Origin of the sequence: Enterococcus sp. DIV1304_2 (assembly GCF_050555445.1) — a bacterium.
In the GTDB taxonomy this organism is placed as follows: domain Bacteria; phylum Bacillota; class Bacilli; order Lactobacillales; family Enterococcaceae; genus Enterococcus_B; species Enterococcus_B pernyi.
The window spans coordinates 1-230,686 of record NZ_CP187851.1 but is presented as its reverse complement, the minus strand read 5'-3'; the positions used below and the strand labels follow the sequence as shown (position 1 = coordinate 230,686).

Annotated in this window: 224 protein-coding genes, 1 pseudogene and 2 riboswitches (1 of these 227 cut by a window edge); of the genes and pseudogenes, 48 read left to right on the top strand and 177 right to left on the bottom strand. The window is 38.9% G+C overall.

Annotation, left to right across the window (positions count from 1 at the left end; genetic code table 11):
- From kduI to tgt, 14 genes are all read right to left on the bottom strand, one after another.
- Positions 1 to 545 carry the 5' portion of a 5-dehydro-4-deoxy-D-glucuronate isomerase gene (gene kduI, locus IGJ14_RS01125; RefSeq protein WP_019722412.1) on the bottom strand. 298 nt of this gene lie to the left of the window's left edge, so 545 of the gene's 843 nt are visible here — the first part of the coding sequence; its start codon is at positions 543 to 545; its stop codon lies off the left edge, out of view.
- 16 nt (positions 546 to 561) lie between these two features.
- A complete protein-coding gene (locus IGJ14_RS01120) occupies positions 562 to 1,569 on the bottom strand; it encodes a sugar kinase (RefSeq protein WP_195476331.1) in 1,008 nt (335 codons plus the stop codon).
- A gap of 6 nt (positions 1,570 to 1,575) precedes the next feature.
- Entirely contained in the window at positions 1,576 to 2,220 is a 645-nt protein-coding gene (locus IGJ14_RS01115) for a bifunctional 4-hydroxy-2-oxoglutarate aldolase/2-dehydro-3-deoxy-phosphogluconate aldolase (protein WP_041684164.1), read from the bottom strand.
- A 93-nt stretch (positions 2,221 to 2,313) separates the two neighbouring features.
- Positions 2,314 to 3,075, bottom strand: coding sequence for an IclR family transcriptional regulator (locus tag IGJ14_RS01110; RefSeq protein ID WP_071866138.1), 762 nt, complete (start codon positions 3,073 to 3,075; stop codon positions 2,314 to 2,316).
- A gap of 51 nt (positions 3,076 to 3,126) precedes the next feature.
- Positions 3,127 to 4,038 (bottom strand): AraC family transcriptional regulator, encoded by a 912-nt coding sequence (locus tag IGJ14_RS01105; protein WP_071866137.1) that lies wholly within the window; start codon positions 4,036 to 4,038, stop codon positions 3,127 to 3,129.
- A gap of 58 nt (positions 4,039 to 4,096) precedes the next feature.
- Positions 4,097 to 4,936: a sugar phosphate isomerase/epimerase family protein gene (locus IGJ14_RS01100; protein ID WP_430608177.1), complete on the bottom strand. Its 840-nt coding sequence runs from the start codon at positions 4,934 to 4,936 to the stop codon at positions 4,097 to 4,099.
- Between the two features lie 13 nt (positions 4,937 to 4,949).
- The gene (locus IGJ14_RS01095; protein WP_194179636.1) at positions 4,950 to 6,245 is read right to left on the bottom strand and encodes a TRAP transporter large permease; all 1,296 of its coding nucleotides are present in this window, start codon (positions 6,243 to 6,245) and stop codon (positions 4,950 to 4,952) included.
- Positions 6,246 to 6,255: 10 nt separating this feature from the next.
- On the bottom strand, positions 6,256 to 6,735 hold the full coding sequence (locus IGJ14_RS01090) for a TRAP transporter small permease (protein ID WP_195274147.1): 480 nt from the start codon (positions 6,733 to 6,735) through the stop codon (positions 6,256 to 6,258).
- A gap of 3 nt (positions 6,736 to 6,738) precedes the next feature.
- The gene (locus IGJ14_RS01085) at positions 6,739 to 7,758 is read right to left on the bottom strand and encodes a TRAP transporter substrate-binding protein (RefSeq protein WP_195274146.1); all 1,020 of its coding nucleotides are present in this window, start codon (positions 7,756 to 7,758) and stop codon (positions 6,739 to 6,741) included.
- A gap of 16 nt (positions 7,759 to 7,774) precedes the next feature.
- Positions 7,775 to 8,881: a glycoside hydrolase family 88/105 protein gene (locus tag IGJ14_RS01080; protein WP_065096907.1), complete on the bottom strand. Its 1,107-nt coding sequence runs from the start codon at positions 8,879 to 8,881 to the stop codon at positions 7,775 to 7,777.
- Between the two features lie 199 nt (positions 8,882 to 9,080).
- On the bottom strand, positions 9,081 to 9,335 hold the full coding sequence (locus IGJ14_RS01075) for a hypothetical protein (RefSeq protein ID WP_010736588.1): 255 nt from the start codon (positions 9,333 to 9,335) through the stop codon (positions 9,081 to 9,083).
- 277 nt (positions 9,336 to 9,612) lie between these two features.
- Positions 9,613 to 12,210 carry a bifunctional acetaldehyde-CoA/alcohol dehydrogenase gene (gene adhE, locus IGJ14_RS01070; protein WP_019722420.1) on the bottom strand — a complete coding sequence of 866 codons (2,598 nt, stop codon included), beginning with the start codon at positions 12,208 to 12,210 and terminating at the stop codon, positions 9,613 to 9,615.
- 315 nt (positions 12,211 to 12,525) lie between these two features.
- Positions 12,526 to 12,903 carry a preprotein translocase subunit YajC gene (gene yajC / locus IGJ14_RS01065; RefSeq protein ID WP_010736590.1) on the bottom strand — a complete coding sequence of 126 codons (378 nt, stop codon included), beginning with the start codon at positions 12,901 to 12,903 and terminating at the stop codon, positions 12,526 to 12,528.
- Positions 12,904 to 12,996: 93 nt separating this feature from the next.
- On the bottom strand, positions 12,997 to 14,142 hold the full coding sequence (gene tgt / locus IGJ14_RS01060; RefSeq protein ID WP_010736591.1) for a tRNA guanosine(34) transglycosylase Tgt: 1,146 nt from the start codon (positions 14,140 to 14,142) through the stop codon (positions 12,997 to 12,999).
- 207 nt (positions 14,143 to 14,349) lie between these two features.
- Here tgt and IGJ14_RS01055 point away from each other — a divergent pair, with 207 nt between their 5' ends.
- Positions 14,350 to 15,042, top strand: a complete 693-nt coding sequence (locus IGJ14_RS01055) for a DUF975 family protein (protein ID WP_430608172.1) — start codon at positions 14,350 to 14,352, stop codon at positions 15,040 to 15,042.
- 63 nt (positions 15,043 to 15,105) lie between these two features.
- Here the strand turns inward: IGJ14_RS01055 and IGJ14_RS01050 are convergent, their stop codons facing one another.
- Together IGJ14_RS01050 and queA are read right to left on the bottom strand one after the other, a co-directional pair.
- Positions 15,106 to 17,766 (bottom strand): calcium-translocating P-type ATPase, PMCA-type, encoded by a 2,661-nt coding sequence (locus IGJ14_RS01050; RefSeq protein ID WP_195339236.1) that lies wholly within the window; start codon positions 17,764 to 17,766, stop codon positions 15,106 to 15,108.
- A gap of 572 nt (positions 17,767 to 18,338) precedes the next feature.
- Positions 18,339 to 19,370: a tRNA preQ1(34) S-adenosylmethionine ribosyltransferase-isomerase QueA gene (gene queA / locus IGJ14_RS01045; RefSeq protein ID WP_010736594.1), complete on the bottom strand. Its 1,032-nt coding sequence runs from the start codon at positions 19,368 to 19,370 to the stop codon at positions 18,339 to 18,341.
- Positions 19,371 to 19,631: 261 nt separating this feature from the next.
- Between queA and IGJ14_RS01040 the strand changes: the two genes are divergently transcribed.
- The 4 genes from IGJ14_RS01040 to IGJ14_RS01025 are packed head-to-tail and all read left to right on the top strand — an operon-like array spanning position 19,632 to position 23,028.
- Positions 19,632 to 20,801, top strand: a complete 1,170-nt coding sequence (locus IGJ14_RS01040; protein ID WP_019722423.1) for a betaine/proline/choline family ABC transporter ATP-binding protein — start codon at positions 19,632 to 19,634, stop codon at positions 20,799 to 20,801.
- Positions 20,802 to 20,804: 3 nt separating this feature from the next.
- The gene (locus IGJ14_RS01035) at positions 20,805 to 21,446 is read left to right on the top strand and encodes an ABC transporter permease (RefSeq protein WP_010736596.1); all 642 of its coding nucleotides are present in this window, start codon (positions 20,805 to 20,807) and stop codon (positions 21,444 to 21,446) included.
- The gene (locus IGJ14_RS01030; RefSeq protein WP_019722424.1) at positions 21,443 to 22,360 is read left to right on the top strand and encodes an osmoprotectant ABC transporter substrate-binding protein; all 918 of its coding nucleotides are present in this window, start codon (positions 21,443 to 21,445) and stop codon (positions 22,358 to 22,360) included. The genes IGJ14_RS01035 and IGJ14_RS01030 overlap by 4 nt, the downstream gene beginning before the upstream one ends.
- A 5-nt stretch (positions 22,361 to 22,365) precedes the next feature.
- The gene (locus tag IGJ14_RS01025) at positions 22,366 to 23,028 is read left to right on the top strand and encodes an ABC transporter permease (RefSeq protein ID WP_019722425.1); all 663 of its coding nucleotides are present in this window, start codon (positions 22,366 to 22,368) and stop codon (positions 23,026 to 23,028) included.
- 186 nt (positions 23,029 to 23,214) lie between these two features.
- Here the strand turns inward: IGJ14_RS01025 and IGJ14_RS01020 are convergent, their stop codons facing one another.
- The 10 genes from IGJ14_RS01020 to IGJ14_RS00975 form a co-directional block, all read right to left on the bottom strand.
- Complete coding sequence (locus tag IGJ14_RS01020) at positions 23,215 to 23,583, bottom strand: type II toxin-antitoxin system PemK/MazF family toxin (RefSeq protein ID WP_019722426.1); 369 nt, start codon at positions 23,581 to 23,583, stop codon at positions 23,215 to 23,217.
- Entirely contained in the window at positions 23,583 to 23,804 is a 222-nt protein-coding gene (gene mazE / locus IGJ14_RS01015; protein WP_019722427.1) for a type II toxin-antitoxin system PemI/MazE family antitoxin, read from the bottom strand. Before mazE ends, IGJ14_RS01020 begins: the two co-directional genes overlap by 1 nt.
- A 175-nt stretch (positions 23,805 to 23,979) precedes the next feature.
- The gene (locus IGJ14_RS01010; protein ID WP_019722428.1) at positions 23,980 to 25,803 is read right to left on the bottom strand and encodes an APC family permease; all 1,824 of its coding nucleotides are present in this window, start codon (positions 25,801 to 25,803) and stop codon (positions 23,980 to 23,982) included.
- A gap of 300 nt (positions 25,804 to 26,103) precedes the next feature.
- The gene (locus tag IGJ14_RS01005; RefSeq protein ID WP_019722429.1) at positions 26,104 to 28,809 is read right to left on the bottom strand and encodes a YhgE/Pip domain-containing protein; all 2,706 of its coding nucleotides are present in this window, start codon (positions 28,807 to 28,809) and stop codon (positions 26,104 to 26,106) included.
- 651 nt (positions 28,810 to 29,460) lie between these two features.
- Positions 29,461 to 29,823, bottom strand: a complete 363-nt coding sequence (locus IGJ14_RS01000) for a type II toxin-antitoxin system PemK/MazF family toxin (protein ID WP_019722700.1) — start codon at positions 29,821 to 29,823, stop codon at positions 29,461 to 29,463.
- Between the two features lie 10 nt (positions 29,824 to 29,833).
- A complete protein-coding gene (gene alr / locus IGJ14_RS00995) occupies positions 29,834 to 30,952 on the bottom strand; it encodes an alanine racemase (RefSeq protein WP_019722699.1) in 1,119 nt (372 codons plus the stop codon).
- Between the two features lie 15 nt (positions 30,953 to 30,967).
- A complete protein-coding gene (gene acpS / locus IGJ14_RS00990; RefSeq protein WP_010736606.1) occupies positions 30,968 to 31,318 on the bottom strand; it encodes a holo-ACP synthase in 351 nt (116 codons plus the stop codon).
- Positions 31,319 to 32,027: 709 nt separating this feature from the next.
- Positions 32,028 to 33,563, bottom strand: a complete 1,536-nt coding sequence (gene cshA, locus IGJ14_RS00985) for a degradosome RNA helicase CshA (protein WP_019722698.1) — start codon at positions 33,561 to 33,563, stop codon at positions 32,028 to 32,030.
- A 316-nt stretch (positions 33,564 to 33,879) separates the two neighbouring features.
- Entirely contained in the window at positions 33,880 to 35,232 is a 1,353-nt protein-coding gene (locus IGJ14_RS00980) for a UDP-N-acetylmuramoyl-tripeptide--D-alanyl-D-alanine ligase (protein ID WP_019722697.1), read from the bottom strand.
- Between the two features lie 197 nt (positions 35,233 to 35,429).
- The gene (locus IGJ14_RS00975; RefSeq protein ID WP_019722696.1) at positions 35,430 to 36,497 is read right to left on the bottom strand and encodes a D-alanine--D-alanine ligase; all 1,068 of its coding nucleotides are present in this window, start codon (positions 36,495 to 36,497) and stop codon (positions 35,430 to 35,432) included.
- Positions 36,498 to 36,675: 178 nt separating this feature from the next.
- Between IGJ14_RS00975 and IGJ14_RS00970 the strand changes: the two genes are divergently transcribed.
- The gene (locus IGJ14_RS00970) at positions 36,676 to 38,421 is read left to right on the top strand and encodes an ABC1 kinase family protein (protein ID WP_019722695.1); all 1,746 of its coding nucleotides are present in this window, start codon (positions 36,676 to 36,678) and stop codon (positions 38,419 to 38,421) included.
- 180 nt (positions 38,422 to 38,601) lie between these two features.
- Here the strand turns inward: IGJ14_RS00970 and IGJ14_RS00965 are convergent, their stop codons facing one another.
- From IGJ14_RS00965 to IGJ14_RS00925, 9 genes are all read right to left on the bottom strand, one after another.
- The gene (locus IGJ14_RS00965) at positions 38,602 to 38,967 is read right to left on the bottom strand and encodes a DUF2512 family protein (protein WP_010734357.1); all 366 of its coding nucleotides are present in this window, start codon (positions 38,965 to 38,967) and stop codon (positions 38,602 to 38,604) included.
- A 174-nt stretch (positions 38,968 to 39,141) separates the two neighbouring features.
- On the bottom strand, positions 39,142 to 39,588 hold the full coding sequence (locus IGJ14_RS00960; protein WP_019722694.1) for a YaiI/YqxD family protein: 447 nt from the start codon (positions 39,586 to 39,588) through the stop codon (positions 39,142 to 39,144).
- On the bottom strand, positions 39,569 to 40,942 hold the full coding sequence (locus IGJ14_RS00955; protein ID WP_019722693.1) for a hypothetical protein: 1,374 nt from the start codon (positions 40,940 to 40,942) through the stop codon (positions 39,569 to 39,571). The genes IGJ14_RS00960 and IGJ14_RS00955 overlap by 20 nt, the downstream gene beginning before the upstream one ends.
- Positions 40,943 to 41,376: 434 nt before the next feature.
- Positions 41,377 to 41,865, bottom strand: a complete 489-nt coding sequence (locus IGJ14_RS00950; protein ID WP_029593962.1) for a GNAT family N-acetyltransferase — start codon at positions 41,863 to 41,865, stop codon at positions 41,377 to 41,379.
- A gap of 25 nt (positions 41,866 to 41,890) precedes the next feature.
- On the bottom strand, positions 41,891 to 42,493 hold the full coding sequence (locus tag IGJ14_RS00945) for a TVP38/TMEM64 family protein (protein ID WP_010734362.1): 603 nt from the start codon (positions 42,491 to 42,493) through the stop codon (positions 41,891 to 41,893).
- A gap of 332 nt (positions 42,494 to 42,825) precedes the next feature.
- Entirely contained in the window at positions 42,826 to 43,455 is a 630-nt protein-coding gene (gene udk / locus IGJ14_RS00940; protein ID WP_010734363.1) for a uridine kinase, read from the bottom strand.
- An 83-nt stretch (positions 43,456 to 43,538) separates the two neighbouring features.
- Positions 43,539 to 44,234 (bottom strand): YjjG family noncanonical pyrimidine nucleotidase, encoded by a 696-nt coding sequence (locus IGJ14_RS00935; protein WP_010734364.1) that lies wholly within the window; start codon positions 44,232 to 44,234, stop codon positions 43,539 to 43,541.
- 447 nt (positions 44,235 to 44,681) lie between these two features.
- Entirely contained in the window at positions 44,682 to 44,993 is a 312-nt protein-coding gene (locus IGJ14_RS00930; protein ID WP_019722690.1) for a type II toxin-antitoxin system RelB/DinJ family antitoxin, read from the bottom strand.
- 84 nt (positions 44,994 to 45,077) lie between these two features.
- Positions 45,078 to 45,794: a 16S rRNA pseudouridine(516) synthase gene (locus IGJ14_RS00925; protein ID WP_108145677.1), complete on the bottom strand. Its 717-nt coding sequence runs from the start codon at positions 45,792 to 45,794 to the stop codon at positions 45,078 to 45,080.
- Positions 45,795 to 46,116: 322 nt separating this feature from the next.
- Between IGJ14_RS00925 and IGJ14_RS00920 the strand changes: the two genes are divergently transcribed.
- From IGJ14_RS00920 to IGJ14_RS00910, 3 genes are all read left to right on the top strand, one after another.
- Complete coding sequence (locus tag IGJ14_RS00920; protein WP_019722688.1) at positions 46,117 to 46,725, top strand: 50S ribosomal protein L25/general stress protein Ctc; 609 nt, start codon at positions 46,117 to 46,119, stop codon at positions 46,723 to 46,725.
- A 329-nt stretch (positions 46,726 to 47,054) separates the two neighbouring features.
- On the top strand, positions 47,055 to 47,378 hold the full coding sequence (locus tag IGJ14_RS00915; protein WP_019722687.1) for a DUF960 domain-containing protein: 324 nt from the start codon (positions 47,055 to 47,057) through the stop codon (positions 47,376 to 47,378).
- A gap of 217 nt (positions 47,379 to 47,595) precedes the next feature.
- The gene (locus IGJ14_RS00910) at positions 47,596 to 48,972 is read left to right on the top strand and encodes an MATE family efflux transporter (RefSeq protein ID WP_010734370.1); all 1,377 of its coding nucleotides are present in this window, start codon (positions 47,596 to 47,598) and stop codon (positions 48,970 to 48,972) included.
- Positions 48,973 to 49,017: 45 nt separating this feature from the next.
- Here IGJ14_RS00910 and IGJ14_RS00905 read toward each other — a convergent pair whose 3' ends face one another.
- Positions 49,018 to 50,316 carry a hemolysin family protein gene (locus IGJ14_RS00905; protein ID WP_019722686.1) on the bottom strand — a complete coding sequence of 433 codons (1,299 nt, stop codon included), beginning with the start codon at positions 50,314 to 50,316 and terminating at the stop codon, positions 49,018 to 49,020.
- A gap of 259 nt (positions 50,317 to 50,575) precedes the next feature.
- Between IGJ14_RS00905 and pepG1 the strand changes: the two genes are divergently transcribed.
- Together pepG1 and IGJ14_RS00895 are read left to right on the top strand one after the other, a co-directional pair.
- On the top strand, positions 50,576 to 50,719 hold the full coding sequence (gene pepG1, locus IGJ14_RS00900; protein ID WP_071866110.1) for a type I toxin-antitoxin system toxin PepG1: 144 nt from the start codon (positions 50,576 to 50,578) through the stop codon (positions 50,717 to 50,719).
- 191 nt (positions 50,720 to 50,910) lie between these two features.
- Positions 50,911 to 50,988: a putative holin-like toxin gene (locus IGJ14_RS00895; protein WP_100207132.1), complete on the top strand. Its 78-nt coding sequence runs from the start codon at positions 50,911 to 50,913 to the stop codon at positions 50,986 to 50,988.
- Between the two features lie 137 nt (positions 50,989 to 51,125).
- Here IGJ14_RS00895 and IGJ14_RS00890 read toward each other — a convergent pair whose 3' ends face one another.
- The 4 genes from IGJ14_RS00890 to rpsO all read right to left on the bottom strand — a co-directional run bounded on the left by IGJ14_RS00890 (position 51,126) and on the right by rpsO (position 56,214).
- On the bottom strand, positions 51,126 to 53,123 hold the full coding sequence (locus IGJ14_RS00890) for a KUP/HAK/KT family potassium transporter (protein ID WP_108145676.1): 1,998 nt from the start codon (positions 53,121 to 53,123) through the stop codon (positions 51,126 to 51,128).
- Between the two features lie 100 nt (positions 53,124 to 53,223).
- Positions 53,224 to 53,481, bottom strand: a complete 258-nt coding sequence (locus IGJ14_RS00885) for a GlsB/YeaQ/YmgE family stress response membrane protein (RefSeq protein WP_019724327.1) — start codon at positions 53,479 to 53,481, stop codon at positions 53,224 to 53,226.
- Positions 53,482 to 53,655: 174 nt separating this feature from the next.
- Positions 53,656 to 55,767 (bottom strand): polyribonucleotide nucleotidyltransferase, encoded by a 2,112-nt coding sequence (gene pnp / locus IGJ14_RS00880; RefSeq protein ID WP_019724328.1) that lies wholly within the window; start codon positions 55,765 to 55,767, stop codon positions 53,656 to 53,658.
- Between the two features lie 177 nt (positions 55,768 to 55,944).
- Positions 55,945 to 56,214, bottom strand: a complete 270-nt coding sequence (gene rpsO, locus IGJ14_RS00875) for a 30S ribosomal protein S15 (RefSeq protein ID WP_010734375.1) — start codon at positions 56,212 to 56,214, stop codon at positions 55,945 to 55,947.
- Between the two features lie 242 nt (positions 56,215 to 56,456).
- Here rpsO and def point away from each other — a divergent pair, with 242 nt between their 5' ends.
- A complete protein-coding gene (gene def / locus IGJ14_RS00870; protein WP_010734376.1) occupies positions 56,457 to 57,020 on the top strand; it encodes a peptide deformylase in 564 nt (187 codons plus the stop codon).
- 74 nt (positions 57,021 to 57,094) lie between these two features.
- On the opposite strand, the gene IGJ14_RS00865 is transcribed toward def, so the two are convergent.
- The gene (locus tag IGJ14_RS00865) at positions 57,095 to 57,532 is read right to left on the bottom strand and encodes a hypothetical protein (protein WP_141566856.1); all 438 of its coding nucleotides are present in this window, start codon (positions 57,530 to 57,532) and stop codon (positions 57,095 to 57,097) included.
- 434 nt (positions 57,533 to 57,966) lie between these two features.
- On the opposite strand from IGJ14_RS00865, the gene tnpA (IGJ14_RS00860) reads away from it, so the two are divergent.
- Both tnpA (IGJ14_RS00860) and tnpB (IGJ14_RS00855) read left to right on the top strand, forming a co-directional pair.
- Positions 57,967 to 58,371 (top strand): IS200/IS605 family transposase, encoded by a 405-nt coding sequence (gene tnpA / locus IGJ14_RS00860; RefSeq protein WP_019724606.1) that lies wholly within the window; start codon positions 57,967 to 57,969, stop codon positions 58,369 to 58,371.
- Positions 58,372 to 58,387: 16 nt separating this feature from the next.
- A complete protein-coding gene (gene tnpB, locus IGJ14_RS00855) occupies positions 58,388 to 59,536 on the top strand; it encodes an IS200/IS605 family element RNA-guided endonuclease TnpB (protein WP_077152109.1) in 1,149 nt (382 codons plus the stop codon).
- 140 nt (positions 59,537 to 59,676) lie between these two features.
- Here tnpB (IGJ14_RS00855) and IGJ14_RS00850 read toward each other — a convergent pair whose 3' ends face one another.
- The 6 genes from IGJ14_RS00850 to IGJ14_RS00825 form a co-directional block, all read right to left on the bottom strand.
- Entirely contained in the window at positions 59,677 to 60,201 is a 525-nt protein-coding gene (locus tag IGJ14_RS00850; RefSeq protein WP_195339470.1) for a hypothetical protein, read from the bottom strand.
- 422 nt (positions 60,202 to 60,623) lie between these two features.
- Entirely contained in the window at positions 60,624 to 63,350 is a 2,727-nt protein-coding gene (locus IGJ14_RS00845) for a hypothetical protein (protein ID WP_430608158.1), read from the bottom strand.
- A gap of 72 nt (positions 63,351 to 63,422) precedes the next feature.
- A complete protein-coding gene (locus IGJ14_RS00840; protein ID WP_019723280.1) occupies positions 63,423 to 64,856 on the bottom strand; it encodes a hypothetical protein in 1,434 nt (477 codons plus the stop codon).
- 151 nt (positions 64,857 to 65,007) lie between these two features.
- Positions 65,008 to 65,535: a transcription repressor NadR gene (locus IGJ14_RS00835; RefSeq protein ID WP_010734380.1), complete on the bottom strand. Its 528-nt coding sequence runs from the start codon at positions 65,533 to 65,535 to the stop codon at positions 65,008 to 65,010.
- Between the two features lie 4 nt (positions 65,536 to 65,539).
- Positions 65,540 to 66,376 (bottom strand): chorismate mutase, encoded by an 837-nt coding sequence (locus IGJ14_RS00830; protein ID WP_019723281.1) that lies wholly within the window; start codon positions 66,374 to 66,376, stop codon positions 65,540 to 65,542.
- A complete protein-coding gene (locus tag IGJ14_RS00825; protein WP_019723282.1) occupies positions 66,373 to 67,089 on the bottom strand; it encodes an NAD-dependent protein deacylase in 717 nt (238 codons plus the stop codon). Before IGJ14_RS00825 ends, IGJ14_RS00830 begins: the two co-directional genes overlap by 4 nt.
- A 176-nt stretch (positions 67,090 to 67,265) precedes the next feature.
- On the opposite strand from IGJ14_RS00825, the gene IGJ14_RS00820 reads away from it, so the two are divergent.
- From IGJ14_RS00820 to brnQ, 4 genes are all read left to right on the top strand, one after another.
- Positions 67,266 to 67,562 carry a hypothetical protein gene (locus IGJ14_RS00820; protein ID WP_010734383.1) on the top strand — a complete coding sequence of 99 codons (297 nt, stop codon included), beginning with the start codon at positions 67,266 to 67,268 and terminating at the stop codon, positions 67,560 to 67,562.
- A gap of 269 nt (positions 67,563 to 67,831) precedes the next feature.
- Positions 67,832 to 68,006: riboswitch (Lysine riboswitch) on the top strand.
- 212 nt (positions 68,007 to 68,218) lie between these two features.
- Positions 68,219 to 69,814, top strand: coding sequence for an ABC transporter permease subunit (locus tag IGJ14_RS00815; protein ID WP_010734384.1), 1,596 nt, complete (start codon positions 68,219 to 68,221; stop codon positions 69,812 to 69,814).
- A 12-nt stretch (positions 69,815 to 69,826) separates the two neighbouring features.
- The gene (locus tag IGJ14_RS00810; protein ID WP_010734385.1) at positions 69,827 to 70,567 is read left to right on the top strand and encodes an amino acid ABC transporter ATP-binding protein; all 741 of its coding nucleotides are present in this window, start codon (positions 69,827 to 69,829) and stop codon (positions 70,565 to 70,567) included.
- Between the two features lie 382 nt (positions 70,568 to 70,949).
- On the top strand, positions 70,950 to 72,314 hold the full coding sequence (brnQ, locus tag IGJ14_RS00805) for a branched-chain amino acid transport system II carrier protein (RefSeq protein WP_195339471.1): 1,365 nt from the start codon (positions 70,950 to 70,952) through the stop codon (positions 72,312 to 72,314).
- A gap of 293 nt (positions 72,315 to 72,607) precedes the next feature.
- Here the strand turns inward: brnQ and IGJ14_RS00800 are convergent, their stop codons facing one another.
- The 8 genes and pseudogenes from IGJ14_RS00800 to treP all read right to left on the bottom strand — a co-directional run bounded on the left by IGJ14_RS00800 (position 72,608) and on the right by treP (position 79,903).
- Complete coding sequence (locus IGJ14_RS00800; RefSeq protein ID WP_019724219.1) at positions 72,608 to 72,982, bottom strand: hypothetical protein; 375 nt, start codon at positions 72,980 to 72,982, stop codon at positions 72,608 to 72,610.
- 131 nt (positions 72,983 to 73,113) lie between these two features.
- A complete protein-coding gene (locus tag IGJ14_RS00795; RefSeq protein WP_019724220.1) occupies positions 73,114 to 73,584 on the bottom strand; it encodes a low molecular weight protein-tyrosine-phosphatase in 471 nt (156 codons plus the stop codon).
- 48 nt (positions 73,585 to 73,632) lie between these two features.
- On the bottom strand, positions 73,633 to 74,247 hold the full coding sequence (locus tag IGJ14_RS00790) for a TetR/AcrR family transcriptional regulator (protein ID WP_010734389.1): 615 nt from the start codon (positions 74,245 to 74,247) through the stop codon (positions 73,633 to 73,635).
- A gap of 36 nt (positions 74,248 to 74,283) precedes the next feature.
- On the bottom strand, positions 74,284 to 75,285 hold the full coding sequence (gene ruvB / locus IGJ14_RS00785; RefSeq protein WP_010734390.1) for a Holliday junction branch migration DNA helicase RuvB: 1,002 nt from the start codon (positions 75,283 to 75,285) through the stop codon (positions 74,284 to 74,286).
- Positions 75,286 to 75,297: 12 nt separating this feature from the next.
- The gene (gene ruvA, locus IGJ14_RS00780) at positions 75,298 to 75,900 is read right to left on the bottom strand and encodes a Holliday junction branch migration protein RuvA (RefSeq protein WP_029594232.1); all 603 of its coding nucleotides are present in this window, start codon (positions 75,898 to 75,900) and stop codon (positions 75,298 to 75,300) included.
- A gap of 200 nt (positions 75,901 to 76,100) precedes the next feature.
- Positions 76,101 to 77,237, bottom strand: coding sequence for an RNA-guided endonuclease InsQ/TnpB family protein (locus IGJ14_RS00775; RefSeq protein WP_195339472.1), 1,137 nt, complete (start codon positions 77,235 to 77,237; stop codon positions 76,101 to 76,103).
- Positions 77,200 to 77,690, bottom strand: a pseudogene (locus IGJ14_RS00770) (MerR family transcriptional regulator). The gene IGJ14_RS00775 and the pseudogene IGJ14_RS00770 overlap by 38 nt, the downstream one beginning before the upstream one ends.
- A 233-nt stretch (positions 77,691 to 77,923) precedes the next feature.
- On the bottom strand, positions 77,924 to 79,903 hold the full coding sequence (gene treP / locus IGJ14_RS00765; protein ID WP_019724171.1) for a PTS system trehalose-specific EIIBC component: 1,980 nt from the start codon (positions 79,901 to 79,903) through the stop codon (positions 77,924 to 77,926).
- A 232-nt stretch (positions 79,904 to 80,135) separates the two neighbouring features.
- On the opposite strand from treP, the gene treR reads away from it, so the two are divergent.
- Positions 80,136 to 80,849 carry a trehalose operon repressor gene (treR, locus tag IGJ14_RS00760; protein ID WP_019724170.1) on the top strand — a complete coding sequence of 238 codons (714 nt, stop codon included), beginning with the start codon at positions 80,136 to 80,138 and terminating at the stop codon, positions 80,847 to 80,849.
- Between the two features lie 389 nt (positions 80,850 to 81,238).
- On the top strand, positions 81,239 to 81,685 hold the full coding sequence (gene msrB / locus IGJ14_RS00755; RefSeq protein ID WP_010734395.1) for a peptide-methionine (R)-S-oxide reductase MsrB: 447 nt from the start codon (positions 81,239 to 81,241) through the stop codon (positions 81,683 to 81,685).
- 123 nt (positions 81,686 to 81,808) lie between these two features.
- Here the strand turns inward: msrB and IGJ14_RS00750 are convergent, their stop codons facing one another.
- From IGJ14_RS00750 to IGJ14_RS00710, 9 genes are all read right to left on the bottom strand, one after another.
- Entirely contained in the window at positions 81,809 to 82,753 is a 945-nt protein-coding gene (locus tag IGJ14_RS00750) for a tocopherol cyclase family protein (RefSeq protein WP_019723774.1), read from the bottom strand.
- Between the two features lie 174 nt (positions 82,754 to 82,927).
- On the bottom strand, positions 82,928 to 83,491 hold the full coding sequence (locus IGJ14_RS00745; RefSeq protein WP_019723773.1) for a Maf family protein: 564 nt from the start codon (positions 83,489 to 83,491) through the stop codon (positions 82,928 to 82,930).
- A 28-nt stretch (positions 83,492 to 83,519) separates the two neighbouring features.
- On the bottom strand, positions 83,520 to 85,628 hold the full coding sequence (gene mutL / locus IGJ14_RS00740) for a DNA mismatch repair endonuclease MutL (RefSeq protein WP_430608149.1): 2,109 nt from the start codon (positions 85,626 to 85,628) through the stop codon (positions 83,520 to 83,522).
- Between the two features lie 17 nt (positions 85,629 to 85,645).
- On the bottom strand, positions 85,646 to 88,234 hold the full coding sequence (mutS, locus tag IGJ14_RS00735) for a DNA mismatch repair protein MutS (protein WP_374952894.1): 2,589 nt from the start codon (positions 88,232 to 88,234) through the stop codon (positions 85,646 to 85,648).
- Between the two features lie 13 nt (positions 88,235 to 88,247).
- The gene (locus IGJ14_RS00730; protein WP_019723770.1) at positions 88,248 to 88,622 is read right to left on the bottom strand and encodes a YlbF family regulator; all 375 of its coding nucleotides are present in this window, start codon (positions 88,620 to 88,622) and stop codon (positions 88,248 to 88,250) included.
- Positions 88,623 to 88,637: 15 nt separating this feature from the next.
- Positions 88,638 to 89,435 (bottom strand): TIGR00282 family metallophosphoesterase, encoded by a 798-nt coding sequence (locus IGJ14_RS00725; protein WP_023518925.1) that lies wholly within the window; start codon positions 89,433 to 89,435, stop codon positions 88,638 to 88,640.
- A 424-nt stretch (positions 89,436 to 89,859) separates the two neighbouring features.
- On the bottom strand, positions 89,860 to 90,633 hold the full coding sequence (locus tag IGJ14_RS00720; protein ID WP_019723419.1) for a Cof-type HAD-IIB family hydrolase: 774 nt from the start codon (positions 90,631 to 90,633) through the stop codon (positions 89,860 to 89,862).
- A 14-nt stretch (positions 90,634 to 90,647) separates the two neighbouring features.
- Positions 90,648 to 91,280: a DNA alkylation repair protein gene (locus IGJ14_RS00715; protein WP_019723418.1), complete on the bottom strand. Its 633-nt coding sequence runs from the start codon at positions 91,278 to 91,280 to the stop codon at positions 90,648 to 90,650.
- 33 nt (positions 91,281 to 91,313) lie between these two features.
- Positions 91,314 to 92,111, bottom strand: coding sequence for a formate/nitrite transporter family protein (locus tag IGJ14_RS00710; RefSeq protein ID WP_019723417.1), 798 nt, complete (start codon positions 92,109 to 92,111; stop codon positions 91,314 to 91,316).
- 323 nt (positions 92,112 to 92,434) lie between these two features.
- Here IGJ14_RS00710 and rpsD point away from each other — a divergent pair, with 323 nt between their 5' ends.
- Both rpsD and IGJ14_RS00700 read left to right on the top strand, forming a co-directional pair.
- Positions 92,435 to 93,046, top strand: a complete 612-nt coding sequence (gene rpsD, locus IGJ14_RS00705) for a 30S ribosomal protein S4 (protein ID WP_010734406.1) — start codon at positions 92,435 to 92,437, stop codon at positions 93,044 to 93,046.
- A gap of 1,235 nt (positions 93,047 to 94,281) precedes the next feature.
- On the top strand, positions 94,282 to 94,824 hold the full coding sequence (locus IGJ14_RS00700; RefSeq protein ID WP_019723416.1) for a biotin transporter BioY: 543 nt from the start codon (positions 94,282 to 94,284) through the stop codon (positions 94,822 to 94,824).
- 118 nt (positions 94,825 to 94,942) lie between these two features.
- Here IGJ14_RS00700 and IGJ14_RS00695 read toward each other — a convergent pair whose 3' ends face one another.
- From IGJ14_RS00695 to IGJ14_RS00680, 4 genes are read right to left on the bottom strand one after another with little or no spacing between them, the layout of a single operon-like run.
- Positions 94,943 to 95,590, bottom strand: a complete 648-nt coding sequence (locus IGJ14_RS00695; RefSeq protein WP_019723415.1) for a DUF998 domain-containing protein — start codon at positions 95,588 to 95,590, stop codon at positions 94,943 to 94,945.
- Between the two features lie 28 nt (positions 95,591 to 95,618).
- Positions 95,619 to 96,380: a 3-oxoacyl-ACP reductase gene (locus tag IGJ14_RS00690; RefSeq protein WP_019723414.1), complete on the bottom strand. Its 762-nt coding sequence runs from the start codon at positions 96,378 to 96,380 to the stop codon at positions 95,619 to 95,621.
- Positions 96,377 to 96,598 (bottom strand): DUF2829 domain-containing protein, encoded by a 222-nt coding sequence (locus IGJ14_RS00685; protein WP_010734410.1) that lies wholly within the window; start codon positions 96,596 to 96,598, stop codon positions 96,377 to 96,379. Before IGJ14_RS00685 ends, IGJ14_RS00690 begins: the two co-directional genes overlap by 4 nt.
- The gene (locus IGJ14_RS00680) at positions 96,588 to 98,117 is read right to left on the bottom strand and encodes a helix-turn-helix domain-containing protein (RefSeq protein WP_019723413.1); all 1,530 of its coding nucleotides are present in this window, start codon (positions 98,115 to 98,117) and stop codon (positions 96,588 to 96,590) included. Before IGJ14_RS00680 ends, IGJ14_RS00685 begins: the two co-directional genes overlap by 11 nt.
- A 433-nt stretch (positions 98,118 to 98,550) precedes the next feature.
- Here IGJ14_RS00680 and IGJ14_RS00675 point away from each other — a divergent pair, with 433 nt between their 5' ends.
- Positions 98,551 to 99,285 (top strand): MIP/aquaporin family protein, encoded by a 735-nt coding sequence (locus tag IGJ14_RS00675; RefSeq protein ID WP_019723412.1) that lies wholly within the window; start codon positions 98,551 to 98,553, stop codon positions 99,283 to 99,285.
- A gap of 411 nt (positions 99,286 to 99,696) precedes the next feature.
- Here IGJ14_RS00675 and IGJ14_RS00670 read toward each other — a convergent pair whose 3' ends face one another.
- Positions 99,697 to 99,963 carry a type II toxin-antitoxin system RelE family toxin gene (locus IGJ14_RS00670; protein ID WP_029594059.1) on the bottom strand — a complete coding sequence of 89 codons (267 nt, stop codon included), beginning with the start codon at positions 99,961 to 99,963 and terminating at the stop codon, positions 99,697 to 99,699.
- Positions 99,926 to 100,192 carry a type II toxin-antitoxin system RelB family antitoxin gene (gene relB, locus IGJ14_RS00665; protein WP_065095885.1) on the bottom strand — a complete coding sequence of 89 codons (267 nt, stop codon included), beginning with the start codon at positions 100,190 to 100,192 and terminating at the stop codon, positions 99,926 to 99,928. The genes IGJ14_RS00670 and relB overlap by 38 nt, the downstream gene beginning before the upstream one ends.
- 203 nt (positions 100,193 to 100,395) lie before the next feature.
- Between relB and IGJ14_RS00660 the strand changes: the two genes are divergently transcribed.
- Together IGJ14_RS00660 and IGJ14_RS00655 are read left to right on the top strand one after the other, a co-directional pair.
- Positions 100,396 to 100,644: a type II toxin-antitoxin system RelB/DinJ family antitoxin gene (locus IGJ14_RS00660; RefSeq protein WP_019723614.1), complete on the top strand. Its 249-nt coding sequence runs from the start codon at positions 100,396 to 100,398 to the stop codon at positions 100,642 to 100,644.
- Positions 100,641 to 100,937, top strand: coding sequence for a hypothetical protein (locus IGJ14_RS00655; protein ID WP_019723615.1), 297 nt, complete (start codon positions 100,641 to 100,643; stop codon positions 100,935 to 100,937). The genes IGJ14_RS00660 and IGJ14_RS00655 overlap by 4 nt, the downstream gene beginning before the upstream one ends.
- A 58-nt stretch (positions 100,938 to 100,995) precedes the next feature.
- On the opposite strand, the gene IGJ14_RS00650 is transcribed toward IGJ14_RS00655, so the two are convergent.
- From IGJ14_RS00650 to IGJ14_RS00640, 3 genes are read right to left on the bottom strand one after another with little or no spacing between them, the layout of a single operon-like run.
- Positions 100,996 to 101,892, bottom strand: a complete 897-nt coding sequence (locus IGJ14_RS00650; RefSeq protein ID WP_019723616.1) for a metallophosphoesterase — start codon at positions 101,890 to 101,892, stop codon at positions 100,996 to 100,998.
- An 18-nt stretch (positions 101,893 to 101,910) separates the two neighbouring features.
- A complete protein-coding gene (locus IGJ14_RS00645; protein WP_010734414.1) occupies positions 101,911 to 102,270 on the bottom strand; it encodes an iron-sulfur cluster biosynthesis family protein in 360 nt (119 codons plus the stop codon).
- Positions 102,271 to 102,317: 47 nt separating this feature from the next.
- Positions 102,318 to 102,896, bottom strand: a complete 579-nt coding sequence (locus IGJ14_RS00640; RefSeq protein ID WP_010734415.1) for a GNAT family N-acetyltransferase — start codon at positions 102,894 to 102,896, stop codon at positions 102,318 to 102,320.
- 219 nt (positions 102,897 to 103,115) lie between these two features.
- Here IGJ14_RS00640 and IGJ14_RS00635 point away from each other — a divergent pair, with 219 nt between their 5' ends.
- Both IGJ14_RS00635 and IGJ14_RS00630 read left to right on the top strand, forming a co-directional pair.
- A complete protein-coding gene (locus IGJ14_RS00635; protein WP_010734416.1) occupies positions 103,116 to 103,412 on the top strand; it encodes a hypothetical protein in 297 nt (98 codons plus the stop codon).
- A 67-nt stretch (positions 103,413 to 103,479) separates the two neighbouring features.
- A complete protein-coding gene (locus IGJ14_RS00630; protein WP_010734417.1) occupies positions 103,480 to 103,602 on the top strand; it encodes a hypothetical protein in 123 nt (40 codons plus the stop codon).
- A gap of 185 nt (positions 103,603 to 103,787) precedes the next feature.
- Here IGJ14_RS00630 and IGJ14_RS00625 read toward each other — a convergent pair whose 3' ends face one another.
- Genes IGJ14_RS00625 through IGJ14_RS00610 form a run of 4 tightly spaced genes read right to left on the bottom strand, consistent with a single transcriptional unit; the run spans position 103,788 to position 107,417 of the window.
- A complete protein-coding gene (locus IGJ14_RS00625; RefSeq protein ID WP_019723617.1) occupies positions 103,788 to 104,741 on the bottom strand; it encodes a siderophore ABC transporter substrate-binding protein in 954 nt (317 codons plus the stop codon).
- A gap of 21 nt (positions 104,742 to 104,762) precedes the next feature.
- Complete coding sequence (locus IGJ14_RS00620; RefSeq protein WP_019723618.1) at positions 104,763 to 105,518, bottom strand: ABC transporter ATP-binding protein; 756 nt, start codon at positions 105,516 to 105,518, stop codon at positions 104,763 to 104,765.
- On the bottom strand, positions 105,515 to 106,474 hold the full coding sequence (locus IGJ14_RS00615) for an iron chelate uptake ABC transporter family permease subunit (RefSeq protein WP_019723619.1): 960 nt from the start codon (positions 106,472 to 106,474) through the stop codon (positions 105,515 to 105,517). Before IGJ14_RS00615 ends, IGJ14_RS00620 begins: the two co-directional genes overlap by 4 nt.
- Positions 106,467 to 107,417: an ABC transporter permease gene (locus IGJ14_RS00610; protein ID WP_195339475.1), complete on the bottom strand. Its 951-nt coding sequence runs from the start codon at positions 107,415 to 107,417 to the stop codon at positions 106,467 to 106,469. The genes IGJ14_RS00615 and IGJ14_RS00610 overlap by 8 nt, the downstream gene beginning before the upstream one ends.
- Positions 107,418 to 107,800: 383 nt before the next feature.
- Here IGJ14_RS00610 and IGJ14_RS00605 point away from each other — a divergent pair, with 383 nt between their 5' ends.
- Positions 107,801 to 108,241, top strand: coding sequence for a YueI family protein (locus IGJ14_RS00605; protein ID WP_019723621.1), 441 nt, complete (start codon positions 107,801 to 107,803; stop codon positions 108,239 to 108,241).
- A gap of 233 nt (positions 108,242 to 108,474) precedes the next feature.
- On the opposite strand, the gene IGJ14_RS00600 is transcribed toward IGJ14_RS00605, so the two are convergent.
- The 20 genes from IGJ14_RS00600 to IGJ14_RS00505 form a co-directional block, all read right to left on the bottom strand.
- A complete protein-coding gene (locus IGJ14_RS00600; protein ID WP_019723622.1) occupies positions 108,475 to 108,789 on the bottom strand; it encodes a hypothetical protein in 315 nt (104 codons plus the stop codon).
- Positions 108,790 to 109,063: 274 nt separating this feature from the next.
- A complete protein-coding gene (locus tag IGJ14_RS00595; protein ID WP_410300785.1) occupies positions 109,064 to 109,561 on the bottom strand; it encodes an SMI1/KNR4 family protein in 498 nt (165 codons plus the stop codon).
- 50 nt (positions 109,562 to 109,611) lie between these two features.
- Positions 109,612 to 110,058 (bottom strand): virulence protein, encoded by a 447-nt coding sequence (locus IGJ14_RS00590; RefSeq protein WP_195339476.1) that lies wholly within the window; start codon positions 110,056 to 110,058, stop codon positions 109,612 to 109,614.
- A 354-nt stretch (positions 110,059 to 110,412) separates the two neighbouring features.
- A complete protein-coding gene (gene gshAB, locus IGJ14_RS00585) occupies positions 110,413 to 112,695 on the bottom strand; it encodes a bifunctional glutamate--cysteine ligase GshA/glutathione synthetase GshB (protein WP_019724316.1) in 2,283 nt (760 codons plus the stop codon).
- Between the two features lie 401 nt (positions 112,696 to 113,096).
- The gene (gene ftsY / locus IGJ14_RS00580) at positions 113,097 to 114,095 is read right to left on the bottom strand and encodes a signal recognition particle-docking protein FtsY (RefSeq protein ID WP_010734424.1); all 999 of its coding nucleotides are present in this window, start codon (positions 114,093 to 114,095) and stop codon (positions 113,097 to 113,099) included.
- A 12-nt stretch (positions 114,096 to 114,107) separates the two neighbouring features.
- Positions 114,108 to 114,917: a Cof-type HAD-IIB family hydrolase gene (locus IGJ14_RS00575; protein WP_010734425.1), complete on the bottom strand. Its 810-nt coding sequence runs from the start codon at positions 114,915 to 114,917 to the stop codon at positions 114,108 to 114,110.
- Positions 114,918 to 114,925: 8 nt separating this feature from the next.
- Positions 114,926 to 118,507 carry a chromosome segregation protein SMC gene (gene smc / locus IGJ14_RS00570; protein WP_019722585.1) on the bottom strand — a complete coding sequence of 1,194 codons (3,582 nt, stop codon included), beginning with the start codon at positions 118,505 to 118,507 and terminating at the stop codon, positions 114,926 to 114,928.
- A 12-nt stretch (positions 118,508 to 118,519) separates the two neighbouring features.
- Positions 118,520 to 119,212, bottom strand: a complete 693-nt coding sequence (gene rnc, locus IGJ14_RS00565) for a ribonuclease III (RefSeq protein ID WP_010734427.1) — start codon at positions 119,210 to 119,212, stop codon at positions 118,520 to 118,522.
- 1,112 nt (positions 119,213 to 120,324) lie between these two features.
- Positions 120,325 to 120,951 carry an ATP-binding cassette domain-containing protein gene (locus IGJ14_RS00560; RefSeq protein WP_019722584.1) on the bottom strand — a complete coding sequence of 209 codons (627 nt, stop codon included), beginning with the start codon at positions 120,949 to 120,951 and terminating at the stop codon, positions 120,325 to 120,327.
- Positions 120,944 to 122,914: a DUF1430 domain-containing protein gene (locus tag IGJ14_RS00555; RefSeq protein ID WP_029593949.1), complete on the bottom strand. Its 1,971-nt coding sequence runs from the start codon at positions 122,912 to 122,914 to the stop codon at positions 120,944 to 120,946. Before IGJ14_RS00555 ends, IGJ14_RS00560 begins: the two co-directional genes overlap by 8 nt.
- A 377-nt stretch (positions 122,915 to 123,291) precedes the next feature.
- Positions 123,292 to 125,073 (bottom strand): oligopeptide ABC transporter substrate-binding protein, encoded by a 1,782-nt coding sequence (locus tag IGJ14_RS00550; RefSeq protein WP_019722582.1) that lies wholly within the window; start codon positions 125,071 to 125,073, stop codon positions 123,292 to 123,294.
- Between the two features lie 25 nt (positions 125,074 to 125,098).
- Positions 125,099 to 126,013, bottom strand: coding sequence for an ABC transporter permease (locus IGJ14_RS00545; RefSeq protein ID WP_010734434.1), 915 nt, complete (start codon positions 126,011 to 126,013; stop codon positions 125,099 to 125,101).
- Between the two features lie 28 nt (positions 126,014 to 126,041).
- Positions 126,042 to 127,004 (bottom strand): oligopeptide ABC transporter permease, encoded by a 963-nt coding sequence (gene opp4B, locus IGJ14_RS00540; protein ID WP_010734435.1) that lies wholly within the window; start codon positions 127,002 to 127,004, stop codon positions 126,042 to 126,044.
- On the bottom strand, positions 127,004 to 127,948 hold the full coding sequence (locus tag IGJ14_RS00535; protein WP_010734436.1) for an ABC transporter ATP-binding protein: 945 nt from the start codon (positions 127,946 to 127,948) through the stop codon (positions 127,004 to 127,006). Before IGJ14_RS00535 ends, opp4B begins: the two co-directional genes overlap by 1 nt.
- Positions 127,949 to 128,953, bottom strand: a complete 1,005-nt coding sequence (locus IGJ14_RS00530) for an ABC transporter ATP-binding protein (RefSeq protein WP_010734437.1) — start codon at positions 128,951 to 128,953, stop codon at positions 127,949 to 127,951. It abuts the gene before it with no gap.
- A 587-nt stretch (positions 128,954 to 129,540) separates the two neighbouring features.
- A complete protein-coding gene (gene acpP, locus IGJ14_RS00525) occupies positions 129,541 to 129,783 on the bottom strand; it encodes an acyl carrier protein (protein ID WP_023518907.1) in 243 nt (80 codons plus the stop codon).
- Positions 129,784 to 129,902: 119 nt separating this feature from the next.
- On the bottom strand, positions 129,903 to 130,904 hold the full coding sequence (plsX, locus tag IGJ14_RS00520; protein ID WP_019722581.1) for a phosphate acyltransferase PlsX: 1,002 nt from the start codon (positions 130,902 to 130,904) through the stop codon (positions 129,903 to 129,905).
- A gap of 46 nt (positions 130,905 to 130,950) precedes the next feature.
- The gene (recG, locus tag IGJ14_RS00515; protein WP_019722580.1) at positions 130,951 to 132,987 is read right to left on the bottom strand and encodes an ATP-dependent DNA helicase RecG; all 2,037 of its coding nucleotides are present in this window, start codon (positions 132,985 to 132,987) and stop codon (positions 130,951 to 130,953) included.
- A gap of 109 nt (positions 132,988 to 133,096) precedes the next feature.
- A complete protein-coding gene (locus IGJ14_RS00510) occupies positions 133,097 to 134,779 on the bottom strand; it encodes a DAK2 domain-containing protein (protein WP_019722579.1) in 1,683 nt (560 codons plus the stop codon).
- 51 nt (positions 134,780 to 134,830) lie between these two features.
- Positions 134,831 to 135,193, bottom strand: coding sequence for an Asp23/Gls24 family envelope stress response protein (locus IGJ14_RS00505; protein WP_010720424.1), 363 nt, complete (start codon positions 135,191 to 135,193; stop codon positions 134,831 to 134,833).
- Between the two features lie 271 nt (positions 135,194 to 135,464).
- On the opposite strand from IGJ14_RS00505, the gene rpmB reads away from it, so the two are divergent.
- Both rpmB and IGJ14_RS00495 read left to right on the top strand, forming a co-directional pair.
- A complete protein-coding gene (rpmB, locus tag IGJ14_RS00500) occupies positions 135,465 to 135,653 on the top strand; it encodes a 50S ribosomal protein L28 (protein ID WP_019722578.1) in 189 nt (62 codons plus the stop codon).
- A 446-nt stretch (positions 135,654 to 136,099) separates the two neighbouring features.
- Positions 136,100 to 138,772 (top strand): YfhO family protein, encoded by a 2,673-nt coding sequence (locus IGJ14_RS00495; protein WP_019722577.1) that lies wholly within the window; start codon positions 136,100 to 136,102, stop codon positions 138,770 to 138,772.
- Between the two features lie 43 nt (positions 138,773 to 138,815).
- On the opposite strand, the gene truA is transcribed toward IGJ14_RS00495, so the two are convergent.
- From truA to rpsL, 37 genes are all read right to left on the bottom strand, one after another.
- Positions 138,816 to 139,562, bottom strand: coding sequence for a tRNA pseudouridine(38-40) synthase TruA (truA, locus tag IGJ14_RS00490; protein ID WP_010734445.1), 747 nt, complete (start codon positions 139,560 to 139,562; stop codon positions 138,816 to 138,818).
- A gap of 35 nt (positions 139,563 to 139,597) precedes the next feature.
- Complete coding sequence (locus IGJ14_RS00485) at positions 139,598 to 140,395, bottom strand: energy-coupling factor transporter transmembrane component T family protein (protein WP_019722576.1); 798 nt, start codon at positions 140,393 to 140,395, stop codon at positions 139,598 to 139,600.
- A complete protein-coding gene (locus IGJ14_RS00480) occupies positions 140,385 to 141,254 on the bottom strand; it encodes an energy-coupling factor ABC transporter ATP-binding protein (RefSeq protein ID WP_010734447.1) in 870 nt (289 codons plus the stop codon). Before IGJ14_RS00480 ends, IGJ14_RS00485 begins: the two co-directional genes overlap by 11 nt.
- Positions 141,230 to 142,069, bottom strand: coding sequence for an energy-coupling factor ABC transporter ATP-binding protein (locus IGJ14_RS00475; RefSeq protein ID WP_010734448.1), 840 nt, complete (start codon positions 142,067 to 142,069; stop codon positions 141,230 to 141,232). Before IGJ14_RS00475 ends, IGJ14_RS00480 begins: the two co-directional genes overlap by 25 nt.
- Positions 142,070 to 142,337: 268 nt before the next feature.
- Entirely contained in the window at positions 142,338 to 142,718 is a 381-nt protein-coding gene (rplQ, locus tag IGJ14_RS00470; RefSeq protein WP_010734449.1) for a 50S ribosomal protein L17, read from the bottom strand.
- A gap of 26 nt (positions 142,719 to 142,744) precedes the next feature.
- The gene (locus tag IGJ14_RS00465) at positions 142,745 to 143,683 is read right to left on the bottom strand and encodes a DNA-directed RNA polymerase subunit alpha (RefSeq protein ID WP_005880735.1); all 939 of its coding nucleotides are present in this window, start codon (positions 143,681 to 143,683) and stop codon (positions 142,745 to 142,747) included.
- Between the two features lie 79 nt (positions 143,684 to 143,762).
- Positions 143,763 to 144,152, bottom strand: a complete 390-nt coding sequence (gene rpsK / locus IGJ14_RS00460) for a 30S ribosomal protein S11 (RefSeq protein ID WP_010734450.1) — start codon at positions 144,150 to 144,152, stop codon at positions 143,763 to 143,765.
- A gap of 27 nt (positions 144,153 to 144,179) precedes the next feature.
- Positions 144,180 to 144,545 carry a 30S ribosomal protein S13 gene (rpsM, locus tag IGJ14_RS00455; protein ID WP_010734451.1) on the bottom strand — a complete coding sequence of 122 codons (366 nt, stop codon included), beginning with the start codon at positions 144,543 to 144,545 and terminating at the stop codon, positions 144,180 to 144,182.
- Positions 144,546 to 144,562: 17 nt separating this feature from the next.
- On the bottom strand, positions 144,563 to 144,679 hold the full coding sequence (gene rpmJ, locus IGJ14_RS00450) for a 50S ribosomal protein L36 (RefSeq protein WP_002288710.1): 117 nt from the start codon (positions 144,677 to 144,679) through the stop codon (positions 144,563 to 144,565).
- A gap of 32 nt (positions 144,680 to 144,711) precedes the next feature.
- Positions 144,712 to 144,930 carry a translation initiation factor IF-1 gene (gene infA, locus IGJ14_RS00445; protein WP_002288695.1) on the bottom strand — a complete coding sequence of 73 codons (219 nt, stop codon included), beginning with the start codon at positions 144,928 to 144,930 and terminating at the stop codon, positions 144,712 to 144,714.
- A gap of 190 nt (positions 144,931 to 145,120) precedes the next feature.
- Positions 145,121 to 145,768, bottom strand: a complete 648-nt coding sequence (locus tag IGJ14_RS00440; protein WP_010734452.1) for an adenylate kinase — start codon at positions 145,766 to 145,768, stop codon at positions 145,121 to 145,123.
- A gap of 59 nt (positions 145,769 to 145,827) precedes the next feature.
- A complete protein-coding gene (gene secY, locus IGJ14_RS00435) occupies positions 145,828 to 147,123 on the bottom strand; it encodes a preprotein translocase subunit SecY (RefSeq protein WP_019723012.1) in 1,296 nt (431 codons plus the stop codon).
- Entirely contained in the window at positions 147,123 to 147,563 is a 441-nt protein-coding gene (gene rplO, locus IGJ14_RS00430; protein ID WP_010734454.1) for a 50S ribosomal protein L15, read from the bottom strand. Before rplO ends, secY begins: the two co-directional genes overlap by 1 nt.
- A 48-nt stretch (positions 147,564 to 147,611) precedes the next feature.
- A complete protein-coding gene (rpmD, locus tag IGJ14_RS00425; RefSeq protein ID WP_010734455.1) occupies positions 147,612 to 147,791 on the bottom strand; it encodes a 50S ribosomal protein L30 in 180 nt (59 codons plus the stop codon).
- 14 nt (positions 147,792 to 147,805) lie between these two features.
- Positions 147,806 to 148,306 carry a 30S ribosomal protein S5 gene (gene rpsE / locus IGJ14_RS00420; RefSeq protein ID WP_010734456.1) on the bottom strand — a complete coding sequence of 167 codons (501 nt, stop codon included), beginning with the start codon at positions 148,304 to 148,306 and terminating at the stop codon, positions 147,806 to 147,808.
- 20 nt (positions 148,307 to 148,326) lie between these two features.
- Entirely contained in the window at positions 148,327 to 148,683 is a 357-nt protein-coding gene (gene rplR, locus IGJ14_RS00415; RefSeq protein WP_010734457.1) for a 50S ribosomal protein L18, read from the bottom strand.
- Between the two features lie 164 nt (positions 148,684 to 148,847).
- A complete protein-coding gene (gene rplF, locus IGJ14_RS00410) occupies positions 148,848 to 149,384 on the bottom strand; it encodes a 50S ribosomal protein L6 (RefSeq protein WP_010734458.1) in 537 nt (178 codons plus the stop codon).
- 31 nt (positions 149,385 to 149,415) lie between these two features.
- On the bottom strand, positions 149,416 to 149,814 hold the full coding sequence (gene rpsH / locus IGJ14_RS00405) for a 30S ribosomal protein S8 (RefSeq protein ID WP_010734459.1): 399 nt from the start codon (positions 149,812 to 149,814) through the stop codon (positions 149,416 to 149,418).
- A gap of 36 nt (positions 149,815 to 149,850) precedes the next feature.
- Positions 149,851 to 150,036, bottom strand: a complete 186-nt coding sequence (locus tag IGJ14_RS00400; RefSeq protein ID WP_002356214.1) for a type Z 30S ribosomal protein S14 — start codon at positions 150,034 to 150,036, stop codon at positions 149,851 to 149,853.
- Between the two features lie 18 nt (positions 150,037 to 150,054).
- Positions 150,055 to 150,594, bottom strand: a complete 540-nt coding sequence (gene rplE, locus IGJ14_RS00395) for a 50S ribosomal protein L5 (protein ID WP_010734460.1) — start codon at positions 150,592 to 150,594, stop codon at positions 150,055 to 150,057.
- Positions 150,595 to 150,622: 28 nt separating this feature from the next.
- On the bottom strand, positions 150,623 to 150,931 hold the full coding sequence (gene rplX / locus IGJ14_RS00390) for a 50S ribosomal protein L24 (RefSeq protein WP_010734461.1): 309 nt from the start codon (positions 150,929 to 150,931) through the stop codon (positions 150,623 to 150,625).
- A 36-nt stretch (positions 150,932 to 150,967) separates the two neighbouring features.
- The gene (rplN, locus tag IGJ14_RS00385; RefSeq protein WP_010734462.1) at positions 150,968 to 151,336 is read right to left on the bottom strand and encodes a 50S ribosomal protein L14; all 369 of its coding nucleotides are present in this window, start codon (positions 151,334 to 151,336) and stop codon (positions 150,968 to 150,970) included.
- A gap of 57 nt (positions 151,337 to 151,393) precedes the next feature.
- The gene (rpsQ, locus tag IGJ14_RS00380) at positions 151,394 to 151,660 is read right to left on the bottom strand and encodes a 30S ribosomal protein S17 (RefSeq protein ID WP_010734463.1); all 267 of its coding nucleotides are present in this window, start codon (positions 151,658 to 151,660) and stop codon (positions 151,394 to 151,396) included.
- A gap of 24 nt (positions 151,661 to 151,684) precedes the next feature.
- Positions 151,685 to 151,873, bottom strand: coding sequence for a 50S ribosomal protein L29 (gene rpmC / locus IGJ14_RS00375; protein WP_002288664.1), 189 nt, complete (start codon positions 151,871 to 151,873; stop codon positions 151,685 to 151,687).
- Entirely contained in the window at positions 151,863 to 152,297 is a 435-nt protein-coding gene (gene rplP, locus IGJ14_RS00370) for a 50S ribosomal protein L16 (protein WP_010734464.1), read from the bottom strand. The genes rpmC and rplP overlap by 11 nt, the downstream gene beginning before the upstream one ends.
- A 2-nt stretch (positions 152,298 to 152,299) precedes the next feature.
- Entirely contained in the window at positions 152,300 to 152,956 is a 657-nt protein-coding gene (gene rpsC / locus IGJ14_RS00365) for a 30S ribosomal protein S3 (RefSeq protein WP_010734465.1), read from the bottom strand.
- A 13-nt stretch (positions 152,957 to 152,969) separates the two neighbouring features.
- Positions 152,970 to 153,317: a 50S ribosomal protein L22 gene (rplV, locus tag IGJ14_RS00360; protein ID WP_010734466.1), complete on the bottom strand. Its 348-nt coding sequence runs from the start codon at positions 153,315 to 153,317 to the stop codon at positions 152,970 to 152,972.
- A gap of 22 nt (positions 153,318 to 153,339) precedes the next feature.
- Positions 153,340 to 153,618: a 30S ribosomal protein S19 gene (gene rpsS, locus IGJ14_RS00355; RefSeq protein ID WP_010734467.1), complete on the bottom strand. Its 279-nt coding sequence runs from the start codon at positions 153,616 to 153,618 to the stop codon at positions 153,340 to 153,342.
- 42 nt (positions 153,619 to 153,660) lie between these two features.
- Positions 153,661 to 154,491, bottom strand: a complete 831-nt coding sequence (rplB, locus tag IGJ14_RS00350; protein WP_010734468.1) for a 50S ribosomal protein L2 — start codon at positions 154,489 to 154,491, stop codon at positions 153,661 to 153,663.
- A 38-nt stretch (positions 154,492 to 154,529) separates the two neighbouring features.
- Positions 154,530 to 154,820 carry a 50S ribosomal protein L23 gene (rplW, locus tag IGJ14_RS00345; protein ID WP_002290449.1) on the bottom strand — a complete coding sequence of 97 codons (291 nt, stop codon included), beginning with the start codon at positions 154,818 to 154,820 and terminating at the stop codon, positions 154,530 to 154,532.
- Entirely contained in the window at positions 154,820 to 155,443 is a 624-nt protein-coding gene (rplD, locus tag IGJ14_RS00340; protein WP_010734469.1) for a 50S ribosomal protein L4, read from the bottom strand. The genes rplW and rplD overlap by 1 nt, the downstream gene beginning before the upstream one ends.
- A gap of 27 nt (positions 155,444 to 155,470) precedes the next feature.
- Positions 155,471 to 156,100, bottom strand: a complete 630-nt coding sequence (rplC, locus tag IGJ14_RS00335) for a 50S ribosomal protein L3 (RefSeq protein ID WP_010734470.1) — start codon at positions 156,098 to 156,100, stop codon at positions 155,471 to 155,473.
- Between the two features lie 31 nt (positions 156,101 to 156,131).
- Positions 156,132 to 156,440, bottom strand: a complete 309-nt coding sequence (gene rpsJ / locus IGJ14_RS00330) for a 30S ribosomal protein S10 (RefSeq protein ID WP_010734471.1) — start codon at positions 156,438 to 156,440, stop codon at positions 156,132 to 156,134.
- Positions 156,441 to 156,937: 497 nt separating this feature from the next.
- Positions 156,938 to 158,125, bottom strand: a complete 1,188-nt coding sequence (gene tuf, locus IGJ14_RS00325; protein WP_010734472.1) for an elongation factor Tu — start codon at positions 158,123 to 158,125, stop codon at positions 156,938 to 156,940.
- 172 nt (positions 158,126 to 158,297) lie between these two features.
- A complete protein-coding gene (gene fusA, locus IGJ14_RS00320; RefSeq protein ID WP_010734473.1) occupies positions 158,298 to 160,382 on the bottom strand; it encodes an elongation factor G in 2,085 nt (694 codons plus the stop codon).
- Between the two features lie 78 nt (positions 160,383 to 160,460).
- Entirely contained in the window at positions 160,461 to 160,931 is a 471-nt protein-coding gene (gene rpsG / locus IGJ14_RS00315) for a 30S ribosomal protein S7 (RefSeq protein WP_010734474.1), read from the bottom strand.
- A 91-nt stretch (positions 160,932 to 161,022) separates the two neighbouring features.
- Positions 161,023 to 161,436, bottom strand: a complete 414-nt coding sequence (rpsL, locus tag IGJ14_RS00310) for a 30S ribosomal protein S12 (protein WP_010734475.1) — start codon at positions 161,434 to 161,436, stop codon at positions 161,023 to 161,025.
- A 306-nt stretch (positions 161,437 to 161,742) separates the two neighbouring features.
- Between rpsL and rpiA the strand changes: the two genes are divergently transcribed.
- From rpiA to IGJ14_RS00295, 3 genes are all read left to right on the top strand, one after another.
- On the top strand, positions 161,743 to 162,426 hold the full coding sequence (rpiA, locus tag IGJ14_RS00305) for a ribose-5-phosphate isomerase RpiA (protein WP_010734476.1): 684 nt from the start codon (positions 161,743 to 161,745) through the stop codon (positions 162,424 to 162,426).
- A gap of 111 nt (positions 162,427 to 162,537) precedes the next feature.
- Positions 162,538 to 163,122: a recombinase family protein gene (locus IGJ14_RS00300; RefSeq protein ID WP_019723066.1), complete on the top strand. Its 585-nt coding sequence runs from the start codon at positions 162,538 to 162,540 to the stop codon at positions 163,120 to 163,122.
- A gap of 276 nt (positions 163,123 to 163,398) precedes the next feature.
- Positions 163,399 to 164,085 carry a 2,3-diphosphoglycerate-dependent phosphoglycerate mutase gene (locus tag IGJ14_RS00295; protein ID WP_010734478.1) on the top strand — a complete coding sequence of 229 codons (687 nt, stop codon included), beginning with the start codon at positions 163,399 to 163,401 and terminating at the stop codon, positions 164,083 to 164,085.
- Positions 164,086 to 164,557: 472 nt separating this feature from the next.
- On the opposite strand, the gene IGJ14_RS00290 is transcribed toward IGJ14_RS00295, so the two are convergent.
- The gene (locus IGJ14_RS00290; RefSeq protein WP_157999841.1) at positions 164,558 to 165,034 is read right to left on the bottom strand and encodes a CPBP family intramembrane glutamic endopeptidase; all 477 of its coding nucleotides are present in this window, start codon (positions 165,032 to 165,034) and stop codon (positions 164,558 to 164,560) included.
- 760 nt (positions 165,035 to 165,794) lie between these two features.
- Between IGJ14_RS00290 and IGJ14_RS00285 the strand changes: the two genes are divergently transcribed.
- Entirely contained in the window at positions 165,795 to 166,652 is an 858-nt protein-coding gene (locus IGJ14_RS00285) for a carbohydrate binding domain-containing protein (protein ID WP_019723068.1), read from the top strand.
- Between the two features lie 381 nt (positions 166,653 to 167,033).
- On the opposite strand, the gene deoD is transcribed toward IGJ14_RS00285, so the two are convergent.
- The 12 genes from deoD to IGJ14_RS00225 all read right to left on the bottom strand — a co-directional run bounded on the left by deoD (position 167,034) and on the right by IGJ14_RS00225 (position 179,403).
- Positions 167,034 to 167,741 carry a purine-nucleoside phosphorylase gene (gene deoD, locus IGJ14_RS00280; protein ID WP_019723069.1) on the bottom strand — a complete coding sequence of 236 codons (708 nt, stop codon included), beginning with the start codon at positions 167,739 to 167,741 and terminating at the stop codon, positions 167,034 to 167,036.
- Between the two features lie 23 nt (positions 167,742 to 167,764).
- Entirely contained in the window at positions 167,765 to 168,580 is an 816-nt protein-coding gene (locus IGJ14_RS00275) for a purine-nucleoside phosphorylase (protein WP_010734482.1), read from the bottom strand.
- Between the two features lie 85 nt (positions 168,581 to 168,665).
- Positions 168,666 to 169,832: a phosphopentomutase gene (gene deoB, locus IGJ14_RS00270; protein ID WP_019723070.1), complete on the bottom strand. Its 1,167-nt coding sequence runs from the start codon at positions 169,830 to 169,832 to the stop codon at positions 168,666 to 168,668.
- 94 nt (positions 169,833 to 169,926) lie between these two features.
- The gene (locus IGJ14_RS00265; RefSeq protein WP_010734484.1) at positions 169,927 to 170,883 is read right to left on the bottom strand and encodes an ABC transporter permease; all 957 of its coding nucleotides are present in this window, start codon (positions 170,881 to 170,883) and stop codon (positions 169,927 to 169,929) included.
- On the bottom strand, positions 170,883 to 172,016 hold the full coding sequence (locus IGJ14_RS00260) for an ABC transporter permease (protein ID WP_019723071.1): 1,134 nt from the start codon (positions 172,014 to 172,016) through the stop codon (positions 170,883 to 170,885). The genes IGJ14_RS00265 and IGJ14_RS00260 overlap by 1 nt, the downstream gene beginning before the upstream one ends.
- The gene (locus tag IGJ14_RS00255; protein WP_019723072.1) at positions 172,009 to 173,571 is read right to left on the bottom strand and encodes an ABC transporter ATP-binding protein; all 1,563 of its coding nucleotides are present in this window, start codon (positions 173,569 to 173,571) and stop codon (positions 172,009 to 172,011) included. The genes IGJ14_RS00260 and IGJ14_RS00255 overlap by 8 nt, the downstream gene beginning before the upstream one ends.
- A gap of 248 nt (positions 173,572 to 173,819) precedes the next feature.
- Positions 173,820 to 174,905 carry a BMP family lipoprotein gene (locus IGJ14_RS00250; protein WP_065096770.1) on the bottom strand — a complete coding sequence of 362 codons (1,086 nt, stop codon included), beginning with the start codon at positions 174,903 to 174,905 and terminating at the stop codon, positions 173,820 to 173,822.
- A gap of 63 nt (positions 174,906 to 174,968) precedes the next feature.
- The gene (locus tag IGJ14_RS00245; protein WP_019724046.1) at positions 174,969 to 175,367 is read right to left on the bottom strand and encodes a cytidine deaminase; all 399 of its coding nucleotides are present in this window, start codon (positions 175,365 to 175,367) and stop codon (positions 174,969 to 174,971) included.
- 18 nt (positions 175,368 to 175,385) lie between these two features.
- A complete protein-coding gene (deoC, locus tag IGJ14_RS00240) occupies positions 175,386 to 176,048 on the bottom strand; it encodes a deoxyribose-phosphate aldolase (RefSeq protein ID WP_019724047.1) in 663 nt (220 codons plus the stop codon).
- Positions 176,049 to 176,061: 13 nt separating this feature from the next.
- Positions 176,062 to 177,363, bottom strand: coding sequence for a pyrimidine-nucleoside phosphorylase (locus IGJ14_RS00235; RefSeq protein WP_019724048.1), 1,302 nt, complete (start codon positions 177,361 to 177,363; stop codon positions 176,062 to 176,064).
- Positions 177,364 to 177,504: 141 nt separating this feature from the next.
- On the bottom strand, positions 177,505 to 178,521 hold the full coding sequence (locus IGJ14_RS00230; protein WP_010734491.1) for a LacI family DNA-binding transcriptional regulator: 1,017 nt from the start codon (positions 178,519 to 178,521) through the stop codon (positions 177,505 to 177,507).
- Positions 178,522 to 178,797: 276 nt separating this feature from the next.
- Complete coding sequence (locus IGJ14_RS00225; RefSeq protein ID WP_019724049.1) at positions 178,798 to 179,403, bottom strand: class I SAM-dependent methyltransferase; 606 nt, start codon at positions 179,401 to 179,403, stop codon at positions 178,798 to 178,800.
- Between the two features lie 325 nt (positions 179,404 to 179,728).
- Positions 179,729 to 179,896: riboswitch (M-box (ykoK) riboswitch) on the top strand.
- 449 nt (positions 179,897 to 180,345) lie between these two features.
- Between IGJ14_RS00225 and IGJ14_RS00220 the strand changes: the two genes are divergently transcribed.
- A complete protein-coding gene (locus IGJ14_RS00220) occupies positions 180,346 to 180,474 on the top strand; it encodes a LysR family transcriptional regulator (protein ID WP_229048988.1) in 129 nt (42 codons plus the stop codon).
- 136 nt (positions 180,475 to 180,610) lie between these two features.
- Here IGJ14_RS00220 and tnpB (IGJ14_RS00215) read toward each other — a convergent pair whose 3' ends face one another.
- Complete coding sequence (tnpB, locus tag IGJ14_RS00215; protein ID WP_430608123.1) at positions 180,611 to 181,759, bottom strand: IS200/IS605 family element RNA-guided endonuclease TnpB; 1,149 nt, start codon at positions 181,757 to 181,759, stop codon at positions 180,611 to 180,613.
- 16 nt (positions 181,760 to 181,775) lie between these two features.
- Complete coding sequence (gene tnpA, locus IGJ14_RS00210) at positions 181,776 to 182,180, bottom strand: IS200/IS605 family transposase (RefSeq protein ID WP_019724606.1); 405 nt, start codon at positions 182,178 to 182,180, stop codon at positions 181,776 to 181,778.
- 188 nt (positions 182,181 to 182,368) lie between these two features.
- Here tnpA (IGJ14_RS00210) and IGJ14_RS00205 point away from each other — a divergent pair, with 188 nt between their 5' ends.
- From IGJ14_RS00205 to guaA, 3 genes are all read left to right on the top strand, one after another.
- The gene (locus tag IGJ14_RS00205; protein ID WP_157999842.1) at positions 182,369 to 183,019 is read left to right on the top strand and encodes a LysR substrate-binding domain-containing protein; all 651 of its coding nucleotides are present in this window, start codon (positions 182,369 to 182,371) and stop codon (positions 183,017 to 183,019) included.
- Positions 183,020 to 183,395: 376 nt separating this feature from the next.
- On the top strand, positions 183,396 to 184,319 hold the full coding sequence (coaA, locus tag IGJ14_RS00200; RefSeq protein WP_019723173.1) for a type I pantothenate kinase: 924 nt from the start codon (positions 183,396 to 183,398) through the stop codon (positions 184,317 to 184,319).
- Positions 184,320 to 184,377: 58 nt separating this feature from the next.
- The gene (gene guaA, locus IGJ14_RS00195) at positions 184,378 to 185,943 is read left to right on the top strand and encodes a glutamine-hydrolyzing GMP synthase (RefSeq protein ID WP_019723174.1); all 1,566 of its coding nucleotides are present in this window, start codon (positions 184,378 to 184,380) and stop codon (positions 185,941 to 185,943) included.
- 99 nt (positions 185,944 to 186,042) lie between these two features.
- Here guaA and IGJ14_RS00190 read toward each other — a convergent pair whose 3' ends face one another.
- From IGJ14_RS00190 to IGJ14_RS00180, 3 genes are all read right to left on the bottom strand, one after another.
- Positions 186,043 to 187,338, bottom strand: coding sequence for an ISL3 family transposase (locus tag IGJ14_RS00190; protein WP_195339621.1), 1,296 nt, complete (start codon positions 187,336 to 187,338; stop codon positions 186,043 to 186,045).
- 180 nt (positions 187,339 to 187,518) lie between these two features.
- Positions 187,519 to 187,782 carry a hypothetical protein gene (locus IGJ14_RS00185; RefSeq protein WP_019722664.1) on the bottom strand — a complete coding sequence of 88 codons (264 nt, stop codon included), beginning with the start codon at positions 187,780 to 187,782 and terminating at the stop codon, positions 187,519 to 187,521.
- A gap of 17 nt (positions 187,783 to 187,799) precedes the next feature.
- Positions 187,800 to 188,870 carry a radical SAM/SPASM domain-containing protein gene (locus IGJ14_RS00180; protein ID WP_019722665.1) on the bottom strand — a complete coding sequence of 357 codons (1,071 nt, stop codon included), beginning with the start codon at positions 188,868 to 188,870 and terminating at the stop codon, positions 187,800 to 187,802.
- 647 nt (positions 188,871 to 189,517) lie between these two features.
- Here IGJ14_RS00180 and IGJ14_RS00175 point away from each other — a divergent pair.
- Positions 189,518 to 191,113, top strand: coding sequence for an ABC transporter ATP-binding protein (locus IGJ14_RS00175; RefSeq protein WP_019722666.1), 1,596 nt, complete (start codon positions 189,518 to 189,520; stop codon positions 191,111 to 191,113).
- A gap of 121 nt (positions 191,114 to 191,234) precedes the next feature.
- Here IGJ14_RS00175 and IGJ14_RS00170 read toward each other — a convergent pair whose 3' ends face one another.
- The 4 genes from IGJ14_RS00170 to IGJ14_RS00155 all read right to left on the bottom strand — a co-directional run bounded on the left by IGJ14_RS00170 (position 191,235) and on the right by IGJ14_RS00155 (position 196,313).
- Entirely contained in the window at positions 191,235 to 192,062 is an 828-nt protein-coding gene (locus IGJ14_RS00170) for a class I SAM-dependent methyltransferase (RefSeq protein WP_019722667.1), read from the bottom strand.
- A gap of 470 nt (positions 192,063 to 192,532) precedes the next feature.
- A complete protein-coding gene (locus tag IGJ14_RS00165; protein WP_019722668.1) occupies positions 192,533 to 193,858 on the bottom strand; it encodes a maltose-6'-phosphate glucosidase in 1,326 nt (441 codons plus the stop codon).
- Positions 193,859 to 193,881: 23 nt separating this feature from the next.
- On the bottom strand, positions 193,882 to 195,465 hold the full coding sequence (locus IGJ14_RS00160) for a PTS transporter subunit EIIC (RefSeq protein ID WP_019722669.1): 1,584 nt from the start codon (positions 195,463 to 195,465) through the stop codon (positions 193,882 to 193,884).
- Positions 195,466 to 195,521: 56 nt separating this feature from the next.
- Positions 195,522 to 196,313, bottom strand: coding sequence for a carbohydrate deacetylase (locus IGJ14_RS00155; RefSeq protein ID WP_019722670.1), 792 nt, complete (start codon positions 196,311 to 196,313; stop codon positions 195,522 to 195,524).
- Between the two features lie 156 nt (positions 196,314 to 196,469).
- Here IGJ14_RS00155 and IGJ14_RS00150 point away from each other — a divergent pair, with 156 nt between their 5' ends.
- Entirely contained in the window at positions 196,470 to 197,183 is a 714-nt protein-coding gene (locus IGJ14_RS00150) for a MurR/RpiR family transcriptional regulator (protein ID WP_019722671.1), read from the top strand.
- 98 nt (positions 197,184 to 197,281) lie between these two features.
- Here IGJ14_RS00150 and IGJ14_RS00145 read toward each other — a convergent pair whose 3' ends face one another.
- Entirely contained in the window at positions 197,282 to 198,670 is a 1,389-nt protein-coding gene (locus IGJ14_RS00145; RefSeq protein WP_019722672.1) for a glycoside hydrolase family 16 protein, read from the bottom strand.
- A gap of 147 nt (positions 198,671 to 198,817) precedes the next feature.
- Positions 198,818 to 199,381, bottom strand: a complete 564-nt coding sequence (locus IGJ14_RS00140; RefSeq protein ID WP_019722673.1) for a TIGR00730 family Rossman fold protein — start codon at positions 199,379 to 199,381, stop codon at positions 198,818 to 198,820.
- Positions 199,382 to 199,449: 68 nt separating this feature from the next.
- On the opposite strand from IGJ14_RS00140, the gene IGJ14_RS00135 reads away from it, so the two are divergent.
- From IGJ14_RS00135 to IGJ14_RS00120, 4 genes are all read left to right on the top strand, one after another.
- On the top strand, positions 199,450 to 199,767 hold the full coding sequence (locus IGJ14_RS00135) for a MazG nucleotide pyrophosphohydrolase domain-containing protein (RefSeq protein ID WP_019722674.1): 318 nt from the start codon (positions 199,450 to 199,452) through the stop codon (positions 199,765 to 199,767).
- An 87-nt stretch (positions 199,768 to 199,854) separates the two neighbouring features.
- Positions 199,855 to 200,601: a MurR/RpiR family transcriptional regulator gene (locus IGJ14_RS00130; protein ID WP_019722675.1), complete on the top strand. Its 747-nt coding sequence runs from the start codon at positions 199,855 to 199,857 to the stop codon at positions 200,599 to 200,601.
- 145 nt (positions 200,602 to 200,746) lie between these two features.
- Entirely contained in the window at positions 200,747 to 202,057 is a 1,311-nt protein-coding gene (locus IGJ14_RS00125; protein ID WP_019722676.1) for a PTS sugar transporter subunit IIC, read from the top strand.
- A 33-nt stretch (positions 202,058 to 202,090) separates the two neighbouring features.
- Positions 202,091 to 203,530, top strand: coding sequence for a 6-phospho-beta-glucosidase (locus IGJ14_RS00120; RefSeq protein ID WP_019722677.1), 1,440 nt, complete (start codon positions 202,091 to 202,093; stop codon positions 203,528 to 203,530).
- 52 nt (positions 203,531 to 203,582) lie between these two features.
- On the opposite strand, the gene IGJ14_RS00115 is transcribed toward IGJ14_RS00120, so the two are convergent.
- A complete protein-coding gene (locus IGJ14_RS00115) occupies positions 203,583 to 204,611 on the bottom strand; it encodes an FUSC family protein (RefSeq protein ID WP_019722678.1) in 1,029 nt (342 codons plus the stop codon).
- A gap of 470 nt (positions 204,612 to 205,081) precedes the next feature.
- On the opposite strand from IGJ14_RS00115, the gene IGJ14_RS00110 reads away from it, so the two are divergent.
- A complete protein-coding gene (locus IGJ14_RS00110; protein WP_019722679.1) occupies positions 205,082 to 205,531 on the top strand; it encodes a hypothetical protein in 450 nt (149 codons plus the stop codon).
- Between the two features lie 640 nt (positions 205,532 to 206,171).
- On the opposite strand, the gene IGJ14_RS00105 is transcribed toward IGJ14_RS00110, so the two are convergent.
- A complete protein-coding gene (locus IGJ14_RS00105; RefSeq protein ID WP_023518863.1) occupies positions 206,172 to 206,750 on the bottom strand; it encodes a TMEM175 family protein in 579 nt (192 codons plus the stop codon).
- A 194-nt stretch (positions 206,751 to 206,944) separates the two neighbouring features.
- Between IGJ14_RS00105 and IGJ14_RS00100 the strand changes: the two genes are divergently transcribed.
- Positions 206,945 to 207,142 (top strand): hypothetical protein, encoded by a 198-nt coding sequence (locus IGJ14_RS00100; RefSeq protein ID WP_019722680.1) that lies wholly within the window; start codon positions 206,945 to 206,947, stop codon positions 207,140 to 207,142.
- A gap of 79 nt (positions 207,143 to 207,221) precedes the next feature.
- On the opposite strand, the gene IGJ14_RS00095 is transcribed toward IGJ14_RS00100, so the two are convergent.
- Positions 207,222 to 208,040 carry a ZIP family metal transporter gene (locus IGJ14_RS00095; protein WP_019722681.1) on the bottom strand — a complete coding sequence of 273 codons (819 nt, stop codon included), beginning with the start codon at positions 208,038 to 208,040 and terminating at the stop codon, positions 207,222 to 207,224.
- 97 nt (positions 208,041 to 208,137) lie between these two features.
- Positions 208,138 to 209,115, bottom strand: coding sequence for a Gfo/Idh/MocA family protein (locus IGJ14_RS00090; protein WP_019722682.1), 978 nt, complete (start codon positions 209,113 to 209,115; stop codon positions 208,138 to 208,140).
- A 159-nt stretch (positions 209,116 to 209,274) separates the two neighbouring features.
- On the opposite strand from IGJ14_RS00090, the gene spxB reads away from it, so the two are divergent.
- A complete protein-coding gene (gene spxB / locus IGJ14_RS00085) occupies positions 209,275 to 211,017 on the top strand; it encodes a pyruvate oxidase (RefSeq protein WP_019722683.1) in 1,743 nt (580 codons plus the stop codon).
- A 100-nt stretch (positions 211,018 to 211,117) separates the two neighbouring features.
- On the opposite strand, the gene IGJ14_RS00080 is transcribed toward spxB, so the two are convergent.
- A complete protein-coding gene (locus tag IGJ14_RS00080; RefSeq protein WP_019722684.1) occupies positions 211,118 to 211,639 on the bottom strand; it encodes an HdeD family acid-resistance protein in 522 nt (173 codons plus the stop codon).
- Positions 211,640 to 211,874: 235 nt separating this feature from the next.
- Between IGJ14_RS00080 and IGJ14_RS00075 the strand changes: the two genes are divergently transcribed.
- Complete coding sequence (locus IGJ14_RS00075) at positions 211,875 to 213,497, top strand: ABC-F family ATP-binding cassette domain-containing protein (protein WP_029594258.1); 1,623 nt, start codon at positions 211,875 to 211,877, stop codon at positions 213,495 to 213,497.
- A gap of 70 nt (positions 213,498 to 213,567) precedes the next feature.
- On the opposite strand, the gene IGJ14_RS00070 is transcribed toward IGJ14_RS00075, so the two are convergent.
- The 14 genes from IGJ14_RS00070 to dnaA all read right to left on the bottom strand — a co-directional run bounded on the left by IGJ14_RS00070 (position 213,568) and on the right by dnaA (position 230,686).
- Complete coding sequence (locus IGJ14_RS00070) at positions 213,568 to 214,431, bottom strand: DegV family protein (RefSeq protein WP_010734550.1); 864 nt, start codon at positions 214,429 to 214,431, stop codon at positions 213,568 to 213,570.
- Between the two features lie 380 nt (positions 214,432 to 214,811).
- On the bottom strand, positions 214,812 to 216,104 hold the full coding sequence (locus IGJ14_RS00065) for an adenylosuccinate synthase (protein WP_010734551.1): 1,293 nt from the start codon (positions 216,102 to 216,104) through the stop codon (positions 214,812 to 214,814).
- 375 nt (positions 216,105 to 216,479) lie between these two features.
- Positions 216,480 to 217,847 carry a replicative DNA helicase gene (gene dnaB, locus IGJ14_RS00060; RefSeq protein WP_430608106.1) on the bottom strand — a complete coding sequence of 456 codons (1,368 nt, stop codon included), beginning with the start codon at positions 217,845 to 217,847 and terminating at the stop codon, positions 216,480 to 216,482.
- A gap of 189 nt (positions 217,848 to 218,036) precedes the next feature.
- Positions 218,037 to 218,489, bottom strand: a complete 453-nt coding sequence (gene rplI / locus IGJ14_RS00055; RefSeq protein WP_010734553.1) for a 50S ribosomal protein L9 — start codon at positions 218,487 to 218,489, stop codon at positions 218,037 to 218,039.
- Between the two features lie 5 nt (positions 218,490 to 218,494).
- Entirely contained in the window at positions 218,495 to 220,468 is a 1,974-nt protein-coding gene (locus IGJ14_RS00050) for a DHH family phosphoesterase (protein WP_019723038.1), read from the bottom strand.
- A 166-nt stretch (positions 220,469 to 220,634) separates the two neighbouring features.
- On the bottom strand, positions 220,635 to 220,871 hold the full coding sequence (gene rpsR, locus IGJ14_RS00045) for a 30S ribosomal protein S18 (RefSeq protein ID WP_010734555.1): 237 nt from the start codon (positions 220,869 to 220,871) through the stop codon (positions 220,635 to 220,637).
- A 25-nt stretch (positions 220,872 to 220,896) separates the two neighbouring features.
- The gene (gene ssb, locus IGJ14_RS00040; RefSeq protein WP_010734556.1) at positions 220,897 to 221,418 is read right to left on the bottom strand and encodes a single-stranded DNA-binding protein; all 522 of its coding nucleotides are present in this window, start codon (positions 221,416 to 221,418) and stop codon (positions 220,897 to 220,899) included.
- A 47-nt stretch (positions 221,419 to 221,465) separates the two neighbouring features.
- Positions 221,466 to 221,765 carry a 30S ribosomal protein S6 gene (gene rpsF / locus IGJ14_RS00035; protein WP_019723039.1) on the bottom strand — a complete coding sequence of 100 codons (300 nt, stop codon included), beginning with the start codon at positions 221,763 to 221,765 and terminating at the stop codon, positions 221,466 to 221,468.
- 238 nt (positions 221,766 to 222,003) lie between these two features.
- Positions 222,004 to 224,499 carry a DNA gyrase subunit A gene (gene gyrA / locus IGJ14_RS00030; RefSeq protein WP_019723040.1) on the bottom strand — a complete coding sequence of 832 codons (2,496 nt, stop codon included), beginning with the start codon at positions 224,497 to 224,499 and terminating at the stop codon, positions 222,004 to 222,006.
- A 19-nt stretch (positions 224,500 to 224,518) separates the two neighbouring features.
- Positions 224,519 to 226,465 (bottom strand): DNA topoisomerase (ATP-hydrolyzing) subunit B, encoded by a 1,947-nt coding sequence (gene gyrB, locus IGJ14_RS00025; protein WP_010734559.1) that lies wholly within the window; start codon positions 226,463 to 226,465, stop codon positions 224,519 to 224,521.
- 6 nt (positions 226,466 to 226,471) lie between these two features.
- Positions 226,472 to 227,587: a DNA replication/repair protein RecF gene (gene recF / locus IGJ14_RS00020; protein ID WP_010734560.1), complete on the bottom strand. Its 1,116-nt coding sequence runs from the start codon at positions 227,585 to 227,587 to the stop codon at positions 226,472 to 226,474.
- The gene (yaaA, locus tag IGJ14_RS00015) at positions 227,574 to 227,816 is read right to left on the bottom strand and encodes a S4 domain-containing protein YaaA (RefSeq protein WP_019723041.1); all 243 of its coding nucleotides are present in this window, start codon (positions 227,814 to 227,816) and stop codon (positions 227,574 to 227,576) included. The genes recF and yaaA overlap by 14 nt, the downstream gene beginning before the upstream one ends.
- A gap of 207 nt (positions 227,817 to 228,023) precedes the next feature.
- Positions 228,024 to 229,154 (bottom strand): DNA polymerase III subunit beta, encoded by a 1,131-nt coding sequence (dnaN, locus tag IGJ14_RS00010; protein WP_019723042.1) that lies wholly within the window; start codon positions 229,152 to 229,154, stop codon positions 228,024 to 228,026.
- Between the two features lie 197 nt (positions 229,155 to 229,351).
- Positions 229,352 to 230,686: a chromosomal replication initiator protein DnaA gene (gene dnaA / locus IGJ14_RS00005; RefSeq protein WP_023518857.1), complete on the bottom strand. Its 1,335-nt coding sequence runs from the start codon at positions 230,684 to 230,686 to the stop codon at positions 229,352 to 229,354.

Genomic DNA, 230,686 nt, shown 5'->3' with positions numbered 1-230,686 from the left:
TAACCCATTTGTAATTGACAACTTTCACATACGTTTGGATGGATATATTGGTAGATTTTACGTTCATTCAATGTGACACCTTCGCCTGTTTCCATGGGTTTCACTTGATCGATGCTGATTTTTACATTTGGATATTTGTGATGTGCTGGCACAGAACTGATGTAAAATTTTGCAGGGTTTTCTGGATCTACCGAGGAGAAAACTACATGCTCTGTTTCTTTACCGATGTAATACCCATCTTGTTTCTTCATTTCTTCTTTTTCACCGTTGATTTCAATGAATCCAGGTCCGCCGATGTTGATCACACCAAGCTCGCGACGTTCTAGGAAATAAGTAACACCTAGTTCTTTATCTAGTTTGATTTCTAATGGATGAGTTGTTGGTGTTACACCGCCGAAGATCATACGATCATTGTGCGTATAAGTAAGACTGATTTTCCCTGGAACAAATACTTTCTCTACCAAAAATTCATTTCTCAATTGTTCTGTTGAATAATGACGGATATCCTCTGGGCTATGTGTATAACGTGTTTCCATTTCTTGCATGTTGATAGACTCTCCTTTATCGAATGATTTTTCCAGAACCGCTAGTGATAAAACTAGCAACTTCTGCTTGATTGAATTGGTTGCAATCTCCATGAATCGTGTGTTTCAACGCAGAGGCTGCTGTCGCAAAATCAATAATTTCTTGTGGTTGCATCTCTTCTAAAATTCCATGAAGCAATCCCCCAGCAAACGCATCTCCTCCACCCACACGATCAACGATCGAAGTGACTTGATGAAGCGGCGATTCGAAATAGCTATCCTTCATCCACAAGGTACCTTGTAGATCATTTTCACTCGCTGAATGCACCGTACGTTTGGTTGAGTAAAACGTTTGGATGTTGGGAAATCTTTCTTGCATTTTTTCGTAATAATAAAAAAGTGGGTTTACTGTCGTTTCAGGTGCTTTTGCTATCCCTAACAAATAAAGCGCATCCATCTCACCCGCTGAACAAATATCCACGAGCGGTAATAATTGTTCTAACACTTCACCCGCTTCTTGTTGTGTCCACAGCTTGCCTCGATAATTGATATCAAAACTGATTTGACAGCCTGCTTGTTTGGCTACTTCCATAAGTTCTTTTGTCAGCCATCGCCAATTTTCTGATAATGCCGGTGTGATTCCTGAAACATGGAATAGATCGACTCCCTTAAAACAATCCTCTAGTGACCATTCCAAGCGATCCATCACCGCGAAACTGGAACCAGCACGATCATAAATGACTGAAGCCGCACGTTCACCGATCCCTGTTTCCATATAATATGTGCCAAGCCGAGGGCCGCCTTTCAGCAGTAGGCTAGTATCTACCCCATAGCTTCGTAAGTGTTTTTCGACTGCCAGACCCAGTGAATGTTCTGGGACTTTTGACATGAACGAAACCGTATGTCCATAATTTGCTAATGAGATCGCGACATTCGCTTCCCCACCGCCATAATGCGCGCAAAAATGATCACTGTTTTGTAACCGTTGTCCCTGTTCTGTCGACAAGCGTAGCATGATCTCTCCGAGTGTCACGACTCTTCCCATGAGCGGTTACCTCGTAATTTCTTTCATTTTTGCCGCATATTGTTGTGCGACTTTTGTCACTTCCTCAAAATCTCCATGAGCTGCTGGAGCCAACAAGTTCCCACCAACACCAACAGTGATCACGCCTGCCTCAAACCATTCTTGCATGTTTTCTAAACTGACCCCACCAGTAGGCATGATATTGACATGGGGCATCGGCGCTTTGAATGCAGAGATGATACTTGGACCGAAAGCACTTCCAGGAAATAGTTTGACGATGTCTACGCCACTTTTTAGCGCTGTTTTGATTTCATCGATCGTCATACATCCTGGTAAATAAGGGATTTGGTATAAATTGCATAGTTCTGCGGTTTCCTGATCAAAACAGGGGCTGACGATATACTCAGCACCTGCTAAAATCGCTAAACGCGCAGTAATAGCATCCAACACTGTCCCTGCACCGATCACCACATCCTGTTGGTCTTTGTATGTTTCTACTAGTTCTTTAATTACCCGATCTGCTTGTGGCACGGTGAAGGTCAACTCAATGCCAGTTAGTCCGCCTTTGATAATCGCGTGACAAGCATTCAGCGCTTCTTCATTTGTTGCTCCTCGTACGACTGCAATAACTCCCGCTTGTTTCAAACGAGATAAGATATCCATTTTTTTCATTTTCCCACCCATTTCTTATTTGGAAATTATAGTTTACAATAAAGAAATTTACATCTTCATTATACGGCAGGAATAAAAAAATGCAAACGCTTTTTAGTTTTTTTCAAAAGTTTTTTCGATTTCTTCTTTCGTTTGCAGGATCGTTTGAATGATTTGAGCTTTGCTTTCTTCACTTAATCGGTATTTCGGCATACTGACACTAAACGCTCCAACCACTTGGTTCTCATGAATTAAAGAGGTACCGATGCAAAAAATATCTTTTTCGACTTCTTCATCATCGAAGGCGATTTTTGTTTGTTTGACTTGCTGGATCTCTTTTTTTAGTTTTAACGGATTGGTAATCGTATATTCAGTGAATGGGATCAGAGGACATTTTTCAATATACTGTTGATATTGCTCTTCCGTAAAATGCGCCAAGACGGCTTTCCCCATTGCTGAACTATATAAAGGTCTCGTGATACCGATTTTTGAAGACATACGGATCGTTTGATTTTTAGGGTCCAACTTATTGACATAGAGAATCTCGTTGTTGTCTAAAATACCTAGATGAATAGTTTCATCAATTGTTTGTTGTAGTTTTTCCAAAAATGGCAAAGTGCGTTCAACTAGATCGATTTGATCGATATTTTTGTTTGCATATCGGACCAGTTTTCCGCCTAAACGATAATTTTTTTCTTGATTTTTATTTACATAACCAATCAAGGATAACGTATCTAAAATTTTTAATGTAGTAGACGACGTCATGTCGATACCTTTCGCAATTTCTTGTAATGAAGCATCTGGATGCTCTGCTAAATAATCTAAAATATGTGAAGCTTTGATTAGAACGGTTCCATAAGGTTTTTTATTTTCCATATTCCACTCTCCTATTTCTATATAGGAAATTATATCGGAAAGAACGTCAATTTAAAAGGGATCTTTGTTTTCTTCTTCATAATGCGTATAATGAACAAACTCTCCTGCCAGATCTTTTTTCAAAAATTCTTTGGGAGTTACGCCAAATTCGGTTTTGAATGCGCGTAAATAATGAGGATAGGAGGCGAAACCACATTTACTATACACGGAACTTGAGCTGCCGTACTCTCTTAATAGTTGTTTTGAATAAAGTAGTTTTTTCTTCATCACGTATTGATGAAAGGTAAAACCAGTATGTTTTTTGAATTCGCGAGTCACGTGATATTTACTGATGAAAAATTCTTTTTCCATTTGTTTGAGGGAGAGCGGTTCACTCAAATTCTTTGCGACAAATTGAATCATTTTTTCTAACCGTTCATTCGGTACAGTGAAATTTTCTTCCGAAATATGTTCTTCGATCTGTACCATACGGTTGAGAAAAATCAAATATTCGACTAGCGCTTGTTCATAACGAATATCTGCACCATAATCTTTTCGATCCAACGTTTGGTCGATAAAAGAAAGTTTTTCTTTTAGTACTTGTGGTTCAATATGTAATATCCGGCTTCGGCGTTCACCGATCGGCCAAAAACAGGCGGATAGATTGGACCACTTGGTGGAACGACTCTCTAAGAATGCAGGGGTGATAAACATGTAGACACGCTCGAATACGTCAGTTGATTGACGAACGATCCGATGCAGATCTCTTGAATGGATCAACAAAACATTTCCTGGTTGTATCGTAAACTGACGACCATCTAAATAAAAAATGGCTTCTCCTTCTAAAGTAGCATGGATCTCATAGAAATCATGATGATGATAAACCGTTTTGTTTTGGCTAACGATATCTTTTACATGATAAATCTCATACTGATCCGAAATCATCGTATTCACTTGTTTTCCATTGATCGGTTTCTTTTCCATCTCTATCCCCCTTTCCCTTATTGCTCACTATTGAACAATGATACATTCTATTATTTTCTTATTCGGTGACTTGTTCCAACATGATTACACCTTGTTTTAGTGCATCATCTTTTGTTTCTTCTAAGACGATATAAAGATAAGGACGATGTTTCTGTGCGATGTTTACGATGGCTTCATAATCGATCATGCCTGTCCCTAGATTTACCGGGATGATTTCTTCTTCGTTAGAAACAATATAATCTTTCATATGCAATCCGCAAATTTTTTCTCCAAACCGTTCAAAGGCTTCTTCGACTAAATTTACTTGTTGATGATAGTTTTTTGCATTGATTAGATTGGTTGGGTCTAAAATGATCCCTAGATAGTCCGAATCGATCATGGCAACTAACTCTGCCACACGATCCAATGAATACAACGGATGATTCAAGCCTGGTTCGATGCCCACCATCATACGATGTTTTTCTCCAGCTCGCACTAATCGGTGAATGGCTTCAACGATCTGTAAGAAGGCTTCATCTGAAAAGTTCTCCTCTGTATAACCCGCTTCACTCACGCTCCCCGTCTCGGTTGCGACCATCGTCGCCCCGAAGCTTGCAGCATATTGGAGATATCGTTCAAATTGATGAAGCACCGTTTCACGAACAGATAGATCAGGATGGATCATGTTGATATAACAGCTTAATATACCGACACTTATGCCTTCTTTTGCGAGGATATTCTTCATATATTGCCCCATTCCAGCATTGATGGCTTGTCCATCTGCTGAAAGTGTAGGAAATGAACGACTTAACGCCAATTGTAGCGTAGAAATATTTTGTTGACTCGCTTTTTTTGCTAAATCATCCACGTTTTGTACATGGCTCAAGTCATGCCCTCTGGCAACTAGGTTTAATTTCATCATGGTTTCTCCTTTATCCTAATAGATCCGGTAACCACATCACGATTTTGGGGAAATACGTAATCAACAATAAAACTGTTAATATGACACCGTAAAATGGTAACAGTGGCTTCAACATCGCTTCTGCTTTAACTCCACCAACACTCGCTCCTACATATAGTCCGGTACCTACTGGTGGGGTAATGGAACCGACACAAAGATTCATGATCGAAAATAAGCCATAGTGGACTGGATCGACACCAACACTTGTCGCGATCGGCAAGAAAATCGGCGTAAAAATCAAAATTGCTGGCGCGACATCCATAAACATCCCAACAAGTAACAAAATGATATTGATCAATAATAAAATAATGAAGCGATTATCAGTGACTCCAATGATCAGACTGCTGATTGCTTGAGGTATCCCTGTAAATGCCATAGCGAATGACATCATGGAAGACGTCGCTAATAAAAACATGATCGTTCCCGACATCGCCACGGATTGTACCAACATCTTTGGTATATCTTGTAGTTTCACTGTCTTGTAGAAGAACATGGAGATCAATAAAGAATACAATACCGCAATTGCAGATGCTTCGATAGCTGTGAAGAATCCTGTTAAAATACCACCAATGATGATAACGATCAAAGCTAAACTTGGGATTGCTTCTTTTAACACTTTTCCGACTTGCTTCCCTTGTCCTTTTGGTACTGTCGGATATTTATTTTTCTTCGCCACTACAAATGCAACGAGCATGATTCCTAACGACCACAAAGCTCCCACTAAATAGCCACCCATAAATAGAGCTGAGATCGAAGCGCCTCCGGCAACTAAAGAATACATGATAAATGCTGTACTTGGTGGGATCACCATCCCTGTAGGTGCCGAAGCAATATTGACTGCTGTCGCAAATTTACGATCGTACCCTTCTTCGACTTGTTGCGGGATCAGCACGCCCCCAATCGCTGTCGAAGCAGCAATCGCCGAACTGGAGATTGACCCGAACAATGCGTTTCCTAAAACATTCGTATGGGCCAAAGATCCAGGGATCCGACCAACAAACAACATAGCAAAATCAACTAATTTTTTAGCAATCCCACCATGGTTCATAATGATTCCTGAAAAAACGAAAAATGGAATGGCAATCAATGAGAAACTATTGATACTCCCGACCATTTTTTGCGCAGAACTAAACGCTGCGACATCAAAAGGAATCACTAATAACAACGTGAGCATCGATGAAAAAGCGATACTGATTGCAATGGGCATTCCAACAATCAATAAAAAGACAAAAACAAAAAATAAAATTGCACCTGCTTCTAAAGCCATCAAATTCCTCCTATCCCTTTTCCTGAACGACAGACTTCCTATTCATTGCTTCAATCAAATTGATCAAACTGTAGATAATGATCAAAACACCTGAGATTGGCACCGATAAATAGACATAGCCCATCGGAATTCCTAATGAAGGGGAAATTTGCCCCATCGTCAATGTCACAGCATTCCATCCGCCATAAACCATGATCGTGATTGCAAAGGCTAGAAAAAGACACTGAACGACGATTTCCAATATATTGGCTTTTTTACCGCTCAATTTCTCACTTAACAACGTAACTGCTAAGTGCCCTTTTTGACCCACTACATAGGCGGAAGATAGCATCGCAAACCAGACTAGTCCAAACCGCACTAATTCTTCTGTTACAGTATTTGGATTACCCAAAATCGTTCGCGAGAATACTTGCCACAAGACAATGATGATCATACCGATCAACAGACATGCTCCTAGAAATTCTAACAGCCGACTGATTCCTTTTTTCATCGATTACACCCCTTCTTCTTGGATCATTCGGTAAAGCGTTTGAAAATCTGGATGATTTTTGAATTCGTCATGCAACGGTGCGACTGCTTCACGAAATGGCGTATTGTCCACTTCATTGAACTGGACGCCATATTCTTCCGTTGCCACTCTTTTTTCTTCTTCGATTGCTTGAGCGAATGCTTCGATTTCAAAAATCGTTGATTCTTTCGCCGCTTCTTCGATTGCTTGTTGTTGCTCAGCAGTCAAATGTTCCTTGATCGCATCGTTCATGATGATGATATCTGGTACTCGTGTATGCTCATCATAGGAATAATACTTGGCTACACCACCATGCCCGGCTGTATACAAAACAAATTCATTGTTCTCTGATCCGTTGATCAAGTTTGACTGTAGCGAAGTATATACTTCGTCACTGCCCATCGGCACAGGTGATCCACCTAGTAGTTCCACCATTCTAATGGCCGTTTCACTTTGCATCACGCGAATTTTTTTCCCTTTTAGATCATCCGGCGTGTGGATCGGGCCATCGACCATATAAAAACTACGTTGCCCTGAATCATAATAGGTGAGACCAGAAAAACCTAAATCTGTCGTTGATTGATAAATGGGTTGCATGATCTCTTCGTTCTCCATGACATTGAAGAAATGTTGCTCATCATTGAACAAGTAAGGAACTGAAAAAATCGAATAGACTTTAGAGAAACTTTCTAACGCAGAAGCACTGACTTTCGTAAAATCAATCGCACCTGATTGAGTCAGTTCGATCAATTCACGTTCTCCCCCCAATTGACCATCAGGAAAATATTTTACTTTGACTGAGCCAGCTGTTTTTTCTTCTACTAACTCTCCGAATTTATTCATTGCATCAATGACTGGCTGACTATTACTGGCATAAGCAAAACGTAAAGTGATCGTTGCTTCTTCCTCTGCATTTGCGACAACACCAACACTTGACTGACTACTACAACCACTCAAACCGATGATTCCCAGTAAACAAAAAGCAAAAGCAAGTGTTTTTTTCATTTTTTTCTCCTTTCTATCAACAATATGACACAAGTAATTCTGTCAGACATAATACAAGTAACGACTGGCCATAAGGCATCGCTGTCTTGCCAATCGTACGGTAAAACTCTAAATCATCGCCCATCCCTGTACCTACCGAAACATTTTGAACTTCGCCAGTTTCATCTACTTGCTCAAGCAACCCTTGGATCGCACGATAGGCGGTTTCTAAATATTTCTTTGGCAAGTAGCGCTCATGTACTGCTTTTAAAATACCGTAAGCAAAACCTGCTGTCGCAGATGATTCTAAGTATGAGGTTGGATCATCGATCAAGGTATGCCATAAGCCACTTTCTGATTGATATTTTGCTAAGGTTTGCACTTGTGCTTCTAGCGTTTCGATTAATAATTTACGGAAAGCATCTCCTTCTTTCAGTTCCAGAATCGCGATGATCTCAGGAATCGCAATCGTCAACCAACAATTTCCTCGTCCCCAAAATGCTTCCGCATAATTATGATTACCTTCAAAGGTCCACCCGTGGTACCAAAGACCTGTACGTTTATCCATCAAATATTTGATGTGGATCATAAATTGGTATCTGGCTTCCTCTAGGTATTCTGGACGATCTAGGAGCTTACCGATTTTGGCTAATGGCAAAACCGTCATCATCAAGGTGTCATCCCACAATTGATTCTTATTTTCCGGTCCATATGTAGCGTGCTGTAATCCGTCTTCCTCTGTCCGAGGCATATCATTCATGACCCATTCCGCCCATTGCTTCAAGTAAGGCAAGTAGCGTGTATCACCCGTCTCCTCATATAAATACGCCATCGTGAGGATTGGTGCCATCGTGTTGACGTTTTTTGGCGGTGCGCCTTCTTGCATCCGTGCTTCAAACCATTCCTTCACCACTTCCGCCGCACGAGGATTTTTAGTCAACTGATAATTTTTATAGATACCGTATAGCCCTACACCTTGTGGCCAATTCCAAACAGACCAACTTTTGTCATCCACCTTTAACCCATCAAAATCCAATAAAAATTCACCTGAATCATCGTTGATCGTCGTCAAATTCTCCACTAATCGGTCAATCGTTCCTTCTACAACTTCTTTCTGTACAAATAGTTCCTCTTTAATAATCAATTTTCCCTCTCCTTTTTAAACGCTTTCATTCTATGCTGTTAATATATCAGTAAACGCTTTCTCAATAAATAGCATCATTTGAACAAAAACTATCTAAAATTGACATAACGAGATTATTAATGGGTTTTCTGTAAAAAAGAGCCCTATCAAAAGAAAAACCACGACGCCTACCGCTCGTCATGGTTTCAAAATCAACCGTTTATAAAAATGTATACACCATAAAAAATGGCAAACATGCAAGTAAAGGAAACCAAAAGTAGTTCTTACGAAAACCCAACTCGCTATTTTCCTGATTCGCTCGCATGCGATCCCCTGAAACTGCTGTGCCAGAAAGTGCAATTCCGATCAAAAGTAAGCCAATGCCAATATTACGTAAGATTTCTCGTTCCAAAAGAAAGGATAGTCCAAGAGAAACGACACATGCAATCAACAAAGTAACAATATATTTCTTCAAGATCTCATCTCCTTTTTATAGAAAAATAGTAGCATAGCATATTCATCAAAATGCCTATTATTCGAGTTATCTAATACTTCTTTTTTTAGATATCAGAAAAAAAAGCTACGATATTTTATCTTCCAGCAACTCGCTGAGGGTCTATAAAAAATTGTTTCTGGAAATTCTTCTAGTATGTCAATGGATAGAAATTATACGAAAAACAAAAAAAACAACGAACCAAGTGAGAAGATTCTCTTATGCTTGATTCGTTGTTGGGACAACTTTTAGTTATGAATTACGCATTATATGCGTCGATAATGATTTGTTTCAATTCACTGATCAATGGTTCTTTTGGATTGGCTGTTGTACATTGATCTTCATACGCTAATTCAGCCATGCGATCAACTGTTGTGTCTAATGTTTCTTGCGTCACGCCTTGCGCTCTCAAGCTCATGTCAATACCAACAGATTTTCCTAAGTCGCTAACAGCTGTTGCTAATGCTTCTACAAGCTCTGCTGTTGTTTTCCCTTTCAAACCTAAGAACTTCGCGATATCTGCGTAGTCTGTATCCGCACGGAAGTAGTCATATTTAGGGAACATCGCATGTTTTTGTGGATCTTTCGCATTGTAGCGGATGATATGCGGTAATAGGATCGCATTTGTACGTCCATGAGGGATACCGTATTCTCCACCGATCTTATGCGCAACTGAGTGACAAATTCCTAAGAAAGCATTGGCAAAGGCCATACCAGCCATTGTTGACGCATTATGCATTTTTTCGCGTGATTCCATATCTGGTGTTTTCACTGATTTTTCCAAGTAGTCGAAGACTAATTTGATTGCTTGTAAACTTAAACCACGAGTGTAATCAGAAGCCATCACAGATACATAAGATTCGATGGCATGTGTCAAGACGTCCATACCTGTATCAGCTGTAACTGAAGCGGGAACTGACATAACAAATTGTGGGTCAACGATCGCCACGTCTGGTGTTAATGCGTAGTCAGCTAACGGATATTTCACGTGTGTTTCGCTATCTGTGATTACCGCAAATGGTGTCACTTCTGAACCTGTTCCTGATGTTGTTGGGATACATACAAACTGAGTTTTTTCAGGTTTGTCGATCTTGTACGTACGTTTACGGATATCTAAGAATTTTTGTTTTGCACCAAAGAATGAAGTATCTGGGTGTTCATAGAACATCCACATGCCTTTTGCCGCATCCATTGCTGATCCGCCCCCAAGAGCGATCACTGTGTCTGGTTTGAAGTCCGCCATCATTTTTGTACCAGCGTAAACTGTGTTTGTTGAAGGGTTTGGTTCAACATCTGAGAAGATCTCGATTTTCACATCATTTTTACGACGTGCTAATACTTCTCTTACAGTGTCACAGTAGCCGAATTGGACCATACCTGGGTCACAAACGATCATGACACGTTCGACGTTTTCCATTTTTTCCAAGTAAAGCAAAGAGTTCTTTTCAAAGAAGATTTTTGGTGGTAATTTGAACCATTGCATGTTATTTCTCCGTTTCGCTACAGTTTTGACGTTGATTAAGTTGACTGCTGATACGTTTCTTGAAACAGAATTCTTTCCGTATGAACCACAACCTAGTGTCAATGATGGAATCATTTCGTTGTAGATATTTCCGATTCCGCCTTCTGCTGATGGTGTGTTGACTAAGATACGACAAGCTTTCATGCGTAGTCCGAATTGAACATGCAACTCTTCGTTTTCTGAATGGATGACAGCTGTATGTCCTAATCCACCAAGGTTCAACATTCCTTCACATAATTCGAAAGCATGTTCTGTACTGTTTGATTTGACCATTGCTAAAACTGGTGAAAGTTTCTCACGTGAAAGTGGATAATCAGGCCCTACGCCTTCTAATTCTGCCACTAATAATTTTGTTCCTTCTGGTACATTGATCCCTGCTAATTTTGCGATATCCATTGCTGAATGTCCCACGATTGCAGGATTTACAGCGTATTTACCTTCATTCATGACAGCATCTTCTAATTTTGAAAGCTCTGCTGGTTTAACGAAGTAAACTTGGTGTGCTTGGAATTCTGCTTTTACGGCTGCATAGATTTCTTTATCTACGATGACTGCTTGTTCAGAAGCACAAATCATTCCGTTATCGAATGTTTTTGATACGATCAAGTCATTCACTGCACGTTTTACTTTTGCTGTTTTTTCGATATATGCAGGAACGTTACCCGGTCCAACACCTAAAGCTGGTTTACCAGTTGAATAAGCGGATTTTACCATGCCTGCACCACCAGTTGCTAATACGATCGCAATTCCTGGGTGGTTCATCAACATTGAAGTCGCATCGATCGATGGATGCTCGATCCATTGGATACAGTTTTCTGGCGCACCTGCTGCGATGGCTGCATCACGAACGACTCTTGCTGCCTCAGCGGAACATTTTTGAGCGCTTGGATGGAAAGCAAAAACGATTGGGTTTCTGGTTTTCAAAGCGATCATTGATTTAAAGATCGTTGTTGAAGTTGGGTTTGTTGTTGGTGTTACTCCACAAACGACGCCGACTGGTTCAGCAATCTCAATCAATCCTTTTTGAGTGTCTTCATTGATTACTCCGACAGTTTTGTCATATTTGATACTGTTCCAAATATATTCTGAAGCATACATATTTTTGATTGCTTTATCTTCATAGATGCCACGGCCAGTTTCTTCTACAGCCATTTTTGCTAGAGGCATGTGCTGATCTAATGCAGCCATTGCCATTTCATGCACAATGTGATCTACTTTTTCTTGATCAAAACTTTCCATTTCTTTCAACGCAACATTTGCTTTTGTCGCCAAGTCGTCGATCATCGCTTGTACATCAACAGTTTTCGTCTCTTCTTTTTCCATTATTTTAGCCATTATGTTCCTCCTACTGAGTCATGGTTATTTGTTAATTATTTCACATACACATCATACAACACTTTTTTTTCGATGTAAATACTTTTTTGTGATTTTTTTCACAGTTATATTTTTCTTTAGAAACAGGCCGTTCCACAAGAGCGATTATCGAGTAACCGTTCCATAATGGCAGACGTGATTTATTTAGCAAAGTCACAAAAAAAAAGACTGATCGCCTTCTTTTCTCTATACGAGATAGGAATGACGACAGTCTTTTTGATAAAGAATGATCGAACTCCGTATACATTTAGCCAACGCGTGGCTAACAACCGGTGTTTACAATTCTTTTTCTTCTTTTTTCTCTTCAGGTGTTTCTGGAACTTCAACAGTTTCAATTACTTCTGGTTCTGTCGGTTCTTCTACTGGTGCGATTGGTGTGCTTGTCATCGCGCCTGTACCTGGTTTTACCGTTTTGATGGCTGCTCGATCGTATTCTAAAAAGATCCCTTCGCAGTCTAAAACAACTGTACGATTTGTCTCGTCGATTTCTGAGACTACGCCATGAAGTCCACCGATCGTGACTACTTCATCGCCAGCTTTCATACTATCAAGCAAGTTTTGACGTTCTTGTTGTTGTTTCTTTTGTGTACGTGACATAAAGAACCACATCCCTAATAGGGCAACGAACATCACTAACATTGGTAATGAACCCATTTTTTTCACCTCACTAACTAAATATCTACACTAAACACTTTAGCAGAAAAAGGCGCTAGAAACTAGTTTTTTAACTAAATTTCACAAATCCTGCTAGAAACTTTTTGCGTTTTCTTTATTGAACCCATACTCTTCGAAAAAGGCTGCACGAAACTCTAATAAGTTATCATCCATAATCGCTTGTCGTACTTGTTTCATCAAGTTTAATAAGAAGTATAGATTGTGATAAGACGTTAAACGGATACCAAATGTTTCATCGCATTTGATCAAGTGACGAATATACGCTCTCGTATAATTCTTACAAGTATAGCAATCACATTTTTCATCGATTGGACGGAAATCCCGGGCATATTGCGCATTTTTTACGACTAATCGGCCTTGCGATGTCATACATGTTCCGTTACGAGCGATTCGGGTCGGTAGAACACAGTCGAACATATCGACTCCACGAATCACGCCATCAATCAATGAATCCGCAGCTCCTACTCCCATCAAATAACGTGGTTTATGATCTGGGATCAATGGCGTCGTAAATTCTAAGACACGGTTCATCTCAGCTTTTGGTTCACCGACAGATAAACCTCCGATGGAATACCCAGGGAAATCCATACTGATTAAGTCTTTCGCACTTTGTTTACGTAAATCTTCAAAACCAGCTCCTTGGATGATACCAAATAATCCTTGACGATCTGGATTCGCATGAGCTTTCAATCCACGCTCTGCCCAACGAGAAGTTCGTTCAACTGATTTTTTCACATAATCATAGCTCTCATCAAATGGAGGACATTCATCAAAACTCATCATGATATCAGAACCTAATTTATTTTGGATGTTGATGGCTTTTTCAGGAGACAAGAACATTTTTGAGCCGTTCAAGTGGTTTTTGAAATGCACACCTTCTTCAACGATGTTACGCATATCACTTAATGAGAAGACTTGAAATCCACCAGAATCAGTTAAAATCGGCTGGTCCCAATTCATAAATTTATGCAAGCCACCTGCTTCTTCGACCAAATCTTCTCCAGGACGAAGCCATAAATGGTAGGTATTACTCAAAATCACGCCTGCACCCATTTCTTTTAGTTCTTCCGGCGACATAGTTTTAACGGTAGCTAATGTACCCACAGGCATAAACATCGGCGTTGGAAAAGTTCCATGAGGAGTAATCAATTCACCAAGGCGGGCGCCTGTATGTTTTTCTTTTTTTATTAAACGATAACGAATGGCAGGTTCTGTCATTCAATTCCCTACTTTCTTTTATAGAATCGCGTTTGCAACTCCCACCATCATAATCTTTTCAACTGCTTTTTGCAAGAGCTTCTCTTTTTTTATAGGTTTTTTTAACCTGCTTTTTTTGTGAACCTTTCAATAACGAAAGAGGATTCCTAGAGCAAAATCAGTCCTTCTTTGATATACTAAGACTATCAAAAAAAAGGAGTGGAAAATATGGTATCTTCTGGGGAATTAAAACAACAAGCAAAAGAAAGCTTAAAGGGACGTTGGGGGCAAGCAATTCTATTAAATCTGATTCCAACATTGATCACAATTGCTATTATTCTTATTTTAGCTTTACCTACTGCTTTACTGATTGCAACGATGCAAGACAGTAGCGCAATGCAAGAAATGGTGAGTGGTTCAAGTAGCAGTAGTTCAGGCGGAGGGATCGTTTCTACGATCATCAGTGCATTGTTCATGAGTGGGATTTCTTGGACCTATTTAGACATTATCCGTGGGAAACGAACAACGATCGAACCATTCAAAGATGCTTTCCGCGGTTTTTCAGGCGTATTCTTCGGTGGCGTTCTATTGTTAGCACTAGTGACAACGATTTTCACTACGTTATGGGCATTGCTTTTAGTCATTCCTGGGATCATCAAAAGGTATGCCTATTCTCAAAGTTATTTCATTTACTATGATGTCGTAACAGAAACAGGCGAAAAACCAAAAATCCTTGATACGATCACTGCAAGCCGCAAATTGATGGATGGCTACAAAGGAAAATTATTCTGGTTAGACTTATCGTTTATCGGATGGCACATCTTAGCAATTGCCACAGTCGGTATCGGTTATCTATGGTTGAATCCATACATCACTGCAACTAAAGCTGCTTTTTACGAACAATTACCAAAACAAGTTTAATCAGCTTTTTCACCATAATAAAAAGGATTGGAAAATCTCCAATCCTTTTTTGGTGTTTATTTTTTACATTTCAGATTCTGGTGCTTCTACTGTCTCTTCCTCATCTGGCAATTGGTGGAACTTGATCAATTCATTGACCCCAATCGGTATGATCGACAAGATTCCTACTAAGAACCAATGATTCAAACTAATATGAACTAACCCAAATAATTCTTGCGTGAATGGTAATAAAGCGACTGCTGACGTGATAAGAAGGGAAAGAATCGCCATTTCCACTAACGATTTATTCGTTGCTAAGTTCACTTTGAAAATCGATTGACTACTACGAACATTAAAGACATGAAGGATCGAAGAGTAAGCCAATACTAGAAATGCAACGGTTTGGCCAACTTCTTGACTAGCATCAACCCAAGGGCTGATCGTATCAACGAAGCTTCCTAAGTAGTAACCAAATAAAGTGACTACCGTAAATATTCCTGCATTGATGGCAATTTTCTTCATTAGACCACGAGCGAAAATCCCTTCATTTTTAGGAATTGGTGCTTCATTCATGATCCCTTCCTCTGCTGGTTCTCTTCCTAGAGCGAAACCAGGTAGTCCATCAGCGACAACGTTTACGAACAACAGTTGAACGGCTGTAAATGGTGCCCCCCAACCAACTAACATCGCAATCAATACGATAAAAATCTCAGAGATATTACAGCTTAATAAGAAGTTGATCGCTTTTCGAATATTTTGATAAACGGAACGTCCTTGGCTAACTGCATCAACGATCGTAGCGAAGTTATCATCGGTCAAAATCATGTCAGCGGCACTTTGCGCTACATCTGTACCGGTGATCCCCATTGCACATCCAACGTCACTCGCTTTCAATGCTGGCGCATCGTTCACACCATCGCCTGTCATTGCGACCACAGCACCTGTTCGTTGCCATGATTTGACGATTCGGATTTTATCTTCTGGGGTTACGCGAGCATAGACGGATAAATCTTTTACTCGATCATCCAATTCTTCATCAGATAACGCACGGAGTTCCGCACCTGAAAGAGCTTCGTTACTATTGGTCAAAATTCCCAATTCTTTGGCAATCGCACTGGCAGTGACGACATGGTCCCCAGTGATCATCACTGTTTTGATACCAGCTTTTTTCGCACGCTTGATAGCGCCTTTACTTTCAGGACGCGGCGGATCGATCATACCGATCAAGCCAATCAAACGTAGATCTTTTTCTAAAGCTTCTGAAGTGATTTCTTGTGGTTTTTCGTCATACGTTCGATAACCTACTGCAATTACACGTAAGGCACGTTTCCCAAAACGGTCGTTGACCACTTCTGCTTGTTCAACATCTCCAGACGTAAATTTTGGTGCTAAGACATCAAATGCGCCTTTTGTGATAGAGATATACTTATCACCCATTTTATGGACAGTCGTCATCATTTTTCGATCAGAGTCGAATGGAAGTTCGTCAACCCTTGGGTATTTTTCTTCTAATTCTTCTTTTGTATGATAGTTTTCCTCAACTGCACGTACAATTGCTGCTTCCGTTGGATTACCTTTGACGATCAATTCATCGTCCTCTTTTTCAACCGTCACATCTGTACATAATGCAGCCATTTTTAAAATTTCCATCGCGCTATTTGTCATTGAATCTTCGACATCTGTTACTTCATCTTCTTTACTCCACACACGACGTACGCGCATCCGGTTTTGTGTCAGTGTACCGGTTTTATCCGAACAGATGACATTCGCAGTACCGAGCGTTTCAACAGCTGGCAGCTGACGAATAATCGCATGTTTTTTCGCCATTTTCTGTACACCATAAGCAAGTGTCAATGTAACGATAACAGTTAATGTTTCTGGTACTGCGGCAACAGCCAACGAAATCGAAGTCATGAACATTTCAAGTAACGGTTCCCCTTGAAGTTCACCAATCAAAAAGACTAAGGCAGCAGCTGCTAATGCAATCACACTGATTCGCTTCCCTAATTGATTCAAACGGACTTGTAGTGGTGTTTTCTGCATTGTATGGTCATTTAATAATCCGGCGATTTTTCCCATTTCGGTCTGCATACCAATCGCTGTGACGATCGCTTTCCCACGACCAGCGGCAACGGTACAGCCTTTAAAGACCATGTTTAATTGGTCACCGAGAGAGTCATCTTCTTGACTTATGTAACCTGCGTCTTTTTCGACAGCCTCACTTTCACCGGTTAGAGCTGATTCTTCTACGCGTAATTGTGATGTTTCTACTAAACGAGCATCTGCTGCAATCGCTGATCCTGATTCTAAAATCAGCACATCTCCAACGACTAGATTCTCAGCATCTACTTTTTCTACTTTCCCATCTCTAAGGACCGTAGCGGTTTGTTTATTCATATCTTGGAGAGATTCTAATGCTTTTTCTGCATTTCCTTCTTGAACAATCGCTAGAACTGAATTGATAATAACGATCGCAATGATCAAGAGTCCTTCGAATAGGTCACCATGTTCTGTTGCAAATGCGGTGTAAAATGAAATGACTGCGGCAACTAATAAAACAATTGTGGTAAAATCTGAAAGACTTCGTATAAATTTTTTGAAGAGTGATTCTTTGGGAGCTTCTTCGAATTGATTTTTTCCTTGTTGCCGACTTCGTTCCTTTGCTTCACTCATCGACAACCCTTGATCTATATCTACTTTTGTTTCTTCTGCTATTTCTTCTATTGTTTTTTTGTAACTATCCATCCTATACTCCCTTTCTTTTAAAAATGAACGTTATGTTAAGGTACGATTTTAGTATAACATCATTTTTTTAATCAATTCAACTATATCGCATATATATATGTAGAGAAAAATTTTAAAATAATCAATACATATCGATTGCAAACGCTACCAAAACGTGGTATGATTTAACCATAAGGAAGGAGGAAAAGACAAATAGATAGAAGAATTTCTCGATAGAGTAGTATAAGCAAACAAAGTTGTTAGAAGTACAAGTTTCACCTTAACGAGCATGTGAAGTAACCATTATAAATAGTGAATGCGTATGACTGTTTGAAACGAAAATCGTTCAAAAAAAGAAGTAGTGGGATACGTAACAATTAAATAACATGAACATCTGAAAATTGAATAGGAACAAGAGATGATTCAACTGTTGAAGATGTAAAGAAAACAAGATTTTTTGTTTATCAAGAAGAAATTCAACACCGTACTTTGCATGTTCTATGGAAAGTTACACTAATTCTATTTATTTGTTTCCTTCCGAAGCACAAAAGCCCCGACTAATCGAGAGTCGGGGTCTTTTTTATCTTAAAAAGTTACTTTACAAACATCGCATCTCCAAAACTGAAGAAACGGTAACGTTCATCGATGGCATGTTGATAAGCTGATAATGTTAATTCTCTACCAGCAAACGCACTGACTAGCATCACTAAAGTGGATTTTGGCAAGTGGAAATTCGTAGAAAAAGCTTCAACTACTTTGAACTCATACCCTGGCGTAATAAAGATATCGGTCCAGCCACTATCTGCTTTGATCTCCCCATCAAATTTCGTACCAATCGTTTCTAATGTGCGGATTGAAGTCGTTCCTACTGCCACGATTTTCCCGCCATTTTGGCGAACTTGATTCAAACGAGTAGCAGCTTCTTCGGTCAAACGATAAAATTCACTGTGCATTTCATGCTCTTCGATTTTATCGACACTCACTGGACGGAAGGTTCCTAGACCGACATGCAGTGTCAAATACACAAGCTCCACGCCTTTTGCTTTGATTTCATCTAATAATTCTGTCGTGAAATGTAAGCCAGCAGTTGGTGCAGCTGCTGAGCCATTTTCTTCTGCATAGACAGTTTGATAGCGATCTGGATCTTCTAAACGTTCTTTGATATAAGGCGGTAACGGCATTTCGCCAAGCGCTTCTAGATTCTCTAAGAAAATCCCCTCATAAGCAAACTCAATGATTCGTCCACCATGATCCAGCTCTTCTTTCACAACTGCTTTTAAACGTCCGTCACCAAAAATGATCTCTGTCCCTACTTTGGCACGTTTGGCTGGTTTGATCAGTGTCTCCCAGGTGTCACCTTCTGTATTGGTCAAAAGCAATACTTCTAAGTGGGCACCCGTCTCTACTTTTTCACCGTATAAGCGCGCAGGCAATACGCGTGTATTATTCATCACTAACGCATCACCAGGATTTAATTCCTCAATGATTTCATGGAAATGTTTATCCATCATCTCACCTGTCTTACGGTCAACTACAAGTAATCGGGAATGATCCCGGTCTTTTAATGGTGTTTGGGCAATCAGTTCTTCGGGTAACTCAAAATCGAAATCTTCTGTTGTTAACATATCGTCACTCACTTTCTCTGTTTGGCCCTTTTATTTTACCATTTTATGCCGACAATGCCAAAAAGCAAAAATCTTATCCTTCCATTCATTTATGATTAGTTGCGTTATCTTTTCAGCTATATTTTATTTATAATTTCAAAAAACGCCTACTAGTCTAGTTATTTGTATAGTAAATAAATCATCAAATTTGTATTCCTTAGTTATTTTAGGCATACTATTATAAGAACATTCTTTATGGAAAAGAAAAGAAGAGGTGCAATGATGATCGAATTTCAGAATGTATCAAAAATTTATAAAGGTGGAAAAGTCGCGGTCGAGAACGTCAATATTTCTTTTGAAAAAGGCGAATTCATCTGTTTTATCGGTACAAGTGGGAGCGGAAAAACCACTACGATGCGAATGCTTAACCGCATGACAGACCCGACAGAAGGTCAGATTTTGATTGATGGAAAGTCGATCCAAGAAATCAATCCCGTTGAACTCCGACGACAAATCGGCTATGTGATCCAAAGTATCGGTTTGATGCCTCACATGACGATCCGGGAAAATATCACTCTTGTCCAAAAATTATTGAAGGTCAGCCAAGAAGAACGGAACAAAACAGCAGAGAAAATGATCGACCTGGTGGAACTTCCTCGTGAAATGCTTGATCGTTACCCACATGAATTATCTGGTGGTCAACAGCAGCGTATCGGTGTCGTTCGCGCGTTAGCGGCGAATCAAGACATCATTTTGATGGATGAACCTTTTGGAGCATTGGACCCTATCACAAGAGATTCCTTACAAGATTTAGTCAAGGATCTGCAAGAACGTCTAGGAAAAACCATCGTCTTCGTGACACATGATATGGATGAAGCAATCAAATTATCCAGTCGTATCGCGATCATGAGTGAAGGTAGAGTCATTCAATTTGATACGCCACAAAATATTTTACGCCACCCTGCCAATGAATTTGTCGAAGAATTGATCGGTGAAGATCGCTTACTTCAAGCCAAACCAGATACCACAAAAGTAGGCGAAGTCATGCTGAACCAAGCCATCACGATCACGCCAGAAAAATCATTGCAAGAAGCCATCAAATTGATGCGTGAAAAACGCGTCGATACGCTTTTAGTGACGGATAATTCAAATACCTTAAAAGGATTTATCGATGTTGAAACAATCGATAAGAAACGTGGAAAAGTCTCGAGTGTTGGCGATATCTTGAACAAGGATGTTTTTTATGTAAAACAATCTGCTTATTTACGTGATACCCTACAACGAATCTTAAAACGTGGTTTAAAATATGTGCCAGTAGTTGATGAACAAAATAAAGTCGTTGGTATTTTAACTCGAGCCTCTCTTGTCGACATCGTCTATGACGTGATCTGGGGCGAAGAACCATCGCTTACTGATGCAATTGGTACGCCATCTGAAACAAAGGAGGTTTAACCAATGGCCGAATTTTTTCAACAACATGGCGCTGAGATCCTCTCAAAAAGTCTCGAACATCTCTATATTTCAGCAATTGCATTGGTCATCGGGATTGCCGTTGCTGTTCCTTTAGGTGTTCTTTTGACGCGTTTTCCTAAAGTCGCAACGATCGTTATTGGACTGACCAGTGCGTTACAAACAGTCCCTTCTCTTGCCCTATTAGCACTTATGATTCCATTATTCGGTGTCGGTAAATTGCCTGCAATCATTGCCCTATTTATCTATTCCCTTTTACCTATTTTAAGAAATACCTATATTGGGATGAAAAATGTGGATTGGAATTACCGCGATGTCGCAAAAGGCATGGGGATGACAAATATCCAATCGATTTTTTCTGTCGAATTGCCGATCGCTATGCCGACGATCATGGCAGGTATCCGGTTAGCAGCAGTCTATGTGATTGCATGGGCAACCCTCGCCTCTTACATCGGCGCAGGTGGGCTAGGCGATTTGATTTTTAGCGGTTTGAATAATTATCAACCCGATTTGATTTTCGCTGGTACGATCCCTGTAACAATCTTAGCATTGCTTGCAGATTTCTTATTAGGACTATTGGAGAATCGGTTAACTCCGATCGCATTGAGGGAGGAGAATGACGAATGAAACGAATCAGAAATAGTGTCGTTCTCGTATTGACCGTCTTATTACTTGCAAGTTGCTCCTTCCCAGGATTGGCAAGTAATACGGATGAAGATACGATTTCTATCACCGGTGGGATCACTTCTGAAGCTCAGATCATTGCCAGTATCGTTGCCGGGATGATCGAACATTATACAGAAAAAAATACGACGATCATCAATAATTTAGCGACGACAACAATCAATCATCAAGCGATGATCAACGGAGATGCTTCGATTTCTGCCGCTCGCTATACAGGGACAGATTTGACGACTACCCTTAATCTGCCACCTGAAAAAGATCCCGCAAAAGCGTTCGATATCGTAAAACGTGAATTTGAAAAAAGGTATGATCAAACCTGGTTCCCTTCTTATGGGTTCGAGAACACCTACGTTTTTCTTGTTCGCAAAGATACTGCGGAAAAATACAATTTAAAGAAAGTCAGTGACTTGAAAAATGTCGCCGATGAACTTGTCGCTGGAGTGGATACTTCCTGGATCAATCGTAAAGGAGATGGCTATGACGGCTTCAAAGAAACATATGGCTTTTCATTTGATTCTATCTTGCCTATGCAGATCGGTCTAGTCTATGACGCCGTAGAAGCTGGGCGAATGGATATCGTTTTAGGGTATTCCACAGACGGTCGTATCGCTAGTTATGATCTAGTCATGCTAGAAGATGACTTGAGTTTTTTCCCACCTTATGACGCTGCACCGGTTGTAGATAATCAACTATTAAAAGATACGCCGGGATTAGCAGAAGCATTAACAAAATTAAGTAATACGATCAGCACTGAAAAAATGCAACAATTGAACTATGAAGCAGACAATAATTTGGTTGAGCCTTCTGTCGTCGCAGAGCGCTTTTTAAAAGAAAACCAATACTTTGGAGGGGAGTGACGATAATGGAAAACATGAATTGGCTTGAACAATTTATTTATTATTTTCAAGAGAATGGTACGTATGTCTTTTCACAGTTCCTACGTCACTTTCTCATTTCGATCTATGGCGTACTTTTTGCAGCAATCGTCGGTATCCCCGTTGGTATTCTCATTTCACGAAAACGTAAGTTAGCCAATTGGGTGATCCGTTTTGCAAATATCATCCAAACGATTCCTTCGTTAGCCATGATCTCGATCTTGATGATCGGGTTAGGTTTAGGAGTAAATGTCGTGATCGTTACAGTTTTCTTATATTCGCTACTACCGATCATCAAGAACACGTACACTGGGATGATCCAAGTCGACAAAAATATCCTTGATGTCGGTAAAGGGATGGGGATGACAGCCAGCCAACGTCTCTTTATGGTAGAACTACCGTTGTCTGTGTCAGTCATTATGGCAGGCATTAGAAATGCTTTGGTCGTTGCCATCGGGATCACCGCCATCGGTGCCTTCGTCGGAGCTGGCGGATTAGGAGACATCATCATTCGTGGGACCAATGCCACAGATGGTACGTCGATCATCTTAGCCGGAGCCTTGCCAACAGCCTTCATGGCAATCATCACCGACTGGGTCTTAGGGATCATCGAACGCCGTTTAGACCCTGCGGCAAAGCATTCAAGATGATGAACATAGAGAATGCATAATTGAACCCAATAGATTTCTATCTTTAAACAATTGAAAACACCGCCAGTTCAAGAAATAAACGCTTGATTTGGTGGTGTTTTTTTACTGAAGTTCAGATTGATAATCATTGACTAAATCTTCTGGTATGTACAGTTCTATATAAACTATAAATAAATGAGTTGCTACTTACTCTGACAATAATGATGAAAAATCAAACACCATATCAATGATTTGTGCCACTTCACCTAACTCAGCTAGAGTGGCTTTCTCTACAAAGCGTACATTTCTCTGCTTTTCCATAAAATCAAATGTTTTGATTTGAAAAGGATTGATATATCCTTGTAGTTTATGACTCTTATCTAATGCAATATAGTTTTTATATTTCGTATCAGTAATTGGACAAACCGCACACATCCCTGTTACTGCATTATAATGGTTCGCACTGACAACAATTGCAGGTCTTCTTTTTTTAATCTCTCTACCTATGCTAGGATTGAAATTAATAATCACGAAATCTCCTTGTTTAGGCGTATAGCCATTAATAGTATATACCATTAAATAATTTCCTTTCCTACAAGTGAATCCTCAGGAAATCCAGCACTTGCATTAATTGTTTCATCATTTTCAAATGCTTCATCAAAAATATTTTTTTTCTTTTTTATAAACGTGATTGTATCGTCTTCCCCCTTAACAGCAATGTACTCAACATTCTCTTCTATACCAAATTTAGTAGGCACAGTCAAAACAATCGCATTCCCTTGTTTCCTAGTCTTCATAATTTTCGCCTCCATTCTATCTATTATCATCATACTATAAACAAAAAAATAAATACAACGTGAATACATTTTCGGTTAAATTGAACACCTACTCCAATATCACATAACCATAAAAGACCTTAGAACACCAAAATACTGTTCTAAGGTCAAAGAATTGTCTCTATATCACATGTGCTTATTTTTTCAGATGATAACTATACGTACTTACAACGATATTCTCCCGCCAAGAAAGACGCAAACGTAATCTTAGACTCGTCTGATTATGCAAGATGTTCTGCCATCTGCGATTCGGTACAAATTGTGGAATCAACACTGTCGTCGTGTAATTTTGTTTCGCCGCATTTTTGCTGACTATATCCACATAACGCAAAATCGGATTTTGGATCGATCGATAAGAAGAATGGACGATTGAAAGACGAACATCTGGAAAATGCTTTTTAAATTCTGCTTGGATCTCTTTTTCCTTTTCGATATCCTCATCTAACGATACGTGCATGGCAACGACATAATCACCGATTGAACGTGCATAATTCAATGCCCCCGTATTTACACGTGTAACATTTCCTACAAGCACCAAGACTGTATTCCCTTCATATTCATGCAAATTCACTTCATCTTCTAAACGGAGCTGTTCCGCTACTTTTTGGTAATGATCATGGATTTTATAGAACACGAACATGACGATCGGCATGATGATGAAGAATGGCCAAATATCTCCTAAGCGGTAAACAAATAAAATTGCGATGATAGCATAAGAGATGAATGCTCCAGTAATATTCGCAATGGATTTCGTCCACCACTTTTTGCCTTCTTTCTTCCATTTGATGACCATTCCTGTTTGCGATAACGCAAAAGGAATAAAGACACCGATCGAATACAATGGAATCAATCGTTCCGTAGAACCATTAAAAATAAACAAGAGCACGATAGAACCTAACGCAAGGGTGATGATCCCGTTCGAATAGCCTAAACGGTCTCCACGATCTTGGTACATATGAGGCATAAATTTATCTTTTGCTAGATTATACGCTAAAACTGGAAAAGCAGAGAAACCTGTATTTGCCGCAACCGCCAAAATCAAGGCTGTCGCAAATTGCAAGATATAATACAAGATTCCATGCCCAAACACAGCTTGACCGATTTGAGAAAGAACAGTCACTTCTTTTTCAGGAACGATCCCATACCAATAGTTGATAAACGTGATCCCTACAAAAAAGAAGCCTAAGATCAATGCCATCATCGTCAAAGTCATTGCTGCATTTTTCGCGCGTGGCTTTTTGAAGAACGGTACTGCATTACTGATTGCTTCTACGCCAGTCAATGAAGAAGAACCAGAAGAAAATGCTCGTAAAATCAAGGCTACAGATACTCCAGGAACAACTGCGCCTGGAAGAGCTGTTGCTTGTAATGGTACTGCTCCAGTCACAATATTAAACAAACCAACGACAATCAATAAGGAGATGACGAGAATAAATGTATAGACTGGGAATAGTAAAAACGAAGCTGACTCTCTCAGTCCACGTAAGTTCAACATCATCAACAAGAGGACGATAGTCACTGAAATCGCTACTTGATGCCCATATAGAGCGGGTATAGCAGAAGTAATCGCCTCTGCACCGGCTGAGACGGAAACCGCAACAGTCAGCATATAATCGATCAATAAAGACCCGCCCGAAATCAGTCCAGCATTTTTACCGAGGTTCTCACTACTAACAACGTAAGCCCCACCCCCGTGTGGATATGCGTGAATGATCTGCCGATAAGAAAGAGTTAATGAAATCAATAAAATAATAACAAATGCAGCAATTGGCAATGAATACCAGATCGCAGCAGCAGACAACGCCACTAATACCACAACGATTTGTTCTGTTCCGTACGCAATCGATGACAACGCATCGGAAGATAGTAGTGCTAACGCAGCAAACCTTGTTAATTTATGCTCGTCGTTTTCCGCCGACTTCAACGGCTTCCCTACTAACAACCTTTTTAAGTAATCCAATTTCTATGCTCCTTTACACACCTTTTCCCCTACGAATTACAGGTGTCATTTTTTATAGTAAACAAGATGTTATAGTACGCCCTTGACCTTTAAATGTCAACAAAATTCGGGAAAAATATCGATAGAAAATCCCCATATTTTTTTAATTCATTTTTAGAGTGATTTCCATAATTAAACCACTTGCTTTCTCTGGTATAGAAAAAAGACGAGCTTAGGAAAATAACGTTATCCTAAACTCGTCTTCACTTAAAAACTGAGACTTAAAACCTTTACGAGAAACGAATAGATGGCATCACGTTTCTAGTGGAAGATTCGACTTTCATGCGCAGCTTCTTTGAATTTCTTCATTTTTTCACTCACAAATGGATAGGATACTGTACCAACGATTCCTACGACAATAAATATGCCGACTAATATCAAAATCGCGTGTAGCGCATTTGGCCAATAGATACCACCAGCTGATTCACGTAAGAGGTTGACTGCATGAGTAAATGGCAAGAAAGGATTGATCATTTGGAAAAATTTCCCTGAAACTTGAATTGGATAGTTCCCACCACCACCAGATATGGACAAGACAAGAATAATGATGGCTATCCCTTTGCCGACATTGTCAAACAGTGCTGCTAAAACATAGACGATCATCATAAATGACAAAGCAATCAAAACAGCAAACAGTACACTGTAGACTGGATTCACTACATACACACCAAGCAAGAACATGTTCCCTAAAGTAACGATCAAGCTTTGAGCGATCGCCATCGTCAAGAAGGTCAACATGCGGGCGCCAAACTGTTCCCGTTTTGTATAGTTTTTACGCGCTTTTTTATCTAAATAATAATCTGTTGTAGCGACACTTGAAAGTAAGACCGCACCTACCCACAAACATAGCGCAGTATAGAACGGTGTACTTGCTGATCCATTATTAGGGATTGGATACAACGAATTAGTTTGTAGTTCCACAGGCATCGTAAAGAATTCACTTTCCTTTGTCGCATCTAATTTCAAGAGTTTGATGACTTCCCCAAGATCAACCTCTTCTTCTCCTTTACGGATTGCGTCTGCGGCTTTTTGGATACCCGCTTTGATGTTTGGCCAGTCGTTCGTGATCAAGTCTGCCGCAGCATTCACTGCTGTTTCGACTTCTGGCATTTTATCGTTGACGGTGGTCATTGTGGTATTGATTTCATTTTTGATCGTTGGCCAATCATTTTGGATAAAATCAGCAGCTAAACCAAGTTTCTCTTCTAATACAGGTAAGTCGTTATTGTATAGGTCAGCTCCCTTATTGATTCCATTTACGATCGTTTCCATATTACCGTTTAGCATCGTATTTGCATCATGGACCTCTTGACCGATTGCAGGCATTTCTTTTTGATATTTCTCTAAGATCGCCACCGCATTTGTCACGGTTGCTTTGGTTGAATTTAATAACGAATCAAAGTCGATTTGATCTGCTTTACTCAACGCACCTTGCGCTGTACTGATCGTATCGATCACTTGTGTCAAGATCGATTGAACGGTTGTGCTGACTTCGTCAACATTGATACTATTGATCAAGCCGTTGACAGAATTAGCAGCATCTCTGACTTCTTGTAAAAGTTTCGTAACTTGAGAAACATCCCCAGCCTGAACAGCTTCATTTAATCGTGTTAAACGATTTTGCAAATCAGTTAATGCTGGTTTTACACTCTTCAACGTATCAATAATCGGTTGTAGTTTTGTATTTCCAGCGTTCGCTTGTAGATCTTCCAAAAATGAAATCAACTTATCCGTTGCTTGTTGTTGTGCTGTAATACCATTGATAAAATTAGTTAACAAGTTATTGATATTTGCTTTTTCTTCATCTGTTAGTTGTCCATCTTCTACAGCTGTTTCGATCGTTTGCGCTAATGAACTAGTCGTCGTTGCTACTTGACCAATCGCGTCTATCGTTGTCTTCACGCTTGTCGTGATACCTGGTACTGCTTCTTTTAATTGTTCAGCGCCCGTTTTGGTATCCGCTGCGAGATTCTTCGCTTGTGATTCTAAATTTTTCACATCAGGTAAGATGTCTTGGACTTGTTGGATGATGGTCAATCCTTGTTTTGCTTCCTCGATTCCTTGATTCATCGTTTCTTCGATTGATGAAAAATCGTTGTCGATTTCAGCAATTTGTCGTCCAGCATCTTGGATCTCTGGGATTTTTTGTTGAAGGTCAAGAATGATTTTGGCTTGTTCCTTTAATTCTGGCATTTTATCGTTCAATTCAACGACCTTTTGTCCCATCTCATCCACTTCTGGGAGATAATCAACAAATTCATTTGCTTTCGCTAATTTGTCTTTGATATCTGGTAGTTGTTTTTGTAGATCAAGTACTTGTTGGGTATAGCCATCGATCGTATCCAAGTTTTCATCTGTGGATAGAATCATTGATTTTACTTTATTGATACTTACTAGGTTTGTATCGATATCGTACCCAATTTCATTAAAGACTTTTAGTAAAGTTTCGCTCGCCGTCCGAATAAATTCACTGGAGATTTGTGATTGGATCGTAGATGCACCTTTATCTGTGATTTTTGGTGCAATGGCATTGATTTTTTCATTGACTGTATATTCAATCTCCGGCTTTTTGATATCGCCGCTCGTAAAGCTTAATAAATCCTCCGAGAAATTCTCTGGCAAATAGATACCAGCATAGTATTCCCCAGACCGTACACCATCTTCTAATTCTTTTTTAGAGTCAACGAACTGCCAACCTAAATCTTTATTTTCATGTAATGATTTCAGTACTTCTTTTCCGATGGCGACTTCTTGTCCTTCAAACTCAGCCGGCTTGTCTGCACTATAAACAGCAATCGGTAATTCCCCAGTATTGCCATAAGGGTCCCATAATGCTTTGATATTGAACCAAGCATATAATGAAGGAATGATCATAATTGCGATGATCAAAAGAGTCGCAACAGGATTTTTAAAAATTCGTTTCCAATCAAGTAAATATAAGTTTATTGTATTTTTTATTGATTTCATATTCATCACCTTTTTTTGTTTCAGCTGCATCACTTTATCATGAAAACCATACGATTTTCAATCCTATTTTCAATCAAGCAACTAATTTTTTGACAGTTAAATCAAACTGTCCGAATATTGTCATCTTTTGCTTAACAAATAATTAATCTTCTTTTATCCGCTAGTTCACTACCAAATGTAGCATCCCGATAATTTTTTTATGTGTAGTCACATAAATCTGTTATAAAAAGCTTACCATAGTTTCTAAAAAAATGTCTAAATTGGTTACTCATAAAATTATAATCTTATTTTCAATATATATATATTGTTATTTTATAAACCATATCTTCCGATAGAACTGGAAAATCCGGCAAAACTGAACCACACAAACAAAAAAAGGCACGACAGCCAGAGGTCGGGATCGAAGTGTTTAGCTTCGAGAAATAAGGCACCATCCACGAAAATTGTTTTTCAAATTTTTGTGGATGGCGCCTTATTTTCGAAGAGGTTACTTCTGTTCCCGCCGTTTATTCGTTTTTAGGTGGTGCGATAGGACGAATGTCCCAGACCGTTGAAGTTCCTCTTTTTTGTTGTTGCCAAGCGCTGAATCGCGCAATGATTGACTAAACACACGGTGCTATTTTTTATGTATAAACGTGCTGTTTTTGTCTTTTATTTTGACACTGGGACAAGCGCTTCGATACCAACACTGATTTTTAATGCACGATCGACATCTAACATGATCGATCGTTCCAAATGACAGACTTTTTCTTTTAATCTGGACTTATCAATCGTTCTGATTTGTTCAAGTAAAATGACTGAGTCTCTTTCGATCCCTGTTCCGGTCGCTTTGATTCCTATATGTGTGGGCAATTTAGGTTTCGCCATTTTCGCAGTAATTGCTGCTACGATGACCGTTGGACTAAAATGATTACCTAAATTGTTCTGAATCACTAAGACCGGTCTTGTCCCACCTTGTTCTGATCCTACCACCGGAGAAAGATCAGCAAAATAAATATCTCCTCTTTTTACCATACGCCTCTCCTCACTCTTGATATTCTCTAGGTATACGGGGCCCTAGCACACATGCGACTTCGTAATGGATCGTACCCAATTGATCTGCTACATCTTGCATTGTGATTTTAGCCTGTTGATTTTCCCCAATCAACGTAACTTTAGTTCCTACTGGCATTTGATAGGGCAGACGGATCATCAATTGATCCATGCATACACGACCAATGATCTCACAATAATTCCCCTCCACTAATAATGAGAAACCTTGCATTTTCCGTAACCAACCATCTGCGTAACCGATTGGTACAGTTCCGATCCATTCTGAAGCTGAAGTCGTATAGGTTTTTCCATAACCTACACCTTCTCCTGCTGGCAACTCTTTCACTTGGATCAATTCAGATACAAGTTCAAGCGCTGGTTGTAGGGGATACACTTCCGCTAACGCGTGACCGGATGGATTCAAGCCATACATTGCTACCCCATAGCGGATCATATTGCCTGTAGCTTTTTCGTGCCATAATGCAGTAGCACTATTACTGCTGTGGACATATCTTGGTAAAGTAGGTAGACTTTCGATGATCTCACTGAATTTTTGGTTCTGCTGTTCCCAATAGGTGGTATCTGCTTGATCTGCTGTAGAAAAATGAGTATAGATCCCTTCCCATTCTAAATTGGGACTATCCTGGATGATTTCCACTGCCTCATTCACTTCTGCACTATTGAGAAAGCCAATTCTTCCCATTCCGGTATCGACTTTCAAATGCAATTTCAATAAATATTCTAGATGGCGTTCTGCTATATAAGTAGCCGCAGCTTCCAACCATTCTTTTGTTCCCGCAGTAATAGATAGATCGTGGATGACTGCAAGTGTCAACGCATCGATCGGAACCATATTCAATACAAGAATAGGTAGTGTGAAACCTGCCTCTCTCAGCTCGATCCCCTCATCTAAAGTAGCTACGCAAAAACCAGAAGCTCCACCTTTTTTTGCAGCTTCTGCTGTTTCGATTGCTCCGTGACCATAACCATCTGCTTTGACAACAGCAAACAATTCTTTTCCATTCAATCGAGCTATTTCATTTGCTACATTTTCTGTAATTGCCTGTTTATGTACAATTGCTTTTGTCGGACGATGCCAAGCAATAACCATTGTTCTTCCTTCTTTCTAGTCTTCTAAAATAATCTGTGCAAAAGCTAACTCGTCTGTATGTGTGATGCTGACCCAGACTGCTCCTTCATGTGGAGATTTCGTTACAATTGGTTGTCCTGATCCATTTTTTAAAATTTCGATCTCTTGAAAGGTAACTTTACCGATCCCTGTTCCCCAAGCCTTTGAAAAAGCTTCTTTACATGCATAACGACCGCCTAAAAACTCAACCTGACGATGAAATGGCAGCAAACGAAACATTTCGATTTCACTTGGTGTCAGTACACGATCAATAAAGTTTTGCTTTTCTTTAATGATCTTAGCAATCCTCGACAGTTCAACTGCATCAATCCCAATCCCTTTTATCATACACGATTCTCTTTTCAAAAAATTTTAGAACACTCTAATTCTACCAAATTTTAGACAATTTACCACCAATAAGTCTAGAAATAACAAAAATGAAAGTTGTTTCCTAGTGAAAACCCACTTCTTCATTTTCTCCAATAAAAAACCATTGAGAATTGATTGATAAAAATCTCTGATGTAAAGAAAACAGTTCAAGTCACTTCATTTCTTTTTTTACGAATGTTTTTCAAAAAAATAAGACTTACAATTCGAAAAACAGCTGATATATAAATCATTTTCCGCCTTGTTTGTTTATAAAATCATTTTATTGGTATTAATTCTAATTTACCATGGATCACGCATAAAAAAAGAAATTATTTTTACTTAATAAACAAAAAAAACAAAAATTTGTTGCTATATCCTTAAAAAGCTAAATATTTTATTTTTTTAAATAACATTTTTGTTAAAGTTATCTAAATTACCTACTAAAAAGAGGAACTACGTTAAATTTATACTTAATACTCTTAGACTTCCCATTATTAGTAGGTTTTTACCCTATGATCTCTACTTCTTTATGTAATGAAAGAGAGAGTATGTTTGTTTTTTTCATTATCTATCATTGCCAAATAAACAATACAAAATAAGCCCGCCAAGGCCAAAAATAGGTAAGCTATTTTTGGATCTGACGGGCTTATTCGGATGGTCCTTCTAAGACCACCACTTTACATGTGTATTAGTCGTTGTTCGTGCGGATCACGAAACCACGTTTTTTGTCGTTTGTGCGTTTTCCACCATTGTCTTTTTGTTTGTTATGGTTTTTGCTGTAGCTACCGCTACCTTTTGAATTTTTGTTGCCACGGTAGTTGCCATTATCACGACGATTACGGTTGTTTCCGCCGCCACTTCCGCCACCACGTTTACCATTTTTGTTGTAGCCTTTTTTCTGCATAGGCAATGGACGTTCTGGTGTGATTTTTACTGGTGTTGCATCTGATGGATCTTTGGCTGTTGTTTTCAACAATAAAGCGACTAAATCTTGAGCAGAGTATTCTTCCAATAATTTATCCGCAGTTTGCAGATATTTATCTAAGCCATTCTCTTCAAGTTTTTCTTCGATTTGTTCAATAGCAGCGCCTAGTTGTCCTTTGAATGCTTCTTTTTCAGTCGGTGGACGTAAAGTTGTCATACGTTTTTTCGTTAAGTTTTCAATAACATGTAAGTAACCCATTTCGTTTGGTGTAACGAAAGTTACTGACATACCACCTTTACCTGCACGACCAGTACGACCGATACGGTGAACATAGCTTTCTGGGTCTTGTGGGATATCATAGTTGTATACATGAGTAACTCCTGAGATATCTAAACCACGTGCAGCTACGTCTGTAGCAACTAAAATATCTAAATGTCCACTTTTGAATGAACGTAATACGCTCATACGTTTTTGTTGGGAAAGGTCGCCATGGATACCTTCTGCACGATAGCCACGAGCTTCTAAGCCACGAGCTAATTCATCGACACGACGTTTTGTACGTCCAAAGACGATCGTTAATTCTGGTGACTGTACATCGAGCAAGCGAGTCATCACATCGAATTTTTCGTATTCTTTTGCGCGTACATAGTATTGATCGATCAAATCAGCAGTCATTTCTTTGGTTTTGATTTTCACGTGAGTTGGATCTTTCATGAATTTCACACCGATATTTTTGATTGCTGGTGGCATTGTCGCTGAGAACAATAGTGTTTGACGTTGGTCTGGTACTTTAGAGATGATACTTTCGATATCTTCTAAGAAGCCCATATTCAACATTTCATCTGCTTCATCCAACACTAATGTTTCAACTGTTCCAAGTTTCAATGTGTGACGGTTGATATGGTCTAACATACGTCCTGGCGTACCAACCACGATATGTGGACGGTCTTTCAATCCACGGATTTGGCGGCCAATATCGGCACCACCGTATACGGCTTGGACACGGACACGTTTGTCACGTCCTAAACGATACAGTTCTTCTTGTGTTTGGATCGCTAATTCCCGTGTTGGTGCAATAACTAATCCTTGTAGTTCTTGGCGACTTGCATCGATTTTCTCTAACATCGGTAAACCAAATGCAGCAGTTTTACCTGTTCCTGTTTGTGCTTGTCCAATCACATCTTTGCCTTCCAAGGCAAGTGGGATCGTTTCTGATTGGATCGGTGTCGCTTCTTCAAATCCTGCACGTTCTACTGATTTTAATAATTCTGGTGATAATTCTAGTTCTTTAAATTTCAAATGAATCCTCCTATATGGTTGTTAACTGAGGATGTAGCTATAGTTTGCTACCCCGTCTTTTGTTCGGTCAAAGTGTCTGTTGCTTTTTTGACAGTGGCCACGCACGTTTCCCATCCATTCTTAGCCCCTGTGGCACCACCGAAAAATCACTTTGCGAAGTTTAGGCATTAGAAAAGCCAAACGGGTCGCGTTCAGCTTTATCATTGTTATGACATCTGGCTTTCGCATTTCATCATCAAGCCAGTCCAATTTCTCTTCATCTTTCGGCAATAGGTTATTCTAGCATAATTTATTGTTTTCTGCAAGTTTACAGTTTTTATTTCATTTCTTGTAGTCGTTCGACCACTTCAATCAAGCCCATACTATTACTACCTTTTAGTACAATCGTGTCATTTGGCTGGATCTCAGCAATCACCGCTGCAATCAATTGCTCTTTATTTTCTTCGATATAATAAACCGGCAAATCAGGATATTTCTGAGCCAAAGCATCTTTTAACGCCTGCATTTCTTTTCCATACAAAAAGATCATCGAGAAGATGTCTGAAGAAATATGTTCACTCATGGAAGCATGCATGAGAGGCGAGTCTACCCCTAGCTCCAACATATCGGCTAACACGGCAAGTTTTCGTCCCGCTGCTGGGAGGCTTGCTACAGTATCTAAGACTAATCCCATAGCTGTAGGATTGGCATTATAAACATCACTTAAGATCGCTGCCCCGTTTCCAGCAGTCAGCCATTCTGTTCGGTTTTGTGTCACTGAGACAGTTGCTAGACCTCGTCGGATTTCCGACAGAGACAACTCGAAAAACTGCCCGATCGCATAAGCAATCAGCGCGTTCGTCACATTATACTTACCAGGTAAAGGGATCGTGAATGATTCGCCTTCAACGATAAATGTCGTTTGTTGCTTTTCTTCGATGATTTGTTGTGCAGAAATATCGCCTTGTTGGATTCCAAACGTCTTGATTTTTTGAGACAATGGAGCAACCAACGGTTCTAACAATGGTTCATTATTCGGTACGATCAATAATCCGTCTGGTAGCAACCCGTCAGCAATTTCCATTTTTGCTTTGGCGATACCTTCTCGTGACCCTAAATTCTCGATATGAGCCTCACCGATCATCGTGATTGCTGCAACTTTTGGTTGTGCCAGCAACGAGAGTTCCGTAATTTCATTGGCATGATCCATTCCCATTTCTAAAACGATTTTTTCAGTATCTTGAGGCATATGCAAGATCGTATAAGGCATGCCAATATTATTATTGTAATTTCCTTGTGTTTTATAAGTTTTATATCCTTGCGCTAAGACAGAAGCTGTTAGATCCTTTGTGGTCGTCTTCCCATTACTACCGGTAACAGCCACTACATCCGCCCCAACTTTTTTCAAATAGTATTGCGCCAACTCTTGCATTGCTTTTAAAGGATCAGAAACTGGTATGATCTCGATCCCCTCTGGTGCCTTTTCGGCTGCCCAACTCCAAAAAGAAGCAACTGCCCCATTTGCGATAGCTTGTTCAATAAATTCATGCCCATCTCTTGCGCCAGCTAAAGGAACGAACAAATCGCCTTCTTTGATTTTGCGGCTATCAAATTCTACTCCTGTGATTGATTGGGTTGACTCATGATGACTGCCAACTGCTTGAGCAATTTCTTGTATTGTTATGTTCATCCATTTTCTGTCCTTTCGATTTAGACCAGTAGTCCTATAGGAATAGGAACAAAAAAGGTGGTGGAAATCGCCAATACTGATAGCGTCGAATAGTAAAAATCTTTCGCTTTCAATCAGTACCAGATGATCATCCACAACCTTTATTTTGCTATACATACTACTTCGACACATTCATACTTGTGCTGATTACGTTTCAATTAGTCAAAGAAACTTTGTCTTTGATTATAACGGTTCAAGCCTAATTGGATCAACTCTTCAATCAAGTCACCGTATTTCAAGCCCATATTTTCCCATAGCAATGGGTACATGCTGAATGCTGTAAATCCAGGCATTGAATTTAATTCATTAAGGAATAATTCATTTTTATTCGTCAAGAAGAAATCACAACGGCTCAAGCCACTTCCACCTAACATCGTATACGCTAATTTTGCGTACTCTTGTGCTTTTTGATGGACTTCTTCTGGTACTTCTGCTGGAATCTGCATCTCGATGCGATTATTGATGTACTTCGCATCATAATCGTAAAATGCCACGTCTTTTACCACTTCACCAGGCAAGGTCGTGCGGACGTCTTCATTTCCTAAAACAGCGACTTCGATCTCCCGTGCTTCGATTCCTTGTTCAACGATGGCACGTGAATCGTATTGGTAAGCTGTTGCTAAGGCATTCTGTAATTCTTCTCGATTTTCAGCCTTAGTGATCCCCACGCTTGACCCCATGTTTGCTGGCTTCACGAACATCGGATAAAGCAATGAGCCTTCACATTGGTCAAATACCTTTTTAGGATTTTCTTTCCATTGATTCTTCAAAACTGGAACATAAGGTACTTGCGGTACACCGGCTGCTTGTAAAATATATTTTGTCATGATCTTATCCATGGCACAAGCACTCGTCAGTACACCCGCACCGACGTAAGGCATATTCAAGGTTTCCAAGAATCCTTGGATCGTGCCATCCTCGCCATTTGGACCGTGAAGAACTGGAAAGACGATGGTTCCTTCTTCTTTGATCTCTCCTGGATTGATGACAGTACCCGTAAATCCTTCTGTCATTTTCCCACTTGGGTCCCACGTCAAGTGCAATTCTTCTTCACTTGTAGGTTTTTCAGTCAACAACGGGCCTTTGACCCATTGGCCGTCTTTACTAATAAATACGAGCTGTACTTGATAATAAGCATAATAAATAGCATTTAAAACGGAAAACGCTGAAAGAATCGAAACTTCGTGTTCCGCACTGCGTCCACCATATAATAAAGTAATCTTCAAAAGATTTTCCTCCTGTATTCGATATCATTCATTTTTACTTCATATTTTAGCACAAAAACAAAAGATGCAAACAGCTTATTTGAAAAAAGGTGAGGCACATGTCATTTTATTCAAAAAACAGCGGAATAGTTGTCGCTTTTTTTCTTTATCGTTATGATAAGAGAAAGGAGGCATAGTTATGACCAAAACTACTTCTCGAAGCCGTTTAACAGAAATCATTCACGTATTCATCAAAGAAAATGTTCTGCCTAATCTGATCCAACAAAAAAATCCTGAACAAGTAAAAAAAGCCTTTGAAGAACTTGGCTCAACCTTTATAAAAATTGGGCAAATGCTTTCTGTCCGTGATGACTTACTCTCTGCTGAGTTTACTAAGACATTCAAAACATTGCAAGACAATGTACCAAGTGATCCCTTTGTCACGACGAAAAAAACGATTGAACAGGAATTAGACGCATCCTTAGAAACGATTTTTACTAGCTTCAATAAAGCACCTTTCGCTTCTGCCTCTATGGGTCAAGCACATCGTGCAACGTTAAAGAATGGCGATGCAGTCGTTGTAAAAGTCCAACATCCAAATATTGCGAAGGAAATCATGATGGACTTACAGTTATTCGAACGGGCGATTCCTTTGATCAAATATATTCCTGAAACAAGCGTCATCGATTTAAAAGGCGTGTTGCAAGAAGTCAAACGTTCATTGACAAACGAATTGGACTTCTACAAAGAAAGTCAAAATGGCGCACGTTTCTATGTCCTAAACAACCATTGGTATGAAATTAGATCCCCTAAAATCTATGAGGCACTTTGCACAAAAAAAGTTATTGTGATGGAAGAAATGTCTGGAAAGAACTTCAACCAATTGATGAATCTTGAAGAAACGGATGAACGCCTCATTGAGACACTTACGAATACTCAATTGAAACAACAAGTGGCTAAACGATTGATCGAACATTTTATGAAGCAAATCTTTGACGATGGCTTTTTTCATGCCGATCCACATCCTGGGAATTTATTGTTCCATCCTTTAAGCGTTGAAGAACTTTCAGAAAATGTAACGACAGACACAAAAGAACACCAAAAACAACTAGGCTCGATTTCTTTCAAAACGACTGCTACTGTCACTGAACCATTACAACCATATACAATCAGTTATATTGATTTCGGTATGATGGGTAGTCTCTCCGCTTCGCTAAGACAAAAGCTGATGGAAATCGTTTTAGCGATTTATACACGAGATATTTACCGTATTGAAAAAGCCGTCATCAACTTATGTCAACAAGAAGGGCCTTTTGATGAAAGTGAATTCCATCAACAACTCGCTAACTTTTTGACGCAATATTTAGACCTCCCCCTTGAAGAAATCGACTTGCAAGAAGTCTTTGCGCAGATCGTCTCGATTTGCCACCAGAACAACTTACAAATCGATCGTGATATCACGTTATTGCTTAAAGCGTTTAGCACATTAGAAGGAGTGATTCGTGTACTTGATCCTGAAGTATCTTTGATGGAAGTCGCTACGCCCATTGCACAACGATATTTCTTAGCACATCTCTCTGTCGAAGATACCTTGAAGCAAGCGGGCTTAGATATACTCGATGGTATCAAAACCGTACCGAAAATCCCGCAACAAGTCTATCACCTTCTAGAAACTTGGCGTTCTGGACAAGGAAAAATCAATTTGGAACTAAAAAAACAAGACCAACTGATGAACCGGATCGAAAGTATGGTGAACCGTTTAGTATTTGGTGTGATACTCGCCGCATTGATCGTCGGCTCTTCGTTGCTTGTCCAAGCTGCACCAGACGACCAAATCAATTTTATTACACTATTAGGTATATTCACGTATACGATCGCAGCTGTGGTCATTCTCTTTTTAGCCATTGATACACTGATCAACTATTATAAAAAAAGACGAAAATAAACGAAAACATCCCAAAATATGAAACTATTTTCGGATGTTCTCGTTTATTTTTTTAGCTGTGTACTTTTGACACAACCTCATTGCTTGATGATTAGAGTTAAGGATACGCACTATTCCTGTTTTTTAGTCTGTAGCCTTTTACTCCCTATCTATTTGATAATTTTAGCTTTTTTGGTTTGATTATTTCATTTTTCGTTCATCTGGTACGATTCTTTGCGAGAGCAACCACTTATGGAAGAACCATTCAGCGATCCCGATCAATACCGCCGGTACTAAAACCTTCATCCAAATATCCGTCATATCGTTCATAAAATAAAGATATAACCATAGAATGGCTGCAGCTGAACCAGCATCTGCAATTGTAGCCGCGATATTTCCTACTTTTCGTAAAATCAATAAATCACCTAATACATAGATCATGACAACAATGATTACTCCGACAATCGTTGAATCCATGAAACTAACACCATACAGTCCCGTTAAAACGATCCACAAAATTGCCCAAATCATGATTGCTTTTACCACCAACGCCTTCACATGTTTCATTTTCTGCACTCCCTTCTTTTTTGGTTAAAAATATATGATTATATAATTAAATAATCTTCATAATTATATCTTTTGTTATAGAATCAATCAAAGATATCGTACTTATTTTAGCAATAAAAAAGAGGAACACTGCTTCTGTTTAGTTAGAAGCAATGTTCACCTATTATATTCTATTCAAATTTCTTCAAGCGCTCGGATCAACGCTTCGTTGAACCTTTGGTGATCTCCATGAGTGAAAGGCTTCGGCCCTTTCGTCCGAATGCCCGCTTTTCTCAACTTACTGCTTTGATAACGTTGTTCTAATAATCCATCAATGTTCGTGGTATCAAATTCCTTCCCCGATTGATGAAAGACTCGAACACCTTTAGGTAAGACCAATGAAGCTAAGCCATAATCTTGAGTGATCAAAAAATCACCTTTTTTGATCAGCCCGACGATTTTATAATCTGCACTGTCTGCCCCTTTATCGACATATACAAACTGTACATAGCTTGGATACTCTTTATTGGTATAGTGATCCACACTTGTCACGATCATCACCTCTAATTGAAAAGATGCCGCAATTTCAATCACGTCATTTTTCACTGGAGAGCCGTCACCATCAATGAATATTTTTTGCATGTTCTTTCCTCCATAAAAGATAAACAGCGATTACTCCAAGGATCAATACACTGACATTTATCCATTTTACGTAAACTAACAATTGGATCATCGCTTTTGGTACGCTCAGACTACCAGTCAATTGGAGCAATACACTCACAGGTTCGTCCAACCATCTTGCCATCACCAACAGCAATGACATCAATAAAAATTGATGGGTCACACTTCCTTTGTTTTGTGTCGTAAACTTTTTGATCACACGATTATCCATCGGTATTTCTGTATCGATCTCATAATACGTACGATTCAACCAACTACCTACTACCGCGTGCCAAAAACTTAATAAGAACAAACCAACCACAAAGCCGATTTGTGGAAGTAACAGAACCATCAACGAACTAACTAATCCGGCTAATTGAATGAGGACTGGTTCGATCGTGGGAATCTGGATTGCTTGATTGCCAATGATTTTGGCTAACACCATGCCTGCAATATAAGGTAAATACATATATACGCCTAAATAGTCGAAACCATAGACGCGGCCGATATAAAGTGTCCCGAATAAAAAAAGAAAATTACCTAACATGCCATTCAGAAAAGTAAAACTATTTAACCAAGTGGGTAATTTCCACTGCTTTCTAGCCCTTCCAAGATAAAAAGCTGCAAATAGAAACAACAGCATAAATCCATAGATTGCTACGTCAAATAATGCAGGATCAATCAACAAACGAGCATTTCTCAAAAGAAACAACAAAACGAAAAAGCCGATAAATAAAAGCAACTCTTTGGTCACTACCACATTCGACTTCATCTCTTTAAAATCCAATTCATAGCGAGGATAATGACTGATCGTATGGTATGCCATAATGTAGAACAATGTATATAACGCTAATGTCATCACGACTTGCGTCGACCCGGGAAGCTCGATCACCCGAAACAAAACAAGCAACAACAGGATCGCAAATGGAAATTTATTTGCTGACATGTTCGTGAATCCCTGTTGTTTTTCATGGTAATTCACTGTGATATTTGTGGGGATCAGCCATGCCGCACTTAGTCCTAAAAGTACACTTGACAGATAATACAGCGGGAAATAAAGGACGCCAAAAATCCCGATCAACGAACCTGCGCCACCCATCAATAAAGAAATCATCAACAAGGTATAACTATCCAGACCAAAGCGAATACTACTAACTAAAAACAGACCTGTCATCCGAAAGGTATAGAACAAAGTGAAGGGTAAAATCGATAACCATTGGTTCCCATCACTCAAACTTAAAAATAAAAGATACGGCACCAAGATAACCGTATTACTCAAAATAAAAGGTGTCGTCTGGGTAAAGTTCCGCCCAAATCGTTTGATTTTATCAATCATCTAAAAACTCCTTACGTGTTAAACATGAGTTACTTGTCATGTCAACACATCATCTCTATAGACATACACACATGCCTGTGGGTACAAAACTGATTATACCATAGGAGCAAAGCAGCCAACACCCTATAGAGGTTGTGAAAGAAGCACCCAGATACGCACCCACCTAAAGACAAAAAAAACAGGAACTCCACAAAATTTGACTAGCAAATTTGGGAATCCCTGCTTATTTTTGAGCGTTGAACATTTCTGTTCGCCACTCACTGGTGCCTGAAAGAATCAGACAGACAAGTCCTTCTCCACAAAAGTCTTGTCCAGCACGCCTACATCCGGTAGGTGATCCGTGGATCATGTGCCGCCAAAATCAATTAGACCTCTAACGTTCAGAGATCTTCTCGACCCGTCGCATAACGTATACTTTAACACAAGCAACCATTTTATGCGAGTCTTTTTTTCATTTTATAATCAACCATTTGAAATCCTTCGCCGATATCGCTGATCAATTCTCCCTCAATGACAAATCCCTGATGTTGATAGACTGCGATTGCTTGTTGATTTCCTTGATTGACACGCAAGAAAATCTCCTGTGCTTCTGTTTCTTTTGCTAATTGTTCGTACCAACGAAAGACTTCTGAGGTCAAACCTTTCCCTCGTACGTCTCGAAGAATATAGAGTTTACTTAAATAGATCGAAGAACCCATCTTTTCATAAGCAGTATAGCCAATCGTTTTTCCCTCTAACTTCAATAAGAAATAGTTGACCCCTGCTGCACATTCTTTTACGATCTGTTCTTTCGATTGATACGTCTCCAACATATAAGCGACTTGCTTTTGACCGATAATCGGCGTAAAGGCTTCGGGCCATACTTCATGGATAACTGTCACGAGTTCATCGAGTTCTTTCTCAGTTACTACTACTTTCTCCAACATTTTACTTCCTCCATTCAATGAACTAAAAATGCCCTTGTGCTTGCTGGAATAAAAACAACATGATCATACTATATACAGCGACCGACCAAGGTTTTAAAAGAATAACAATTTGCATGTATTCTCTAAATGAAAGCTTCGTCAATCCAGCGACGAGACAAATCAAATCATCTGGCGCAAAAGGTAAAAGTAAGGTAACGATCAATACCTTTTTGATATTGTTTGTTTTTTCAATGACTAGCTGTTCAAATTTTTGGAATTTTTTTGGTGATAAGATAAAACGGACAAAACTCGTACCATAATAACGCACGAATAAAAAACCGATTGCTTCACCAATAATCAAGCCAATACAACTATACAGCAACCCAAAGACATTTCCAAACATCAACATCCCTGCAACAGAAGAAATCCCTCCTGGCAGAATCGGAATGATCACTTGGATGATTTGGATAAGAATAAATAAAATGATCGCATAGCTCCCAAACTGTTGCATGAATTGTTGCAAAGAATCTGCCGATTGAAAGATGCCATGTCGATAGCCATACATGATCAATATGAAAAAAATACTTAATCCAACGAGTGGTGCGACTTGGATGGTTCTATGTACCCATGTTTTCTTCTCAGCCATACGCTTCTCCTACACTTTTCATTTTTCTATGTTTCATAAAAGAACAAGTAACGAACAACGACAAAATCGTCGTATGCAACTTCGAGCAGCAGAAGCTTGATCCTCTTGTGTCTCCTAAGCCCGAATAAACAACGTGAAGTAGCTCCTTCAGAAATAAGCGTGAAATCCCAAAAATTTGAAGAAAAATTTTCGGTTTTTCACGCTTATTTCTCGGATTTGAGCACTTCCTTTATGGCTGATTACCCGCAGAAGTTACTTATAAAACGCCGTTTATTTGGTTTTAGAAGATAGGCATAACAGCTACTTCAGTTCTAACACCTGTTCTTATCTTTTTACTGGTGATTCAAAAAACTAGCAACTTTCGTTGTGATCAAGTCGATAGCTACGTGATTTTCGCCACCTTCTGGAACGATAATATCAGCGTAACGTTTTGTTGGTTCAATAAACTGATGATACATCGGCTTAACGACTGTTAAATATTGTTCGATCACAGAATCTAAGGTACGGCCGCGCTCTTCCATATCACGTTTGATCCGGCGAATGATCCGAATGTCATCGTCTGTATCTACATAGATCTTGATATCCATCAAATCACGTAAACGCTCGTCTTCTAAAATCAAGATACCTTCCAAAATAATCACTTCTTTTGGTTCTTGGATGATTGTTGCTTGACTTCTCGTATGGGCAACATAATCATAGACTGGTTTTTCAATGGCTTCATAGTTCAGTAGTTTTTCAACGTGCTGGATCAGCAGTTCATTATCAAAGGCAAAAGGATGATCGTAGTTTGTATTCAACCGTTCTTCAAAGCTAAGATGACTTTGATCTTTATAATAAGAATCTTGTTCAAGCATCATGATGGAGTGGTCTGGAAAGTGACTAAAAATCCCTCGGCTGACGCTTGTCTTTCCGCTTCCCGATCCGCCCGTCACACCAATGATAATTGGCTTGCTTTTTGTCATTGACTAAAACCTCTTTCATATCCGTTTTTTCATTCTAATCTATTATAGCGAAAAAAAAGGAAAATGCACTATTTTTCTGAAAATTAATGAGGTGAGATTTCCAAGAGCGGGTAAAGTTCTTCTAAAGAATCAATCCGATAGGTTGGTTGGATCTCTGGTATTTCAGGCAACTTGTTTTTATTGAACCAGATCGTATCGATCCCTGCTTCATTTCCACCTTTGATATCAGAAGTCAGTGAATCACCGATAATCACCGTTCGTTCTTTGTCCAACTCAGGAATATTAGCAAACACGTGATCAAAAAAAGCCTTCATTGGCTTTTGTGCGCCAATCGCTTCTGAGACAAAAATTTCTCGAAAATAATGAATCATCCGAGCATCTGTTAATCGTTGATGTTGGGTTTGAGAAACCCCATTCGTCACTATATAAAGTTCTGCTTCACTTGACACTGCTTCCAGTAATTCATGGCTTCCAGGAATCCAATGATGGCCCTGATTCAAATAATGTCGATAACGTTGATCCATTGCTTGGCTATCTACGGTCTTGCCGAACTGTTGGAACAACAGACCAAAGCGGTTGCCTGTCACTTCATCTCTTGTCATCTGCCCCTTTTCGAATTCTCGCCATAAATGATGATTCAATGCTTTATAACTTGTTCTGATCTCTGGTGTCAGTTCAATGCCTTGTTCCGCAAACAATTGGTGCAAGGCTTCTGTTTCTGTTTGTTGAAAATCTAACAACGTATCATCTACGTCGAATAATAATGTATGATATTTCATCTGATTCTCCTATTTCTTCTATATTTGATATTTCGTTTATTTGCATTTTCATGGGTTGTTGATTGTTTATCTATAAAAGAAATAAACAAGTGCCTTAGAACCGCCGGCTGTGCACTTGCTTATTAAATGACACTAAATCATTTTAGAAAGTCCAATAATATCTTCTTCTGAGAAATGTCCAATGACTCTGTAGGGATTGAAATTACTCTTCAATTCAAATCGGTTTCCTGTATCTACCCAAGATTTCTTGTTTAATCCTGCAGAATCTAAGTCTTTTATTTCATAATATCGCTTTTTGATCGCCTTTGATTTATTCTCATATTTACTTGTAATAGGAAGAATCAAGTCAAGAATGAACCTCTGCTTCGAACACGGATAGCAATAGCAAGACGAGTTTTCCCTCCACTGCCATCGTTAAAGGGAATATAGATCAAGAACACGTCATGACTATTCATCTAGATCTCTCGTCCATGACACTAGATCTTCGTGGTCACCGCTATTTTCTGGCGGATTAGTTTCAACAGACTCTTCCGCAACTCTCATTAACTGCAGTTCAACCTTCTCTTTACTTGTTAAAGATAAATCAAATGGAATTTCTCCTCTGGCAGCTACCCTTTTATATAAAGCAGTGATTAAGATTGATGGATTTACTCCTAATGAATCTAAAATGCTTTCGACGTCAGTAGCTAGATTCTTATTGATATTCACTTGGACTTTCTTTTTTTCGTTGGTTTTATTTTTTTCTTTGATTTCAGACATAGAACATCACCTCTCACTCCTATTTTACTCCTAATAGGAGTGTAAAAAAAATTCATTGAATGAACGATCAATTCATGATTATTACTATTTAAAATATTTTTTTAATTTTTTTAGTTCGTCTAACGTCAATGAGCGATAAGATCCTTCAGTCAAATGCGGATCTAGTTGTAAGGGGCCCATGCTGATACGTTGTAACGCAGTCACTTTTTTTCCACAAGCTAAAAACATCTTTTTCACTTGATGGAATTTTCCTTCTTGGATCGTCAGTCGTACGATACTTTGATCTTGTTGGATATCCAAGACTTCCAGATGGGCTGGTAAACACTGATAGCCACTATCAAAGATGATCCCTTTTTCAAAAGCAACTTGATCAGCTTCTGTCACTTGTTCATTGACGACTGCTACGTATGTTTTCTTCACTTTCTTCTCAGGCAGTAACATTTCATAGCCTAATTGGCCATTGGAAGTGATTAGCGATAACCCTGTTGTATCACGATCTAATCGCCCCACTGGATACAAAGGCTGGGTGCGGTCGGCTGAAGCCAACAAATCGATAACGGTCGTTTTGTGAATGTCTGTCACCGCTGTTACTGCTCTTTTCGGTTTATTCAGCATAAAGTATACTTCATTTGTATGTAGCTTTACGCCATCCACTTCGATACAGTGGAGCAAACTATCCACATTACGATTTTGTTTCTGTTCCACTTTCCCATTGATACGTACGAGTTTCATCGCAAAAAGTCGTTTCATCTCTTTACGTGATGTTTCTAATTCTTTTTCTATTAATTTATCTAACCGCATAACTGCTTCCTTTCCTAGCTACATAAGCATTATAACCTGAATCATACACCATGCAAAATGGAAACGCTAAGTTGTTTCCTTGACTTACTCAGTGAATCGCGTTACGGTTAAAGAGTAAAGTGAATTGGATTTCTCATACACAGCGTAATGACCTGGTGGAGAAAAGTTGAATCCTGACTTTTTAAGGGCAGATGCGCGCATCTGTCTTTTTGCGTTTTTTTCGCGCTACCTGATAATGTGCAAGAGACCATGTGACATTCACTTAAATAAAATCTGTCTGACACCAAAGCAGACAGTCACATTTTAAGGAGGAATTTTGGTTATGTCAGTATCATTAGAAGTAAGTAAAAGAGAAGTACGTCCCCGTTCATTGAGAAACAAATTGCGTCATGAAGGAAAAGTTCCTGCAATCGTTTATGGCTACAATGTAGAAAGCACACCCATTTCATTTGATAGTGCGACATTTAGCAAAGTATTGCGTGAAAATGCCGCAAACACAGTTATCACAATGAATATTGAAGGAAAAAAAGTCAACACACTTGTTCATAAAGTCCAATCAAACACATTTACCAACCAGTTAGAACATGTGGAGTTCCTATCTGTTAATATGACAGAAGAAACAGAAGTCGAAACAGAAGTTGTCCTTGTCGGCGAATCTACTGGTGTGAAATCTGGTGGTGTATTGGCTCAAAACCTATATACTGTGATTGTTTCTGCTACGCCAGATCAATTACCAGAAAACATCGAAGTGGATATCACTGATTTAGCATTAGGTGATTCGATCACTGTAGCGGATCTACCGAAAAATGACGCATACACGATCATTACTGATGGAGAAGAACAAATCGCCGCAGTTGTTGCACCAACAGAAGAAGAAGAATCAACTGGTGAAGCAGCAGAACCAGAAGTGATTGGTTCAACTGAAGAATAAACGTCTTTTGATCAACGAAGCAGTGACTTGTGTCATTGCTTCGTTTTTTTTTATTTCCCACTTAAAAATAAATTGTTTTAAGAATGGTATATTCCTATTTATCAACCCTTATTTGTTTTTTTGATAAGCGCAAAAACCCTTATATAATAAGGTTTCTTGAAGTCCTCTTAAAAGTTTCTTATACTTTGAAAAAAAGTATGCAAATATTGTTGCATTTTGTATAAATGTTTATTAGAATGAACCAACGTTAAAAAAGTATAACTCGTTTATCCTGATAATAATATGTTGTTCTCGTCATTTCGGTTTTTTAGACAAAGGAGGCTAAGCCGATGTTTGAAAGTTTTGATAATAACCGTAATCGATACGCATCATTAGGTGTGGTATCAAGTTTACCAGATGAACTGATCGATAGTATCTGGTTCATTATTGATTTAGACCTTAAGGGTGTTATTCCGTTAGATAATATTTTAGCTTTTGATTTAATGAACAATCATGGAAAAGTAACCTTGCATTTTTCTCAAGCGGGCAGTACCGTAGAGATGGGGATCGATTTGCCATTCCCTTATTCTCCACAGTATCCGGCGCAAGTATTTGCCTATGATGATGGGACCAGAGAAACCATTCTTCTCCCAAGTGAAATTAAACAGTACTAAAATAAACCCTTTGTTTTGCACGATAGCCAAGTAGTTGACTCTTTGATTTTCATCGCAGACTCACTTCTTGGCTACTTTTATGATGACCTTCTCTGAAAATTTCCAGAAAACATAAAGCATTTTAGCTATTTATTTATCATGAGATTCTAATTGGTATTCCAAGGGTAAACACTATATACTACTAACTAAATTTTAAAAGAAATAAGGAGTTTACAAGATGCGCGATTTAACAAAAGGAAGCCCAGCCAAACTGATTTTGCTATTTACTGTCCCTTTATTGATAGGCAATGTTTTTCAGCAGTTTTACAACATGGTCGATATGATCATCGTTGGGCAGACATTAGGGAAAAACTCACTAGCAGCTGTAGGAGCTACCGGTGGATTAACTTTCTTGATTATTGGCTTTGCTCAAGGTCTAACCGCTGGTTTAGCCATTATTACAGCACAACGATATGGTGCGAAAGACTTCCGTGGTTTGAAAAAAAGTTTTGCTACAAGTGTCATGATTAGTGTCATTGTTACTGTAATTTTAACCGTCCTTAGCTTAGTATTTATTCGTCCGATGCTCCAGTTGATGCAAACACCTGCAGATATCATCGATGAAGCACAAACATTCATCGTGATCATCCTATGGGGAATCTTTGCTGCCGTCAGCTTCAATTTATTGTCAAATGTTATTCGCGCACTTGGTGATAGTCGAACGCCTTTACTCTTTTTGATCGTTGCGGTAATTATCAACGTTGTCTTGGATTTGATCTTTATTATCAACTTCGGTATGGGAGTAGAAGGTGCTGCTATTGCAACAGTGATTGCGCAAATTGCTTCTAGTCTATTATGTATCGTCTATATCAAGAAAAAGATTCCGATGCTTCAATTACGTAAAAAAGATTTTTCGTTCGATAAACAAGAGATCCGCACACATTTAAATGTTGCTTTACCAATGGCTTTCCAATCTTCGATCATTGCGATTGGTGCAATCGTCTTGCAATCTGCATTAAACAGCTTAGGTACAGATGTCGTAGCTGCCCAAGCCGCAGCTGGTCGAATCGATCAATTTGCTGTTCAACCTATGATGTCCTTTGGGATTGCGATGGCAACTTTTGCAGCACAAAACTATGGAGCGAAACAATATGGACGTATCTTAAAAGGCGTTCGTCAAACATTAGTCATGAGTATTGGCTTTAGTTTCTTAGCCGGAGCAATTGTCATTTTCCTTGGCCGACCATTGGTGAGCTTGTTTGTCAGCCCAAATGAAACTGTCGTTTTTGATTTGGCGCAAACGTATTTCAACATCAACGGCTCCCTTTACTGGATCTTAGCTATCCTATTTATCTTACGTTACACTTTACAAGGGCTTGGTCAAAGTAAAGTACCGACGATTGCAGGGATGATGGAGCTGATCATGCGTTCTTTCGCTGCGATCATTCTGACTGGGATCTGGGGCTACCCAGGTGCTGCTCTTGCTTCACCACTTGCTTGGGCTGGTTCTGTCATTGTCTTGCTCTACTCTTATATCCGCGCTGTGAAACATTTGAAACAGTTAGATGCCGAACAACAGCAATTTTCAATTGAAGATGCTGAAATCAGTTATTAGATTCAAAAAAAGTGTTCCTCCTATATTATGGGAAGAACACTTTTTTTATGGATTCGTTGGTAAAATCACCAAGCTGAAATAGTCGATATGTGCATGATCATATTCTAAAACGGTGAATTGAAATTGATCGATCGTAATCACTGTACCTGCCTCGATATCTTTTTGATAGCTCGACATAAAACCAGCCAGAGTGATGAAATTTGTTTCTTCAAATTCTGGCACATCTTCATTGAAGTAGCGCTCAAAATCATCAAGCGTCAACTTACCTGAAACAATATAGCTGCCATCTGCTTGTTTCGCAATCAACGCTTGGTCCACATCTGTTTCATCTCGAATCTCACCGACGATTTCTTCTAAAATATCTTCGATTGTGACAAGTCCACTTGTCCCACCATACTCATCCTTTAAGATCGCTATATGTTTTCCTTTTCTTCGCATGATCGTCAATAGTTTTTTGATGGGGATGGTTTCTGCGGTCACGATTGGTTCTTCAATCAGAGACTCCACCGTTATCTGATCATCTTCTAAAGATTGTTTGATCAACGCAGGTAAAGTCACGTATCCTAACACATTATCTTTGGATTCCAGTATGACAGGATATCTCGTATGCCCACGTTCAATCGATTCTTTGATGGCTTGTTTGACTGTATCTGATGCATCAAATACTTGCATCGATGTCCGATCTACTTGAATGTCTTTTGCCAGCGTGTCATCAAATTCAAAGACATTTTCTAAATACTGGTATTCATCCTTTGTCAACTCACCTTGCTGGTAAGAATTGAGGGCAACTAAAGTCAATTCTTCTTGCGAGAGTGTCTCTTCACCTTCTGAGACTAGTTTCACGCCTAGCAATTTACCTAAGCTTGCTGCCGAATGATTCAATACCCAGATGAAAGGAAACATCGCCAGATAAAAATAATGCAAGGGTCTGACTACGAATAACACAACTTGTTCCGTATTGACGATACTATAACTTTTCGGCAAAAGTTCCCCCACCACAACGTCGACATACGTCACCAGAATGAACCCTAATGCGACAGAGATCGTTGCACTTATTCCCCGTCCGATTGGGAGCTGACCGATCCAAGGTTCCAACAATGCTGCCACAGAACCTTCGCCAACCCAACCAATGATCAAGCCTGTCAATGTGATACCCAACTGACTTGCAGATAAATAATCGTCTAAATGGTGGGTCACATGTAACGCTAGTTTGGCGTTCTTCACGTCGTCTTTTTCCAATTGTTCTAAACGGGAACGTCTGATTTTTACCAAAGCAAATTCACTCGCAACAAAAAAAGCAGTGATTGCTATCATCAAAAATAATATGACAAAATTTAATACCATTTGTTTCGCCTCACTTTTCCATTTCAATTGTACAACTTTTCATAAAAAGAGTATAACTAGGAGGCTTTTGATTTCTGCTTCTCCACTAGATCACTTTAAATAATGGGAGGATTTATTCACTTGTATCACTAGCATTCAACAGCTATTCAATAACAAGAAAATTTATAAATTAAGGTTTAAAATGTGCGCATGTGCTATGCTATTACGTGACAGTACAGTTTAATGACGGTGGCTATCCTTCGAAAGCGAGGTGGTGCGTATGCACATACTTTCTAAATCTTACGAAAGGAGACGCCTTTTGTCGGCACTCGATACAATCCAATTGATGCTCAGCTTTGGTATGTTTACCATTGCCCTGATCACGTTGGTTGTAGCATTGCTTAGCGACGACAAAAAGAAATAACCGTCCTCGGCTAAGGACGGTTATTTTGTAAAAATTAACTTGAATATGCCGCTGTTTTTTAAACAACGCTGTCAAAGGGGAGTTGTTGACGCAACTCCTCTTTTCGTATTTAGTATAGCATACTATCGACATGCTTACTAGATTAAGTTCTAGGGAAGATCCTCTGTCAGTTGGGCATTTAGTCTAAATTGATGCTCAGCTTTGGTATGTTTACCATTACCCTGATCACGTTGGTAGTAGCATTGCTTAGCGACGACAAAAAGAAATAACCGTCCTCGGCATAGGACGGTTATTTTGTAAAAAATAAGTTGAAATATGCCGCTGTTAATTAAGCGGTACTGTCAAAGGGGAGTTGTTATCGCAACTCCTCTTTCCAGTTTTAGTATAGCATAAACTAATTCTTTATCTACTTACTTTTTCGTTCTTTCAACCACGTTTTTCTTGTTCCACCAATCAGCAAAGGTACTGTTTCATGTTTGACTTCACTGTATTCTAAACCAAACCATGTTTCTGGCGTCGTAGCGATTTTCTTGATGGCAAGTTTAGCTTGCATGATTTGTCGTTCCCATTTCCCAAGAGTTGTTACATTGGAAACTACTTCGTCGATCAAGATGAATTGGAAATCGCCGACTTCTCTTCCTGGAGTCAATGAATACGTCTGTGGTTGTTTTGGTAGACGACCTTGTTTCATTAAATCGTGGATGATTTGTCGAACGTAGACATTGATTTCTTGTTGCACGCGGAATCCTAAGAACAGGTTCACTTGAACAACGAAATCGGTCCCCATCATATCCACTTGATATTCTTTCGTATAGGGTTCATCGGTTACTTCTACGTGGACAAACCAATAGGCCTTCGCCCGCTTTGGTCGTTTATCTAAAATGGAATACACGAACTGACGACCGACCTTCCCATCTGCCATATCTGGCACTAAGAAAACTACATTCGTTTGATACATTGGTAAGGTCTTGTCCTCTTTCAATGCTTGAAGCTGTGGAATATATTCTTTTAACGCCACTTCTTCTGCGACCGATTCACGAATAATATTTCCTTGTTCCCAAACAAACATGACTGCTAGAATGACTAAAGCAATCAACACAGCGACAAAACCGCCATGGAAGAACTTCACGATACTTGAAATAAAGAAGACGACTTCGATTGCCCCAAAGAAGAAGGTAATTGTATGCGCCAACCACTTCGGATAGCCAGTTTGGAGCAAATAGAAATAAAGTAAGGCAGTCGTCATTAACATTGTTACGGTAATGGACAGCCCGTACGCAGCTTCCATATGATGCGAGGTTCTGAAGGTCACAACAACAAGTGAACAAGCAATCCATAGAATCAAATTCACTGCCGGAATATACATCTGTCCAATACTGCTTCCAGGATACATGATTTTCAACCGAGGCAATAATTTCAATTTGATTGCTTCTGAAACTAGAGTAAATGACCCAGTAATTAGCGCTTGCGAAGCGATAACAGCCGCAATCGTTGCAAATATGACCCCAATGACAGTAAAACTAGCGGGCATCATTTGGAAAAATGGATTCAAGTTTTCGATTGCTTGTGTTTCTGGATTTTGATAGACATTCAACAACCATGCTGCCTGCCCAAAATAATTCAATACCAAACATACTTTGACATATGGCCAACTTAAACGGATATTTCGTTTTCCGACATGTCCTAAGTCAGAATAAAGCGCCTCTGCCCCAGTAGTAGCTAAAAAGATATTTCCTAGAATGAATAAACCTAGCTTATTATCAGGACTAAATAGCAACTGGATCGCATAATAAGGATTTAAGGCACGGATCACTGTCCAGTCTTGACTGAAATTAAACAAGCCCATCGCGCCTAAAAAGGTGAACCATAAAAACATAATCGGGCCAAATGCTTTCCCGACGACTTCTGTACCAAATCGTTGGACCATGAATAACACAAAAATAATAACTAAAGTAATAATGACGATGATGTTCTGGTCATTTCCGAAACGGTCAAAGAATTGTGGAATCCCACGTAATCCTTCAATAGCGGTCGTAACCGTTACAGCAGGTGTCAGTACGCCATCTGCTAACAATGCTGCGCCACCGATCATTGCAGGTATGATCAGATATTTACCGCCTTTTCTAACCAAAGTATATAAAGAAAAGATACCACCTTCCCCATGGTTATCTGCATTTAATGCAATCACGACATATTTGATCGTCGTTAATAATGTCAAAGTCCAAAAAATCAAGGAGACTGCTCCGATAACAAAATCTGGGTTGATCCCTCGCAAGCCGCCATTGTCTTCTACGATTGCTTTCATTACATAAAGCGGACTCGTACCGATATCTCCATAAACAACTCCCATGGCTACGAGTAACCCTGCCATCGAGATTTTTTTTGTGTTATGCTTTGTTGTCACTGTTCCCCCTCATTTCTCCAATCCTATGATTGACCTAAATTCCACCTAATTATCCAAGTATTCAACGTCGGTGTCAATAAATCAGCTAAAAATAACCGATTCAACGATGCCTTCTTAAATAATCAGCAGTAAATGAGTAGAGAGCTAAACAAACGAGTGCCCCGATCAAGGATGGGATAAGATAAAAGCCACTGATAGATGGACCTAGATCGCCTAACACAAATTCACCTAACCAACTTCCAAAGAAACCAATGATAATATTTCCAGTGACACCTCCTGGTACATCTTCATTAAGAACAGCTCCAGCAATGAATCCTAAAATGCCACCTACTATCAATGAGAATAAAAAATGGATCATTTCCATTCCTCCTTTTGCACTTTAAATAACTAAGTGTTTTTTAAGAAAATTTAAATTGACCCTTTATGTCTTTTCTTTATCGATTTTAAAAAATAAGCGTACTACTTTTGAAAATATAAAATTATTTTCGTAGTAGTACGCTTATTAAAAAACTTTTATCTTAAAACGATGGAATTACTTCTTGTCCTCTTCGTTCAACATTGCTTTTCTTGAAAGATTCACACGACCTTGTTTGTCGATCTCTGTCACTTTCACCAACACTTCATCGCCTAGTTTCACAACGTCTTCTACATTGTTTACACGTTCATTCGCTAATTGAGAAATATGGACTAAGCCGTCTTTCCCTTTGATCAAGTTGACAAATGCACCGAATTTTTCGATACGAACAACTTTACCAAGGTAGACTTCGCCAACTTTGACTTCTTTTGTCAAATCTTCGATGATCTTGATTGCTTTTTGGATCATTTCTTTATCAGAAGAAGCAATACTTACTTTACCGTCTTGATCGATATCGATCTTCACGCCTGTTTCATCAATGATTCCATTGATCGTATCGCCACCTTTACCGATGACATCTTTGATTTTCGCAGGATCGATTTGGATCATTTCGATTTTCGGTGCATATTGGCTAAGCTCTTCACGTGGTGTAGCAATCGTTGAAGTCAATTCTTCTAAGATTTCCATACGTGCTTGTTTTGCTTGTGCCAATGCTTCTTTTAAGATTTGTTCCGTGATACCTTGGATCTTGATATCCATTTGTAGTGCTGTGATTCCATCTTTTGTTCCGGCAACTTTGAAGTCCATGTCGCCTAAATGGTCTTCTAGACCTTGGATGTCTGTTAAAATCGTGTAGTTTTCACCATCAGATACTAATCCCATAGCAATACCAGCAACAGGTGCTTTGATTGGCACACCTGCGTCCATCAATGCTAAGGTACCTGCACAGATACTTGCTTGAGAAGATGAACCATTCGATTCAAGCACTTCTGCCACTAGACGGATCGTGTAAGGAAACTCTTCTTCTGAAGGGATCACTTGTGCCAATGCACGTTCACCTAATGCACCATGACCGATTTCACGACGACCTGGTGAACCGGCACGACCAGTTGAACCCACAGAAAATTGTGGGAAATTGTAATGGTGGATGAATCGTTTGCTGACTTCTACACCTAAGCCATCAATGATTTGGTGTTCCCCTAAAGGTGCCAATGTACATGATGATAGTGCTTGAGTTTGTCCACGAGTAAATAATCCAGAACCATGAACACGTGGCAACAAGCCAACTTCTGATGCTAAAGGACGGATCTCATCTAATTTACGACCATCAGGACGGATTTTGTCAATCGTGATCAACTCACGAACGACGTCTTTTTCAAGATCTTCCGTAATTTGTTTCACTTCTTTTAGTAATTGCGCTTCCTCTTCATGACCCGCAAATTTCTCTGCATAAGCTTCGCGAATATCGATTTTCACTTGGTCGATATTATCTTCACGAGCTAATTTTTCTTCTGTCATGACCGCTTCTTTCATCGTGCCATACGATGCATCAAAAATTTCTTTTTTCAAGTCAGCATCGACTTGTAATAAAGAAACTTCCATTTTTTCTTTGCCGACAGCTTGAACGATTTCTTCTTGGAATGCGACTAATTCTTTGATTGCGTCAAATCCAAATAATAATGCGCCCAACATATCTTCTTCTGAAACTTCTTTTGCGCCACTTTCAACCATGTTGATTGCTTGTTTTGTACCAGCTACGCTTAATTCGATATCGGTAGTCTCTGCTTGTTCAACTGTTGGGTTCAAGACATATTCGCCATTGACACGGCCAACTTCAACACCTGCGATCGGTCCATCGAATGGGATATCTGAAATCGATAAAGCTAGTGAAGAACCTAACATTGCTGCCATTGCTGGAGAACAATCTGTTTCTACGCTCATCACGATATTTGTGACTTGGACTTCATTACGGAAACCTTCCGCAAACATTGGACGGATCGGACGGTCGATCAAACGAGCAGTCAAGGTTGCTTCCGTACTTGGACGACCTTCACGTTTGATAAATCCTCCTGGGATCTTACCAGCTGCATACATTTTTTCTTCATAATTGATCGTCAATGGGAAGAAATCTGTATCTTTCGCTTCTTTTGAAGCAACTGCCGCACTTAATACGACCGTATCCCCATAACGAACTAATACTGCTCCATTGGCTTGTTTGGCTAATTGGCCAACTTCGATCTCTAAGGGACGTCCGCCCCATGTCGTTTTAAAAACTTGTTTTTCTGACATAAATACTCCTTTTCTTTCTCGTGAACGCTAGACGCTACTAAACAAATGAAAACCGCGAAAGCGACCTTTTGCACCTTTCATTTGGTTAGTAGGAGTCCATCGAGCTGATTCACAGAAATGTTTGATAGTTTAAAGTAAAAAAGTGAGATTCACGCGAACCCCACTTTCTGTTAAAAATTAACGGCGTAAGCCTAGACGTTGGATCAATTCACGGTAACGTTGAACGTCAGTTTTACGTAAGTAAGCTAACAAGTTACGACGATGACCAACTTTTTTCATCAAACCACGGTATGAATGATGATCTTTTTTGTGAACACGTGCATGTTCGTTCAAGTGGTTGATTTCTTCAGTTAATACAGCGATTTGTACTTCTGGAGAACCAGTATCTCCTTCATGACGTGCGTAATCTTTGATGATTTCGTTTTTACGTTCTTTTGAAATTGCCATTTCTTTCACCTCGTTTAATTATTCCCCTGTGACTGAGTAAAACGTTGGTGATTCGTTTAACCAAGTAACAGGACATATGCTTTAAACATACAGCTATACTTTACCTGAATCTTTCTAATAAATCAAGTGTAGAATCCTTAAGAAAATCTAGTTGATTAAACAATCAGGCTACTACTTTTTCAAATTTATGGTAAACTATTAACCGAAAAGAGAGTGTTTGATAAGAAAGGGGTACATATTCCATGATCACAATGGATGATATTATTCGAGAAGGCAATCCAACATTACGTGAAGTAGCGCAAGAAGTCGCTCTTCCACTCAGTGAGGAAGATCTTTTATTAGGAGAAGAAATGTTGGAATTTCTTAAAAATAGCCAAGATCCAATCAAAGCAGAAGAATTAAATTTACGTGGTGGTGTCGGCCTAGCTGCGCCCCAGCTTGATATTTCAAAACGGATCATTGCGGTCCACGTACCAAATCCAGATCCAGAAATCACAGAACCGACGTTGAGTACGGTCATGTATAACCCAAAAATCTTGAGCCATTCCGTCCAGAATGCTTGCTTAGGCGAAGGTGAAGGCTGTTTATCAGTCGATCGTGAAGTTCCTGGGTATGTTGTGCGCCATGCAAAAATCACGCTTTCGTATTATGACAAAAACGGTGAGAAACAAAAAATCCGTTTAAAAAATTATGAATCCATCGTGGTGCAACATGAAATTGACCATATCAATGGTGTAATGTTCTATGACCATATCAACGACCAAAATCCTTTTGCCTTAAAAGAAGGCGTCTTGGTGATCGAGTAATCATGGATAATCACAAAAATGAACAGAGAGTAGCAGCTTCAACTGCTTTTCTCTGTTCATTTTTTTATCATCACTTACTTTTCCCGCTCGTTCTTTCCTTGTTTTTTTGATTGATCTGTTGAGTGATTTGAACTAACTGGAATGGTTTGTTGAATGAGCTGATTCAATGATGGTTTTAGCTTTCCTTCATCGATCACCGGCTCCGTGATGATTCTTCTTCTTTCATTCTCTTGATTTATTTCTTCTTTCTTTTCTTCCAGACAGCAAATGATATGTTGGGTGATTGCCTTGGCGCGATCGATTTTTATGAACAGTAAGCGTTCTTTGAATCGTTTAATCTGGTTTTCTATCCATCCGAATTGACTGTCTAGTCTAGAAGATGGAACGTTCTGAATCTCTTTTTTCAAAAGCACGCCTTTCGGTTCAATCAAATAAATTGAGTTCGGGTGTGGCTCATGATTCGGTTGGATCTTCCCACCATTTGCTAGGATCTCTTGTATATAATAATCCATCGCGAACATGTTCCGAATCACCTTATACCACGTTTTTGATTTTATTGGAGAATCTTCTCTATTTTCCGGCAATTTGCCCATTCGATAAAGATAAAAATCGAAAATGTAATCGAACAATTGATTCCACTCAGGATTCTCTCCCTTTACTGCAGAGAGAAATCTTTTTCTCATTTCTAAGGTAGCCCTATTATGGTTCGGATTCCAACTGATTGACAGATCTTCTCTATCTACTGAAAAGATGCTTTCTCTACAATTGGATAAAATGACTTTTAACAGAATTAGGCAGAAGTCGCCCATCCTCTATAGGTGGGTGATGAATGCCGTTCGGTATGAGAGTTACCGTTGGTAACTCGAAGACCGACAACTAAGGCGTATTGCTTTTTTATTTTGTCTCATGTTAAAATCAGTCTATACAAGAAATGAGTTGATATAACATGGAATTAGACACAAATAACCATTCAGTATTTCTTCTTTATTATCACCTTGTTTTAGTAACGAAATATCGTAGACAAGTAATTGATAATGAAATATCTAACTACGCTAAAGCGACTTTTGAAAGAATCTCAGAATCGTATCACATCACTTTAGTTGAGTGGAATCATGATAAAGACCACGTTCATATTATGTTCAAAGCTCAACCAAAAACAGAATTGACAAAATTTATCAATGCCTATAAAAGTGCTAGTTCACGTTTGATAAAGCGCAATTATCCAAGAATCAAACAATTTCTTTGGAAAGAAATGTTCTGGTCAAAAAGTTTTTGTCTTTTGACAACTGGTGGAGCACCAATTGATGTGATTAAGAAATATATTCAAAATCAAGGAAACAATCATAAATAGAAAGCAGGCGAGCTTTATGGAGCGACTAAAAGCATATAAATTTAGAATCTATCCAACAGAAGAACAAGAAACCTTCTTTGCTAAGTCTTTTGGCTGTGTCCGTAAGGTCTACAATCTAATGCTTGATGACCGAATGAAAGCTTATAAAGAAACTAGGAAAAATTCCTCTAAAAAAATGAGTTTTCCAACGCCTGCAAAATATAAGCAAGATTTTCCGTTCTTGAAAGAAGTGGATAGTCTTGCTTTAGCAAATGCACAACTCAACCTAGATAAGGCGTATAAGAACTTCTTTCGCGATAAGTCCGCCGGATTTCCTCGTTTTAAAAGCAAGAAAAATCCAGTTCAAAGCTATACGACTAACAATCAAAATGGAACAATCGCTTTGATTGATAATCAATTTGTCAAACTTCCTAAGTTGAAGTCGTTAGTTAAAATTACGCTCCATAGACAACCTAAAGGTCTGATCAAATCCGCTACAATATCACGTCATTCTAGCGGTAAATATTATATTTCTTTATTGTGTAAAGAAGAAATAGCTGAGCTTCCTAAAACTAATTCCGCTATTGGAATTGACCTTGGTATAACTGATTTTGCAATCCTTTCTAATGGTCAAAAGATTGATAACAATAAATTCACGTCAAAAATGTCAAAAAAACTAAAACGTGAACAACGTAAGTTGTCAAGACGTGCATTATTAGCTAAACAAAAAGGTATCAATCTGTTTGAAGCTAGAAATTATCAAAAACAAAAACGTAAAATAGCACGACTACATGAAAAAGTAATGAATCAACGCAATGACTTTCTAAACAAGTTGAGCACAGAGATTATCAAAAATCACGATATGATCTGTATAGAAGACTTAAATACAAAAGGTATGTTGCGTAATCATAAACTAGCAAAAAGTATTTCGGATGTTTCATGGTCTAGTTTTGTGACTAGGTTACAATACAAAGCTGACTGGTACGGTCGAAAAATTATCGAAGTGGATAAGTGGTTCCCATCTAGTCAAATCTGTTCGAATTGTGGACACAAAGACGGCAAGAAATCTCTAGAAATTCGAGAATGGACTTGTCCTGTTTGTCATGTTCATCATGACCGAGATATCAATGCTAGTATCAATATTCTGACCGAAGGTCTAAGACTACATTCTATGGGATTAGCTTAGATCCAATCATCAAAAACCGTAGGAACTACGGGGATAGCTTGGTAAATAAGAGAAACCGCTGTGAGTAAAGAAATACGCTTGCAAGTATGCTCTATTCCCAAGAAGCTCCCACTTCAAGCGTTAAAAACCGGTAGGTTTAGCTAAGTGGTGAGTAGTTCACAATCATATCGTTCTTCAAAAAACAAAGTACTCAGCTCTTTGATCCTCTGTTTAGGGATAATTTGATAGACAACATTGTCGTCATAGTAATTGGTCATTTTATCGACAGTCAACACTATGAAATCATGTTCTTTTTTATACACGACGAATCCCATCAGATGTTGGTATACATTGATATCCTCACTAAGAGGAACAACCATGGAAAAAAGCATAAAATCGGTTGGATCATCATTTACTAGCTTCTCTAAACTTGCTCGTAATTGGTTCTCTTCAGCAAAATCAAAGTACGCCTTCGTTCGCTCCAGTGATCGAATGATATTTTGCTTCGAATTTCTATCAATAAAAAAATCATCTTGGTCTTGTTCTAGCATTTTTATGTACGTGGATATCAACAATTTATAGTCATCATTCTGGTCAAAATTTTTGTCATTTGGTTTTAAAGCTAACGACAATGCGAGCATATCCACTCTTTTTTCAAACTCATGCTTCTTTTGTTCATCTAACATTTTCTATTTCCTACTCTCTACAAAGTGAATGCTTCTTGTACTTGAAGCGGTTATTTCTCTTGCTGAATCCGTTCTCTTTTTACTTTTGGCTGTGTAAAAGAAGAACGTGTTGCTCGATAAACTCAGGTACAACCTTACACTGAAAAAAAACAATCGTTGCTACATCTTTCTTACTTTACTCATCTCATTGATATTTTCGGAAATTTTTTTGTCTAATACAGTCTTTGACTCCATCAGGTCACTACCGAGAGACACTTAGTGGTTGCTGCCTAGATATAGTATGACCTGTTGATACTCTTCTCTTTTGACTACTCGTTCTTTAAAATCATTCCTGTTTTCAGTCATCTTGTCCTCCTCATTTTAATTGTGCCCATTCATTTATTCTGATTTTTTGATGAGTTACAGATAAAAAGCTTAGCTAATCAACGGTCCGACATTGTTTTATGTTGGTAGGTTGTTTTCTGGTACATCCCGAGATTCTTTCCAAATTTAATTGGTCGAAAATCAGTTAATAATGTAGCCATCCTAACTTTTTCTGGATTGGTTTGTTTGGTAGTTTCATTTTTTGCTGGAGCGCTTCTCCCTTTTTCAAATAGATTATTGAACCGAGTCACAACACTACTAAAGCAATGGGTTTTACTTTTAGCTTCCTCTCTAGTGTTCGTGCTTCGATCCTTCATCCCCACCATTTTTATTTGATACGATTGACTTTTTCTTTGGATTGATTGATCGGTAGCTTGATCAATCAATCGTTTTATTGGTTTGTGTAGTGGATCTAGCCTCACTTCGCCTCTGGTATTAGGTGCTGTTCTTCCAAATAGCGTACTTACATTTTTGTACAGCTTAAACTCATCTAAGGATTCTTTAAGTACACCTTCCTTGTTTTGTGAATTTTCTTTTCCAAATAAGATTCTTTTGAAACTATCTAATTCATTTTTCTGTTCATTTGAACTCATGTTGGCCACTACAACTTGACCTTCTTTTACTACCGTGCTTAATTGGGTAACGACACTTTTGAAATCTTTAAGGTTATCAGTGACTACTACCTTAGCTTTTTGTGGTTGGATCTTATCTAGCGAAGTGAATGTCCGCTCACATTTCTTGGCCTCTTCATTTAATGGTGGAAGCACATCAATAGTTGCTTTTTTGGTTATCCCTACATGTGCAACCACTATAGGAAAGGGTTCATTTTTGATAACTGATTGTGGTATACGATTTGCCCATAATTCCGGATCACGCTCCCATGGTGCCACTACTCTTTGCCCATTTTCCCAAAAAACAAATCTACCTTGTAGTTGATTTCTTTGAAGATATAAGACTCGCAGCGCATGATCGAACACATCATTTCTAAAACCGTCAATTGTTTGATCCATCTGATGGCGAAGCGAATCTAATGGTACCCATAGCTCAACATCTTCTCTTTTTTTAACAGCTTCAATCAGGATCAATTCAAAACGGTGGATCAAGGGGTTTTGGCTCCCCGCATCTGCAATCTCTTCAAAGACTTGATTAGTATATTCTATTGTTTGTGTATACTCTTGCCTCTCTCCCAGTGATTGCATTGGATAAACAGCGTTTGTGTCCAAATCTATGCTATCTCTTATTACTTGAGTGATTTCTTTAAGTAGAGGATTGTTCTGTATTGCTCTTTCTAAATTCTTGGAATTAAATGAACGTTTTCTTAAGGCGTGAAAAATCAATTCTATGTAGATTTTCGAATCATGGGGTATCTTTTTTTGTCTAGGATCTAAATGATCCAATCTTTCCATTAAGCCTTTTCTATCCTGTTCGTCACCAAAAATCAATACGTGTTTTAGCTTCTCGACTTTTTTTTCTATTGGAAAAATCGTCTCCGGTTGATAATGAATAGATGCAGGGTTGCTCAAGTTCTGCTCCAACCTTATTTCTTTCCTTTTTTCTTTTAATACTTTTCGTCGGTGTAATTCCTCCGTTACTTCATGCTCTTTCTTTTCTAAGCTAGATAACATTCGCTGGATCATTTCCTTAGCTATTGTAACTTGTATAAATGGTAAACGACCATTTATTGTATCGGTTATGGACTTTTGCTGATAGAGATATTCTTTTAAATCACCAGAAGAAATTTCTGCAAGCTTACTTGTGGTATGAATACCTAGTGATTGAATGATATTGCTGGATTTTTCTTGGATCAAGTTTTCATCTATAGTTGGAAGTTGGCCAGGATGATTGAATATTGCTGAAATATATGGATCTTCCTTAAAAAGAAACTGGATTTGTAGATGCCATCGACGTTTTTTTGTATCAATATTTTTTAAAAACTCACTTTTAAGTTGGCCTTTTTTATATAAATAATAAATAAAGATATAATCGAGCTGCCGATTCCAATCTGGATTCTTTTCTTTCAAAGCACTAAGAAATCTATTGTGCATTTCCAAAGACGGTTCAGCATGTTTTGAATGCCATTTAGGTGTCACTTGATTATTCATCTCTAAAGAAAAGATATCTTTCCTACAATTGAATAAAATTGTTTTTAGCGAAGCATCAACTTCGCTAACTGAACAATTCCCACTCTTTTGTTCTTTCATCGTGATGGCTGGTATACCGATTGATTCGTTTTGGGTTGAAAGAGTTGCTAACCTTCTCAATACAAAATATGGTTTGCGAACTTCATGAAATCGCTCTTTAAGAAACAGTTCACTTAGTTCCAAAATTTTTGTTGGCGGAATCTCAAAATAAGAAACCGTGTGATCATCGAAATTTTTTTCTTTATCCACCTTCATAATTATAAAAGAATCATTTTTTTTATAGACTGTTAATCCACATATATGAGGTGATACTGCCCCATACTCTCCTGGATAAAATGAAGAGGGAATAAGCATGAAATCTGTTGGATCATCATTTCTCAGTTTTTCAAAGATCATTTGCACTTGTTCTTTTTTCTCAAAATCATAAAAATCTTTTGTTCGCTTTAGCGATTCCATGATATTTTCTTTTCGTTCCTTTTCAATAAAAAAATTGTCTTGATCCTCACGAATCATTTGAATATATGTTGAGAATAATAATTGATAGTCTTTATTTAAACCAAAATGATTGATATTTTCTTGTAGTGATAAAGATAAAGCTAATATATCTAATTTTTTTCTGAATTCGTTCATTGTTTGATCTATCATAGTTGACCTCCAAATCGTCTTATTTTTATCTATTCGTCTCAATGGTGTGTCAGTATGTATTTTTTGATTCAGTCAGCGACAATGTTCCATCTGACTGATTCTTTGTTTACTTTGCGATTGGCTATTCGTCTTTGCATATGTTTTCAACTGTTTCAATTCTTTTTTCTCAGTAAGCATAGACGCTTCTGGTTTTACCAGGCTCTTTGACTTAGGCTGATAGGTCGCCCAAAACTCAGGATCAGACTCCCAAGGTGGAGAAACAAATTTTTTCTTTTCAATAAAAACGACTCGCTGCTTGAACCGCTCCCAGTTCCGATATAGATAGCGTAGTTCACTTCCAGTAATGCCGGGGACTTTTTTTACTACTCTTAAATCACAAAGTTCGTCTAATAGAAAGACTACTGTTACATGTTGAGACAACAAAGTAAGTTCTAGCCCGATTTTACAGCCTTTTTTTATGAAGTGTTGTTTGATCTCTGGACGATCAAATTGGGTATAGTCTTCTGAAATGACCTCTTTAAAGATGTTTTTCAATTGAAATTTTTCAATCGTTTGTGTGACATGATAATATGTTTCCCACAATGGTAAATAGCGTTCCTTTTCGGGCAAGTAATCAATCCAATGACTAAAAAATTCTTCTCTACTTTCTTCTGTAGGACAATGTTTTATATGTTCAAAAATACTTTCCATTAAAATATCATTATACTTATCAATATGAACATCATTTGTGTCCTTATATTGGAAATGCTTTAGCAAAACTTGATCTTCATAGTTAAAGTGGATACGTGCTACTCGTAATCCGTAGATTAGAAGATGGCTCTCTGACGGGGAAATAGCCGATGATTTTCTCAAATTATTTTCCACACAATTTCTCCATAATCTAGCATTTCTTTCCCAAGGAGCTGCGACGGTTTGTCCATTCTCCCAAAAGACAATTGACGCTTTGAGTTTGTCTTTTTCATGATATAAACTGCGTAACGTAAAATCTGTATATCTGTTTTGCTTTCCTTGGATCGTTGCTGCAAAATTCCCACCATAAGAATCTAAAGATATCCAGATGACAAGATCACTTCGATTTTTCGCAACTTCAATCATTAATAATTCTGTTTTTTTTAACAATTGTATTCGTAGACTATAAGTTAAAGTATCTTTCATTGAGTAATTGGCAAATTGTCCTGTTTCCTTGTATTGTTGATACTCCTCAAGAAACGGCTCCGAGTAGATCCTGTGTAATTGAAATCTTGGGTCCTCCATCATGATGGCTTGAATATCTTCCCAGAGTGGATATTTGCTGCCTGCTTTTATTTGGTCAATCAACTCTTTGGGTTGAAGAGAGAAATTCTCAAAAGGTTGTTGAATGAGATAGTCGACTAACTCTTCCATATAAACCAATGGGTCATACGGATTTGTTTTTTCCCTGAGTTCTCTATCATTCAACTGTTGTTCCAAATTGCTTTCAGTTGCTCCAAAGCAAAGAATTGTTTTTTGATTTGTTCCTCGAAGCATTTTTCTCCCTCTTTCAATAAAAGTATTTGTAGCATTTCTGTTCAGTATAGTTAAAGTTTTGCCATGGTATAAATCAATTATTTTATAAATAAAGAAAAAATGAGATTGAGATAGAAGTAAAAACACTCCTATCTCAATCTCATAAAGTAAATTATTGATTCCCTTCAAACAAGATGCCTGCTTCTGCCAAGCCTTGTTTGATTTGTTGCAATACTTCCTTATGTGAGTAACGGATCGTATGCAAATGGATCCCATCCGTTAATTCAGACAATAACGAAGCCTGACTTTTCCGATAACGTTTCATAAATGAACGAATATCTTCTGCTGTCTTGATATGAAGCATTCCTGTCAGTTCGCCGTACAAGGGATGCTCAACGATGACGTCTAGTATCTCGCCACCATGAGCAACGATCAACTGTAGTTCTTCCTCTGTTTGTTCTCTCTGATGTTGTACCGCGATTTTACTGATGAACCCATTTTTGTCTTGTTCATCTTCCAAAAGATATCCTCTGGCCGTCGCCACGATCGCTTCTCCTGCCGCTCGTAGCAACGCAATGTCTCCTACAATGATTTGGCGGCTGACACCAAAACGAGTAGCAAACTTACTGGCACTGACAGGTTTCTCTGCATCAACTAGCGTTTCAATAATTTCTTTTCGGCGAGTTTCTCCTTCAATCATTTATCTACTCCATTCGTTTCTTTTGATAGTTTCGTGAGTGCTTCATGATATCTGCATAAGTAGCTAAGATCGTCTCACTATATTCTGGTGTTTTCAACCAACTGGCAACTTTATCCAACACTTGTTGCTCTCTTTTTTTATCATAAACCGCTTGGTTAGTTGCTCGTTTGACATCACCGATCTTCGTGACGGTAGCCATTCTTTTTTCAAGTAGTTCTACTAATTGGTGATCGATTTGATCAATCGATTGTCTCAACTCTTCCAATGACTCTTCAGGCATTGGTTCATCGATGCGTTTGATGATCCGTGCCGGATTCCCTGCGATCACTACATTATCTGGGAACGATTTGGTCACGACTGCTCCCGCCCCGACCACGACATTGTCTCCTAAAGTCACTCCAGGAGTGATGATCACTCCACCACCTAGCCACACATTATTGCCGATTTCGATTGGTTTAGCAAATTCTAACCCACTATTTCGCTTCACTGGATGTAGTGGATGTGTGGCAGTATAAAGCTGAACATTAGGGGCAAACATGCAGTTATCACCAATTTTGATCGTACTGACATCTAAGAATGTACAATTAAAGTTCGCATAAAAATTCTCACCTACGTAAATATTATAGCCGTAATCAAAATTGATCGTTGGTTCCATATAAATCTTCTCGCCGGTAGCACCAAATGTCTCTTTAAGTAATTGACTGCGAAGTTCACTTGTTTCCGCTTGGTTGATGATCTGGCTTTGACTTCGAGCAAATTTTCTATCGGCTGATAATTCTGGATCACCCGCAAAATAAAGTTCGCCGGCAATCATTTTTTCTTTTTCTGTTTTAGCTGTCATTTTACACTCTCCTGTACTTTTTTGAACACCTTCGTTCCATCTGTTTGGACAAATCGGTACGCCTCTGATAAATAGACAGGGGTCTGATTGATGACTAATAGCTTCGCTTGTGGTGAGCGAAACTGGATCAAATCACAAAAAGGATGGACTTGGAAACTTGTCCCTACAATCACAATCAAGTCGGCCTGACTGACAGCAAAAGCTGATTGCTCTAATACTTCATCCTGGAACCCTTCTCCATATAACACAATATCTGGGCGAATCTGGCCACCACACAGTTGATGCTTGTCACTGGTCAGATAATCTTGCCAGTCAACAGGTTGATGGCAGTTTCGACAATAACAATGATACAGATTCCCATGAAAATTAACTAGTTTTTTACTTCCAGCTTTTTCATGTAACCCATCGATATTTTGCGAAACGACCCATACCTCTTTTTCTTTAGCCAACTCTACGATTTCTCGATGGATGATATTCGGGCGTGCTTCGGGATGATAAAGATGTTTGAGAAACGAATAAAATTTTTGTGGTTCTTCATCCATCGCTTGATGACTCAACAAATATTCTGGACGATCCATCCCTTGGTAAACACCGGTTAGTGAACGGTAATCGGGTATTCCAGAAGGTGTGGACACACCTGCCCCTGTTAGAAAGGTCAGTTTTTGACTTTCAATTATCGCTGTCGCTGCTTCTTCAATTGTTTGTTCCAACATTTATCACTCACCTCTCTTCTATTATAATCGAAATAAAATGAAACATACCCTCAATCGAATGAAAATTCAGAGATTTTTTTTGAGAAAATACTCACAAACATCACTGACAAAACAATGAAAACGTGCTACAATACCAATGATCTGTATATTTTGAGTATGAAATGAGGTGAATCAATATGGTTGCATTCTTAATTTATTGGGGCGTTATTTTAGCATGTATCGCTTGGTTAGCATTAAGTATTTATTTCTCTATCTTCTATTTAGTACGTAAAGAAAATGGAAATCTATGGGCGTTTGCCTTTTTCAATGTATTGGCAGCAATTGTTCTAGCAATTACATTAGTTGTTTATCGCACATGGGGCTGGGGGATCACACAATACTCTAGTTTGATCTATCTCGTTTTAGCTATTTATGGGGTAACAGTTATTTTACAAGCCATTCTTGGTCGTGAACCTAAGAAAGCTACAGCTTAAAATACTTTTAGATAAAAAAGGAAACAGACTGCGTGATTTTGCAGTCTGTTTTTCGTTATTTTACTATCATTTAAGTGTTGCATAAAATGTATAATTATTCTTTTTTTGAAAACATTCTCTTTTCCTTTTTTCATGAAAGAAATTAAATAAACAGGATATTTCTTTATTTATCAACTTTTTTCTGCAAAAATGTAGTTTCTCATTGACAAAGTGGCTACTCTATCGTAGACTATTTTTTGTATAAATAACTGAATACGAGATGCCTCAATCAATGAGGTAGAGGTCGCGAGAATCATTAAACCTGTGGAGTGAAGCAAACATGTGGAAGCAGGGCTAGGGAGGATCGCCGAAATGTACTTTTTTTTGCTTAAAAAGTATGTTGGGACGTAAGTTAACAGCTTACGGACTGTCTTAGCAGTGATGCTAAGTTGCGCTATGTTTTGTGAGAGGTTTATCACTCTGTGAAATTTAGCGGCCCTTTTGTACCTACAAAGCGGTCGTTTTTTATTTCTCCTTGATAAGCAACTGCAATGCATGTATTCGACCACTCGTGTCAAGGCGCTTTGGTTATCAGCCAAAGAAGCTGAGCGAACGTTGGTCTTATCAGTATATGCCTGAAGGACCACGTACGTGAACAAACAAAAAGGAGAAGACAGATGAAAAAAAATTCAGTTACACTCACTCTAATTTTTACGTTTATTCTATCGATCTTTAGCTTGACCACTTTGGCTCATGCAGATGATAAAACACCGAGCGATCAATTTCGTGTCGGAATGGAAGCTGGTTATGCGCCCTTTAACTGGTCTCAACAAACAGATGCAAACAATGCCTATCCAATTCAAGGACAAAACAGCTTTGCTGGCGGATATGATGTCCAAATTGCCAAAAAGGTAGCTGAAGGTTTAGGTAAAGAACTAGTCATTGTCCAAACGAAATGGGACGGTTTACCGCCTGCCCTTCAATCTGGAAAGATCGATGCAATCATTGCCGGCATGAGTCCGACGGCAGAACGCCAAAAAGAAATCGACTTTACTGATCCATACTATGAATCAGAACTTGTGATTGTCGTACAAAAAGATGGTAAGTTTGCGAATGCGACTAGCTTAGAAGATCTTTCTGGCGCAAAAATCACTGCACAATTGAATACATTCCACTATAACGTGATCGATCAGATCCCAGGAGTGGACAAGCAACAAGCAATGGATAACTTTTCAGCCATGCGAACAGCACTAGCTTCTGGCATGATTGACGGTTATGTTAGTGAACGTCCAGAAGGGGTAACCGCCACAAGCGTCAACCCAGCCTTGAAAATGCTCGAACTAGATGAAGCAAATGGCTTTCAAACAAATCCCGAAGATGTCCAGATTGCTGTAGGGATGCGTAAAGGTGATCCTGATCTTCAACAAGTCAACCAAATATTAAGCGGCATTTCTCATGATGATCGTATTGCTATCATGGACCAAGCCATTGAAGACCAACCTGCGTCAACGGATGGAGATGCAGAAGAAACTGGCTTGCTCCATGATTTCAAGACGATTTGGGATCAATATGGCAACATGTTCTTACGCGGAGCTGGTTTGACACTATTTATCGCATTGATCGGTACAGTTGTAGGAACAACATTAGGTTTATTGATTGGCGTCTTTCGCTCAATTCCAGAATCTGATAATAAAGTGACACGCTTCTTCCAAAAAGTAGCTAATTTCTTATTATCTGTTTATATCGAAGTCTTCCGTGGTACACCAATGATGGTTCAAGCCATGGTCATCTTCTATGGATTGGCTCTAGCCTTTGGTATTTCTCTGGATCGCACGATTGCTGCGTTGTTCATCGTTTCGATCAACACTGGTGCGTATATGACTGAGATTGTACGTGGTGGGATTTTTGCAGTAGATGGCGGACAATTTGAAGCAGCCCAAGCGATCGGCATGACCCACAGTCAAACGATGCGTAAAGTAGTGATTCCGCAAGTATTGAGAAATATTTTGCCGGCTACCGGAAATGAGTTTGTTATCAATATCAAAGACACCGCCGTATTAAGTGTCATTGGTGTAGCAGATCTATTCTTCCAAGGAAACTCTGCCTCTGGTGCCAACTTCCAATTCTTCCAAACATTCACGATCGTTGGGATCATCTACTTGATCATGACCTTCACGATTACAAGAATCCTACGTGTGATTGAGAAGAAAATCGACGGACCTACTGCGTATACAAAAATTGAAGAAGTCAACAACGCGAACCTACAGGAATAAGGAGGCAGTCCTATGAGTGAGAATATCATCGAAATCAATCATTTAAGTAAAAAATTCGGCGACAATGAAGTGCTGAAAGATATTAGCATGACCGTCAATAAAGGGGAAGTCGTGACCATCATCGGTTCCTCTGGTTCAGGTAAATCAACATTCTTACGTTGTATCAATTTACTAGAAAAACCATCAGGCGGCGAGATCATTTACAACAACGAAAACGTCTTAGCACCAAAATATAATTTACCAAAGTATCGGACAAATGTCGGTATGGTTTTCCAATCTTTCAATCTTTTCAATAATATGAATGTTTTAGAAAATTGTATTTCTGGACAAACCACTGTCTTAAAAAGAGAGAAAGAGCATGCCCGTAAAGTGGCAATCGAAAACTTAGAAAAAGTCGGTATGAGACAATACATCGAAGCTCGTCCTTCTCAACTATCCGGTGGTCAAAAACAACGGGTCGCTATCGCTCGTGCTCTATCAATGAACCCTGATGTGATGCTCTTCGATGAGCCAACTTCTGCCCTTGATCCTGAAATGGTCGGTGAAGTATTGAATACGATCAAAGATCTAGCCCATACTGGACTGACAATGATCATCGTAACCCATGAAATGGAATTTGCGAAAGAAGTATCTGACCGAGTGATCTTCATGGATAAAGGTGTGATTGCGGAAGAAGGAAGTCCTGAAGATATCTTCGTTCATCCAAAAGAAACACGTACGAAAGAGTTCTTGTCACGCATTTTGAATAACTAATAAAGTATCAAATCACCCTTAGTATTCAAACTACCGCAACTTGATTGAGCAAGGTCATCCTACTCAAAAAGTTGCGGTTTTTCTTTTTATTTATTGTTTTTGTTCCGATCGCTTTATCGGTTGAACTTTTGCGCAACCTCACGTAACATGTGGTTGTGAGAAACCTCTTCAAATTAAGAAGATTCAGATATTGGAGTGATCTTTTGACTAACATTTTTTCGAGGCAGTGAAAACACGCTACTTATTCCTCTCACAGGGTTAGCAGTCGTTTCGTCAATGTGTAGCATCATTCTAGAGAATTCGATAATTTTCAGAAAATTGTTGCAATTCATCACATAATTTGTTACTTTTAACAAAATACAAAAAAGTAAAGGAGTTTTCTATGTCAAAAAAATTATCATTCAAAGAAAATCTATTCATCGGTTCCATGCTATTTGGCCTATTTTTTGGAGCTGGTAATCTTATATTTCCTGTCCATATGGGGCAAGAAGCTGGTGCGGATATCTTCTGGGCAAATCTTGGCTTTTTAGTTACAGGGATCGGTTTACCCTTCTTAGGTGTCATTGCGATCGGTGTTTCCAAAACCTCTGGTGTCTATGAATTAGCACAACGAATCAATAAAACTTATGCACTTATTTTTACTGTCTTACTTTATTTAGTCATTGGTCCATTTTTTGCCTTACCACGTTTGGCAACTACTTCTTTTGAAATTGGCTTAGCACCTTTTATTCCAGCAGAAAATCAAACATTATTTTTAGCTATTTTTAGTTTCTTATTCTTTTTAGCTGCTTGGTGGTTATCCAAACGTCCAACTAAAATCTTGGATTATGTTGGTAAATTTTTGAATCCCGCATTTTTAGTATTACTAGGTATCTTGCTATTACTTGCTTTTATCAACCCACTTGGCTCAGTAGCGGATGCGCCTGTCCAACCTCACTACCAAAACCAAGCATTCTTCACTGGTTTTACACAAGGATACAACACGTTGGATGCGTTAGCTGCCTTAGCTTTTGGGATCATTATCGTCACGACGATTCGCGGCATGGGTGTCACAAAGCCTTCTGATATTGCAAGAGATACGATCAAATCAGGCGCGATCAGCATCGTTTTGATGGGGATCATCTATACCCTACTTTCTTATGCAGGAACAATGAGTCTAGGAACATTCCCAATGAGTGCGAATGGTGGTATCGCCTTGGCACAAATTGCTGATCACTATTTAGGAACTTACGGGAGTATCCTATTAGCCTTTATCGTGATTCTTGCTTGTTTAAAAACAGGTATCGGACTGATTACTGCATTCGCAGAAACATTCACTGAATTGTTTCCTAAAAGAAGCTATCTATTCTTTGTAACCGGAACAAGTTTATTAGCATGTTTAGTTGCAAACGTGGGCTTAACGAATATTATTCAGATCTCTTTACCGGTCTTGATGTTTATTTATCCATTGGCAATGACCTTGATCTTACTTGTATTGTTTGGCCCATTATTTAAACAACGTACTTCTGTTTATCGAATGACCACATATTTCACATTACTCGCTTCCATCGTGGATGGACTGAATGCTTGTCCTGATTCAATTAAGCAAACAAGTTTCGTCAAAGGAATTTTAACATTCGCTGATTCCTATCTCCCATTCTTCTCATTAGGAATGGGCTGGATCACACCAGCAGTGATTGGCTTTATCATCGGATTACTCTGGAGTTTCTTTAAAAATGAAAAAAAGTCTGACTTGATTGTTAGCTAACAAAAAAAAGAGATGTTTAACTTTTTGTATAAAAAAATTAACAACTTTGGTAAACTTTCGTCACAAAATATTCACAACTCACCTTTAATATATAAGTATACCAACAAACAACCCTAACAACACTTTTTCATTTTTAACTCCTTTCCTGCTAGCTCCCCGGCTAGCAGGTCCTTTTTTTTATTCATACCGATCCAACAAATCAAGTTCTTTGAGAATCTTTAGATTCTCTCTCTAGTAAGAAAAACATATAAAAAGCTATGAAAAAGCAATCTACTTTTTCATAGCTTTTATTCTTATTTAGATAATCGCTCTTGGTCTCCCGTAGGTGAAAGACTAGTGATTTTTTCGATTTGTTCAATTGGGACGATTCGGATTTGTTGCTCTTGGTTTTGCAAGCGAATCATCACTCGGTCATGCTCAACTGTTTTCGTTGCCACCCAACCGGAAAAGGTTTCGTACTTATTGCTTAGTGGATTCTCGCGCACTTGTAGAATCACTAAACTATTCTGAGCTGCAGCTTTCTGGAGTTCGAGAATGAACTCCCCTTGTAACCGTACATTCTCAGCTTTTTCTTCTGTGTCATTCACAAATGAATCAAAAAGTTGAAACGAAGTATTAGTCACTAACTTTGTCAGTTTCTTCATTGGTGATACTGTTTCTTCATCCATTGAATGTACCCCTCCCTTAGCTAAGAATATGTTACTTAATTACTCCTATTTTATCCAATTTTTCTTAAAAAAACAAGAATATAGTTTATTTTATACCAACTTTTACCTAAAACTACCAAACAATACATGTGTTATTTTAAGTCGTTTTTCACCCATAATTCAAGCCATTTTTCTAAGCCTTCATTGACCAATCGATAGGTTTCTTCAAAGTTATTCGTGTAATATGGATCAGGTACATTTTGTGCTTTTTTGCCAATGATTGGACTCAGAAATAGTTGGATTTTCTCTTGCGCTTCAATAGGCGCAAGTTGCTTTAAATCCGCCACATTTGACTGATCCATACCGATGATCCAATCAAATTTTTGGAAATCTTCTCGACGTATTTGGCGAGCAATCATTTCTCGCGTATCAACGTGCTCTTTTGCCAAGATCGCTTGTGTCCCTGGATGAGGAGCACTACCTACCTCATAGGTGCTCGTTGCAGCCGAATCAATGACGAAGGAATCCGTCATATCCTTTTCTGCCACTTTCTTTTTTAATAACCCTTCTGCCATAGGTGAACGACAAATATTTCCCAAACAAACAAATAATACTTTCGTCATAGCATTCTCTCCTTTTGTATTCCTATTTTTGGAATCAATGAAAAAAGGTCATTCGTCTTTTATTTCCTGTTCTTCTTCCAATGCATACAACCGATACGAATACAATTCAGTATCTTTGGCTAAACGAAAGAACTGCATTGCAACTTCTAAGGGTGTTTCTGTATAACCTTGTGTGATCCAATTGACTAAGACTCCACTACAACCATAAGAGAAAAAACGAGCATAAAATAATTTATCTTTAGAAGTTAGTTGTTTTTCTTCATCCATTTGCTCAAATATTTTAATAAATGAGGGTTGGATCAACGCAGAAAATTGCTTTTGCAGAATCTCCTGTTCTGAACTAACGGTACTTGAATAGAACTGTTTATTTTCGGCAATGGCTTTTAACATCAGCAATGCTTGCTCTTCCCAATTGTCGAGAGAAAGCGATTCTGTTTTTAGGTAATGCAATGAATCTTCATAGTACACCCAACGCAATAAATCATACTTATCGGTGAAATGATAATAAAATGTTTGTCGGTTGATGCCTGCTTCGTGTGCGATCTGTTGCACACTGATTTTGCGAAAAGGCTGTGTTTCGCAAAGCGACACCAAGACTTTTTTGATCATTTGTTTCGTATGTGAAGCGTCTCCCACAATGATCCCTCCCATCTCTTCAATCATTATTCTACTATTTGCTCTTTCAATAGAAAAGAGTGATCACACTTGGTAGTCATAGCCAAAGTGTTCATACGCATAGGCGGTAGCGATCCGCCCACGAGGAGTCCGTTTCAAAAAGCCTTTTTGGATCAAAAAAGGTTCATACATATCTTCGACTGTTTCTCGCTCTTCTCCAATATTAACGGATAAAGTGCTTAGACCTACTGGACCCCCACCATACAGCTCGATCATCGTACGTAGCAATTTCTGATCGACATAATCCAATCCCGCTTGATCGACCTGTAAGAGTGTCAATGCGCGGTCAGCAATCAACTGATCGATCTTGCCATCTCCTTGTACTTGGGCAAAATCACGCACTCGTTTTAACAAGCGATTAGCGATCCGCGGGGTTCCTCGGGAACGTCGTGCGATTTCTAAAGCCCCTTCGGTGATGATCTCCGTTTGAAAAATATCGGCAGATCGTAAAACGATTTCTCTTAAATCTTCTTCTTCATAGTATTCCATGTGAGCAATGATTCCAAAACGGTCACGTAAAGGTGCAGACAGCATCCCTGCTCGAGTCGTTGCACCGATCAACGTGAAAGGTGGTAACGGAAAATGAACGGGGTGAGCAGTCGGCCCTTGCCCTACCATGATATCTACATAGAAATCTTCCATCGCCGAATAAAGCATTTCTTCTGCCACGCGAGGTAAGCGATGGATCTCATCAATAAACAAGACATCCCCTGCTTCTAGTTCATTCAAAATTGCCACCAGATCTCCTGGTCGCTCAATGGCTGGTCCACTTGTCGTACGGATATTGACTTGCATCTCGTTTGCGATGACCATAGCCATCGTTGTTTTCCCCAATCCCGGAGGACCGTATAACAAGACATGATCTAGCGGTTCTTCACGATTACGTGCCGCTTCGATGTAGATACTCAATTCTTGTTTTACTTTATGTTGACCGATATATTGCGCAAGCAATTGAGGGCGCAAAGATTTTTCTAAACTTAATTCATTCTCACCAGGTTCTGGTGAAAGAAGATGTTCATCTGTCATCAAGCGTCCTCCTTACTTTTTCATCATCAATTTCAATGCTTGCCTTAAATACTCATCCGTTGTTTGATTGTCGATTTCTTTAAGTTGTTTCTCTACTCGTTTGATTTCACGCTCACTGTAGCCGAGAGCGGCTAAAGCTTCCATTGCCTCTGACAAGGCACTTGCATCTTGAACCGTTGCTTCATCAAATAAAGAAAATGGCGTATCGATACTCAACTCGCCAAACTTGCCTTTTAGATCCAAGATCATTTGTTGTGCTGTTTTTTTACCTACACCTGGGAACTTCGTCAAGTAAGTGACATCGCCAGTTTCCACCGCTTGGATCAAGCCAGAATGATCGTCACTCGCCATGATCGCTAATGCACTTTTCGGTCCGATCCCTGAAACACTGACTAATCGTAAAAACAATTGTTTCTCGTCGAGTGAATCAAAACCGTATAGTAAATGTGCATCTTCACGGATGACTTGATGGACATAGATTTTTACTTCTTTATCTAACTTACTACTATAGCGATAAGGGTTACCTAACGCAATTTGATAGCCCACCCCTTGCGTTTCTACAACGATATAATACGGACTGATAAAAGTCACCCTGCCTCTTAGATATTCATACATTGAAATTTCCGTTGCCAAAAATCTATAAATATCTATAACCAACTATAATAGTTGTCAGATTGATGTTTGTTTCCTGTTTCTACGTGCCCGATTTTGCCCATTGCTCGCTACTCTCGTTTGTTCTAACACTCCACAGGCGTCAATTCGGATACAACGAATCCTACATATCTACGTTTTTCGTTTCAGTAGAAGCTCATCGATCAAGCAATATAACTAGCTAAATTTAAACTTGCATGATAATCTCTATCCGCTGTATAACCGCATTCTTCACAATGATAGGTGCGGTCAGACAATTTCAAATCTACTTTCTTATGCCCACATTCATGGCATAGTTTGGAGCTTGGATAGAATCGATCCGCCTCTACTAATTCAATGCCGTAATCTTCACATTTATACTGTAGTTGGCGTTTGAACTCATAGAACTTTTGTTGTGCGACTGATTTCGCTAGATGCTTATTCTTCATCATTCCTCTTACATTCAATGTCTCGACAACGATTTTCGATGGCTTGGTTTTCACGATCTCTGTCGTTGTTTGATGGATGTAGTTCTGACGAATATTCGCTAGTCTTCGATGTATATACCGGATTTCCTTTTCTAATTTATAGATGTTACACGTTTTGACAAATCGGTTTCCCTCCTTATTCATTTCATATTTTCGAGAAACTGTACGCTGTAACCGACGTAGTCGTTTCTCAATCTTTTTCACTTTTTTTGTTTTATTAATATTTTTGTAGACTCTTCCATTAGAAACAGTCGCTAAGTCTTTGATACCAAGGTCAATCCCCAGTGTCTCACCTGTTAAGTGCTGTAATGGTTGCTCTTTATCAATTCCAACTGAAAGATACCAATACTTTCCATCAAAACTAACTCGTGGATTAAAATACTTTGTATTCCTTGGGATTTGTTCGTTGGTTTTTACCCAACCGATTTTTTCAAGTAAAACTGATTTTGTTTTCACTTTCAGCTTGATGTTGTCATTATAAAAAGCTGGTTTCGTCTTCTTTCTTAACTTGAACCGTGGCTTTTCAACCTTTAAACGACTTTTTCCTATCCTACCACCAAACCATTTTTTATAGGCATCGCAAGCATCTTTTACTGCCTGTTTCGCAATGTTATTGGAAACATCGTTCAGCCAAGCATACTTAGGACGCTTTTTGATTTTAGTAATATGCTTTCGTAAATGATTGTTGACGATAAATTTTCCGCCAAATCGATGATTCATTTCTTGCATCTTTAGTGTCCAGTTAAATATCCAGCGAGCTGTCCCGCTTGATTGCCACAGTTTTTTTTCTTGCTCTTTAGTTGGTCGTAGTCTGACTTTTTTGGCTCGTATCATCTTTCATCAATTCCTTAATCATTTTCTTCGCTTTATTTGCTCGATTTCCCTGCCATATTTATTGCAAAGGTTATCAATAAGCTCATACTCGAAACGAATGAACCGGTCTTTGTATAGAATGACTACCTTTTCTATTTCTCCGTTGGTCATTCAATCGATCAACTGATTTAACCCTTCGGATATCCTCGCGCAATCATGTAAGTTTTTACATTCTCAATCTGACGTTCTAAGTCATCTTTTTGTTTGAACTTCCTCTACAATAGCCAATAATTTTTCGCTTAGGTTTCTTTCAGCAATTCCTAAAAATTGATTTCGTTGTTCTTCAGAATAATAACGAGTACCACCTTGCGAAATATGAGCAGGTGTCAATTCACCTTATTTATCCCAGTTTCTTAAGGTTTGTGATGTTACGACTCTCTGTTTTTCAAATTATCCTATTGAGTACATAGCCATCGTTTTTTACCCCAATATGAGCATCCTACATATCGATAATAAAGACTACAGATTTATAGATCATTATAGATACTAATTAACTGTTGTTACCCTCTTTCTTTCGCACACATACGTTCCCATATTTCTATCCATTGTAGCATACTTTGCGATTTAAAAAAAGTGTTCCCAAAAACAGAACTACGAGCTTAGGTCTTTGATAAAGGCCCAAACTCGTAGCATATTTTCTCTGTGTATTAGCGATTGATAGATGCTTGACCAATCATTTCTTCATGTTGTACTTGGCCTGATTTACTTAATGAGAAATCAGCCACTTTGTCCGTATTCGTTAGCACAACTAAGACATCTGTTTGTTTACCTGCTTGTTCAATGGCACTGAGATCCATCTCTGCTAGTTGTGTCGTTGGCGAGACCGGATCGCCTTCTTTCACAAGAACATTGAATGGTGCACCCTTTAATTCGACAGTATCAAGTCCCATGTGAACAAGAACTTCTACACCGGTTTCACTTAGAATACCGATGGCATGTTTTGTTTCAAATACACTAGTTACTTTACCATTTACTGGCGAATAGATTTTTTGATTGTCCGGAACGATCGCATAGCCCTCACCCATCATTTTTTGTGAAAAAACTGGATCATTCACTTCTGTAATTGCTTTGATTTTTCCGTCTGCAACGGCGAATAACTCTTCATTGGCAGTGGCTACAGCAGTTGTTCCTGCGGCTTCAAAGTTTTGTGTAGGAATCGATACGCCTTCCGCAGTTTGTAATACACTTACTTCTTCTGGATTGACTGGATCTAATTTGTTCAAGATCCCTTTACGTCTAAATACTACAGTTAAACCAAATGGTACGATGATTGCGATGATCATTGCAATCGTGAATGGTAACCACGTTTGTGCTTGGATTGCTAAGATTCCTGGCAAACCACCGACACCGATCGCATTTGCTCGAACATCCATCAAGTTCGCAAACATTCCTGCCACACCAGAACCGATCATTGCAGCTACAAATGGATACACATATTTCAAGTTGATCCCAAACATAGCTGGTTCCGTTACTCCTAGATAACAAGAAATCATCGCTGGAATAGAAACTTGTTCTTCTTTTTTATTGCCGCGATGCAAGAAGATGATTGCAAGTACGGCAGATCCTTGTGCAATATTTGACAATGCGATCATTGGCCATAAATTGGTTGAACCAAAGTCAGCAATCAACTGCATATCGATGGCATTTGTCATATGGTGTAATCCTGTAATAACTAGTGGTGCATATAAGAAACCAAATAACGCACTGAATAACCAGCTGATCGATGAAGTCAAGCCAGTATTCACGATTGATGAAATCCAGTTACCGATTGCCCAACCGACTGGACCTAACACTACATTAGCCGCGATAACAGTTGGTAATAGTGAAAACAGTGGGACAAAAATCATTGAGATCGATTGTGGGATATACTTACGGAAGAAAATCTCTAAATAAGCAAGTAAGAACCCGGCAAGCATCGCTGGAATGACTTGCGCTTGGTAACCAATCATTTGTACTTGTGCAAAGCCAAAGTCCCAAAATGGGATATCTGCAGCGGCAGTTGAAGCGACACTATAGGCATTTAATAATTGCGGTGAAACCAAAGTAATCCCTAAAACAATTCCTAAAATCTGTGTCGTTCCCATTTTCTTTGCAATACTCCAAGTGATCCCTACAGGTAGGAAATGGAAAATCGCTTCCCCAGGTAGCCATAAGAATGAATTCACACCATTCCAGAATGTTGAACTTTCTGCAATCGTTCCACCTAAACTCTCGAACTGAATGCCTTCCAATACGTTACGGAACCCTAAAATCAATCCCCCAACAATGATTGCTGGAATCAATGGTGTGAAGATTTCAGCTAGAACTGCAATTGCTCGTTGCAACGGATTAAGATTCTGTTTTGCAGCAGCTTTACTTTGTTCTTTTGAAACGCCTTCAACTCCTGATACCGCAACAAAGTCGTTATAAAATGTTGAGACATCATTGCCGATGATCACTTGGAATTGACCGGCATTGGTAAACATTCCTTTTACACTGTCAATCTCTTCGATCTCAGCTTCATTTGCTTTTGCAGGGTCATTTAAAACAAAGCGCATACGTGTCGCACAATGGCTGACCGCAGCAATATTTTCTTTCCCGCCGACTCCCTTTAACAGCTTCTCGGCATCTGCTTGATATTTCCCCATAACATAAACCCCTTTCATTTGACTTGTTTATACAAGTTGCTTTGTACTCACACTATAATGTTTTTCTCAACAAATTGCAAGCGTTTTATGCTAAAAACATAAATAACTTGTAATCGTTATTATCCTTGTTGTAGAAACATCTTCCTTCTATCCACATCCAGTTTGAAATCTCCATATAGCTGTAGTATAGTTTATAAGCGAAGAACGAACGATTGCCTAAAGGAGAGGACCGATGAATAAATTTAATGAAATTTTTTTAGACTTAGAAAAGAAAATCTTAGATAAAGAGTATCCTCCTCATACTTTACTCCCCAGTGAAAATCAATTGATCAAAATTTATGGTGTTTCACGGGAAACAATTCGTAAAGCACTTAATCTATTGACGACAGAAGGATATATTCAAAAGAAACAAGGAAAAGGATCGATCGTTTTAGACCGAAATCGTTTTGATTTCCCGATTGCTGGACTAACAAGTTATAAGGAACTTCAAGAAAATCAACATATCCCGAGTGAAACGATCGTAAAAACACTTGAAGAAACTGTAGTCGACAACGAATTACACAAAGTAACTGGCTGGGCAGTCAATACACCTGTCTGGCATTTAGTCCGCCAAAGAAAAATCAATGGCGAAGTCGTGATTTTAGATCGGGATTATTTATTAAAAGAAACCGTACCTACTTTAACCAAGGAACAAGCAGCCAATTCGATTTATGAATACTTTGAAAATGAGCTAGCTCTCTCCATTGCCTATGCCCAAAAAGAAATCACTGTCGAACCAATCGATGCCAGTATTTCAGAGTCGATGGACCTCCATGACGATCCTTATGTCGTAATTGTCCGTGGCCTCGTTTATTTAGAAAATACTGAATGCTTCGAATACACTGAATCGATCCACCGCCTCGACAAATTCCGGTTCGTGGAATTTGCACGAAGAAGAAGGTTGTGAGAAAGCCGTTCAGCTCCGAGTAGTAAGACGGAACGTGAGAAAATAGCTTCTCATATTTTTTCACGTTTTGACTTACTATTGAAGGAGTTGGCTTTCGAACACCGTTTATCTAGGTTGTGAAAGAAGCGATTAACACTAAGGCAGAAGACAGAAAAATCGAAAATGGCTGTTTCATTTTTGATTTTTTTGGCTTATGACCGAAGTGTTGCTTCTTGAACACCGTTTATCTAGGTTGTGAAAAAGCCCAGTAGCTCAACGTAATTAGGTAGCAAGTAAAACCTGTTCGTTAAATTTCCGCTAAATTTCTAGGCTATCCTCCCTACTTAAAGCAGATTGTTTGCTTCTATTTCAGATGGCAGTATGATTAGGAGACAAAGGGGGCTGTATCAATGAGTAAACCAACCGACACAAACAAAGAGGACTTAAAAGAAACATTATCTCCGATTTCTTATGCAGTGACACAAGAAAATGCGACAGAACGTCCATTTACTGGAGAATACGACGATTTTTATGAAAAAGGGATCTATGTCGATATTGTCAGCGGCGAACCGCTTTTCAGTTCTGCAGAGAAATATGATGCAGGCTGTGGCTGGCCAGCTTTCAGCCAACCCATCAGCAGAAAAGACGTCAAAGAAAAAGCGGATTTTTCTCATGGGATGCACCGAGTCGAAGTCAGAAGTAATGAAGCCGACTCCCATCTTGGACATGTTTTTAATGATGGACCCGCAGATAAAGGTGGCTTACGCTATTGCATCAACTCTGCTGCCTTGAAGTTTATCCCTTATGAAGAAATGGATGCTGCTGGTTACAGTGAATATAAATCAATTGTCGAATAAGTCGAATGTGATAAAATCACATCGCTCCGAAAAATAAGCCTGAACCTCCGGAAATTGTTCTAATTTCTTGAGGTTCAGGCTTATTTTTGAAGGTGCGCTATAACTTTTATATGATCAAGATCCTTAATACTCGTGCCCATGGAGATTGCCCACTTCTTCAAAACCAGCAGCCTTCCCCTTTTGATGAAAGATTTCTTGCTTGTTTTCTCGGACAATCAAGGTCATCTCTGTACTCGCTTTTTCACGGATGATCCGACTCATTTGACCTTGTTGTGGCGCCATCAACGCATGCCCTTCTTTTGCTAACACTTGCATTTCTAGTTCAATATTTTTTTGCTGTATTCGAATGATCAGATGCTCCTCTTCACGGAAAATCTCCGAAATTTTGGCACCATCATAGGTGGATAAGCGATATTCTTCCCCACCGACTTGCAAAACCGAAATGATTCCTAAAAAACGAAAACCTAAAAACGGGATCTCTGCTGCGGAAAAGAAAAAGCGAGCATCCGAATCGCTAAACTGATTGCATTGGACCCATAAATAGGTTGCGGGAAAGGAACTTCCCCAGTCCTTTTCTAAATATCCGATTCCATTTGTAAAATCAATCAATTGACCGTTCCAACTCAACGTTCCTTCTAACGAATGCTTCATGCTTAAAATTCCGTGATAGCATTCCATAAAAGATAAATAAGAGAAAGGTCCCATGATACTCGGGGCATAGCGACTCCTTTTTAACGGAGTAAACTCTCCATAAGAAATCGTTCCTTCAATCGTCAATGAGGGGCTACGTAAAGCTAGTGTGATTCCTTCCTCACTAAATGTATTCTCACCGATTTTCACAAATAAACGATCTTCGCTTGCCATGAAGACTTCACGATCAAAATGAAAGACTTCCGAAGACTCATGATTGATCACTTGGATAAACGGGCACTTTTCTCCTTGTTCTCCAATGGAGTAACCCGGAATAAATGCGTAGACTTCATCGCCGATTTGATGCTTAAAATACCAACCTTCAAAGAACGGCGCTTTTTTCGTTTCACCATGATAAAACTTATCCGTTGTAATCACTTCGTCCACTCCCTTCAGCTAGATTAAGTTTACCATGTTTTTTTATAGCTTATAGCCGATACGCTTGACTCTAGGTCATGAACTAATGTAACCAGAAAAAACACATGATCCGTTTCTTGCTACTCGGATCATGTGTTTTTGATTTCATTCACCTAGATACAGATGTCCACGATTTTAGGACAAAAGATCTGGCCATTTTTTCAACGCCTGATTGACTGCGCCGATCGGAAAGCCGACAATACTATAGTAATCGCCAGAAATCGACTCTACGAAAGCCCCTGCGTAACTTTGAATGCCGTACGCCCCAGCTTTATCACGGTGATCGCCAGTTGCTAGATAGCGCTCGATCTCTTCATCGGTCAATTCATAAAAAGTGACTGATGCTTGGGAAAGGATGCACTCTTCTTGCGTCCCATCAGTTATTACGACGGCTGTGTAGACGTCGTGTGTCGTACCACTGAAGTTGCGTAACATCCGTTTTGCCTCTTCATCATCCTCCGGTTTACCAAGGATTTCGTTTCCTAGAACTACGGTAGTATCACTAGCAATGACTAACGTTTCTTCATTATTTTGTACAGCAGCTGCTTTTTCTGCTGCCATTCGTTGAACATAAGCAACTGGGTCTTCTTTTGGCTTAGGCGTTTCATCAATATCTGCCGGTTGGATCGAGAATTCTGGCACTAATCTTTCGAGTAATTCTTTTCTTCTAGGCGACTGTGAAGCCAATACTATTTTCATCAAAAACTTCCTTTCCGAATCTCGCGGATCAATGCGGATCTTGGATTCGTTTAAACATTCGTTCCATGTCGGAATTCGTAAAGTGGATCAATACCGGACGACCATGAGGACAGTTGAATGGATTCTCACATTTTGCTAAGTCTTTTAATAAGACCCTCGCTTGTGCTTCGTTCAAGTAGTGATTCGCTTTGATCGAGCGTTTACAGCTCATCATGATTGCTGTGGCTTCTCTGAATTTCTTCACACTCACTTCACCCGTTGTCAATAACATGTCGATCATCCCTTGAATGATCGATTCTTCTTCCCCACTTGGATACCATGTCGGATGCGCTCGCACGATAAAACTATTCTGACCAAATTCTTCCAGATAAATGCCTGCCTCTTCCAATAGTTCTTTCTTCTCTTTTAACTTGATTGCATCACTATTAGGATAGTCTAAAACAAAAGGCACGAGTAATTCTTGCAAATCATCTGAAACATCGCCGATTTTTTCACGGAAATATTCATATTTGATCCGCTCTTGCGCAGCATGTTGGTCAATGATGTATAAGCCTTCATTGCTTTGAGCAAATAGATAGGTTCCATGCATTTGGCCAAAATATTCAAGATGTGGGAAGCGTTGTGTTGGTACTTCCTGCTCGACTTTACTGATTGCTTTCTCCAACATTCGGCTATCTTGACTCATGTCAAACTCGGGATGCAACTTGGTTTCTTCTTGCTCAAATCTTGGTTCTTCCTCTATGCTTTTCTCTTCTACTGATGCTGTTCGTTCTTCTTGTACTGAGTAGTTATCAACAGTGGATAAATGATTTTGTTGAAAGTTATCCACTGGTTTTTCTACAAAGTTATCAACACTTTCACCAGAGTTATCCACCGTTTTTTCCTCTTTTTCTGGATAATTCAGTGTATCTTCAGAAAAAACAGAAGAGTTTTCAACATTTTCCACAGACTTATCAACAGGGTAGGCTGGTTTTTGTGGATTTTCTTCCACGTAAAATGTACCTGTCTGGCGATCGAAATTTAAACTTTGCGGTTTCTTTGGTGGTTCCTCAAACGCATAAGAAAGATCGATTTCGATTTGTTCTGTTTTAGGTTGATCGGCAATTTTTTTCTTGAAGCGCAAATTGTCTGCTGCACTAGGAATCAGATTTTCTTGACTTAGTGCTTGTTGAATCGCTTGTGCAATCAATTCAGTCAATTCTTTTTCCTTCGATAGACGAACTTCTTGCTTCGTTGGATGAACATTCACATCGACAAGCAACGGGTCCATTTTGACTTCTAAAACAGCGATTGGAAAACGACCAACCATCAGTTTAGAACCATAACCTGCCACGATTGCTTTGTTCAAGGAAAAGTTCTTGATAAAACGACCGTTGATGATCGTTGAAAGATAATTACGACTCGCACGAGTGACTTCTGGTAAAGAAATGTAACCAGAAACTTCAAAATCTAGATCGTTTGCTTCAACCTTCAACATTTTTTTCGCTGTCGCCAAACCATAGATTCCGGCAATCGTTTGTTTCAAATCTCCGTTGCCAGCTGTTGCTAACATCTTGTTGCCATCATGGACTAAGCGAAAAGCGATGTCGGGATGGCTCAACGCTAGTCGATTGACGATATCGCCTATATTTGCCAATTCCGTTTGTAATGTCTTGACGTATTTTAACCGTGCAGGCGTGTTAAAAAACAAATTGCTCACTGTGATTTTCGTACCTTGTCTCAATGGAGCAGGGCGATGTGTCAACACTTCCCCACCTTTTAATTCAAGATAGGTCCCTTGTGTTTCATCATGATTAGCTGTCTCGATCGTCAATTCAGAGACAGAAGCAATACTAGGAAGAGCTTCCCCTCGGAACCCTAATGTCCGAATACGGAACAAGTCATCACGGTTATGGATTTTACTCGTCGCGTGACGTTTGAACGCATTTTCAACGTCTTCTGCTAAGATTCCTTCACCATTATCGATGATTTGGATTTTTCGTAAACCGGCTTCTTCTACGAGAATATAGATTTGAGAGCTATGGGCATCAATGGCATTTTCAACAAGTTCTTTCACCACAGAAGCAGGTCGTTCAACAACTTCTCCTGCGGCGATTTGATTGGCCAAGCGTTCGGATAATTCTTGGATCTTCGCCATCGATCAGCACCTTCTTCCTATAATTGTTTTTGCAGTTCGTACAATTTATTCAACGCATCCATTGGGGTCATTTCTAAGAGATTCAATTGTTTCAACGAAGAAATGACCTGAGTTTCAGCTTCCGTCACTTCGCCAAATAAGGACAATTGTTGACTCTCTTCGTTGACATGATGCGTTTCTTGATCTGTTGGTGTCATTGAATAGTCACGTTTTTTCGTGACAGATGCTTCAAGAGCAGAGACATGATGTGTCGTCTCCCCTGACTCTAAAAAGGCTAAGATCGCAGATGCACGTGTCAATAATTCATCTGGCAGTCCCGCAATCTTAGCTACATGGATCCCGTAACTTTTGTCTGCTGGACCGTCCATCATCTTGTGTAAAAACACGACGTCGCCATCTTTTTCGACTGCACCAACATGGACATTTTTCAATTGCGGCAATTCCGTATCAAGCACTGTCAACTCATGATAGTGCGTAGAAAACAATGTCTTGGCTTTAACGTGTTGATGGATATACTCAATGATAGCTTGTGCTAATGCCATACCATCGTAAGTGGCTGTTCCTCGACCGAGTTCATCAAATAAAATCAAACTGTTCGGTGTCGCATGGCGCAACGCTTGGTTGGCTTCCATCATTTCTACCATAAAAGTACTTTGTCCTGCAATCAAATCATCACTTGCACCGATTCGAGTAAAGATTCGATCAAAAATCGGCAACACTGCTTTTTGTGCAGGAACAAAACAGCCCATCTGAGCCATCAAGACCGTCAATGCCAACTGACGCATATACGTACTTTTACCAGACATATTTGGCCCAGTGATCAACAAGATCATCTCTTCTTCCGACATGATCACACTATTCGGAATATATTCTTGATGCCCCAACACTTTTTCTACCACCGGATGACGTCCTTCTTCGATGACTAGTGTCTTTTGGTTGGTCAATTCTGGACGAACGTACTGATAACGTTCACTGATCGTCGCAAAACTTTGTAAGACATCTACAGTACTCAATGATTTTGCTAAGGTTTGCAATGACTGGATTGCTTTTTTCACTTCTTCTCTAACAGCTAAAAAGAGTTGGTATTCTAGATCTACTGATTTTTCTTCCGCTTCTAGAATCTGTGTTTCTAATTCTTTTAATTCAGGTGTGATAAATCGTTCTGCATTGGCTAAGGTTTGTTTACGTTCATATTTTTCCAGTTCAGCATTCATCAAATTCGCTTTCGTGATTTCAATATAGTAACCAAACACTCGATTAAACCCAACTTTTAAATTTTTGATCCCTGTACTTTGGCGTTCGCGCGCTTCTAATTCTGCTAACCACTGTTTGCCATTTCTCATCGCAGAACGATAGGTGTCTAGCTGTTCATTGAAGCCATCTTTGATGACGTTTCCTTCAGTGATTTGCAAAGGTGCATCCTCTTGGATCGCTTGTTCGATCAGTTCCACTAATGAATCCATTGGCTGCATATCTGTTAATAACTCTGTCCATTGCCCTTGATCGATGCCTTCAATCAACCCGCGAATCATCGGTACTTGCTGCAATGATGTTTTTAACTGGATCAAATCTCGACCATTGACGTTACCAAATGCGACACGTCCAGCTAAACGTTCTAAATCATAGACTTTCGTCAACGCACTCTGTAAATCAAGACGTTCAAAATAACTATTGATCAGCGATGCCACCATTTCTTGCCGAGCATTGATTTGATGGGATTGGATCAGCGGACGATCAAGCCATTGTTTTAGCAGACGTCCCCCCATCGCAGTTTTGGTTTCATCTAATAACCACAGAAGCGTGCCGTGTTTTTTTCCAGTACGGATCGACTGGCTTAATTCTAAATTGAATTTAGAATAATAATCCATCTTCAAGAAATGATCTGGTTGGTATTCGACCGCTTTTTGGATATGTGCCAAACTTCTTTTTTGGGTGACTGCTAAATAAGTAAGTAACTTCCCAGTCGCTTCCTTTTCTAATTCATCCGTCAACTCACTCGTTAGAAAATTGAATTCTGCATTTTCTTCTACACTTTCTTGTTTTGAGAAGACTAAGCCAAGTCTTGTGCTTAGTTGTTCATATAACGTTTCACTGATCTCTGTTCCTAGAATCAATTCTTTTGTTTGTAACGCGGAAGTTTCGTTCAAGACAGCTTCTTCGTCAAGTAAGCGGGCTGTTTTTAATTCGCCTGTACTCAAATCGGCATAAGCAAACCCAAAAGCGGAACCTTGATTGACCACCGCCGTCAGGAAATTGTTGTCTTTGGCTGATAGTCCTTTACTATCCATCACTGTTCCTGGAGTCACTAATTGCACGACTTCGCGTTTAACCATTCCCTTGGTCGTTTTAGGATCTTCGACTTGTTCACAAATCGCCACTTTGTATCCTTTTTCGATCAAGCTATCGATATATCCTTGCGCCGAATGATGCGGGACACCACACATTGGGATTGGATCATCTGCATTGCGATTTCGGCTGGTTAATGTCAGTTCTAAGATTTGTGCTGCTTTGACAGCATCTTCATAAAATAATTCATAAAAATCTCCGAGACGATAGAACAAAAAAGCATCTTGGTATTGTGCCTTGATGCTTAGATATTGTTCCATCATTGGAGTGTTCTTAGTTTTTTGAGGCATTATGCTCCTCCTCTATATACTCATTGATTTCATTTTGGATCATTTGAGTCAAGTGTTGCAATAACTCATTTGCTTCCATCAATTGACGGCGGTAAGCGATCACTAAAGGATATTCGTCGATAGATTGCGTCAAGACTTCGATCCGTTTGATCGCTTCTTTTTCTGCTTCTTTTTGCCCATAATGCGCATATTGTACTGCATCTTTTTGCGCTTGCTTCAATGCTTCTGTTTGTTGATTCAAGTAACGACTATGTTTCACTTTATGTTCCAATTCTTGATAACGTTTGATCGTTTCATTCTTCTTTAAAAGAGTCGCCAATTGGTCGACTTCTAATTGGATCGTCGTTTTGTCCTGCACATTCCCTCTCGCTTTCTATTCTCTGTAAGGGCGGTCATCGTTGATTTGGATCAATTGGATATCTTTTGCCTGTCCCGTCTGGTCGTCGATGTCCAAGATACAACCACTTAAAAGCCCTCGACCTTGTTCCACCACTTCAAAACGCTTTGGTAAAGCCGTTAAAAATTTTTCAATGACTGGTTCACGGCGCATCCCTAAAATCCCATCATATGGACCCGTCATACCGACATCCGTCAAATACGCCGTTCCTTGTGGTAAGATTCGTGCATCGTTCGTTTGAACGTGCGTGTGTGTACCGACTACAGCAGATACTTTTCCATCTAAAAACCAGCCCATTGCTTGTTTTTCACTCGTCGTTTCTCCATGAAAATCAACAAAAATGATCGGTGTTCTTTTCCGAGCTTCTTCGACTAACTCGGTCATTTTACGAAATGGATCATCTAAATCAACCATAAATGAACGAGCTTGCATATTGATGACCGCCAGTTCCAATTGATTGACTTTGACAAAAACGATTCCTTGCCCAGGCGTTCCTTCTGGAAAATTTGCTGGACGAACCATTTTTTTCGCATCATCGATAAATTCAAAAATATCACGATTGTCCCACGTATGATTCCCCATCGTCACGACATCTACGCCATCTTGCAGAAACTTCTTATAAATTTTCTCTGTGATCCCACGACCTGAAGCCGCATTCTCACCATTCACGATCGTCATTTGTGGACGATATTTTTTCTTCAAGCGAGGGAGATATTCTGTGATCATTTCTCTACCCATCGCACCTACTACATCACCAATAAACAATACCCGCACACGATTTCCTCTTCTCTTCTAACGTATCTTATATTATAAGTGTTTTAGTAAAGAAAGGAAAGAGGTTGTAAAAGAAGCTCTTTTCTAGAATATTAGGAAAGGTAATTTGGAACTAGCTAGCAACAGATTTTTATAACTTTATTCTCTAACTATGTAAATTGATCAAAATTTATTTTTTTATTTTTTTTACTAAGTAAACAATAGATAATGCTAACCCTATGAAGAGCATGAACCAAAGCAGAAATTTAAAAACCAAAACGACGTATACGACGATGTCTCCCATGATATCACCTCCAGAATAAGAAAACGCTCATTAATGTATTTGAAACTCTGAAACCAAATAAACACAGAGGGCATTCAATCAGAAAAATCCTGTTGAATGCCCTCTTTTTAATTAAAATTGTTGCTTAAGTATATCTTCAACCTAAATCAAAGCTAATTCTTTCAAAGCTTTCCAAATACCATCTTGATCATTCGTGTCCGTGACCATTTTTGCTTCCGCTTGGACTTCTGGTACTGCATTGCCCATTGCGACGCCAATCCCAGACATACGCAGCATTTCACGATCATTTTGTCCATCACCAAAACTGATGACGTCTTCTGGGGCAATTCCTACTTGATTGGCTAGATTCATAATCGTTACCGCTTTTGAACCATCATGCGGTACGATATCTACACTGTTCTCATGCCAACGAACAAAACGGATACGATCGTAGGGACTGAATTGTTGATCATAGGAATGATCAAAGAAAGCTAATGCTTGATACACATCCTGTTTTTCCACGAAAAATTCATCTAATTCTGGTAAATGCGCACCAAATGAATGCATCGCATCTTCCATTACTTCAATACGGTTAGATGAAAAGCGTTTGATTGAATCTAAACTAACGAACGCAGTATCAATATCCTTTTCTTGCGCTTCTTGAATAAATTGGTGTAATTGTTCTTGATCCAGCAAATTTTTATAGACTTGTTCATGATCCAAAAATCCGGCTGCACCGTTACATAGAATATAATTGCTAAATGCTAGATCACGGATAACTTCTTGTGCGTGAAAGCGACTACGCCCTGTAGCAATCGTCACTAAATGTCCATCTTTACGTAGTTTTTCCAAGGCTTCCCTTGTACTATCCAACGCCTGTTTGTTGGAGTCTAACAACGTGCCGTCGATATCAAAAGCAATTAATTTGCGTGTCATTCTATCTCGCCTCTCTATAAATACTTACTTGCTTCTCTCGTTGCAAGCTTGCTTAATTCTTTTGTCAATTGTTCTTTTACCCAAAGTGGATTTGTTTTGCTATAGTCCCGCAACGCCCAACCAATAGCCTTTTGAATAAAAAATTCCTTTGTTGAACGATCTGCATCAATCGCTCGTTCGAGTAGAGCGACATCTGTCTGTTCTTTAAACCCTATTTGCAGGGTGATCGCAATTCGTCTTAACCAAAAGTCTTCTTGACCTTCAAATAATTTGAAAACCGCCTCAACTTCTTGGTGAAGTTTTCCCCACGTGCTGTAGACTTTTTGCCAAGAATCGATACTGTCCCACCATTCCTTCTGTGAGACAAGCTCAAGTAACCATACTAAGTTATCAAAAGAAAGGCGTTTGACGTTCTTTTGGACTAAATCGATCGCTAAATACTGATACTCACGTTCTTCCTGCATATAATAATCTTTTACTAATAAAAGTAAGTCTGAAATAGGTATCTTCTGGCTTTCTTTTAAAAGAGCCTTTTGTAGTAACGCTCTTTCTGGCTTAGGAACTCCTGCAAATCGGAAATGATGCTTCATGTAAGCTTCCATCTGCTGAGCTTTTTCTTTATTATTCGGAAAAACAATTGTCTCCAAGGGATGGCCTCCTTCGATTTTTAAAGGAACGAACTAGTCAACATAGGATGATTTTGATTGATTCAACCATGCATAACCTAAACCAATGACTAAACCACCACCAACGTAATTCCCAATCAACGCAAAGGATAGATTGTGGATCACATTACCAACAGTCATCGCATCCATCTGTCCACCTGAAACAAAATAAGCTAATGTAAATGCCGGGAAGTTGGCAATAACGTGTTCATAGCCTAAAAAAGCAAAAATGAAAATAATGAAAACAATTGCTAAGACTTTCCCCGCATCATCTTTCATTCTCATACTGATCAATACCGCTGTATTTACTACAATGTTGGCAAACATTGCTTCCACTAAAATTGTCATTGTCGGTTTCGTCAATTTGACTGCGATCGACTCTAGCATATAATTATCCATCGGCAGATCTTGGAATGGTGTAGTCAAAGAAACTAAAAAGCCAAATAATACCCCACCGATCAAGTTAAATAAAATACAAGTAAACAGAATTTTTGCAGCTAGTCCTAATTTTAATCGCTTACGTTGGACCCCAACTGACATATAAAGCATATTTGAGGTACCAAGTTCAGCATTCATGTATAAAATCATGACTAACGACCAACTAAACATAAACGCATAAAGTATCTTTCCAAATCCATGAGCAATATGCTCACCTTTGATCGCAATCGAAAAAGCAACAGCAGTTCCAAGTGTCAAGAACAAACTGGCTAATAAAGCACGCACGGCATACCGGGCGTAACTATTTCCGATCAAATCAACTTTCTTTTCGATTGATGCCTCAATCTTTTCAAACAACGGTGATACTGGGTTCATCTCTTTTCTCCTTTAAGATTTGTTCAATTATTTTCATGCTTTTGGCATATACCCTCTTATTCTATAGACAGAACTGGGGTTTGTAAAGCTTTTTTGCTACTTATTCTCTTGACATTGATAGGTCATATCGCTTATACTGTAATTCGTGTAAAATAATGCAGCAGAAAAATAATAACTCGTCCCTAGTTTGTTGCCCCGCTTCGGGTTCAATTGCGTAACCGCGGCTGCAAAGGTGAAGATTGAAGAACAAACTATACGATTATGAATTTTTTAACGGATTATTTTACTCCAAAAAATATAGTTATCTATTGGAGGAAATTTTAATGTCTCGTTATACAGGACCATCATGGAAAATTTCTCGTCGCCTAGGTATTTCATTATCTGGCACAGGAAAAGAATTAGCACGTCGCCCTTACGCTCCAGGTCAACATGGACCAAACAGCCGTGGCAAACAATCAGAATACGGTATGCAATTAACTGAAAAACAAAAATTACGTCATATGTACGGTATGAACGAACGTCAATTCCGTAACTTGTTCGTTAAAGCAAGCAAAATCAAAGAAGGTAAACACGGGGTTAACTTCATGATCTTACTAGAACAACGTTTAGACAATGTTGTTTATCGTTTAGGTCTTGCAACTACTCGTCGTCAAGCACGTCAATTAGTTAACCATGGTCATATCATGGTTGATGGCAAACGTGTTGATATCCCTTCATACCACGTTGCAGTTGGTCAAGTGATTTCAGTTCGTGAAAAATCACAAAACATCTCAACTGTAAAAGAAGCAGTTGAAGCAACTGTTGGACGTCCAGCATTCGTAAGCTTTGACGCTGAAAAATTAGAAGGTTCATTGACTCGTTTACCAGAACGTGACGAATTGTACCCAGAAATCGACGAAGCACTTGTCGTTGAATACTACAACCAAAGCCTATAATTCAAAAAACTTTGGTACAAAAAAAGCCGGCTATCTTTTGGATAGCTGGTTTTTTTAGGTTGTGAAAAAAGCGCTCAACACTAAGGCATAAGCCAGAAAAATCGAAAATGGCTGTTTCATTTTTGATTTTTTGGCTTATGTCCGAAGTGTTGCTTTTTGAACACCGTTTATCAAGGTTGTGAAAAAGACGGGTAGCTCCAAGTAATAAGGCAATACCTGAGAAAATAGTTCTCTATATTTTTTCAGGTATTGCCTTATTATCGTAGGAGTTGGCTTTTGAACACCGTTTATCGAGGTTGCGAAAAAAGCGTTTTGGCCTGAGCAGTAAGATAGAAAATCAGAAAATAGCTGTTCATATTTTTTGATTTTTTGGCTTAATGTTGAAGGTCAGCTTTTTGAACACCGTTTATCGAGGTTGCGAAAAAGCCGATTAGCTCCAAGTAATAAGAAATAATGTCCCCGTGTCTTTTCTTCGCTCGGACACACATAAAAAGATAGACCTCAAAACAACGTACGTATTTCGTTGAGTCGAGTGCTATCTTTTTATGTTGGCTTTAGCAGGTTCAGGTGCATCCATGACTCGAACAATAGCAAGAGAAATCAATTTGTATTCGCTACTTGGGTGATAAAACAGCGAAGTTTTTGATATTCTCAATTGTTCTCTGAAGATACAGCTTTTAACTGCTACTTCCCACTTGGTTTAGACGAGGAAAAGAACATGTCCTCTACAGTGTGATGCTTCAAATTTCATAAACTGTCTCGCATCATTGCTTTTCCAATGAAATGTCTCCTTTAAGCAAGCAACTGCTTAGTTTCTCCCTTTATCAATGGTGGATAGACATGTTAACTTGTCACTTTCACAGTTGCTGATTATTGGCACATTCATTCGTCAAACAGCTTTTTGTTACCCATGGCAAATCGATGAATGTTCACTGGCCGTTTCAACCAACAAACCAGTTCATTGACTAGGTTGGGCACCTATCTGTAGAAAGATCACGAATGATCATCCTCATTTCTCTATGTGCCAAAATATAGTTGATTATGTTATATAAAAATTATATCACGTATCAAAACACTTGCTATTCATACTTTTTCTCATATTTGGAAATATTTTTGTACTCTTACTTCTTATGTGCTTTTTCAAAATATATCATAAAGAGACTTTACATTTATTTTCTCTTCCTCTATAATTTCGTTAACCACAAAAATAAATAAGGTTAACGAAAGGAGAACGGATGACAAAATCATTAAAAGAACTTATACTCGTTGCCGAATTTGCTGCAATCATTGCAGTTCTCTCACAATTTGTTATTCCATTAGGATTGATTCCACTTACTGGTCAGACTTTTGCGATTGGCTTGACCGCCACGTTTCTTGGGAAACGTGCTGGTACTCTCGCAGTTTGTATGTACCTCTTGTTAGGCTTGATCGGACTTCCCGTCTTTTCTGGCATGACTGGGGGAATGGGCATCTTATTCGGACCATCAGGTGGCTACCTTTTTGGTTTCATTCTCCAATCTTTCTTCATTGGTTGGTGGATCGAAAAGACCAGTACGCGCTTTTTCCACGCTTGGTGTGCCAATCTATTCGGCTCTCTTCTTGCTTTAGCTGTAGGAACTCTTTGGTTATCGTTTAGTAGTCATTTGTCCGTTCAAACTGCTCTATTGAGTGGGTTCTTCCCCTTCTTGTTACCAGAGTTGCTCAAAAGTACGGGAGCAGCTTATGTTGGCACTACTTTAAGAAAAAGATTACGATTCAACATTCAAAAATTAGTTTAAAAAATTAATAGGATAAAAAAGAAAAACTTTAAAAATAAGCGATATCCGCTAAATAGAGCAACTATTTTTTGGCGGATATCGCTTATTCTCATAGCCAGACACTTCTATAATCATCCAGTTATACCATTTCATTTTTCACTATCAGCTTATTATTCGTCGTATAGATGAAGGACAGAAAGAAAACAAAGGCTTGCAGTGGGAAGATCACCATTCGCTCCGTCAACCCTAAAATATTCCATCCTTGTGCCATTCCAATTGGATTCAATGCGCCAAAGAAAGTGATCAATATGGCGGTTGCAATACATATTTTTCCTAACGTACGTAGTTTTTCTTGTTTAAGATAACCAAATCCAATAAGGAATAAAGACGATATAGTAGTAAATACGACAATGATCGTCACAACAATATGCATCGTATTTTGGAAATTCATATCCGCCTTATCGCCTGTCAATGGAAATAGTTTATAGCCTACCACTGTAGTGCTTGCCATCACAAGAAAAATCAGATAACCGATCCGAGTCATCCCATGATACTTTTCAAAGGCGGTCACGACCATTCCAATGACAAACAGTAAAAAGCCTATACCATAGATAAGCAGGATCATATTCAATAAATTCGCATTTGGCGCACCAACGGCGGTTAAAGAACTGATGTCTGTCGTGATTGGATCATATGATTCCCAAAGGTATTGCCCAAGAAACACATGTACAAAATAAGCAACTACACTAACCATTCCAAGAGGCATCACCCAATCGATCACTTTCATACGTTTCCCCCACTTATTCTTCTTTCAGCTATTTAAGCAACCATCCACCATCGATTGGAACGATTGCTCCATGGATATAACTCGCTTGAGGCGTCGCAAGAAATAACGTCAATTCTGCTACTTCTTCCGGCTGTGCCCAACGCTTAACAGGCGTTTCTTCTGCGACCCATTTGGCCATCTCTCCGTCACCTGCAAAATCAGCTGCATTCATCGGTGTTTGGATGGCGCCTGGTGCGATGGCTTTTACACGTATTCCTTGCGCAGCATAATCAAGCGCTAACTGTTTCGTAAATCCAATGATTGCATGTTTGGCACTCGTATACGCGATCCCACCACCGCCAGCCACCATACCTGCAATGGAGGCCATATTGATGATCGTTCCCGTTTGCTTTTCGAGCATATCAGGCAACACTTGTTTTGTTAATCGAAAGAGACTTTTTACGTTGACCTCATAGATCCGATCCCAAAGTGTTTCGTCTGTGTCTAATAAAGGCTTGTAGCCATCAAGAATCCCTGCGGTATTCAATAAGATTGAAATATCGCCGACTTTTTCATGACACGTAGTGACTGCTTGTTCAATCACTTCTTTTTGTGAAATATCACCGAGAAATGAGATAAAATGCGTAGGATATTGTATGGCTAGTTCTTCCATCTTACCTAATTTCAGATCCACACCAAATACTTTCGCTCCTTGATTTAAAAAAGCTTCTGCTTGTGCAGCACCGATTCCTTGAGCGGCACCTGTCACAAAGACGACTTGATTCGCTAAGTCCGGATAATGATTCGTCATTCAACGATCATCCAATCTTCTGCTAGAATATCGCAAACGGTTGGCGCAAAGCTAGAAAATCCTTCGTCGCTCGTTTTGATCAGAAAATAAGGCGTTACTGGACAACCATCAAATTCATCATCGGATACTAGAACAACATATAATTCAAATCCACTCCAACCTTTTCTAATAACCTTTGCACCTGTTTTTAACTGTGGCAATACTTCTTCAAATGTCATGATTTTTTCTCTCTTTCTTTATTTGGATTTCTTTAATTTTATCAAATAAACGGATATAATCCGAGAGTTCAAGTTCATCTGTAACGATGAAATAGTCTAGATCCGCCCAAGGTTTGCGATGGATCTTGCTTGTGGATAGTAATAGATCGACCTCTCTTCCTCGATAATCCGCTGGTAAAAAGTACAACTGATACTCCTCTCTGAAAAAGTGCCTTAAGTTTTCTTTTAGTAATTCTTCTTCAAAAAGAGGAAAGTCCGTCATCAGTAAAATAGTGACTTTTGGTAATTGTCGATCAAAAACACGCATCGTTTTTAACACGGTTAGATACCTTCGCATCAAGAAAGTCGCATTCTCATAGATCCACTCGTCTGCACGTTGTGTTGCTCGATTGAAAAAATTCAGCAACCATTGTTTCAATGACTCATTTTCACTAACGAAGTGTCTAGAAAAATTGCTACCTTCCCCATCAACCATTTCCTTCGCATGAGGAAACAAGTACGCGAACAGATGACTACTTAGCAAATAGTTCTCTGCTTCTTTGGTGAATGATTCCTCGGCCAACTGCTTTTCTTCGCAGTATGCTGCTAACGCATTCTTCATTTCTAATAGAGCTATAAAAGGAGCGGTTTGTTGTTTTCGGTGAAAAGCAAAAATCTGCTGACGGATTCCTGACGATTGATAATATTCTTCTCTGGTCATCAGCACTAGAAATAGTGCACCTAATTCTTCTTTCCCTTGGAAATAGTTTGGAAAAAAAGGCGCCATCCACTGACTGAATGCTTCAAAGAGTGGATTTTTTTCAATCAACTGTCGTTTTTTATTATTTAAAACCACAAAATGCTTTTGGGATTTACGTAAGAAAAATGCACCTAACATATACTCTAATCGCCGTTTCTTGATCTCATTCAACCGAACATCAAAAAACTGTAAAATCTGGTCAGCAATTTGTTTGACGTCCTGTTGTGGAATAGTTTCGAAGGGCCAAACTTTACCACGAAATAACTGCCAAAAAGTCATATGTAGGTATAATCGAATGATTTCTTCTTCTCCACACGCAATATAGCTTCCTCTTTTGAGTTGGATACCATACCTCGAAAATTGTTCTTTCCAATCATTGATTTTCCGATGAGCAGTTGACTCACTGATATAATGCTTTTGTGAGAATTGATAGAGCGTATGAAATTCTTCAAAAAAAATGTCGTGCAATAGCTGGTATTTAAGCGTACTTTGCACGAGGTAAATCAAAAAGCGTTCACGTTCAATAGGATCCAGAGAATCATAAAAATGATAACCCGATCGATGATTCTTCGTAAATAAAGATTGCTCTTTTCCACTGAATAATTGATAATTTTTGATCAATTCAACTAAATATCTGGTTACACTTCGTGCGTCTAGTTGAACCTTTTGTGCAAGTTGTGCCGCTGTGTGCCCTACCTGATCCTCAAAGCTTTCGAGTAAGAGCACCTTGTAATATAAGTCTTTGTCAAAACGTTTTAAGTACTCAGAAGACAAATACAACGACTTCACCCCTTATCGACTATTTTCCTCATTGTAGCATATAATCCTTATTGAAACACCAAAACAGACAAGCTAAGGAGGCATTCAATTAAAGTAATTCCCTTCTTTTTGTAGACGATTCACTCATCGTGCATCGTGCGATTATTCGTTCCATTTCAGTTTCATTTTTTCTGAAATTTTCAAAAAATGTTTGTTGATAGCAACAATATTTGATAAAATTCACTATTTATTTTTGATATATTTATAGTTAGGGTTGGTGTTTTGTGTCATAGGGTTTTATCAATGTGTCGACTGTTGCTCGGATTTCTTTCTATAAAGAAGTCGTTTTTTATTTTGCACTTATCACGACAACAGAAGTACACCTCTTACGGAACACTTCACCCGCTGTGTTGTTGTTTCTTTTTTATATTTCAATAAATTAATGGAGGGTATTATGGATTATTCACTTATGACCCGTCTAGCGGCGGAACTACTTGGTACAGCATTATTGATCGTTTTAGGTAATGGTGCTGTCGCAAACGTAGATTTAAAAGGAACAAAAGGATATGGCAGTGACTGGATGCTGATTGCTGTTGGTTATGGTTTTGGTGTGATGATGCCAGCAATGATTTTTGGTGGCATTAGCGGAAATCATATCAATCCGGCATTTACGATTGCTTTAGCCTCTAATGGTTTATTCCCTTGGGCAGAAGTCGTACCTTATATCGTTGCACAATTACTTGGAGCAGCTCTTGGACAATTGATCGTGGTCGCTTGTTATAAACCTTACTATGATCAAACTGAAGATGTAAACCATGTCTTAGGAACTTTCTCAACTATCAACAGTGTTGGTTCTAAGTTCAATGGTTTCGTCAACGAATTCTTCGGATCATTCGTGTTATTCTTTGGCGCGTTAGGTATCACAAAAGCACCTTTCTTCCAAGATAACTTAGGAACAGCTCACTTAGCTCTTGGTTTCTTAGTTTGGACATTGGTCGCTTCACTAGGTGGTCCTACAGGCCCTGGATTGAACCCAGCACGTGACTTTGCACCTCGTTTGGTTCATGCGTTGTTACCATTGAAACATAAAGGTTCTTCACAATGGGATTACGCTTGGGTTCCAGTTGTTGCGCCGATTTGTGCCGGTGTTGTAGCAGTATTTGTCTACAAAGCATTATTTATGGCATAAAATTAATGAATACTATAAAAACGGAAATCTTTGGAAGCAATTGCTTAGATTTCCGTTTTTTATTGATTTCAAAGCTAAAATCATCCTCTGATTGGCTTAATATCATTGGAATCATCTTTATGCCAGTTTCTATGTTTATCGGATATCTTTCAATATTTGTTTTCAATCAAGGCCAGGTAGCACCTTACCCAATCGGCATGACTCATACTTTACTTTTCGGCTTGGTACTCTTCGTGTTCGGCGTGATAAGTTTTATCTTTATCAAAAATAAGAATAAAATCTCGGTTAGATAACTCAATACAAAGGCATCTCATTCCTTTTTGAATAAGGTGCTTTTTGGTTTGACTTGGTGAAAAATATTTGAATACAAAAAACCGAAGTGTATAACCATTCACTTCGGAGTAGATTCTACTATAGATATATATTTTTTCTATGTCCTACTTCTAATGCTAAAACAATCAACTTTTCATCATCAATCTTTGTAATGACGCGATAATTTCCTATTCTGTATCGCCATTTACCTGTGTAGTTCCCCACAAGTGGCGTACCTGTATATATAGGATTTTTTGTGCCTTCGATCTGTTTATGTAACCATCTTAAAATAGTTGTTGCATCGAATTTTTCTGGTTTTCTTATTTGTCTATCGAAGGTAGGCGTTGTTTTTACCGAGTAGCTCATTTTTTTCACCTATATCATACTCCTCTAAAAGAACAGATAAATCATTTGATTTTTTATCTTTCAAATACTCTTCATAAGCTAAATCTCCTATTTTTGCATCATACGCCTCTTCTAAAGCATCTAATGTTTTTGTTTTAAGTAATTCAGAGAGACTCTTTCCTTCAAACTTAGCCATTTCATCCAAAATTTTTTTCCCATCTTCTGTCACACGAACTGTAATTGTTGCCATAATGATCCCCTCCTTTTGCTTTATTCGATAGATATATTAATTATAAAACACCTATGAATATAAGAACACAGCGTGTTCGTTCGTTGGGAGAATTTTTTTCTTTATTCATCAATAGTGCAAAAAAGAATGTTCTTATTGTACATATCTCCAAATAGGTGTACAATAGGTGCATGAATAGCACAAAAAAGAGGACTGAACTTACTATGGAAACAAATAAGACAAAAGAACGATTAAGTATCAATTTAGACAGTGAATTGAAAAAAGAAGTTGGTAGTTTATTATCTGATTTAGGGCTAGATTACACGACAGCAATTACGATTTATTTTAAGCAAATTGCCAAGAAAAAAAAGATCCCTTTTGAGCTTTCGACAACAAGTTATTACACGATCGATGAAGTTGCTGGGCAGGATTGGCGAAATAAGGTAGCGGAGATCAAGGATGAATGGGAATGATCTATGAAGTAAAATTAACAGAAAAATCAAAAATAGATTTTCAACAGCTCGATAATAGTCAAAAACAACAGATCCTCAAATCTTTTATGAAAATAGAGTTACATGGGATGCAAACCGGGCAACAATTACATGGAAAATTAAAAGACTGTAGAAAACTAAAACATAAGCGTTTAGGATTAAGAGTTATATTTAGAGAATCAAATTTTGGTATAGAAATAATTGAAATCATAGCAATTGGTAGACGCTCAGATAATGAAGTCTATACAATAGCTGAGAAAAGATTGGGACGATAAAAAATACATAAAAGCCCCCCCAGTGTCAGTTTCGATGACACTGGGGGGCTTCACATTTTCAGTAAGCAATCACTGTTAACGCTTGTTCAAACTCTTGTTGCAAATGTTGCAATTGGTACTCCTTAAATTCTGGACGATGCGTTCGTAATAATACGCGTAATTTCATTGGATTGTAACGATCAATCAATTGATATTCATCGATAAAATCTCGTGTCAATTGCCATTCGTAATAATAGCCAAACGGCCGACAACTATACGTCGTTCCTTGGAGTACTTTATCCTCAAACCGTCGATGCGTATGCCCAAAGACGACTTGTTGAAGATTATCGTATCGATCGAGTAGTTTTCCAAATGAAGCTGAACCTAAGAACGCATTGAGTTGGTTCCAACGTTCATAAGGCGCGTTTTGGTAAACAATGAATTCTTGTTTTGGGACAAAATGTGTTGATAAGATCACATTCATTTTCTTTTTGTGTAGCGTATCCAATAATGATCGTGTTGCTTCTACTACTCGATCATTCACTTCTAGATCCGTTCCATCTCGCTCAATCAAGCGGTCATACCAGTACAAACGCTTCATCCGCACGATTTTCTTCACGTCTTTTTCTTCTGAGAATTGGTAATCATACCAACCGTTGATGCCTAATAACACGGTTTTCTCATTTAATGGAATATAGCGCTCATTCAAAAAATGGACGTCTGGAAAATGGCTGATCATTGCTTCGCCAGTAACATCGGCTAACTCATGATTGCCAAAATGGAAAGTCGTTGGTAGTCGCTCTGCAAAAAATTCAGCGACTGCGACACAACGATCGACTTTATTGGCGGTATCCCCAGCCAAATGAAGCCGAGTAATCTTTTTTTGTTGTAAGACTTCCCATAAGAGCATTAATTCAGCTTCGCCAAATTGATTGATGTCCACATGTAAGTCACTGATGATCGCTAAATTTCCCATTCTTTTTCCTTCTAAATCTTAGATAGTTGATGTGACGATTTGGAGGTTATTTTTGATGATTCCTCCTGGTCCTTTCAGTTGCAGACTCTTGTAAGTTGGTTCTACTGCTAACGTCGTCGGATTATCCAAATAAACGAGTGCGCTTTTCTTGATTTTGATTGGTCCCATTTGGGTATCGACTACTTCAGAATATAAGCTTAGATCTGCCGATGTTTCTTTTTCTACAATAATCAGACGAAAAGAAGTATCGATTTGGCAAGTGATCCGGCTATTCGCAAATGGTCCATCTCCGTCTTCTACATCTAGCAATAATTGTTCATTGTCATTCACTTTTCCACGAAGCAGTTCTTCCGCTTCTTTTGATACGATAAATTCCATCTTAATCACCTCAATTTTAGCTTAATGATTTTTGTACGAAGTTGCAACTAACTTGTTTTTGGGTGACCTTCCAACCAAGCTTTTTTGGTAATTCCTTTAAGAACGATTGAAATGATTTCTCCTTTTTCTCGTTTTGCATCAGGAATCACAGCTTCTTCTCTCATTCCTAACTTGTCCATCACTCGTCCCGATTTACTATTTTTCGTATTATGATAAGCAAAGATCCTTACGAGATCCATTTTTTCAAAGCCCAATTTCAGAAGCGCTTTTCCAGCTTCCGGCATGATTCCTTTTCCCCAATACTTTTTATTTAAAGCGTAACCTAATTCAGCTGTATCATCGCCTTCTTGTATCCGCAAATCGATCGTACCAATCATCTTGCGGTTTTCTTTCCATTCAATAGCATATTTTCCAAGCGGTGATGCCATAAAAAAATTCGCAACACTGATTTTTGTATCTTCGATCGACTGATGTCGAGGGAAAACAAAGCGGGTCGTTTCTACATCATGGGCATATTCAAATATATCTTCTACGTCTTCCAATGTGATTGGTCTTAAAATCAGACGTTCCGTTTCTATGACACGATTTTCTGCAAACACTAAGTTTCGATTGATCAATAATTCCATGTGCATCCCCTACCTTTTTCTTTAGTTTAAATTACTGTATCGAAATTCACGGAAAGAAGCAAGACAAAACTTAATATCTCCTTAAAATAACAGATTAACTATAGATAGGCGAAAAAACTTAAACAATTGCTGAAAAAGAATAATTATTTGTTCACGATTTATTAACAAATTTTAGCTATTGTTATCTTAACAACTAAACAAGCACTGGAGGTCTTACTTATGACAGAGTATATAAAAAGCATTTACTTTATTGAAGAAACACAGAACATTGAAGGATCTTATATTGAAGTCAAAACACTATTTGTTGATGAAGACAAAGAAAAAGCATTGTCGATCTATCACAAATTAGCAAAGAAAAAACCAAACTACTTCGGATTGATTTTAAGTGAGTACAAAATAAAAGCGGAAGATAGTTATTTTTATCAACTTTTGAAACGTTGGTCAAAACTGCCAGCTGACTTTTATCGTCAAGTCAAGATCGTCAATTATCAAGCATTAGCCGAAACACATGCTTGATTCTATGCTTTAAGCTTTCTCTAAGGTTCGCCTTGTATCCTTTAATCAAATCAAAGGAGGCGATCTTATGTTCCGACAATGGCTTGCTCACTTTTTCCATGATACAACCCCACGAATCGATCCTTATGAAGTCGATAATGAATTTACCCTTACACTAGATTTTCCTAACGATCAAACAATCACCCATTGAATCAGAGGTTGTGATAGAAGTGCCTAGCTCCGAGAAATAAGCCGAGAAACCCGAAAATTGTTTTTCAAATTTTGGGTTTCTCGGCTTATTTTTGAAGGTGCTACTTCTGGAACACCGTTTATTCAGTTGTAGGATGCAAGATGACTGATGTACCAGGCTCATTTTCTTAGTTATTCATTGAAAAATTATTTTAGCGCTTGATTGACATCTTCAATCATTAAATTCATTGATTCAAGTCCACCACCACTCAAATACCATACATCTGGTTGCAATGAAATTACTTGATCATTTTTACCGGCATCTGTTTGTGCCACTAATTCATTGGCAGCTACGTTATCGTTGCTTGTATCTCCACCAATTGCTTTGGTACGATCGATCACAAATAAAATCCCTGGGTTCTTCTCTAAAACATATTCATAAGAAACACTTTGACCATGTGTAGACGCCTCGATTTGATCATCGGCTTGTTTAAAGCCAAATAAATCATGAACGAGTCCGAAACGTGAACCTGAACCATATGCTGAAAGTTGCCCTTCATTCACTAAAGTAACTAAAGCTGTTTGATCAAGCGCGCTGGCTTTCTCTTTTACTTCATCGATTTGTTTCGTTAAATCTGTTAATTTTTCTTCTGCCTCTTTTTCTTTATCAAAAATCTTTGCCAATGTTGTCACATTTTCTTGCATCGATTCCCATGGCTTTTCTGCATCCATTGCTAAATATAGTGTTGGGGCAATTTGGCTCAACTGTTCCTGATAATCACTTTGACGACCGGAAATAATAATCAAATCTGGTTGCATCTCATTGATTTTTTCCAAATCTGGTTCTTTGATTCCTCCAGCAGATTCAACTTCTTGATATTTTTCTAAGTAAGCAGGTAAATTTTTAGTTGCCGCTCCTATGACTTTGTCTCCAACACCTAATGCATCAAGCGTATCTAATGATCCATTGTCGAACACTACAACTTTCTCAGGGTTTTGTTGCACTTCTACAGACTCACCATTGCTATCTTTGACTGTCAACATTGTATCCGTTGCGACAGTACTTGATGCTGTTGTTTCACTCGTTTGTGCTTCGTTATTTCCACATGCTGCTAATCCTAATGATGCTATGACTAAAAATCCTAAAACTATTTTCTTCATTTTGACGCTCCTTCGTAGTTTTTAGAAATAAAGACAAAATCTGCGTCCTTCGATTTCACAGATTCGAATGTCCATTTCGTATAATTGATCTAGTACTTCTTTTTTAATAATGTCGTTCGTTTTGCCTTGTCTAAATAACTTCCCTTGTTTCATTGCGACGATTTCATCTGCGTAACTCGCTGCAAAGTTGATATCGTGTAACACAATGATGATCGTTTTTCCTAATTCTTGTACAAGGCGCTTTAAAATTTGCATGATTTGTACCGCAAAATTCATATCGAGATTATTGAGTGGTTCATCCAGCAAAATGTAATCAGTATCTTGCGCAAGAACCATCGCAATATACGCTCGTTGCAACTGTCCCCCAGAAAGCGTGTCGATCATTTGGTCCTTCAGTTCTTCCAACCCTAGATGCTGGAGTGATTCTTCGATGATCTGATGGTCTTTCGTTGTCAGCTTTCCTTTCGAATAAGGAAAACGCCCGAACGATACAAGCTCCTCGACTGTGATTTTCATACTGATCTCATTGGATTGTTTCAAAATAGCTAGTTTTTTTGCCATCTCTTTGGACTTCCAAGCTTTTACTTCATTGTGATCCAAGTAGATCTCACCTGCATCTTTAGGAATCAAGCGACTGATCATAGAAAGAACGGTTGACTTTCCTGCGCCGTTTGGACCGATGAAGGCTGTCAATTGTTGATCCGAGATTTCCAATTGCAAGGCCTCGACGACCGTTTTTCCTTGGTAAGACTTCTCGACACTATTCAAATTGATCATCCCAGTTCCTTCCTTTCTCGAATCAATTTTGTAATAAAGTAAATACCCCCTGTGAACTCTACAACCACACTGACCGTCGTGTTCCACCCAAACACTTGCTCAACGATCAATTGTCCCCCAGTCAAAAACAAGAAAGCAATCAAAAAACTTCCTAGTAGCAAAACACCATGACGATACGTTGCAAACAAACGATAGCTGACGTTTGCGACAATAAATCCAAGAAAGGTGATTGGTCCCACTAAAGCAGTGGCTGTTCCTGTCAACAAGCTGACACAACAAAGAATAGAAAATTGAAAACGCTCTGTCTCAATCCCAAGGTTCGTTGCTTGATCCTTCCCTAAATGAAAGACATCCAGAAAATGTCTTTTATAAAAAAGGAACACCCAACAACAGCCAATCAACAATGCAGCAGGTAGGAGGTAGGCAGTCTGGACATTACCGAAACTAGCAAATAACTTCCCTTGCAACAAATCATATTCATTCGGGTCCATCACCACTTGTAAAAACGTACTGATACTATTGAAAAGTGTCCCTAAAATCATCCCCGTCATCAATAATAAGAATAAGTTAGGGGCTTCTTTTCGTAATAAAAAGAAAAACAATAACTGGCTTAAGCCAACCATCAATGCCACGTTGACTAAGAAAAAGGCTGTGCCTGTTTGCTGAAGCATCGTCACCCCACCAATCAAGAAAAAGAGGAGGGTTTGAACAAGTACATAGAGGGAATCGAGCCCTAACACAGAAGGTGTCAAAAATTGATTTTGGGTAATCGTTTGGAAACTAACGGTCGCACTGCTCGTCGCGAGTGCCACTAAAATGAACGCTATGATTTTTTTGCTTCGTAAGGCCCATGCAAATGCCCAATTACCATACGTATTGATAGTCAAATAACCAATCGTCACACCAATCACGAGTAGAGACAAAATAAAAAATAGACCAGTGATCTTTTTACCCATGTTTGCGCCCCCTTACTAACAAGTAAAGAAAAATCAAACCACCGATGATCCCTACGATGACGCTGACTGGGATTTCATAAGGAAAAATCACAAGACGAGCGATCATGTCACAGATAAGCAAAAAGATACTACCAAAAATGGCGGTAATTCCTAACGTTTTATGTACCTGATCCCCATAGAGCTTTGCTGTGATATTTGGAATGATCACTCCCAAGAAAGGAATCGTCCCAACCATGATCAAAGTGATCGCACTGGCTAAAGAAACAAGGCCAATCCCTAGTAGTTGCATGTTGCGATAATTCATCCCTAAATTCACTGCGAACGATTCACCTAAGCCTACGATCGTAAATTGATAGGCAAAAAAAGATAAGATAAGTAATAAAGGAATCGTTACATACAGTAATTCATAATTTCCCCGCATGACTGTTGCAAAATTTCCTTGTAGCCATGAAGACATATTTTGTACTAACTGAAACTGATAGGCGAAAAATGTTGCAGCAGAGCCGATAATATTTCCTAGCATCACGCCGATCAATGGTAACATCAGCTGATTTTTTTGTGGAAAAAATCGTGCAAAAGATAAAAATAAGAGCGTACCTGCAAACGCAAATAAAAATGCAGTTGCTGAACGAATCCACAAAGAAGCATTCGGTAAAAAGAGCATCACCACTAAGATACCCAATCTCGCACTATCCATCGTGCCTGCTGTCGTTGGTGAAATAAATTTATTTTGAGTCAGATGTTGCATGATCAACCCACAAATACTACTCGTTGCCCCTACCAGTACTAAACAAATCGTTCGCGGAAAACGTGTCGCCAACAACAATTGCATACTCTGTCCTTCCAATCGGATAATCTCCATGAATTCCACTCGAGACACGCCAATAAATAGCGAACATATACTTAAAATAACTAACAAAACCATCAAGCGACCCACGCGCATTTCCCTTTACCTCGCTAACTGAGAATGATTCTCATTCTTATTCTAAGTGAAGCATTGAACAAAAGCAACCGTTTTTTAATGAAATAAGAGCAATCCCTATAAATTTTAGAATACGTGTACGATACAAAAATAAAATTCATTTTTGTTTCTGACCTTAAAAATGTGGGAAGCTATTTCTCAATTTCTGCCTTAATGCTTGGAGCTAAACGACTTTCTCACCACCTGGCTACACGGTGATCCAAAAGCTAACCTTCAACACTAAGCTAGAAAATGACAAAATATGAAAAACTATTTTTCAATTTTCTAGCTTACTGATCAGGTCAAAATGCTTCTGTCACAACCTCTATGTTATAATGACTTAAAACAACAAAGGAGGAAATTGGATGGCATCAGATGAATTGAAAAATCATTTGGACAAAGGAATGTATGGCACGCCCTTGGTCAACCCAGAAGAACAGCATAAATACCTAGGTACCTTTCGTGAACGTTGCTACCTCAGTATGACCGTTGCTGAAATGAATGAGCCGACAAATAAAGAAAAGTTCCTACAAGAACTAGAGAAACGACCAGAAGCATTTATTCTGATAAATGGCACTCTGCCCCTCGATATCCAGAATCAATACATCCAATTGGCAACGAAAAACCAAACGAAATTCACTGTTGTAAATGATCATGTTTCCGAAGATCCGGAAAGTATTGGTCTACTGATTGCGGCCAAAGAAGCGGTGAATGAGCCCGTTATTGACGTAGAAGAAAAATATCCAACGAAACAAGAAGAAGAACACCCAAAGAAAAAAAGCTTTTGGGACCGATTATTCAAATAATTTCTAAAAGTTCACTCGATTCTTTGAGTTTCTAATCAAAATTTGTCAGCGTTCGTATGTACCTGTGGCAAAACAAAAAATCATTCACAAACTAGATAAATCTAGTGATGTGGATGATTTTTTTGTTTATTACAATCGTTATTAAGTTTTTAATTTTTTGCTCCATTCCTAGGTAATTTCCACATATTTTGATTTATCATGAACTATTTAAAATATGTGCCTTTGTCATACAATTATTGATTGCTAACACTCACTGAAAGTATCATCCCAAAACAAAGTTCTACAATTTCCTGATTTTCTTTAAAAATCTTTAGATACATGTCTTCCTTTTTTAATTCTGTAATATTGTAAAAATCTCCATAAAAAACATCTGCTTCTTTATAAGTCAAAAATACACTGATTTGGTTTTCATAAGTCCTTATAAAGATTTTCAGCTTAAAATCATCTCGGGAAATTTTATACATGATATTACCATAACCTATATTATCAGTTATACTCTCACCTTCTGATAGGAAAAGCTCCATCAATTCTAACTCATCATATTTCATTTTCTTATCTCCCTTACTTAGGAATCACTGTAATTACTAATTCCAAACCATTAATTACTGTAGTATCAGTAGTGTCGTCAATCATATCTGCACGACAATTTATGTTGTCTCTTTGTAGATAACTTTTCTTTTTAGCTGTTTCATTACTTCAAATATCCAAATGAAAATCATACTTGTAAGCATAGATCCAATTTATTATGAAGACACACTAGTATCCTTCTACATATCAAATTAAGGTTTTAATAGGCTACCTTGTCAGATAATTGTTTATATATTAATTGATTTCGTCTTTTACCATATCTAGAAGAAATTCTCCAAAATCATTGTATAAAACTTCATTATTTTGCGATCCTTCAGGAAAACCCGGGAAATATGAGGTTATTTTAGGTTCATCATTTTCATTTAATTCTTTATAATTCAAGCAATACATTTCTCCCATTCCAGTGTTATACAAAATAACTAAGTGCCTTGGCATATTTACTAATTTCCGTTCATTCAAAGTTGCCCAAACGGTATCAGGAACACCAGAATTTTTAAAATCCTCTCTGAAAACCCCGTAAATTTCAATTGAGCCAAACGTTAAAGCACCAAAAGATGATAAAAAAAGTTGATAATCTTTTGGAAATTGTAATTCAAGCTCTAGTTGGGCCGACCGTATGAGAGTATCAGAAGCGCCACCAAAATCGTCTGCTATATTCTTATTTTCTTCTATTATTTTTTTTGCCCTATTGTACTCATTGATCATTCCATCATCTCCTTTATTTAAAATCATTTACTCTATTTTTCCAATAGTTAGAACGCCATTTATTAAAAGTTTTTCTATCAATTCCAGATGGTACATTGCGAGTAACAACGTATTTGATTGAGTTGAAACCCTTGGTGTTCTTCTGGCATATAAGGTGAAAGAAGCAGTTGCCGTATCCCTTCTGCTTGGGTGATAAATTGATTCATTTGACGAATTTGCGCTTCTAATTCGGATTGCTTCAAGCTAATGGAATCAACTTGATTTATGTATTCCTGTGGAAATCGTTTCGCTGCTTTTTCGACCGCTTCAGAGAGTAAGATCCCTCCTTGGACGAGTGGATAAAGTACTTGGGAAAAGTAGGCTTTCGCTGCATCGTACGCTTTTCCTTTGAGATTGGGCGTTTGTAGGGTGAACTGGGTCATGGCTTGTTGGAGATTCTGGTAATCAGTGACTTGTTTTTGGCAGAAGTGACTAGTGCTACTGGCTTGTGTTAGGGAATCAGCTAAGTACATATCGATACTCATACGTTTTATTTCCTTATGTAAGTTGGTATATTTATTACTTGCTCTAAAAAATTCCTCCCTATATTTTTTGTACCGCTTTCAAAAACAGTATAACAAATCATCACTAGCCATAGGATGAAAGTTCGATTAGATAGATCTCGTTACCTAATTTCATTAAGTTTGTAAGTACATCCTTGTATTTCGGACCGTAAAATTTGGAATCTTCCTCATCACGGTACTCATAGACTGTGTAAGCAATATTCAATAATAATTGATTCAAAAATAAGCAACTTGATCCAAACAGGTAAGCTGTTTTTGGATCAAGTTGCTTAATGTGGCTGAACACTTTTATACAGCCCTTTTTAACGACTTATTTTAGTTCTCTTTTCGTGTCTTGATCACTTCAGGATACAACAATTCCAACACATTCATCGTCAGTCTTCTGCCTTTTCCAGCAAATGGATAAACGTGCATGTGCATCGCTGGATTGAAGTTGGCTTCGATGATGCCATAGGCTTGGTCATCTGTTTGAGGATCAATATCTTTATCTGGAATGATCAGGTCGATCCCGCTGATTTTTGCACCTAAGGCTTCTACTGCTTGTTGGGCAATTTGCTTATACGCGTCTGAAAATTCATCTGTTACGTCGATTGAATCGCCACCTGTACTGATATTGGAATTTTCGCGTAAATACACGACTTGATCTTTTGCAGGAACAGAATGGATCGTTAATCCTTGTTCTTTTAACATCAACTGCTCGAGTTCACCTAACTGGATCAATTCCAATGGCGCACGATGATGACTGCCTCTTAATGGATCTAGGTTTTTTTCAGCGACAAGTTCTTCTACCGTCCGTTTTCCGTCACCCACAACATTGGCAGGAACACGAAGTAAGATCGCTTTTACTTGCCCATCGATCACAAAGAAGCGATACTCTGTTCCAGGCATGAACGCTTCAACCAATACAGAAGTATCTTCACGAAAGGCGATTGCTAGCCCTGCATTGTAGTCCTCTAAGGATGCTCCTTCTTTGAAAATCGTGATCCCTAATCCGTAATTTGTCGATTTTGGTTTAATGACAAAGGCTTGTTCTGCAAATCGCGGATACGCGTTCAAAGCCTCTTCGATTGAAGTAAATTCGGCTCCTTCAGGTACACGGAATCCGGCCTCTTTTAGCACTTTTTTAGTGACTGTTTTATTTTCCATGATCAATGGCACAATGTAGCTGTCTTTACTTGTCATATTGGCATTTTTCACATATTCGATATGCTCTTGATGCTGTAGACGTAAAAATTGATCTGATTCATCTATGACCTTTACTTCGATGCCCTTTTGGATCGCATCAAACATCAGAATCTGTGTCGACAGTTCCATGTCACGAAATCCCGCTAATTGATACGAACGTTCATGACTTTCTTCTTCATACTGTTTTCCTAAAGTATAAGCAAAGTCATGCTGGCTTGTTTGTTGTGCTTGCTGATAAATCTTACCTGCCAATGTTTCACGTGGCTCATCCAATTGTGCGATCATGTCATCGATCAATGGTAGGCGTTCGGATTGTCCTAAAGCTACAAGCATTTCTTTCATGCCTTGAAGAAGCAGCATTCCTTCATCATAAAAAGCAGTTTGATCCATAGGGTTCTCTAACGACACGTGTTCATTTCGCTGCTCGCCTTCTTCGACCCATGCATCGACTGCTACGTCATGTTCCATCCATAGCATATACATTAAGAACGATTGTAAAAACTGAACTTGTGCTTGACTGATCCCTACACGTGCGTAAGGATTTAAATCAATATTTCTCAGTTCAATATAGCGAATACCTGATTTTGCTAAATCAGCTACACGTTTTCCACCACGAAAACGGATCGGTGCATAGAATTCTTTTTCTTCGGATAACTTGCCTTCTTCCACCATTTTTTCAATATCGGTTAAATATTGTTGCATTGACGCATAGGATACTTTGACATTCGGATGGTTCGTATAACCATAGGAACTATTACGAATACTGCGTACCGGTTCTGCTGGTGCTGGCTTGCCGACAAAATAGTGGTCTTCACTTAGAGGTGACGCCCCAAACAAATAAGTGATCAACCAACGATAACGCAAGAAGTTCTGTGCTGTTTTAAAATATAATTCTGTTTTAAATGCTGCAAAGTCGGTAAACTCTGTTTGTTGTACAAACAAGGATTGTAAAAGATCATCACCAAACTCAAAGTTGAAATGGATGCCGCTGACCATTTGCTTGCGTTTGCCATATTCCTTTGCTAAATAACGACGATACAAGACATCTTCAAAATTAGAAAGCTTCGCAATCATGATCTCTTCGTCTTTTTCAGGTAAAGCCGGAGGCATGCTTAAAGGCCAGATCATTTCATCATCTGCCATTGAGCGTGAAGCAACGTCGTAGATTGCTTCCAAGTATTTAAAAAGTTCGTTGATAGAATCCGTGACCGGAGTAATCAATTCGACTTGAGTTTCACTAAAATCTGTCTGGATGTATGGATGATACGTACGATCCCCAAAAATCTCAGGATGATCGGTTGTTGCCAACTTTCCAGAGAAGTTCACACGTTGCCCTTCACGTTCAACCCCAAAACGGGCTTGACTAATGAATGGTAGTGAACGAGGATGCAGTAATAATTCTTTATAGTTCATGGTTAAATGTCCTCCAATTCATATGTTTCATTATAGTAAAAACCGACAAGAAAAAGAATGAAATTGTTTGAAAATGAGAAAAAAGGGGTGTTTTTTTAAAAAAACACCTGATATTGTAGGAAAATGACTCCAAACTGAACAACAAGATAGCACATAGCCAGATAGGACAGTCAAAAAAATCGCTGGTTCATTTTTGGTTTATATTCGAAATATTGTTCCTTGAATATCGCTAGTCCATTGGAAGGAAGGAGAAAAAAGAGCCTGAAACAAACGGAACCTCTTCAAAAATAAAGGGAAAACCACGGAAATTTAAAGAACGATTCCCGTGGCTTCTTTTTTATTTCTTGAAGTTGAACACCTTTGTTACAAGCTCTTTAGATGAACTTATGCTCATATACTGTTTATTCTTCTTTCAATAAGCCTTTAAATAGACCGATGACAAAGTCATTTGGATCAAAAGCTTCTAAATCATCGATGCCTTCACCCAAACCAACAAGTTTGACCGGCAAGTGCAATTCATTACGAATGGCTAAGACGATTCCACCTTTAGCTGTACCGTCTAATTTTGTTAAAACTAGCCCTGTCACATCAGAGGTTTCTTTGAACTGTTTCGCTTGGACCATGGCATTTTGCCCTGTCGTCGCATCTAACACAAGTAAGATCTCATGTGGTGCTTCTGGTAATTCTCGTTGGATCACACGTTTGATCTTCTCTAATTCGTTCATCAAATTGACTTTGTTTTGCAGACGTCCAGCTGTATCAACAAGTAAAATATCTGCTTGTTGTTCTTTGGCTTTTTCGATGGCATCGTAAACGACTGCCGCAGGATCACCACCAGCTTTGCCTCGAACCACTTCAACTTCTGCACGTTCTCCCCAAACGACTAACTGATCGATCGCACCCGCACGGAAAGTATCTGCTGCGGCTAACAATACCTTTTTGCCTTCCGTTTTGTATTGATGTGCTAATTTACCGATACTCGTCGTCTTTCCTACACCATTGACACCAACAAAGAGGATCACTGTTAATCCTTCTTCTTGGAGATTCAATGTATTGACTTCATCGATGCCTTCTTGCTCATAAAGCTCAACTAATTTTTCGATGATCGCATTTTGGATCTCAGCTGGTTTCTTGGCATTTCTTAGCTTCACTTCTTGGCGTAACGCTTCAGTGATCTTGATGGCTGTTTCAAAGCCAACATCTGCACCGATCAATGTTTCTTCCAATTCTTCGAAGAAATCTTCATCGACCGTACGGAAATTCGCAAACAGTTCATTCATTCGTTCACCGAACGTTTTACGGGTCTTTTCTAGACCCTTGTCATATTTCTCTTGTACTTCTACTTCTTCTGGTGCTTCTTCACCAGTAAAGGCTCGTTTGATCTTATCAAAAAATCCCATAGTATACCTCCTTTACACTAAAACAAATTGTTGGATCGCTTTTGCTACCCCATGTTCGATGTTACTTGCCGTGACATGATCAGCGGCTTCTTTGACAAAAGGTACCGCATTTTCCATGGCTACACCAAGTCCTGCGTATTCGATCATCGGTAGATCATTTTCCTCATCTCCGATTGCCATGATCTCACTACGTTCAAGTCCTAAATCTTTCGCTAATAAAGAAATACCATATGCCTTAGTGACGCCTTTTGGCATAAATTCTAATAAAACATTGCGCGTTTTGATAATCTCATACGACTCATAATAAGCGCTTGGAATCTCCTTGATTTTTGCATCTAGTTCTTCTTGCTCATAGGCAATGACTGCTTTGTTCAACACAAACTCATCTGTGATATCAGCTAGTACTGCTGGTTGGAATTGCAATAAGTTGTTTAATACATTGTACATCGATTGCTTTTGAGGCGCACTAGGTAATTGCAAGACGACATTATCTGATAAGACGTCTAACGGCAAGTCTAGTTCTTGTGCCAACGCATAAAGACGATGGATATCAGACACAGACATCGCTTTTTTCTCGATGATTTCACCTGTATCATTTTTCTGCACTAAGCCACCGTTGAAGGTAATGCTATAATCGCCTTCTTCGACTAAACCTAATTCTTGTAAATAGTGAGCCATCGCTGCTAACGGACGCCCCGTGCATAAAACGATTTTTACCCCTTGTGCTTTTGCTTGAGCCAAAGCTTGTTTATTCTCAGATGAGATTTTCTTTTCTTCGTTCAATAGTGTTCCGTCTAAATCGATAGCGATTAATTTGATCATTTCGTCCCCTACACTTTCGTTTCACTCATTCTTCCTTCTTCATTGATGTCTTCCATACGGACAGAGACGATTTTTGAAACCCCAGACTCTTGCATGGTCACACCGTATAAGACATTCGCAGCAACCATCGTCCCTTTACGATGCGTCACTACAATAAACTGTATATCGTCTTGGAACTCGCTGAGATAGCGACCAAAGCGTTTGACATTGGCTTCATCTAGCGCAGCTTCGACCTCATCAAGGATACAAAACGGTACAGGGCAGACACGAATAATCGAAAAGAGCAACGCAATCGCAGTCAATGCACGTTCTCCTCCTGAAAGTAAACTTAAACTTTGTAGTTTTTTACCTGGAGGCTGAACTTCGATTTCAATCCCTGTCTGCAACAAATCAGTCGGATCAGTCAACACAAGCTCTGCGCGACCGCCACCAAACATATTTGGGAAAACGATTTTGAATTCTTGGCGGATTGCTTCAAAAACTTCTTTGAAACGAGTCCGTACCTCATCGTCCATTTCATCCATTGTTTCAAATAATTGATCCTTAGCCGATAATAAATCATCCCGTTGCGCAGCCAAAAAGGTATGACGTTCATTCACTTGCTCATACTGCTCAATGGCGTTCAGATTTACTGGGCCTAAACGATCGATTTGTTGTTTCAACGAAGCAACTTCTACCCGGCTGTTCGCTACATCCGTTGTTTCTTCATAAGATTCACAGGCTTTTTCATAATTCATCTGATACTCCGTTTGAAGATAATTCAAATGATTATCCAAAATCATTTCCGCACGATTCTTTTGGACCTCTAACTGTGACTGCTCTGTCAAAAGTTCTTTTTGTTTACGGTTTTCAGCTAATAGGTCGGCATCCAACGCATCGATGGTCGTTTGCATTTCTTCACGTGACTGTTTGGCGTCTTCTAGAGAAGCTTTTAAGCGATCTCTTTCTGTCGCTAAATCAGCGATTCGTTGATCTAAGCTTTCTTCTGTCAGTTCGTGATCAGAGAAGTCCGCAGTCAATGCATGCAGTTGTTGTTCTAGTCCTTCTTGTTTGGCTAATGCCTCATTTTTTTGTACGCGTGCGCCACGTAGTTGGATCTGTAAGTGATTGTATTGCTCTTTCAATACGGCTAATGAGGCTTGCTCCTGTGCTTGTTTTTCCTGGATCTGCGCGCGACGTTCTTCCATCTTGTCACTTTCTTGACTCAATGAACTGATTTCCGCATCGATCTCTTGGCGTTGTACTTCTAGTTCTTGCTGTTTTGCCAAAAGCTCTGCCTGTTGTTTTTGGTAATTCTCCATGAATTGTTGCAGTTCACGCGTTTCATAACTTGAGATTTGCTGTTCTTTTTCAAAACGAGTGAGTTCGTTGGCCACATTTTGTCGTTGATTTGCTACTTCTTGTTCTTCAAAGCGTAACTGTTCCCCTTGTGTCCGCAGAAGTTCTTGTTCTTCTGCCAAAACCGTGACTTCTTGTTGCAATGCTTGGACCTTCTTTTCTTGACTTTGCAACTCCTGATCGGCTTGTTGAAACTCACTCGTCAATTGTTTTAATTCTTGATTTTGTGCAAATAAACTTCCTTGATTGCCTCGCTTCGTCGCCCCACCAGTCATTGAACCACCGGCATTCATGACATCACCTTCTAGTGAGACCACACGATACTGGTAACGAATCTGTTGGGCAATGGCATTGGCACTTGCTAAGTCTTTTGCTAATAGAATCGTCCCTAATAGATTGTGAACGATTGTCTGGATCTGTTCGGGATAAGTCACTTGTTCGCTAGCGATCCCGATAAACCCGTCAACTGTTTGCGCTTGTGCAAAAATATGTGCAGGTAATTGGCGAGGTTTGATTGTCGTTAATGGTAGAAACGTTGCTCGTCCACCTTTTTGTTGTTTTAGATAAGTGATCGCTTGACGTGCATCGCCTTCATTTTCAACAATGACATGTTGCGCTGAACCACCCAAAGCTGTTTCGATTGCCAATGTATAATCAGCTGGAACATCGATCAATTCAGCAACCGCCCCAACGATCCCAGAGAGGCGTTGCTTTTGTTGCAAGATCAAACGAACACCTTGATAGAAGCCAAAGTAATTTTCTTGGATTTCTTGTAAACTTTTCTGACGTGCCCGTAATTGTTGGACTTGGTTCATCAGTTGATACATTTTGGGCTGTTCTTTTGCCAAACGCTCTTGTGCTTGTTTTCCTTTTGTTTGCACAAGTTCAAGTGACGCTTTGACCTCATTCAATGCTTGCTGCAGCTTTTCATGTCGCTCTGTCAACTCGATTTGCTTGGCGGACATTTCCGCAACATTCGCTTCCACTTCCGATTGTTTTGCTAGTGTTTGCTGACTTTTAGATGTCTCTTGGACATATTGACGCTCCAAGTACTTCAATTCATTGCCGACAGTTGCTTGTTCTTGCATCAGATCGACATACTGATCGCGTAATTCTGCCAACAATTCTTTGGTTGATTTTTGGTATTTTTCCAATTCTTGTTGCGTACTCATCAGTGCTTTTTCAGCCTGTTGGATCTCTGCTTCTTTTTGACTGACTTCTTGGGTCAAAGTCGCTTGTAATTCTTCAAAATGAGCCACTTTTTCTTGCACTTCAGTTAAAGAAGCTTGGTATTCTTTTGAGCTCTTTTGGGTATGCTTCGTTCGCTCAAGTAATACTTCTTTTTGTCCTTCTGTTTGCTTTAATTTTTCTGACAACGCTAATAACGTTTGTTGATTTTTTTCGATCATACGATCGGCCTGGTTATTTTGTTTGCGTTTGTCGGCTAATAACTGTTCCTTTGTTTGGATCTGTGTCGTTAAGGATGTTAGTGATTGGTTGAACTGATCTAATTGTAGTTGTCGTTCATCCCACTCTTTTTTTGCCGCTTTGATTTCAGCAATCATCAAAGAGATATCTGTGTTAGTCAATGTTTCTTTTAATCGTAAAAACTCCTTCGCAGCCTCACTCTGGGCGGCCAAAGGAGTTAATTGCTCTTCAAGTTCATAGATGATATCTTGGACACGGCTTAGATTATCCTCTGTTTCAAAAAGCTTTTGCTCCGCCTTTTTCTTGCGCTGTTTGTATTTCAAGACTCCAGCTGCTTCTTCAAAAATCCCTCGTCGATCTTCTGGCTTACTACTAAAAATCGCTTCGACTTTTCCTTGAGAGATGATCGAAAATGATTCTTTCCCTAAGCCAGAATCCATAAATAATTCTTGGATGTCTTTCAAACGACAAGGTTGTTTATTGATGAAAAAGTCGCTTTCACCTGTCCGACGGTAACGACGTGTTACACTGATCTCACTATACTCTAGTGGCAAGTAATGATCAGAGTTGTCTAATACGACGGTTACTTCAGCGACATTCAATTGTTTACGGGAATCAGAACCGGCAAAAATAATATCCGGCATTTTCCCACCACGAAGGCTTTTCGCAGACTGTTCTCCTAGTACCCAACGGATGGCCTCGGTAATATTACTTTTCCCGCTACCGTTTGGTCCAACGACCGCTGTGACACTATTTTCAAACTCAATGATTGTTTTATCTGCAAATGATTTAAAGCCGGCTATTTCAATGCGTTTTAAATACACGAAGTCTTTCCCTCACTTACTTAGTGCTGCTAAAGCATTCTCAGCAGCAGCTTGTTCTGCTAGTTTTTTCGATTTTCCTTGTCCAGTTCCAATCAACCGATCATCCACGTATACTTCGATCCAAAAAATACGTTCGTGTGCTGGACCTTCTTCATTGATCAAACGATATTCGATCAACACGTCTCCTGCTTTTTGCAATACTTCTTGTAATCTTGTTTTATGATCCATCTCATGGGAAAAAGCACCGGCACGTACCTTCGGAAAAATCACCGTTTCAATAAACGCATGTGCTGCGTCAAATCCTTGATCAAGGTACAACGCTCCTAAAAAGGCTTCAAACAGATCACAAAGAAGCGCTGGACGGGTTCGTCCACCTGAGTTCTCCTCACCTTTTCCTAACAGGATGTACTGATCAAAACGACATTCCTTGGCAAATTTGGACAAACTATCTTCACGTACGATAGCTGCACGAGTTTTGGTCAATTTTCCTTCTGGGATATCTGGATACAAACGATACAGATATTCAGAAACCATCAACTCTAATACAGCATCTCCCAAAAACTCAAGACGTTCGTTGTCGGATAGTTGCAAATTGCGATGCTCATTCACATAGGATGAATGGGTAAAAGCTTGTTCAAGTAAGTTTAAATCGTGAAAAACGATGCTATACTTTTCTTTCAATTCTTTTGTTAGCTGATTGTCCATTTCCCACATTCCTTTATGGCTATTTTTTCAATACTTCCTTATTATACTGGTTTTTTATAAAATATGAAATGGTTGAGACAAAAGGTATGAAAAGCTTTATGAATGATATGAATAAACCTCCTATAAAAAAATAAACTAAGACTAGCAGACACGAAATCCGTTAGATGCTCTCTTTGTTTTCTGATCGTCGTATGTTTATCCTATTGAGAAGTCTCTTCCTTTAGTTGTTCGCCAACACTCAATAATAAATAGGGACGAAGTAGTCTATCCATAACTTCTATGATACACTTGCCGTGGGAGCTGGAGGTAATACACTATAAAATATCAGATTAGTTGCTTTTGCTGTTACATACGAGATCATAAGCATTGACCCATCGATGATTATGATTTATTAGTTAGAATAATCAACATCCACGATTTTTTGTCTAGTCACGAAAGTACAGAAACCATTTGAGTGACGTTAACTGACAAAGGGTATCGTCAAAATATAATGTAAGTTGGTGATTACAATTTTTTCAATATCTAGTTTTATTTTTGTTGTAGTTTTTGTCGGTATAATAAAAATCGTTGCACAGTTAAACGAAATAATTAGCTTGCTACGCTCAAAAAGTAAAATCGAGACTGAGTTGGTTGAATCAATAAAAACAATAAAAGAAAAGAATCATTTTTAGCTACTATTTATCTTAGCTAAAGTAGCACAACCTTAGAGAACAGATAAAGTATGAAACAAAATGTTTAAAATAGTACAATACTAAACCACTCCCTCTCAACAGATCAATCAACGCTTGAGCGACGATCTCATCTCTTTTCTATCGGAGTGAGATCGTCGTATTTATTATGAATACTTGTAAAATTTATCCGTTAATCGATACTTAATTGGACTCTCTTCCCCAAATTTTTAATCCTATTTTTTTACAATTCAGCTTATGCCATTAAATCATTCGCTGGTTAATCTCTGAGAAGGAGTTTTCAAAGTTAACTTTGCAATGAGTGATGGAAATCGAGCAAAACTCAGGAAATCCTTCCTCACTAAAACAAGTGTAAAAAAGACGTTCGTTAATATTTCCCCTTGATTTGTATTGGATGTATCGCAATTCATTATATTCTTATACCTACACTAACTTACTTCTATTTATCAGTTCATTCATATCAACTTGCCCACCTAGTTGTTCTGCCAAATCTAAATCATGGGTGACTAAGACGATCGTCACTCCTTGCTCGTTCAATTCTTTCAATGCTTCGATCACAAGTTGCCGATTTCCTTTATCCAAAGAGGCAGTGGGCTCATCTGCAAAAACGATTTTAGGTGTTTGCAAAAACAAACGAGCTAAAGCTACTCGTTGTTGCTCACCACCGCTTAAACGAAATACTTTTTGATGCAGTGAGTCTTCCATTTGGAACTTACGGAGTGCAGCAATCATTTTTTCCTCTTCTTTTACTACCAATTGTAAATTTTGTTTGACTGTTTCATTATCGATCAATGCAAAGTTCTGAAATAAAAATCCTGCATATTCACGAAAGAAACGTTTTTTACTTTTACGGTGAAGGAATTGATTGTCTATCCATATTTCACCAGAATCTATGGGTTCCAGTTGTCCTAAGCAGTTCAGTAACGTTGTTTTTCCTACACCACTGCTTCCCGTGATCACAGTTATTGAACCAGTCTCTACATGTAAAGATAAGTTCTCAAAAATCACTTTTCCTTTATACTTTTTAGTGATTTCTTTGGCTTCAATCATATTTGATCACCTCTAGACGTTTTCTTTTTTCTGATAAATACGTAGTGAATAAAAGGATACATAATTCAAATAATAGTAATAGAATCAAAATCTGCCACCAAACATGATTGATGAGTAATAAAATCAACGCAACAACGGTAGAAATGGCTAATATGATTTCATAATATCTGTGATGCCTCTGTAACAGAGTCCAACCAGCAATATATTTAAGAAACAGTTTTTTCTTATTCATTTCCACATACAGTAAACTCAAATAGACTTGAATAAAAACAAAGCCAATAAGGATCAAGAACAAAATACTAAGGGTTGTATAATATTCACGTTTCACACCCATAAGAGATTGATTGATGCTATCTTTTACAGCAATCAATCCATAAAAATCATGTTCCATATGATTTTCTTTAATAAATTCTTGGACAAGTTGAGGGTCTCGAAACAAGTAAGTCCCATTTGAAATATCCTGTATCCATATTTCAATATTTGGTTGGATCAATGGCAATGACATGGAAACGATAATTGGATTGGAAGAAAAATTTTTTTCATAGGGTTGGAAGTTATAGTTAAAAAGGACTTGGTTTGCTTGTATATAGAGAACTTTTAATTCCCCCTCATATGCTTTCGTCTCGTACTCAAAAGAATTTTGATAAAAATCAAGTTCATCCTCGGCTTCTGGAATGATCATTTCTGTATACATTCGCTTATTTTCAGGAATGAGCAGATAAAAAAAAGAATCATCTAATGAGTCAATCAATTGACCATCCGCATCCTTGATAGCCAATTCTTGTACGGCATGATGGTTACTTAACCAAAAAGCGTCATTTTCAATATAATTTAGTGTCGGACTACTATGACCAAGTTCATTATCCCTTAGAAAAATCCCACCTGACTGTTCTGATTTTTCCAACAAGGGAAGTAACCGTGCATTGATTGGTGCTTGTGCTTTCTTTCGGACGTCTTTACTTTCTGCCGGGTTTACAAGTAGATTGGTGTCTCTACTAAATGCCAAGTGATAATAGTCGGGAACTCTTGTCCATTGGGAGAGCTGCTGTTCAAGTTCACGCGTCTCCATTACTTTATTTGATAATGTACTGGCTTGCACCGTAACAAACGTGAAGATGATGATCTTTAATAAAAGGTTCAAACGAAATAATAATCGGTAAGGTTTCCTTCCTTTTATCTTATCTGAAATCGTACCGAACGAAAAAATAATCCCACTCGTAAATAATTGAAGAACCCAAATCATTAAATGACCCCAGAAAAAAATCGGTCGATAAAGAAACTGTAATTGTGGAAACCACCAAGAAAAAGCAACCATCAAGAGAGTAAAAATCGCACTATCAATGAAACTATCCTTGATGGACACTATCAGCCAACGATGTCCTAACATCTCAATCACACCAATTTTCTTACGAAGGGAAGCTTTGTAAAACAGTAAAGCTAAGATCACAAAGAAAAATAGAATAAAGAAGAGTTGTCCAATACTCATTAATAAACCCGCTGTCAATAACTGGAACCATTTTATCTCCTCAATCTCCAATTTGATTCCTTGATCATGAAAATCAGCGATCATTCCAGATGGAGGGGCTTCTGTTACAATATAAGTCCCCAATACATCTTGATGCTGCATCTCTGTGTAATCATAAAAATAGGTGGCAACATCCGATCTTATAGGTGGAAAAGAGTATTCCGAACGTTCCACCTTGTCAAAGGTATAAATCTCCTTTGTCGTCTCACCGGAGGCGCCAATTCTAAAAACCAGTTTATGTATAGCAATTTGATGTTTTTTTGCATAAGCAGAAATTTTTTGATTGATTTCCTCAATCGTCCCACTCGCTTCTTCAATCACAATGCCCGAATGAGCATTTGGGATAGCACTCTTGATTCCTTCATTTCCAATAAAAGAAATGGCATAAAGAAAACTTAACACTGTAACTATAAATAACCCTCGATAGATTTTTTTCATAATGAAAGAAAAAAGCATCTAAAATATAAGGAAGTTGAAAACACTTTGAACAATATTTGAGAAGTTATGAAATATTGTAACTACATTTATATCTTAGCTACTTATGATTTCTACATCCACCACCCTCCAGATCTATTTTTAGTAAAAAGCGAGGAGCCTCCACATATATTCTCCTCTGAAGATTGATAGTGACTTCTGAACTATATAAAGTAACAACAAAAATAAAATTTCCTAATTATTCTCCTCCTTTCATATATATTATATACTTTCACATGTTCCAAAAACAGATAATTCCTTTTTTTCCTAATCAAAAAAACCGAGCCAGCCGAGAACAGGAAAATCCTATCTCGAACTGATTCGGTTTTATTATTTGTTGATTATGAACGTGAATCTGAAGTTACAGATACAACAGCCCATGGATTGACAGCATCATATGCCCAATTCCAATCTTTTACGCGGTCGTTTACTGGTAATACTTCGTTACGGAACAATGTTGGAATAGCAAAAGCTTCTTCAAATGCGTATTCTTGCCATTTTTTGTAAGCTTCTTTTTGGTAATCTGCATCAAATGCTGCACTTGAATTGATATCATTGATCAATTTTGTGTTTTCTTCTGACTCATAACGAGTGTAGTTGAACGCTGCATTTGCACCCCATAGTCCACTTGGATTTGGATCTGTTCCTGTGTTCCAAGCAGCTTGGTAGATGTCGATTTCTGGATCATCATTTTCTAAACGATCATAGAATGAGTTGAATTCGATCAGACGACCTGTTGTATATTGAACATCTAAGCCGATTTCTTTCCATTGTTGTACGTAGTAATCTGCTAATGGTTGCGCTGTTTCGCCACCTGACATTGACGCAAAGTTGATTGTCAACTTGTTACCATCTTTGTCTTCACGGATACCATCGCCATCAACATCTTTATATCCTGCATCATCCAATAATTTATTGGCTTTATCAATATCTTGTGTGAAGCCTTTTAGATCTGCATCGTGGAATCCTTCAAATACTGGTGGAATCAATGAAGTCGCATTGCTTCTTAAACCAGCATAGAAACGTTCGCCTACTGCAGTGTTGTCTAAAGCGTAACCCATTGCTTGACGTAATGCTTTGTCAGCCATTTTTGAGTTTGGATCATATTCTACGCTTCCACTTTCAGCATCCCATTTACCTAGTTTGAAACCTAAGTAAGTGTATGAAGTTTGCTGACGTCCTAGATTCGTATAGCCAGCGATATCTTTGTATGTGTCATACGTATCTGTTGGCATTTGGAAAATCATGTCATACAATTTTGAATTTAATGCTTCTGTTGCACTTGCTGTTGGTAATGATTTCATTGTGATTTTCTTCAATTGTGGTGTACCATTCCAGTAGTATTCATTTGGTAAGAATTCTACTGATTCACCAGCAACGATGTTACTCATATAGTAAGGACCAAATGTCACAGGGTTCTTACGGACTTGATCACTTGATTCCATGTCTTTGATCGCAATTCCTTCAAGTGTGTGTTTTGGCGCTGCATATGTCCAAATACCACCACCTGCTTGAAGCATGCTTGGGTTCATTTCTTTATATTCGATCTTAACTGTTTTGTCATCTACTTTTGTAATTCCAGAAATCGTATCTGCACTACCGCTGTTATATTCTTCCATACCAACGATGTTACGGAATGTATCATCGTAACGGATACCAGTGTATTCAGGGTTTCCGATGATTTCATAAGGGAAAATAACATCATCTGCTGTGACATCGACACCATCAGACCATTTTACGTTGTCTTTCAGTGTGATTGTCGCTGTTTTCGCATCTTCGTCTAATTCTAATGAGGCTGCACCATCGTTTGTAATCGTGAAGTTGTCATCATTTGTAAATAATGGTTCATGTGAAGGCGCCATAAACGCTGCATCAAAGGCATCTTGGTAAAATTCCCATTGGAATAATCCTTTGAACTGACTGTCTGTTGCTACTGCCACATCTAGCTGTCCATCTTCGATTGCTTCATCATTATTCGTTGTAGCTAATGGGAAAGTCAATTCACTTTTATCCCCATTATCTGCTGAATTATTACCTGACGAGCTAGTTCCGCCGCCATTTCCACACGCTGCTAATGCTCCCACAGATAGCAGTGTGACAAATCCAAAAATCGTTTTCTTCATATCCTATTTTCCCCCTTCACTTCTCTTATCCTAAACGTTGTCGCGCATCTGCAGAACGCTTAAATGCTTGTCCAACGTAGTTTATACTCAACATCAACACTAAAATTAGAATTGACGCGGGTAACCAAATCCATTGTCGATTCACTAAAACTTCACCGTTACTTGCATAACCGATCAATGTTCCTAAACTAGGTACATTAGCTGGCAATCCAAAGCCTAAGAAAGTCAAAGTGGTCTCGATCCCAATATTTGCCGCAAAGTTCATTGTTAAGTTGGTGATGATCAATGAACTAAGGTTTGGCATGATTTCACGGAACATGATTTTGAAATCACTTGTTCCCATCGTTTTTGAAGCACTGACATAATCACGTCTAGCTTCTGATAACGTCTTACTTCTGAATAATCGGGCTTTAGCTACCCAATAAAATGCACTCATGATAAAAATAAATGACCAAACGTTATAGCGCGAAATGATCGAAACAAACACGATAATGATCAACATGATCGGTAAAATCATAATAAAATCAACAATACGCATCAATACGTTATCAATGATCCCACCATAAAACCCTGAAAGAATTCCAAGTCCTACTCCGATGATCGACGTAATGATCGTAATCGCAAAACCGATCATCACAGAGTTTCTTGCTCCGATAATCAATTGACCGAAGACATCACGTCCACCTTCATCTGCTCCTAAAAGGAATTTTGATCCTTGAGAAGAGATGGCGCCAGGTTCAGCATACTTATCAAAAATACTAACAAACATTACTTTATCTTGGTCAATAAAGATTGCCCCGATAAAAATAACTAATAGTAAAACAACTAACAAAGCCAGTGAAAAAATGGCTACTTTATCTTTTTTGAATTCTCGTGCAATCATTCGTATACCCATTGGTGGGATACTTTCTTGCGCAACTTCTTTGTTTTTATCACTCATGATCGATTCTCCCTTCTGTTTGATTTTTTTATTGGATTCGTATACGCGGATCAACAATGCTCATGATAATATCTGACAGCAGTGTTCCGACGAGCGTTGCGATTCCTAAAATCAAGACTAAGGCTGTGATTACGGTATAATCACGTTGACCGATTGAGTCAATAAACAATTTTCCGACACCAGGATAACCAAAGATTTTTTCGATAACGACAGAACCAGCAATCAATGAAGTAATTTCATACCCCATTTGAGATGCCATTGGCAATGCTGCATTACGGAAAATGTGACGACTGAATACTTTGTTTGTCGGCACCCCTTTGGAACGAGCTGTACGTACAAAGTCTAAGGATTTCGAATCAATGACTTCACTTCGTAAATACTGGATCGTTACTGCTGTGGCTAAAAAGGCCTGTGTGATCGATGGTAATAGAATGTATTGCAATCGATCCATCCATTGAGCGAAAAATCCTCCCTGGAAACCTAAAGTCTGAGAACCACTTGTTGGGAACCAACCTAAACGATAGCCAAAAACAAACAACATGATCAATCCGAAAATGAATAATGGAACAGCAAAACTGAAGAAGTTATAAATAACAACAGCTTTGTCCAAAATCGAATTTTGGTATCGACCAGCTAACATACCTAGTGGTACAGCAATCAAGTACGTAATAATAACAGTTAAAATAGATAAATATAAAGTATTGACGATTCGTTCTCCAATCAAAGAGGAAACCGAACGCTTATACAAGAAACTTTGTCCAAAATCACCTTGTAAGGCATTTCCGACCCAACGGAAATATTGTTCATACCAAGGATCATTCAAGCCCGCTGCCTGACGCATCTGCTCGATCACAGCTGGATCTTGGTTTGGGTTGATCAATCCTGTAAACGGATCTCCAGGCATGGCTTGCGCTAGCATAAAGATCAACACACTAAGAATGATCACTTGTGGGATCATCAAAAGAACTCTTCGTAGAATCGTTTTCCACATTAGCTAGCACCTCCATCTTTCAACGCTACTTTGTGTGTAGTGGTTAGTGTACGTAAATCATACACTCGCCCTGCTGTATCGTAGTAATCTTTTTGATGTTCGATATACTCACGTTCAACATTTCGTCGGTTTTGTTTTTGTATTTCCCGATTGTCTACATCGATTCGTGGAATCGCAGATAGTAAGCGTTTTGTGTAGATGTGGCGCGGATCATTATAGATATCTTCTCGTGTACCGATTTCAACAAATCGACCTTTGTACATGATCGCGATGTTGTCACACATGTGTTTTACGACACCCAAGTCATGAGAGATGAATAAATAGCTTAAGCCAAATTCTTGTTGGATGCGTTTCATAAAGTTCAATACTTGTGCCTGAACAGATAAGTCTAGGGCAGATACAGGTTCATCAGCAACAATCAATTTAGGATTCGTTGCTACTGCTCGGGCAACGCCTAAACGCTGTCTTTGTCCACCAGAAAATTCATGAGGATATTTGTATAACGCATCTTCTGGCATCCCAACGATGTCCAATAAGCCTTTGACTTTTTTCTTTTCTTCCTGATCGCTCAAGCGTTCAAAGTTACGGATCGGCTCAGCGATAATGTCCAGTACTCGTTTTTTAGGATTCAAACTAGACATTGAATCTTGAAAGATCATTTGGACGTCTTTGTTGTAGCCGATTTTTTTGCGGTTACTTCTTTTCGTGACGTCTTTTCCTTCATACATGATTTGGCCAGAAGTCACTTTTTCTAGGCCGACAACCGCTTTTCCGGTTGTGGATTTCCCAGAACCTGATTCTCCAACTAGTCCGTATGTTTTTCCTTTTTCAATAATAAAATCGACGCCGTCTACTGCATAGACATGGTCTGTTACTCGGTTGAAAAACCCACTGCGAATAGGATAGTGAACTTTCAAATCTTTGATTGTAATTAATTCTGACATCTACACCTCTCCTTTTTCGTCTCTAAAGTGGAAATGTTTATAACATGAGCAACGTACCATATGATTCGGTGCGATTTCATGCAAGACTGGATTTTCTTCGTGAGCGCTTGCTGGGATCCAAGGAATCCGTGGCGCAAATCGGCAACCTGTTCGTGGCATATTTTTTAATGAAGGGACTACGCCTTCAATCACATGTAACTCTGCCTCGTGGTTTCCTTCTTGTGGAATCGAATTTAGCAATGATTGTGTATATGGATGTTTTGGATTTTCAAATAACTCTTTGACTCCTGCAACTTCAACAAATTGTCCACCATACATCACAGCAACACGATCCGCCATTTCAGCTACGACACCTAAATCATGTGTGATCAAGATAATCCCAGTTTTAGTTTCTTCTTGTAAATCTTTTAGTAAGTCAAGAATCTGTGCTTGGATCGTTACGTCCAAGGCAGTCGTTGGTTCATCCGCGATAATGATCGGTGGCTTACATGCAATCGCAATCGCGATGATCACCCGCTGTCTCATCCCACCGGACAACTCATGAGGATACTGACGTCCAACTCGTGCAGGATTCGGAATCCCTACTTGTTCTAGTAATTCTAATGCACGTGCTTGTCTTTGCTCAGCAGTCATTTTTGTATGGTAAGACAAACCTTCTTTGATTTGGTCTTCAATTCTCATCAAAGGGTTTAATGCAGATAATGGATCTTGAAAAATCATCCCAATATCATTTCCGCGGATCTTGTTATACAATGTTTCATTTAATTCAATTAAATTTAAATCATTGTACATGATCTCCCCTGTGATCTTTGTATTGTTAGGATCTAATAATCCCATAATCGTTGTAGCTAACGTACTTTTCCCGCAACCAGACTCACCAACGATGGCTAAGATCTCGTTTTTATCTAAAGTAAAAGAAACGTCGTCTACTGCATCGTAGTATTCATCTTTTAGACGGAAGCCTGTGTGTAGGTTCTGAACATCTAATAATTGGTTATCTGACAATCGAATACCCCTCTCTGCTCCCTCGATGGAAGTTTTTAATAAAAAAAATAATCCTACACTGAATAACAACTTAGCAAAAAAAAATTAAATAAGTAGCATTCTAAGGAGTGTGTAATTAATTATTAATAATTATATAGAAAACCGTTTTATATTGCAAGATTATTTCACACTGTTGCCAGAATTGTCTGAAAAATCTTACGTAGCTATGTCAGCTCCTAAAGAAGATTAAAAAAAAATGAGGTATGTGGCTAACCTTCTCTTTATCCTACTATTTTTATAAATTAAGAATCATTATAAAAATCTGCAAAAATCACTTTTTTTATAAAAAACCGTTTTAACCTAAGAGGTGTCCTATTTTATAAAAGCATAATTATACAGTATATACGAAATAGAAATGTTGTGAAACTACCTCTTTCTATCGAATTTTGTGACATATTTCTTCTCTTTAAAAAAACTCTTTTATTTAAATAATTATGACTGAAAAAGCCAAGAAACCATGAAATAGCTAAACTATTTCTGACTTCTTGGCTTTGAATTGAAATTGGCTTTTGCCAATTCATTCATCAGTTGATGTGTATTTATTCAATTTATTTCAAGTGTTTGCTGATATAATCCACGGCACCGCCGACTGTTTCGATTTGTTCAGCATCTTCATCAGAGATCTCTGTACCGAATTCATCTTCTAGTTCAAGAACAAATTCCATGATACTAATTGAATCAGCTTTCAGATCATCTTTAATGTTTAATTCATCTGTCACTTTGTCTGTATCCATTTCAAAGTGATTTGAAATGATTTTAGCTACCTTATTAAATACTTCTTCGCGCGTCAATTTTTTCACCCCCACAATTCTTAGAACTACTACGTTTTCTTCACCATAGCTAATTTTACTGACAATTTTTTGGAATGTCCACCCTTTTTTCTCCATCAGCTTGTCAATTCGTAGAAAATTTAGTCCTCTTTTTTCTCAAATTGCTCTACCAGTTGTCCTACAACATTGGTTTCAAGCATTGTACGGATTTGACGGATCGTATAGCGAACTGCATCTGGTCCAGTTGCACCATGCGTTTTGATAACTGGTGCTTTCAATCCAAATAAAACAGCTCCTCCATGTTTTGAATAGTCCATTTCAGATTTCAAAGAGCGCAAACCGTCTTTTAGCAGTAATGCACCCATTTTACCTTTGATGCCTTCATTCAAGATGGCAGATTTCAATAAGGTCATCATATTCATCGCTGTGCCTTCAATGGATTTCAACACTGCATTTCCGGTAAAACCATCGGTTACTACGACGTCTGCCACACCATTTAGTAAGTCACGCGCTTCCACATTGCCAATGAAGTTCAAGCTTGTTTCATTTTGCAAAAGTTCAAAGGCTTGTTTTGTCAATTCACTGCCCTTAGTCTCTTCCGTCCCATTATTGAGCAATGCGACACGAGGTCGTCCGATACCACGAACTTTTCTCGCATAAAATGACCCTAAAATACCATATTGTAAAAGATGCTCTGGTTTGTTTTCTGCATTTGCACCTAAATCTAGCATATCAAACCCTTCGCCTTCTTTGCCAATAACTGGCAATGTGGACATTAGTCCAGGGCGTTCGATGTTTTTGATGCGTCCAACAATAAACAAGCCAGCTGCTAGTAAGGCTCCTGTATTTCCTGCTGAAAAAATCGCATCTGCTTCCCCATTTTTAACTGCTTGGGCAGCTAAAACCATTGAAGCAGTTTTCTTGCGACGGATCGCTTTAACTGGTTCGTCATCACTATTGATTTTTTCGTCAGTATGGACGATTGTGATATTTTTTTCGTCTGTCAAATATTTTTTGATCTCTGATTCTTTACCGTAAAGAACAAATTCCAACTCAGGGAAATCTTTTTGTGCTAGAGCGATTCCTTCCACAATGGCTTGTGGTGCGTGATCTCCGCCCATTGCATCTACTGCAATTCTCATTATTATTTCCACTCCTTGTCATCATTTTGAAAGTATTGATAATCTGTTAATCAAAATAACGATTATCTTGTTCGCCTAATTGCAACTTGGCTGTTAATGGTTGATATTCAGGTAATAACTGCCAGTCTTTGATTTGCCAGATTGCCGCAGCTTCTTCACGGGCAACTTCTAAGACATTCCCATCTGTTACTAGATCTGCGATCGCAAATTCTGGCAAGCCGGATTGACGGAAGCCAAATACCTCTCCAGGCCCTCGTAATTCTAAATCCTTTTCACTCAAGATAAAGCCATTCGTGGTTTCTGTCATGATTTTCATTCGTTCGACACCCAGTTCATTTTTCGGATTTGCCACGAGGATACAATAAGAAGCCTCACTTCCTCGGCCGACACGCCCACGCAACTGATGCAGCTGAGCTAATCCAAAACGATCCGCATCCATGATCAACATGACCGTTGCATTCGGCACATTGACACCGACCTCGATCACTGTGGTTGACACTAAGATCTGGAGTTGATTTTCTTTGAATGTTTCCATGATCTGATCTTTTTCTTGATTCTTCATTTTACCATGCAACAAGCCAACTTCATATTCTGGTGCAAATAACTCACGAAGTTTTTCGTAAATTTCCACTGCATTTTTCACATCTAACGCTTCGGACTCCTCAATCAATGGACAAATCACATACATTTGATGCCCTCTGCGCAATTCTTTATAGGTCCATTCTAGCACGCTATCTAATTGAGGTGTTCGGACCCATCTTGTTTCGATCGGAATCCGTCCAGCGGGAAGCTCGTCGATTACAGATACATCCATTTCGCCGTATGCTGTAATTGCTAAAGTTCGAGGGATAGGGGTGGCAGTCATAAACAACACATCTGGACGCCAACCCTTCTCACGCAATACTTTTCGTTGGTTCACGCCAAAACGATGTTGCTCATCGGTGATCACTAAACCCAGATTTTGGAATGCGACACCTTCTTGAATCAGTGCATGTGTTCCCACGACGATATCGATTTCCCCATTTTCTAACCGTTCTAATAGCTCGCGACGTTCTTTTGCTTTCGTTGATCCGGTCAATAACGCAACGGTCACTTCATTTGGGTCAAATAATTGGGATAAACTTTCCATATGTTGTTGCGCCAATATTTCTGTTGGGACCATCAACGCTCCTTGAAAGCCAGCAGTCACTGTCGCATATAAAGCAATCGCAGCAACAACGGTCTTTCCACTTCCCACATCCCCTTGCAACAAACGCTGCATATGGTGTGGATTACGGAGATCACGGCAAATTTCATTAGTGACACGTTTTTGTGCCGTCGTTAATTCAAACGGCAACTTTTTTGTAAATTGTTTTAATCGTTCCACATCATAAAGGATCTCTAAGCCATTCTTTTCAGACTTTTCGGCTTTTTTCAGTCCTTGTAACTGCATCTGGAAAAAAAAGAATTCTTCAAAAACAATCCGTCGTTTGGCTTGATGATTTTCCTCATGATTTTGCGGAAAATGCATACTTCTTACAGCAGTTGGACGATCAAGCAAACGGTATTTTTCAATTAAAGATAGTGGTAAGTTTTCTTCAATCAAATCACCATACTCACTAAACCCTCGACGGATCAGATCGACCAGTGTCGTTTGGCGAATGGATTTGTTCACATGATAGATCGGAGAGAAATCATCTGGACTTTGCGAACCAAGGATCTTCATCCCATTTAGTGCTTTACGTTTCGCATCCCATTTCCCATAAACTGCGATTTCTTCAGATAAAATGACTTTATCTTTCAAATAGGGCTGATTGAAGAAAGAAACATTGAATACTTCATGTTCTTGCATCATTCGAAACTGTAGTCGGCTTTTTTTGTAACCAAAACGACTCATTACTGGCGGAGAGACAACTAACCCTTTTAATGTAACTTTTTCTTGGTCTTGGATTTCGTTTAGATTTCTTTCTTGGATATCTTCATAACGAAAAGGATAGTAAGTTAATAAGTCTTCGATTGTATGGATGCCTAGACTAGCCAAGCTATCCGCTCTTTTTTGACCAACACCTGCCAGCACTGTGACTGGATCAGCTAACGAACGCATAAGATTTCCCTCCTTTAACAAAAAAAGGAACTTGGTCAACGATTTGCAAATCGTTGACCGAAGATCCTTTCAAATGATTTTCTGCTTTATCTATCGGCTTCAGGCTGTATTATTCAGCAGAAAATAAATAAGGATAGACAGGTTGATCTCCTTGATGGATCTCGATTTCTAACTCAGGATATTTGTCGCTCAGTTGAGCCGCAAATGCTTGTGCTTGCTTTGCAGACCCGTCTTCTCCGGTTAATATCGTGACGATCTCAGTATCCTCGTTGATCATTTGCTCTAATGTAGCAAGTGATGTCGCTAAGATGTCTGGATTAGAGATCACGATTTTCCCATCGATCATCCCTAAGAAATCACCTTCTGTGATTTTCACTCCGTCGATCATCGTGTCGCGGATCGCATGTGTCACTTGACCACTGACAACACTTGAAAGCACATCTGTCATCGTTTCTTTATTTTCTTCTAACGTTGCTTGTTCATTGAAGGACAACATCGCTGTCAATCCTTGAGAAACTGTTTTTGATGGAACAACAGCAACTGGAAGTTCAGCCACTTCAGCAGCTTGATCAGCTGCCATAAAGATATTTTTGTTATTCGGTAAGATGATGACTTTATCTGCATTCACTTCATTGATCGCTTTCACGATATCTTCCGTACTTGGATTCATCGTCTGTCCACCACTGATCACGTAGTTTGCTCCTAGACTTTCAAATAACTCTTGCACACCTTTTCCGGCTGCGATGGCAACGATCCCGTAAGGTACACGAGGCTTCGTTTGTGCGACCGGCGCTGAAGGGGCTTGGTCATGTTCTAAGATCGTTTCGTGTTGCAAACGCATGTTGTCCACTTTGACTTTCACTAGGGAACCAAATTTCTGTCCGTAATTCATGACTTCCCCAGGGTTTTCTGTATGAACGTGTACTTTGATGATTTCATCGTCATTGACCACTAACAGGGAATCCCCAAGGCCATCTAGATAGTTACGAAACTCTTCATAATCAAATGTACTATCTACAGTTGGACCTTCACCGATCTTCACCATGATTTCTGTACAGTAACCATAATGGATATCCTCAGTTGCTAACTGACCTTGCACACTACGATGATGCTCTGCATTTACCATATCGTCCATTTGAGCAGGAGATGGTTCATAGACCTCGTCTGCTTGGTATTCACCATTCAACGCAGTTAAAAAACCTTCGTATACGAATAATAGTCCTTGTCCACCACTGTCAACAACGCCTACTTCTTTTAATACAGGCAACAAATCAGGTGTTTTTGCTAATGCACGTTTTCCACCTTTAACGACCGCAGTCATGACTTCGATCACATCGTCTGTTGATTTTGCTTTTTTCTCACCAGCTTTGGCAGCTTCTCTTGCGACTGTCAGGATCGTTCCTTCGACAGGTTTCATTACTGCTTTATAAGCTGTTTCGACCCCATGAGTAAAAGCTGCAGCTAAATCTGTTGCTGTCAAAACAGTCACATCAGGGATTTGTTTTGAAAAACCACGGAACAACTGAGATAAAATAACCCCAGAGTTTCCTCTTGCCCCCATCAATAAACCTTTAGATAACAGCGCTGCTAATTCTCCTACCTTTTCAGAGGTAGAATCAACAACGGCTTTTGCACCACTTGTCATTGATAAATTCATATTGGTACCGGTATCTCCATCGGGAACCGGGAATACATTTAGGGAATTGACGTATTCTGCATTTTTTTGTAGCCGATTCGCACCGGACTGAACCATTTCCTGGAATTGGCTTGCACTAATTTCTGTTACACTCACCTAGATAATCCTCCTTCAGATCGACTGCTGAACAGTCAGCAAGTCTCCTGCCTAGTCTGGCAGTACACGAACACCTTGCACGAAGACATTTACTGAATTGGCTGTAACACCTAGTAAAGTCTCCAAGTTATATTTCACTTTTTCTTGGACATTACGAGAAACTTCTGAAATTTTTGTGCCATAACTAATGATTGTATAAACATCTACTGCGATCCCATTAGCTTCTTGGCGGACAACTACTCCTCTTGAGTAATTTTCTTTACGCAAAATTTCAGTGATATTATCTTTGATTTGATTCTTGCTAGCCATTCCTACAACACCAAATACATCTGTTGCGGCACCACCAACAACTGTTGCGATGACATCATTGGTAATTTCAATGGTTCCAGCTGACGTTTGAATTTTTACAGCCATGAATGAGCCTCCTTAACGGGTAAAATATTCCCATTTTTCTACTATCACATTTTATCATAGCGTCAACCGAAATAAAAGGTTGTTCCCTTAAAGTACTCAAAAACCATTGAAAAAAATTAGGAAAAGACTTTGTTCACGTTACAATTAATCACTGAAAATGTCAATCAATTCTATGAAAATATGCTTGCAAATTCCTACGCCATATGATATGTTATTCTGGTATGAGCTGAATTTACTATTGCTCCAAATCAAGGCAAAGGAGGAAATTTACATGGCAAAAGTTTGTTACTTTACAGGTCGCAAGACAAAAAGTGGAAACAACCGTTCACATGCGATGAACTCAACAAAACGTACAGTTAAACCTAACTTACAAAAAGTTCGCGTATTGATTGACGGCAAACCTAAAAAAGTTTGGGTGTCAACTCGTGCGTTGAAATCAGGAAAAGTTGAACGCATATAATTGAATGAAATGATTTGAACCGTTCAACAAAATGAACGGTTTTTATTTTTTGCGAATCATTATCAAATGAGAGACATTTCCTCAACTACATGAAACTTAAGAAGAAAAAATAAAAAAGGCTTAAAACAATCAATCACCCAGATAATTGTTTTAAGTCTTCTTTTATGTGCCACTACCCCTCAGATAGTGATAGGTATATGTTTTTTTATAATTGTTACAAATAAAACATAACGCATTTGCAAACGCCTGTCAACACTTTATTTTAAAGTAGAAAGTGTTTTCTTATTTTGTGTTATTTTCTTAATGTAAATGTAATTTAAACTCACAAATGTTATTTAATTTCAAATGTAATTTTTTTATGAATTTGGTTGTATTTTCAGCAAGTAAAATCATGAATGTGATAAACTAATGATAACTTCAAATAGAAATTTGGTGACTGAATTGTAATGAAAACAACATTGAAAAAATTCTTAAAAGAAAACGGCCGCTATGCAGCTGCTAGCTTCTTTATCCCTTTGCTGATTCTTTTATTGGTTTATTTAAGTATCGGTATTTATCCAGGAAGTGATCGGAGCATTTTGGCTAGTGATGCTTTCTCACAATTTTCAAACTTTCATGCAAGCTTCCGTAATATGTTGTTAGGGAAACAAAGCATTTTTTACACGTGGAATGCCTCACTTGGCTTAAATTATCTATCATTGATTTCTTATTATTTAGGTGGACTTTTCACACCACTCGTTTTATTGTTCCCGAATCAATTGATGCCAGATGCCTTGTATCTCATCACCTTACTAAAGGTTGGTTCAGCTGGTTTATCCTTCTGGTTTCTAGCGCGTACCTATCGCATTCCACATTGGGGGCAAGTCGCATTAAGTGTCAGTTATGCGTCGATTTCATTTATCACTGCCCATTCAGAGATCATCATGTGGTTAGACACCTTTGTCTATCTTCCTCTGATCATTTTAGGTATCCATCGTGTGATGGACCAAAAGAAACCTATTTTATTGTTTGTTAGTTACTTGCTTTTGTTCTTATCCAGTTTTTATATGGGCTTCATGGTCGGGGTTTTCTCCTTTTTATACTTTGTTACACGACTACTGACGAATTGGCGGAGGTACAAAGGAACGATTTTACCTTATGGGATCACCTCTTTATTAGCAGGAGGTGCATCGATGGTGATCATCCTGCCTGCCATTCTCGATCTACGTGCCAATGGCGAAGCGTTGACGCAGATCACTTCATTAAAGACGGAAGCAACTTCTTATTTAGATTTATTGATGAAAAACATGGTGGGTGTTTATGACACGACGAAATATGGATCGATCCCATTTATCTATGCTGGATTGTTTCCTTTAGCACTATGCCTCTTGTATTTTGTCAGTCGCAAATTCCCCTTGAAAAATAAGTTGTTGTTCGGTGGGCTATTCGCGATCTTGATTGCTAGCTTCTATTTCGTTCCTTTGAATTTATTCTGGCATGGGATGCACGCACCAAATATGTTCTTATTCCGTTATGCCTATCTCTTTTCATTTCTCGTACTCTTGTTAGCGGCTCATAGTTGGGAACAGCTACAGGAGAAGGATCAGAAGCGATTGCTAGGCGTCATCATTGTACTAGCGGCTGCTTTTGCTACAGCTTGGGGAATCAAACCAGATGGCAGTTACACGTATGTCACGCTCACATCCTTTGTTTTGACGTTAGTCTTTTTAGCGCTCTACGCATTGACGATTGGTTTATTCCAACAACACCCATTTGATCTGAAACGTTTGAGTATTCTTCTGTTACTATTGATGACAGCAGAAGCCGCAGTCAATACCAACAGTATGATCCATGGCATTCTCGATGATTGGAATTATGCCTCAAGAAGTTTGTATACCGAACCTTATCCTGAGATCAAAACGTTAGTTGATGCCTCGAAAAAGGATTCCGATACGTTTTATCGATTAGAAAACCTTGATCCTGTTTCACCGAATGATTCGATCAATTATGGTTATAGTGGAATCAGTATGTTCTCCTCAATCAGAAATCGAAACTCTTCCTCTTACTTGGATACTTTAGGCTTCCGTTCTAGAGGAACAAATTTGAACATTCGCTACAATAATAATACCTTGTTGATGGATGGATTTACGGGAATCAAATACAATATTGCTAAAAACGACAGTAGCTTTAATAAATACGGCTTCCAATCCGTCGAACAAACGGACAACTATACTTTGTACGAAAATAGTAATGCTGTGCCATTAGCCTTTAAAGCACCTTTGACGATCAATAAGATCGAACAGCCGATAGGTGATAATCTAACCAGTCAAACCAATTTGATGAATGCTCTTTCTGGGTTGAATCAATCATTCTTTACGTTTTACAAACCAACCCTAAAAAGTCAACAGAACACGAAGATCACAACAACGACAAATGGGGTCACTTATAGTGAAACAGCGAATAATCAACCAAAAGAATTGACTTGGGAAGTCCAAGTACCTGCGAATACCCAAGCATATCTCAGCCTGTTTCCAACGAATTTCGCACAGTTAGAAAGCTCTACAGCAACTATTACCGTCAATGGTGTATCTAGAAAATCTCAAATTAACATTACTGGTCAATATTATGATTTAGGTTATTACCCACAAGACACAACGGTTACCTTCACTGCAAGCTTCTATGGAACCAAAGAAGTCAGCTTTATGGAACCACAAGTGGTCGGACTTGATGTCGTAGCGTATCAAGCCGCAATCAACCAAATCAGAAATAACGGTGTAGAGATGACTACTACCGGTCGAACAGCTACAGGAAAAGTAACCGCGACTGAAAAAACGATGATAGCCACGACTATCCCTTATGATGGTGGTTGGACTGCTAAAATCGATGGCGAAAAAGTTCCTGTGAAGAAATTCCAAGATGCCTTTTTGATGGTAGAAGTTCCTGAAGGTGAACATACGATTACTTTTAGTTACATGCCAAAAGGATTCATTCCTGGCTTACTTCTCTTTATTGGATGTATTGCCTTGTTTATCTTGTATCTATGGTACCTTCGTAAACGTCAGCCATTTAGTGGCGTCATTGATCCTATAAACGAAAGCGATGATCACCGTCCAAGACGTGAACGTCGTCGCGCAAGATAAAAAAAGCGTTTCGGTGATTGCCGAAACGCTTTTTTCTTGTGTGCTATTCATATTTTACTTCGTATAGGTATAACCCTTCCGGATGAGCAGTCGGACCCGCTGCATTGCGGTCTTTTTTGGCAATGATTTCCGGCAGACAATCTTCTGGCAAACGATCGTTGCCTATTTTTAACAACGTTCCAACTAAAATGCGAATCATTTTATAAAGGAAGCCATCACCACGAAACGTAAACGTCAACTCATCGCCTGCTTCATTGACCTGTAAACTGGCTTCATAGATAGTCCGTACTTTATCTTCAATGGAACTTCCAGAAGCACAAAACGAAGTGAAATCATGCGTACCAAGTAAATCAGGCAATGCTCGTTCAATCTTTGCTACATCTATTGGATAAGGAAAATAGCTTGCATAATGTCTACGGAAGGGACTACGTGGTTTTCCGATATCTACTTTGAATTGATAGGTTTTTTCTTTCACTAGATAGCGTGCGTGAAAAGTTTCTGGCACAATCTCCACACTTTTTACAGCAATATCTTCTGGCGACTGCGTGTCTAACCCAAAACGCATACGTTCCAAAGGTCGCTCTTCTGGATAATCAAAGTGGATGACTTGCCCGATTGCATGAACCCCTGCATCTGTCCGTCCAGATCCAAAAATCGTGATTTCTTTTCCATTTGCCATCTTCTTTAAGGTTTTTTCCAGTTCTTCTTGGACCGTTCGTCCGTTAGGTTGTTTCTGAAAACCATTGAACTGGGTACCATCATAGGCAATGATTGCTTTATAGCGTACCATTCATCTTCCCCTGTTCTCATTCATCTTTGATAAGTTTAGCTACGGATAAACACTAGTACGATGGTCATAAGCCCAAAAGCAACCATAACAATAGTATCTTGTAAGTGCCAGTGAAGGATACGGTATTTTGTCCGACCTTCCCCACCTTGGTAGCCTCTTGCTTCCATCGCTGTAGCTAGATCTTCCGCACGATTGAAACTGCTGACAAATAGCGGAATCAGTAAAGGAATCACCGCTTTCATTTTTTGCACTAGACTTCCTTCGCCAAAGTCAACACCACGCGCGCGCTGTGCATTCATGATTTTTTCGGTTTCGTCCATCAATGTCGGCACAAAACGTAAAGCGATCGAAAGCATCAACGATACTTCATGTACTGGAAAGCGAACAACTTTCAATGGTCGTAACAAATATTCAATCGCATCGGATAATTCTAAAGGCGGCGTTGTCAGTGTCAATAAAGTGGACATAAAGATGATCAAAACAAACCGACAAAAAATAAATAGTCCGTTCATGACACCAAATTGAGTGATATTGAAAATCCCCCAACTCCAATACGTTTCTCCACCACTTGTAAACAGTACTTGTAAACCTACAGTGAATAGAATCAACCAGATCAACGGACGGATTCCTCGAATAAAGAATTTGATATCTACTTTTGACAAGAAAACAGCAAATAAAGTAAACACCGCTAATAAGGCATATGTCTGCCAGTTATTGGCTAAGAAGATAATGCCGATAAAATAGAAACTTGCCAATAACTTTGCACGTGGATCTAAACGATGGATAAATGAGTCTCCAGGCATATAACGACCAAAAATCAATTTATTCATCATGAGCAGTACCTCCCACCAGTTTGACCAATTGGTCCGCTAATGCGTCTGCAGTAATCGGCAATTCATCAAAATGGATGCCTTTTACACGTAGTTCCTCTGCAAACTCAGTGGCTGTTGGTACGCCTAACTGCCGTTCTTTTAACCATTCAAGGTGTTGGAAGACTTCTTTTGGTTCGCCGCACTTAACAATGCGACCTTTCTCCAATACATAAACAAAATCGGCATAGTTTGCCACATCGTCCATCAAATGGGTGACTAATACAATCGTGATTTGCTGTTCTTTATGCAAACGCCAGAACATATCCATCATTTCTTTTCTTCCTTGTGGATCTAACCCAGCTGTTGGCTCATCTAAGACGAGAACTTCGGGTTTCATAGCTAGAACACCAGCAATCGCTACACGTCGCATTTGACCACCTGACAGCTCGAAAGGCGAGCGTTCTAAATACGTCTCATCTAAGCCGACTTGCTCTAAGGTCTCCTTTGCCAGTAGAGTCGCCTCTTCCTCACTCACACCAAAGTTTTTTGGGCCAAACGCAATATCTCTTGCGACCGTTTCTTCAAACAACTGTGCCTCTGGAAATTGAAAAACAATACCGACTTTTTTTCGAATTGGTTTCAAATTTTTATTATCTGTATCTGGTTTGATCTGACGATCACCGATTTGGACAGTTCCTTCCGTCGGTTTGATCAACGCATTCAAATGCTGAAGCAAGGTGGATTTCCCACTTCCAGTATGACCCACTAATGCAGTGTAGCTGTTTTCTTTGATCAACAAGTCAATATCAAATAAAGCTCGTTGCTCGAATGGTGTATTCGGTTGGTACGTAAAGTTTACTTTTTCAAAACGGATGTCCATAACCAATCCACCATCCTTTCTTCTGTCATGTATTCTTTAGGCACTTCAATGCCACGTTCTTTCAAGGCACTTTTTAGTTTTTCGGGAAAAGGCAAATCTAAGCCTAGATTGATTAGTTCGGGGCCGGCAGAGAATATCTCTTTCGGTGTTCCTTCATTCACTAATTCGCCTTCTTTCATCACAAAAATACGATTGGCATTGGCTGCTTCATCAATATCATGCGTGATTGAAATAACGGTCAGTTGACTTTCCTCTTTGATTTCTTTGATCGTTGTGATGACTTCTTCACGACCTTCAGGATCTAACATACTTGTTGCTTCATCCAAGATGATGATTTCTGGTCGGAGGGCTACAACACCGGCAATCGCCACACGTTGTTTCTGTCCACCGGAAAGACGAACCGGTTCTCTTGTCGCAAAATCAGACATTCGAACTTTTTCAAGAGCATCTTTCACTCGAACGATCATTTCTTCTCGAGGAATGCCTTGATTCTCTAAACCAAAGGCCACGTCATCCTCTACTGTTGATCCAACAAATTGATTGTCCGGATTTTGAAAGACCATGCCGACTTTTTGGCGGATCGTCCATATATTCTCTTCATTTAGTATTTGATTACCAACTTTGACCGTCCCAGATTCAGGAAGGAGTAAGCCATTGATCGTTTTTGCAAGCGTTGATTTACCAGAACCATTGTGCCCGATAATCGCGATCCATTCTCCTTTATTGATCGTGAAAGAAACATCTTTCAATGCTGGTCGTAAATCTTCTGGTTGGTATTTGTAATTAATCTTTCCTAATTCAATAATCGGCTCCATAAGTACTCCCTCTTCATCCTAAAGTTCCTATTAACCCTATCAAAAAACTGCTTAGTTTTCAATCATTTCTGATTTTTAAAATGTTTTTTTATACCTTCAAGACTGTCTTGACAGTTAATTGAAGGTACAAAAAAACACTTTATGATGAGTGCATACTCCCCAAACGAATCGCTTGGGGAGCAGCGCTGAGCTAGACTCGGAATAAGTAACTTCCAACATCATAACACTCTAAAAGAATCATCCATAAAGTGATGTTATTAGTGTGATTTTAGACAAGTTCTAAGACAACCATTGGTGCTCCGTCTCCGCGTCTTGGTTCTGTCTTCAAGATACGAGTGTAGCCACCTTGACGTTCAGCATAACGAGGTGCAATATCGTTGAATAACTTTTGTAAAGCTGATTCGATAACGATTTCCTCATTTTCTTCACGCACGCTAGCAACTTCATTACGTACGAAAGCCGCAGCTTGACGACGTGCATGTAAGTCTCCGCGTTTGCCTAAAGTGATCATTTTTTCAGCAGTTGAGCGAACTTCTTTCGCACGAGCTTCTGTAGTCACAATACGTTCATTAATTAATAAGTCAGTTGTTAAATCACGCAACATCGCTTTACGTTGGCTAGATGTGCGTCCTAGTTTACGATAACTCACGTTGGTTTCCCTCCTTCGTAAAAGGTTTAATCTTCTTTACGTAAACCTAAACCTAAGTCATGCAATTTTGCTTTAACTTCTTCCAATGATTTACGTCCTAAGTTACGGACTTTGATCATTTCTGGCTCAGATTTATTCGTAAGTTCTTGTACAGTATTGATTCCTGCACGTTTTAAGCAATTATAAGAGCGAACAGATAAGTCTAATTCTTCAATCGTCATTTCTAACATTTTTTCTTTTTGTGTTTCTTCTTTTTCGACCATGATTTCAGCGTTTTTCGCTTCATCAGTTAGGTTGACAAAGATGTCTAAATGTTCAGTCATGATTTTTGCAGATAAACTCATTGCTTCCAATGGTTCGATTGAACCATCTGTCCAGATCTCCATTGTCAATTTATCAAAATCTTCACGATGTCCAACACGTGTGTTTTCTACTTGGTAGTTGACACGACGTACAGGCGTGTAGATTGAATCGACTGGAAGAACACCAATTGGCATATCTTCTTTTTTGTTTTCATCTGCTTGAACATAACCACGTCCTGGTTTCACCGTTAGGCGAGCATGGAACGTAGCACCTTCAGATACACTGCAGATGTACATATCTTTGTTAAGAATTTCTACCTCACTATCAACGATAATATCGCCAGCAGTTACTGTAGCAGGTCCGGTAATATCGATCTCAAGGGTTTTTTCTTCTTGACCATACATTTTCAGTGCTAAACCTTTAATGTTCAAGATGATTTGAGTGACGTCTTCTCTAACACCTTTGATGGTAGAGAATTCATGCAGTACACCATCGATTTGAATATTAGTGATGGCAGCACCTGGCAAAGAAGATAATAAAATACGACGTAGGGAATTCCCTAAAGTAGTCCCATACCCTCTTTCAAGAGGTTCAACGATGAACTTGCCATAATCTTTTTCTTCATCAATTTTTGCGATTCTTGGTTTTTCGAACTCAATCATTCTTATCTTTACCCCTTTCAAAACGAAAAGTGTCTTGTTCAATGACGTTACTAATAGAACTCAAAATGAGAGGCACTCATTAAACACGACGGCGTTTTGGAGGGCGGGCACCATTATGAGGAACTGGAGTCACGTCACGAATTGCAGTCACTTCTAAACCTGTTGCTTGTAATGAACGAATTGCTGCTTCACGTCCAGAACCAGGTCCCTTAACTGTTACTTCAACAGTTTTTAATCCGTGTTCCATTGCTGCTTTTGTAGCTGTTTCTGCTGCCATTTGAGCGGCAAAAGGAGTTGATTTTTTGCTTCCTTTGAAACCTAATGAACCAGCTGATGACCACGCTAAAGCATTTCCGTGAGTATCAGTGATCATGATGATTGTGTTGTTGAATGTAGAGTGGATATGTGCAATCCCAGCTTCTATATTCTTTTTCACACGGCGTTTACGATTCACTTTTTTTGCTACCATGAAGATTTAACCTCCTTCACTTAAGAATTATTTTTTCTTGCCAGCGATAGCGCGAGCTGGGCCTTTACGAGTACGTGCATTGTTTTTCGTGTTTTGTCCACGAACAGGCAATCCACGACGGTGACGGATTCCACGGTAAGAACCGATTTCCATCAAGCGTTTGATGTTTAAGTTCACTTCACGACGAAGATCCCCTTCAACTTTTAATTTATCTACTTCTGCACGGATAGCATCTGTTTGTTCATTCGTTAATTCACGAACGCGAACATCTTCAGATACGCCAGCATTAGCTAAGATTTGTTTCGCAGTAGTGTTACCAATACCATAGATATAAGTAAGTGAAACTACTACACGTTTATCACGAGGAATATCTACTCCTGCAATACGAGCCATATTTAGTGCACCTCCATTTATCCTTGACGTTGTTTATGTTTTGGATTTGCTGGGCAAATCACCATAACGCGTCCTTTACGACGAATTACTTTACAATGTTCACACATTGGTTTTACTGATGGTCTTACTTTCATGATAATACCTCCTGTAGTTTTACGGAGTACAATTATTTAAAGCGATAAGTAATACGGCCACGGTTTAAATCATATGGAGACAATTCAACCGTCACTTTGTCACCAGGTAGAATACGAATGTAGTGCATACGAATTTTACCTGAAACAGTAGCAAGAACTTGGTGTCCGTTTTCTAGTTCAACTTTAAACATTGCATTCGGCAAAGTTTCGACGACTGTACCTTCGACTTCAATCATATCTTCTTTTGCCACGCACAGTACCTCCTTGTACTTGTTTCGCATTTTCACACGATAAAATGGCGGAAACTGCAGTTCCCACCTCAAAATTCTCAAAATGGATCATCTAGAGGATTCTCTAGAAGTCGGACTGACATATTCTATCATAATTTATTGAACTTGACAAGAGTAACTGCTTAATGCAAGTCGGCTACGGGCAATCGTGCTATTTTTCAATGATTTTTTGGACATCAGTAAATACAGCATCGATTTCACGATCACCATCGATAGTGTGTAGCAAACCTTGTTCTTTATAATAAGCCAAGATTGGTTCACTATTTTTGATGTTGATAGCCAGACGATTTTTAACCGTCTCAGGTTTATCATCTTCTCTTTGATAGAATTCATGCCCACCACAACGATCACATGTGTCTTCAACTTTTGTAGGGTTGAAAATTTTATGGTAAGTTGCTCCACAGTTACGGCAAATGAAGCGGCCTGCTAGACGCTCAACCAAAACTTCTTCACCCACGTGGATATCGATGACAGCATCAATTTGTTTATTTAAATCTTTTAACATTGCATCTAGAGCTTCTGCTTGCTCGATTGTACGAGGAAAGCCATCTAATAAGAAGCCTTTCTCTGTATCGGGTTCTGCTAAACGCTCTTTTACGATTCCATTTGTTACTTCATCAGGAACTAATGCACCTTTATCCATATAAGACTTTGCTTCCAAGCCAAGAGCTGTTTCATTTTTGATAGCTGCACGAAACATATCTCCTGTTGAGATGTGAGGAATCCCATAAGCGTCAATGATTTTTTCAGCTTGTGTTCCTTTACCTGCACCTGGCAGCCCCATTAAAATGAGGTTCATTGCTTTCCCTCCTAATAAATGTGAGAACGTGTGTTGAGGAAAAACCTCAACACGCTTTCTTACTCAATAAAGCCAACATATTTACGTTTCAGCATTAAGCCTTCTAACTGTTTCGCAGTTTCTAAAGCCACACCGATCACGATCAACAGACTTGTACCACCTAATCCGATTGATTGTGGCAGATCCCAAACCATTTGAGCAATGATTGGTAATAATGCCACTAAACCAAGGAATAGTGCTCCGACTGTACTTAATCGCATCAATAAGCTTGAGACATACTCTTCAGTCCCCTTACCAGGGCGTACACTTGGTATATAGCTTCCTTGCTTTTGTAAGTTCTCCGCTAATTTCTCAGGGTTTACTTGGACAAAGGCATAGAAGAATGTAAATGCGACGATCAATACCGTATAAATCGTTGCGCCAGGCACCGTATTATAGTTAAAGATCTCCATCATTATTTTATACCAGTTTTCAGATCCGAAACGGCCACTTAACGCTTGTAACACAGCATTTGGTGTTGCAATAAATGAACTTGCAAAGATAACCGGAATTACCCCAGCAGCATTTACTTTCAACGGTAGATAACTACTTGTTGGCGCACCTGCTATACGTTTTGTGTACTGAATCGGGATCTTACGTTCAGCTTGTTGGAAAAATGTTACGAATGTCACGATTGCTAGAACCGCAACTAGTAAGATGGCAACGAAAATCGCAGATCTCCAGATATCGGAAGAATTGATATTTACGAAGTAATCTTCATAAATTTCACGTACACTTTCCGGTAATCTTGAAATGATCCCTGCAAAGATGATCATTGACACACCGTTACCGATACCTTTTTCAGTGATTTGTTCACCCAACCAAGTAACAAACATCGTTCCTGCAGTTAAGATCAAACCGATCGTTACATAAGTAGAGACATTTGGATTGTTGACAAAACCTAATTGAGCGTATTGGTTAAATCCTGCTGTGATACCGACAGATTGGATAAATGCCAATACTAACGTCAAATATCTTGTTGCCTGATTCAACTTTTTACGACCAACTTCACCTTGTTTCGACCATTCCACAAAACGTGGCACGATATCCATTTGTAATAATTGGATAACGATCGAAGCAGTAATGTAAGGCGAAACCCCCATCGAAAAGATCGAGAAGTTTTGCATTGCACTACCACTTACCAAGTTCAACATGTTGAAAAACGGTAAGCTAGATAGGTCTTGTAATGAGCTTGCATTTACGCCGGGAACAGTGATATGTGCCCCTAAACGAAAAACAAAGAGAACAAATACAGTAAAAAGGATTTTCGATCTAATATCTTTGACCTTAAAAGCGTCTTTTAATAGTTTAAGCATTAGATCACCTCAACAGAGCCACCAGCCGCTTCGATTGCTTCTTGTGCTGCTTTTGAGAATTTAGCTGCTTTCACAGTTAACTTTTTGTTCAATTCTCCGTTAGCTAAAACTTTGATTCCAGCTTTTTCGTTTTTCACGATTCCAGCTTCTACTAAAGCAACAGGAGTTACTTCAGCTCCGTCTTCAAAGCGATTCAAGACATCTAAATTAACGACTGCGTAGTCCTTACGGTTAACATTTGTAAATCCACGTTTTGGTAAACGACGGAACAATGGTGTTTGTCCCCCTTCGAATCCTAGACGTACACCACCGCCTGAACGAGCTTTTTGTCCTTTTTGACCACGTCCGGCAGTTTTTCCGTTACCTGAAGAAGTACCACGACCAACACGGTTACGTACTTGGCGTGAACCTTCAGCGGGTTTTAATTCATGAAGTTTCATAGGTTTGGCACCTCCTTAATTGTCCTAGTTCTTATTTTATTTGTTTAATTAAACTTCTTCAACGTCCACTAAGTGAGAAACAGTGTTGATCATGCCTTTGATTGCTTCATTAGCAGGCTTAACCACAGAACTGTTAATCTTTGTAAGACCTAACGCTTTAACAGTATCGCGTTGGTTTTGAGGACGTCCGATAATACTGCGTTTTAAAGTTACTTTTAATTCAGCCATTATGTTTGTCCTCCTTATCCGATTAATTCTTCCACTGATTTGCCGCGTAGAGCTGCAACTTCTTCAGCACGTTTTAATTGTTTCAAACCTTCAACAGTTGCGCGAACAACGTTGATTGGTGTGTTTGAGCCTAAAGATTTAGAAGTGATATCTGCTACCCCTGCTAATTCTAATACGGCACGAACTGGTCCACCAGCAGCAACCCCAGAACCTTCAACAGCAGGTTTCATTAGGATTCTACCACCACTAAAAGCACCGATTACTTCGTGTGGGATTGTTGAACCAACCATAGGTACTTCAACTAAGTTTTTCTTCGCATCTTCAATTGCTTTACGGATCGCTTCAGGTACTTCTTGTGCTTTACCAGTACCAAATCCTACGTGTCCGTTTTTGTCACCGACAACAACTAAAGCAGCAAAACGTAGACGACGTCCACCTTTAACAACTTTTGTTACACGGTTAATTGCAACAACGCGGTCTTCTAATTCCAAATGTTTTGGATCGATATAAACCATGAATGGTATTCCTCCTTCTTCTAAAATTCTAGTCCATTTTCGCGAGCAGCTTCAGCTAAAGCTTGCACACGGCCATGGTAAAGGTATCCACCACGGTCAAAGACTACGACTTTAATGCCTTTTTCAGTTGCGCGTTCAGCAACTAATTTACCGACAGCTTGTGCTGCTTCTGTTTTTGTTCCACCTGAAATTTCTTTATCCAAGGTAGAGGCACTTGCTAGCGTTACACCCGCTACGTCATCAATAAGTTGCGCGTAGATGTTTTTGTTAGAACGAAAAACGTTCAAGCGTGGGCGCTCAGCAGTACCAGAGATAGTGTTACGTACACGACGGTGTCTCTTTTGACGTGTTTTGTTCTTATCTGGTTTTGTAATCACAATTGTCACCTCTTTATTTTTATTTTTTCTACTGTCAGACAGTAGAAATGATCAGTTTTGAAAAAATAGAAGCTGCGGCACAAGTAAACTCTCTCTTAATGAAGAAATACTTCAGCAAAATCCTTTTTTCCTGCTGCTGGCTTCTATGAAATTTTTCGAAACGATTATTTACCAGTTTTACCTTCTTTACGGCGTACGAATTCGCCAACATAACGAATACCTTTACCTTTATAAGGTTCTGGAGGACGAGTACCACGGATGTTCGCAGCTAATTCGCCAACTTCTTCTTTGTTCGCACCCTTCACAATTACTTGTGTGTTAGATGGGACTTCAACAGTCACGCCAGCTGGTGGTGTGATTTCTACTGGATGTGAGTAACCAACGTTCAATACAAGTTTTGTTCCTTGCATTTGCGCACGGTACCCAACCCCGATTAATTCTAATCCTTTTTGGAAACCTTCACTAACACCTACAACCATGTTGTTGAAGTTAGCACGAGTTGTTCCATGGATAGTTTTCATTTCTTTACTGTCATTTGGACGAGTGAATGTCACTTCATTTCCTTCGATATTCATTTTGATATCAGCAGAAAATGTACGAGTCAATTCCCCTTTTGGTCCTTTAACTGTAACGTTGTTTCCATCTTGAGTGATAGTTACTCCTTCAGGGATCACAACGATCTTATTTCCAATACGGCTCACTTAAAGACACCTCCTTGTAGATTCTACTTGATTACCATACGTAAGCGATAACTTCGCCGCCGATGTTTTTCTCACGAGCTTCTTTATCAGTGACAACACCTTCAGAAGTCGAAATAATAGCGATACCTAAGCCATTTAAAACTTTTGGCACTTCGCCAGCTTTAACATAAACACGTAAGCCTGGTTTAGAAATACGTTTTAAGTTTGTAATAACACGTTCGCCGCTTTTACCGAATTTTAGGAAAACACGGATCACGCCTTGCTTGTCATCTTCGATATATTCAACATCACGGACGAAACCTTCACGTTTCAAGATTTCAGCGATGTCACGTTTAATTTTTGATGCAGGTACTTCTAAAGCCTCATGTTTAACCATGTTTGCATTACGGATACGAGTTAGAAAATCTGCAATTGGATCTGTCATGACCATTGAACTTTTACCTCCTTCTTATGCGAATTTACTTTTTTACCAGCTAGCTTTCTTCACGCCGGGAATTTGACCTTTATAGGCAAGTTCGCGGAAGCAAATACGGCAAAGATGGAACTTACGATAAACTGAATGTGGACGTCCGCAACGTTCGCAACGAGTGTAAGCTTGTGTTGAATGTTTTGCAGGACGTTTGTTTTTAGCAATCATTGATTTTTTAGCCACGTAGTTCGCCTCCTTTAATTATTTTTGGAATGGCATGCCTAATTGTGTCAACAACTCACGAGATTCTTCATCTGTGTTCGCTGTCGTTACAATGACGATGTCCATACCACGTACTTTATCTACTAAATCATAATCTACTTCTGGGAAGATCAATTGTTCTTTAATACCTAAAGTGTAGTTTCCACGACCATCAAAGGCTTTTTTACTTACACCATGGAAGTCACGTACACGTGGTAGAGAAACTGATACTAATTTATCTAAAAATTCGTACATTCTTTCTCCGCGTAAGGTAACTTTTGCTCCAATTGGCATTCCTTCACGTAAACGGAATCCAGCGATTGATTTTTTAGCTTTTGTGATCATTGGTTTTTGTCCAGTGATCAAAGTTAGTTCTTCAACTGCTTTGTCTAAGTTTTTAGCGTTTGATACCGCATCACCAACACCCATGTTGATGACGATCTTTTCAACTTTAGGTGTTTGCATAACAGAGCTATAGTCAAATTTTTCCATCAATGATGGAGTTACTTCTTTAAGATATTTTTCTTTTAGGCGGTTCATTCAGTAAGACCCTCCTTCCTTAAACTTTTTATTTATCTAAAACTTCACCGGTTTTTTTAGAAACACGGACTTTTTTTCCGTCTACTTCTTTGTAGCCAACTCGGCCAGCTACACCAGTAGAGTCGATGACCATCACGTTAGAAACGTGAAGTGGCGCTTCCATCTCAACAATTCCACCTTGAGGAGCAGCTTGAGAAGGTTTTTGGTGTTTTTTGATCATGTTCACACCTTCGACAACCACTTTATCCTGTTTAGGAAACGCTGCTAATACAACGCCTTCTTTGTTTTTGTCTTTACCGGTGATCACTTTAACTTTATCGCCTTTTTTAACAAACATAACTGTTTCGCACCTCCTTTGTTAAGTGTCTCAAGATTATAAAACTTCTGGTGCTAGAGAAACGATCTTCATGAAGTTGTTTTCACGTAGTTCACGTGCAACTGGCCCAAAGATACGTGTTCCACGAGGGCTTTTATCATCACGAATAATCACTGCAGCATTTTCATCAAACTTGATATATGAACCGTCTGCACGACGAGCTCCTGATTTTGTACGAACGATAACGGCTTTAACGACGTCACCTTTTTTGACAACCCCACCTGGCGTTGCTTGTTTAACCGTAGCAACGATCACATCACCGATATTCGCAGTTTTGCGACCAGATCCGCCAAGGACTTTGATCGTCAAAATTTCACGTGCGCCTGAATTATCAGCGATTCTTAAACGACTTTCTGCTTGGATCACGTTGTGTATCCTCCTTTCAGATTTTGCATTCAATCTATATAGGAAAATCTCGTGTTATTAGATAATAACTGCTTCTTCGACTATTTCCAACAAACGGAAACGTTTTGTAGCTGATAATGGACGAGTTTCCATAATTCTCACGATGTCGCCAACTTTTGCTGTGTTGTTTTCATCATGTACTTTGTACTTCTTAGAATAGTTCATACGTTTACCGTAGATAGGGTGGTTTTTCTTTGTTTCGACAGCAACGGTAATTGTTTTATCCATTTTGTCTGATACCACGCGACCTTGATAAACTTTGCGTTGATTTCTTTCTTCAGTCATACGCTTAATGGCCTCCTTCCATAATTACTTAGCTTGTTCACGCAAAACTGTTTTGATGCGTGCAATCGATTTACGTACTTCTTTAATACGTGCAGTGTTTTCTAATTGACCTGTTGCTAATTGGAATCTAAGATTAAACAATTCTTCTTTTAATTGTTTTTCTTGATCAAGCATTTCGGCAGTGGTTAATTCTCTGATTTCTTTAACCTTCATTCGATTCACCACCCATTTCCTCACGTTTTACGATCTTAGTTTTCATTGGTAATTTGTGAGAAGCTAAACGTAATGCTTCACGAGCTACTTCTTCAGAAACGCCTGCAATTTCAAACATGATTTTACCACGTTTTACTGGTGCAACCCATCCTTCAGGAGCCCCTTTACCTTTACCCATACGAACGCCGATCGCTTTAGATGTATATGATTTATGAGGGAAAATTTTGATCCATACTTTCCCGCCACGTTTCATGTAACGAGTCATAGCAATACGAGAAGCTTCGATCTGACGGTTTGTGATCCAGTGTGATTCAACAGCTTGTAAGCCGTATTCACCGAATGCTACTTCTTTTCCGCCTTTTGCTTCACCACGCATTTTTCCGCGGAATTCACGACGGTGTTTTACACGTTTAGGTACTAACATGTTTATTTCCCTCCTTTCTCAGTGTTTTTTTTAGTTGGAAGAATTTCTCCACGATAGATCCACACTTTAACTCCTAGTTTTCCGTATGTTGTATCTGCTTCTTCCCATGCGTAATCAATATCCGCACGCAAAGTGTGAAGAGGAACTGTTCCTTCTGAGTATCCTTCTGAACGAGCGATATCCGCACCGTTTAGACGTCCAGATACTTGAGTTTTGATCCCTTTAGCGCCAGAACGCATTGAACGTTGGATCGCTTGTTTTTGAGCGCGACGGAATGCAACACGGTTTTCTAATTGACGTGCAATTCCTTCACCTACTAATTTAGCATCTAAATCTGGTTTTTTGATTTCCACGATGTTGATATGGATTCTTTTACCAGTTAATTTGTTTAATTCTTTTCTTAGGTTTTCGACTTCAGATCCGCCTTTACCAATAACCATACCTGGTTTAGCTGTGTGGATTGAAATGTTTACGCGGCCAGTTGCGCGTTCGATTTCAATTGTTGATACAGCAGCATCAGCAAGTCTAGTTGAAATAAATTTACGGATTCTTAAATCTTCGTGTAAGAACTCTGCATACTCTTTTTCAGCAAACCATTTTGCATCCCAGTCGCGGATGATGCCTACACGCATTCCAATTGGATGTACTTTTTGACCCACAGATTATCCCTCCTTATTTTTCTGATACGACTACCGTGATATGACTTGTACGTTTGTTGATTGGTGAAGCTGAACCTTTTGCACGTGGACGGAAACGTTTCATTGTTGGTCCTTCGTTAACAAATGCTTCAGATACTACCAAGTTCTCAACATCTAAGTCAAAGTTGTTTTCTGCATTTGCAATTGCTGACATCAATACTTTCTCGATGATCCCAGCAGATTTGTTTGGTGTGAATTTCAAAATTGAAATTGCATCCGCAACACTTTTACCTCTGATAAGGTCAATTACTAGACGCGCTTTACGAGGTGAAGTGCGAACTGTTTTTGCAGTTGCTTTAGCTGATGTGATTTGTTCTGCCATTTGCTTTTATCCTCCCCTCGAATTAGCGTCTCGTTTTCTTGTCGTCAGCGACATGCCCACGATAAGTTCTAGTTGGTGCGAATTCACCTAATTTGTGTCCTACCATATCTTCTTGGATGTAAACTGGTACGTGTTTACGTCCATCGTATACTGCGATGGTATATCCAACAAAACTTGGGAAAATTGTCGAACGACGAGACCAAGTTTTGATTACTTTTTTCTTTTCGGCCCCTGCTTGAGCTTCAACTTTACTCATTAAATGCTCATCAACGAAAGGCCCTTTCTTTAAACTACGACCCATGGTGAACCTCCTCTCAAAATGTGCGACACATGGTCAAAGTAATTATTTATTTTTACGACGAACGATAAGTTTGTCTGATTTAGCTTTCTTGTTACGAGTTTTGTAACCAAGAGCTGGTTGACCCCAAGGAGAAACTGGAGCTTTACGTCCGATTGGAGCTTTACCTTCACCACCACCGTGTGGGTGATCGTTCGGGTTCATTACGCTACCACGTACAGTTGGGCGTTTACGCATCCAACGAGAGCGGCCAGCTTTACCAATATTGATAAGTTCGTGTTGTTCGTTACCTACAGAACCGATTGTTGCACGGCATGCAGCTAAGATCATGCGAACTTCACCAGAGTTTAAGCGGATCAATACGTATTTGCCTTCTTTACCAAGTACTTGAGCACTTGTACCAGCAGAACGGATCAATTGTCCACCTTTACCAGGTTTCATTTCAATATTGTGGATCACAGTACCAACTGGAATGTTTTCTAAAGGAAGAGCATTTCCGACTTTGATATCTGCTTCAGGACCTGAAACAAGTTTCATTCCAACTTGTAGTCCTTTTGGTGCTAAGATGTAAGCTTTCACTCCATCTTCATAATGTACTAACGCGATGTTAGCTGAACGGTTTGGATCATATTCGATCGTTTGAACAGTAGCAACAACGTTGTCTTTATTACGTTTGAAATCGATCACGCGGTATTGGCGTTTGTGTCCGCCACCTTGATGACGTACAGTGATGCGGCCGTTGTTATTACGTCCAGCATGGTTTTTCAATGGCTGTAACAATGTTTTTTCAGGTGTTGATGTTGTGATTTCAGCAAAATCAGAACCTGTCATGTTACGACGGCCATTTGTGGTAGGTTTGTACTTTTTAATCGCCACGTTTTCCCCTCCTAATTTAATCAGTTATCGAGTGTTGCTTATTCAGCAGCTTCGAATAATTGGATTTCTTTTGAATCTTCAGTCAATGTAACGATCGCTTTGCGACGTTTTTTTGTATATCCTGCATATTTGCCCATACGTTTGAATTTCGCACGTACGTTCACGATGTTCACGTTTTTGACTTTCACGTCAAAAGCAGCCTCAACCGCTTGTTTTACTAAAGTTTTGTTTGCGCGTGTGTCTACTTCGAAAGTATATTTCTTGTCATCCATGGCAAGCATTGATTTCTCAGTGATCACTGGGCGTTTGATTACGTCTAGTAAGTTCATTATGCAAGCACCTCCTCAATTTGAGTAAGAGCAGTTTGTGTTGCTAAAACTTTTGTATTTGATACAACATCTAGAACACTAACGTTGTCAGAAGTTACTACAGAAACGTTTGATAAGTTACGTGCAGATAAAGCTGCAAAGTCGTTACCAGGTTCTAGTACAACCAATACTTTAGAGTCAATAGATAATTTAGCAAGAACTTCTTTGAATTCTTTTGTTTTTGGTGCATCAAAGCTTAATCCTTCGATTGCTACCAAGTTGTTTTCTGCAACTTTTTCTGATAATACAGATTTCATTGCTAAACGACGAACTTTTTTAGGAAGTTTGTAGCTGTAAGAACGTGGTGTTGGTCCGAAGACTACGCCACCTCCACGCCATTGCGGTGAACGGATTGATCCTTGACGAGCACGACCAGTTCCTTTTTGACGCCATGGTTTACGGCCACCGCCTCGAACAGCGCTACGGTTTTTAACCGCATGTGTTCCTTGTCTTAATGATGCGCGTTGCATAACGATTGCGTCGTAAACAACACTTTCATTTGGTTCAATTCCGAAGATTTCTTCGTTAAGAGTGATTTCACCGTTTTGGCTTCCATCTTGTTTGAATAATGCTACATTCGGCATTCCTTAGTTCCTCCTTTCTTCCTACTATTATTTAGCTTTCACAGCTGATTTGATAGTGATTAATGATTTTTTCGCTCCAGGAACGTTACCTTTGATCAAGATTACGTTTCTTTCAGCATCTACACGTACAACTTCCAAGTTTTGGATAGTTACGCGGTTGCCACCCATACGGCCAGCAAGACGTTTGTTTTTGAATACACGGTTAGGTGCAACTGGACCCATTGACCCAGGACGACGATGGTAGCGAGAACCGTGAGCCATTGGTCCGCGGCTTTGGCCGTGACGTTTGATAACCCCTTGGAATCCTTTACCTTTCGTAGTACCTGTTACATCAATAATGTCTCCTGCTTGGAAAACATCAACTGTAATTTCTTTTCCTACTTCATATTCTCCTAGCTCAACATTTTTGAATTCACGAATGAAGCGCTTAGGAGCCGTGTTTGCTTTTGCAACATGACCTTTCGCAGGTTTGTTTGATAAAACTTCACGTTTGTCTTGGTAACCAACTTGAATAGCTTCGTAGCCATCAGTTTCCATTGTTTTTACTTGTAGTACTACGTTTGGCGTAGCTTCTACAACAGTAACTGGAATTAATTCGCCAGATTCAGTGAAGATTTGTGTCATTCCCACTTTTTTCCCTAAGATTCCTTTGGTCATGAGTACACCTCCATTATTATTAGTTTAGTTTTTATAGTTTGATTTCGATGTTAACACCTGATGGTAAGTCAAGCTTCATTAAAGCATCAACTGTTTTTGGTGTTGGGTTCACAATGTCGATAAGACGTTTGTGTGTACGCATTTCGAATTGTTCGCGTGAATCTTTGTATTTGTGAGTCGCACGAATAACTGTGTAAAGACTGCGTTCAGTTGGTAATGGAATTGGACCAGAAACGCCAGCTCCAGTTCTTTTTGCAGTTTCCACGATTTTATCCGCTGATTGATCTAAAATACGGTGTTCATACGCTTTTAAACGGATACGAATTTTTTGTTTTGCCATCTTGTTCCCTCCTTCGCCTATTTTGAAAAGTAGACATAGCTCCACGAAAATTTCCGTCACGCTCGTTCGTGGCAAAGCGTCCGGGCGTGTCGCAACCTCTCGTTTCTTAGCCGACAAAATCATTTTGATTTCGTCTGTGCCATTCACCTAAAGTAAACGCACCTTTGTCATTATAATATATCTAAATTCACAACGCAAGGTTTTTTTGCTGTAAAAAACAATTTATTTTCATAAATTTTCATTCAATTAAAAAAAGAGAAATCCTTCTCTTTTTTATAGAAGGATTTGTTGTTTTTCCTTTCAATTTCCATTCGCCTATTTAGAGGAAAAAGACAGTTCACTACATATTAAGAATATTTTTGGATATTCCTCTCTTTCATAGCCTCTCCTCTAATCAATTGTCTGCTGAAATAAAAAAAGTTCGAGGCAAAGGATCAAGATCCTTACCTCGAACTTCAACGTCCGAATAAATGTTACTTTGTTAGGCTTAAAATGAATTAAGCTTTGATTTCTGTAACGACACCGGCACCAACTGTACGTCCGCCTTCACGGATTGAGAATTTAGTACCGTTTTCGATAGCGATTGGGTGGATTAATTCAACTTCCATTGTTACGTTGTCGCCAGGCATAACCATTTCAGTTCCTTCTGGTAATTCAACAACACCAGTTACGTCAGTCGTACGGAAGTAGAATTGTGGACGGTAGTTAGTGAAGAATGGAGTATGACGTCCACCTTCTTCTTTAGTCAACACGTATACTTCTGCAGAGAATTTTGTATGAGGTGTGATTGTACCTGGTTTAGCTAAAACTTGACCACGTTGGATGTCTTCACGTGAAACACCACGTAATAACGCACCAATGTTATCGCCTGCTTCAGCGTAGTCTAATAATTTACGGAACATTTCAACACCAGTTACAGTTGTTTGAGCTGTTTCTTCTGCGATACCAACGATATCGATAACGTCACCAACACGAACTTGTCCACGTTCAACACGTCCTGTAGCAACAGTACCACGACCAGTGATTGAGAATACGTCCTCAACTGGCATCATGAATGGTTTGTCGTTATCACGTTCTGGAGTTGGGATATATTCGTCAACTGCAGCCATCAATTCAAGAATTTTTTCTTCGTATGAAGCGTCGCCTTCTAAAGCTCTTAAAGCTGAACCAGCGATTACAGGAACATCGTCACCAGGGAATTCGTATTCTGTTAATAGGTCACGAACTTCCATTTCAACTAATTCAAGTAATTCTTCGTCATCAACCATATCTACTTTGTTCAAGAATACAACGATGTATGGTACACCAACTTGACGAGATAATAGGATGTGTTCACGAGTTTGAGGCATAGGGCCGTCAGCAGCAGAAACAACTAAGATTGCTCCGTCCATTTGAGCAGCACCAGTGATCATGTTTTTAACGTAGTCCGCGTGTCCTGGGCAGTCAACGTGAGCATAGTGACGTGCGTCAGTTTCGTACTCAACGTGAGCTGTTGAGATAGTGATTCCGCGTTCGCGTTCTTCAGGAGCACCATCGATTTGATCGTAAGCCATTGCTTGGCCGCCGTTTTTCTTAGATAGTACAGTTGTGATTGCAGCTGTTAAAGTTGTTTTACCATGGTCAACGTGTCCGATAGTACCAATGTTAACGTGTGGTTTCGAACGGTCAAATTTTTCTTTTGCCATTTTAAAATATCCTCCCTAAAATTACAGTTTAATTTTTATTTGTCTGATAGGTATGTGATAGACAAAATTGCCGATCACATGCCCGTATCATCAAAAGTTATTTTACACGAAACTGCATAAAAAATACAGTCTCTAGATAAATCTCTTCACGAGACTACCTTGCTTTAAGAAATTATTCAGCTTTTCCGCCGTTTTTCTTAATGATTTCTTCTTGAACAGATTTCGGTACGTCTTCGTAGTGGTCAAATACCATCATGAATGTACCACGACCTTGAGTTGCTGAACGCAATGTAGTCGCGTATCCGAACATTTCTGCCAATGGAACGATTGCATTAACGATTTGTGAATTACCGTGTGCTTCCATTCCTTCGACACGTCCGCGTCGGCTTGTTACGTGTCCCATGATATCACCTAAGTAATCTTCTGGTACAGTAATCGTAACTTTCATCATTGGTTCAAGGATCACAGGACGTGCGTGTTTTGCAGCAGCTCTTAGAGCCATTGATGCAGCAACACGGAACGCTGTTTCATTTGAATCGACGTCATGGTATGAACCATCGTAAAGTTTTGCTTTGATATCCACTAATGGGTATCCAGCAAGAACACCGTTATTCATTGATTCTTCTAATCCTTTTTCAACTGCTGGGATGTATTCACGTGGAACCACACCACCAACGATTGCGTTTTCGAATTCGAAGCCTTTTCCTTCTTCGTTTGGTGTAAATTCAACCCATACGTGACCGTATTGACCTTTACCACCAGACTGACGTACAAATTTACCTTCCGCTTTTGTTGCTTCACGGAATGTTTCGCGGTAAGAAACTTGAGGCGCACCAACGTTTGCTTCAACTTTAAATTCGCGTTTCATACGGTCTACTAATACGTCCAAGTGCAACTCACCCATACCTGAGATAACTGTTTCACCTGTTTCAACGTTTGTTTCAACACGGAATGAAGGATCTTCTTCTGCAAGTTTTTGCAACGCAACACCCATTTTATCTTGGTCAGCTTTTGATTTAGGCTCAACAGCGACTTGGATAACTGGTTCTGGGAATTCGATTGATTCAAGGATAACTGGTGCATCTAATGCACACAATGTGTCCCCTGTTGTTGTATCTTTCAATCCAACAGCAGCGGCGATATCACCTGAATACACTTTGTCGATTTCTTGACGTGTGTTTGCGTGCATTTGTAGGATACGACCGATACGCTCTTTTTTGCCTTTTGATGCGTTCAATACGTATGAACCACTTTCAAGGACACCAGAGTAGACACGGAAGAAAGTTAGACGACCTACGAATGGGTCAGTCATTACTTTAAATGCTAATGAAGCAAAAGGAGCTTCGTCATCTGCAGGACGAGTTGTTTCTTCGTCTGTTTTTGAGTCAATACCTTTGATTGCTTCAATATCAAGTGGTGATGGCAAGTAATCAAGAACAGCATCCAACATCAATTGGACCCCTTTATTCTTGAATGCTGAACCAGCTAACACAGGGAAGAACTCAACGTTGATTGTTGCACGGCGGATACCGGCAATCAATTCTTCTTGAGTGATTTCTTCACCTTCAAGATATTTCATCATTAGTTCTTCGTCTGTTTCAGCAACAGCTTCGACTAATTTTTCACGCCATTCTTGTGCTTGTTCTGCATATTCTTCAGGGATTTCAGTTTCTTGGATGTCTGTGCCTAGATCGTTTGTGTAGATCTCTGCTTTCATCGTTACCAAGTCAATGATACCTGTGAAGTTATCTTCAGAACCGATTGGCAATTGGATTGGATGCGCGTTCGCTTGTAAGCGATCGTGCAATGATTTTACTGAGTATAAGAAGTCTGCACCGATTTTATCCATTTTGTTACAGAATACGATACGAGGTACTCGGTACTCAGTTGCTTGACGCCAAACAGTTTCAGTTTGAGGTTCAACACCTGATTGTGCATCAAGTACAGTTACAGCACCATCCAATACACGTAGAGAACGTTGAACTTCGATTGTGAAGTCTACGTGTCCTGGTGTATCGATGATATTTACGCGGTAACCTTTCCACTGCGCAGTAGTGGCAGCAGATGTAATCGTGATACCACGTTCTTGTTCTTGTTCCATCCAGTCCATCTGTGAAGCTCCTTCGTGAGTTTCACCGATTTTATGGATTTTACCAGTATAGTACAAGATACGCTCTGTTGTTGTAGTTTTACCTGCATCAACGTGAGCCATGATACCAATATTACGAGTTTTTTCTAGCGAAAATTCTCTTGCCATTTTCTTACTCCTCTCTTTGTTTAAATCGATTGTAAATTGACTTTCTGCTGTGGGATTAGCCGACAGACAGAGAGGATCTTACCAACGATAATGAGCAAATGCGCGGTTCGCGTCTGCCATTTTGTGTGTGTCTTCGCGTTTTTTAACAGAAGCTCCAGTATTGTTTGCAGCGTCCATGATTTCTTTCGCTAAGCGTTCTTCCATTGTGTGTTCACCGCGCAAGCGAGCGTAGTTAACTACCCAACGTAGCGCTAAAGTCGTACGACGTTCAGGGCGAACTTCAACTGGTACTTGATAGTTTGAACCCCCAACACGACGTGCTTTAACTTCAAGAACAGGCATAACATTATTCATTGCTTGTTCAAACACTTCTAATGGATCGTTACCTGTAGATTCTTTGATCAAATCAAAGGCATTATAGATAATATTAGCAGCAACACCGCGTTTTCCGTCAACCATTACACGGTTGATCAAGCGAGTTACTAATTTTGAGTTATAAATAGGATCTGGTAAAACATCACGTTTTGCAACAGGACCTTTACGTGGCATCCGTAACTCCTCCTTCCGAAATATTCTTCATAGTTGATCGAACGACTATTATATAGTAGGTTCGATTTTCATTTGTAGTAAATAATTAAAATTAAGCTTTAGGTCTTTTCGTACCGTATTTAGAACGGCTTTGTTTACGGTCGTTCACACCAGCAGTATCTAGTGCACCACGAACGATATGATAACGTACCCCTGGTAAGTCTTTTACACGTCCACCGCGTAATAGTACCACGCTATGCTCTTGTAAATTGTGACCAATCCCTGGGATATAAGCAGTAACTTCAATTAAGTTTGACAAACGAACACGAGCATATTTACGTAAAGCTGAGTTCGGTTTTTTAGGTGTCATTGTTCCCACACGTGTAGCTACCCCACGTTTTTGAGGAGAGTTCACGTTTGTTTGAGTTTTCTTAAAGCTGTTATATCCTTTGTTCAAAGCAGGTGAATTAGATTTTTCCACCTTTGATTTACGAGGTTTACGTACTAATTGGTTAATTGTAGGCATTCCTAGTTCCTCCTTCCCACGATTCACATCTAGTTCCACACATCCAGGTGGTTCTTTTTTTGCGATAAAAAATAAATGCAGTTATGCATCTTTATCAAATATGCTTTGATAAACAGTCAGCACGTCTCTTAACAGAGACCTGTAGATAAAGCACCTTGGTTAGAATATCACGGATAAAAAAGAATGTCAACCAAACATATACATTTTTTTCTATCCTATAAAATTTGTGTTATGCTCCCTATCTTTTTCGATCAAATCAAGCTAAAATAGCAGTTAAAGAGCTATAAAAATGCTGGAGGGATAGAAATGAACTTAAAGCAATTAGTAGGCATTAAAGCTGCAGAATTTGTTGAAGATGGCATGATCGTTGGACTTGGAACTGGTTCTACTGCCTATTATATGGTAGAAGAAATTGGCCGACGCATGCGCGAAGAAGGATTGAAAATCACTGGTGTCACTACTTCTAGCGGTACAAAAGCACAAGCAGAAAGCTTAGGTATCCCTTTGAAAAGTATTGATGAAGTCCCAGTCGTCGATTTGACGATCGATGGTGCCGATGAAATCAGTGCCGATTTTCAGGGAATCAAAGGCGGCGGTGCTGCTCTTTTATTTGAAAAGATTGTCGCATCTTATTCAAAACAAACGATCTGGATCGTCGATGGATCAAAAATGGTGGATCAACTTGGGCGCTTTCCACTCCCTGTCGAAGTCATCCCTTATGGTTCTCAACAACTGATGCGTCTTTTTAAAGAAAAAAATTATCAGCCTGTATTACGTCAAACAGAAACTGGGGAGACCGTCGTAACAGATAGTGGACATTATATTATTGACCTTCATTTAGAACGAATTGAAGATCCCGAAAAATTAGCGACTTATTTGGATCAATTAGTCGGTGTCGTCGAACACGGCTTGTTTTTAAATATGGTTTCAAAGGTTGTCGTTGCCTCTGAAAATGGCGTGTCTGTACTCGATACTCCCTTTCAAAAATAATGCGAAAGAGATTCGTTGAAAATGCCTAAAAAAACTATCTTTTTCAGTTACTTTATGCTACATTTTTACTTGTCTCAAACACTTAGAAAACTTTGCTAGAAAGGAATCACCATGAAGATTATCGGTTATGCACGTACAACTATCAATGATGTCGATTTGACGGCTCAAATGCAAAAACTCTCTGATTTTGGTTGTCATGAAATTTTTCACGAAACGTATGGTCAAAAAGACAGTTTATCTGACGCCATTTGTTTAGAAAAAGTCATCGAAAAAATGGAGCAAGGCGATACATTAGTGATTTGCCAGCTTCATCATCTAGGAAAATCGACAAGACAACTAACAGAATTCACGAAATTATTTAAAGACCGTGGGTTACATCTAGTCAGCATCACAGAAAAAATCGATACTCGCGAACCTATGGGGACGGTCTACTTCCAATTGATGGAAGGATTAGCTGAGATGGAGTGTGCATTGATCAAAGAACGCACGCTGATTGGATTAGATGAAGCACGCAAAAAAGGAAAAATCGGCGGACGACCAAAAATCGATGCCAAAACAATCAAAAAAATTCGTCGTCTCTACTATGAAAAGAAAGAAACGATCCAATTTATTTCTTCAAAATGTGGCGTTTCAGTCGGCACTTGCTACAAATATATCAACCTACCTGAAAAAGAGCTTCAGCAATTATTCAATTAATTAGCAAGTACAAACCCGTTGATTTCAATAATTGATCGAAAGAACCCACACTAAACAAACAGAAATTATTTTACTTAATAGATAAAAAGGTTGTCAAACAAGTTTTTTGAGTGAAAGCTCTGTAATAACGCTTGTTTACAGCCTTTTTTTTAGTTCGTCTGTGGTCTTTTAAACAAACAGCTTTCATTTTACAATGGAAATCTTATGAAAAACATTGTACAATAAGGCAGAACTGAAATTTTCAGAAATAACACTTATTTTAAAGGAGAGTTAAACATGCCAAAATTAGTTTTTTCTCGTCACGGTCTTAGCGAATGGAATGCATTGAACCAATTTACTGGTTGGGCAGATGTAAACCTAGCACCAGAAGGAATCGAAGAAGCAAAAGAAGGCGGACGTAAAATCAAAGAAGCTGGAATCGAATTTGATGTTGCTTATACTTCTGTATTAACTCGTGCCATCAAAACTTGTAACTTGATTTTAGAATACTCAGATCAACTTTGGGTACCACAAATCAAATCATGGCGCTTGAACGAACGTCATTATGGTAAATTACAAGGATTAAATAAAAAAGAAACAGCAGAAAAATATGGTGACGAACAAGTTCACATCTGGCGTCGTTCATACGATACTCTTCCTCCATTAATGGAAGCAACTGATGAAGGTTCAGCAGCAAACGATCGTCGTTATGCAATGTTAGACAAACGCGACGTACCTGGTGGAGAAAACTTGAAAGTTACTTTAGAACGCGCATTGCCATTCTGGCAAGACGAAATTGCACCAGCTTTGTTAGACAACAAAACTGTCTTAGTTGCTGCACATGGTAACTCTTTACGTGCATTAGCAAAACATATCGAAGGAATCTCTGATGAAGACATCATGGATCTTGAAATCCCAACAGGTCAACCACTTGTTTATGAATTAAACGACGACTTGACTGTCATCAAAAAATACTACTTATAATAGATAATCTATTATAAGTATGACAGCCCCCTCACCTCCTATTATTGTAAGAGATGAAGGGGCTGTTTTTTTAGATATTAGATAGACGGCAGTCTTAGCTATCAAATGCGAATGACATCAAATTACATAAGAACTAATGATCATAATAGTAAGTACTGTTTGAATAAAAAAAAATTAAGAGAAGGGGCGCAGCATTGAGAGAAAAAAGAACGTTTGGTTTATTATCTATCACGCCTAATGGCGCATGAACCACTCAGTAATCATTTCTAAATAACTCGAAAGATTCGTTATGTAAGACATTTTACTAACAGAGGTCGGGACAGAAGTGTTCAGCCTCGAGAAATAAGGCGCCATCCACGAAAATTGTTCTTCAAATTTTTGTGGATGGCGCCTTATTTCCGAAGAGGTTACTTCTGTTCCCGCCGTTTATTCGGTTTTAGGTGGTGGGAGAGAACTAATGTCCCACTCCCGTTTATTGAGCCATAGATAGCGAGAGGACAAATAGATTATATAAGCTATGTAACATCATGGCAGGTAATATATTGTTGGTTTTCACGTATAGATATATTGTAGCTAAAGTCAAAAATAGAACTTGGACCATTGCGAATAGATTTCCACCATATGTAAAGCTATGCCCATAGAAAAAGAATCCTGTTGAAACCAGCCCATACACTAATTTTAACCAATTAGAATCAGTTATACTCAAAAATAGGTAACGGTACACTAATTCTTCTCTTATTGGGGAAATCACTATGACAGAAAATAGAACAACACTCTCGTAATTTTGTGAGACTACTTCAAAACTGCCAAATACAAGTACCATATATATAAAATTCGTCACTAACAAAAGTAGCAAAGTGAATCCTACTTGTTTCATCATTGACAGATTCAGACCTTGTAATGCTCGATTTAATTCGGACATGCAAAGTAAGTAAATAAATAAAATCATTATTAGATTTAGACCCAATTGGTTATTTTCTAATAGTATGAGAATGGTCTTACTTCTTATTATTCCAAAGTTTGTTATACAAAAAATGGTTATCCAGACAGTTAGGATGATACTTTTTATGAGAGTTAGCCGCATATGATCTATCTTCATCTTGACCACCAATTAATAGAACTATGAATCATCTTGTCCCCCTTCTCACCGACTCCTGAAAAAGCAAGCAGTAATTGCTTAGATAGTTAAAACACTGTAATTCTCTTTCTGATCGCATGCCCAACATACAATGCTTATGTTTATTAAATAAACAATTTCTTTTGGTATCTCCCTTCCAATTTATCAACTTGCTATGTAAAAGTACTCTTTATTATTTTCATCACCACTTTCTCATTATACCTCTTCCTTTTTTTTCATAGCAAGATGTCAGACAATCATTCAGTTGTGGAGCGAATTTTTTTTGTAGAAACTTATTTGAATTTCATTCTTTTATCCTGTTTCTAAGAGGAAGTTTTCATTTATATGAGCTATCACCACAACTCTCCATCTTTTCTTATATTGCTAATAAATGAAATTAAGATAAAAATCAACCTCATAGAACTATTTATTTTATCATTTTTTTCTAATAATTGATGTTATGGAGGAAAAAGCGTTTACATGACCGCTATTTTCTCGGTTATGATTAATTTGTGAGATACAGACAGACTAAAAGGCTGCATCTTACAAACAAAATCAAAAAAAATAAAAATATAGAGTGAGGAGAGACAAGATGATCAAAAATAATTTAAAAACAATGATGGCAGCAGGTATGGTATTTTTAAGTTTAGGAGGATCCGTTTCGACATTCGCAACAAGTCTATCAACAACTGACTTCGTTAGTACAAGCAAACAGGCCATTGAGCAACAATTGTATATCCATAATGGTGACTTTAATGACGGGTTTGATCGTTGGATCGTTAGTGACCCAGATTCAAATAATCCCACACTTCAAACCGTAAATGGAAATAACTTTGCTTTAGCAAGAGATGGTGAAAATGTTCATCAATACGTGACATTAAAACCAAATACTACCTATACATTTAGTTATGATGTTGCAGCAAGCGAATCAGCACCAGGACGTGTTGAATTAGGGATCATGAATCACGGTGTTGGTTTCGATGTATTAGAACGCGTTGAACATAATAACGAGGACTGGGAACGTGGCAAACTTACCTTTACGACTCCAGACGCTGAAAATACATACCTTGTGCGCTTTGCTTCTACATGGAATGGTTGGGCGCAATATGACAATATCCAAGTAGAAACAGGCGTAACGGAAACAAGCTTGTTATCTGTAGGGAGAGAAGGCCATCTGGCGTTTGCCTACTTAACTTTAGATCAGGACCGTTTCAACAGCCGAGAAAGACTAGTCGTAACTGTTGATGGAAGATATCTTTTTGAGACACATAATGGAATCAATTACTATTCCTCTAGAAGATTAGTTGATGGCAACATTCAAATACGACAAACCATTGCTGGTACTGCAGGTCAAGTCGTCCAAGTTCATAGAGTACCTGGACACCCAGGACAAAATTTACCAGGACGAGTATTGTTAGAATCATATACTATTGAAGCAGATTTGTTTTAATCATAAATGACCATAAATCATACCATATCACATGAGCAATTGAATGATTAAGGTATTCATTTAGACGAAGCCACCAACAGGATATGACTCATTTGTCACATCCTGTTGGTAGCCTAGTCCGGAACAGAAAGAGCGTAACTCGCTTCTTTCTGTTCTTTTTTATTTGGTTAAGATTGTGCCATTCGTCTGCAATTGAAGGAATGGCGATTCACATTTTAGACATTCAAGTGGTTGACTTCAGGAGGACTCGCGAAGTAACTGAAGCAACGGTTGTCGTTGATTTCAGGTTATGTGAGACAGTTTCTACAAAAAAATGTGACTGCCAATTTTCAATTAATAGAAGACTAAGCAGTCACACTTTCTTACTATTTAGTTATTACTTTACCCCTGAATCGCCGTTTCCAATCCTACTTCGATCATGTCATTGAATGTTGTCTGACGTTCGCTGGCAGTTGTTTCTTCACCGGTGATCAGATGGTCACTGACCGTCATGATCGCTAGTGTTTGCACGTGGTATTTTGCACCTAGATAATACAACGCAGCAGCTTCCATTTCCACGCCCATCACACCTAGTTCTGCTAACTTGAATGTCTCTGTCAGATCGTCTTTGTAGAAAGAATCTTCTGATAGTACATTGCCGACGTGTGTAGTAAAACCTTTTTCTTTCGCTACTTCGTATGCTTTCAACAACAAGTCAAAATCACAGATTGGTGGAAAGTGGAAGGCGTTGAAATCCTTCTCAATCATGGAAGAACTAGTCGCAGCTCCTTGTGCTAACACCAAATCACGAACGTGTACGTCTTTTGACAAGGCACCGCATGTGCCAACACGAATCAATTTTTTTACGTCATAAGAATTGACCAACTCATGCGCATAGATCATCGCTGAGGGCATACCCATTCCTGTTCCTTGAACAGAGACTCTTTCCCCTTTATACGTTCCAGTATAACCAAGCATACCGCGTACTTGGTTATAACAAACTGGATTCTCTAAAAAAGTTTCTGCAATATACTTCGCTCTTAGTGGATCGCCAGGAAGTAAAATCTTGTCTGCAATCTCTCCTGGTTTTGCTTCAATATGAACACTCATTTCCGGACCTCTCAATCAATTTTTTATAGTAAAGAAAGTGTTTCTTTGATCAATGATTTAAATGTTTGTTTGACTCTTTCAGTTGTTTCAACGACTTCTTCGTGATTCAAGTTTGCTTGCATACCAGCAGCCAAGTTGGTGATACAAGAAATTCCTAAGACCTTCAACCCGCTATGAGCTGCAACGATGACTTCTGGTACAGTCGACATGCCCACTGCATCTGCACCCATCACGCGAGACATGCGAATCTCAGCTGGTGTTTCGTACGTTGGACCAGAATAGCCCATATACACGCCTTCTTTTAATTCTACGTCTAATGATGTCGCTGCTGCTTTTGCCATTTCGCGATACGCTTTTGTATAAGCTTCACTCATATCAGGGAAACGAGGCCCCATTTCTTCGTCATTAGGCCCAATCAATGGATTTTGACCTGTAAAGTTGATATGATCGGTGATCAGCATCAAATCACCTGGTGCAAATGATTCATTCACGCCACCACACGCATTGGTCACAACAACTGAATGCGCGCCTAGCGCAGCCATCACTCGCACAGGATAAGTGACTGTTTGCATCGAATGACCTTCATAAAAATGGAAACGTCCTTGCATCGCCAATACTTTTTTGCCTGAAAGCGTTCCGTAAACAAGTTGACCTGCATGTCCAACGACTGTCGAAGTTGGAAAGAACGGAATCTTATCATAAGGAATCACGATTGCTTCTTCGATCTCCTCTGCTAATTCACCTAAACCTGAACCTAAGATCATGCCAAAATCGATCGTTCCGACACCTTTGCTTTTGATAAACGCAGTCGTCTCTTGTAACATCTCATTTAATTTCATTGTTTTTCTCCTATATATAAAATTTTGATTATTCTATCTTACATAATAAAGCCAATGATGATTCATTGATGGATGATGCACGTCGTTATTTCAATAGTTTTAAAAAGCTTTCGCCATTTTCAGTTGCTGCTACGTTAAAGTTTTCGGCAATCGTTGCAGAGATATCCGCATAATAACCTTGTGGTAAACTACCTTGCCCACTCATTTGTTTACTATAAGCAAGTAGTGGCACATATTCGCGAGTATGGTCCGTACCAGTGAAAGTTGGATCATTCCCATGGTCAGCGGTGATCAATAATAGATCATCATCAGCCATTGCATCTAACAATTCTGGAATACGCAAATCAAAATCTTCGATGGCATGCGCATAACCAACCACATCGCGACGATGACCGTATAACGCATCAAAATCGACTAAGTTTGTAAAACTCAACCCAGTGAAGTCTTGCTTCATCACATTCAATAATTGATCCACACCGTCCATATTGCTCTTTGTACGAACAGAATCGGTGATGCCTTGACCATTGAAAATATCATTGATCTTACCGACTGCAATAACATCTTTGCCGGCTTCTTTCAACGAGTCTAAAACCGTATGTCCAAATGGATCTAATGCGTAATCGTGACGGTTGCTTGTGCGCGTAAAGTTACCTGGCTCACCAAGATATGGACGGGCAATGATCCGACCGATCATATAAGGATCATCTTTTGTAATTTCACGAACATATTCGCAAATCCGATAAAGTTCTTCTAAAGGAATAATTTCTTCATGTGCAGCAATTTGTAACACTGGATCAGCTGACGTATAAACGATCAAGTCGCCGGTTTTCATTTGATGTTCACCAAAGTCGTCAATGACTGCTGTTCCGCTATAAGGTTCGTTACAAACAATTTTACGTCCAGAGAAGTCTTCGATTTTCTTCAATAATTCATCCGGGAAGCCGTTTGGAAAAACACGAAATGGTGTTTTGATATTCAATCCCATGATTTCCCAATGTCCTGTCATTGTATCTTTGCCGACAGAAACTTCTTCCAATTTGGTCGCATACCCTTGATGATCTTGCACTGCTTCGACCCCTTCTAAAGGACGAATCGTTCCTAATCCAAGTTGCTCCAAATTCGGTATCGTCAGCCCAGCTTCTTTAGCAATATGACCTAATGTATCCGAACCTTTATCTCCGAATTTTTCAGCATCAGGTGCTTCTCCGATTCCGACTGAATCCATGACGATCAAATGTACGCGTTTAAACATGAGTATTCCTTCTTTCTATTTATTTTCTTTATAAAGTAAAAAGGGCGAGCCGAAAAAAACTTCCCGTAACCCGCCCTTTTTAATCACTAAACGATTATTTGGATTTTATATAATTCTTACCGTTGGCTTTTGGTCCAGATGCTTTACCTAAGAACGCCACTAAAACGATAATCGTTAATAGATAAGGCGCAATTTGTAGTAAAACTGGTGGAATTGAAGAAATCACTGGTAATTGCGCGCCGATGATACTCAAACTTTGTGCAAAACCAAAGAATAAGGATGCACCCATCGCACCTAGTGGATTCCACTTACCAAAAATCATTGCAGCCATTGAGATGAACCCTTGACCGACAATCGTTCCTGCTGAAAAGTTCCCAGAGATCGATTGAGCGAACACAGCTCCACCCATGCCTCCAAGAAGACCAGAAATCAAGACACCTGAATAGCGCATCGCATATACATTGATCCCTAGTGTATCTGCAGCTTGAGGATTTTCCCCAACAGAACGTAAACGTAAACCAAATTTAGTTTTGAAGATGACGAACCATGCGATAACAGCAATTAAAATCGCACAATACGCTGGTAAAAATGTATTTCTAAAGAAAATTTGACCAATCACTGGTATCTCAGATAATCCAGGAAATGAAAAGTAACCTAAGTTTTGTGAGATATTGTCTGTTTGTCCTTTACCATACCATGCTTTGATCAAAAATACACCTAAAGCAGGTGCCATCAAATTGATGACCGTTCCGCTGATGATATGGTCTGCGCGCAAGCTGATCGTTGCGACTGCATGGATCAAGGAAAAGAGAACACCAACCACGCCACCGACTAAAATAGCAATCCAAGGAGTCATTGAGCCTAATGTGTCACTCATCGTCAAGTTGAAGACGACTGCACTAAATGCCCCCATCACCATGATGCCTTCTAACCCAACGTTGACGATCCCGCTTCGTTCAGAAAACGTTCCGCCTAAGGAGGTTAAAATCAACGGTGTTGAATAAACAAGTGTTGATGTAAGGATCAAGGAAATCAGTTCTACTGTTGACATTACAGCTCTCCTCCTTCTTGATTTTGATGATTTGGTTTCGTTTCAATCGTTGCGACGATCTCCTCTTGTTTTTTCCCTTGGAAGAATTTCGCCATAAGGAAACGAATCAAGAAGTTGATCCCCACGAAGAAGATGATCAAGGCAATCGATACATTGACGATTTCAAACGGTACACCAGCACCAGTTTGCATCCCTAACCCACCGATTTTTAGAACACTGAATAATAGCGCAGATAACAAAATCCCGATGGCAGAACCAGAACCTAATAAGGAAACGGCCATACCGTCAAACCCAATGGATAATGAGGTTGTTTGAACGAAGAAGTTTTGGTATGTTCCTAGTCCTTCGACCACACCACCTAGACCAGCTAGTCCACCAGAGATAACCATGGATAAGACAATTGTTCGTTTACTACTCATTCCCGCATATTCAGAGGCATATGGATTCAATCCAACAGAACGGATCTCAAAGCCTAAGGTTGTTTTCTTCATGACGATCCATACAAGCACTAACGCAATCAGTGCCAAGAAGAGTCCGCCATTCACACGAGAGCCTCCAAACATCTGGGTCAGCCAAGGAATACGTAAGGAAGCATTCTCACTGATCATATTTGAAGAGTCTAAACTTGAACGATAAGATTCAGGCATTATTTCATGAAGTGTGTACGTACTTAAATAGAGCAAAATATAATTCATCATGATCGTTACGATAACTTCACTTGTTCCAAAGAACGCACGTAACAATCCTGGAATAGCTGCGGCCATTGCCCCAGCAAGTGCACCTAAAATCACGCACATTGGCAATAAAATGATTTTTGGTAGATCTGGAAAAGCTAACGCCGTCCAAATGCTTATGATCCAGCCACAAAGTGCTTGTCCAGAAAGCCCGATATTAAAGAATCCGGCTGAATTTGCAACAGAAAAACCTAAGGCTGTAAAAATCAAAGGTGTTGCTTGTCTTAACGTTTCACCGATACTTCGTTGTGAACCTAACGAAGCATTCAACATCGAAGAATATCCTTGGATTGGATGATAACCAAAGGCAACCATCAAAATAGCACCTAAAATCAACCCTAAAATAACCGAAAATATAGGTACTAGCAGATTACGGAACCTTTCGCTACGATCATTCATGTGTGTCACCAACCTTTTCTAACTCTCTACGTGCTTCTTCTAAAGTATAACCCGCCATCAATAGACCTAGCTCGTTTTCAGATGTTTCTTTTGGATCAACGATCCCCACGATTTTTCCTTGATGGATTACCGCAATACGATCGGACACATTTAAAATTTCTTCTAATTCAAAACTAATCAATAAAACTGCTTTGAACTTATCACGTTGCTCAATCAAACGTTTATGGATAAACTCGATTGCACCAACATCTAATCCACGTGTTGGATTCGCAACGATCAGTAGATCAGGGTCACGATCGATCTCGCGAGCAATGATGGCTTTTTGTTGGTTCCCACCAGATAAAGCTTTCGCTGGTACTAATTCGTTCGTTGTCCGCACATCATACTCATCGATTAAATCTCTAGCATGTTCATTCATCACACCATAGTTCAACAGACCATTTTTACTATACGGTTTTTGATAGTAGGTTTGCATGGCAATATTTTCAGATAACGTCATATCAAGGACCAAGCCATATTTATGTCGATCTTCTGGCACATGTCCTAGCCCAGATTCAGTGATTTTACGTGGTTTTTTATTCGTGATCTCTTCGTCTTTCAAACGAATCGTTCCACTTTCTACTTTACGTAAACCGGTTAACGCTTGGATCAACTCCGATTGTCCATTTCCATCGATTCCAGCAATACCTAAGACTTCACCTGCTCGGACTTCCAGACTCAAATCTTTCACTGCTTCTAATCCGCGGTTTTCTTTAACTACAAGATTTTCAACAGAAAGCACCACTTCTTGTGGACGTGCTTCTTTTTTCATTGTTTTGAATGAGACGGTTCTTCCGACCATCATATCGGCTAACTGTTGCGAAGAAACATCTTTTACATTGACCGTTCCAATCCCTTGACCACGACGAATGACCGTACAACGATCGGCAACTGCTTTGATCTCATCTAATTTATGTGTGATCAAAATGATCGACTTTCCTTCTTTGACTAACTCTTTCATGATCACGATCAATTCATCGATTTCTTGCGGCGTCAGTACGGCTGTTGGCTCATCAAAAATCAAGACATCTGCACCACGATAGAGTGTTTTTAAAATCTCCACACGTTGTTCCATACCGACAGAAATATCACGAACGTACGCATCCGGATTCACTGCTAAGCCATATTGTTCAGATAATCGTTTGATTTCTTCACGGGCTTTCTTACGGTTCAAGATACCGCCTGTACTTGGCTCACTACCTAGTACGATATTTTCTGTTACTGTGAATGCATCGACTAACATAAAGTGTTGATGCACCATTCCGATCCCTAATTGATTGGCTTTCGTCGGGCTCGTGATGTTTACTTCTTTGCCGTGCATCAAAATCTCACCTGATGTTGGCTCTAAAAGACCGGATAAAACATTCATTAACGTTGATTTACCTGCACCATTTTCACCAAGCAAGGCATGGATTTCTCCTGCTTTCACTTGAAGGTTGATGTTGTCATTTGCTTTGAAAGTACCGAATTGTTTCGTGATATTTCGCATTTCGATGACAATATTTTCTTGATCCACATTTTTCACATCCTAACAATTTATATCCAGACGACATTGTTTAAAAAATAAAAGGGACGATGACGATCGTTCACAAAACGTCGCTCATCGAGTAACCAAAATCCAAGGAGCTAAGCTACTTGTTACAAGTTGTTCCCTTATCCAAATCGGGATACCTAGCAACTTGCATAAAAAAACAACATTAAGTAGATAACTAAACGATAGCCCTGTTAAACAATTGTCCAACAAGGCTATAGAAATGGTATTTATTAGCTTTCAGGAGTTTCAGGAACTTCGATGTCACCTGAAATGATTTTTTCTTTTGCTTCATCCACTGCTTTTTTCGCTTCATCAGAAAGTTGGCCTTCAGTGATACCTACACCGTCTTCTTTCAAACCATAAACAGTGTGTTCGCCACCAGGGAAGTCACCCTCTGCTGATTGTTGTGCTAAATCTTTTACAACTGTTCCTACACCTTTAAGTGTTGATGTCAATGTGAAGTTTTTGTCTTCACCATTCAATGTGTAGTTTCCTTCGTCAGATTGGTCACGGTCAACACCGATTACCCAAACTTTTTTGTCACCTGATTCATTTAATGATTTTGCTTCTTGGAAGACACCGTTACCAGTACCACCTGAAGCATGGAAAATGATGTCAGCGTTTTGTGCGTACATACCTTGTGCGATTGAACGTCCTTTATCTGGAGCTGAGAAATCACCTGCGTATTGGTTCAATACTTCGATGTCTTTGTTCAACGCTTCAGCGCCTGCTTTAACTCCGGCATTGAAACCAGCTTCAAAACGGTCGATTACTTCCCCTTTAACGCCACCGATAAATCCAACCACATTTGTTTCAGTTGTGTAAGCTGCTGCAACTCCAGCAAGATAAGAAGCTTCGTTATCTTTGAATGTTGCTGAAACGACGTTGTCTTTTCCTTCGATCACATCATCAATGATTGCAAAGTTTGTTTCAGGGTTACTTGTTGCTTGTTCTTCGATTGCAGGTTTCAATTTAAAACCAATCCCAAAAATTGTCTTGAAGCCAGCGTTTAACGCTTGATCGATATTTGGAATATAATCTGATTCATTGGCAGATTGGAAATATTGGAAGCCATCGTTTCCACGTGACAAGCCTTGCTCTTTACCCCAATCTTCTAACCCTTCCCAAGCTGACTGGTTGAATGAACGGTCGTCGACGCCACCTGTATCTGTAATCAATGCTGCAGTTGCTGTTCCTGATGCACTGTTTCCACCGGTTGAATCAGTAGAATCTGAACCGCCGTTACCGCATGCGCTTAAAAGTAAGCCTGCTGATAGTGCGATAGCACCTAAACCAAATAATTTTGCTTTTTTCATTTCTGTAAAGCCCCCTAAAAGTAGTTGTTTTTTCAACAGTCAGCTGACTGAATTGAACATAATTTATAAATCTTTTTCTGAAAATGCGTAAGGTAATAACTCTCTTACGGTCATCGTTTTCGTCACACCATTGTCGCCAACCAACGTAACTGGCATCTCTGGCTCACAAAATTCTGCCATTACTTGGCGACAAGCACCACATGGAGAAATCGGCTCAGGTGTATGACCTGCAACGACTAGATGTGTAAAGTCCATTTCTTTTTCAGATACTGCTTTAAAAAACGCGGTACGTTCTGCGCAATTCGTTAAACCAAATGACGCATTTTCGATATTCAATCCTTGATAGGTTTTCCCAGATGCTGTCACTAAACAAGCACCTACTGGAAATTTGGAATAAGGCACATACGCTTTATCCAAGGCGTCGATAGCGATATCGATCCATTCTTGTTTGATTTCTGACATCTTTTTCTCCTTAGAATATTAATAGCCTTCGCCAGTTGAACCGGACATGATTGACACACCAGCACTTGTACCGATTCGTGTGGCACCTGCTTCGATCATCGCAACGGCTTCCGCTTCATTGTGGATACCTCCTGAAGCTTTGACGCCCATTTCTGGACCAACCGTTTCACGCATCAAGCGGATATCTTCCACTTTCGCGCCACCTGTTGAAAAACCAGTAGATGTTTTCACAAAATCAGCTCCTGCAGCTTTCGCTAATTCGCAAGCTTTGATGATTTCCGCTTGTTCTAACAAGGCTGTTTCAATGATTACTTTAACTAACGCGCGGTCTTTTGCAGCTTCGACTACCGCTTCGATATCTTTTTTCACGACATCGTCTTGTTCAGATTTCAAGGCACCGATATTGATGACCATATCCACTTCATCTGCGCCATTTTCGATCGCATTCGCTGTTTCAAATGCCTTTGTTTCGGCTGTGTTTGCTCCTAATGGGAAACCAATGACGGTACAAACAGCGACTGGCTCACCTTGTAGTTCCTCTTTCGCCAAGGCAACCCATGTTGGATTGATACAGACTGAATAGAAATGATGTTTTTTTGCTTCCCCAATAATGCGCATCACATCTGCTTTTGTTGCATCTGCTTTTAGAATTGTGTGGTCGATCATTCGATTTAATTCCATGTCTCTTCTCCTTCTACTCTGTAATGATGTCATGAATCAGGATAGGCTTCTCCGCCATATCACCGATTTCAATATTTTTATATAACAAGTCGATCACTGGCGAAATGTCTTCTTCATTACTATAGATCCTCAATAGCGATTCGCCAGCTTCTACTTTATCACCGATTTTCTTATTCAATCGTAAACCAACAGCATGATCGATCGAATCTTCTTTCGTTTTACGTCCTGCACCAAGCATCATTGCTGCGATCCCTAATTCGTTCGCAACGATTTTTGTCACGACACCTGTTGTCTTCGCTGGCAGTTCATAAATATAACGAGCAGTTAACAACCGCGCAGGTTCATCGACAACTGTTGGGTCGCCCCCTTGGTTCTGGATCATTTCTTTGAATTTAGCTAAAGCTTTCCCTGATTCAAGGGCTTCTTTTAGCATTTCGCGCGCTTCTTCGATCGATGCCGCTTTTTCGGCTAAAACGACCATTTGACTACCTAAAGCATAGCACATTTCAACTAAATCTTCCGGTCCGTTCCCTTGAAGTGTTTCAATGGCTTCAACGACTTCTAAGCTGTTGCCGATTGCTTCACCCAACGGTTCAGACATATCAGAGATCACTGCTACTGTTTGGCGACCGGCTAATTTGCCGATCCGTGTCATGGTCTTCGCCAAGCGTCTCGCGTCATCGATATTTTTCATGAAGGCACCGTCACCCGTCGTCACATCTAGCACGATCGCATCCGCTCCTGCGGCGATTTTCTTACTCATGATCGAACTAGCAATCAATGGGATCGAGTTGACCGTTGCCGTCACATCACGCAAGGCATACAATTTTTTATCTGCTGGAGCGAGATTGCCCGATTGGCCGATCACCGCTACTTTACTTTCGTTCACGGTGCGGATGAATTCTTCATCTGATAGTTCGATCCGAAATCCAGGAATAGCTTCTAACTTATCTAATGTGCCACCTGTGTAGCCAAGACCACGCCCTGACATTTTTGCCACAGTTGCACCTACACTTGCTACTAAAGGTGCTAAAATCAAGGTAGTTGTATCCCCCACGCCTCCGGTAGAATGCTTGTCGACTTTGATCCCATCTAAGGAACTTAAATCGATCACATCGCCAGAATGAGCGATTGCCAACGTTAGATCAGTGATTTCTTCATCGGTCATATCCTGATAGAAAATAGCCATCAATAATGCGCTGATTTGGTAATCAGGAATGTTATCATTTGTGTAGTTCGTGACAATGTACGAAATCTCTTCCTTTGATAATTGGTGTCCATCTCTCTTTTTTTCGATCAAATCGACCATCCGCATGCCGTAATCCTCCTCGTTCTTCATTCGGTATTATACAGGAATTTCGAAAAAGGTAAACCACTTTAGTAAACCGGTTTACTATTTTCTCGCAATGTATCTTACCAACTTTGTAAACACTTACATAAGCAATATAACGCCCTACTAGACCTTTGTCAATGTTTTTACGCTCTCACGAATAATTAATTTTGTTTCAAAGACTTTGTTCGGAACTTTTCTTTGTGGAAATTCAATCGTGTCAATCAAAAAGCGAGCTGCATAAAAACCAATATCGAAACTCGGTTGCTTGACCGTTGTCAACTTAGGGATCATATACTCAGACAATTTTAATCCATCAAAGCCGATGACCGAAATATCCTCTGGAATACGCTTGCCCATTTCATCGATTGCTTGGTAACAACCAATCGCCATGGCATCATTGCCACAAAATACCGCCGTTACATCTTTATGACGTAACAAGCGCTTACTTGCTTCGTACCCTCCTTGGACAGTCAAGTCTCCTTCTTCTACAAACTTACCGTTGAACGCCAGTCCATGATCTTTTAGTGCATGACGATAACCATTGAATCGCTCTTCTAACTGATAATAGCCAGTTGTCTCTTTTAACATACCAATTTTCGTGTGACCGTTTTTGATCAATAACGAGACAGCTTGATAAGCGCCTTCATATTCCTTCACGATCAAGCGACCGTTATCTCGACGATTCAACCCACGATCGATCAGGATGATCGGCATGTTGTTATAAAAACTACTATCAAGGGCATACTCTTGAGGCAACACATTCGGCGTCGCTAACAATAAACCATCTACGGATCGATGAGAAAGCTCCCTTAAATACTTCAGTTCATTGTCTTGACTATGTCTGGAGTTACAAAGAATGATGACATATCCTAAGGGGTTTAAATAACTTTCGACCCCTTCGATCACTTTGGAAAAGAAGAAATCCGTCACATCTGGCACGATCATGCCAATCGTTTTTGAGTGACGATTGATCACATTGGAAGCAAAATAATCTGGCTTGTAATGATGTTCATTTACGATCGACAACACTTTTTTTCGTGTCTTTTCACTAAAACGGCTGCCTTTATTATTTAAAATCTGTGACACAGTCGTCACTGAAACACCTGCCATCTCAGCAATATCTCGAATTGTCAGTTTCACTTTTGTTCCCCCTTTATATATGTAAATTCCCTAACAGTGTACCAAATGGTTTTCGAAATGGATAGAGGGAAAAAAGGCTTGGTCAAAAGTAAATCAATCCCATATAGATATTTGCTAAGCAAATTTCATAAACGATGTCTTATTTTTTCGAAGCTAGCTCTCACTTCCCCTAACCCACTCTATTTACCCATCTTACTTGTATGAACAAACAACGAAGCAGTCGAAGAAATTCTTACTCATTCCTTCGACTGCTCCGTTATTTTCATTCGATTATGTTCAATCTTCTTTTACACTTCGGATAATATAATAGCCTTTATCTTTGATCACGATTTCTGCGTTACCAAATGTTTCTTGCATTTTCTTTTGTGCGCTAGGTGCACCTTGTTTTTTCTGAATGACGATCGTTAAGGTGCCACCTGTACATAGGCGGGGATATGCGCCAGTCAAGATTTCATGTACAACTTTTTTGCCTGCACGAATCGGTGGATTGCTGACAATTGCAGCATAGTCTGTTTCTGTCACCTCTTCATAAATATTTGACTGATGAATCGCTACATTTTTGATTTGATTGCGCTTCGCATTTCCTTGTGCCAAGTCCACCGCTCTAGCATTGATGTCTACCATTTCAACAAAGCGCTCACTCGCATAGGCAAGAGAAAGCCCGATTGGACCATAGCCACAGCCAACATCCAAAATTTTGCCATCTGGTAGCTGTGCCCATTCAAAGGCATCGATCAATACACGTGAGCCATAATCAACTGTTTCACGTGAAAACACACCCGAGTCTGTCACAAACTGAAAGGTTTTCCCTCTTAGCTCAAATGACCATTCGTCAAACTCATGAGCAGTCTCTGGGTGTTCGGAATAATAATGATTCGTCATAGTTTCCATCCTTCTTATCTGTTAGTTGTTCATAGTCTAACGTGTTCCATGAGAAGGTGCAAGCGAAACTGTGTTTCTTCTGTTTTCTTTTATAAATATAACCATTTAATCGCGATACGGAAGAAAAAAATTTTCTTAGCTGCTCACTCTTCTCCTTTTTCGGTATTTGCGTAATCTGTTTCGTGAAAGTAGAGAAAATATCAATAGAAGTCCCATAAACCTTACTATTAGCGTTTTTAAGAAGACAAATATCTCCATGATATCTCTATTCATGAAACGCGCATGATTGACTATTACTTCCACTGCCCTTTATGATATGGATGAAAAATAATCATATTAGGTGAGGTTACTCTGAAGAACACAGGTTATCGCTCGGAAATGTCGAGAGACAGTAACGTGTAAAGCAGGAATTGTCGGATTAAGGCTTTTCCAAGATAACTAGAACTTGTTTCTTACGTCTCAGAAAGCCAAAGCTCAATTAACGTGATTACAATTGCGCCTTACAATTGCAAATTACACTTACCAATGTTTATTTGAGTACACCGCCCTTTATGTATTAAAGAGGCTTTTTTATGTTGTCAGCAAACCTCACGCCACCAAAAAACAGTAGTAAACCGCTTTAAGTAAGTGTGTCTTATTCCTCATTCTTTTGCTTTCTTAGGTGTATTGATTTCCTTTCCTAGTTGAGATTCGCTTCATCCATTGCAACCTATCAATCACTAGCCTTCGATCAAGAATCTATAAATCATTGACTCGCATAAAAATCAACTAGCGACTGATAAAACTGTCATGCTTCATTTCCTATTAAAAGTAATAGTGATTCGTTTCACATTCATTAAGGATTGTTTAATCTCTATGTGTGCTTCACGATAACTATTGTTTTTTTAAGAGGCCCATGAGACATTTAAAAGGAGAATAAAATGATAAAGGAGGCATAGCTGTATGTCGATCGAAAAATTAGAATATTTCTATATGATTGCCCGTTTCAACAGCCTCTCGCAAGCTTCAAAAGAGCTACATGTTAGTATTTCTTCGTTAAGTAGTTCTGTGAACTACTCACCACTTAGCTAAACCTACCGGTTTTTAACGCTTGAAGTGGGAGCTTCTTGGGAATAGAGCATACTTGCAAGCGTATTTCTTTACTCACAGCGGTTTCTCTTATTTACCAAGCTATCCCCGTAGTTCCTACGGTTTTTGATGATTGGATCTAAGCTAATCCCATAGAATGTAGTCTTAGACCTTCGGTCAGAATATTGATACTAGCATTGATATCTCGGTCATGATGAACATGACAAACAGGACAAGTCCATTCTCGAATTTCTAGAGATTTCTTGCCGTCTTTGTGTCCACAATTCGAACAGATTTGACTAGATGGGAACCACTTATCCACTTCGATAATATTTCGACCGTACCAGTCAGCTTTGTATTGTAACCTAGTCACAAAACTAGACCATGAAACATCCGAAATACTTTTTGCTAGTTTATGATTACGCAACATACCTTTTGTATTTAAGTCTTCTATACAGATCATATCGTGGTTTTTGATAATCTCTGTGCTCAACTTGTTTAGAAAGTCATTGCGTTGATTCATTACTTTTTCATGTAGTCGTGCTATTTTACGTTTTTGTTTTTGATAATTTCTAGCTTCAAACAGATTGATACCTTTTTGTTTAGCTAATAATGCACGTCTTGACAACTTACGTTGTTCACATTTTAGTTTTTTTGACATTTTTGACGTGAATTTATTGTTATCAATCTTTTGACCATTAGAAAGGATTGCAAAATCAGTTATACCAAGGTCAATTCCAATAGCGGAATTAGTTTTAGGAAGCTCAGCTATTTCTTCTTTACACAATAAAGAAATATAATATTTACCGCTAGAATGACGTGATATTGTAGCGGATTTGATCAGACCTTTAGGTTGTCTATGGAGCGTAATTTTAACTAACGACTTCAACTTAGGAAGTTTGACAAATTGATTATCAATCAAAGTGATTGTTCCATTTTGATTGTTAGTCGTATAGCTTTGAACTGGATTTTTCTTGCTTTTGAAACGAGGAAATCCGGCGGACTTATCACGAAAGAAGTTCTTATACGCCTTATCTAGGTTGAGTTGTGCATTTGCTAAAGCAAGACTATCCACTTCTTTCAAGAACGGAAAATCTTGCTTATATTTTGCAGGCGTTGGAAAACTCATTTTTTTAGAGGAATTTTTCCTAGTTTCTTTATAAGCTTTCATTCGGTCATCAAGCATTAGATTGTAGACCTTACGGACACAGCCAAAAGACTTAGCAAAGAAGGTTTCTTGTTCTTCTGTTGGATAGATTCTAAATTTATATGCTTTTAGTCGCTCCATAAAGCTCGCCTGCTTTCTATTTATGATTGTTTCCTTGATTTTGAATATATTTCTTAATCACATCAATTGGTGCTCCACCAGTTGTCAAAAGACAAAAACTTTTTGACCAGAACATTTCTTTCCAAAGAAATTGTTTGATTCTTGGATAATTGCGCTTTATCAAACGTGAACTAGCACTTTTATAGGCATTGATAAATTTTGTCAATTCTGTTTTTGGTTGAGCTTTGAACATAATATGAACGTGATCTTTATCATGATTCCACTCAACTAAAGTGATGTGATACGATTCTGAGATTCTTTCAAAAGTCGCTTTAGCGTAGTTAGATATTTCATTATCAATTACTTGTCTACGATATTTCGTTACTAAAACAAGGTGATAATAAAGAAGAAATACTGAATGGTTATTTGTGTCTAATTCCATGTTATATCAACTCATTTCTTGTATAGACTGATTTTAACATGAGACAAAATAAAAAAGCAATACGCCTTAGTTGTCGGTCTTCGAGTTACCAACGGTAACCCTCATACCGAACGGCATTCATCACCCACCTATAGAGGATGGGCGACTTCTGCCTAATTCTGTTAAATGAATCAGTAGACTATCCTGCTTTGCGTGTCGGTACAAGCGATGCTTCGTTTATCTTTGAAGCAAACAAATATCCAATCCGGCATCAAAACTTTACGATCGACTACCGTTATATTCCTTCATTGGATCTGCTAAATAAACTAAGTCAGAAAGAAATCGACTTTGCCATTACTTCTGCTACCCTAGATCACCCCAAATTTATTCAAACAAGGTTAGCCACTTTGGAACTTAAAGTAGCAATCAGTAACTATTTTGTAAAACCAGATGGGATATTATCCGCGGAAGTACTAGAAGAGTTACCTTTTATCTTTTTACTCGACCATGTAGAACATCAAGTGATTACGAAAAAAGTAGTCAAACAGCTGACCAATGAACCAAAATATGTCGTCTGTCCAGATAGTTTAGGAGCAGCGAAAATGATTACAGAAGGAAAAGGAATGCTATTAGCCAATACCTTTGTGCAAGAACTTTTAGCTATTGAACCTGTTTGTTTTGTCTCTCTACCAACATTTCCAACCATTCATTTTTATCTTTATAAAAACAGTGAATCAGAAAATTTTTACTTCTATCCAGAGGTTGAAAAAGAAATCCAAGCGATTTTTAATCAAACATGTCACACTACACAAATGATGGGATCTGCTGATACTGGCACCTATTACTTGCCAAAACGATGAATACTGAAATCAAAATAAAACAAGTATTTCAATGTCGTAAATGAACACCGATAAGAGATCCCAGAGAGATTTATCTTCGAAAAGTAAGGCGGCATCCACTGAATTTGTTCTTCAAATTTTGGTGGGTGTCTATTTACTTCCCAAAATGTTACTTCTATTCCTGCCATTTCAGTTAACTTTGAGTTAAACTGTTACTTTTTTCTTACTCAATCCTCTATTCTCCTCGCCTCTTTTCAGTTATCAAAAAAGAAAGAACGCCTATTCTTCCATCCTCTGATATGAGAAAAAACCAATTAGTTTCTCGCCTAAGTGGTAGGGTTTGACACGCATTTATGTTAAAATAGGTCCATTGATGGGAGAATCCAGGAGGCTATGTATGAATGATCCAATGAATTATTACCGTGTGGCAAGAGAAGAGTGGCGCGAATTTTACCGAAATGGTCAAGCTCCATTGACACAAGATGAACTAGATAGTATAAAAAGTTTGAATGACCGTATTTCCATGCAAGATGTTCGCGACATTTATGTACCACTTGCGCACTTGATTTTTCTGCATATGAAAGAGTTTGAATCCCTCTCTCTGAGCAAAGGGTTATTCCTTCATAAATATACTCAAGTCCCACCTTTTATTATCGGGATTGCCGGAAGTGTCGCAGTTGGTAAAAGCACCACCGCGCGCTTATTGCAAATGATTTTGTCTCGGACATTCAAACGAAGAAATGTCCAGCTGATCACCACAGATGGTTTTTTATATCCGAATAAAGTCTTAAAAGAACGTGGTATCATGGACCGGAAAGGATTTCCGGAAAGCTATGACATGGAAAGGTTGATCGATTTTCTTAATCAAGTGAAATCCGGTCAAGAAACAACCAAAGTTCCCGTCTACTCTCACGATGTCTATGATATTATTCCCGATGAATATGAACTGATCCAACAACCGGACATTTTGATTGTCGAAGGAATCAACACGCTTCAACTACCAGCTAATCAACAGATTTACGTCAGTGACTTTTTTGATTTCTCTGTCTACGTTGATGCAGATTCTGAATTGATCGAAAAATGGTATTTGGATCGCTTTGGCGCGTTACTTGATACAGCTTTTCAACATCCACAAAACTATTACTACCAATTTGCCATTGGTAATCGTGAAGATGCGTTTAAAATGGCAAGAGATGTATGGAAAAATGTGAATTTGAAGAATTTAAACGAATATATCTTGCCTACTCGTGGAAGAGCCGATATAATTCTCCATAAAACTGAAAATCATATTATCGATTCGATTTTCATGCGAAAATATTAGCATTTTAAAATAGTTCAACTATTTTGAGATAAATTTTAAAGGGATAGGGGTAATAAATGTGACGAACGTTGCCGATATGACAAACGTTGAAAAAATCATCGTACTAGATTACGGTAGTCAATATAATCAATTGATTACACGACGCATCCGTGATTTAGGTGTTTTTTCTGAATTATTGAGCCACCGTATTACAGCTGAAGAAGTGAAAGCCATGAATCCGAAAGGGATCATCCTTTCTGGAGGACCAAACAGTGTCTATGATGAGAATGCTTTTGGCATTGATCCTGAAATCTTCAATTTAGGCATTCCAGTGTTGGGTATTTGTTATGGTATGCAATTGATCACGTACAAACTTGGCGGTTCTGTTGAGCCTGCAAAAAACCGTGAATACGGCAAAGCATTGCTTGAAGTAACAGCCGATGATGCGGCACTATTCAGCCAAACACCGAAACAACAAACCGTTTGGATGAGCCATGGGGATCTAGTAACCAAAGTACCAGAAGGTTTTGAAACTGTTGCTACAAGTAGCGATTGCCCAATTGCATCGATCCAAGACAAAGAACGTAACTTCTACGGTATCCAATTCCACGCAGAAGTCCGTCATTCAGAATATGGGATCGAATTATTACGTCATTTTGCTTTTGACATCTGTCACTGTGAAGGCAATTGGACAATGAATAATTTCATCGACATGCAGATCGAAAAAATCCGTGAACAAGTTGGCGATAAAAAAGTCTTACTTGGTTTATCTGGCGGAGTGGATTCAAGTGTCGTTGGTGTCCTTTTACAAAAAGCGATCGGTGATCAATTAACATCGATTTTCGTTGACCATGGTCTATTGCGTAAAGGCGAAGCGGATCAAGTCATGGAAAGCTTAGGCGGAAAATTCGGCTTGAACATCATCAAAGTAGATGCAAGAGAACGTTTCTTAAATAAACTTGCAGGTGTCTCTGATCCTGAAGAAAAACGTAAAATCATCGGTAACGAATTCGTATACTTATTTGACGACGAAGCAACAAAGCTTGCCGGCGAAGAAGGTGTGTCTTTCTTGGCACAAGGAACACTTTACACCGACGTAATCGAAAGTGGAACAGAAACTGCCCAAACGATCAAATCACACCACAACGTAGGTGGCTTGCCTGAGGACATGCAATTTGAATTGATCGAACCATTGAACACATTATTCAAAGACGAAGTCCGCGAACTAGGGACACAGCTTGGTATGCCTGACTCAATCGTTTGGCGCCAACCATTCCCTGGACCAGGTCTTGGTATCCGTGTCTTAGGTGAAATCACTGAAGAAAAATTGGAGATCGTCCGTGAATCAGATATGATCTTACGCGAAGAAATCGCCGCTGCCGGTCTTGACCGTGACATCTGGCAATACTTCACTGTTTTACCTGGTATCCGTTCTGTTGGTGTCATGGGCGACGGTCGTACGTATGACTACACAGTCGGTATCCGTGCGGTCACATCGATTGATGGTATGACAGCTGACTTTGCACGTATCCCATGGGATGTGCTACAAAAAATCTCTGTACGTATCGTCAATGAAGTCGCACACGTGAACCGTATCGTGTACGATATTACCTCTAAACCACCAGCAACTGTGGAGTGGGAATAGAATAATCAAAAAATCCGGGCTCTTTGTCAATAAGGACTGATGAGTTGCGAAAAATTAAATCTGGGTCAGAATGAACCACATTCTGGCTCAGATTTTTTGTTATCTAACTTTGATTAATTGATTGGTCAAAAAGATTCTAATTTTCATGTTCTCAAATGATCTAAATCCGTAGGATACTCGTTTCATCGTTTTTATGTGGGTATTCTTTGCTTCTATTTTTCCATTGGAGTAAGGATAAATCATCGCATTGGCGATGCCTTCTTCGTAGGTCAGTAGGTTTTGAAGTTTCTCACGAAAGCCGTCATCTAACGTTTCGGGAAGTTCTGCCAATAAGGAGAAAAACAAGTCAGGGTCTTTGTCTCGAAAAGCTTCAACTAATTCATGGAAAAAGGGATATGCCTCCTTTAGGGGCTTAGAAAAGCTAAGCAATCGATCAATCATCATTGCTTCAGTAAGAAATGGGTATTTAGGTGCTCGGAAACTTTTCCATGTTTTATACTCATAGTGATTAATGTTTGCACGATTTTTTAGCAGAAAGCGCCAGTTCTTTTTCAGTTTTTCTGCATGGCTTTTCTGTCCTGCTTTACGCAGTTCATTCATTTCACGGATACGCAACTCATTGAAAGCTTGATTCATGTGTTTGACAATATGGAACCGATCAATCACTACTTTCGCATTTGGCAGAACGCGTTTGGTGAGCTGGAAGTAGGCGGCGTTCATGTCTGTGACTAAGAATTTTACTTCTTCTGGATTGGTGCAGCCCAAGAAATAGTTTGTTAATCGAGGTAATTTACGAGTAGGTAAGATATCAATTAAATTACCTGTTTCTCCATCTGCGCAAATAAAGCTCATTTTATCTTCTATGGAAGTGTGCGAACGAAATTCATCAACCATCAATACTTTGGGGAGAATCCTCTTAGTGGGCTTTGGTAAATAGCTTTTAAACTCTTTCAATGTACGAATAACGGTAGTCAAAGATACCTGACAGCTTTTCGCAATAAAAGATAAAGAGACTTTTTCAGTCAGTAAAGAAGCAATTTTATATCTGACATGATCCGCAATTGAATGTCTTGGGCGTACAAAATAGCTTTGAGCAGTCCAATGGGTTCGACAGTTTTTACAGGTATAGCGTTGCTTTTTTAAGCGCATAACCATTGGCATATGATTGTATTGTTCAAAGCGGACAATGATTTCTTTCTTCCCATTTTTCACCACAATTGCTTTCCCATTTCCATCTACCACAGTAGAACCACAACTTCTACAGGCACAAGGATCAGGTGAGAGAATGGCATTAATGACCAATGTCTTTTCCTTATGAAAGATCTCGTAAGAGATCTCAGTAATCATCAAATCTTTATCTATTAATCTTAGCATTTTTTTGATAGAATCATTCATATAGCATATCGTCCTCTCAGTTGTTTATTTTGTGGTGATTTAATCATACTAGAGAACGATATGTTTTTTAATACCTAAAATGAAAATGGGACTGAAGAATCAATTTTGATTCATCAGTCCCATAAATTATAGAGCCCAAATTTGATCGGTTGCTGCTTATTTTGCTAGATTCAACGATCTTCAAGATCCAATCATAATTCCATTAATTTTAAGTACGGTCAAAAATTCCTCTACATAACTATCTTTTTCATCATCTGTAAATTCTTGATCTAAACGATACTTGTCTCGCACAAAGGCTTTTATGTTTTCTTTCGTCGATTCAGCCTTTAACAAATTAAATATATCAATTGCTACGTCATTGTCTAAAACAAAACGTTCATCCTCGACCATGATGTATAAGTCATTTCCCATTTTTTCATATGTGATGTGCTCATTGAGTTTCATGTCTTCCACTCTTTTCGTTATTCATTTGTACAGCTACGAACCATTTGATGCTTTAGGATTTCCTTGATCAAATTACACTCTGCTTCGTCTACACCTTGGGTATCATTGGTTGCATAATAATGATGTGCACGACATCCTCCACCGCATAAGTAACGGAATGAACAATCGTTACATTTTGTTAAATGATTGATGCTTTGAGAGCGAATAAAGGTAATATTCTCTTCGCCAAAAACCTCGCTAAGTTGCTTTTCTCTAATATTTCCCAGTTTGTAGTCAGCAGTTTCTAACAGTTTACAGGCAAATATATCACCAACAGGATTGATTGCAAATTCTCCAACGCCAAGTCCACAGGATTCTTTGATGGTGAAAGGTTTTAAAAATGGTGAACGATTTTTGTTCTTTTGTTTTAACTCGATTTCCGTTCTCTCACTCTCAGTTAAAGAAATCTCTGCCATTTTTGCACGTCCTAGTTCACTGAATCCGCCTAATTTATAATTGATGTTATTCTTCTTTAAAAATTCCACCGTTTCGTCAATATTATTGAAATTATTATTGGTAATGATCGTATTGACTGCAATATTTGGATAATTCAAGTCTAATAGATTTTGAATCCCTCTCATTGCTATGCGATAACAGCCTTTTCCTCTATTTTTATCATTTGCGACTTGGTCGATCGAATCTAAGCTGATGGTGATCGAAGCACATCTTTCAGCTAGAAACGCTGCATCTTTTGCATTCCGTACTAAAGTCCCATTCGTGATCAAACCAATAGTTAGACCAATTTTTTTGGCATAATCGATATATTTTAGCGCATCCTTACTTAACCCAACCTCACCGCCAGTAAAGATAATTTTCTTTACACCGCAATCCTTCAATTGATTGAGAACGTCGATCCATTCGACAAAATTTAAACTATCCTCATATTCCTTTTCAGGACTGGCTTCTGCATAGCAGTAAACACACTTCAAATTGCATTGATGGGTCATAACCAAATAAGCTGTCTCTGGTATTCCATGCTCCGTTTTTTCTACTTCAATCGGGTCTTCTAAAAGGATTTGAAACAGATCCATCTTTTTCTGGGTTGCCATTGGTAGATGTTTGTAATCTTGCTTTTTTATTTTGTTTAATTCTTCTTGATCAACTAATATCCATGTACTACGTAGGACATTATGTACAATAAATTGTTCATTGAATCGATAGGCATGAAGATTCTCTTTGATTCGGATAAAATCACCTCATTTTTTAAACCACAAGTTCATTTTCGCAGGGTAAACCGAAGGGAGCGCCCACTTTCTGCACCAAAAATAAGTAGGAAAAATTTAAAACCCCTTTCAAAAATAAGCTGAAAGTCACAAAAATCGCATGAACAATTTCCGTAATCTTCAGCTTATTTCTTGAGGTAAGACATGTTGTCATCGTCTCATCTCTATTTACGATCCTTGACCAGCAATAATCCCACAGTCGCATGGAACTGCGTATGTACCTGTAATTCTTTTCAATTCAGGTTTTTTGAACATTACTATTCCTCCTTTACGTTTTCAAACCATATCAAAAAATCAGCATGATCATACGAAACAACATAAATTCTGTTAAGTAACTACCTAATTTTTCTGTCTTTACACACTCATATATTTATGAAAAAAAGAGAAAAATAACCTTTCCATTTTTTCCTAATAAAAGTATAATATTCTTTATAATGATTTGTCAACCACGTACTTAAGGAGTGTAATGGAAAATGAAATTTTTTTCAAAGAAAGGCTACATATATCTATTTATATCTATGTTATTAGTTTTAGTAACCGTACTAACCACCTTGATTGCTCCCTTTATTCTTAATAGTATCAATAGTTATCAGTCAACCACTATTTTTCCTATTATCTTCCTAATAATTGGTGCCATGTCACTCTCTTATCTTTTTCAGGTTTGTTTGATCATTTACCGAGAAAATTTTGCAAAAAAATTCAATTTGAACTCAATTTCCGATTTGTTAGCCAAAATATATACTTTGAAATTTGAGAAATATATCAATTTAGAATCTGGTAATCTAGTCACTCGAATTTTCAGAATTGTGGATACTTCCTATATGTTTATGACGACCAGCTTCTTTTTAGTACTGAAATCAGCCATCTCTATTCTTATCGTGTTAGGTATATTTTTAACGCTCGATTCAACTATTTTCCTGATTACGCTTCTTTTGATCCCTATTAACATCTTCTCTTATCTTTTTATCAATAAAACACTCAATCAAAGAATCAAAACGATGCAAGACGAAAATGCCAATGCTCAAAAAGATTTGATTTTGCTCTTGGGTAATCCAGAACAATTTAAAATGTTACCTAGCTTTGATACTGTCAAACAACTAACTTCAAAAACACTAAAAAAAATGTACACAAGTTTGGCATCAACAAATAAATTTGCTCAAATCACTAGTTATACTGTCTCATTCATCAACCAACTTTCTCAAAATATTATTTTTATAACGATCAGCTACTTGGTGTATAACCAACAGCTCCAGTTGAATAATATGATGGTAGTTAGTATATTAATGCCCGTTTTCTTCACTTCCCTTTCTGATTTATCCAAAATCAATGTCGATTATCGAACAGTCGTAGCAAACCAACAATTTGTTCAAGAAAACTTAGAACTTCATCAAGAAGATTTATCCGGCACACCAATTGATCCAATCACTAGCATCAAATTTACCGATCCGCAAATCACGATGGCATTAAATGCGAAAAGAATCCATTTGTCATTGACTGAAACACTGAATTTAGGAGATATTTGTTATATCGAAGGCCCTTCAGGTTCTGGAAAATCGACGCTGATAAAAGCCATCTTGAGCTTTTATGCAAGTAATGGTATCTATATCAACGACCTCCCTCTTGATCAGTTGAATGGAAAGCAAGTCAGAGAACAAATCACTTATCTTTCTCAAACAACTTTGCTCTTTTCAAATACACTTGAATACAATATCACTCTTGGTCAACCGATTTCAGAAGAAAAAAAAGAAGCGCTGAGAAATTCAACACTGCTTGCTCCGATTTTTAAAAACAAAGACTGGGATTCTTTAATCATTGATAATGGCGCAAACCTGTCGGGGGGCGAAAAACAACGCGTGTTCATTGCCCGTATGATACTCCAAGACAGTAGGATATGGATTCTAGATGAAAGTACGAGTAGTATCGACAAAGACTCTGCGGATGCCATCTTTGACACACTCATGAACGTAAGACAAAATAAAATCATTTTATTCACCTCTCATGACAAGGAAAATAAAAATTTTGCCAATAAGTTCATTCAAATCTCTTCTCGTGTAGAAACGATTGTATAGATCTATCCTCCGTCCTCTTCAAAAAACAAGTAAGAATCCACAAAAATCCGATGAACGACTTTTGTGGATTCCTGCTTTTATCTACGCTAGATATTTTCCTTTTGGACTAATAGTAAAATTGTTATTCTTTCTTTTCTAACACTACTGCTAGTGTCGGCGAGTTCTCATCATAAGGACTTCCTTTTACATCCCCGTAAAACCCACTAACAACAAAACCAGCCGCTTCCATTTCTTTTTGCAGAGTTTCTTTTGTAAAATACGTCATCCATAGATAATAATTTTTGTTTTCATGATCGGTAAGGATCGTCGTTTGTTCTAAAGTTACACGTTCGTTGTATTTTGTATTATATTGTAATGCTACATGAGGTTCCTCTGTCCAGAATCCTCCGTCTGGACAAGTATCCCAAACTCGCTTTTCTTCAAATGATTGATAACTTGCCATCGAAAAAACATCCAATAAAACTTTCCCCGTCGGTTTTAGATGCTGATAAATATTTCCTAATAATCTTTTTCTATCACTCGCTGATAACGCTCCAAAGTCACAATAGATCATTGTGATGCTATCGTATTGTTTATCTAAATCCATTGTCAGATAATCTGCATAATGGTACGTAATCGGTAACTGTTGGTCTTCCGCAGATTTTTTGGCATATGCTATCGAACGCTTAGAAAAATCAAGCCCCGTTACTTCATACCCTAATCGACTAAATTTTTCTGCATAGATTCCCGGACCACAGCCAATATCTAATAACGTTGGATAGGCTTTCGGCGGGATTACTGTATTGATCCAACGAACAGATTCATCAATAAACCCAGCTTTTCGACTTGCGCCTTCAAATTCAGGGTCAAGATGTGCTTGGAGCATTTGCTTTGAGATATGGCGATCATCCCAAAATGCACCTTTCGTTTGTTGGTAAAGTGTCGGTTTGTTTAAAAGTGTTTCAATCATTATCTTCCATCTCCTCTTTTTCTTTTTATAAATTTAAACAAAAGAAAAAAGCCGTAGATTTTACTCTACGGCTTCCCTGCATAAGGCGAAGATGCGAGTAAAATAAAATCAAATACATAGGTACACTAAATAAAGCTGGATATCAGCTCAAATTTTTACCTATTGAATTGATTTTATTTACTCGCTTCCAGTCATACCCATGTCACTGATTTTGTCACATCTGATATGCCGGATTCATCACCTTTTTCTGTTAAATTTATAAGTATAGTTTAACAAAAATAATCACAAATGTCACTGTTTTTTTGCTAACTCGACTTCTTATGCACTATTGAAACTGTATAGATACTAAATGATTAGTACACCAGAGAACTACTTTATTGAAAGTTAAAGCAGAAAATATAACGAACTATTTTCTGCTTTTTGTCATATATTTAACAATTCCAAGTAACTCTAATCTCCAGCCACTTCATTTATTTTAAGGCAGGCCAAAATGCTTTATTTGCTTCGTGTAATTCATCCAAAACTTTTTTACCTGTCTGATAATCAGGAATGGTTTTATTCAGCATAACTGCTTCTAATGCCGTTTGGTAAGAACCCGAAAGTGCAGCATCAACCGTCAGTTTTTCATAAGCTTTTTGCATTTCCATCAAGCCTTTTTGCATCGTTGGAATCTCACCGATATTGATTGTTTCAGCACCCATTGCGCCAATATAAGCTGGTGTTTCGATCACCGCTTCGGCATCAAAGTTTGAAATCGCCCCGTGATTCTTTTTATTTACTGTAAACCGTTCTCTCGTATTATGGATGATCGCATACGCAATATCAACAATGTAATTGCCATGAACACCAGCATGTAGCGAGGAATCCTTCGCTGTCCCCGCAGCAATTACTCTTCGGCATTCCTCATAAATACGTTTCTCACGTCCTTGCATCACATAATCACCACGAGTAAATTCAGGATCATCATGTGCAACCATTTCATCTGGTGTCAAATAGTACTGTAAATAGCAATTTGGAAAATAGTCAGGGAATCGTTTGAATAAACGAATCATCTGTTTATAGGTGTCGATCCAATATTGATCACCGACCGTTTCATCATTTGACATCAATAATGTATCGATTTTTCCACTTAGTACATCTTCTCGTAGTCTTGGCAATAGATCCTGCCCATTTTCATCAATGACATTCGTCCACCAACCAAAATGGTTAAGTCCAAAATATTTAAATGTCAGATCCTGTAAATCCTTATTGAAATACTTAGCAATTGCCCCCTCAATCGAAATCGGCATATCACAAATACACAGTACTTTCGCATCAGGGAATTCACGATAAATTGCTTCAGACAAAATCGCTTCGGGATTTGTGTAATTTAAGATCCAAGCCTCTGGACAAATTTCTTTTACTTTACGAATAATCTCTAAGACAGCTGGTATCACTCGTAAAGCAAATGAAAAACCTCCCAATCCACAAGTTTCTTGCCCGACGACTCCATTGCGTAAGCAGATTTTTTCATCAATCGCTCGTTGTTTATTCAGACCTGGACGAATTTGCATAAATAAAAAATGAGCATCTTGGAATGCCTCATCAATATTCGTAGTAAAAGAAACCTTTACCTTTGATCCGGTTTCAGAGTAGTACATTTTTGTATATTGTCCTAATAATGATACCCGTTCTTCATCGTTATCATATAAAACCAACTCACTTAGATTTAATTCTTCCGCACGTTTTCGCAATACTTCTAAAATACCTGGTGACTGCGTGGAGCCACCACCTACCATGACAAATTTATTTCCCATTGATTTGTTCCTCCAAGCTTCTTTTAATGTGTTTGTGTGCTAGTTAAATAGTTTAAGTATTCTTCAACTTTTTCTCGTTCTTTCTCAACACCCATACCAATGACGATCTGTATATGTTTCCCTTTATCAACAATTCCTGATGATTTCACTTTATTATTTAAGATAGACATGTCCACCTTTGCTTCATCTTTCACATCCACCCGTAGACGAGTATAGCAATTCATCATACTTGCAATATTTTCTGGACCACCTAGACCTGAAACGATATATTGGATTTGTGGATCAAAGGTAGTCGCTGACGCTGGCAGATCTATCCCTTGTTCAGAATTCCCCTCTTCCAAGGCTACTTCTACATCATCAGATTTTTCTCGTCCTAATGTCGGAATATCAAGTTTTACGATAAGTGTTTTGAATACAAAATATTCCAATGCTGCTGTGACAATAAATACGATCGGAATCAAATATTGTCGCCCTAAATGTGCTGGAAAGGCGAAACTATTGATAATCATATTGATTCCTGTATCAAATTGAATACTGATACCTACTAAGTTCGTGATCAACATACTTAGCCCATAGACAACTGAATGAGCCAACCATAGAACAGGTGATAAAAATAAGAATAGAAACTCCAGTGGTTCTGTTACACCAGCTAGAAAAGCCGTAGTAACTGTTGGAATCAAAATGCCGGCTACTTTCTTTTTATTCTCCGGTTTTGCTGTTTTCCATAAAGCAAAAGCAATACCAATCGGTAAAGAAATAGAACCGAAGTTGGCTAAATAACCAATTGACGGATGCATCGATGTAATCTGACTTGCGTTTCCTAGCTCAGCTAACCAGATATTAAATGCCCCATTGTACATTTCTCCGGCAATTTCTGCTGTTCCCCCAAGTGGTGTATAAAATAGTGGCATCCATAGAAAATGATGTAATCCTAAGGGTAACAACATCCGATTTAAGAACCCATAGAAGAAAAAACCAACAGCGCCTGCGGTAGTCGTTGTCCCTACCACTGCCTCAACCAGATGATTGATGATTGGCCAAACGTAAGTAATACCCATTGCAAATAGAATCGTAGCAAAGACAATCAGGATATAAACTGACTTTGTGCCTGAATAAGGTGAAAGGTATTTATGCAGTTTGATTTCACCAAAGCGATTCACCATAAATCCAACAAATACCCCAAGCAGAATTCCTAGAAAAACCCCCATATCTGTCACCTGAATACCAAAGACCAGCCCTTGTCCAGTACCATACAGCCCTTGTTCACCAGCTTCAGCTAATGTGTTGGTCGCTGTTAACCAAGCATTGTTTGCATATAGAAAAACTAAGTAAGTAATAATGCCCAAAATTGCAGCATCAGTTTTGTATTTTGGTTTCGCTAAAGCTGCTGCTATTCCGACACAAAAGATAGCACTTAGTTGACCAATCATTCCTCCAGACAAAATACTATAAACAAAATTTCCGACGTTTTTCGAGAATGTTGGCATCATCTCTAGACTGAGAATGGCACATACCGAAAGAATGATTCCAGTCACTGCCATAAACATGACTGGTTGGATAATGGCTTTCGAAAATATACTTGCTGACTTCATAAATTTTTCCCGCATCTTCTTCTACCCCTTTATAAGATTATTTGAAGCTTTCAGCCAATGAAAACAGTTGATCACGACTGAATATTTCCATAGTGATATAAGGCAAAACCTTGTTTCTCTAATCGCTGCTTTAACTCAGATGAACAGAGGATAACTACTTCCTTTACTCTTTGTACATTAAAAGAAGAATGAAAATAAAGGATTTCGTCAACATAAGCTGGATGAACCATCAACTCCGTTACTTGATCTTCTTCTACTTGGTTTAAGACGACTTGTATCTCGCTTAAACACTCTTTCTTCCTCGATGCAAAGGTAGCTTCTAAATTACGGATTTCTTGAGAATCCATTAAATCTAAAAATCCAGTAATTGATTTTTGATAAGGAAGTGCTAGATTGTCTTCCAGCTCAAATGCGTTTCTAAAACATAATTGATATTTCTCGGCAATTTTTGCTGTAATTTCGTAGTTCTCACTGAACGTATGCACATGATGATGGCTATCCAAATGAGTCAAGCTCATACCGTTATTCAGAAGATAGTCGATTTGGGCACACCATTCATCAAATATTTCAGAATCCTCCATTTCATTTCGCTTCTCTTGATATTCATTCAAATTAAAAAAGTTTCCTTGCTCATCAACAAGGGAAGAGCCTGAAAGCATAGGTTTTCCGCAAGTTAATACCAGATGCCCACCCACACCAAGTCCAGGATGCTTTTTGGCTAATTGGATCGCTTCATTACAGCCAGGCATATTTGCCATCAAAGTAGTAGAAGTGAGTACACCATTTTTAAAAGCTTCAATAATACCTAAATTTACAGCAGGCGAATAGCCAAAATCATCTGCATTAATAATGATTTTTTTCATTTTTTATCCTCTTTCATTAAAGAAATTACTTTCATTAAGTCATTTACTTTGTTTATGTATGTAGTATAATTTATCAAGATAGCGCATACAATGCTTTTAAAATAAGATGATTGAGCTTTCTTACTTTGAAAGTACTTTCAGACGAGGAGATTAGATATGGCAAATATTTACTACTGTAATCGTTTATTTCCAAATAGTAATTTACGGAATGAAGATGAACAAATCATCGAAAGTATGATTGAACGAGTAAAAAACAAAGAGAACAGCGAGATCAAAACGATTGCAGAAGAAAATTTTACATCGCAATCATCCATTAGCCGCCTGGCTAAGCGAGCAGGGTTTAATAATTACAAAGAAATGATCTTTTTTTTGAAAACCGAATTTTCTGTGATTGAAAAAAAGCAAGAAACGCCATTACCATTTGTTCAAACACTACAAGATTGGGATACCATTGATAGTTACTTCGAAAAGGCCTTTGAATCAAAAAAAATTTATTTATTCGGTGAAGGTTTTTGCCAATTTTTAGTTGATTATTCATACAGAAAGTTACTACTGAAAAAAGTATATGCTATTGATCTTGAAGGGGTAGAAATCAGCCTTGTTTCGGATGAAACTCCGCATACTTTAATTACCTTTTCTCAATCTGGTGAGAATAAACGTGGATTGATCAAAATGAAGGAATGTAAAAACTATGGTGGAAATGTCATTGCAATCACTGCAACGAAAAACAGTACTTATGTAAAACAAAGCGATTTATCGTTTATTGTAGATCGTGAAAACACGGGAGTTGATTATGAAAATCAAAGCCTTAACTACTTTTTTGGGAACTCTTTAAATTTGATGGAGTACTTGATCAATCGCTACACATAAAAATGATAGAAAAACTTATCTCTTATAAAAAAAGCAGATAAGCTCAATATACAAGTGCATACTGAACTTATCTGCTTGGTGAAGCTGTCGTTAATTATTCACTGCAATAACCACTGGCTCTTCCAGGCTCCTGAATGGACGTCGCTTGCTTCTAAATAGCCCAAGTCATTTTCTGTATGAATGACTTGATCAGGTTTCCAACGATTCACGAGTCGTGTATAGCCTTCTACTGTTTCTTTTTTCCACTGTGCGCTGTAGGCGGTCTCTTCAATATCGCCATGTTCTACGAAACCTTTTTGATTTTCTACATGCAGCAATTCCCCTGTTAGAGCGTTCTTAATAAGAAAATATTCACCCTTCGGAATGATCTCCCATTTTGACATTTCCTGTTGCTCTTTTGACAACAACACTTTATCTGAAGAATCATCCAGATGGATATACAAACCGGTTTCACGATTTTTTAACGTTTGTTTCGGTAATTCATACCCACCATCTTTTTTATACACTCTTACGTAATCTATGGCCCATTCTTTGGGAAATACATCGTCATGTTTACCAGATCCTGAATCTGTATAGATATTTAGAATCATTCCCATTGGATAATCTGGTGCTTGGTTGATCGTTCTAAACAACTCTCCGTCAAAATAAAACTTTAGTGAACCTGGTTCCCATTCTAAAGCATAGGTATGATATTCGTTCGTTAAACTTTCTAGCCCAACTTTGCCTGGAACTACCGCTTCATCTCCTCCAAGTGTAGCTGTCGTACTGTCTGTCCATGAGGTTGAGAAGAAAGGATCGTTCCAGCCAAATGTACAAACTTGCCAGATGCCTTTTTTACGATTCTCTTCTGTGATTCCTTTTGTCCCAACTGGTCGTTGAACATTTTCTGAGTAATCAAAAAATGTTTCAATAATATCTATTTCGCCTGTTTCCTTCGAATTAAACCAATCATCTGTATCATTTTGCATCCCTACTAGCCACCAAGCTTGATGACCACCGCCTAAAGATTTACTTAATTTCGCACGTAATTCAAAGTAGCCATAGGTGGTAGCATAACCCCCAGTTTCTTCGTCCCCTAACATAAGTTCGTCATCAGGGATCGGTGACATCAATTCTTGAGAACCGCTAAAATTATGAATCCAATTTTTATTGAATGTTTGTATCGCACTAGACCTAACTCCAGTAGTTCCGTAGCCATAATTATCCTTATCTAGCGTTGGTGCCCATGCTTTTTGATTTTCCTCAATATATTCAACTAATGCACCATCTTCAAAACGGTAATTGGCTTGTGCCTCTTCCGGATCGTTTGCCCAATGGGACAAATAACGATCTGTCCATTTACTTTTATCTAAGTCATCCCCGTTGAATTCATCGTGAAAATCTAATCGATATCCTTCTTTTTCTGGCACAGATTCTTCCCCTTGAACTGTTGCCGTTCCTAAAAATAAAGATGATAAAACCAATATACCTAACACTCTTTTACGCATAAAGAAACCCCTCTCACTTTCTGTGCCTATAATTTAACATGCAACAGTCCAAAAAAGTATGATTGATCTAGAAAAAAAATATACTTTCACTCATTGAAATTACATTCAATTTGTAAAAAGCAGGATTTCATTCATGCTTTCTTATGCTTATTTATACTCCCTGATTTTATGCGGAATATACTGTTCGACAAAAGGCTGGATCTCTGTCAGCGCATCCGCAAACAAAATTTTATCGAAGTCTTCTCTTGTTAAAAAGCCTTGATTGACCATGGCTTGATACTGCTGCTTTAAAGGATCGAAAAATCCTTTGTGATTCATTAACACGCACGGATTGACATGTTGCCCGATCCTCCCCCAAGAGATTACTTCAGTAATTTCTTCGATGGTTCCAGGACCGCCGGGCAGTGCAATATACACATCTGATAATTCAATCATTTTTTGTTTCCGTTCGTGCATCGACGACACGATCATCAAAGAGGTGACATCTTTTTTTGCTAGTTCTCGTTTTGCCAAAAAGTCAGGCATGATACCTGTCACTTTCCCTCCAGATCCTAGTACTGAATCAGCAATAATCCCCATCAAACCAGCATTTCCACCACCATAAACCAATTGATACTCATTCTTCCCGATCCACTCACCTAAGCTTCTCGTTACTCGTTCAAATTCTGGAGAATTCCCTTTACTTGCTCCGCAATAGACTGCAATGTTCATTTCCGAAACCCCTTCCAAATTTTTTTCAGCTTATGCTATTATATAATTGAAAGGTGGTTAACCTCAACATGAACATAAAAGAATACAACGACTGGGTGCTTGATTTTTATAAAAAAAGAAAGTGGTACGACTACGATCCATTTATCCGTATCGGCTTTTTAACTGAAGAAGTTGGCGAAGTTTCAAGAGCGGTTCGAAGTCTCGAAATCGGTCGGGATCGTCCGGATGAATCTATACAAACAATTGATTTTTACAAGGAAAATCTGATGGAGGAATTGGGTGATGTCTTAGATAATGTTCTGATTCTTGCTGATAAATATGACCTATCCTTCGAAGAAATCATTCATCACCACAAACAAAAACTAGAGAAGCGGTTCAATATGTAGTCTTCTCACGATGCCATTTCCAATTTTTTTAGAAAAACCCTTTCCATCGTGCTATACTCTAAAGAAAAAGAATCTTGAGGTAAACACATGGCTATCTTTGAAAGTCTTAACTTAAATAAATTGTCTGCCGTTGAACAAGAGATTTATCGCTTTATCGTTAATAACCTTGAGAAAATACCTTATATGCGGGTACGAGATATTGCGACGGATGCGCATGTTTCGTCAACCTCTGTCTTTCGTTTTATCCAAAAAGTCGGCTTTGATTCATTTCCGGAATTTCGTTTTTATATTAAAAATCATTTGGAAAAAGCCCATTATGAAACAGATGACAAGCAATTAATGTTAGAAGAACGAATCAATCAGTTGAACATGACGATTTTTCATCCCGATATTGAATATCAAATCAAAAAAATGGCAAAAACATTGCGTCAAGCTGATTTTATTCTATTTATGGGCATGGGGGCTTCGGGAGCATTAGCGCAATATGTGGCACGAAAATTAGCGAATATCGGTTACTTTTGTATTAGCTTAGATGAACTGACTTACCCCATTCGTAGTTTTTTGCGTCCAGATCAAAAAAATGCGTTAGTCTTTTTGAGTGTTTCAGGTGAAACAAAAGAACTGATCGAAGTAATTTCAGGTTTAGCTCATGCGGATAGCGTGCATAAGTATTGTATTACCGCTCATAAAGAAAGTTCATTGGCCCAATTGTGTGATTACTCAATTGACTATGCCATTAAAGAAGAACGGAAAGACATCTTTCTTGATTTGACTAGTCAGCTACCTTCCATGGCGATCCTTGAAACACTGATCGGTTATTTAGAGGATGAATGATTCACCACTCAATTTGGAACACTATGTTCCTACCACGAAATAATTTTCATTGTTCCAAATTTTTATCCTAAATAAGAATGCGCTTACTTTTCTTTCACACCTTTCGCTATAATGAATCCATCATATAGCGAAAGGTGTTATTCTTATGCAAAAATTCAATGATTTATTAGATCGAAGTCTTGTACCTATTGCAACACGGTTAAACAACCAACGACATATTGCAGCCGTTCGAGATGCATTCATGCTTATTTTTCCATTGACGATTTCTTCTTCATTAGTCATCCTAGTCAATAATATTTTATTTTCAAAAGACAGTTTTATCGTGCAATTATTTCAACTTTCACGTATCTTTCCAAATTTAGAAAGTGCACAACAAGTCCTTGCTTCTGTAGCAAATGGCACAATCAATATCATGAGTTTGTTTATTGCTTTTTTAGTCGCTCAGCTTTTGGCAAAACATTTCGAAGCTGATGCAACCTTAGTTGGGCTAACTAGTGTCGCTTGCTTTATGATCTTTTACCCTACTTCTTTTGCAGTCGATGAAATGAATGTCATCTCGACGCAATATTTGGGTGCTCAAGGTTTATTCGTTGCGATGATTGTCGCTTGCTTGGTTGGCGAATTCTTACCGAAATTATTCAAAGTCAAGAAATTACAAATCAAGATGCCTGAACTCGTTCCACCAGCTGTTTCTCGCTCTTTTTCTGGGATGATCCCAATCATTATCGTTGTTTCTATGTCAGCTTTGATCAACTTCTTCGTCTTGATGATCGCGCCTGAAGGAATCAACGAGTTGATTTATGCCGGTATCCAAGCACCTTTACGTGACTTAGGTGGGAATGTGTTTGGTGTCCTACTCTTAGCTTTTATTCAGACACTGCTATTTTCTATTGGTATTCATGGTCCAAACACATTGAATGCTGTTCGTTCAGCGATTTTTACCGAGCAAGACTTAGCCAATCTCCAATTCATCAATGATGGTGGTTCGCTATGGGATGTCCCTTACAAGGAAACTTGGGGCATCTTGAATGATATGTTTGCAAACATGGGTGGAACGGGTATGACCTTAGGTTTGATCATTGCGATTTTTATTGCTTCACGACGCCCTGAATATCGCGAAATCGCCAAACTATCTTTTGTACCAGGTATTTTCCAAATCAATGAGCCGATGATTTTTGGACTACCGATCGTCTTAAATCCAATTATGATCATTCCTTTTGTTTTAACACCGATGGTCAATATTCTGGTCGGTTACTTCGTCACAGTCGTCTGGCCAATCATGCCATCACCAGCGATTGGTTTACCTTGGACCACACCAGGGATCATCAATTTGTTTTTAGGAACTGGTGGGAATATCATGGGAATTGTAATAGGCGTACTTTGTTTAGCGATTTCCGTTTTGATTTACCTACCTTTTGTCATGGCTTCCAACCGCGCACAACGCACAGAGATATAACTTGAGAATCACTGAAACTTAGGAGGAATTTGTATGAATAGAGAGTTACCCAAAGATTTTTTATGGGGAGGCGCAATTGCTGCTCATCAAGCAGAAGGTGCTTGGAATATTGATGGACGAGGTCCGAGTATCGCTGATGTTATGACTGCTGGCGGAAATGGGATTCCGCGGAAGATCACTAAAGGAGTCGTCGAAGGTGAATATTACCCAAACCACGAGGCCATTGATTTTTACCATCGTTACAAAGAAGACATCCAATTATTTAAAGAACTAGGCTTAAAATGTCTACGCACTTCCATTTCATGGAGTCGGATCTTTCCTACTGGTCAAGAAGAAACACCGAATGAACAAGGATTAAAATTTTACGATGATCTTTTTGATGAATGCTTAAAAAACGGGATCGAACCGGTAGTTACGTTGTCTCATTTTGAGATTCCTTATGCCATTTATGAAGATTTTGGTGGCTTTGCCAATAAAGCGGTCATTCCTTTATTTGTTAAATTTGCTCAGTGCGTATTTGACCGTTACAAAGACAAAGTAACTTACTGGATGACCTTCAATGAAATCAATAATCAGGCGGACGGACAAGAGCCCGTTCATGTTTGGACCAATTCAGCCATGATCATTGAAGATGACCAAGAGAAAGAGGCCTTAGTATTCCAAGCAGGGGTCAACGAACTGATTGCCAGTGCTTGGGCTGTCAATGAAGGGAAAAAGATCAATCCCAATTTTCAGATTGGTTGTATGATGGCTTACGTTCCAATCTATCCCTACTCCTGTGCGCCAGAAGATATGATTGCTTCAGTCAAAGCAAATGAACGTCGTTTCTTCTACAGTGATGTCCATGTACGCGGAGAAATCCCTACCTACACAGAAAAGTATTGGGAACAAAAAGGGCTCACAATCGATATTAGCGAGAAAGAACGACAAATTTTACGTCAAGGAACTGTTGACTATATCGGTTTTAGCTATTATATGTCGGGAACGATCACAACTCTTCCCGATGTTGAGGGCAGACAAACAGAAGATATTCCTTCAGCAAAACTAGTTAAAAATCCTTATATTACTGCTTCTGACTGGGGCTGGCCGATTGATCCTGTTGGGTTACGTTATGTATTGAATACGGTGTACCAGCGTTATGATCTCCCCCTGTTTATCGTTGAAAATGGTTTTGGTGCCTACGATCAGTTAACTGATTCAAATGAGATCCATGATGACTACCGGATCAATTATTTAAGAGAACACATCGAACAAATGAAAAAAGCAGTAGTTGAAGATGGCGTACCATTAATTGGTTACACACCTTGGGGAATCATCGATATCGTCAGCTTTGGCAGTGGTGAAATGGAAAAACGCTATGGCATGATCTATGTCGATAAAGATAATACCGGTAAAGGAACCTTACAACGTTTGAAAAAAGATTCCTTTGCTTGGTACCAACAAGTGATTGAAACCAATGGGGAACAGCTTTAGTAACGAACAAAGAAAGGCGATCCGACTTCATTGTCGTGACCGCCTTTCTTTGTTATGTTTCATATTTTTCTTTCACAACTGCTAAGTAATGTTGCAGACCGATATTCATTACCCAGGCTACACCTAGACCAATGAAACTACCGATGACGATACCAATAAAACGATACTCGATCAATGAGATCAAGTACGTGTTCCTGACTAATGTCGAAAGCATCAATGCCATGGGGTTCAAGAAAATATTCGCCACTGCATAATTTCGAGCAACTAAAAACTGAGAAATACCATAAAGAAATGTAATTAAAAAAATCGTTTCAAGTTGGGAAAAAGGAATCAGTGATAAGACAGCCGATAAACACAACCCTAACATCGAACCAATCAAATATTGCACTTGCCGATGTTTCATCGCATCTAAATTCTCAGCTAATAAAATCGAGGCACAAGACAGTGTCAGCCAATAAGGATTTTTCATGTTCAAGCCATGGCTCACATAAACGGAAAGGAATAGTGCAGCGCTGTAAAAAATCGAATCAATGATCACTAAAGGTTCTTGGTGAAAACGCTCCTTCAAGGATACCTTTACCACTTCCTGTTCCGGGCGTGAATCCATTTTTTTCGTTAGAAATGCAGCAATCAAAGCAAACACAACACCCATAAAGAAAAAAGAAGCTACTGTCGGCAAATGGGAAAATGGGACGGACATACTCGTTCCCATAGCCGCTAACATCGCAAAAAATAAGCCCCCTGGTTTAGAAATATGGAACAAACGCAAAATAAACCGACTGAAAAAAGCAACTGCTCCAACAGCAAATGGTTCAAGCCAGATGACATACGTCGACAATAGCCCTAATGTAAAAGCCAGTAATAGACCGCAACCAATCAAAAATAGGCGCTTTAGTAATTGCTTCATCGGAATGTTCTGGTAGTAAAAGAAGGTAAAGATACCTAGAGAAGAGAAACTTGAAATCAAAAAATTATGATTGATGTAACCGATCCATAAAACGAGAAAGATTAGCACCATCAGATTCATGATACGAAATGGATTTTCTTGAATTTTGTTAAATGTAAAATAAGATTTAACCATAAAAAACCTCCTTATTTTGAAATGTATATAAAAATCGTTTTCGCCTTAAGGATGTCTTGTCTATTATAAGAAGTATCAAAGAAATCAACTATTAGAAGTAAAAGGAGAGTTTTCCAGAGAAAAATTTAAACGAATTTACTTTATCTAGTATAACACCAATTTTCATCGCTTAAACAGACAGAAATTCCCATCAATCATTAAATAACTAATTAAATATTATAATTAATTAATAATAACCACCATTATTTGTAATAATATAGATAGTTTTAGCTATCTAAAATTAAAAGCTTTTCATCTAGTCAAAGAATTTGTGAAATCTGCTTTATTTTTTTGTATTTTAAATTTATACTATGAAAGAAATCATTTTTAATAACAAAAAAAAATTAAAATTTATTGTTACATAAAGTTTTTTTGATTTTAACATCAGACATATACGTTGGAGAACACAGAAAGGACAAAAAGTAAGGAAAATGAAGAAAATTATTTTAATTATCAGTAGCTTGTTTGCATGTGTCGGTTTATTTTCTTTTATTCATTTTTTGAATTCTCCTGTTCGAGATGTTACCTCCAAAGCTGAAATGATCCAAACAGACGAAATTAAAATGGAATATGTTCCTACAAAAAATCAGTTATTGAAAAGCATTGGTGACTCGGTCGATTTTTTAGGCATCTACGAAGTAACAGAAATCAATTTTAATGATACACCTCATATCGTACTAACAAAAGAAGATGAAAATGAACTATCGTTTGAAATCAGAGTAACTGATCCAAAAGAGCAATCGTTCTCGATTCCAGCAATAAAATTCTCTCCACAAAACATTCATGTTTCTGATACATTTGGCATTGCGAAAAAAAATGATCGCTACTTTGCCTATAAAAACAATGTATCCATTGAAGGAGAACCTTACAACACACGCTGACATACCCTACGGGGGTAAATATAGATTTATATTTATACTACAAAAAAGTAAACTGAAACGAAGAAATTCCTCTTCCTTTCAGTTTGCTTTTTTTTTTGAGTTCCAACGAATATCTGTCCATCCTTTAGTATCTATTTATCTATGTTATTTAAAATAACAACAAAAAATAAATGTGCTTGTTATCTAAATTTTTGATCTAATAACGAGTTATCCACTGTGGATAACTCATTAGCTCTTTCTATTTGTCCACAAAATCCGTCATCTTTGACCTTGTGACCGATCGAGCTCAAGTTTGTTTACTTCTTTGTATCGTCTATCCTTTAAGCGTGACGATGACAGTAAGTAAAACTGACAACAGGAGAACGAGCAAATTACACCTCGATTGCTCTACATAAATAAGTACGGTAATAAAACTTGTTATGATTGCTGGATAAAATTTTTTTCGTTTTCTCATATGCATCCCTCTTTAACTATCATTGTGCCTAAAAAATTCGATTGTTTTTTTATTTTTTACTTATGTTTCTGTTAAATTTTTTTATAATCGTTAAACGAGTCAAAAGCATACAAAAAAAACACAGAACAGGAAAGAAGTATTTCCTAACTATTCTGTGTCTTTTGATTGACTATGTTATTCAAGTATCTAGCGATAGTATGCTTCAATTTTACGACTTGGGATCAACCAAGTAACCAAAATCAAGACATTGACTATTAATACGGCGATGGGCGCGATCAAATATCCGAGAATCAATCCCACGACATTCAAACCAATAGATACGTAGGATTTACGATAATTACCAAACAACTCTTTGATAGATGCATTCTCGTCTTCCTCTGAGGCAACTAATGTCCTTGCTAACAAATAATACGTGAGATTCGCTCCTAATATCACTATACCATAGGTCATTTCAGGGACAAGACTGTTACTGTATTCGCTGATCCATGAAGTAACGAATGGAAACAGCGACAGGAAAAAAATAAAAAAGCTATTCACCCAGAGCACTCGCCCATTCACTTTGTGGACGGCTTGAAACAAATGATGGTGGTTATTCCAATAAATGCCCAGGGTAAAGAAACTAATGATATAAATAAAAAAACGTGGCGCAAGTGCAACTAGCGCTTCCAAGGTATCTGAGTGTGGTTCATGTAGCTCCAACACTAAAATCGTCATAATAATAGCAATCACGGCGTCTGTAAAGGCCTCTAGTCGATTTTTCGGCATGACTTTCCTCTCCTTTCGCTTCATTTTATTCGTAATAAGGGCAAAAAAGCAACCTTTTCACACCAAAGTAGCAAGTAGAAATCGGGCTCTGGGTGGAGGTTAAGTCAATCAATCCTTGCTATACTTACTATATAGAAAACAGCAAGCGTAACTTCTATTGAGAAGTTTATCAAACGAGAAAAGAGGCGATCATCATGCAAAAAAGAAATACGTTTCAAACAATCATTCTATTAGTGGTAGGTTTCGTCGTAGCTAGCTTTGTCCTCAATCTATTCGTTGGCGTGATCAGTGGTTTATTATGGTTAGGTATTAAATTGTTGATTCCGGCAGCCATTGCGATTTTGTTAGTCCGTTGGATCACTCGCACCACACAACAAAGAAAATATTACTAATACTATTTTCCTAAATGAAAAACAAAAAGAGGCAGAAAATTTCTGTCTCTTTTTTTTACTCTTTTAAATGATATATCATTTACCCTAATGCTACATCTAAGATCATCATGATAATAAAACCAGTCATAACACCAAAAACTGCATAGTGTCGTTTACTTGAAAGTGTTTGTTGCGCTTCAGGAATCAATTCCTCCACGACGACGTAAATCATTGCACCCGCAGCAAAAGCTAAGGCATAAGGCAGTAAGACTGCAACTTTTGTCACTAAGATTGCCCCGATGACTCCAGCAATCGGTTCAACCACTCCTGAAGCTTGCCCATAGACAAAGGCTTTTGTTCGACTTAATCCTTCTTGTCGGAGAGGAATCGAAACAGCCGCACCTTCTGGAAAGTTTTGAATACCAATCCCTAACGCCACAGAGATCGCTGCTAGCACCGCAGTCGTTGGATTATCTGCAGTTGCCGCTGCACCAAATGCAACACCTACTGCTAAACCTTCTGGAATATTATGCAAGGTAATGGAAAAGACAAGCAAAATCGTGCGTTTTAAATGTGTTGGTAAGCCTTCTTTTTCGTGTGCTGGACCAAAATGCATGTGCGGTAAGGTTTTGTCGGCAATGTATAAAAATAATCCCCCTAGCCCAAAACCAATACTCACCACAAGCCAAGCAATATCACCATTTTCTTCTGCTTTTGTGATTGCCGGATCTAATAAAGACCAAAAACTGGCGGCGATCATCACACCCGAAGCGAAACCTAACATCAAATTGAGTACATCTTTTTTGATTTCTTTAAAGAAAAAAACTAAGCCAGCCCCAAGCGCAGTCATAAAATAAGTAAACGCCGTACCCGTCAACGCTTGCTGCCAAGGTTCTAGCTTCAGTAACCAATCAACCATACAATTCCCCTTTCACCTTTTTATTCTTACTCTAGCATATTGCCAAAAATGTGACTACTATTCTACTATTAATCTGATGATCCTTTATTCTAAGCGGTTATCCCCTCACGTTTTTCCAATCATTCCCAAACCACTTATGGTAAAGATCATCAACGACTTGAACATTTGTAATCGTCATGTTTGGATCGACCACCGTATCTTGCTTCTTACCTGAGGAAAGTAAATCGGCGACATGACGGATCTCAAAGACAAATTCACTATCCATTGGAAAATCTTTTGTTAACACTTCTCCGTTGTTCATCTGGATCGTATAATGGTCTGTTTTCCAATAGTTAGGGATGATGATCGTGCCTTTTTCTCCAACGATGGTATACGTACTAGTAAAATCCATTTTTGTCGTAAGGAATAAACTGATGAAAAGGTCTTTCTTCTTCAGGTTGACCATACACTCTTCATCCGTCAGATCTTCTCCATGTTCTACACATAAGCCGTTATATTCATCAAATCCTGTACCAAATAAATATTGACTGACACTTAATGGGTAAGAGGCGTTGGAAATCAATACGCCACCTCCTTGTTCCATCTTCCAAAACCAAGGGATTTTTTCAGAACCCGGTCGAGCATCACGAATATCGACTAATTTTACTTGACCGATTTTTCCTGATGCAATGGTTTTTTTGACGTCTTCGATCGCAGGTAGAAATAGGGCTTTTTGTGCTTCCATGAGAAAAACCTTGTGCTCCTTAGCCAAGGCATAGAGTGCTTGTGCTTGCTCCGAATGTAGCGTAAAAGGCTTCTCTAAAAGCACATGTTTCTTTGCTTGGATCGCGGCTTTCGCGGCTGAAAAATGCAAGTGATTGATCAATGGAATATAAATCAGTTCTATCTCGTTGTCAGAAAGTAACGCTTCGTAACTGCCATACGCTTTTGGAATGCCTAACTCTGTGGCTAACTGTTGCGCCTTTTCTAAGCGACGTGTCGCAATCGCTACAGCTTGTGCCACGCCACTTTCTTTGATCCCTTCCACAACACGTGGCACGATCGAAGCACCGCTCATAATACCGATTTTCAGCATACTCTTCCTCCTAACATTTTGAATCCACTATAACATAGTTTCACACATGACTGGCAATTCACGCTACTTGGTTGAAAGTCGCTTTAGTTGGGCTTTTGATAAGGAAGATTTATACTTTAGACAATAAATATAATTTGTTTTTTTAGGGAGTGGATCAAAATGTCAACGATAAATGCCGGTATTGCCATGGTAAAAGTGCTTGAAAGCTGGGGAGTGGATCATATTTATGGGATTCCGGGTGGTTCGTTCAATTCCATTATGGATGCGTTGTACCATGAAAAAGACCAAATCGATTATATCCAAGTACGTCATGAAGAAGTGGGCGCGTTAGCTGCCGCAGCGGATGCCAAATTAACAGGAAAAGTCGGAGCTGTCTTTGGCTCAGCTGGTCCTGGAGCCACTCATTTGATCAACGGACTTTACGATGCTCAAATGGATCACGTCCCAGTTGTCGCCCTTTTAGGGCAAGTGGCTTCGACTTCTATGAATTATACTGCCTTTCAAGAATTAAATGAAAATCCAATTTTCGCTGATGTTAGTGTTTATAATCGGACAGTCATGACACCTGAAAGTTTACCTTATGTCGTTGATGAAGCGATCAAGGCAGCTTATGCACATCAAGGAGTCGCTGTTGTGACGATCCCCGTTGATTTTGGTTTTGAAGAAATCGAGTGGCAGGATGTTTCTAATGCTTCTACGTACAAAACAGGGGTGATCCTCCCTGAGATTGAAGACGTGAAAGCAGCCCTTCCTTATCTCGAACAAGCTCAAAAACCTGTCTTGTTCATCGGTCAAGGTGTTCGTCATGGCTATGATCAGATCAAGAAATTTACCGAATATTTCAAAATGCCCGTGGTTGCCTCTGTTTTAGCAAAAGGAATCGTGCCAGATGAAAACAAAAATTTTCTTGGATTTGCAGGTCGGGTAGCGACAAAACCTGCGAATGAAGCGTTAGCAGAAGCCGATTTGATTTTATTTGTAGGAAGTGACTTTCCTTTTGGGCGAACCTTTTTCAATCCAGAAGCTGCTTTTATCCAAGTCGATATTGATGCCGCCAAATTCGGCCGCCGTCATCACACCGATTTAGCTATTTTAGGTGATGGTAAAACAACGTTAGAAAAACTGATTGAATTGGGGAACGAACGCACAGAAAATGCTTGGTATCTAGCCAATCAAGAAAATCTTCGCAATTGGCGGCGTTGGTTAACGTCCTTTGAAGAACCCACGGAGCAATCGATTCGACCAGAAGCGGTCTATAAAGAAATCAACCGAATTGCCGAACGTGATGCTATTTTTGTGACAGATGTTGGAAATACGACCATTCATTCGATTCGTTTACTGAACATGACTGGTGAGCAGTTACACACTACTTCGGGTTGGTTTGCGACGATGGGAAATGGTATACCCGGCGGAATCGCTGCTAAATTAAGCTTTCCAGAGAGACAAGTCTTTACTTTGAGCGGAGACGGTGGTTTTGCCATGGTGATGCAAGATATCTTGACTCAAGTCAGCTATCAGTTGCCAATCATCAATGTCGTTTTCTCAAATGATTCATTCGGATTTATCGAAGCAGAACAAGAAGATACTGAACAACAAAAATTTGGTGTTTCCCTTGAACAAGCTGATTTTGGGAAAGCCTGCGAAGCCTTAGGTGCCGATGGCTTCACAATCACGCACTACGAACAATTACGCCCTGCCTTCGATGCTGCGGCGAAATCTGATCGACCAGTCGTGATCGATGTGAAAATCCCCAATAAACGTCCCTTACCTGTCGAAGACTTACACTTAGATCCAAGAAAGTATAGCGAAGAAGAAATTGAGGTCTTCAAAGAAAAATATGAAGTCCATGATATGCCTGTGCTTCATGAAATATATACGCAACACCTTTCTAAACAGTTATAAAAGTCCAGTAAACCACAACTTAGTGAGAAAAGATCCACCTCAAATTGATAGGATTTGAGGTGGATCTTTTTCAAATTTCATACACTTATTTTATTACTAATCATCTAAACGCATAAACAATCTGATTGATCCCAACCACCATAAAGTAAAAACCAACTAAAAAACTTAGCGTCAAGGCAGAAGATAAAGGATTGAATAATAAAATGATACCTAGTAAGATACCTAATACGTTGATGACCACTGTAAACCAATAATGTCCTTCGCTTATTCCTCTGAATAAATCAGCAGTAAATAAAGCTAATACTGAATCAATGATAAACCAAACAGCGAAGACAAATGGTAGTGCAACTACCCCAGCACCAATATTGAAAATGAAAAAGATCCCAATCAACAAATCAATGATCCCAATCACTATCGGCATCTTCCCTTTATATCCTGTCAGTTCTTTTACTCGACTACGTAGAAATAACTCAAATAATCCTTTTAGGATCGCAAAAATAGCAAATACAATAACGATAGCAACTAAGTTACCTACTGGATCGCGAAAAGAAATCAAGGAAACTAAAACAAATAGTATCCCCAAAACAAGTGAACCCCAATCAATTTTTCTACTTTCTTTCATTTTAATCCCTACTTTCTTCTAATCTATTTCTATCTTACGCCCCCATTTAAATAACTTCAAAAATTTAGCATTTATGAAAATGCTTTAGTTGTAAAAAAACGGTTTATCGCTTTTCTTCCTTTGATTGTTTCACGTGAAACGTAAAGAATTACTGATTTCCTTGAAACTTTCAACATTCCCCTATATAATTCTAGAAGACTTGGCAAATATTATAAACATAAAGTGAGGAAAAAAATTGATTACTGTAAATGATGTAAGTTTGCACTTTTCAGATCGCAAACTATTTGATGATGTTAATATAAAATTCACTCCCGGCAATTGTTATGGCTTAATTGGAGCAAATGGCGCAGGTAAATCAACATTCCTTAAAGTATTATCAGGTGACTTGCAACCTTCAACAGGCTCTGTCACATTAGGTCCAGATGAACGTATGGCTGTTTTGAAACAAAACCACTATGACTATGAAGAATATACTGTGATGGAAACAGTAATCATGGGTCATAAACGTTTATATGAAGTAATGAAAGAAAAAGATGCCATCTATATGAAAGAAGATTTCACAGATGAAGATGGGATTCGTGCGGCAGAATTAGAAGGCGAATTTGCAGAATTAAACGGATGGGAAGCAGAGCCAGAAGCAGCGGTTTTACTTCAAGGATTGAATATCCCTGAAGAGTTGCATCATCAATTGATGAGCGAATTAACTGGTGGCCAAAAAGTGAAAGTGTTGCTTGCACAAACGCTATTCGGTAAACCAGATGTTTTACTTTTAGATGAGCCGACAAACGGACTAGATATCCAATCGATCAACTGGTTAGAAGAATTTTTGATCGAATTTGAGAATACAGTGATCGTTGTTTCCCATGACCGTCACTTCTTGAATAAAGTATGTACCCATATGGCAGATTTAGACTTTGGAAAAATCAAGCTTTATGTAGGAAACTACGATTTCTGGTTAGAATCAAGCCAATTAGCAACTAAGTTACAAGCAAACGCCAATGCGAAAAAAGAAGAACAAATCAAAGAACTACAAGACTTTATCGCACGTTTCAGTGCAAATGCGTCAAAATCAAAACAAGCAACATCCCGTAAAAAAATGTTAGAAAAAATCACATTGGATGATATCCAACCTTCTTCACGTCGCTATCCTTTCGTTGGATTCAAACCAGAGCGTGAAATTGGAAATGACTTACTACAAGTAGAAAACGTTAGTGTGACAATAGATGGTAAAAAGATTTTAAATGATATATCATTCACATTGAACAAAGAAGATAAGGTAGCATTCGTCGCTGAAAACGATATAACAACTACAACCCTATTTAAAGTTATCATGGGCGATCTAACACCTGATACTGGTACTGTCCGTTGGGGTGTAACAACTAGCAATGCTTATCTACCAAAGGATACAACAAAAGAATTTGATACAGACTTAACGATCCTTGACTGGTTACGCCAATATGCAAGTAAAGAAGAAGATGACAACACCTTCTTACGAAGCTTCTTAGGTCGCATGTTGTTTTCTGGTGAAGAAGTATTAAAACCAGTAAATGTCCTTTCTGGGGGCGAAAAAGTGCGTTGCATGCTTTCTAAATTGATGCTTTCAAAAGCAAACGTCCTTGTCTTAGACGACCCAACGAATCATTTAGATTTAGAATCAATTACTGCGTTGAATGATGGTTTGATGGCATTTTCAGGTTCGATCCTATTTGCTTCTCATGACCACCAATTCATCCAAACGTTAGCAAATCGTATCATTGCTGTTTCTGATAAAGGCGTGATCGATCGTGCAGATACGACATATGATGAATTCTTAGAGAACAAAGACATCCAAAAACAATTAGAACAATTGTGGAACTAAATATTCCAAAAATAATTATAAAAATAGCTGTACAACGTGAGTACTCTTACGTTGTACAGCTGTTTTTTTTTTATCGACTCACACCCATTGAAAAGATGGCGATACACCCATAGCCTGTATGACTGGCGATCGTTGGTCCTAAGGGATAGAGTTTGATTTCTTTTGTTTTGATATTTTCTTCTAATAATTTTTTGGCTTTCTCAGCACTTTCTAGGTCTCCGGCATAAGCGATATACACCGTTTGTTCCAATGGAGCGACGATCGTTTTGACCGTTTCCTCCACGATTTTCTGAATGGATTTGTTTCTACCACGCACTTTATCGACATTCTTCAAATGACCACTTGGTTCAACGGTAATGATCGGCTTCACGCTTAACAGACTACCAATAGCAGCACTTGCTTTAGAGATGCGTCCTCCACGTTCTAAATGCTTTAAATCATCAACGGTTACCCAAGAATGAACTTTGAGGTAATTATTTTGTAACCAAGCCAATGTTTCTTCCAAAGAATAACCCGATTCTTTCAAACGAACAGCTTCTAATACAAGTAGTCCTTCCCCGATACTTGCGGCTTTCGTATCAAACACATGAACTTGCGGGTCCTCATAGGTTTCTTTCAATAATTCGACTGCTTGTAAGGCACTGCTGTAAGAACCACTCATGCCACTCGAAAAAGCAACGTACAAGACTGGGATACCTTTCTCCACATAGCTACGGAAGAACTCCAAATAGCGACCCACATTGATTTGTGAGGTCGTAGGCATTGCTCCTTCACGTAACTGTTGGATGTACCCTTCATAATCAAATGTTTTTCCCAGATCATCGATTCGTATTTCCTCACCAATCTGGATCTCCATGGATAAAAAATCAACATTTGCATTTGCCAACACTTGATAGGGCAGATCGCAACATGAATCTGTGACTATTTGATACATTCGTTCCAACTCCTTTTTTTCTCCACTTTTCATCGCAGTCTATTATAGCAAACTCCTTTAATTTTAAATAACTTCAGCTCTTATATTCGTTGTACTTGGTACAAGCCAATCAAGCGAACGCTTAAATGAACACAATCAGTCTAAAACAACAGTCACATTCATTTTTGTGTGTCGCCCTAAAACCGATAAATAATGGCAACAGGAGTAATCTCTTGGGAAATAAAGCGACAACCACAAAAATTAGAAAAACAATTTTCGTGGTTGTCGCTTTATTTCTCGAAGCTAAACACTTCTGTCCCGATTTCATTTATTTCTCGTGATTTCAGTGGTCCACTCATTCTTAAAAGAATGTTCCTGTTAGCGAATCATCACTGAAAGGCTTAGATTTGCGCCCACACGCTTTCTAAGATATTTGTTTGGTTTCGGTCAGGACCTACTGAAAATGTTGAAATACGCACGCCTACAAGCTCTGAGATACGTCTTACATAGTTACGAGCATTTTCTGGTAATTCAGCTAGTGTACGACAAGCAGTAATGTCTTCTGACCAACCTGGCAATTCTTCGTAGATTGGTTTGCAACGGTTCAATTCTTTCAAACTCGCTGGATAATGATAGATTCGTTCACCGTCTAATTCGTATGCTGTACAGATTTTCACTGTTTCTAAACCGCTCAAGACATCGATCGAATTCAATGATAGATTCGTGATACCTGACACACGTTTTGAGTGACGCATCACGACTGTATCAAACCAGCCGACACGACGTGGACGTCCAGTAGTTGTACCATATTCGCGACCGACTTCACGAATTTGTTGACCTGTTTCATCAAACAATTCAGTAGGGAATGGGCCATCTCCCACACGTGAAGTGTAAGCTTTACATACACCGACCACTTTATTGATTTTTGAAGGTCCGACACCACTACCGATCGTCACACCACCAGCCACTGGATTCGATGAGGTAACAAACGGATACGTTCCTTGATCGATATCCAACATCACACCTTGTGCGCCTTCAAATAAAACACGTTTTCCTGCATCTAACGCATCATTTAAGATAACTGATGTATCCGTCACGTATTGTTTGATTTGTTGGCCATATTCGTAGTATTCTTCAAAGATTTCTTCAAATTCAATTGGCTCTGAATCGAACATTTTCACAAATTGACGGTTTTTATCGTCTAGATTCACTCGTAAACGCTCTTCAAAAATTTCTTTATCTAATAAATCGGCTACACGGATACCGACACGAGCGGCTTTGTCCATATAAGCAGGGCCGATCCCTTTGATGGTCGTACCGATTTTATTTTCTCCTTTTGCATCTTCTTGCAATTGGTCTAATTTGATATGATACGGTAAAATCACATGCGCACGATCAGAAATACGTAGATTATCTGTCGTCACATTTTTTTCATGTAAATAAGCCAATTCTTTGACTAAAGATTTCGGATTGACTACCACACCATTCCCGATCACGCTGATTTTATCTTTGTAAAAAATCCCCGAAGGAATCAAGTGCAGTTTATACGTAACACCATCGAATTTAATTGTGTGTCCCGCATTGTCGCCACCTTGGTACCGTGCGATCACTTCAGCATTTTCACTAAGAAAGTCAGTAATTTTTCCTTTCCCTTCGTCGCCCCATTGTGTACCCACTACTACTACAGATGACATTTGAACACCTCATTTAATATTATTTAATCCTGAATTATTGTAACAATACTTCAAACTTTATTCAACTAAAATCGAATGATATTTAATATATTTTAGAGAAAACGTTTAAAAAGCGAACATTATAATTTTCTATGTTCCATTGGTTACTAACAAGTAGGCGCCTGACCTGACTGAGTTTGAAAAAACATCTCCGGACATTCGTCCTCTCGCACCACCAAAAATCGAATAAACGGTGGGAATAGAAATAACCTCTTTGAAAAATAAAGCGCCAGCCACAAAAATTTGAAGAACAATTTTCGTGGCTGGCACCTTATTTCTCGAGGCTAAACACTTCTGTCCCGACCTCGATGTTTGATTTATTCAGATTTATTCGTCCTAATATTCTTCTCGCGGAGAAAGCGAGGAAAATTTATTGTATTCTTTGATAAAGAGCAATTCGACCGTTCCCCTTGCTCCACTCCGGTTTTTTTCAATGATGACTTCGATCACATTATCGTTTTGTGATTCTGGCGCATCACCATCTTCGCCACCTTCTCGTTCGTAGTAATCATCACGATATAAGAATGCCACGATATCCGCATCCTGCTCGATCGAACCAGACTCACGGATATCACTTAAGACAGGTCGTTTATCTTGACGTTGTTCCACTCCACGAGAAAGCTGGGAAAGAGCAATGACGGGAACTTTTAATTCTTTCGCTAGTTTTTTCAATTGACGTGAGATATCGGATACTTCTTGTTGACGGTTTTCTTTCCCATTTCCTTCGATCAACTGCAAGTAATCGATGAGTATCAAACCTAGATTTCCTTTTTCTTGTGCAAGTTTCCGACATTTTGCTCGTATCTCAGAGATTTTGATCCCTGGTGTATCATCAATAAAGATATTTGCTTTCGATAAACTACCCATCGCAACAATCAAATTGGACCATTCTTCTTCGGACAGCTGTCCCGTACGTAAGTGACTCGCTTCAATCGAACCTTCCGCACAAAGCATCCGGTTGACCAGTGATTCTGCCCCCATCTCTAGACTGAAGATCGCTACAGAACGATCCGTTTTTGTACCAACATTTTGAGCAATATTCAAGGCAAAGGCTGTTTTCCCTACTGCCGGACGTGCAGCCAAAATAATTAGCTCTTCTGCTTGGAAGCCAGCAGTCATTTTATCTAATCCTTGGTAACCAGTTGGCAAACCTGTGATCTCTTCATTGTTTTGCGCGAGTTGGTCAATATTTTCAATCGTAGAATTCAAGACTTCCGCAATGGATAAGAACCCGCTACGGTTACGTTTTTCTGATACTTCAAGAATGCTACGTTCCGCATCATCTAAGATGGATTGGACTTCTTCTCCTTGTTCAAATCCTCTAGTAACGATCCCTGTTGCTGTTTGGATCAAATTACGGAGCAATGATTTTTCTTCCACGATTTTTGCGTAGTAGACGATGTTCGCTGCCGTTGGTACAGCTAAAGCTAAATCAGATAAGTAACTGACTCCACCAGCATCTTCCAAGAGATTTCGTTGCTCCAAACGATCTTTGACGGTCACGACATCAATCGCTTCACTACGGTCATTCAATTCGATCATGATTTCAAAAATGATTTGATGTCCCCGACGATAAAAATCTTTCGGTTCTATGTACTCCATGGCATCGATGATCGTTTCAGCGTCTAGAAAAACAGAACCTAGAACCGCTTGCTCAGCTTCAATATTTTGCGGTGGAATTCGATCCTGCCACACTTCACTCATATTCTATCGCTCCTTGCTTTCAATTGCTTCATTTTACAAGAAAATGGCAGAAAAGTCATCCCTAAAATGAACATCTGTTCCAAAAGCTCTTCCTTCGAAAATAGGCCGCAAAAGTCAAAAATAATCGAAAGCGATTTTTGTCCTCTGCGGCTGATTTATCGAAGTGATTTCGTCACATGTTCTTTTCGTTTATTCAGAGACAACGTGTACCTTGATCGTTGCAGTTACTTCATGGTGTAGTTTCACAGGTACGTTGGTATAGCCTAACGTACGAATTGGGTTATTCAACTCAATTTTACGTTTGTCTAATTTTACTTTGTATTGCTTATTCAAGCCTTCAGCGATTTGTTTTGATGGGATCGAGCCAAACAAACGGCTGTCTTCTCCTGCTTTGGCTTTTAATTCAACGACAGTTTCTTCTTTTTCAAGAAATTCTTTTAATTTTTTGGCTTCTTCAAGGATTTCTGCTTCTTGTTTTTCTTGGGCTTTTTTCTGTCCTTCTAGCTGACTGATACTGCTTTTATTTGCTTCTTTTGCTAGATTGTTCTTGATCAAATAATTTTGTGCATAGCCTGTAGGCACTTCTTTGACATCGCCTTTTTTGCCTTTGCCTTTGACATCTTGTAAGAAAATGACTTTCATCTAATCTACTCCTTTTTATATAATTGTTGCATATTTTCTTGGATAGCAGCGAGCAGTTGTTGTTTTGCTTCTTCTACAGTCACATTTTCCAGTTGTGTTGCCGCATTGGTGAAATGTCCGCCACCGCCTAAGGATTCCATGATCAATTGGACATTGATCGTTCCTGTGCTGCGGGCACTGATACCAACTAAGCCATCCGTCCGTTTCGTAATGACGAAAGCGCCGTTGATATTGACCATTGAGAGCAACGTATCTGCTGTTTTTGCTGCGATAACACTATTATACTCTTTTTCATCCGTCCCTGCTGCCACCACAATATCCTCCGTCACTTGTTCATTGTGGGCGATCAAGTGGCTGATTTCTAAATAAGTGGCTAAATCAGAGCTCAATAAATATTGTACTAAGGATGCGTCCGCACTACAAGTCTTTAAATAGCTTGCAACATCGAACGTACGTGCTGTCGTTCGCACATTGAAGTTATTCGTATCAACGGTCATGCCAGCTAACAACAACGTCGCCTCTAAACGGCTGATCCGATTGGTTCGGCTACTTTGGTATTGGATCAATTCTGTGACTAATTCAGAGGCAGAAGACGCAGAAGATTCAATATACGTTAAGAGCGGTTTGCTTGGAAACTCTTCGCCTCGACGATGATGGTCAATGATCACGATCTTATCAAATTGCTCGTAAAGGCTCTGAGAGATCGATAGCGATGGTTTATGGTAATCGACCATTACGAGTAGATCTTTGTCTTTCTTAAGCTCCATTGCGCGTTCTGGCGTAATCAATTGCATCTCCAACTCTGGTTCTTTATGGATTTCTGTTAAACAGCGTTCCACATCTGGAATGATTTCTTTTTCATCGATGACGATATAGGCTTTTTTCTGATTGAAGCGCGCCAGACAACTGACTCCAACGGCTGAACCGATAGCGTCCATATCAGGGAAGCGATGCCCCATAATAAATACATCGCCTGTTTCATCAAAAATTTTGCGTAAAGCAGTACTCATCGCCCGTGAACGAACGCGCGTACGTTTGATGGTCGTTGCTGATTTCCCACCATAGTAAGTAGGTTTCGCTCCTTCACGAACTTCTTTCACCACGACCTGATCCCCACCACGAACCAAAGCGATATCTAAGTTATTTTGAGCTTCGCTACCGATTTCTTCTAGTGTTTGTTGTCCATAGGCAATTCCCATACTAAGGGTCAACGGATGATTTTGTCTTTCAGCTTCTGCGCGTAAGCGATCTAAGAGATCAAATTTCTTATCCATCATTTTCTTTAAGTCACTCATCTGTCCAAAAAAGAAAAAGCGCTCTGAATTGATTCGTTTAAAAAACACATGATATTCATTCATCCAGTCAGAAATCAGTGTCGTAATGAAGGAGTTCAAATAAGAAACTTCTTTTTCATCCAATTTATCGACCGTATCTGCATAGTTATCGATTGAAAGAATCCCGATGATTGGCTGGCTATTCACTTGATGGATCTTCAGTAGTTGGTTCTGGGTCACGTCAATAAAGTAAACGACCCCTTTCACCGTATCCAATTCAAATTGAAACGTTTTGTCAGCTAAATAGACTTGATTTTTCTTTTTTTCTTTTGCTGAAAAAAAAGTTTCTAACAAGTCTGCTTCCAATAAAGAGCTTTGATCTTTCACATTCAATGCGAAAGGATTCAGCCAATCAATGGTTTGTGTCGCTGGTTGGTAAGAGATGATCCCGACTGGCATGATCTCCGAAACATAATTCAAATTGGATTCCGCAACTGTGGAAGCTTGTTGGATCTTGTCACGATTCCTTAGAGTCAACCACCGTTTCATCTTTAAACCATAACGAATACAAAATAGATTCACGATCAGGATGAACAACGCACTGATCAAGCGAAATGGCATCAATAATACAACCAAAACTTCTGCAAGGATCAATAAAAGAATGAGCAGAGGGCTCGGGCTTACTTTTATTTTTTCTTTATCCATGTCTTTCCTCCCGTAACTGATTAGCCTAATTTTACCATAACTCATGTCATGTAAGCGACTAAACACCTGAATGGAACAAAAAGAGGAAGTCACGACAGTAGTCATAACTTCCTCTGTAATGGTTTGAAACGATTGGGTATTCCTACAGAATCATTCCTAAAGCGAATTATTCTTCGCCAACGAATGGTAGTAATCCCATGATACGTGCGCGTTTGATTGCAATCGTAATTTTACGTTGGTTTTTAGCGCCTGTACCTGTTACACGACGTGGCAAAATTTTACCACGTTCTGAGATAAATCTTTTTAGTAATTCGATATCTTTATAATCGATATATTCAATATGGTTAGCAGCGATATAGTCTACTTTACGACGTTTACGTCCGCCTCTTCTTTGTTGTGCCATTCTATTTCCCTCCTATCAAATTCGTTTAGAATGGTAAATCATCGTCTGAAATGTCGATCGTTGAGCTTGATCCAAATGGATCAGAAGAATCACGATCAAAATCAGGCATACCGTTGGATGATTGAGATGTTTGATTATAGTTATTGTTTCCGCCGTTTCCGCCAAAATTATTTGTCGATTGACCAGTGTCTTGGTAGCCACCGCTTTGTTGACGGTTTTCAGATGCTGCACGACTTTCCAATAATTGGAAGTTTTCAGCAACTACTTCTGTTACGTACACACGTTGTCCTTGTTGATTATCATAAGAACGCGTTTGAATACGACCAGTTACACCTAAAAGAGTTCCTTTATGTGCATAGTTTGCTAGTGTTTCTGCTGATTTTCGCCAAATCACACAATTAATAAAATCCGCCTCACGGTTGCCGTTTTGGCTCGTGAAGTTACGATTGACAGCTAAAGTGAACGTTGCTACAGCAGTGCCACTTGATGTATATCGTAAATCTGGATCTTTTGTCAGACGTCCAACTAGTACAACGTTATTAATCAAAATGGTCATCTCCTCTCATCGTTTGATTGTTCCATGTGAAACAATAATTAAGCTTCTTCTTTTACGATCATGTGACGAACGATATCGTCATTGATTTTAGCAAGACGATCAAACTCGTTGATTGCATCTGCTGATGATGGAGAAGATACTTTAACGATGTGATAGATACCTTCACGGTAACCGTTCATTTCGTATGCTAAACGGCGTTTTTCCCAATCTTTTGATTCGATAACTTCAGCTCCGTTATCTTTCAAGATTGAATCGAAACGTTCGATTAAAGCAGTTTTTGCTTCTTCATCAATGTTTGGACGAATAATATACATGATTTCATATTTCGTGTTTTCCATTGATTTTTCACCTCCCTATGGACTTTCGGCTCTCAGCTTTCCCAAGAGCAAGGAGAGTTTTCTAATAAATTAGACTACTCACAATCCTCAATTATACACGCAACGCACTAAAAAAGCAAGCTGCTGTTCTTTGTTTTCCAAATTTTTCTTTTGAGACGACCAAAAACTCCCAAAGATAGTTTTACCTATTCTTGGGAGTTTTGATTTTAGACGTTCACTTTTGTTTTACGCCTATTTTCTATTCTTCTGTATGATCTGTTTCCACATCAACTGTCTCTGCTTCGACAACCGTTTCTTCCGCAGGTTCTGGTTCTACTGCTGCCATGGTCACCACTTTCGTTTCTGCTTCCATCTTGATCAAGCGCACGCCTAGCGTTGCCCGACCTGTCTGAGAAACCGTTGAAACGTTGAAGCGGATGATGACACCTTTGTCTGTGATCAACATAATATCTTCTTCGCCTGTCACCGTCGTCAATCCAGCTAATGGACCATTTTTCTCAGTGATATTCGCAGTTTTGATCCCTTTACCCCCACGTCCTTTGACAGGGTACTCAGAAACCTTGGTACGTTTTCCATAACCTTTTTCTGTGATGATCAAGACTTCATGATCCTCATTCATCAAGGCTGCTCCAACGACGTAATCGTCTTCTCTCAAACGAACCCCACGAACCCCAGAGGCTGTACGTCCCATATCACGAACGGCATCTTCTGCAAAAGTCACAGAATAGCCATCGTGTGTACCAATGATGATGTTTGATTGGCCATCAGTCAATAAGACGTTGACCAATTCATCATTTTCTTTCAAACCAATCGCAATCAACCCATTGCTACGGATATTGGCAAAAGCAGTGACAGTCGTACGTTTGACTGTCCCTTGTCGCGTAGTAAAGAACAAGTAATGTCCTTCCTCTGCTTCACCAGTTACTGCGATGATGGCTTGGATCTTCTCACTTGAATCAATGCCAAGTAAATTGATGATCGGAATCCCTTTTGCTGTACGTCCGTACTCTGGGATCTCGTATCCTTTCGCACGATACACTTTTCCGTTATTGGTAAAGAACAGCAATGTATCATGTGTGGAGCAAGAAACAAGATTTTTCACGAAATCATCGTTATGAACACCCATTCCTTGGATGCCTCGACCCCCACGACGTTGTGCGCGGAATTCGTTGTTGGCTAAACGTTTGATATAGCCATTATTCGTCAATGTGATCACGATTTCTTCTTCTTCGATTAAATCTTCGTCTTCTAAACTCAAGACTTCACCGACCAGTAATTCTGTACGACGTTTGTCGCCAAATCGTTGACTCAATTCAGCAAGTTCGGTTTGAATGATTTCTGTTACCCGTTCAGGGCGAGCAAGAATATCAGCTAAATCTTCAATGAGTTTCAATAATTCTTGGTATTCATTTTCGATTTTTTCTCTTTCCAAACCAGTCAAACGGCGTAAACGCATATCTAAGATTGCTTGCGATTGACGGTCAGAAAGATCGAAGCGTTCGATCATCGCGTTTTTCGCTTCTTCATCTGATTTGGACCCACGAATGATCGCGATGATTTCATCAATATGATCTAAGGCGATTCGTAGTCCTTCTAAGATATGTGCTCTTGCTTCTGCTTTATCTTTTTCAAAGACCGTACGACGTGTAATAACTTCGCGTTGGTGTTCGATATAATTTTCAAGGATTTGCTTCAAGCTTAGAACTTTCGGTACGCCTTTTTCGATCGCTAACATATTGAAACCAAATGAGTTTTGTAAGGATGTCAATTTGTAGAGATTGTTCAAAATGACAGAGGCACTCGCGTCACGACGCACATCGATCACGATACGCATTCCTTCACGAGAAGATTCATCTCTTAGATCCGTGATCCCTTCAATTCGTTTGTCACGGTGCAATTCTGAAATTCGCTCAATCAATTTCGCTTTATTGACCATATATGGCAATTCAGTGACTAAGATCCGCTCTTTTCCATTTGGCATTTCCGTGATTTCTACTTTTGCTCGAACAGTGATTGAACCTTTTCCTGTTTCATACGCTCGACGAATGCCGGATTTCCCCATGACTAATCCGCCAGTAGGAAAATCAGGCCCAGGTAAGACTTCCATCAATTCATTGGTTGTCACATCTGGATTTTCCATCAATAGATCAATCGCTGCTACAACTTCTGTCAGATTATGTGGGGGAATATTCGTCGCCATTCCGACTGCGATCCCTGTCGTACCATTGACTAGCAAGTTAGGAAAACGTGCCGGTAAGACAACTGGTTCTTTTTCCGTATCATCATAGTTGCTTTGGAAATCGACCGTATTTTTATTGATATCACGTAACATTTCTGTCGCGATCTTACTCATTCTGGCTTCAGTATAACGCATCGCAGCTGCGCCATCTCCATCAACTGACCCAAAGTTTCCATGACCATCTACTAACATGTAGCGATAGCTAAAAGGCTGCGCCATCCGAACCATTGACTCATAGATCGCACTGTCACCATGGGGATGGTATTTACCCATGACGTCCCCCACGATTCTGGCTGATTTCTTGTGTGCTTTGTCTGGTGTGACACCTAGTTCATTCATCCCATATAAAATACGGCGGTGAACTGGTTTTAATCCATCTCTAACATCTGGTAGAGCCCGAGCGACAATGACACTCATGGCGTAATCTATGAAGGAGTCTTTCATTTCGCTAGTTAGATTGACATCATGGATGTTTTCTCTGATTTCTTCACTCATTTTTCTTCCTCCTTCATGATTAAATATCTAGATTTTTAACATAGTGAGCATTTTCTTCAATGAATGCACGGCGAGGTTCCACTCGATCGCCCATCAACATTTCAAACACTTCATCGGCAGCAATCGCATCATCTACACTGACACGAGCCATCATACGTTTGCTTGGGTCCATCGTCGTTTCCCATAGTTGATGATCATCCATCTCACCAAGCCCTTTGTATCGTTGAACACTTGGTTTTGGTGTTGCTGGTAGTGATTCGATGACTTTTCTCAACTCTTCTTCGGCATTTTTCCCTGGTTGGACATATGTGATTTTCTTTCCTTGTTTAACGCCATATAGCGGTGGTTGCGCGATATAAACATAGCCGGCTTCCACGATTGGGCGCATATAACGATAAAAGAGCGTCAATAGCAACGTACGAATGTGGGCACCATCGACATCGGCATCGGTCATGATGACTAATTTATGGTAACGTGCTTTGGACACGTCGAAATCTTCACCAAACCCTGTCCCCATCGCTGTAAACAGTGAGCGAATTTCTTCGTTGGCTAAAATTTTATCCATACTTGCTTTTTCAACGTTCAAGATTTTCCCACGGATCGGTAAAATCGCTTGAAATTCACGGCTTCGTCCTTGCTTTGCTGAACCACCGGCTGAATCTCCTTCGACGATGAACAATTCACTTTTTTCAGGATCATTGCTGGAACAATCGGCTAATTTACCAGGTAGATTACTGATTTCCAATGCTCCTTTTCTCCGCGTCACTTCACGCGCGCGTTTAGCCGCTAAGCGGGCTCTAGAGGCAAGTAATCCTTTTTCAACGATCTGACGGCCCACACTTGGGTTTTCCAATAAGAATTTCATGAAATGCTCACTGAACAAACGATCAGTGACCGTACGTACTTCTGAGTTTCCTAATTTTGTTTTCGTTTGTCCTTCAAACTGAGGATCTGGATGCTTGATCGAAATGACTGCTGTCAATCCTTCACGCACATCTTCACCTGTTAAATTATCATCATTTTCTTTCATCAATTTTTGCTTACGTGCATAATCATTGATGACCCGTGTCAAAGCTGTCTTAAATCCTGATTCATGTGTTCCGCCTTCGTACGTATGGATATTGTTGGCAAAGCTCATGATATTGGAATGATAACCGTCTGTATATTGCATCGAAACTTCGACAGTGATTTCTTGTTGCTCCCCTTCTAAATAAACAGGTTCTGGGAAAATCACTGTTTTGCTCGCATTTAAATATTCGACGTAGCTTTTGATTCCACCGTCATAATGGTATTCTTTCACGACAGGCTTTTCTTCGCGACGATCTTCAATTGAGATTTTCATCCCACGATTCAAGAAAGCCAGCTCACGAATACGAGTCGCCAATTTATTAAAGTCGAAAGTTGTCGTTTCTGTAAAAATTTCTGGGTCTGGGATGAAGTGAACGGTCGTTCCACTTAAATCAGTGTCACCGATGACTTTCAAATCATCGACTACCGCCCCACGACGATATTCTTGGTAATAGATCTTGCCATCTTTGTACACTTTGACATCTAATAGTGTCGACAGTGCATTCACAACGGACGAACCAACCCCATGAAGACCACCGGATACTTTGTAGCCGCCTCCGCCAAATTTACCACCCGCATGCAAGACAGTAAAAACTGTTTCTACAGCTGGACGACCGGTCTTCGCTTGGATATCGACCGGAATCCCACGACCATCATCGATGACAGTGATACTGTTGTCTTCCTCAATGATGACTTGGATCTTTGTCGCAAATCCTGCCAAGACTTCATCAATCGAATTATCGACGATTTCCCATACTAAGTGGTGAAGTCCTTCTGAACTTGTTGAACCAATGTACATCCCCGGACGTTTCCGAACGGCTTCAAGACCTTCAAGCACTTGAATCTGACTGGCATCATATTCTTTTGCGCGCTCGACTAAACTTCTTTCTTCTGTCATGTATGTTTATTCTCCTTTTATTTCTCCCTGCTGAACATAAAAAATCTCAGGTTCAACAGTCATTTTATTTTTAACGTGATCCAGGGAGGTAGTAGTTAAGAATGTCTGTACTTTCCCTTCGATCGTTTCAAGTAAATGGAGTTGACGCTGGTCGTCTAACTCACTCATTACATCATCCAGTAATAGGATCGGATACTCGCCTGTTTCTTCTTTGATCAAATCGATTTCTGCTAATTTGACACTTAATGCCGTTGTTCGCTGTTGACCTTGAGAACCAAAATTTTGCACGTTTTTTTCATTGACAAAAAAAGAAAGGTCATCTCGATGGGGACCCACAGTCGTTGTCCCTCGAAAGAGATCTTTCTTTTTGTTTTGTTCGAGCAACGTTAAAAATTGTGACTGGATCTCTTGAACTGTCATAGTGTCTAAAGAAGAGAGGGCGGTCACATATTCGATTGCCAACTGTTCTCTTTGATGCGTGATTTGTTGATGTAAAGAATTTGCCCAATATTCTAAACGCTTGATAAACTGCGCTCTTGCCTTTAGTACTTTGCTACCAAATTCTGCTAGTTGTTCAGATAAAATATCAAGATAAAGTAAATCCGTTTGTTTTTTCTCATTCAATTGCTTCAAATATTGATTTCTCTGCTTTAGGATTGCTTGATATTGGACAAGATCGTAAAGATAGATTGGATTGATCTGACCTAATTCCATATCTAAAAATTTGCGTCGGATCTGTGGGCTTCCTTTCACTAAAGAAAGATCTTCAGGAGCAAATAAAATGACGTTCAATTGTCCAACATAACTACTCAACTTCTTTTGTTCGATATGATTGATCTTTGTTTTTCGTCCTTTTTTAGACAGTTGGATCTCTAACGGAATCTTAGAGGTTCCTCTTGTGATCTCCCCTTGGATCATCGACTGCTCATCGTTCCATCCAATCAACTCTTGTTCACTATTTGTACGATGACTTCTTGTCATTGCAAGCACATAAATACTTTCCAAAAGATTCGTTTTTCCTTGGGCATTTTCTCCTAAAAAAATCACGAGGTTTTTGGAAAAATCAATTTGCAATTCTTGATAGTTTCGATAATTTTTGAGGTGCAGCTTATTCAGCCTCATTATCGTTATTCCCTTTTTTTACCATAAAAAAAGTTCCTGCTTCTGGAACTTCGATCATCATACCGGGATAAAGCTTTCGTCCACGACGATTTTCTGGCTCGCCATCAACCAAAACCGTGTTTTCTGCTAAATACCATTTTGCTTGTCCACCACTGCCGATGACTGTGACTTCTTTCAGCATTTGACCCAACGTCATAAACTCAGTTTTTAGAATGACTTGTTGTTTCACTCTTCATCCCTCATTTTCATTATTAAAAGTATACTTTATTATACCCTTTTTTTCGCAAGAAAACAAATTTATCCATATATTTTTCCATATGAGCGGATTTAAATGAAAAAAGGTGATTTGAACAAAAAGAAACAGAAAGCCTTAAAATTGATTTTAGGGCCTTCTGTTTAAAATGGTTTATTTTTCAGTTTATTTTCAATTAGTATTTTAGTTTGTGCGTACTGGAGTGATCAATTGGATGAATTGTACCCCATCTTCCGTTGGTTCTAACGTAAATGGACGAATGGCAGAAATGAATTTTACTTTGATACTCATATCGCCAAATGCACGCAAAGCAGCTTTCATATAGTCCGGATTAAAGGAAATATCCAGCGGATCACCGGTGCTAGTCGTATAGTTCAAGCTTTCTTCTACTTTTCCGATTTCAGGAGAATTACCGTATAGAACAACAGAATCAGGCTGGATCGACAAACGAACGATATTGTTGCGTCCTTCATGTGAGAGCAAAGAGGCACGCTCAATCGCTGCTAAAAAGCTTGGGACAGAAAATTCCACTTCGGTATTGAAACTTGAAGGAATCAAACGATTCGTATCGGGATAATTCCCTTCTAACAAGCGTGAATAAAAATACATATTTTCAGTTTTGAACAATACTTGGTTTTCCATAATACTGATTTCTACGATTTCTTCTTCATTTGTCAATGAACGTGATAATTCAGTCAAACTTTTTCCAGGAATCACGATATCGAATTGATCAGCTGATTGTTCGATCGGGATCACTCGTTGACTCAAACGATGTGAGTCAGTTGCTACTGCTAATAACGAGTTGTCTTTCAAAATGAAATGGACACCTGTAAGAATTGGGCGACTTTCATGTTGAGAAACAGCAAACACTGTTTCATTGATCAATTTTGTCAATACATGTACAGGCAATTTCATCTGGTTGTGACTCTCTACAACAGGAAGATGAGGGTAATTATCCGCATCTAACCCATTCACTAAGAAATTCGCTTTCCCTGAAGTAATGGCCACTTGTTTGTTTTCTAACACTTCTAGCGTAAAGGTTTCTTCGGGCAATCGACGAATGATTTCACTGAAGAAGCGAGCTTGTAGAACAATAGCTCCTGTTGCTTCAATTTGCATTTGCGCTTTTTCATTTTCAACAGATAGAAATGTCTCAATTGAAATGTCTGCATTACTACCTGTTAAAGTCAGTCCTTCTTGATTGAGGGTGATTTTAACCCCAGTCAAAATAGGAATTGTCGTTTTACTTGAAATCGCACGCTGAACAGTTTGCAATTCTTGCATAAATGTTGCGCGGTTTAAGGTTACTTTCATTGTAGATCTCCTTTGCCATATATTTATTTTATTATTAGTAAATAAAGTAATAAAAGTATTAGGTACTGTTGATACTGTGGAAAACTATAAAAATGCTAGAAGAGAAAAGAAAAAACAGCTGTGGAAAATATGTGCATAACTTTTGAATGATTTCTAATTTTATCCACAAGGTGTTTTTCTTTCTATCAAGCATCTTTTTAGTTTAATAGGAAATTTTTGATTTCTGATACTTCATTTTGCATGCTGACACTTGAATCGATCAGCTGCTGGATTTTTTCGTGCGCATGGATGACAGTTGTATGATCTTTTCCACCAAATTCAGCGCCGATTTTAGGAAGCGAGCTATCGGTTAATTCCCGAGCCAAGTACATAGCGATTTGACGAGGAACAACGATCGATTTGACGCGTTTCTTTCCTTTTAGATCCTTTAATTGGATATGATAATACTTTGCAACTTCTTCTTGGATCTGCAAAATCGAGAGTTGCGGGTGACCTTTACCAGATTTCAATGTCTTTAAAGCATCAGCAGCTAAACTAGTTGATATATCTTCACTGTTCATCGTAGCAAACGCTTGAACACGTACAAGAGCGCCTTCTAGTTCACGAATGTTGGAATCGATTTGTCCCGCAATATAACTTAAGGTATCATCGGGGATCTCTAAGCGCTCTGCTGCGGCTTTTTTTCTCAAAATAGCTGTTCTTGTTTCTAGGTCAGGTGGCGTGATATCTACTGAAAGCCCCCAAGCAAAGCGAGAAACGAGACGTTCCTGCAATTTTGGGATTTCGTTTGGTAAACGATCACTCGTTAGGACGATTTGTTTTCCTTCATTGTAAAGCGCATTGAAGGTATGGAAAAATTCTTCTTGAGTTGCTTCTTTCTCAGCAAAAAATTGAATATCATCGACTAATAGTAGGTCGACATTTCGATATTCTTGGCGAAATTCTTCGGCCGTTTTATTTTGGATCGAATTGATAAAATCATTGGCAAACGTCTCACTGCTTACATATTTGACCTTCGCATTTGGTTGACTTAACAACATTTGATGACCAATCGCGTGCATCAAGTGAGTCTTACCAAGTCCGACCCCACCGTAGAAGAACAATGGATTATAGATCGAACCAGGATCTTCAGCGACGACCAAGGCAGCGGCATGAGCCATCTGGTTACCTTTTCCGATTACAAATGTATCGAAGGTATACTTAGGATTCAACATCGCTTTTTTGATTGGTGTGATTGGGGGAACTTTCATTGTTTTGATTTCTTCTACTTCTTCTTGTTCCGCTTCTTCACCGGTCACAAAACGTGGAATGATTTCTTTTCCCGTTAACATGTAGCCGACCTCAACAATCTTTGTTGCGAGATTTTTTTCCCAATATTCCTTATGGATCTTGCTTGGAACAGTCACCACTAATTGGCTTTGTTCTAAGGATTTAGGTTGTGCTGTCTCGATCCAAGTATTGTAACTTGCTGGAGACAGTTCTTTTTGATAAGTCGTTTTTAATTCAGTCCATAAAGCATCGAGGGATACCAT

Excerpts from the sequence above, each read along its gene's own strand:
- IGJ14_RS01120 (WP_195476331.1), bottom strand. The coding sequence starts at position 1,569 with ATGGGAAGAGTCGTGACACTCGGAGAGATCATGCTACGCTTGTCGACA.
- IGJ14_RS01115 (WP_041684164.1), bottom strand. The coding sequence starts at position 2,220 with ATGAAAAAAATGGATATCTTATCTCGTTTGAAACAAGCGGGAGTTATT.
- IGJ14_RS01110 (WP_071866138.1), bottom strand. The coding sequence starts at position 3,075 with ATGGAAAATAAAAAACCTTATGGAACCGTTCTAATCAAAGCTTCACAT.
- IGJ14_RS01105 (WP_071866137.1), bottom strand. The coding sequence starts at position 4,038 with ATGGAAAAGAAACCGATCAATGGAAAACAAGTGAATACGATGATTTCG.
- IGJ14_RS01100 (WP_430608177.1), bottom strand. The coding sequence starts at position 4,936 with ATGAAATTAAACCTAGTTGCCAGAGGGCATGACTTGAGCCATGTACAA.
- IGJ14_RS01095 (WP_194179636.1), bottom strand. The coding sequence starts at position 6,245 with ATGGCTTTAGAAGCAGGTGCAATTTTATTTTTTGTTTTTGTCTTTTTA.
- IGJ14_RS01090 (WP_195274147.1), bottom strand. The coding sequence starts at position 6,735 with ATGAAAAAAGGAATCAGTCGGCTGTTAGAATTTCTAGGAGCATGTCTG.
- IGJ14_RS01085 (WP_195274146.1), bottom strand. The coding sequence starts at position 7,758 with ATGAAAAAAACACTTGCTTTTGCTTTTTGTTTACTGGGAATCATCGGT.
- adhE (WP_019722420.1), bottom strand. The coding sequence starts at position 12,210 with ATGGCTAAAATAATGGAAAAAGAAGAGACGAAAACTGTTGATGTACAA.
- yajC (WP_010736590.1), bottom strand. The coding sequence starts at position 12,903 with ATGGGTTCATTACCAATGTTAGTGATGTTCGTTGCCCTATTAGGGATG.
- tgt (WP_010736591.1), bottom strand. The coding sequence starts at position 14,142 with ATGACAGAACCTGCCATTCGTTATCGTTTAATAAAAAAAGAAAAACAT.
- IGJ14_RS01055 (WP_430608172.1), top strand. The coding sequence starts at position 14,350 with ATGGTATCTTCTGGGGAATTAAAACAACAAGCAAAAGAAAGCTTAAAG.
- IGJ14_RS01050 (WP_195339236.1), bottom strand. The coding sequence starts at position 17,766 with ATGGATAGTTACAAAAAAACAATAGAAGAAATAGCAGAAGAAACAAAA.
- queA (WP_010736594.1), bottom strand. The coding sequence starts at position 19,370 with ATGTTAACAACAGAAGATTTCGATTTTGAGTTACCCGAAGAACTGATT.
- IGJ14_RS01040 (WP_019722423.1), top strand. The coding sequence starts at position 19,632 with ATGATCGAATTTCAGAATGTATCAAAAATTTATAAAGGTGGAAAAGTC.
- IGJ14_RS01035 (WP_010736596.1), top strand. The coding sequence starts at position 20,805 with ATGGCCGAATTTTTTCAACAACATGGCGCTGAGATCCTCTCAAAAAGT.
- IGJ14_RS01030 (WP_019722424.1), top strand. The coding sequence starts at position 21,443 with ATGAAACGAATCAGAAATAGTGTCGTTCTCGTATTGACCGTCTTATTA.
- IGJ14_RS01025 (WP_019722425.1), top strand. The coding sequence starts at position 22,366 with ATGGAAAACATGAATTGGCTTGAACAATTTATTTATTATTTTCAAGAG.
- IGJ14_RS01020 (WP_019722426.1), bottom strand. The coding sequence starts at position 23,583 with ATGGTATATACTATTAATGGCTATACGCCTAAACAAGGAGATTTCGTG.
- mazE (WP_019722427.1), bottom strand. The coding sequence starts at position 23,804 with ATGAAGACTAGGAAACAAGGGAATGCGATTGTTTTGACTGTGCCTACT.
- IGJ14_RS01005 (WP_019722429.1), bottom strand. The coding sequence starts at position 28,809 with ATGAAATCAATAAAAAATACAATAAACTTATATTTACTTGATTGGAAA.
- IGJ14_RS01000 (WP_019722700.1), bottom strand. The coding sequence starts at position 29,823 with ATGGTAAAAAGAGGAGATATTTATTTTGCTGATCTTTCTCCGGTGGTA.
- alr (WP_019722699.1), bottom strand. The coding sequence starts at position 30,952 with ATGGTTATTGCTTGGCATCGTCCGACAAAAGCAATTGTACATAAACAG.
- acpS (WP_010736606.1), bottom strand. The coding sequence starts at position 31,318 with ATGATAAAAGGGATTGGGATTGATGCAGTTGAACTGTCGAGGATTGCT.
- IGJ14_RS00980 (WP_019722697.1), bottom strand. The coding sequence starts at position 35,232 with ATGAACATAACAATACAAGAAATTGCTCAAGCAGTTGGCAGTCATCAT.
- IGJ14_RS00970 (WP_019722695.1), top strand. The coding sequence starts at position 36,676 with ATGACCAAAACTACTTCTCGAAGCCGTTTAACAGAAATCATTCACGTA.
- IGJ14_RS00965 (WP_010734357.1), bottom strand. The coding sequence starts at position 38,967 with ATGAAACATGTGAAGGCGTTGGTGGTAAAAGCAATCATGATTTGGGCA.
- IGJ14_RS00960 (WP_019722694.1), bottom strand. The coding sequence starts at position 39,588 with ATGCAAAAAATATTCATTGATGGTGACGGCTCTCCAGTGAAAAATGAC.
- IGJ14_RS00955 (WP_019722693.1), bottom strand. The coding sequence starts at position 40,942 with ATGATTGATAAAATCAAACGATTTGGGCGGAACTTTACCCAGACGACA.
- IGJ14_RS00945 (WP_010734362.1), bottom strand. The coding sequence starts at position 42,493 with ATGGCTGAGAAGAAAACATGGGTACATAGAACCATCCAAGTCGCACCA.
- udk (WP_010734363.1), bottom strand. The coding sequence starts at position 43,455 with ATGACAAAAAGCAAGCCAATTATCATTGGTGTGACGGGCGGATCGGGA.
- IGJ14_RS00935 (WP_010734364.1), bottom strand. The coding sequence starts at position 44,234 with ATGAAATATCATACATTATTATTCGACGTAGATGATACGTTGTTAGAT.
- IGJ14_RS00930 (WP_019722690.1), bottom strand. The coding sequence starts at position 44,993 with ATGTCTGAAATCAAAGAAAAAAATAAAACCAACGAAAAAAAGAAAGTC.
- IGJ14_RS00925 (WP_108145677.1), bottom strand. The coding sequence starts at position 45,794 with ATGCGGTTAGATAAATTAATAGAAAAAGAATTAGAAACATCACGTAAA.
- IGJ14_RS00920 (WP_019722688.1), top strand. The coding sequence starts at position 46,117 with ATGTCAGTATCATTAGAAGTAAGTAAAAGAGAAGTACGTCCCCGTTCA.
- IGJ14_RS00915 (WP_019722687.1), top strand. The coding sequence starts at position 47,055 with ATGTTTGAAAGTTTTGATAATAACCGTAATCGATACGCATCATTAGGT.
- IGJ14_RS00910 (WP_010734370.1), top strand. The coding sequence starts at position 47,596 with ATGCGCGATTTAACAAAAGGAAGCCCAGCCAAACTGATTTTGCTATTT.
- IGJ14_RS00905 (WP_019722686.1), bottom strand. The coding sequence starts at position 50,316 with ATGGTATTAAATTTTGTCATATTATTTTTGATGATAGCAATCACTGCT.
- pepG1 (WP_071866110.1), top strand. The coding sequence starts at position 50,576 with ATGCACATACTTTCTAAATCTTACGAAAGGAGACGCCTTTTGTCGGCA.
- IGJ14_RS00895 (WP_100207132.1), top strand. The coding sequence starts at position 50,911 with ATGCTCAGCTTTGGTATGTTTACCATTACCCTGATCACGTTGGTAGTA.
- IGJ14_RS00885 (WP_019724327.1), bottom strand. The coding sequence starts at position 53,481 with ATGATCCATTTTTTATTCTCATTGATAGTAGGTGGCATTTTAGGATTC.
- pnp (WP_019724328.1), bottom strand. The coding sequence starts at position 55,767 with ATGTCAGAAAAACAAGTTTTTAAAACGACATGGGGCGGACGTCCCTTA.
- rpsO (WP_010734375.1), bottom strand. The coding sequence starts at position 56,214 with ATGGCAATTTCAAAAGAACGTAAAAACGAAATCATCAAAGATTACGCA.
- def (WP_010734376.1), top strand. The coding sequence starts at position 56,457 with ATGATCACAATGGATGATATTATTCGAGAAGGCAATCCAACATTACGT.
- IGJ14_RS00865 (WP_141566856.1), bottom strand. The coding sequence starts at position 57,532 with ATGGATTATTATATACAAGAGATCCTAGCAAATGGTGGGAAGATCCAA.
- tnpA (WP_019724606.1), top strand. The coding sequence starts at position 57,967 with ATGGAATTAGACACAAATAACCATTCAGTATTTCTTCTTTATTATCAC.
- tnpB (WP_077152109.1), top strand. The coding sequence starts at position 58,388 with ATGGAGCGACTAAAAGCATATAAATTTAGAATCTATCCAACAGAAGAA.
- IGJ14_RS00850 (WP_195339470.1), bottom strand. The coding sequence starts at position 60,201 with ATGTTAGATGAACAAAAGAAGCATGAGTTTGAAAAAAGAGTGGATATG.
- IGJ14_RS00845 (WP_430608158.1), bottom strand. The coding sequence starts at position 63,350 with ATGATAGATCAAACAATGAACGAATTCAGAAAAAAATTAGATATATTA.
- IGJ14_RS00840 (WP_019723280.1), bottom strand. The coding sequence starts at position 64,856 with ATGCTTCGAGGAACAAATCAAAAAACAATTCTTTGCTTTGGAGCAACT.
- IGJ14_RS00835 (WP_010734380.1), bottom strand. The coding sequence starts at position 65,535 with ATGATTGAAGGAGAAACTCGCCGAAAAGAAATTATTGAAACGCTAGTT.
- IGJ14_RS00830 (WP_019723281.1), bottom strand. The coding sequence starts at position 66,376 with ATGACAGCTAAAACAGAAAAAGAAAAAATGATTGCCGGCGAACTTTAT.
- IGJ14_RS00825 (WP_019723282.1), bottom strand. The coding sequence starts at position 67,089 with ATGTTGGAACAAACAATTGAAGAAGCAGCGACAGCGATAATTGAAAGT.
- IGJ14_RS00820 (WP_010734383.1), top strand. The coding sequence starts at position 67,266 with ATGGTTGCATTCTTAATTTATTGGGGCGTTATTTTAGCATGTATCGCT.
- IGJ14_RS00815 (WP_010734384.1), top strand. The coding sequence starts at position 68,219 with ATGAAAAAAAATTCAGTTACACTCACTCTAATTTTTACGTTTATTCTA.
- IGJ14_RS00810 (WP_010734385.1), top strand. The coding sequence starts at position 69,827 with ATGAGTGAGAATATCATCGAAATCAATCATTTAAGTAAAAAATTCGGC.
- brnQ (WP_195339471.1), top strand. The coding sequence starts at position 70,950 with ATGTCAAAAAAATTATCATTCAAAGAAAATCTATTCATCGGTTCCATG.
- IGJ14_RS00800 (WP_019724219.1), bottom strand. The coding sequence starts at position 72,982 with ATGGATGAAGAAACAGTATCACCAATGAAGAAACTGACAAAGTTAGTG.
- IGJ14_RS00795 (WP_019724220.1), bottom strand. The coding sequence starts at position 73,584 with ATGACGAAAGTATTATTTGTTTGTTTGGGAAATATTTGTCGTTCACCT.
- IGJ14_RS00790 (WP_010734389.1), bottom strand. The coding sequence starts at position 74,247 with ATGATTGAAGAGATGGGAGGGATCATTGTGGGAGACGCTTCACATACG.
- ruvB (WP_010734390.1), bottom strand. The coding sequence starts at position 75,285 with ATGACAGATGAACATCTTCTTTCACCAGAACCTGGTGAGAATGAATTA.
- ruvA (WP_029594232.1), bottom strand. The coding sequence starts at position 75,900 with ATGTATGAATATCTAAGAGGCAGGGTGACTTTTATCAGTCCGTATTAT.
- IGJ14_RS00775 (WP_195339472.1), bottom strand. The coding sequence starts at position 77,237 with ATGATACGAGCCAAAAAAGTCAGACTACGACCAACTAAAGAGCAAGAA.
- treP (WP_019724171.1), bottom strand. The coding sequence starts at position 79,903 with ATGGGGAAATATCAAGCAGATGCCGAGAAGCTGTTAAAGGGAGTCGGC.
- treR (WP_019724170.1), top strand. The coding sequence starts at position 80,136 with ATGAATAAATTTAATGAAATTTTTTTAGACTTAGAAAAGAAAATCTTA.
- msrB (WP_010734395.1), top strand. The coding sequence starts at position 81,239 with ATGAGTAAACCAACCGACACAAACAAAGAGGACTTAAAAGAAACATTA.
- IGJ14_RS00745 (WP_019723773.1), bottom strand. The coding sequence starts at position 83,491 with ATGAAAATAGTATTGGCTTCACAGTCGCCTAGAAGAAAAGAATTACTC.
- mutL (WP_430608149.1), bottom strand. The coding sequence starts at position 85,628 with ATGGCGAAGATCCAAGAATTATCCGAACGCTTGGCCAATCAAATCGCC.
- mutS (WP_374952894.1), bottom strand. The coding sequence starts at position 88,234 with ATGGAACAATATCTAAGCATCAAGGCACAATACCAAGATGCTTTTTTG.
- IGJ14_RS00720 (WP_019723419.1), bottom strand. The coding sequence starts at position 90,633 with ATGACACGCAAATTAATTGCTTTTGATATCGACGGCACGTTGTTAGAC.
- IGJ14_RS00710 (WP_019723417.1), bottom strand. The coding sequence starts at position 92,111 with ATGAACCCAGTATCACCGTTGTTTGAAAAGATTGAGGCATCAATCGAA.
- rpsD (WP_010734406.1), top strand. The coding sequence starts at position 92,435 with ATGTCTCGTTATACAGGACCATCATGGAAAATTTCTCGTCGCCTAGGT.
- IGJ14_RS00700 (WP_019723416.1), top strand. The coding sequence starts at position 94,282 with ATGACAAAATCATTAAAAGAACTTATACTCGTTGCCGAATTTGCTGCA.
- IGJ14_RS00695 (WP_019723415.1), bottom strand. The coding sequence starts at position 95,590 with ATGAAAGTGATCGATTGGGTGATGCCTCTTGGAATGGTTAGTGTAGTT.
- IGJ14_RS00690 (WP_019723414.1), bottom strand. The coding sequence starts at position 96,380 with ATGACGAATCATTATCCGGACTTAGCGAATCAAGTCGTCTTTGTGACA.
- IGJ14_RS00685 (WP_010734410.1), bottom strand. The coding sequence starts at position 96,598 with ATGACATTTGAAGAAGTATTGCCACAGTTAAAAACAGGTGCAAAGGTT.
- IGJ14_RS00675 (WP_019723412.1), top strand. The coding sequence starts at position 98,551 with ATGGATTATTCACTTATGACCCGTCTAGCGGCGGAACTACTTGGTACA.
- IGJ14_RS00670 (WP_029594059.1), bottom strand. The coding sequence starts at position 99,963 with ATGAGCTACTCGGTAAAAACAACGCCTACCTTCGATAGACAAATAAGA.
- relB (WP_065095885.1), bottom strand. The coding sequence starts at position 100,192 with ATGGCAACAATTACAGTTCGTGTGACAGAAGATGGGAAAAAAATTTTG.
- IGJ14_RS00660 (WP_019723614.1), top strand. The coding sequence starts at position 100,396 with ATGGAAACAAATAAGACAAAAGAACGATTAAGTATCAATTTAGACAGT.
- IGJ14_RS00655 (WP_019723615.1), top strand. The coding sequence starts at position 100,641 with ATGATCTATGAAGTAAAATTAACAGAAAAATCAAAAATAGATTTTCAA.
- IGJ14_RS00650 (WP_019723616.1), bottom strand. The coding sequence starts at position 101,892 with ATGGGAAATTTAGCGATCATCAGTGACTTACATGTGGACATCAATCAA.
- IGJ14_RS00645 (WP_010734414.1), bottom strand. The coding sequence starts at position 102,270 with ATGGAATTTATCGTATCAAAAGAAGCGGAAGAACTGCTTCGTGGAAAA.
- IGJ14_RS00640 (WP_010734415.1), bottom strand. The coding sequence starts at position 102,896 with ATGGAATTATTGATCAATCGAAACTTAGTGTTTGCAGAAAATCGTGTC.
- IGJ14_RS00635 (WP_010734416.1), top strand. The coding sequence starts at position 103,116 with ATGACAGAGTATATAAAAAGCATTTACTTTATTGAAGAAACACAGAAC.
- IGJ14_RS00630 (WP_010734417.1), top strand. The coding sequence starts at position 103,480 with ATGTTCCGACAATGGCTTGCTCACTTTTTCCATGATACAACCCCACGA.
- IGJ14_RS00625 (WP_019723617.1), bottom strand. The coding sequence starts at position 104,741 with ATGAAGAAAATAGTTTTAGGATTTTTAGTCATAGCATCATTAGGATTA.
- IGJ14_RS00620 (WP_019723618.1), bottom strand. The coding sequence starts at position 105,518 with ATGATCAATTTGAATAGTGTCGAGAAGTCTTACCAAGGAAAAACGGTC.
- IGJ14_RS00615 (WP_019723619.1), bottom strand. The coding sequence starts at position 106,474 with ATGGGTAAAAAGATCACTGGTCTATTTTTTATTTTGTCTCTACTCGTG.
- IGJ14_RS00610 (WP_195339475.1), bottom strand. The coding sequence starts at position 107,417 with ATGCGCGTGGGTCGCTTGATGGTTTTGTTAGTTATTTTAAGTATATGT.
- IGJ14_RS00605 (WP_019723621.1), top strand. The coding sequence starts at position 107,801 with ATGGCATCAGATGAATTGAAAAATCATTTGGACAAAGGAATGTATGGC.
- IGJ14_RS00600 (WP_019723622.1), bottom strand. The coding sequence starts at position 108,789 with ATGAAATATGATGAGTTAGAATTGATGGAGCTTTTCCTATCAGAAGGT.
- IGJ14_RS00595 (WP_410300785.1), bottom strand. The coding sequence starts at position 109,561 with ATGATTTTAAATAAAGGAGATGATGGAATGATCAATGAGTACAATAGG.
- IGJ14_RS00590 (WP_195339476.1), bottom strand. The coding sequence starts at position 110,058 with ATGAGTATCGATATGTACTTAGCTGATTCCCTAACACAAGCCAGTAGC.
- gshAB (WP_019724316.1), bottom strand. The coding sequence starts at position 112,695 with ATGAACTATAAAGAATTATTACTGCATCCTCGTTCACTACCATTCATT.
- ftsY (WP_010734424.1), bottom strand. The coding sequence starts at position 114,095 with ATGGGATTTTTTGATAAGATCAAACGAGCCTTTACTGGTGAAGAAGCA.
- IGJ14_RS00575 (WP_010734425.1), bottom strand. The coding sequence starts at position 114,917 with ATGATCAAATTAATCGCTATCGATTTAGACGGAACACTATTGAACGAA.
- rnc (WP_010734427.1), bottom strand. The coding sequence starts at position 119,212 with ATGGACAATCAGCTAACAAAAGAATTGAAAGAAAAGTATAGCATCGTT.
- IGJ14_RS00560 (WP_019722584.1), bottom strand. The coding sequence starts at position 120,951 with ATGATTGAAGCCAAAGAAATCACTAAAAAGTATAAAGGAAAAGTGATT.
- IGJ14_RS00555 (WP_029593949.1), bottom strand. The coding sequence starts at position 122,914 with ATGAAAAAAATCTATCGAGGGTTATTTATAGTTACAGTGTTAAGTTTT.
- IGJ14_RS00550 (WP_019722582.1), bottom strand. The coding sequence starts at position 125,073 with ATGAAGAAAACGATTTTTGGATTTGTCACACTGCTATCTGTGGGAGCA.
- IGJ14_RS00545 (WP_010734434.1), bottom strand. The coding sequence starts at position 126,013 with ATGAGTGATAAAAACAAAGAAGTTGCGCAAGAAAGTATCCCACCAATG.
- opp4B (WP_010734435.1), bottom strand. The coding sequence starts at position 127,004 with ATGTGGAAAACGATTCTACGAAGAGTTCTTTTGATGATCCCACAAGTG.
- IGJ14_RS00535 (WP_010734436.1), bottom strand. The coding sequence starts at position 127,948 with ATGTCAGAATTAATTACAATCAAAGATTTGAAAGTTCACTATCCTATT.
- plsX (WP_019722581.1), bottom strand. The coding sequence starts at position 130,904 with ATGAGAATTGCAGTAGATGCAATGGGCGGAGATCACGCACCACAAGCC.
- recG (WP_019722580.1), bottom strand. The coding sequence starts at position 132,987 with ATGCGTTCGTTAGCTGATCCAGTCACAGTGCTGGCAGGTGTTGGTCAA.
- IGJ14_RS00505 (WP_010720424.1), bottom strand. The coding sequence starts at position 135,193 with ATGGCTGTAAAAATTCAAACGTCAGCTGGAACCATTGAAATTACCAAT.
- rpmB (WP_019722578.1), top strand. The coding sequence starts at position 135,465 with ATGGCAAAAGTTTGTTACTTTACAGGTCGCAAGACAAAAAGTGGAAAC.
- IGJ14_RS00495 (WP_019722577.1), top strand. The coding sequence starts at position 136,100 with ATGAAAACAACATTGAAAAAATTCTTAAAAGAAAACGGCCGCTATGCA.
- truA (WP_010734445.1), bottom strand. The coding sequence starts at position 139,562 with ATGGTACGCTATAAAGCAATCATTGCCTATGATGGTACCCAGTTCAAT.
- IGJ14_RS00485 (WP_019722576.1), bottom strand. The coding sequence starts at position 140,395 with ATGATGAATAAATTGATTTTTGGTCGTTATATGCCTGGAGACTCATTT.
- IGJ14_RS00480 (WP_010734447.1), bottom strand. The coding sequence starts at position 141,254 with ATGGACATCCGTTTTGAAAAAGTAAACTTTACGTACCAACCGAATACA.
- IGJ14_RS00475 (WP_010734448.1), bottom strand. The coding sequence starts at position 142,069 with ATGGAGCCGATTATTGAATTAGGAAAGATTAATTACAAATACCAACCA.
- IGJ14_RS00465 (WP_005880735.1), bottom strand. The coding sequence starts at position 143,683 with ATGATTGAGTTCGAAAAACCAAGAATCGCAAAAATTGATGAAGAAAAA.
- rpsK (WP_010734450.1), bottom strand. The coding sequence starts at position 144,152 with ATGGTAGCAAAAAAAGTGAATCGTAAACGCCGTGTGAAAAAGAATATA.
- rpsM (WP_010734451.1), bottom strand. The coding sequence starts at position 144,545 with ATGGCTCGTATTGCAGGAGTAGATATTCCTCGTGATAAACGTGTAGTA.
- rpmJ (WP_002288710.1), bottom strand. The coding sequence starts at position 144,679 with ATGAAAGTAAGACCATCAGTAAAACCAATGTGTGAACATTGTAAAGTA.
- IGJ14_RS00440 (WP_010734452.1), bottom strand. The coding sequence starts at position 145,768 with ATGAACCTCATTTTAATGGGGCTGCCAGGTGCAGGTAAAGGAACACAA.
- secY (WP_019723012.1), bottom strand. The coding sequence starts at position 147,123 with ATGCTTAAACTATTAAAAGACGCTTTTAAGGTCAAAGATATTAGATCG.
- rplO (WP_010734454.1), bottom strand. The coding sequence starts at position 147,563 with ATGAAACTTCATGAATTAAAACCCGCTGAAGGTTCACGCCAAGTACGT.
- rpmD (WP_010734455.1), bottom strand. The coding sequence starts at position 147,791 with ATGGCTGAATTAAAAGTAACTTTAAAACGCAGTATTATCGGACGTCCT.
- rpsE (WP_010734456.1), bottom strand. The coding sequence starts at position 148,306 with ATGGTTTATATCGATCCAAAACATTTGGAATTAGAAGACCGCGTTGTT.
- rpsH (WP_010734459.1), bottom strand. The coding sequence starts at position 149,814 with ATGGTCATGACAGATCCAATTGCAGATTTTCTAACTCGTATCCGTAAT.
- rplE (WP_010734460.1), bottom strand. The coding sequence starts at position 150,594 with ATGAACCGCCTAAAAGAAAAATATCTTAAAGAAGTAACTCCATCATTG.
- rplX (WP_010734461.1), bottom strand. The coding sequence starts at position 150,931 with ATGTTTGTTAAAAAAGGCGATAAAGTTAAAGTGATCACCGGTAAAGAC.
- rpsQ (WP_010734463.1), bottom strand. The coding sequence starts at position 151,660 with ATGACTGAAGAAAGAAATCAACGCAAAGTTTATCAAGGTCGCGTGGTA.
- rpmC (WP_002288664.1), bottom strand. The coding sequence starts at position 151,873 with ATGAAGGTTAAAGAAATCAGAGAATTAACCACTGCCGAAATGCTTGAT.
- rplP (WP_010734464.1), bottom strand. The coding sequence starts at position 152,297 with ATGTTAGTACCTAAACGTGTAAAACACCGTCGTGAATTCCGCGGAAAA.
- rplV (WP_010734466.1), bottom strand. The coding sequence starts at position 153,317 with ATGGCAGAACAAATCACATCAGCTAAAGCAACTGCAAAAACAGTTCGC.
- rpsS (WP_010734467.1), bottom strand. The coding sequence starts at position 153,618 with ATGGGTCGTAGTTTAAAGAAAGGGCCTTTCGTTGATGAGCATTTAATG.
- rplW (WP_002290449.1), bottom strand. The coding sequence starts at position 154,820 with ATGAACTTACTAGACGTAATCAAACGCCCAGTGATCACTGAGAAATCA.
- rplD (WP_010734469.1), bottom strand. The coding sequence starts at position 155,443 with ATGCCGAATGTAGCATTATTCAAACAAGATGGAAGCCAAAACGGTGAA.
- rplC (WP_010734470.1), bottom strand. The coding sequence starts at position 156,100 with ATGACCAAAGGAATCTTAGGGAAAAAAGTGGGAATGACACAAATCTTC.
- rpsJ (WP_010734471.1), bottom strand. The coding sequence starts at position 156,440 with ATGGCAAAACAAAAAATTCGTATCCGTTTAAAAGCGTATGAACACCGT.
- tuf (WP_010734472.1), bottom strand. The coding sequence starts at position 158,125 with ATGGCAAAAGAAAAATTTGACCGTTCGAAACCACACGTTAACATTGGT.
- fusA (WP_010734473.1), bottom strand. The coding sequence starts at position 160,382 with ATGGCAAGAGAATTTTCGCTAGAAAAAACTCGTAATATTGGTATCATG.
- rpsG (WP_010734474.1), bottom strand. The coding sequence starts at position 160,931 with ATGCCACGTAAAGGTCCTGTTGCAAAACGTGATGTTTTACCAGATCCT.
- rpsL (WP_010734475.1), bottom strand. The coding sequence starts at position 161,436 with ATGCCTACAATTAACCAATTAGTACGTAAACCTCGTAAATCAAAGGTG.
- rpiA (WP_010734476.1), top strand. The coding sequence starts at position 161,743 with ATGAACTTAAAGCAATTAGTAGGCATTAAAGCTGCAGAATTTGTTGAA.
- IGJ14_RS00300 (WP_019723066.1), top strand. The coding sequence starts at position 162,538 with ATGAAGATTATCGGTTATGCACGTACAACTATCAATGATGTCGATTTG.
- IGJ14_RS00295 (WP_010734478.1), top strand. The coding sequence starts at position 163,399 with ATGCCAAAATTAGTTTTTTCTCGTCACGGTCTTAGCGAATGGAATGCA.
- IGJ14_RS00290 (WP_157999841.1), bottom strand. The coding sequence starts at position 165,034 with ATGATTTTATTTATTTACTTACTTTGCATGTCCGAATTAAATCGAGCA.
- IGJ14_RS00285 (WP_019723068.1), top strand. The coding sequence starts at position 165,795 with ATGATCAAAAATAATTTAAAAACAATGATGGCAGCAGGTATGGTATTT.
- deoD (WP_019723069.1), bottom strand. The coding sequence starts at position 167,741 with ATGAGTGTTCATATTGAAGCAAAACCAGGAGAGATTGCAGACAAGATT.
- IGJ14_RS00275 (WP_010734482.1), bottom strand. The coding sequence starts at position 168,580 with ATGAAATTAAATGAGATGTTACAAGAGACGACTGCGTTTATCAAAAGC.
- deoB (WP_019723070.1), bottom strand. The coding sequence starts at position 169,832 with ATGTTTAAACGCGTACATTTGATCGTCATGGATTCAGTCGGAATCGGA.
- IGJ14_RS00265 (WP_010734484.1), bottom strand. The coding sequence starts at position 170,883 with ATGTCAACAGTAGAACTGATTTCCTTGATCCTTACATCAACACTTGTT.
- IGJ14_RS00260 (WP_019723071.1), bottom strand. The coding sequence starts at position 172,016 with ATGAATGATCGTAGCGAAAGGTTCCGTAATCTGCTAGTACCTATATTT.
- IGJ14_RS00250 (WP_065096770.1), bottom strand. The coding sequence starts at position 174,905 with ATGAAAAAAGCAAAATTATTTGGTTTAGGTGCTATCGCACTATCAGCA.
- IGJ14_RS00245 (WP_019724046.1), bottom strand. The coding sequence starts at position 175,367 with ATGTCAGAAATCAAACAAGAATGGATCGATATCGCTATCGACGCCTTG.
- deoC (WP_019724047.1), bottom strand. The coding sequence starts at position 176,048 with ATGGAATTAAATCGAATGATCGACCACACAATTCTAAAAGCAGATGCA.
- IGJ14_RS00235 (WP_019724048.1), bottom strand. The coding sequence starts at position 177,363 with ATGCGGATGGTCGATTTGATCGAAAAAAAGAGAGATGGACACCAATTA.
- IGJ14_RS00225 (WP_019724049.1), bottom strand. The coding sequence starts at position 179,403 with ATGACGAATCATTATTATTCCGAACACCCAGAGACTGCTCATGAGTTT.
- IGJ14_RS00220 (WP_229048988.1), top strand. The coding sequence starts at position 180,346 with ATGTCGATCGAAAAATTAGAATATTTCTATATGATTGCCCGTTTCAAC.
- tnpB (WP_430608123.1), bottom strand. The coding sequence starts at position 181,759 with ATGGAGCGACTAAAAGCATATAAATTTAGAATCTATCCAACAGAAGAA.
- tnpA (WP_019724606.1), bottom strand. The coding sequence starts at position 182,180 with ATGGAATTAGACACAAATAACCATTCAGTATTTCTTCTTTATTATCAC.
- coaA (WP_019723173.1), top strand. The coding sequence starts at position 183,396 with ATGAATGATCCAATGAATTATTACCGTGTGGCAAGAGAAGAGTGGCGC.
- IGJ14_RS00190 (WP_195339621.1), bottom strand. The coding sequence starts at position 187,338 with ATGAATGATTCTATCAAAAAAATGCTAAGATTAATAGATAAAGATTTG.
- IGJ14_RS00185 (WP_019722664.1), bottom strand. The coding sequence starts at position 187,782 with ATGAAACTCAATGAGCACATCACATATGAAAAAATGGGAAATGACTTA.
- IGJ14_RS00180 (WP_019722665.1), bottom strand. The coding sequence starts at position 188,870 with ATGGCAACCCAGAAAAAGATGGATCTGTTTCAAATCCTTTTAGAAGAC.
- IGJ14_RS00175 (WP_019722666.1), top strand. The coding sequence starts at position 189,518 with ATGAAATTTTTTTCAAAGAAAGGCTACATATATCTATTTATATCTATG.
- IGJ14_RS00170 (WP_019722667.1), bottom strand. The coding sequence starts at position 192,062 with ATGATTGAAACACTTTTAAACAAACCGACACTTTACCAACAAACGAAA.
- IGJ14_RS00165 (WP_019722668.1), bottom strand. The coding sequence starts at position 193,858 with ATGGGAAATAAATTTGTCATGGTAGGTGGTGGCTCCACGCAGTCACCA.
- IGJ14_RS00160 (WP_019722669.1), bottom strand. The coding sequence starts at position 195,465 with ATGCGGGAAAAATTTATGAAGTCAGCAAGTATATTTTCGAAAGCCATT.
- IGJ14_RS00155 (WP_019722670.1), bottom strand. The coding sequence starts at position 196,313 with ATGAAAAAAATCATTATTAATGCAGATGATTTTGGCTATTCGCCTGCT.
- IGJ14_RS00150 (WP_019722671.1), top strand. The coding sequence starts at position 196,470 with ATGGCAAATATTTACTACTGTAATCGTTTATTTCCAAATAGTAATTTA.
- IGJ14_RS00145 (WP_019722672.1), bottom strand. The coding sequence starts at position 198,670 with ATGCGTAAAAGAGTGTTAGGTATATTGGTTTTATCATCTTTATTTTTA.
- IGJ14_RS00140 (WP_019722673.1), bottom strand. The coding sequence starts at position 199,381 with ATGAACATTGCAGTCTATTGCGGAGCAAGTAAAGGGAATTCTCCAGAA.
- IGJ14_RS00135 (WP_019722674.1), top strand. The coding sequence starts at position 199,450 with ATGAACATAAAAGAATACAACGACTGGGTGCTTGATTTTTATAAAAAA.
- IGJ14_RS00130 (WP_019722675.1), top strand. The coding sequence starts at position 199,855 with ATGGCTATCTTTGAAAGTCTTAACTTAAATAAATTGTCTGCCGTTGAA.
- IGJ14_RS00125 (WP_019722676.1), top strand. The coding sequence starts at position 200,747 with ATGCAAAAATTCAATGATTTATTAGATCGAAGTCTTGTACCTATTGCA.
- IGJ14_RS00120 (WP_019722677.1), top strand. The coding sequence starts at position 202,091 with ATGAATAGAGAGTTACCCAAAGATTTTTTATGGGGAGGCGCAATTGCT.
- IGJ14_RS00115 (WP_019722678.1), bottom strand. The coding sequence starts at position 204,611 with ATGGTTAAATCTTATTTTACATTTAACAAAATTCAAGAAAATCCATTT.
- IGJ14_RS00110 (WP_019722679.1), top strand. The coding sequence starts at position 205,082 with ATGAAGAAAATTATTTTAATTATCAGTAGCTTGTTTGCATGTGTCGGT.
- IGJ14_RS00105 (WP_023518863.1), bottom strand. The coding sequence starts at position 206,750 with ATGCCGAAAAATCGACTAGAGGCCTTTACAGACGCCGTGATTGCTATT.
- IGJ14_RS00100 (WP_019722680.1), top strand. The coding sequence starts at position 206,945 with ATGCAAAAAAGAAATACGTTTCAAACAATCATTCTATTAGTGGTAGGT.
- IGJ14_RS00095 (WP_019722681.1), bottom strand. The coding sequence starts at position 208,040 with ATGGTTGATTGGTTACTGAAGCTAGAACCTTGGCAGCAAGCGTTGACG.
- IGJ14_RS00090 (WP_019722682.1), bottom strand. The coding sequence starts at position 209,115 with ATGCTGAAAATCGGTATTATGAGCGGTGCTTCGATCGTGCCACGTGTT.
- spxB (WP_019722683.1), top strand. The coding sequence starts at position 209,275 with ATGTCAACGATAAATGCCGGTATTGCCATGGTAAAAGTGCTTGAAAGC.
- IGJ14_RS00080 (WP_019722684.1), bottom strand. The coding sequence starts at position 211,639 with ATGAAAGAAAGTAGAAAAATTGATTGGGGTTCACTTGTTTTGGGGATA.
- IGJ14_RS00070 (WP_010734550.1), bottom strand. The coding sequence starts at position 214,431 with ATGTATCAAATAGTCACAGATTCATGTTGCGATCTGCCCTATCAAGTG.
- IGJ14_RS00065 (WP_010734551.1), bottom strand. The coding sequence starts at position 216,104 with ATGTCATCTGTAGTAGTAGTGGGTACACAATGGGGCGACGAAGGGAAA.
- dnaB (WP_430608106.1), bottom strand. The coding sequence starts at position 217,847 with ATGAGTGAAGTGTGGCAGGATCGAATTCCACCGCAAAATATTGAAGCT.
- rplI (WP_010734553.1), bottom strand. The coding sequence starts at position 218,489 with ATGAAAGTCATTTTCTTACAAGATGTCAAAGGCAAAGGCAAAAAAGGC.
- IGJ14_RS00050 (WP_019723038.1), bottom strand. The coding sequence starts at position 220,468 with ATGGATAAAGAAAAAATAAAAGTAAGCCCGAGCCCTCTGCTCATTCTT.
- rpsR (WP_010734555.1), bottom strand. The coding sequence starts at position 220,871 with ATGGCACAACAAAGAAGAGGCGGACGTAAACGTCGTAAAGTAGACTAT.
- rpsF (WP_019723039.1), bottom strand. The coding sequence starts at position 221,765 with ATGGAAAACACGAAATATGAAATCATGTATATTATTCGTCCAAACATT.
- gyrA (WP_019723040.1), bottom strand. The coding sequence starts at position 224,499 with ATGAGTGAAGAAATCAGAGAAAACATCCATGATGTCAATCTAACTAGC.
- gyrB (WP_010734559.1), bottom strand. The coding sequence starts at position 226,465 with ATGACAGAAGAAAGAAGTTTAGTCGAGCGCGCAAAAGAATATGATGCC.
- recF (WP_010734560.1), bottom strand. The coding sequence starts at position 227,587 with ATGAGGCTGAATAAGCTGCACCTCAAAAATTATCGAAACTATCAAGAA.
- dnaN (WP_019723042.1), bottom strand. The coding sequence starts at position 229,154 with ATGAAAGTAACCTTAAACCGCGCAACATTTATGCAAGAATTGCAAACT.
- dnaA (WP_023518857.1), bottom strand. The coding sequence starts at position 230,686 with ATGGTATCCCTCGATGCTTTATGGACTGAATTAAAAACGACTTATCAA.